The following is a 230,686-nucleotide window of genomic DNA, read 5'->3' as shown; positions in this document are numbered from 1 at the left end:
GACTCCCGCTTCGCCTATCAGGGCGCGACGCTCGCAGCGGCCGAGGGACACGACCTCGCCGATCCACTCGAGTACGTCGTCGACGTTCACGAGCCCTTTTCGATCACGCCCGACCTGACGATCTACTTCGATCTCGACCCGGAAACCGCCGCCGAGCGCGCCGGTGCGACGAACAAGTTCGAACACGCCGACTACCTCGCCGACGTGCGGGCGAACTACGAGCGGTTGCTCGAGCGCGAGCCAGATCGGTTCGCTCGCGTGAACGCAACGCAGGATCCCGACGCCGTCCTCGAGGCGGTTGCGGACGCGCTCGAGCGGACGCTAGCCGGGTCTGACGGGCGCGACGCGGCGGGTACCGGTCGATAGTACTCCTCGTTCGTCGCTTTCGCCTCGGATACTTGGTATCGACGGTCGGATCGGACGCGACGATTGCAGAATACCTTCGCTCCCGGGCCGAGGAACTACCGCTCTGTGGCCTCCAGCCTGCGTCTCGTGAAACGGAGCAGTGCAGACCGTTACGAGCCACCAATATGTCAAGAAATTGGTCATTGGATATAAATAGTATGTTTGTAAAGCAGGACACGTGACGACCGGACTTTTTCAGTGGCCGATCGACGTGCTGCTGCGGCCGGAAGCGTTGGTCGCCGCGCGTTCGGATGCGGAAACGACCGGGGTCCTCGTTGCGATCGCTACGAGCGCCAAAGTGTCGGTGGTCTATTTCTCAAATCTGCTCCTGTACGCGCTTCCCTTGACGTACGCCGGCATCGGAACCGGCGAAGCGAGCACCGCACCCGAGGGGATACGCTCGCTCGTCGGCCCGTTCGTTACCGATCCGGACGCGTTTTGGCAGTTTTCGGTAGCGCTGGTACAGAACAGTTCGTTCCTGTTCGTCGCGACGATCCTGACGTTCGGGACCTTCCATCTGGGCGTCGTCTTGACGCGGAGTTCCGACGGCATCGTTCGATCGCTTCGAACCGTCAGTTACAGCACGGGGATCTATCTCGCGACCATGTTCACCGTCGTCTGGTACGCTGCGACCGCGCCGAGCGTTCGCGCCGCCGACGACCTTCTCGTCTCGCTCCAGGCGTCGTTTTTCTACTTCTTTATCGACCAGTTGGGAGCGAACCTCGAACTCCCCGGCGGTCGCCCCGATTCCGTCGCTCCCGGACTGATGACGACGTTCGATCAACTCCTGTTGACCGCCCTGTTGCTCTCGGCGGTCTATTATCTCTACGTCCTCTACGTCGGTGCCCGAGTCTCGCACCGATGCACGCGATTCGAGGCGCTCGTCGCCGTTGCGTTCGTGACGATCTCCCCCGCACTGTACGTGATCGGCGTTATCGCCTCGAGTACCCTGTTCCTGTAACCATGACCCAAAACAGTGACGAGATTGACAACATCGAACGGGCGCATAGCGAACCGGCAGCCGAAGCTGCCGATGATGGCTCCGAAAGCGACGGGGCAGACCGAACGACGCTCACGTACGGGGAATCGTCGTCAACCGACGTCCAGTACGAAACGACGCCGACGATCCGTCCGGTACTTCTCACGCTCGCTGCCGTCGTCATCGGCGGTCTAGTGATTGTTGGTAGTATCGCGACCAACCCCGCTCTGTTGGGCGGGGCCCAGATCGCCGATATCATCGGGTCCGCAATCCTGGTTCTCACGTCGGTCGTGGCGATTCGGCTGCTGATCAAGGCGGCCGTTCTCGCGCGGACGACGTACACGATCACCGACGACACGTTCCGTCGAGAGTACGAACTGTTGTACCGAACCCGGTCTCGCGTCGTTCCCGTCGCGAAACTCCGCGGACACGAGTTTTCACAGGGTCGTGTCCAGTCGCTTCTCGGTTACGGCACGATTCGACTGCTGACCGCCGGGACGAACCGGAGCCTCGGATTTATCGAATTCGAACACCTCGACGATCCCGAACGCACTCGCGAGGAGATCCGCGCCGTGTCGACCGCCCGAACCGAGGACTGAGGTGCGTCTCGCGTTCGCGAACCGAGGACTGAGAGGCGTCTCGCGTTCGATTTTCGATCCCGACTGTCTCCAAGCCATTAGAGTTTAATCGGCGTAGTAAGACATTGGCCGTATGCGGCGACGAACGCTTCTCGGACTCGGCAGCGTCGCGATGATGGCCGGGTGTCTCCGCCTCGACGAGGACGGGGAGGACGGACCGGCCGCCGACGAGGGGGCCGGGTCGGAGACCGGTGCCAGCAGTAGAAACTCCGACTATCCGCTGGGAATTTCCGAGGACGGACTCTCGGAAACGCTCTCACAGACTCACCAAAACGAGTTGGCCGACCGCTCGTTCACGCTCGAGTATGAGTTCGAGGATTCGGAAGACGAGGCGAGGTACGACGCGATGCGAGTCCGGGCCGAAGATGACCGAGCGGCGATCGAACGAACCCACAGACCAAACGCCCGCTCCGTTGATTTCTACTTCGACGGCACGGACGAATGGTGGCGACGGATCGACGACGGGACGACACATTACGGACGGCAACAAACTACTGGCAGGGTCGTCCCGTACAAGTACGGCCCCAACCAGTTGACGTTCGGTGAAGCGCTTGCGGTGTACATTCGACTGGGCGAGTACGGGCCGCCGGTCGAGAACGACGACGAGGACCGATTCCGGTTCACGGCCAACGCCCCCGCCGACCGCGATGCCCTCGCGGACCCGGCCGGTCCCGGCGACTACCGCGTCAATGACATCTCGACGGAGCTCACCGTCGACGACGACGGTATCATCCATTCGTTCGGGGGTTCCTTCGATGCAATCATGCGCGACCGGCAGCGATTCCTCGAGACGACGCTTTCGGTCTCGAACATCGGTGCGACGACCCTCGAGGAACCCGGCTGGGTCGCCGACGCCCGTCAGGAAGCGCCGCAGTTGCGAATGGAGATCGCCGACGACGAACGGGCGGTTGTGATCACGCACGAGTCCGGACAACCGATCCCCGCCGGGGCGGAGCTGATACTCGACCAGAACGCCGACGGGCCCGAAAAGAGTCATTTCACCAGAACCGAGGCGGACCTCACACCCGGCGATACGCTATCGGCGTGGATTTCGGACGACATCCTTCAGGTGAGTCAGAGCCGCCGAGGGTCCGGCGTCAAACTGGAACAGCACTGGCACGTCACGTTCCACCTCGATTGGTCGAAATACTTCGCCGGGTTGATCGGGGACGTTTAGATTCGGTCCCCGTCGCTGCCGCTCTCAGTGTTGGGCGAACACACCGCCAGCGACGTGAGCCGAGAACACACCGCCAGCGACGTGAGCCGAGAACACACCACCAGCGACGTGAGCCGAGAATCGAACGCGTACGGACGGCGCAGGTATCCCATCGCGATGGAGGTCTTCGCCTCCGTGGCCCCATCGAGGCTCTGCATGTCCGCCGAAACGGTCTCGAGGACGTCGTAGATATCCGGCGAATCCACTTCTGCGATGATGGCGTAGTTGCCGGCGACCTCGTCCTCTCCGATCGCTACTCCGACTCCCGTTCGCCATCAGGGCGCGACCCTCGAGGCGGTTGATGGCCACGGGATCGCTGATCCGCTCGAGTATGTCGTCGACGTCCCCCGGCCGTTCTCGATCGAACCGGCGCTGACGATTTACCTCGATCTGGATCCCGAAACGGCCGCAACGCGTGCGGGGGACGACGAACAAGTTCGAGCGGGCCGAATACCTCGCATCTGTTCGCGACAACTACGAGCGGTTGATCGAGCGCGATCCCGACCGATTCGTCCGCGTCGACGCAACCCGGCCGCCGGACGCGGTTCTCGAAGCAGTGACCGATGCACTGGCGGCAGCCGTCTCAGAGATGAGAGAACCGTCATCGACACCGGCGAACGAATAATCGAAGTCACACGACCCGGGATCGGGCAAAGGCTTTAGTCATGATAGAGTGTACCACACCGCCGATGGTCCACGCGTTCATCATGGTGAAAACGGCCGCCGGAAAATCCGAGGGCCTTCTCGCGGAAATCGGCGACCTCGAGTTGGTCGCCGACGCCCACATCGTCGCTGGTAACTACGACATTATCGCGGAGGTCAACGCGCCGGAAGTCTACGATGTGCTCCAGACGGTTTCCTCGAGCATGCAAGGACTCAGCGGTGTCACCGACACGAAGACCTACATTGCGATGGGATAATCTACCCGGTCACAGCCGCTTCGGCCGGTAACCCGGCGGCCTCCCACTTCGTCGTCTCTCGAGCGGTGCCGTTCGAACTTTTACCATGGTACGCTGGGGCAAACTTATTCACCCGTGCGAGCGTATCCCTGTCCATGCGGTTCGTGATTATCGGGGCTGGACGAGTCGGACTGCGCACAGCACGCGTCGTCCGTGACGAGGGCCACGAGGTGTCGCTGATCGAACGTGACGATAGGAGGATCAGACGCGCCCGAAATCAGGAATTCACCGTCGTCGAAGGAGACGGCTCTCGCGAAGCCGTTCTCGAGGAAGCCGGCGTCACACAGGCAGACGCCGTCGGGGCGTTGACCGGCGATCTCAACGTTAACTTCACGGCCTGTATGATAGCCAGTCACTACGGCTGTCGGACGGTAATGCGAATCGACGAAGCCTATCGCGAAGGTATCTACCGCGAGTATGCCGATCAGGTCGACGAGGTAGTTTACCCCGAGCGCCTCGGCGCGATCGGCGCGAAAAACGCTATGCTCGGCGGAACGATCCGCGCTATCGCAGACATCGCACCGTCTCTGCAGGTCGTCGAGCTCACGATAACAGACTCAGCCCCCGTCAACGGGTACACGATCAGCGAACTGCAGTTGCCCGCCGACGCGACCGTCCTCGCGTTCGGCAAACGCGACCAGCCGCTTGGCATTCCAAACGCCGATCTCACGCTCGAGGACGGCGACCGACTCGTCGTCCTCACGGATTTCGACGTTCTCAGCGAGGTACGCCAGTTGCTGGTAGGCGAGACGGCCGGTCGAGCGGACGCAAACGCGGGCACCGATTCCGTAACGACGGAATTCGACACGGATACCGACACTGGAGGTGTCAACTGATGGTCACGGCATTCGTTATGATCAAAGCAAATACGGGCGAGGCGGATCGACTCAAAGACAGCATCGAATCTATCGCGGGCGTACAGTCTGTCCACATCGTCGCAGGGGATGTCGACCTGATCGCGAAAGCCCGGGTCGAAACGCCCGCGGAAGTCAAAGAGATCGCCGCCACCCGAATACAAGCTATCGACGGCATCGAGGACACGCAGACGTACATCGCGATGGACTGACGAACCCGTGACTGACCGCAGCCGCGGATTCCGTGCTTACTGTCGGCCCCGCGGAGATACCATTGCGCCCGCGGATTCCGTGCTTACTGTCGGCCCCGCGGAGATACCATTGCGCCCGGCTAACGAGGTAGCGATGGGCGGCGGGTATTCACCTCTCTTTCGGCGGTTTCTCGTTCCCGCCGTCTCCCGTCGAGTGTCCACCACTGCCACCGCCCTCCCGGCCTCGCCGCCATACGGTTTCTTCCCGTCGTATGGGCTCGCCAGACGAGTCCGAACTCGAGGACCGACCGGGCGGGAACCGGCCAGAACGGTCGTCGACCGTACCCGCACTCGCGCGGCGCTTACGGGTCCCGGTCCGCCGCGTCGACATCGTTCGGTTCGGCGTCCGGATCGGCCGCTGCGTTCGGCCCATCGCCCCGCAAGCGTTCGACGATCGTCGTCCCTTCCACGAGGATGATTTCGTTCAGCGCGAGTTCGACCGTTTCGACGATACCGGGTAGACAGAATATCGCCGTTCCCTCGGCGACACCCGAAAGCGTTCGGACGGTGACGACTCGCGTCCCGATCTGCTCGTAGGACAGTGTAGTAATCAGGTCCCCGAAGGCGGTCAGTTCTTTCTCCAGTAGCGGTTCGACCGCCTCGATGGTATCATCGGTCGGTTCGACGCCCGTCCCACCGGCTGTGATGACGACGTCGACGTCGTCTCGATCGATGAGTCGGGAGACGATCGACTGGATCTGGTCGTAGTCCGAGTTGACGTGTTCACGCACCGTAATTTCACTCCCAGCAGTCTCGAGCGCATCGGCGATTGCCGATCCGGCGGGATCGTCCTCGAGGCCACGGTCCGACGAGATAGTAACGACGCCGGTACAGAGCGTCCCCTCGGAAGGGTCGTCGCTCTCGTTCGCGTCCGATTCGGCCATATACCGTGTTCGATGACCAGCAAATAAAATACTGGCTGAAAAAAGCACCGTCAGTAGATTGCCCAACTGTTATAGACGGCGTTTCCGTTGCTCACCATATGCAAGCAGTCAAAGTCACGGAGCACGGCGACACCGACGTCCTGGAGTACGGCGAGTATCCCGATCCCGAAGTGGGACGAGACGAGGTTCTGGTCGACATCAAGGCGGCTGCGCTTAATCACCTGGATATCTGGACACGACGAGGAATGCCGGGGCTCGACCTCGAGATGCCACACATCCCGGGCAGCGACGGTGCGGGTATCGTGGAGGAAGTCGGCGAGGGCGTGACACGATTCGAAGCAGGTGATCGCGTCGCGCTCTCGGCTGGCGTCGGCGATCTGCGAAAGGACGACCCGACGCTCGACCCGCACTATCACATCATCGGCGAACACGTTCCGGGTATTCACGCCGAGTACGCTGCGATTCCGGCGGATAACTTGATTCCGGTTCCGGAGGACGTCGATTGGGAGGTCGCCGGCTCGAGTTGTCTCGTCTTCCAGACCGCCTGGCGGATGCTAATCGAACGCGCAGACCTCGAAGCTGGTGAGTCGGTCCTCGTCCTGGGTGCGAGTGGCGGGGTCGGCCACGCCGCCCTCCAGATCGCCGATTACGCAGGCGCGGAAGTGTACGCGACCGGCAGCACGGAGGAAAAGCTCGACTACGCCCGCGAACACGGTGCGGATCACGTCTGTAACTACGAGGAAGAGGACTTCGCGGACTGGGTTCGATCCGAAACCGACGGCCGCGGCGTCGACGTGGTCGTCGAACACGTCGGTGCGCCGACCTGGCAAAACTCGCTCGCGAGCCTCACCAAAGGTGGCCGTCTCGTTACGTGCGGCGGCACCGCCGGCGGCAATCCCGAGACGGACATTCCCCGTATCTTCTGGAATCAACTCGAGATCATCGGCTCGACGATGGCCACGCCCGATCAGGTCGATGATGTGATGGAGCTCGTCTGGGACGGCACCTTCGAGCCGGCGATTCGCGAGGACCTGCCGATGAGCGAGTCCCAGCGCGCCCACGAGATAATCGAGAATCGAGAAGGGTTCGGCAAAGTCGTCGTCCGCCCGGATAGCGAACTGTAGCGGGTCTTCGTCACTTCGTGCGATCCGGGGAATCGGTCTGTGGTACCCGATCGCCGCGTCGGATCGACGTCCCGATCGCCACGGGAAAGCGCCCCCTGTATTTCGTCGACGAGTGCCGGCTGTGGAACCGTGAGGGCTTTCACTGCGCGCCCGAAACGGTCGACTAGTGAGTCCGAGCGACGACGGCGGCTACGTCCATACTCCATCGGGATTCGACGCCGAAACGGATGGCACGGAAAAGTCCGGTGAGCCGGGTAACAGCGACCCCGGGAGTGAGTCCCCTCATCCCGAGACGGCCGACCGCGAGTTCGACTGGCGCGGGTGGCTGCTCGTCGCCGTGATCGTCTTTGCGTTTCTCGTCGTTCCAGCCGCCATCTTCTTCGTCCCACCTGGTGCAGAAGGGTATCGGTTCGCACTCCTCATCCTGCCGCTGGCCCCCGCCGCCGTACTCGCGATTACGGCTGTCTGGGCGACGACGCGGCCCTGAGAAACACGCGAGAAAGACGACGCAGAACCGTACCGATCGCCAACACCGCAATCGAAATGCTACGCCCGGCCGCAACCACTAGGCCCGTCCACTGCGGATCTCTTCGAGTCGAGCGAGAACGGCCGATCCGTCATTGACGTCACGGTCCGGCGTCTCCTCACGGTCGACGTACGCTGTCATCGCATCATAGAGGTGATCAGTCTGCGAGCCGGTGATCCTGTCCGTGTCGCCCCCCGTCTCGATCGCCTCGAGTACTTCGAGAACCCACTCCGGCGGGGCCTCGTCGGCGTCGAGAGCGTCATCGACGCGGTTCGACAGGACGTGGTGGACGACCCATTGTTCGTCTCTAGAGAGCGTGACTTCGTACGTTTCTGCTTTCGGTGGTGAGGAACTCATTTCGTCACACGGACCTGTTTCGTCGGTCCTCAAACAACGCTACGAACAGCGATGTAATAAGCCTTGTTACCGTGTGGCATACTTGCGAGTTACTCGCAACGGAATCCGGCGGACGGCACAGCGAAGCCGAAGAGTTCGAACGCGTCAGTATCCGTTGGTCGTGATAGGTAACTGTTGGATCAAAAGCTTCTAACAGAACCGCGTGTAGAACCCACACAGGAACAGACGCCGATGGACTTTGTGACGCTACCCGGGAAGATAGTGACTGGCCGTCTCGGGGCCGCCCTTTCGCGATTCCTTCCAGCGACGCCAATCTGGGAGCGCGAGTGGGACATCTGTTGTGTGCTCGACGGCTGCCGTCTCGATCTCATGCGGGAGGTTGCGACGGCAGGTCACGAGGCGCTTCCCGATCCCGAGACGGTTGGATCGCTCTGGTCTGTCGGATCGCAGTCCGCCGAGTGGATGGACCGAACGTTCGATCCACAGTATCGCGAGGTGATGTCGCGGACCGCCTACGTGACCGGCAATCCGTTTTCATCGCAGCCCTGTGATCACCTTCTCGTGACCTCCGACGACGTCCTCCCGTTGACGAGCGACGATTTCGCCGTCTTCCACGAAGCCTGGCGGGACGACTGGGTCGACGACGACATTTCGACGATCCCGCCCGAGCCGTTGACCGACGCTGCGATCGCCATCTGGAACGAGCGCGAGACACTGGGCGTCGACCGTGTCATCGTCCACTACATGCAACCCCACGCACCCTTCCGGTCGCGAGCGGAGTGGTTCTTCGGCTCGGCTGACATCGAACACTGGGGCCAGTTCGCCGATGGTAACGGCGACGACGACGACCTCGATATAGAGGATCTCCTGCCCGAAGAACGCGAAGCACTCGAGGCGCTCGCCGAAGCCGAAGCGGAGGATGACGGCGATTCCACGAACGATCCCTGGCTGCGCCTCCGCGACGGCGACCTCTCGTTCGAGGCGGTCTGGGGAGCGTACCGGGACAACCTCGAGTGGGTCCTCGACGATCTGGTGCGCCTGCTTACGAACTGCGATGGTACCGTCGCGATGACGAGCGATCACGGGAACGGCCTCGGTGAGTTCGGCGTCTGGTCGCATCCACCCGGGACGCCGGTCCCTGCAATCCGGCGGGTTCCCTGGGTGGTCCGCAAGGGTCAGGATCTGGGAACCGCCGACCCCGTTCTTCCCGACGGCATCCACGAGACCGATACGAGCGATAGTGACGACATCGACTCTCGCCTCGAGGCGCTTGGGTACCGATGACGGATACGAACGCCGTCCGAGACGCGATCTACGCGTTTCGGAAGGCCCGGCTGGGACTCGAACGCCGCCGACTCGACTACGGCCGCGAGACCCGCGACCGGGCCGACAGACTGGCCGAGATCCTGCCGGCGTCGGTCGCCGAACTGCGAGGGTACGAACGCGAGTACGAGTCCCTCGAGTGGTTTCACGATACCTACGCCGACCGCGTCGCCGACGTCCACGACGCGGGAGTCGCCACCGGCACCACCCACTGGCGCGACGGCGTCACCCTCTACGTCGTCTGTCGCGCGCTGGGGATCGAGACCGCCGTGGAAACCGGCGTCCTCTACGGCTCGTTCGACGCGCACATCCTCGCCGCGATGGTCGAAAACGGCGGCGGAACGCTTCACTCGGTGGACCTTCCTGGCGGTCCGCCCGGCCCGTTCGAGTACGGCCACCTGATCCCCGACCGGTGTCGCGACCGCTGGCATTTCCACCGGGGCGATGCGCGGGAGGTGTTACCCGACCTGCTCGAGCGCATCGGCCCCGTCGACCTGTTCCTCCACGATTCGGACCATCGGCTGCCCCACATGCGCTTCGAGTACGAGACCGCGCTGGCCCATCTCGAGGCGGGCGGCGTGCTCGCGAGCCACGACGTCCGGCTCTCTGCGCTGTTCGATCGCTTCTCGGACACGAACGGGCTTCAGTCGTGTGTGGTCTGTGATACGGGGATTGCGCGGTCGTGAGCCGGATGCCGTGGAACGGTTGCAGCCGGGTGCTGGGGGATGGATACGTCATCGGCCATCGAACTCATCAGCTCGTGAGATAGGCTATTTACCGTAGATCGAGATACAAACGCGTATGGATCCGAAAGCCGAACGACGCTGTCATATCCTGATCGGCGTTTCACTCGTTTTGTTGACGATCGGTATCGGGTACGACTTCATCGTCGGCACCCAACTGGCGGATTTCCTGGTGATAATCGGCGGCCTCTTCATCGGGTGGGTCGGTTTTTTCTACTGTCTGGGAAACGCCGCATTCTGGGAGTGAAAGTCGCCTCGAGTTCCGATCAGTCGGTTCGATCGTCCGCTCCTCGAGCGGCCGGTTCTCCCCCAGCGTCGCCGCAATCGGTCGGTTTCGCTCCACCGCCCACCACGACACCCCGGAGTTCGCAGAGGGCGGCGAGCCGTTCGGCGCGCTGGATGAGAAGCGCGTTCCCGGCACCCGTGAGTCGGTAGGCAGTCGCGGGGCGGTCCGGGCCGTCGTACTCGGGTGATTCCTCGCCTGCGGCGACGAGGCCGCGCCTGCAGAGCGCCCGCAAGGCCGGTTCGAGCCGAGCGCGGCTGACGCGGGGATACCGGCGCACGAGAGTCCACGCGATTCCCGACGGATAACACGGGCGGCCGTCGCGCTCGCGCCGAGCGAGGGCCTCGAGACAGTCGCGCTGAAAACCGGTGAGTTCGATCCAGGCGCGGCAGCCGTCTCTCGGTCGGTGGTTCGCGGGCGATGCGTCTGCTCGAGCGAGGATTTCAAGACCCCGCGTCTCGTCGTCTGGCATGGCTTTCAGTGGGTAACAGAAGCCACGCGGGCCGGTGTTCAGGCACCGGGTCCGCTTTTCAGGACTGATTTGGGTAGTCGTGGATTCATCTGGCCTCCGTTATAGGCTCTCAGGTCCGGATAGTACTTAAATCTGATTACGGAATCGTAATCAAGAATTACGGTATAGTATTTGGTTAATGACAATAATGATCCCAGCACGAGTATTCGCGCCTAATCGTGTCGATTCGAGAACGACCAAGTTGGATGTCGCGTGAAGATTTCCGTATCCTCGAAGCCGTAGGTGACCCCGAGATTCTTGCAGTACAATCCCCTGCGATAATCGCTTACAATCTAGATATGACTCGCCCGCACGTCTCAAATCGTCTTTCCGAGTTCACAGAGCATGGTCTTGTGGAAAAAATAGCGGATGGACGATACCAGATCACGGACCGAGGCCGTGACTATCTCGAGGGCGAACTCGACGCGGAGGAGCTGGAACTGAACGAGGAATGACAGCACGTCGGCCAGGACGTTGGATGCAGTTGCCGATCGGCGACCGGATTCCCGAATCTCTCGAGTCGTCGGGGATTTCGTCGCGCTCAGAAACCGCGGGTTCGACGCCGAGCACATCCTCGTTCCGACCGCAGGCGGTCCATCCTCGGATCTTTCGGCGGAGTTAGCGAGGGACTTCCAAAACGTCTTCGGGTCCGAAATTACACTGCTGAACGTCAGCGACGATGAAGCAGCGGGGACGGAATTCCTCGAGGAGTGGGCCACAGAGAACGGGCTCGACGATGCGACGCTGCGCGTCGAGACCGGTAGCGTGAACACCGCTATCGCCGAAGCGGCCGAGGATTGCTCGATGGTCATCCTCGGAGCGACTGGACGCGGTCTCCTTTCGCGAATGCTACGAGGCTCGTCCGTGGTCGATGTCGTCGACCAGGTCGACTGTTCTGTCATAATGGCCGAACGACCCTCTCGGCGGTCCCTCCGTGAGCGATTGTTCGGGGTGCAAAAGTGAGAGGCCACGCTCGACAAAACCCCGCGTCCGAAGCAGTGGCCGGACTGCGCCGGGAATCGAGCCCTGGTAATCCAATTCACGGCCGACGACCGTCGATCGTCTGGGTATAGTCGCACGCTTTTGCTGACATTTCCGTGGTCAATCCATCAGTCGATGAGCTAGTGCACGGGTCGGCTGGAAACCTACCTGAACGACGTCATCGAAAGCGGTCTCAAAGACGATCGTATCCCCGCTCCGATCTCCGATTCGACGGTCCTAGTCTGACGGTTGAATTGGAAGATCCAAAAACGCGAGTGAACGCGACTGGAGCGTCGCTCGAGGTGACCTTCTCTGTCATCATGTCCGTTCAGACCCTGATCGAGTATCGCGGGAAGACAACCGCTTATACGGACGGGATCACCTCCGGTCGGTACTCGATGAATCCGATGATACCGTTGTGATAGTCGCCCCGGCATTACGTGCAAACGCCTTCACCCTGCTTCCGTCTCCGGAACCCGTGCGGTTTCTTCCCATATGGATTTGTCCAGTTGGGAAACCCCCATTGGTGGGATGTCCCCTTCCCGGGTGACGTCCGTCGAATTTACAGCCATCTATTTCGGCCGAAAGGAGGTGGCTACCGTGATGAGCCTCCATCCGTACTGGTCATCGACTCTGTGACCGCTATCGAACAGCGTTCATATATGCATATTGATCATCTGATCTGGTTTGATTCCCATGCATTAGACGGGTGTTCGACTATTCGTGGCGGCAGCTAAATGTGAGCAATGGCACAAAACGAGCGTGTCTCCCGACGGCGGATGCTCAAGTTGACAGGTATAGCGACGTCGACAGCGGTCGTCGCCGGATGCGGTGGCGGCGGAAACGGTGGCAACGGCGGTAACGGCGGTACCGGCGGTAACGGCGGCGTGGAGATCGATCCCGGTACACAGATCGAGTTTGACGGCCAGACGTCCGGTTGGCTCGGCATCGCACCCGATTCGATCGCGGAGATGGAGAATCCGACGCTCATCCTTCAGGCGGGAGAAACGTACGAGATGGGCTGGACGACAGGCGACGGCGCCCAGCACAACATCGAAATCCGCGACGAAAATGACGAGGTCATCGACGACCTGCAGACGGAAGTCGTCACCGAACCCGAAGATCAGTGGCTCGAGTTCGAGCCCACCAGTGAGATGGTCACGTACATCTGCCAGATCCATCCGAGTACGATGATCGGCGACATTCAAGTCGAAGGTGGCGGAGGGGGCGGCGGGAACGAGACTGGCAACGAAACCGGAAATGAGACCGGCAACGAAACCGGCGGGAACATGACCGGCAACCAGACCGGCGGAAACACGACCGGCAACCAGACCGGCGGAAACACGACCGGCTAACGATTGCTACGTCGGCAGGTCTTGGAGGTCGTCGCGGCGAAGAATCAAAAGTCGAATCCGCCATTGCGCGTGTTTCGAGTATTGCCGTTCTTTGCTTTCGGCGGGATGTTTTCCTCCCGAATGCTCTCGAGTGCTACTCATCCTGTGTGGGTTGCTTACAACGGGGTCGAAACCGGCTGGAACGACGCGAGTCGATGATAGCAGCGATTGCCTATTGTGAACCGGCAACGGTGGATACCTTCCGGATCACTGACCCTGACACGTCCGAAGAGCCTCTCTGTGTATCCGCTGAGAGGCGGTCATTCGAAAAGTGATTCGAGGAATAGATCCCAGGCCGGCGAGAGTCCCGACAACGCGTCCGCGGCCAGCAGCGCCGCCCCACTCGTCCACGTCGGGCGCTCGCCCGGCCAGAACTCCTCGTCTTCGAACTGATACCCGGTCCAGAAGATGCCGCCGTCGTCGGTCCACCGAAAGAGCCACTCGTAGATCTCCCGAGCCCGCTCCGCCCGGCCGACTGCGGCCAGCGAAACGACGAGTTCGCAGGACTCGGCCACGGTAACCCAGGGCTCGTCGTCGACGCAGCGACACCCCAGTCCCGCTTCGAGAAACCGATCCATCCCGGCCTCGAGTCGCCGACGGGCCGGATCGTCGGTCAGTACGCCACAGAGAACGGGATAGAACCAGTCCATCGCGTACCGCGACTTGCTCTCCCACGTACGGTCGAATCGGTCCGGGCGCGAGCGAATCGCCTCGCCGAGGCGGGTACGGGCCTCGAGCCATCGGTCCCGGTCATCGGAATGGCCGAGTTCGTCGGCAACCGCCGCGCCGCAGGCAAGACTCTTGTAGATCGAAGCGCACCCGGAAACGAGCGCGTCTTCGTACACCTCGCCGTCGGCCCCGACCGTCCAGTAAATTTCGCCAGTTGGTGCCTGCTGGCGACACGCGAACCCGAGAGCGTCGCGAACTGTCGGCCACAGCACCTCGAGAAACGACCGGTCGCCGGTACAGCGGTAGTGGTGCCAGACGCCGACGGCGACGTAGGCGCTGCGATGGGTCTCCTTGCGCGGTTCGTCGCCGGCGTGAGACCCGTCGCCGTCCTCCGAGTCGCCGTACGTTGCCCACATCGCCCCGTCGTCGTGCTGTGCCTCCGCCACCCAGCGGTACGCACGACGGGCAGCCTCGTGCCGGCCGGCAACCGACAGCCCCATCGCGCTCTCGACGTGGTCCCAAGGGTCGGCGGGACCATCGGGATACCAGAGGACGAGCCCGTCCGATCGCTGAACGCGTTCGATGTAGTCTACCGCGGGCTCGAGTTCCCAGGCGGTGAGCGACTGTCGACCGGATGCGTCGCTCACGGTGGTCCCTCCAGTCGGAAGTAGTAGACGACGCTCTTGCCGACCAGGGGATCGAGCGCCCGCTCGAGCAATCGAACCGGACGCGGCGACTCCAGGACGTCCCACTCGAGAAAGCGATCGTAGGCCCGAAGCAGGAATGGCGGGTCGCCGCGGTCGTCGCGGTCCCACCAGAGGCACTTCAGCCACCAGTAGGGGGCATGCAACGCGTGAGCAAAGTGGCCGTCGACCCGTCGGAATCCGCGACCTTCGATCGCAGCCCGCAACTCTTCGCGGTCGAAGATGCGGACGTGGCCGCCCTCTACCTGATGATACTCGTCCGACAGCGCCCAGCAGATCCGCTCGGGGACGGCTCGTGGCACGCTCACCGCCAACGTGCCACCCGAGGTACAGACCCGTCGAAGTTCGTCGATCGCCCCCTCGTAGTCGGGGAGGTGCTCGAGAACCTCGGTACAGAGAACGACGTCGAATGTTCCGTCTTCGAACGGGAGCCGCAGCGCGTCTCCGGCACAGAACGTGACCGGAACGTCGGTCGCCCCGGCGACGTACTCGTCGTAATCGTCACGGGCAGCCGCGAGGTTGTCCAGTCCGAGATCCAGTCCGACGACTTCGGCGACGTTCTCGAGGGCGGCGGCGTGGACGTGTCGCCCCTCGCCGCATCCGACGTCGAGGACGCGCATCCCCGGGGTAAGCGTGAGGCGGTCGAAATCGATCGTCTCCATCTCAGACCCCCTGTTCCTGCGTTTCGATGGCCGTCTGATACGTCCGGACGGTCTCGCGGGCGGCCCGCTCCCAGTCGAACTCGTCGATGATGCGCTGTCGTCCGCGTTCGCCGAGCCGACGGCGGCGCTCGTCGTCCGCGAGCAGGTCTCGGATGGCGGTGGCAAGCGCCCCCGAATCTCCCGGCTCGACGAGGACGCCGGCGTCGCCGACCACTTCAGGGAGCCCGCCGCCGGTGGTAGCGACGACCGGAACACCACAGGCCAGCGCCTCGCCTGCGGGAAGGCCAAAGCCCTCGTACAGCGAGGGAACGACGGCGACGTCAGCGGTCCCGTAGAGGTCGACCATCCGATCGTAGCTGATTTCGCTGTGGGTTTCGATCGCGTCTTCGACTCCAAGCTCAGAAATCAATCGGTCACAGTCGCCACCGTCGTCGAATTCGCCAACGACGACGAGTTCGGCGTCGATATCCTCGCGAACGGTCGCGAACGCTTCGAGCAGGTAGCGACCTCCCTTCAAAGGGACGTCGGCACTGACGGTGGTCATGATGCGCGGACGGTCACGAGGGCGCTCACGGGGTTCGAACAGTTCCGTATCGATGCCGTTGTGAACGACGCTGATCGCGTCCGGGTCCGCATCGAAGTCCGAGATGGTGTGGCGCCTGGCCGATTGAGAGACGGTCAGGACGTGTGGCAGATCCCTGACGACGTCTCGTTGCATCTCGAGAAACCGGTACCACCGGCGGATTAGCAGGCGCTCTTTCCAGTTGTCGGCTGCGGCGAGTGCGGCCTTCCGGTCGACCGTGATCGGATGGTGGACGGTCGCCACGACCGGGTGACCGCGCTCGTGAAGCGTACGGAGCCCGTGACAGAGCGACTGATTGTCGTGAACGACGTCGTACTCCGGCTGGTGTTCCTCGAAGTAATCGACGACGCGGCGGCCGAACGTATACGGGTCCGGGAAGCCGCCGGTGAGGGCACTCAGCCACTCGTAGAGGGCAAGTGGGTCACGAAGGTACGACAGTTCGAACTGTCCGATTCGATCGAGTTCGTCGACGACGTTCTCGCCTGGCAGTTTTACCAGACTAACGTCGTCGTCGAGGTTCGGATAGGGCTTTCCCGATATCACGTCGACGGAGTGGCCGAGATCGGTCAACGCCCTGCTCAGATATTTTACGTAGACTCCCTGCCCCCCCGAGTACGGGTTCGACCGATAGCTCAACAGACAGACGTCGAGCGACTCGTCAGTAGCGTCTATCGTCTCGAGCGATGGCTCCGACCCCGCCACCGTTCCTGCGGCGGTCGACCCCACAGACGAGGTGATACTGCTCCCCCGAAGAAGACGCCTGAACGTACCAGTGACCATCGCAGTCTATTCTGCATGTGTGGACACTCCCTCATAAACCTCTCGTTCGTGTACTGTTTCTTGACAGTGTTCAGTCTCGAAACGCGGATCTCTCGTGGGACGAACGCCAGGTCGAAACTCTCTGTTCGTGCCCGCGAGGGACCTGAATGAACCATACTGGCGATATCCAGCTACAAAGGCGTTCCGTCCCGAGTGGTCTATCGAGCCGTTCGCTGGTCGACACCTCTGGTGTTGGTCGTTACTGGGTGTCTCGGCGCATGGCGATCTCGAACCACGGGCAGAGTCGAAGTTGGCGGTACCACTCCGGGTGCGCGTGAAGTCGCTCGTAGGGAACCCACATCCATCCGGCGACTTCCTCCTCGTTTGGCTCGAGACTTCGGTCGGACAGCGTCAGTTTGAGGACGGCACAGACCTCGTGTTCGACGCCTTCGTTTTCGAAGTAGCGCTTGTACTCGAATCGATCGGTCAACTGCAGGTCGTCGTACTGGGCGGGCGTAATTCCCAGTTCCTCCTCGAGGCGCTCTCGAGTCGCCTCCTCCTGAGTCTGGCCCTCGACCGGATGGGAGGCAACGGTGCCGTCCCAGTAAGTCCCCCAGAGGCGCTTGTCCGGCGCGCGCTGGGCGAGCAAAATGTTCCCCTCACCGTCGAAGACGAGCGAAGTAAACGCGCGGTGGCGGATGCCGTCGCCGGTGTGGGCCTCGAGTCGGTTGACCAACTCGAGTTCGGTGTCGTCAGCGTCGACGGCGATCACGTCCTGTCCCGCATTTTCGTGTTGTAGGTCCTCCTGGGGAGTGCTCATACCCGAACAATCACAACGACTCTTGAAACCAGTATCGTCTCGTCTCGACCGTTTCGAATCGATACCCGGAAATTTCCGGGTTCGATCGAACTGCCGCATCGAACGACCAGTCGAAATCGATCGCTAGCTCGGCACGTGCAAGCGCGAGAGACCCGCATCGGCGGCTGTCGATCGCCTTCAGTGAGCCGGATCGTACGGTCGTGGCAAATCGGATGCGAACGACGTATTGCGGTTACGGAAGCAATCCGTCGTCCGGATCGGGCTGGTAATCGTCGCCGACGGCGATCCTGAGCGATCGTGAGATCGTCTCGATGCGCAGTGTTTCGGTTTTGAGCATCTCGCCGTCGAGGCTGTACTCGACGGAATCCCGTCTGCTCTCGATCGCAAGCGACGGCGCTCGTCGGCGAACGATGTAATTGCTATCGCGTCCGAACAACGTCTGCATGGCCGCATCGCCGAGGAGGTCCGTGGCCGCGGCATCTTCGACGATGGTCACCTCGAGCAAGCCGTCTTCGACGTTGGCCTGCGCCGTTCGCGCGCCGGTAAACCGTCGACAGTTCCCGATCAGGACGAACATGGCTCTCCCTTCCCAGGCCCGGGTTCGTTCCCCGTTCGGTCCTCGAGCCGTTTCCACTCGGAGCGGGAGCGAATCGAACGACCCCATCGTCTCGAAGGTGTTCTTGACGTACGCGAGAACGCCGAGATTCGCCTTGCTCTCCGGCGTCGTCTTGCTGCTTGCTTCGGCGGTAATGCCGCCGATGCAGGAATTGAGGAAGATGCGATCGTTCGCGATCCCGACGTCGATCGACCGCCGCCTTCCCGCTTCGATGACGGTAAATGCGTGTCCGATTCCCTGGATACCGATGTTCGTCGCGAAGTTGTTTCCAGTTCCCGCCGGGATCACGGCGAGGGTCGTCGTCTCGAGTTCGCCAGCGGCGGCGAGTCCGTTGACGACTCCGTTGAGCGTCCCGTCCCCGCCGGCTGCGGCGATGAGGTCCGCGTCGGGAGCGGCCTCGCGGGCTAGCCGGCTCGCATCGCCGTCTTCCTCCGTTTTTCGAATCTCGAAACCGTGTTCGGTTCCCCGCTCGACTACCTCCTTGACGTGGTCCCCGCTGCCGCTGACGGGATTGAGGACGAGAACGCGGTCGCCGACCCGACCGTCGGTCGACCCCTCCGATTGCATGCTCTGGATAACGCCAGCCGAGGACAAAAGGGCCTGGCCGGCGTATGCGTTTCCGTGTACACCGTCGATTTACACGCACACACGCGTTTCTTCCACGGACACCGAGCACTCGGTGATCGGTTCGACCCGCTTGGCGTCCGCCTGCTCACGGCGATGGCCGCCAGGCGCGGTCTCGACGGAGTCGCGACGACCAATCACGATTACTACACGGCGTTCGATTCATCCTCGGGCGTCGAACCGCTACCTGGTATCGAAATTACGACTGACCGCGGTCACGTCCTCGTCGTCGGGCCCAACCCGCCCGAAGCGACGAAGCCCGGGGCGCTCTCTCCGAACGAGGCAGTCGCACTGGCACACGACCGTGACTGCGCCGCGATCGTCGCACACCCGTTTCGAAACAGTTCGGTCAGGGAACTCGACGACGTTCCCTTCGACGCGATCGAGGTGAACGGGAAACACCCCCGATCGCGGCCGCTCGTCGAGGAACTGGCCGCGGAGCGCGACCTTCCACTGGTCGGCGGCAGCGACGCTCACTACCCGTTCGAGGTTGGACGAGCGTACACGGTGATCGAGGCCGATCAGCTCACGCCCGGGGCGGTCGTCGACGCGATCCGCGACGGTCGGGTGAATGCACGCGTCTACCGGTCGTGGCACGACCGGTTACTGCGACGTGGGTACAGAGCGATCCACGACCGCAAGCACGTGATCGACGCGCTCGAAAAGCCGACACCCGGCGTCGGACGGCCGCCGGGGGAGGACTGACGGCCGGTGATCGATTGCGATCGCAGTCGCTTCTCAGGGAGCGGCGTTCTTCTCGTCTCGAGTGTGCAGACGGCGTCTCGAGTGTGCAGACGGCGTCTCGAGTGTGCAGACGGCGCGTTCGTCCGCACGCGACAGCGGGTGACTCGATTCGTGAACTCGACTTCCTCCACCACACTCGCACCGGTGCCCAGTCGTACGGAGCGACGATGACTTAGGAGGTATCGATGGAACGACAGCCCCGACCGCCAGATGAACGTTCCGTCATCGAGACGCGCGCTGTTTTTCTATCCCCGACGAATAGCTGTCCTCGATACCGACCACTGCTGGGTACGACGGTTGCGCCTCGTATTCGACACGGTTTCGAAAGTCGATCATCGATTGGGAGGGTCGACAGAGCCAGACGGTTCGATCGAAATTCGCCGCGCTGCCGGTGACGTATCAGAACGAGCTATTTTCGTCGAGAAAGTCACCGACAAGTCGATTGAACCTCTCCGGTCGTTCGAAGTTCGGCGAGTGGCCAGCGCCGCTCACGATGGCGTAATCAGGTCCTTCGAGGCGCTCGGCCACCGCCTCGATAGCCGCTCGAGGCATGAACCGATCGGCTTCGCCCGCGATGAGGTACGCGGGAACCGCCGCCGCGACGAGACTGCTCGGATCGATCGGCAGTCCCTCGAGCGTCGGCCGTCCGTCAGTGAACTCCGGCGGGCGATCCGTATTCAGATCCGCGATCGCGTCCGACAGGAACGACAACTCAGCGGTGAGCGGATCGATTTCGGGGAGAGAGCCCTCCGCTTCCTCGATCAGGCTGAGATGCTCATCGGGTGGAAGGAGGTCACCAGGGGTTCCGGACAGAACCAGTGCGGCGGTGCGGTCTGGGTGCTGAGAGGCGAACGAAACAGCGGGCCACCTCCATCGAGTGTCCGACCACCGCTACGATGGCTATCTCGAGGTGATCGAGGAGCGCGGTGAGGTCGGCTCCGTACGAGTCCACTCCGGGACCGTCGGACGTGTCGGTGGAGCGGCCAAACAGTCGTTGATCTGGTGCGAGACACCGGTAGCGGTCGGCGTAATACGGCATTTGCTGGAACCAGGACAGGTGATTGTCCCGAAGCCGTGAAGAAAAGCGACCGGCGTTCCGGTACCGACATCCTGATAGTACAGATCGATGTCGTTGACGTGGACGCAGTTGTAGCCCGACATTCTCGATTGGACGGTTCGCTTCCAAAGCACCATATAGGTTGGTCCATGTTGACACCTCTTTGCGGGCTGGTACTGTCGAGGCGTTTTCGATTGGGCGTTCGATCCCCGTTTTCGGCACGGTCACCACCGACGGAACGAGCGATCCGAGTTTGCAGTCCGCCGACAGGTGAGAACTCGCCGCATGTGGCTCGGATCGTGCTCGTCTTTCTCAAGGCCCGGTCGCCGTCGTAGGCGCCGATCGACCGTCGACGGTCAGTACGTCTGTGATTTTGCCGTCGCACTGATGGGACCACCAGAAGGGACACAGTTTCAGACGCAGATGATTCGTGCCAGCACACTGCAGTTCCGATGAAAAACCGAATCCAACCACCTAGGACGATCGTTCCGCTCTCCAGCGGTCGATGACGTCCTCGACCGGTTTCTCGGGTTTCGTGTCGCCAACCTTCGCCGCGAGTCCCGTCGTTTCGAACATCTGTACGACTTCGGCGTCCGCCCCCGCAAAACGGAGATCGACCCCCCGTGACTCGAGTTTCTGTTGCAATTCCGCCAGCATTTGTGCGGCTCCGAAGTCGACCGTCGGCGACGAGGCGAGGTCGAAGACGACCAGTTCGACGTCAGAATCGCGTTTCGCGAGTCGGTCGAGGATGTCAGCCCGAACCCGATCCGCGTTCGCGTAGAACAGTTCGGCGTCGACGCGGTAGACGAACACGTCCGTGATGGTCGTCGCTGCCGGATACGAATCCAGAGAGACGAAATGATCCGTCCCGGCGATCCGACCGAGTTCGTGTGTCGACGGGCGACTAACGCGAGAAATCGAGACCAGCAACGAGAGGACGACGCCGACGAAGACGCCCCAGAGCAATCCCACTGTGAGCACCCCGAGCAAGGCTGACATTGCGATGGAAAACTCGCCCGTACTCACGCGGTACAGTTGGCGGATCGCGCTCGTGTCGATAAGGCCTGTAACAGCAACGATAACGATCGCTGCGAGAATCGTTTCCGGGAGGAGCGTGAACACGTCGGTGAGAAAGAGCAAGACGACGACGAGAACGAGAGCGACGACGGCGTTCGTGAGTTGTGTCTTGGCGCCGACGGCGTCGTTGAGCGCCGACCGAGACATACTTCCACCGACGACGAATCCGCCACCGAAGCCGGCAGCGAGGTTGGCGACGCCATCGGCTAGCAACTCCTGATTGGCATCGGTCCGGTAGTCGTGACGTCTGGCAAACGTCTCGATTGCACTGATACCTTCGACGTACGAAAGAAGGAACAACGCGCCAGCAACGGGGACGAGGGAACTCACCGTCGAAATGCCGGGGATCGTCGGCACTGTCAGCGAGGGGAGACCGCTCGGAATCGACCCGACGATGTCGACACCGCGGGCCTGTAGATTCGTGACCGATACGAGCACGATAGAGAGGACGACGACGACGAGCGCGTTCGGTGCACGCGGCACGTACCGTTCTCCGAGGACGAGCAACACGATGCCGACACCGCCGACGGCCAGGGTCTCGGGGTTCGTCTGAGCGAGGTGGGTTCCGGTGTCCCAGATTCGCCCAAAGAACGTCTGTCCGAAGAAGGTACCCGACGTGTTGCTCTCGATACCGAACAGCTTGTTGAATTGGGTGGACATGATGTACAGCGCCGCTCCGGCGGAAAACCCCGTGAGCACTGATCCTGAGATGAAATGGACGAGAAACCCCAACCGAAATGCCCACGCGATAACTGCGAAGACGCCCACGAGGATCGTCGTCACAATAACGAGCGACGCGTAGGAGGCGGTTGTTCCGCCCGCGACAGCCCCGACGCTACTGGCGAGCAAGATTGCCAGTGCTGAGGTCGGTCCCATGATGACTTGCCGAGAAGTGCCCAGGAAAAAGTAGGCGATGACGGCCATCAAACCGGCGTACAAGCCGGTCTCAGGTGGCAGGTTCGCCAGCGACGCGTACGCTAACCCTTCGGGAATGACCGACGCCGCGACGGTGATTCCCGCGACGACGTCCAGTCGGAGCCACGACGTGTCGTATCGCGGAAGCCATTCTACCACCGGAAGAATCGACGAAAACCGTCTGCCGATTCGTTCTTTGAGGCGTTTTGTTGCCACCGAAACTCACCTCCTGGTCATGATCACTGCTGTGTATCGACTGGGTTCGGTCACCGGCGTCAGGTATATATCGTGATCGGCCCTGGCAGGCCGAAGGTCCCTGCGATACGAGCCCATGTGCATGAGACCGTGTCGTTTGTGCTACTCTGGATTGCCCACAGCAGCTATCGAGCCCGACTCGTGCAACCCACGGCGGCCTTCCATATAATATAGGGGTGATATGGGTGATATCCACGTTCACATTGTTGCACGGGAGATCGTACCGACTGGACGACAAACGCGAATTCTATCCCGTGCTATGTCCGTCCCCGTGGCGAGTGAACGCTCGTCCCGCTACCGACCATCGCCACCCGTACCAGCCACAGCAGTCGCTCAACAGCTGCTGCACAGTCTCTCGAAAATCCGTCACATACCTCGAGCGTGCAATCCCCATCCGATCGGGACACGAAACGGTGGCCAGTTCCGTATCGGCCCGCGTCGTCGGCACGGAGTTCGGCGATTACAGCAGACTGCTCCGGTATCGAGCCGTCTTCGGCAGGAGCTCCCTCGGTCTCAGAGACAGGAGCTGACAGCGAAAGCGGGCCCTGTCACCCGATCCCGGAGGCAGAAGCCGCCAGGGAGTACGGGAGGGGCAGCGTTTAAGCCGTTCGTCCGGCGATACCGGCTATGCCGTTTCGCCGAGTTCGTGACGCGGTCGCGTCCGTCCCGAGGCAGACGGCGCTGGTCGTCGGGCTGATCAGCGGCTCGCAGTTCGCCAATCACGCGTTTCTCGTCCTCCTCCCGCCCATCCTCCCGCTCCTCTCTTCGGACCTCGACGTTTCCATCGCGATACTGGGGGTGGCTCTTGGCGCGCAAGCGCTGGTAAACACCGCGTTCCAACTTCCGTTCGGATATCTGGGAGACCACTACGATCGGACGATCGCACTCGGACTCTCGTCGGTGTTGGGAGCCGTTGGCGCTATCGTCACGGCGCTCGCAACCAGTTTTCCCGTACTCCTCGTCGGTCAGATCGTCCTCGGTATCGGCGTCGCCGGCCATCACCCCGCCCACTATCCGTTGCTGTCCGACGCGACGACAGAAGACACGCGCGGTCGCGCGTTTGCCGTGTACAACTTCGGCGGCAGCCTCGGGTTCGCGACGCCGCCGGTCTTCATCACGGCGATCATCTCTATTCCGGGATTGACGTGGCGTCACGCCATCGCCACGTTGGGTCTGATCGGTCTCGCGTACGCGATACTCATTACGGCCGTCTTCGCCCGGTGTGTCGACGACGAGATCTCTGCGCCGAACGTCGAACCGTCGGCGACAGACGATCCACTGCCCGTCCGCATCCGTTCGGAGCTCCGGGCGCTCGTCTCCGAACCGGGAATCCTCGCGCTGGCGGTCCTCGCGCTGTTCGCGTCGACCGCCAACTGGGGGGTGACCTCCTACGCCGTCGTGTTTCTGACGGACGTCTACGGACTATCTCTCGGTCTCGCAAACCTGACGCTGACGGGGCTGTTCGTCGTCGGGGCGGGTGCCATCCTCCTCGGCGGCTACCTCACCGACCGGTTCGGCGGCGGCCGGGTCCTCGTCGTCAGCTTCCTCGGTTTCACGGCTCTGGTCGGACTCATCGCAGCACGCCTCGTCCCCGTAACGGTCGCAATCGGGTTGTTCCTCGTGTTAGGTGCCGTACGAAGCATGGCTGGGCCTGCTCGAGACGAACTGACCGAACGGCTCGCCGATCGGGGCACCGTCGCGAAGAGCTTTGCCATCGTCACTATCGGCATGATGCTCGGGAGTTCGATTGCGCCACCAGCCTTCGGCTACATCATCCAGTGGGTCGGCGTCAAAGCGGCGTTCTTCGCCGTCGCCGGTGTCGCCCTCGCGGCATCTGTCGTCACGCTGTTCGTCGTCGCCGAATTCGCCGACGCTCCGGGGGGAACGTCAGTGGCTGGAGACTGATCGGGTGTTCTGGCGAAGAGCAAGCTGTCCGTACGTTCTGTGCCGAGCACGGCGATCACGCGGCGAGTGACCGCAAACTGGGCGACGAATCGACGACGGTGCGTTTCTCGTGTCCGAGCTGTCGCGAACCGATTCCGTTCGTGTTCGTCACGGGTTCGAACACCGCCACCGTCGAACGCTTCGACTGTTCCGTGCCGTCGGGCCCGTTCGACCGCAGTTGCGAGCAGGAGTCGAGTTCGGCTGGAGTTCCAGCATCGACTGGGACAGCGACACCCGCGGGACGCCGCCTGAACGCGGACCGATTGGCTACGTCGCTGCCGTCGGGATGCGAAGCGTGACGATGCTGCCCCGTGGCTCGTTCTCGCTGATTCGCATTTCGCCCCCAGCGTTTTTCGCTACCCAGTACATGAGCCACAACTCGAGACCCGACCCATGGACGAGCGGTGTCTCGTGACCCAGCTCGAGCATCGGTTGTTCTTCCTCCGGGATTCCGGGGCCGTTATCGGCGATGGCGATATCGATCCAGTGATCGGTGTCGTTCGCTTCGGGCGGGGTGACCCTGACGGTCACTTCGGGGACGGGTTGGTCGTTGTGGCTGACGGCATTGTGTACCGCTTCTCGGATTGCCATCTCTACTCGGTTGTCGGCCTGTACGAGGACGGAGTCTGGAGCATCCACCGTGATCGCGGCATCCGGGTACTGCGCTTCGAAGTCAGACGCGAGTTTCGATACCATCGCTCCGACGTCACAGGAGGCGTCGCCGTCTCCCCCACGCTGGAACAGGTCCCGCACGGCGGCGGCGTTTTCGCTGATTTTGAGCAGATCCACCGCTTGTTCTTCGATCGCCGTCACGGCTTCGTGGGGGTTGTCGTCGGTGGACGCCGTCCGCAGGCGCGACGCATTCCCTTTGATGACGTTCATCCCGTTTCGGATGTTGTGTCGAAGGATCCGATTGTGGACGCTCAGTCGCTGTTCGCGCAGTCGCTGCTCCGTTATATCGGACTCGATTGCCACGAAGTGCGTAATCTCACCGGCAGCATCCGTGATCGGCGCGATCGTCTGGTCGACGTGGTACAGCTCTCCGGATTTGCGCCGGTTGATAAGTTCGCTTTCCCAGACGTCTCCTGAGAGGATCGTCCCCCACAGCTCTTCGTAGAACGCATCGCCGTGCTTTCCCGATTTGACGATGCTCGGGTTCCGTTCGACGGCCTCGGTCCGATCGTATCCAGTGTCTCGTTCGTACGCCGGATTGACGTATTCGATCGTTCCGCTGCGATCCGTGATGACGATCCCGTGGCCGGCCTGTTCAACTGCTTTTCGAAAGAGTTGCAGCTCTCGCTCGCGTTCCTTTTGATCCGTGATATCCTGGATCGCGCCACGTAACGCGACGATTGCTCCGTCTTTCGTAACCGATTCCCCGACCGTCCGGACCCATCGGTCAGTCCCGTCAGCCGTGGTGAGGCGCAACACTTCGTCGAACGGGTCTCCGTCCGTCTTGCACGAGTCGACGAACGATCGAATCGTGTTTTGATCGGCAGGATGAAAGAATTCGATCACCTCCAAAAGGGTCGGATCGTATCCATCATCGACGCCAAAAATCGCCCTCGTTCCCTCGGTCCACTGAAATTCGTCCGTTCGGAGGTCGAGTTCCCACACACCGACAGCGGCGAGATCCTCGGCTTTTGCGAGGAGGTCACGTTCCCGGCCCAGCTCTCGTTTCGCTGCTTCCTGTTCGGTGACGTCACGAGCGATGCCGACGATCCGTCTCACCGGCCCGTTCGACTCGGTCGGCGTGAGCTTCGTCTCGACCGTTCGGTTGCCAGCGGGAAACGGCAGCCTCGCGGTGAATTCGGTCGGTTCCCCTTCTTCGACGCACGCTCGATAGCTATCGAAACCGTTGTTCTCAATATCTCCCTCGAACACCTCCCGCAGCGTTTTTCCGCGAACCTCCGCCTCGGTCAGACCAATGATCGCTTCGTAGGCCGGGTTGATGCGTCCGTATCTAAACGCGAGGTCACCCCCTGTTCGTTCGACCTCGACTAGAAAGACGGCCTCTTGGACGGCATGAAATACCGTTTCGTACCCGTCGGCTGGCATCGAACTCGGGTCCGAATCTACCGGATTATCGGCGCCCGTCGGTGGCACGTTTCGATTATCGTAACTTTCCTCGAAGGTCATCGCCTGGAGATACGTCCCTTCGTTCAAAAAGCCTCGAAGCACTTCTAATCGCGTGGGAACACTGCGGCGACTCGAGTCACCGTAGTCACAACCCGTACCGACGTTGGGGCCACCTTTACCCGAGTTCCTCGTCTAGAATCAGCCGCGTCTTCGTACTCACGACCTCCTCCTGATCGCGGGCCTTCGTGATGAGGTCGTTGACCCCGCGCGTGTCCGCCGCGTCGACGACGAGGACGATGTCTTGTTCGCCCGAGACCATCCAGACGAAGTCGACTTCCGCCCACTCCGCCATCCGCTCGGAGACCGCCTTTGTGTCGACGTCGACTGCGACGCCGATCTCGAGCATCGCCTGAACGTTCCCCGTCCGGGTCGAGATGGTAAAGCGTTCGATGACGTCGTCATCCATCATGCGCTCGACGCGATTGCGAACGGTTCCCTCGCTCGTCCCGACCTCGCTTGCGATCTCGGTGTACGGCGTTCGGGCGTCTCGACGGAGGATATCGAGGATTTGTCGGTCCAGGTCGTCCATGGAGATGCGTACCTACGCACGACTCGCACTTACCGATTACGAAAATCGTAACTGAGCTTCGAAGACAACACTTATGATGGTACAAACGATACGTAGATCGTAATGACGGAAGCCTACGTCGCACTCGAAGGCGGCCACGTACTCGAGGGTCGTGGTCGTGCGTCGGGAACGGCTCGCGGTGAACTCGTTTTCACAACAGCGTATACGGGTTACGAGGAAAGTCTGACCGATCCGTCCTACGAGGAGCAGGTCCTGACCTTTTCGTACCCGCTGATCGGAAACTACGGCGTCCGAGAAGAGCGGTTCGAGGACGACCGCGTCCACCCGCGTGCCGTCCTCGCGAAGGAACTCACCGAAGACGTCGCGGAATGGCTCGAGAACGAGGGCGTTCCGGCCGTCGACCACCTCGACACCCGCGAAGTCGTCACGGACATCCGCGACGGCGGCGCGATGAAGTGTGGAATCGCCGTCGGCGAAGACGTCACCGAGGAGGATGCACTGGCAGAGCTCGGGCAGTGCAAGGCGATGAGCGACCACACCGACATCGGGGCGCAGGTCAGCGTCGACGAACCGACCGTCTACGGCGCGGACAACGACGGCGAGACGGTCGCCCTGATCGACTGCGGCGCGAAGGGATCGATCATCGACTCGCTGCTCGAGCGAGATGCGAAGGTTCACGTCTTTCCTCACGACGCGCCCGTTGCCAACGTCGAGGCCATCGACCCGGACGTGCTGTTCATTTCGAACGGTCCCGGCGACCCGGTCAACTTCGAGGATGCAATCGGACTCGTCGAGGCGTTCGTCGAGGACACGCCCGTCGCCGGCATCTGTCTCGGCCAGCAGATCGTCGCCGAGGCGCTTGGCGGTTCCACCGAGAAGATGACGTTCGGCCACCGCGGCGTCAACCAGCCCGTTCTCGATCTCGAATCCGGACAGGTCGTGATGACCACCCAGAATCACGGTTACACCGTCGCCGACCCCGGCGACCACCTCGAGGTCACCCAGATCAACGTCAACGACGACACGCCGGAAGGGATCGACGGCATCGAGTACGACGTCATCACTCGCCAGTATCACCCCGAAGCGAATCCCGGTCCCGAAGACACTCTCGACTTCTTTGACGACGTTCTCGCCATGGCTTCCAGGCGAGAGAACGAGCGGGCGGTTCCCGCCGACGACTGAGAGTCGCACTCGCGTGTGACGGTCGCGATCTGAGGGGCGGCTTCTACATCCGACACCTGCATCCGAGTCTACCATCTTCGTTTCCGTGTAGACCTGTACGCGTGGTGGAGACGGCGACGACACAGCCGCGGGACCACCGCCCACCACGACGAAGACAACGGTCGCGATCGAACAGCGGTCTGGCGACCTGACTCAGCCGACACGGGTCGCCAGGCCCGTCGCCGGGCCACGCACCGACCGATGGTTGTCCGATTATAGACGGGAGCGACCAAAATCTACAGTCGATCGATCGCTGGCAAGCCGAATACCTACCGGGCCACCATCACGACCACGAACGGCACTGTACTGGTCGCGAGTATCGAGTGGTCATGCGGCGAACGAGTACGTGACCGTCACGCTGGCGGTTACGCTGACGGGTTCTGCATCGATTTCCGTCGGCGGTGCCTCCTCACCTGCAGCGTCGGCGCCCGCCGTTGTTTCGCGACGAACCGGATTCACCGACACGTCGCCGGTCGTGACGGCTGTCGTCCCCTGAAGCTCGATCTCACGATTGTCGGCGATGTACGCCGCCTCTTCGTCGGCATTGGCCAGCGCCGCGTCGAGCGCCTCCTTTCGCAGTTCGGATTGCGTCTCCTCCCGAAGCGTGAAGTTCACGTACCCGACATCGTCGGCGCCAGATTCGATCGCCGCGTCGATGACGTCACCGACGCGGTCGACGTCGGTGAGGGTCACCTCGAACGTGTGCGTTCCCCTGAACCCCTCGGCACTGCGCTTGCGGATAGGGGAAATACTGAACTGACCTTCCTCGACGTTCTCTTCGGCGATGCCAAGCCGTTCAAACGTCGTACGGAGCTGTTTAGCTCCGGCCGCCAATTCGTCGGTGACGGCATCGGCGCTTTCACCGCTCGCCTCGACGCCGATAGTAACGATTGCCTGGTCCGGCTCCGTCTGGACCTCGCCGTTGGCGCTGACGGTAATCTCTCCGCGTCCAGCGCTCTCGTTCGTCGCCGAGCCTGAGCCAGGGTCGCCGTTGCTGAGCGAGCTTCCCACACAGCCCGCCACTGCCGCTGTGAGTCCGACGGTCGATGCTGCGAGGAACTGTCGTCGATCCATAGCGAATCGATCAGGGGCAACGGGAAAAAGGACGTCCCAAGCTCAAAGGCAATTTTCACCCCACGCGAGTTTGTTGCTCCCCGAACTGGTTCGGGATAAACTGTTTACCAGCCCCACTCGATGCGTGAAGTAATGGATCGAGGCCTCGAATCCCCAGCTGACATCGACGCCGCAGCGAGCGTCGACGAATTGATCGGGGAAACGCCCCTGTTACGACTTGACGCCTTCGCCGACAACTGTTTCGGAAAGATCGAGGCGGGGAATCCGTATTCGGTCAAAGATCGGATCGCACGAGCGATCGTCGACGCCGCCGAGCAGGCAGGCTCGCTCGAGCCCGGTGACACAGTCGTCGAATCGACGAGCGGAAACACTGGAATCGGGCTGGCGGCCGTTTGCGCGGCGCGGGGATACGACTGCGTGTTGACGATGCCAGCCTCGATGTCGACCGAGCGCCGCCAGCTGTTGCGCGCCCTGGGTGCGGAACTGGAACTCACCCTCGCCGAGAACGGGATGAGCGGCGCCAACGAGCGTGCAGCGGAGATCGTCGCCGATAGCGATGATGCGATTCTGGCACGCCAGTTCGAAAACGAGGCCAATCCGTCGGCCCATCGGGAGACGACGGGCCCGGAGATATGGGCAGCCACCGACGGCGCGGTCGATGCGATCGTCGCGGGCGTCGGCACTGGCGGGACTATCACCGGGGTGTCAGAGTACGTGAAAGAAGAACGGAAAAAGAGTGACTTCACGTCGGTCGCGGTCGAACCCGCAGAGTCGCCGACCCTTTCGGAACAAAGCGCCGAGGGCCACGACATTCAGGGAATCGGCCCCGGCTTCGTCCCCGACGTCCTCCGGACCGACCTCGTCGACGAGGTCCGCGCCGTCGAGGGGGCGGCGGCCAAGGCAGCGGCCCGAAAGCTCGGTCAAAGCGAAGGGCTGTTAGTCGGGATTTCCTCGGGCGCGGCGCTCGCGGCCGCCGCCGAGTACGCGACCGAAAACCCCGACGAGCTGACCGTCGCCGTTTTGCCGGACACCGGCGAGCGCTACCTCTCGACCGGCCTCTTCGAAGCCGAATAGACGGCTGCCGATCGAGTACTTCGGACGCACCGCCTCCACCGGAGTACTTCCGGCGCGCTGGCTCCACTGGAGTACTTCGCATGCACCGACGTCACTGAAGAACTTCGGACGTGAGGACGGTTCTCGGTAGCTGGGAACGTGGGATACCTGTTTTGTGACCGCTGTGGCTAGTAACAGAGTAGGTCTACCGCAGGACGACCACGAGCCACCGATGACTGAGACGCGCCAAGAGATCCGAGCACACGTCGGCTCGAACGCCGGCGTCCATTTCAACGAACTCGTCAGGGAATCTGACTTCGCACCCGGACAGGTTCAGTACCACATCCGACGACTGCTGGATGAGGACCACCTCATCCGCGAGGAGTTCTACGGCCGGACCCACTACTACCCGCCGGAGTACGACGAGTGGGAACGAGCCGCGCTGGCGCTGTTCCGCCGGGAAACCGCCCGCGAGATCGTCGTCTACCTGATCGAACACGAGCAGGCTGCACCCGCAGACGTCGCTGACGCACTCGGGATCGCTCGCAGTTCGCTCGAATACCACCTCGATCGACTGGTCGACCACGACATTGTCGAGAAGCAATACGACGAACGAAACCGCGTCCGCCTCGCACTCGCCACCCCTGAAGCGACGGGACGACTCTTGACGACGGTGACCCCGACGGTTCCCGACCGGCTCGTCGATCGGTTTTCCCGACTCGTCGATGAGTTACTCGCGGGTACGGCCGAGTCGTAACCGCGGTCCAGGCAATACCGTTGCCCCGGGCCGTCCTCGAGCCGGTCGACTCAAGCGTCCATTATTGCATCCCGGGTACGTCCTCGAGTCGGTTGTAGTGGTTGTTCATTACGTTTAGCGTGGCGATCAGCGCACCGAGGACGACGGGACCGTAGAACAGACCCATGATACCGAACGCGTACACGCCACCGAGGACGCCGAGGATGATCACGGCTGGATTGAGGTCGGCGTACCGATCGACGAGGATCGGTCGGAGGTAGTCGTCCGAGAGCCCGACGACGACCGTGCTATAGGCGAACAGCGCGACGGCCAGGAACGGCTCGCCGGTCAGGAAGAGGAAGATCACGGCGGGCCCCCACACCAGGAACGAACCGACCAGCGGGACCAGTGAGAGAATAATCATGACGACCGTCCAGAACGCGGCATTCGGCACGCCGGTCGCGAGCAGTCCCAGACCGGCGATCGACCCCTGAATGATCGCGATCAGGACGTGACCTGCAAGAACGGCCCACATGACCGCATCCAGTTCTCGATAGAAATCGTCCTGGGCCTCGTCGGGCAACGGCGTCAGGTCACGAATCCAGGCCAATAGCGCGCTCCCGTCCTTGAGGAGGTAGTAGAGCAAAAATATCGCAACCCCCAGCCCGATGACGGTGTGGGTGAGCGCGCTGAACCATGCAGTCGACTGCTCGAGAACCATCCCGCCGACGCCCTGTGCGGAATCGGCTAGCACGGCTGTCAGATCGACACTCACGCCCGTTCTTGCTTCGATGAAGCGTTCGATCTCGGCGGTCTGGAGCGCATCCGCGTCGGCGTTTTCGATGAGCCGGCGTGCGTCGCTTGCGACCGCCGCAATAATCACGATCAACGGGACGACGACGCCGGCGACTGCGAGGACGACTAGCCCGAGCGCGGCGACCGGCGGCGGAACTCGCCGCTCGAGTCGCGTCTGGACCGGATAGAGGACGTACGCCACGAGAACGGCACCGAGAACGTACTGTGCAAAGGGAAGGACGAGCAACAGCGAGAGATAGGCGAAGAGTCCGACGAGAACGAGGAGAAATCCCTTGCTGAGGTTCACACCTATTATTTTGAGAGTCGACGGAATAAAACCACTCCTTGAACCTATCTGTCAGTTGGATTGTCGTCAGAAGCCGTCACACGCCTTCAAGGGGCTGGTTAGTGAACTCATACCCGAATGTCGACTCAGCTCGATCCCCTTTCGCTCTCGGCCGATCTTCTCTATACAGTCAAGACCGAGGGCGATGCCGATCCGCTGCGAGAGCACCTCGCTGCCCTCGAGCGGTCACAGCTTGAACGAGCGCTTGCAAACCGCGAGGGAAAACTCGCGTTCTGGCTCAACTGTTACAACGCCTACGCCCAGCTTCTTCTGGAAGACGAGGTGGCCGAGCTTCACGAGGGCGGATTACTCGATCGCTGGAAGTTTTTCGGTCGCGATCAGGTTCCTATCAGTGGGGTCTGGCTCAGTCTCAACGACATCGAACATGGCCTGCTCCGAAGCTCGAAACACCCGTGGGGGCTCGGCTACCTTCCGCGACTGTTCCCCACCGCGTTCGAACGCCAGTTCCGCCTCGAGGAGTGCGATCCCAGGGTTCACTTTGCGCTGAGTCACGGGGCCGAACACTGCCCGCCGATCGCGGTCTACTCGCCGCGAGATGTCGACGAAGAACTCGATATCGCCATCGAGTGGTTCTTGGAGGAAAACGTCACCTACGATGCCGACGAAAATGTCGCAACGGTCCCGCGGCGCTTCCGGCAGTACCGCGGTGACTTTGGAGGGACCAGGGGTATCGTCTCGTTTCTTCGAGAGTACAACGCCATATCGACCGATGCCACGCCCTCCCTCGAGTACGAACCGGTCGACCGTTCAGCGGACCTCGACGTCGACATGGACGGCGACGAGACGCTGGACGGGGGCGATATTCGACCGTGAGTTTCGTTTCCACAGTGAACAACCGTCTGGGCTCTCAGTTGCGCCGCACTATCGTCGCCGTCGAGGCGCTTCGCATCACGCCGCGTACGGCCCGCTCGGCGTTCGACCGCGAAACGTACCCTTCCCCGCTGTCGGCGAGTATATTGCCGTTCCAGTGAACGAGTCGCCAGCGCCACTCGTCTGCGTTGTCTTCATACACCTCGAAGCGGCTGGTTCGATCGGATTCGCTCGTCCGGTCGGCAACTCCGGAATCCGTTTCTTGGACCGTCACTGTCGTTTCGGCCGTCTCGTCGTCGGCCGGCGATTCGCTCCGTTCCGTGACTCCCTCGAGCGGCATCACCGCCGCCGCGGGTGCCGCATCCGCGTCGTCCGTTTCGTCCGTAGTGTCTCGCGTTTCCGTTCGCTCGGCGCTTTCGCCGGCAGAATCGTCCGTGGTCCGGACGCTCGAGTCCCCGGCCTCGTCCCAGGCGAATTCCAGTTCCAGTTCGGCGACTGGCGGCTCCAGCGTCGGATCACGCTCCGCCTCGAACGCGGCGGTGAGACGCTGCGGGAGGTCGATTCTGACCGTTCGCCCGTCACCGCGCAGGCGAATGGGTCGCCCGGTCTCGAACGCGGTCGCGAACTCCCCGAGGACGGCGGCGAGTTCCTCGCGGTCGTAGGCGCGCTCGAGGTCGAACTCGTTCGCGCTCGACTCCGATCCTCTGTCAGCATCGTCAGGTGCGTCGACCATATCGTCGGTACGACGGCCGCGAATTAGTATTTCGTGCCAGCTCCTGGAGACCGACGGCCACCGTCGCTCGATCGATCGGCGGAAGCAGACCGTCTGAATAGCCGGTGCGTTTTTGTCGGCGCGCTGCCTTCGCTCGCTCGTGACTTCACCCGATCGGTATGGTGACCGGGAGTTCATCTTCGAGCGCGATGCGTTTTCCTGTCGACACTGCGGCGTCGTCGACGACGATCTGACGAGCCTCCGGACCTATCCTGTCGGCAATATCCCTCTCGAGGGCGATGTACACGAAAGCGGGGTCGTAACCGTCTGTACGGAGTGTTTAGCCCCGCTTGAGAACTCGCCTTCGACGGAGCCTGACGCCACTGACGACCTGTTTCATCTCGTCCGTGAGACCACGCAGGTCCAGGGTGCGACGATCTCCGACGTCGCGGACTTCGCGTCGGTCGCGACGTCACTTCCAGATACGCTCGAGGCCGCCGTCGACGACGAGACGCCCGCCGACCTCGAGACCCCAGTCGCCGAGTACCAACGCGCTCGACGCGACGTCCTGCTTGCGCTCGACATCGTCGACGCTCGTCTCGACCGTCTCGCCACCCTCGAGTCAGCCGTGGATCCCACCGTTCGGTCCGCGCTCGCTGCGTTTTCGGAAACGTCGACTCAGTTACAACGGACCCTTCGCGAGGTCGTCGCGGCGAGCGAAACGGTCGCTACCGGCCACGGTCGCTGTCACGGCTGTTTTGCCTCCCTCGAGGAGGCCGAAGACGAAACGTGCTCGACCTGCGGGCTCGTCGCCCATCAGACAGTCGATTGGGAGCAAGACGACGGGACCCTGGCGTTCGACCGACTATTCGAGACGATCAACGAGACCCTTCGGGGGGCCTCCCAGACGACCGAGACGCTGACCGACCGGACGATGGTACTCGCCGAGCAGTTGGTCGAAGAATGATTTCGTCCGGTCTGGTTTACCGACAGGGAGCCGAAGACGACGGGCGCACGGCCGAGCATACTGAAGCAGCCACCCCATCCAACGAACTGCATATGCGGCGGTCCCTCCTACCGCAGACGTGATGGCGACACCCACAGGCGCGAATGCGGTGACAGTATCACGTTCTCGAAGAGACAGCTGAGAAGGGTGTACCGATCGTCATTCGTAGTCGATTTCGTACTATTTTCGAGAGCAAACAGATGATGGCAGTGGGTGGTGCCAACTGCTCGTGAACGATCGCTGTCGCCTACAAGCCCGTCGCGGCCTCGAGAGCGATATCGATGGCTCGGCCGACGTTGTTTTTGGCTTTGTCCGGGAGTTCCTCGTCCTCGGTGTCGGTCCCTTTCTGGGTCCCTTCGACGAGGTTTCCGTCGACGGTACAGATCGCACCGGCACGCAATCCTCTGCGGCGAGCGAGCGTAAAGACCGCGGCGGCCTCCATCTCGACCGCCAGCAAACCGGCGGCTTCCCAGTCGTCGACGGCCGCGTCGGTCTCGGCGTAATAGGCGTCGTCGGAGGCGATCGGCCCCACGTGGACATCCTCGTCGTTTGCGTGTGCGGAGTCGACCAGCGCAGACAGCACGTCGTAGTTCGGCACGGCGGGATACTCGACGGCCTCGTACCGTTTGCTCGTCCCCTCGTTCTTTGCGGCCCCGGTCGCGACGATCATGTCACCGATTTCTATCTCCGACTGGAGCGCGCCGGTCGTCCCGACGCGGACGAACGTCTCGACGCCGACGTTTGCCATCTCTTCGATCGCGATGGCGGCCGATGGACAGCCGATTCCGGTCGAGCAAATCGTCAATTCTCGTCCCTCATACGTGGCGTTGACGACCTTGTACTCGCGGTTACGCGCTATCGTTTCCGACTCGTCACAGTGATCGGCGATGCGATCGACCCGCCCCGGATCGCCCGGAATGAGTGCGATATCCGTCAGATCGCCGTCGTCTACCAGTAGGTGTGGCTGCGTCGCCATACCGTCGCGTTCCGCGGGCGGTGAGAAAAAAGGTTCGAGGAAGGGTCGAGGCGCATCGCCGATATCGACGCCACCCCGTTCCCCGCGTTCAACCGTCGACTATCCGTTCGGACGCACTTCAACGCGGCCGGGTCGGACCGTGACCACCGCGTTCTCTATTTCGAATTCGACGGTTCCTTTCGCTCGGGACCCGCCGCGGTTCGTCTCCGCGAAGAGGCTGTCGAGCGCCTCCGGATCGATGTAGTCGTATAGCTGCGTGCTGGCCGCGGTAACGTCGTCACCGAAATACTGAGCCAGCGCCATCGCAGCGGCGATACTCGGCGGTTCGTCCGCACGTCGTTCGTACTGGATGCGACGTCTGAAGCCACATCCATTGGACTGGTTTACCCTTCCTTCCGTCATGTCTCTCAGCCACGATACTGTGACTGTCTATCTGAGTGAGCAACGGCCCATCCCATATAACTACCGTCAGACAGCAAGGGGTGAGAACCGCACGACTGCGATACGCTATCGGCGTTGACTAACCGATAAATAGGTTCTGGTCACGATCGCTACCTGAGCAGGTCCTCGACCGCGTCGAACGTCGGTGCGCTCCGCGCGCCGTTCCTGCTCGCTGTGAGCGCACCGCAGGCATTTCCGTACGCCAGTGAATGGGCGATATCGCCACTGTCGAGCCACGTCGAGAGAAATCCAGCGGCGAACGCGTCGCCCGCACCGGCCGTATCGACCGGGTTAATATCGAATCCCGGGTGAACGACGGCACCGTCAGGCGTGTACGCTTCCGCGCCGTCGGCCCCGCAGGTGACGACCACGATTTGACCCTCGGCCGTCTCGTCGGCTCGGCCGTCCCCGAGCAGCGCCGTGGCTTCCCGATCGGTGACGAAAATGACGTCGGCGAGTCCGAGAGCCCCGCCGAAATCCCGATCGGCGAGTCGACGACCCGGATCGAAGCTGATCGACAATCCGTCCTCCGTGGCGATTCGCGCAATCGCAGCCGCGGTGTCTGGGCGCTGTCCTGTGAGGTGGACGTGGTCGGCCCCGCGGATACGTTCGGGCTCGAGGTCATCCGGCGTGATGGCCTCGTTGACGCCGTCGTTACCGAGTATCGCGACTTCCCCCCTCTCGTCGACGAGCAGGTACTTGACGGCCGTGTCGGCCCCCTCGACGACGCGTACGCCATCCAGGGAGACGCCCGCCGCCTCGAGTTCGCGGCGTGCGAGCAGGCCGTTGTCGTCATCGCCGACGCTGCCGATCAGTTCGGTCTCGACGCCGAGGCCAGCGAGTGCAGAGGCAACGTTGGCTGCGCTGCCCCCACCGGACTGGCGCTGCGAGCGGATCGACGCCTCACCGTCGGCTTCGGGGAGCCTGTCGACGCGAAGGGTCACGTCCCAGTTTACGTGGCCGGCGGTGAGTACCGTTACCGAATCCATTCGACGATACCGGGAGGACGGTGTCGGCCGGCAAAAATCTAGTGACGAGCGACGGTGATCGACTCGTGACGGTTCCGGTACGTACGGGGGAGCCGACGAACGACTCCTGCAGGAGCTGCTCCCATCGGAGACGGCTGAGCGACCAGGGACGCCGAGATGCCGACTGATCGGTGCCGTCTACAAAACTACCCGCGAGTGTGGACGGCGGTGTACAGTATCCAGAGCAGAATCGGCCCGATTGCGGGAAACGCGATCGAGAGAACGAACATCACACTCGTCCACTCGTCCGGACGAGTACTGTGCTCGCTCGCTTCGCGGTACATTCCGACCGTCGGAATCCCGACCATTCCGATTGTGACCAGTATCAGCAGTATCAAATGTATAAAATCAGCCATTTAGTATATATTATAAACTGCCATATTATATATTTTTGTCAGCTCTGGTGGGGCAGTGTCTCTGTCGCCAATACGTAATCGAAAACTGCTACAGCGCCGATTGTTCGTCTTCGCCGACCTTCAGGCGACGGCGAACAACAAGGTATTGTGAACGGCCGGCCCGAGGCCGACCGCGGCGACCAGCGCGAGGATCGTCCGTGCCTGCTGTGGTCGTTCATCGACGTACTCCCGGAACAGTCCGAGGATGACCATCGCGAGAACGACCTTCACGAGGACGAACAGCCAGCCGGCGCCGATGTACTCGGCGGAGGGCAGCGATTCGCTGGTCTGGAGGATCAGCAGCGAGAGTGGAACGTCCTCGCCGACTCCGATGATGTCGTAGCCGATTGCGGTCGTGACCCCGTCCAATGCGTGTCCGAAGACGACGAGTGCGCCGGTTGCGCTCGTCGTCGTGGCGACGTCAGTAAACCAGAGACTCAGGGCGACCCAGGCGATGGCAGTGACGATACCGGCGACGACGACGCTGATGACTGGCCAGAACGGCTCGAAGGTCCCCATCTCGACACTGCGAAAGATGGCGAACATCGAGAAGACGCTGAAAAATGCCGTCCCCGTGATCCCGACGAATCGGTGAACCGTGGGCTGGAGTCCCCCGACGTGGAGAAAGACCGCGATGACCCAGACGATTCCCGCCACGATCGCCGTCACTGCGTATACCATCGGGGCGCTAAACAGAGGAGCGATACTCTCCGGAAACGCGTCCAATTTGTACAGAACATGGAGGCTCGAGCCGAACATCATCCACGGTGCAAACGCCAGAACCGTAAAATCCGTCACCGGCGGCTCGATCGCCCACAACAGTGCAATGACGCTCCCGAGAATCACCACGACCGGAACCAGCAGGTACCATGGCGGGACGACGAACCCCTCGGGTAATACCATAGGGGTACTACCACACACCAGTGACTAACACTTTCCGGTTGGTGAAATAATCAAATTTTCATCTATTTTCTCGTCGTGTGTTAGCGGAGACGGTACGGACCGCCAGTCAAATTTCTGGCAGGTTTTGGCCGTTCTCCACTTTCGGTTCTGTCAGGCCTCCCATGGTTCGTCGATCATCTCGCCAAACAATTCCCGCATGAGTGTCACGATGCTTTCGGGCGGAAACTGTCCGTGTTCGGTCACGATCGCGTCGACGTACCGCGGCGGCGTGACGTCGAAGGCGGGATTTTCGACGGCTAGCTCGGTGCCGGTCTCGAAGGCAGCGTCTGTCTCGGGGGATCGCACGTCGGTTTCGCCGTCCTCGGCTGTAATCGTCTCCGGTGGCCTCTCATCTTCACGTCTCTCTTCCGCTCGGTCGTGGTCGTTGCCGGTGATCGCGCCGCGCTCGACGTCCGTGAGTATCTCCGTTTCGTCGCGCATCTCGATCTCGACGCTGTGGCCCGTCAACGTATCCGGATGGAGTTTGATCGTTTGAGCCGCGACCATCACGGGAACGCCCCGCTCGCGGGCGTTGACTGCCAATCCACTCGTCCCGATTTTGTTGATCACGCTGCCGTCCGCCGCGATGCTGTCGGCCCCGACCAGGACGTGATCGGCGTCGTCCAGATATCGCCGCGCCGCGTTGTCCACGATTAGCGTCACCGGTACTCCCCACTGGCGCAACTGCCGCGCCGTGATATGGCCTTGCTTCCGGGGGCGGGTCTCCTTGACGATCGCCTCGAGATGCTTGCCGCTTTCGAGCGCCGCTTCGACGCACGCGAGGGCGTCCGTCGAATGGCAGTGAGTCATGACGGTGTCGCCGTCTCGCAGGCGGTTTGCGCCGACGTCGCCGAGTTTGTCCTGAGCCTGTGCGAGATTGCGCTGGAACGACTCCGCGCTGGCGATCGTCGTCGACCGGAGGTCGGCGACCGTATCGCCGTCCATTCCCCGCAGGACGTACCGAAGAGCGTTCGGGAGGCTGACCGCAGTTGGCCGGGTCTCGTAAAGCGTTCTGGCGGCGGCACGAAGTTGGCGCCGGAATGCTGGTGCGTTCTCAGCCTCGGACTGATCGGCCTGGGTCGCCAGTGCCGCCGCCGCAGCGTCGGCGATCGTCGCCGCCCCGCGAATCCGCATCGCCGCGATGTCGTCGGCGGTGGATTCGACGGCCGGGACGACGCTGGGTTCGGCATCGGCCATGGGATCGAGTTACATGGCGCGGCTGAAAAGGGTGCTGTCCGCTGAGACCGGGAGTGAAGTACCTCGGTGTCAAGGGGTTCGAGAGACCGACGGTCTCTCGTCATCACGAAACGGCGACGCCGTTTCGGACGGCCCCGAGGCACTCTCGCTGTATCTCTGTAGAATCCACCGTGGCTGCCTGACGCGTCCGGCGAATCGCCACGGCGGCCGGGTGCCAGTAGTCACCGTCACGACCCCAGTCGAACGATGGGGCGGTACTCTCGGCGGTCGGGCTCTCTCACTCCGGGCGATGCTCTCGATACGCGACAATCGTTTCCGTAAGCAGATACCCACCGACGATGAGAACGAAAAACGCTGCCGAGACTGCCTCGAGTGTGATAGTTCCGATCGTTCGGTCACCGGCGTAGAGAACGAGTACTCCGCCACTGAGTACTGCGCCGAGCATCGCAAGGTACCGCCACCGTGCGTCGGATGGAACCATCCCGTCATCTCCGCGGATCGCGAGATAGAGATGTCCACCACCGAAGAAAATTGCATAAAAGAGTACGAGGACCGCGGTCGCAGCAGGTCCCGTTCCATCCCCGATATCGAGAGCGCCGGCGACGAGCAAGACGACTACTGCGAGGTACACCGCACCGAAATGCACGACCGTCTCTTGAGAAACCACATCATATAACCCATCAGAATAATAATAAGTGTTACGAAAATTATAGTGAGTTTAACCTGTCAGCCGACTCGCGTCGACGGATAGAACCGACAGCGACGACTCTGTAGCGAGGGCTGGTTCGCCCCAACACGTGGTCCGCGGAGCAGAGTCCCACCGCAACTTCGGCAGCGTCGGAAAACGGATGTCCGGCGAACACCCTCAGTCCCCTACTCGGTCCGATCCCAGGCCCCTTCGCAACGATCCCAGGCCCCTTCGAAACGATCCCAGGTCCCTTCGAAACGATCCCAGGTCCCTTCGAAACGATCCCAGGTCCCTTCGAAACGATCCCTCGTGACCTGACAGCGACAGGGGCCGTGTTGGTGACGGAGGGTGCCATATCGTACGACCTGCGCAACCGGGTCAACAGATCTCTCTCGAAGGCAGCGACATCGCTGGGAACGGCTCTCTGATTCCGCCGGCCACGCGACCCCGCCGCGAGTACCGCCCCTCTAACGAGCTCGCCGACCGAAGAGTACGTTCGTTTCGTCCTGCATAACGGGAGTTTCACAACCACTATACCGGCTTCGGTTTGACCTCTCACGCGTCCTATGACCCAGGAAGTAGGTCCTCTTGCTCGAACGTTGTCGCTGCCGTATTACGAAGACGCTCTGCCCGCGCACGATCGGTTCCACGCCACTCGGGTTCGCGATTTATCGGTTCGGCTGGCAAACGAGTGCGAACGACCCGTTCAGAAGGACGTACTCGCTGCTGCAGCGTGGTTACACGACATCGGTCGTCCGCGAGAACGAACTGGAGAGATCGACAATCACGACGAATGGGCCACGGCGGAAGCGGCGGCGCTTCTCGAGGCCGAAGCGGTGTCGTCCGAGCGGATCAGCGCCATCACCCACTGTATCCGAACGCACAGTATTCGATCTAGTTCCCCGGAGCCGGAGTCGCTCGAGGCGAAATTACTGTTCGACGCCGACAAACTGGACGCTACTGGGGCACGCGGTATCGTCCGTCTTGCCTGTATCGTCGGCGAGAGATCGGGAAAAGCGGGCGAAAAGTTCGCAATAATCGACGACTCGTCGGCGTCTGAAACGTCGTCAATGGATCGTCCGGATATCACTCTCCTCCGAGAGTGGGCACGGGAACGTCTGGATCACTTGTATACGTCACCTGGACGTCGTCTCGGTAAGTCGCGATGGCGTTTCATGGACGAGTTTTTCACACGGTTCGAGAGCGAAATCGGTGTCGACGGGGACCGATAACGCAGTTCAGTTGTGTCGATGCCGTCACGAGGAGCCGGTGGAGACGAAACGGCCGCTCGAGAATCCGCCCTCGTAGGCAGGTAAACACGTACTGCTGTCGTGGTACCACGAGAACGCCACGCCGATCCCAGCCGACTCGAATGCACGAAATCGAACTGCGGTTCGCTCGGCTCACGGTTCCCGTTGGTTACCGTTCGCTTTCGAGGCCGAGCGAAGTGATGCCTCGTACCGCTCACCGCAGTGTAGCGTGGGCCAGCGCGGACTGGATTCCCAGTTCCACACGATGCCAGCCGACGCGACGATCGGGCGGCTTCTCCGGTCGACGCGACGAACGGGCGGCTTCTCCGGTCGATGCGACGAACGGGCGGCTTCTCCGGTCGACGCGACGAACGGGCGGCTTCTCCGGTCGACGCGATGATCGGGCGGCTTTTTCCCCGCTCGGCGAGTCGACTCGCGTATGAACCGCAGCGAACTCGCTCCCCTGATCGACCATACCGCCCTTGGCCCCGAGACGACTCCCGCCGACGTCAGGAACGTCCTCGAGGCGGCAACGGAACACGGAATGAACGCCTGCATTCCGCCGTACGCCGTCGAGGAGGCGGCAGAGTACGCGCCCGACGTTACTCTCGCGACTGTCGTCGGCTTTCCACACGGCCAACATAGCCACGAAATAAAGCGCCGCGAGGGAGTCACGGCCTGGCAGGCCGGCGCTGACGAACTCGACGTGGTAATCAATGTCGGCCGCCTGCACGCGGGCGAGGACGACACCGTCAGGGCCGAAATCGCGGAACTGGTTGCAGCGGTTCCGATCCCGGTGAAGGTGATCATCGAGACCGCACTGCTGACCGACGCAGAAAAGCGCCGGGCCTGTGAAGCCGCGGTGGCGGCTGACGCGGCGATGGTGAAGACGTCGACCGGATTCGCAGGGAGCGGTGCGCCGCAGAAACGCCGTGGGAACGGTGGCGCAACCGTCGACGACGTCGACCTTATGAGCGAGTATCTTCCCGTCAAGGCAAGCGGCGGGATCAGCAGCTACGACGACGCGATGGCCATGCTCGAGGCCGGTGCCGACCGGATCGGTGCCTCGAGCGGCGTGGCGATCCTCGAGGGAGCGCCAGAGTAAGCCGCTCGAAGCCGAATAGTTTAGGTCGATCGGAGCCACATTCAACGGAGAGAATGCTCGAGGGAGTGCGGGCGCAGTTATACGCGCTCGCGAGGCGACTTCGGCGGCTCGAACGGCGAGAACTGGACGCTCTCTTCCGGTGGATCGAGCAGACGGGGAACCTCCTGCATGTCTCAGTGCTGGTGTTCGTCCCGCTTTTGATTGCCGTAGTGACGTGGCTGTCGAACGTAACCGCGGCTGTCTCGTTTCTCCTGTTTCCACCGCTTGCCTCGGGAACGTACACCCTCTTTGCCGACCCGGAGGGGAAGTACGCGACACCGTGGAAGTTCGTCGGCGGCATGACCGTCGGCGCCTGCTGTGGGTGGTTCGCACTCGCACTCACGGCCACTCTCGGCCTGAACGCCGGCGGGATTAGCACGTCTGGTGCTGCTTTCAGCGTGCTCTTTACCGGCATCTGCACCTGGGTACTCGACCTCGAGGAGCCGACGGCCTTTTCGACGTCCCTGCTCGTCCTCGTCACCGGGAACGCACAGTTCGCGTACGTCCTCGGGATCGTCGTCTCGAGTTCGTTCGTCGCCGTCGCGTTCGTCGTCTGGCGATCCCGGTTCTACGAGCAGCGCGCCCGATATCTCTACGGGACGACCGGCGGAGACGATCACGTTCTCGTACCGATGGCCGATGGCGACGAGACGGTTGCCCGCTTCGCCGCGTCTATCGCCAGCGCACACGACGCCGGGAAAGTCGTCCTCTTCGACGTCATCGACGAAGCCACGGCGGAGCGAGATGACGATTCCCCGTCGGCGGATCGTGAAAGCGATCGATCCGTCGCCGGTCACGAATCCCAGACGAGCGTCGACCGCGACGGCGAAACCGAGACGACCGCAACGGAACGCGTCGCCAGCGACGTCGGGCACCGCCTCGAGTCGCTCGCGACGGATCTCGAGGCCGCGTACGGCGTCCCGTGCGAGGTCGTCGTTGCGGCCGATGGCGGGCTTTCCGCGCAGATCGTCCTCGAAACTGCACGGCGCCAGAACTGTGATCTCATCGTCACGCCCTACGCCGAGGACGACCGCGGTGCCCTCTCGTCGTTCATCAGGGGACTATTCGACAGCGAGATCGACGTCATCGCGTTCCGCTCGAGCGGAGAGCAACGGCGGTGGCGCCACAGTCTCGTGGCCGCCCGAGGCGCCGGCGACACCGCCCGGGCGATGCTCGACTTTGCGATCAGGGTAACCGAGACCGGCCGGACGGTCAGCGTCTGTACCTGTATCGATACCGAGTCGAGACGGCGCACGGCCGAAAACACGTTGGCGAACCTCGTCGACGCGTTTTCGGGCCCCTTCGAGACGCACGTCGCTAACGCATCGGTCCAGGCCTATCTGTCGCGTGTCGCACCCCGGTACGACGTGGTCTTCGTCGGATCGAGTACGGACCGATCGGCCGCCTCGCGATTCGTCTCGCCGCCGACGTTCAGAAAACTTCGTGACCTCGAGGCGGACATTGCGATCGTCCACCGAGGTCGTCATCGATAGGCCGCGGTCGCCTTCGACGGTGGCGGCTATCATTCGCTCTCGAGGATCCGATCGACTACCCCGGTCTCGTCGCGGCCCAGCGCCGATTGAACCAGCAGATGCCCGCCGAGCTGGGCGGGGCTGATGACCGTGTCCGCGCCAGCCCGCTCGAGTTTCTTGACGTTCTCGCGGTCGGTCGCGGCGGCGACGATCCGCGTATCAGCCGCCAGTTGACGTGCGGTCAGGACCGTCAGTGCGTCCTCGGCGTCGTGGTTCGTCGCGACGAGGATCGCGGCCGCACGATCGATCTTCGCGCGACGGAGCGGTTCCTCGTCGCTGGGATCGCCGATGACGACAGCGATGCCCCGTTCGGAGAGTGCGGTCGCGGCTTCGCGGTCGGTGGTGACGACGACGAACTTCCGGCCGCTATCCGCGAGTTCGTCGACGATCGGTTCCGTCAGTTCGCCGTAGCCGAGCACGAGGATGTGCTCGTCGAGTAATTGGAGCTGTGATTCGGTCATCTTTCCGAGTGTTTTCGAGATTCGATCCTGGATCAACGGGCCGACGAGCGCCCCGATGGCGATACCGAAGCTGGCGACGCCCAGGACGAGAACGGACATCGTAAACAGCAGTCCCTGAACCGACTCCGGGTTCGGCGTGACGTCGCCGTAGCCGACCGTACTCGAGGTGATCAGCGTAAAGTAGAACGCGTCGAGGATGTCGTTGATGCCGTCGAAGTGATCCCGGAGTGCGTAGCCGCCGATGGTGCCGTACAGCTGGACGCCGACGAGTGCGGCACCGGCCGCTATCTGCGTCGTGGTGAGCGAGAGCGATTTGTCGAACCGGTCGTAGGTCAGCAACAAGAACGGGATCGAGACGACCGAGAGGGCGACCAGCGGGAGCGAGTATTGACTCGACTGGAGGAGTCCCTGTGCCGCAGTCAACGGGAGCAAAAGCAGCGTCGCCCACCACCCAACCCTGAGGCCGCGCCGGAGTGCGAGCGCGCTGCCGACCATCGTAAATCCGGTGAGTGCCCCGGTGAAGGCCGCGGCGCTTTGAATCGCTTCGGGAACGTATCGGTGGAGGGGACCCGGGTTCGGGTTCCAGATGTTGAGAACCGCGGTGGCGACCGAGAGTAGCGCGACCAGTAGAACGAGGCCGACGGCCATTTGCGTCGTGAGGACTCGCCGCCAGTTTTCAGGCAATCGTTCCCGAAGCGACCGGTCGCCGACCATACACACCGCAGTGGTCGGTATTAGTTAAACGTCTTCGTCTTCATCCGCGGACAGCCGCCCGAGATCGAAATCGGACGAGTACGATCCGTAGACAAAGGCCTGACAGTTCAGCGACCGACGGTCACCAGCACAGGCGAGTGTTCGACCACCCTATCAGCGACGGTGCCGACGAACAGCCGATCGATCTTATCGCCCCGTTGCTCCCCAGCAGGACCGCGTCGTAGTGGTTCGCGCGACGGACGATGTCCTGCGCCGGGCGGCCGATCGCGACCACGGTGTCTATCTCGGCATCGCGGGCGGCGACCAGCCCGCGTGCGCGATCGAAGACCGACTTGGTGCGCTCTTTTGCTGCTGTTTCGACGTCTTCCTCGAAGGCGATACTCATCGCTTCGCCCATCATCACGGACGGCTCCCCGATCACGGTGATGACGGAAACCGACGCGTCGGGGTGGTTCTCGAGTGCGTATCGAGAGCGCGTTCAGACATCGCTGAGTCGTCCATCGGAACGAGAACGCGAGAGAGCATACTGACGCTTCGACGAATGCCCGGGCAAATCTCACTCTGCCGATCGATTCGGCCGCAGTGGACGAGCCGGCGGCCGCAGTCTGTGACTCCGCACGTAACCGACGGCAACGCCTCGAACGAGCGCACGTCCGCGACCTGTGATATTACTCGACGATCCGCGATAATTTACTCACCGGTCCGTGTCAAGCGCCCGGCGACTGCCGTTCGGACCGACAACGACCCGTGCGGTGCAACTTTAACGATTCCGCGCCACCGCCCTACCATGCAATCGCTTCCGGTCGAAGTGTTGCTCGGCATCTATCTCGGACTCCTGACCGGTATCGTCCCCGCGTTCGTCGCCGGCGCGCTGGGCTTTCTCGTGCGATACTTCTCCGGCGTCACGTTGCCGGGATTCGGTGTCGTCGTCCTCGCGCTGTCGATCGCCAGCGTCCAGGGCGGCCTACTCGGACTCGTCGAACCGACCATCGCCCAGTCGCCGCGGCTGCTGGTCGCCGTACTGGTCGTCCTTATGCTCGCGCTCTACGCTCACAACCAGGGTGACAAACTCGGAGCCGAACTCCCCCGGCGCCTTTCGCTTACCTCCCTTCGACAGCGAACCCTCTCGGCCGACGTAGTGGAACTCGTCGGCTCCGTCGGCCAGGTGACGGTTCGACCAGCCGGCGAGATCTTTGACATGGAGGGCTACCCGCCGCTCTCGCCCGACCTCCGCCAAACCCTCAAGGCTGGATCGTGGCGACTTCCCGCCGATCTTCCCCTCTCGGAACTCGAGTCCCGCCTCGAGGAACGACTGCGAACCGATCACGATCTTGCTGACGTCGACATCGCCATCAACGAGCGGGCGCGGGCGACGATCACCGCGGCTCCGCCCTCCGGAAACCTCTCGCGACGCGTACCGGCGGGCAAGCGCGCCGTCTCGCTTGCCACGTTACTTCCGACGGGGCTTGCCCGCGGTGACGAGGTAATCGTCCGAGCAGCCGAGCGCTCGATCACCGGGACGGTCCTCAGCGCTCGGACCGAGATCGACGACGAACAGGACGCGGCTTCCGTCTCGCAAGATCCTGCGACCGACGAACTGGCGACCGACGGCGGCGAAGACGTAGAATCAGCCGTTCCCGAAGCGACCCCATCTGCTTCGACAGCCGGCGGGCCTGGTCGCGTCACCCTCGCGGTCGCTCGCCGGGACGTAAAACCAGTCCTCGAAGTCGAATCGCCGCAGCTTATCGTCCGCTCTCGCGGGACCAGCCGCGAGTTCGAGGCGTTCGCATTGGTCAAACGCGAAGGGTACGCGATCCGACGGCTCACCGTTGGCGCGGCCGGAACGGATACCGCCGCCGACAAACCGGCCGCGAACGCGTCGACAACCGACGTGACGGTCCTCGCGGTGCGACGACACGGAAGCGAAACCGGCGGTCGGCGCCACGGGTGGGTTTTCGGTCCCGGCATCGAGCGCCCGCTCGAGACCGGCGACGAGGCATTCATTGCGGGACCGGCGGACGCAACCGAGGCGTTCGTGGAGGCGCTTACACCATGATCCGATCCGTGCACGACCGTCGGACAGTCCAACCTAGTGTCGCCTCTCTCTGGACGATCCGATCACCCACGAGCGCTCTGGCTCGTCCGGATAGCGGTGGTGACTGTCCGTGATAGCTCCCCTCGTCTCCCAGCCGGTCTCGACCGAGACGCTGCTCCAGGCGACCGTTCGAATCGCCGGATTCGCCCTGCTTGCGAGCGGAACGGCCGCCGCAGTGGCGTTTGCCTACCGCTGGTACAGCGCCAACGAAATCCCAGAGGGCGTCGCGGTCCTGACCGGGGCCACGGTCGTCGCGCTCTGGTTGAACACTCAAAGCGCGCTGCAGCGCGCGATTATCGGCGACACAGGATTGCTCGAACCCGGCACTGCAGTCTACACCGTCGCTGCGTTCGTCGTGAGCGCGATCGCCGCCGACACCGGGCGTCGGCTGGGCGATTTTCTGGCCCGTGACGTGTTTTCGGTCGCCTCACCGCGGACGATCACCGAGGTTACACAGCTCGTTCGTGCGGCCGGCCGCGTCGTCGCAGTCGATCTCCCCGCCGATATCGACGACATCGACGGCTACGATCCGGTCGACGAGTCCGTGAAAGCAGATCTCGCGGGCCAGACGTTCCTCTTTCCCCGCCGACTGACCGTCGACCAGTTGCGAGACCGGCTGACCACTCGTCTCGAGCGCGACTTCGGAATCGGCCACGTCGACGTCGATCTCGACGCCGACGGGACGGTCGACTATCTCGCGGTGGGGAGTCGCCCGGCGGGGATCGGGCCGACGCTCGCACCGGGGACCGTCGCCGTCGCGCTCGAGGGCGATCCAGCGGCCGACGCCAGTCCGGGTGACGCGGTCCGCATCTGGACGCGCGAGGAGGGGTCCGCACGGCGCGTCGCCAGCGGCGAACTGCGCGCGTTCGCTGGCGACGTCGCGACCATCGCGCTGGATGCCGAAGCCGCCCGCGATTTCGACCCCGACCGCGAGTACCGGCTCGTGACACTGCCGGGCAGTCCAGACGCCGAACGGGACCTCGTCTCGTTGCTCCGTGCGGCTGACGAAACGGTGACGACGATCGCCATCGAGCCGGACGACCCGCTCGCGGGGGTGGCGATCGACTCACTGCCGGTCCTGGTACTCGCACTCGAGCGCGACGGCGACGGCGACGGTGACGGCGACGAGCACCTCGTACTGCCGGACGACGACGTTCGGTTCGCGACCGGCGATGTCGCGTACGTCCTCGGTCGACCGGATGCACTGCGTCGTGTTTCCGAACGGACGCTCAATTTGCCTGCGGACGGTGAGCACGAACCAGACGTGAACCGAGCCGACGACCGGAACCGAAACTCGGATTTCGACCGCGAGGATCGAACGGGGGAGGGCGAGTCGGGCAGAACGCAGCCACCGGAGCGGTAGCTACTTGCCGTCGGCAGCGAAAGCGCCACGTATGTCCACGGAGTGGAAACTATTCGCCGATCTCGCCGAACGCGCCGGTGACAAACACGTGGCCGTCGACGCGGCGGCCGGAGACACGGTCGGAGACGCCCTCGAGGCCCTGCTCGACGAATCGCCCGATCTCGAGGATCGCGTTCTCGACGGCGATGGCGAACTACGGTCACAGATCAACGTGCTTCGCAACGGAACGAACGTTCTGGTCGAGGAGGAAGGGCTCGAGACGGAACTCGACGAAGACGACGAGCTAGCGCTGTTTCCGCCCGTCAGCGGCGGATAACTTCGACCGGTACCGGAAGCCAGCGGCGACGACACTGAGATGGCTGAGACGGACTGTGACGAACGAAACGGTATCCGTCGAATTGGGTAACTATAGTCGCTCGAAACGCCCGGCCGTGCGAGTCCGAACGACACTCGCCCTCGCTGGCCGGGCGATCGCCGCCTGCGCCATCGGCCTCGGAACGCTCGTTAGCCTCGGCTGGTCCTCGCAGTGCTCGGCGGCGCCGCGATCGGCGACATCGTCGTCGCCGCGGCCGGCCTCGCGATCGATCCGGGAACGGGCCCTCGTCGTCGCCTTGCTCCTTGGCGCCAGCCTCACGTTCGTAACGTGGGCCGCCGTCCGACGTATGGTCCGCCGCAGTCGGCGCCGACTGCTCCGCGAGACGGAGCCGATAGACCCCGACGGAACCGGACGCGTGGCATCATCGGCGTCGCGGCTCGCGGCCCAGTTCGATCTGCCGATGCCGGAACTCCGTTCCCACCCCGCGACGACGCCGATCGCGTGTACCACCGCTCGCGACGGAAAGACGGCCGTCGTCGTTTCCGTCGGCTTGCTCGAGGCAGTACCCGATGCGGAACTCGAAGCGGTATTCGCCCACGAGTTCGCACACGTGGCGAACGGTGACCAGCGGCTGATGACGTGGGTGCTCGTACCGCTGATCGCATCTGAGGAGTTCTACGAGATGATGCACGACGAGGACGAGTTCGATCCGCGCCTCCTTCCCTGGCTGGTGACCGGCCGTCTGCTGACTACCTGCTCGAGGCTCGGCGTCGGGTTGTTTTCTCGCGGACGGGAGTTCGCGGTCGATCGGGCGGCCGTCGCCGCGACTGGCGAACCGGACGGGAGTTCGCGGCCGATCGGACGGCCGTCGCCGCGACTGGCGAGTCGAGCGCGCTCGCGTCGGCTCTCGAACGACTCGACTCGCCGGCGGCGCGGCCGTCGGACGACCTGCGGAAACATGCCGGGCTCCGTAGACGCGCTTAATATTCTGCCGACGCTGGACCCGGCGCGCGATGGCGGCGGCGGGCTGCTCGCGACCCATCCTGCGACGGAGCGACGCATCGCGCGGCTCCGCCGACTGGTCGATTGACGGCGCGACGAACCGCGTTTGGGATCAGCGACCCGTGAGATCGATTCCGAGTACGAAATCCGGTTCCTCGGAGATCGTCGTCCCCGTCGCAGCGGCATCGGTGACGAACCGCGCCGTTTCGGGGATCAGGACGCGCGTCTCGTCTGCGCCGCAGTCGGCCGCGTCTCGAGCGATCGCGGCGAACAGCGAGCGGGCGGCGTCGATGTCCTCCCACGCGGCGAGACCGTATTCGGCCAGCGTCTCGGACCGGGATTCGGTCGCGTCGTCCGACCCGTTCGAGTCGTCGGACCCGACCTCGCGTTCGTCCGTTCGCGACCGGTAGCCGACACCCGCGAGCCCGTCGTCACCCTCGACCGCAAAGACGGCCGTCTCATCGCTCAGTCGGTCGAAATCCTGCCGGGTGAGTTCCCGGACGGCCCACGACTCGTCGGGATCGAGGCCGAGTCCCTGCAGGTGCTTGCGCGCGTCGCTGTGGGTCCAGTAGCGCCAGGCCGCCGTCGGATCGCTCGAGACCCTGCACGGCCCGTTCGCGTCCGAGTCGGGGTCTGGGTGGGCGAACCGGAACTCGGTGATCGGTTCGTAGCCATTCGCGCGTGCCGCCCCGAGAGAAACCGTGTTCCACGAAAAAATCATAACACGGCCGACGGTCGCGCCCTGCTCGCGACTCCATTCGAAGGTCGCGTCGTTCAGCCGACTGCTCACTCCCTGCCGACGGAAGTCCGGGGCGACGCGCATCCCCTGAAACCACGCCTCGTCCGACGAGAGCATCACACCCTGTACGATGCCAGCGACCTCGCCGTCGACTTCTGCGAGGACGGTTTTCTTGCCGGTCTCGTCGGACTCCTCGAGCCAGTCGTGGTAGATCCGCGGAATGTAGTCGCCGCCGCGCTCGGGCCAGAGGTCACTGGTGAAGGCAGCGACGGCCTCGTAATCGTCGTGTGTGGCGCGCCGAATTTCGATAGTGGGATCTAGGGACATCGCTCGTTGATCAGTAATATTGGACACGACCAGACGAGAAAAAGCTACGCGAACGATACAGCGGCAGCGACTGTTGTACCGTAGTTTCACTGCTTCTTATCGGAAAAGACCAAGATATTCACAGCCGAGGGCCCCTCTAAGAATGGGCAGTCCACATGTACTTACACTGACCACGGAGTGTACGAGACGGCTGAGGCCAGTGAATAGCCGATAAACCCACCTATTGCGCCTAATATCATCCCGATAAAAACTGTAGCCGGATAAATAATAATTGAACTACCGATTGTCCAAAGCAGTACACCGCCATCGACTTGGATCGTTGGTGTAAGCTCCACCATGAGGAAGAAATAGACGAGCGGGGCCAGAACGATAACAGGGATTGCACCCGCATATCCGCCGGCTTTCACGGCGTCCCGCCAGGAACTTGCATAGAGAAATCCGGCGACAATACCTCCAAGGAGTATTCCGTAGCGAACTGAGTACGGTTCTGTGCCCATGGCAGATACATTGTATTCAACGATAGAAGCGAAACAACCGACGAGCGTCCCCCAGAGAACGGCCGAAGAAAAGTGACCACTGCTGATGGAGTTGATAATGTCGGCCCAAAGTGAGGAATGCTGGTGGGTCATGGCCTTATTCTCTATTTTTCTTTGAGTGTATTTAAACCCTGGGGCAAGCGATTTCCAAGGATTTTTGCATCACAGACCCAAACATAACATATTAATAATAATTATTTTAGCATAGAAGTTGAAAGTAGAATATATTTTAAATGTATTTCTAATACTAATAATTTTATATAGAAACGAATAAATATAACTACTTCTATTGCTCCATATATGTCGGAAAAAAAGAGGGCCTCGAATCACTCCTCGGCAGATAGCGCTGAAACGATTCGTACAGAAGATGGTATAGGGCACAACCGCCGAGCGATGATGAAACTAGCCGCAGGAACTGGAGCCAGCGCTCTCGCTCTGCCCGGACTGGCAACAGCAGACAGAGATTCAAATTCCAAAAATATGGAGACAACATCACGAGGCCCCTCTCAGAAACCGCCACAGCGCCGGTACAAGTGGGTTGATGAAGAGTACCTTGTTGACCCCGAGGACAGGAATAAGGATGGGTGGGTCGAATTCGAAACGGGCACAACTGAGGGAATTTCTCTTCAGAGTCACAATCAAGACCCGGGTCAGCGGACCTTTGGTGGTGAGCTTGGAGTTAAAGGGCTTAGTATCACTCTTGAAGCTGTGATCGGCGATTGTGAAGGCGAGTTTACGGTCGGAGCCTTAGGCCAATCAACAACTCACACGTTAACGTGTTCTAATGCTTGCCAAAAGAATAGACTTGATGGAGGTGTTGCATACATCGAATATGATATTTGTTATGATTGGGATGTGAATGAACTCACATACGAGGTAAAAAGTTGTACTTGGCACTTTACAGGATGGTCGTGCGGACATAAAAAGATAGAATCGTTCATAACAAAATAACTCAGTGCAGGGCATACCCTATCCTCGGACTTACTCGAATGTCGCGTCGTTCAGCCGTCGACTCACGACACAGCGACGATCCCGCAGTAACACGTATCCCCTGAAACCACGCCTCGTCCGGCGAGAGCATCACACCCTGTACGATGCCAGCGACCTCGCCGTCGACTTCTGCGAGGACGGTTTTCTTGCCGGTCTCGTCGGACTCCTCAAGCCAGTCGTGGTAGATCCGCGGAATGTAGTCGCCGCCGCGCTCGGGCCAGAGGTCACTGGTGAAGGCGGCGACGGCCTCGTAATCGTCGTGCGTGGCACGGCGAATCGCGATAGCGGGGTCGGAATCGGGTTGCATCGTCCGTCGATCGGTCGACTCTCACGCAGTCCCGCCGGAAAGAGCTTCGCCGGATCAACTGGGAATCGATCGATGTGCGAGAGGGAAAGGGGAAACGAGACGGCCATCACTCGACTGCCGACACAGCCTACGTCCACGGAACCGACCGTTCCTGAATTTCGCCGGCCAGCGACGTTCCCATCGCCTCTTCGACGTCCGCAGAGTTCGCGAGCGCCCACATCAATTTGACCTTCGCCGTTCCCGGTAGCGTATCGCCGCCCTCGAGGACGCCCGCCTCGAGCAGATCTCGACCGGTGTCGTAGACCCGGTCACAGACCCGGCCGGAGAGACATTGACTGGTCATAACGACGGTCGTTCCGTCGTCGACGAGTTCCTCGATTCGGGGGATGAGATCGGTGTGGACGTGGCCGAGGCCGGTCCCCTCGATGATCAGGCCCTCGTTCCCCTCGACGACGTCGAGGAACGCGGGGTTCATGCCGGGCGTGAACTTGAGCAGTTCGACGTCCTCCTCGAGGCCGGTCTTTATGCTGAGGTCGACCGCTCCGCGCTCCTGATAGTCCCGGTGGAACGTGACCGCCTCGCTTTCGTAATCGACCTCGCCCAGCGGCTCCGCGCCGACGGTCTTGAAGGCATCCCGTCGGGACGTATGATTTTTCCGCACGCGAGTGCCGCGGTGGAGCGCACAGACGTCGTCGCTCTCGGTTGCGTGCATGCAGACCAGCACCTCCGCACAGTCACTTTTGGCCGCCTCGACGGCCGACACGGCGTTCATCACGTTGTCCGACGAGGGTCTGTCCGCCGAGCGCTGCGACCCGGTGAAGACGATCGGGACGGGTGTCTCGAGCATGAACGCGAGTGCCGCGGCCGAAAACTGCATCGTGTCGGTGCCGTGCATGACGACGATGCCGTCGGCGCCGGCTTCGATTTCCTCGGACACCGCCTCGGCGAGGTCCTGCCAGAGGGGCGGTTCCATGTTCTCCGACAGGATGTTGGCGACGACGCGGCCCCGGTAGTTCGCCCGACCCGCGAGATCGGGAACTGCTCGCAGGACGTCTTCGGCGTCGAACTGGGCCGTCACCGCCCCGGTACGGTAGTCGACCGTCGAGGCGATCGTCCCCCCAGTCGAAAGGAGCGATATCGTCGGCAGGTCGTCGTCGAACTCGATCTCGGAGCCCGCGTTTTCTCCTGCAGTCTCGGCTTCGGTCTCGTCCGGACCCGTCGCGTCCGTCCCGTCGATCTCGTAGACGTCCTCCGCGAGGACCGCCACGTCGGCCTCGTCACGGCCGACGCCGACGTTGTAACCGCCCTCGAGTTTCACCACGAGGTGTTCCTCCGTACTCGAGGGGAGCAACACACCCTCGTACGTGCGATCCGCACAGTCGACGCGAACGCGGTCGCCTGGATTCATGAGGGAGCGTTGCGCCCCGGCGGACTTGAAGGCACGCTTTCCGCGAAATGCAACTGTTGTCGTTTCGGGACGTCCGTCGGTTCGGTGCACGACAGTATTTTCATAGCCACTCGAGTCGGATCATACCTGGACGGACTGCGGTAGAGAAACGTCGTCAAACGCAACAAATAAACCGTCGACCGATTACATACGTGATATGCAAATCGAGCCGCAAGCGTTCGACCGGGTTCTTTCGTCGATGTGTACGGAGCCCCACCCGGTCGCACGCGACGCGGCCGAGCGGTTTCTCGCGACGAACCCCGGCGATCCCGGCACCTATCCGAACGTGACGGCACTCGAAGACGATGCCATCGCCCTCCTCGGCGACATCGCAGGCCTGGACGATCCGTCGGGCTACATTACCAGCGGCGGAACCGAGGCAAACATTCAGGCCGTTCGAATAGCCCGTGAGCGGGCCGACACCCGCTCGCCGAACGTCGTCATGCCCGAGTCGGGACACTTCAGTTTTCAGAAAGCCGCCGACTTGCTCGGCGTCGAACTGCGAGTCGTCCCGACCGACGACAGGTATCGGGCCGACCTCGAGGCCGTGCGCGCAAGCGTCGACGACGATACCGTACTGGTGATCGGCGTCGCCGGGACGACGGAGTACGGCCGCGTCGACCCGATTCCGGAACTCGGCGACATCGCCCACGCCGCAGGGTCCATGCTCCACGTCGACGCCGCCTGGGGCGGGTACGTCCTTCCGTTTACCGACTACGAATGGCATTTCGACCACGCCGCCGTCGATACGATGGCGATCGATCCGCACAAGATGGGGCAGGCAGCGGTTCCCGCCGGCGGATTGCTCGTTCGTTCCCCGGACTTGCTCGACGAACTCGCCGTCGAAACGCCCTACCTCGAGTCGACGTCCCAGGCGACGTTGACCGGAACCCGCTCGGGTGCGGGCGTCGCGAGCGCGGTCGCCGCGATGGAGGAACTGTGGCCCGACGGATACCGGCGACAGTACGTCCGTTCGCAGAACAACGCCGAGTGGCTCGCCGACGCCCTCGAAAAGCGGGGTTATCGGGTCGCCGATCCGACGCTGCCGCTGGTTGCAGCCGACGTCCCCCGATCGACGTTCGACGCGTTGCGGGCGAAAGGGTGGCGCATTTCGAGAACCGCGACCGGCGAACTGCGCGTCGTCTGCATGCCTCACGTCACCCGCGAGATGCTAGCCTCCTTCATCGGGAACCTGGATCGGCTCGAGGTTCGCGCGAGCGTGCCCGTCGCGAGCGACGATTGACCGGATGGCCCGGCCGAACTGAGCGAATCGAGAACGGCTAACGGTGCTCGGCGATCGATCGTCGGACGCTGCGAGTACGTCCGCAAGCGGATCTGGTGTTCGTTAGCCGTCGAACCTCGGAGTGAAAGCTGCGTCAGGTTGACACTCGAGAGCTATCCCTGCACCTATAATATAGTAGTGTTTGTACAGATTCGGCTAAGGAAAAATTTGTATGTTCCATCTATGGGCCATAATGAGAGGTATTTGAAGACACTGGGCTTATCAATATGGATCAGTAAGGACAATACCATCCATGAGTGCTCGCTCGCGATTCGCCGACGTGACCGGCTTGCGTGGGCACCTCTCGGCTCACGACCGACACCTGCTGGGTTATACGACGGTCGCCCACGCGCTCGACCACGCCGTGATGTTGTCGATTCCGCTGTTCGTTCCGATCTGGATCCGACAGTTCGACGTCGGACAGACCGAGATCGGCCTCGCCGTCACGGTGATGGCTGCACTATTCGGCGTGACCGCGATTCCGTCAGGCCTTCTCAGCGATCACCTGGGCGCAGACGTACTCATTCCGATATTTCTCGGAGCGACCGGTGTCGCGCTCTTGCTGATACGGCTAGTCGACGGATTTCTCGGACTCACCGCCGTGCTCGGACTCGTCGGTGCGGCGGCGGGTCTCTATCACCCGCCCGCGTTGAGTCTCATCAGTCGGGAAGGCGACGAACCAAGCAAGGGCTTTGCATACCACGGACTCGGCGCAAACCTCGGGATCGGCCTCGGACCCCTGGTGTTGACGATCGGACTCACCGTCGTCGGGTGGCAGACGCTCCTTCCGCTGCTTGCGATCCCGCTCATCGGCTTTGCGTTCATCTTCTGGTGGCGCGGCCCGGACGACTATCCCGAGGCCGCCGCGTACACGGTCGATGGGGGGATCTGGCAGCAGTTACGCTCGTTCCTGCGCGTGACCTTCGGACTGCTCGTGGTGATGTACGTCGCAGCCGGTCTGTACTACCGCGGGGTTTTGACGTTCCTGCCGCAGTTTCTCGACACCGTCGGCACCCTTCCGGCACTGGACATCGCCGGCGCCACCTTCGAACCCGGCCGCTGGGTCTACTCGGCGATCCTGCTGGTCGGTGCCGTCGGTCAGATCGCAGGGGGTAACCTCGGTGAGCGGTACGGACCCGAGCCGGTACTTCTCGGGGTGTTCGTCGGCACCAGCGCCGTGTTGCTCGCACTCTCCGCGCTCGGGGGAACGACCGTATTGATCGCCGGGTTTCTCTTCGGCACGTTGCTGTTTACGTTACCGCCGCTGCAGTCCGCACTCGTCTCGAAGTACGTTCCGGACGCGAGCCAGGGCCTCGGCTACGGCCTCGTGTTCGCGATCAACTTCGGCGTCGGCTCACTCGGGGCGTCGCTCGCCGGTACCATCCTCGAGGAAGGGTCGTTCGAATCGCTGTTCCAGCTGTTCGCGGTTCTCCCGTTGTTCGCCTTGATCGCCGTGTTCGCTCTCCATCGGTACAGCGCGATACTGCGGAGCTGAAGCGATCAGACGTGAGCCCACCGATCATCACCGTGACGGGTCGGGTAGCAAGATGCGTGTCGGACGCTGTCCCTCCGTCTCGAGAGCGTTGCAGCGATCGGTACGGCGACGTCTAACAGGAGCACCCTGCCTCACCTTTCGTCGCGGTCGATCCGGCGATCGAAACCGGCGGGTTTTACGCCCGCCGACCCTTCGTGGCGACCATGAGCCACGACGAGTTTCCGACGGAGCAGCCCGCCGTCGTGACCTGCGGGTTGCCCTACGCGAACGGCGACCTACACATCGGTCACCTGCGGGGCTACATCGGCGCAGACGCGTTCAACCGCGCGCTCGAGGCGCTGGGTCAGGAATCGATCTACGTCTGCGGATCGGACATGCACGGGACGCCGGTCGCGGTCAACGCCGAACAGGAGGGGGTCGACCCGGAAGACTTCGCGCTGGAATGGCACCACCAGTACGAGGAGACGTTCCCGCAGTTCAACGTCGATTTCGACAATTACGGGCACACTCACGACGAGACCAACACCGAACAGACCCAGGAAATCGTCCAGACACTGGACGAGAAGGGCTACATCTACGAAAAAGAGATTCAGGTCGCCTACGATCCCGAGGCGGACCAGTACCTTCCCGACCGGTACGTCGAAGGGACCTGTCCCTACTGCGGCGCGAAAGCCCGCGGCGACGAGTGCGACGAGGGGTGCCAGCGCCACCTCGAGCCGGGCGAAGTCGAGAATCCGACGAGTACGATCACGGGCAATCCCGCGGAGTACCGCGAGCGAACCCACAAGTTCTTCGAGGTCTCGGAGTTTGCCGACTTTCTCACCGACTTTTTGGACGGTCTCGAGGGGACCTCGAACGCGCGCAACCAGCCCCGGCAGTGGATCGAAGACGGGCTGCAGGACTGGTGTATCACCCGGGATATGGACTGGGGAATCGACTATCCGAACGGAGACGACGGCGGCGATAGCGACCTCGTCCTCTACGTCTGGGTCGATGCGCCGATCGAGTACATCTCCTCGACGAAGCAGTACTCCGAGCGGGTCGGCAAAGACGAATACGACTGGGAGCGAGTCTGGAAGGACGATGTCTCCGCGAGTGAAGCGAACGGAGGCTCGGGAGAGCCCCGATCTTCCGGCGGCGAAATCGTTCACGTCATCGGTCGGGACATCATTCAACACCACACGATCTTCTGGCCGGCGATGCTCGAGGGCGCGGGCTACAATACGCCCCGCGGGATCGCCGCGACCGGTTTCATCACGATCAACGGCAAGGGCCTCTCGACGAGCCGGAACCGGGCAATCTGGGCGAAAGAATATCTCGAGGAGGGGTTCCACCCCGACCTGCTGCGGTACTACCTGACGACGACCGGTGGCCTCCAGCAGGACGTCGACTTCTCGTGGGACGCCTTTCAAGAGAAGGTCAACGGCGAACTCGTCGGCACCGTCGGCAACTTCTGGTACCGGTCGCTGCTCTTCGCCTATCGAAACTACGAGGGAACGCCGGATGCGGACGTTTCCGCAGACGTTCGAGAACGCATCGAGGGCGCGATCGGCGACGTACGCGAAAGCGTCAACGACTACTCCATGCGTGGGGTTGGACAGGCCGCGACCCAGCTCGCGCAGTTCGGGAACGAGTACATCCAGCGAAACGAACCCTGGAAGCTCACCGACGACGAACCCGATGAGGCCGCACAGGTCATCCGCGACTGCGTCCAGATCGCCAAGGCCGTGGCCGTCCTCGTAGAGCCGATCACCCCCGACAAAGCCCAGCAGCTGTGGGGCCAACTCGGCGAAGACGGCGATATCGCAGACGCTCACTTCGAGGACGCACTCGAAGCCCCACCGCGGACCTTCGACGAACCCGGCGAACTCTTCGAAACGATCGAGGACGATCGCGTCGCCGAACTAACCGAAAAACTCGAAGACCGAGTCGAAGCGGCTTCGAGCGACGACGGCGGCGAGTCTACGGACGTCGATGCGGAAACCGAAAGCGACGAAACGGACGCGAGCGAAGCCGAGGACATGGAAGATACTGCTGATCTCGAGGCGCTAACCGAGGAGCGAATCAGTTTCGACGACTTCCAGGAGCTAGATATCCGTGTCGGCAAGATCGAAACGGCCGAGGGGATCGAAGGCGCGGACGACCTCGCGCGCCTCGAGGTCGACATCGGCGTCGAGACACGGCAGGTCGTCGCGGGTATCAAGCAGCTTCACGATCTCGACGAGCTACCCGGCGAGAAATGCGTTCTACTCGCCAACATGGAGAAAGCGGAACTGTTCGGCGTCGAATCGAACGGCATGATACTCGCTGCCGGCGAAGAGGCGGACTTGTTGACGACTCACGGCGACGCGGACGTCGGCGAGAAAATTCGATAGGTCACCCTCCGACTCCCGTTTCGGACCGGCCGGGATCGCTACGGGGTTGATTGTCTCGGCCCGTGTCGGCCGATGGAGGATCGGGACACGCTCGAGAATGTCGGTCGACGTACCGTCGCCATCAGATCTCGTCGACCAGGTTGGCGAACGAATCGGTGTCTACGATTGCCATCGTCTTTCCCTCGAGTCCGTGTCGATGGAGCGTCAGGGCCGACTTGAACGCGGCTTCCCGGTCGGCGGCGTCGAAGATGATGAGGAAGTCGTATTCGCCGAGGACGGCGTACGAGTGTCGGAGTTGCGAGTCGTGTTCTTCGAATTCCGTTTTGATCTCGCCCCAGATCGACGCCAGTTCCTGCGCGTTCTGAACGTCGCGGTCGTCGATGTCGACGAGCGTGGCGTAGGTGGGCATATCCGATCGGAGAACGGAACCGCGAAAAACGGCTCGCGTTGCAAGCGACGGGTCCGACGTCCCGTCTCAAACGGAAAAATGAGAACTCGGACTCGAGTAAGTCCCTATCTTTTAGGCGATGCTCGCCTATTTACCGATATGAGAAACGCGAAGATCGTCTGTACGCTGGGGCCGGCGTCGAACGATCGGGAGACGATACGGGACCTTGCCGCTGCCGGTATGTCCGTCGCGCGGCTCAACGCGAGCCACGGAACCCGCGACGCGCGTGCAGCCCTGATCGATCGCATCCGTGAGGTCGACGAGGAACGAGCGAAGCCAGTCGCAGTCATGCTCGACATGCAGGGTCCGGAGATTCGGACCGCACCGCTGCCCGAGGGCGAGACGGTCACGCTGAAAACGGGCACGGAGATTCGATTCGTCGAGGGAGACGAGGTCTCGCCGGACAGAGTCGGACTCTCGCTGCCGATCGACGCCGTCGAGCCGGGAGATCGCATTCTGCTCGACGACGGACTGATCGAGACGACTGTCCTCACAGACGAAAGACGAGAAGCGGCCGAAGACGGTGCGATTCGCGCACGGGTCGATACCGGTGGTGATCTGGGCGGCCGCAAGGGCGTCAACGTTCCCGGCGTCGACCTGGATCTCGACGTCGTCACCGAGTCGGACCGCAAGGACCTCGAGTTGGCCGCCGAGAAGGGCGTCGACTTCGTCGCGGCGAGTTTCGTCCGCGACGCCGACGACGTATACGCGGTCAACGAGGTACTCGAGGAGGACGGTGCGGATATACCGATCGTCGCAAAAATCGAACGCGCAGGTGCAGTCGAGAACCTGGACGAGATCATCGACGCCGCGTACGGCGTGATGGTCGCACGTGGCGATCTCGGCGTGGAGTGCCCGATGGAAGACGTACCGATGATCCAAAAGCGGATCATCCGCAACTGCCGTGACGCAGGCCGACCGGTCATCACAGCGACGGAAATGCTCGATTCGATGGTCCACGCGCGTCGGCCGACGCGTGCGGAGGCCTCGGACGTGGCGAACGCGGTCCTCGACGGAACCGATGCCGTGATGCTGTCGGCCGAAACCGCGGTCGGCGATCACCCCGTCGCCGTCGTCGATGCGATGGATAGCATCATCTCTCAGGTCGAAAACTCGGGTGAGTACGCCGAGTTGCTCGAGCAACGGGTCCCCGCCTCCGGCGAGGCACGAACGGACGCGCTGGCACGCTCCGCGCGTTTTCTGGCCAGGGATATCGGTGCGGATGCGGTCGTCGCCGCGACGGAATCCGGGTACACGGCGCTGAAGACGGCGAAGTACCGTCCCGGCGTGCCGGTCGTCGCCTCGACGCCGAGTCAGGCGGTGCGCCGTCAGCTCGCACTGACCTGGGGGGTAACGCCGTTGTACGCACCCGTTTCGGATCAGAGTGCCGATGCCGTCGTCGAAAAAGCCGTTCAGGCCGCGCTCGACGCCGGTGTCGCCGCGAGCGGCGATACCGTCGTCGTCCTCTGTGGCATGATGACCGACCTCGAGGGGGCAAACACGACGAATATGCTGAAGGTCCACGTCGCTGCCGACGCGCTGACGACCGGACGAGTCGTCGTCGAAGGTCGAGTGACCGGTCCCATCGTCCGAATTTCGGACGGTGATCTGACGGACGTTCCCGACGGATCGATCCTCGCCCTTACGGACGAATTCGACGAGGAGTTTACCGGTGATACGAGCCGAATCGTCGGTATCGTTGACGCCGAGCGGGGAATGACTGGGTATCCGGCACTTGTCGCCCGCGAACTGAGTCTCCCCATGATCAGCGACGCGGATCTCACAGGTTTCGAGGGGAATGCGGACGGCGATACCGTTACGCTCGACGCTGAACGAGGGGTCGTCTACGGCGGCGATATCGGGGACCGAACCGAGCGGGCCTAACTGACGTGAACCCGTCTCGATGCTGGACCACGGCTTTTTGACGACGGAGAAACTACGAACGGATATGGTAGACGATCCGTCCGGCCACGGTGACGATATCGACGACCAACGGTCCGAGTCGTCGGAGCCGGAACCGGACGACGGTCCGATGGCGAACGCCGATCTGACCGATTCGAGCGGGATCGGCGACGAGTGGGGCGCGAGCGACCGTGTCGAACGAACGGAGACACGCCCCCGCGAGGACGCAGAGACCGAGGACAGCGGGTGGGACGGGATTCCGCTCGATCTCTCCGACTCGAGCGACGCTGACGCGGGCGGAGGAACCCAACCCGAAGACGAGTACGCACCGGAATCCAACTCGACGCCGGTCGAACCCGGAGAGCCAGACCTCGAAAACGCGGTGTTCGTCCTCCTCGGAGCGATCGCGATGCTCCTCGTTCTCCTCCGATTAGTATCGATCCCGTTGGGCTGATCGACGGCCCAGCGTACAGCCGTCAGTGCTGGCTCCTCTCATACGGATCGGGCTCGCACCCGTCGTTCGAACCCGTTTTCGAGCCCGGATCCGATCGCTTCGACGTCCTGACCGTCGCTGTCTGCCGCCGATCGATAAAATCAGTCCTGGATCTCAGTAAACATTTAATCGGGGCGAGACCTAACCTCGACTATGGTCGAATCCCTCATGGGGAACGTGCCGCTGTTGCTTCTAATCGCGGGACTCGTATTGATGGTCCTCGAGGCCCTCTCCCCGGGAGCCCATTTGATCGTCATCGGGATCGCGCTGGTCGGTGCCGGGCTCATCGGCGTGCTTTTTCCGCCCGCAGCGAACGTACTGGTGCTGGCAGGGTTGACGCTCGTAATCGGGCTCGCCGCGGCCTACGTCTACCGGGAGTTCGACTTCTACGGCGGCAAGGGGACGGCACAGACGTCGGACTCGGATTCGCTCGCGGGAACGACGGGTTACGTCACCGAGACAGTTACGAACCGAAGTGGCGAGGTCAAACTCGACGAAGGCGGCTTCGCTCCCTACTACAGTGCGCGGACGACCGGCGGCACGATCGAGGAAGGAGCGGAGATAATCGTTCTCGACCCGGGCGGCGGCAACGTCCTCACCGTCGAATCGATCGACGCGATCGGCGAAGACGAGATCGACCGCGCACTCGCACGTGAACGAGCGACGTCCGGGACCGAGGAGCGAGAGGCTGCCGATGGCGGCGACGAACGGGACGAACCGGGGTCCGGAACCGAACCAGAATCCGGTACGGAGCCTGAAACGGAGAAATCGAGCTGACAGTGTGTTACAGTACCATATGTTGCTAAAATAAGGGAACGCTTTTCTCCCCACCGCCGTAACCTCGAAATATGGTCGTACAATTGTTCCCCATGCAAACCGCCGGCGCCGCTTTGCTGGCCGTCGGTGCGCTCGTCCTCGTCGTCGTGATCGCCGCACTGCTCAGCGCAATCGAAATCGTCGACGCCTACGAGAAACGTGCCCTGACCGTCTTCGGCGAGTACCGCAAGTTGCTCCAGCCCGGGATCAACTTCGTCCCCCCGTTCGTCTCGAACACGTACCGATTCGATATGCGAACCCAGACGCTCGACGTTCCCCGACAGGAGGCGATCACCCGCGATAATTCGCCCGTCACGGCCGACGCAGTCGTCTATATCAAGGTAATGGACGCCAAGAAGGCGTTCCTTCAGGTCGACGACTACAAGCGCGCCGTCTCGAATCTCGCACAGACCACGCTTCGTGCAGTGCTGGGTGACATGGAACTCGACGACACGCTGAACAAACGCCAGGAAATCAATGCCCGCATCCGTACCGAACTCGACGAACCCACCGACGAATGGGGGATCCGCGTCGAATCGGTCGAAGTCCGAGAGGTCAACCCCTCGAAAGACGTCCAGCGCGCGATGGAACAACAGACCTCCGCCGAACGGAAACGACGCGCGATGATCCTCGAGGCGCAAGGTGAACGCCGCAGCGCCGTCGAGAAAGCCGAAGGTGACAAGCAAAGCGAGATCATCCGGGCACAGGGTGAAAAGCAGAGCCAGATCCTCGAGGCGCAGGGTGATGCGATCTCGACCGTGCTGCGCGCGCGCTCTGCCGAATCCATGGGCGAACGCGCGGTCATCGACAAAGGAATGGAAACCCTCGCCGATATCGGGCAGGGCGAATCGACGACGTTCGTCCTCCCACAGGAACTCTCCTCGCTCGTCGGACGCTACGGCAAGCACCTTTCGGGCAGCGACGTCAAAGAGAACGGCGCGGAACTCGAGAGTCGCGAGTTCGACGAAGAAACCCGCGAACTGATCGGTCTCGACGATATCGCCGAGATCATCGGCGAGATAGACCAGGAAGCAGACATGGACGTCGAAGCGATGGAGCAGGAGGCACAGGCTATCAAGGAAGGAAAGGACCCCGCAGAGATATCCGACCCCGACGAGGTCATCGAGGAGATGGATCAAGACTTCCAGAGTCAGGCCGACGGAGGCACCGAGATGCCAACGGAAGACTCGGATGGCTCGTCTACGAGCGACTGAGTGAGCCACGCCACGATCGACCACGACAACCCGTTCGACCGCGTCCGGTTCCGATTTTTCCTCGGTTGAAGATCACCAAACGGTAGTGTTACTGGAGCAGCAGCACCGTTCTAGACGGCAAGTAAGCAGCCACTACCGTTCACCGATCATAACAGTCCGATACGGTACTGGTCGTTTTCCGTGAACAAAGCGGAGCGAAACCTGTTTTACGGGTCGCCTCCAAGGGACCGTAGGCAGCTATGACACCACCCGACGGGGTCGACGACGAGAAACGAGCGACCCTGCGCCGATTCGCCGCCCTCGGTGCCGCTTCTCCGCTAGTCGGACTCTCGGACACAGCCGCGGCTGACACGGGTGAAAGTGATGCCCGCGATGCGATCGCGGGGTATCTCTCCACGACGCCGGGCGCGCACTTCTCGAAGATTCGGGACGATCTCCAGCTCGGGACCGGCGAAACCCAGCATCACCTCCGCCGACTCGAGGAGGTCGACGCCATCGAGCGCTATCGCGACGGCGATTACAAACGGTTCGTCACAGCCGGCAGGTTCGACGAGTTCGAGAAACGGGCACTCGGCTATCTTCGGCGGGAAACGCCTCGCGGGATGTTGATCGAGCTCCTATTGAACCCTGACGCGACGGCGGGCGATCTTGCAACGTCCCTGGACGTCTCTCCACCGACGGTCAGTAAATACGCTGGCGAACTCGAGGAAGCCGGATTACTATCCAGAGACGACGGCTACGCGGTCGAACGGCCGGAGACGGTGCTGGTACTCGTCGTTCGCCACGCGGATTCGTTCGGCGCTCGTGCGCGAACGCTAGCTCGGAATGCCGATCGGTTTCTGACGTACGACGTCTAACGGAAGTAACGGACGTTTCCGGAAAGAACGATTATCCGTTACCGCCGGCCGATTCGAGTACGTCTACTACCTCCTGAAGGGATTCGAGGTCGTACGTCGCGTTCGCCGGGCGTTCGCGCGCGCGGTTGTGCGGTCGCCGGACGAACGCCGTCTCGAGGCCAGCTGCGCGGCCGGCCACGACGTCCTTTGGAGAATCACCGACGTAGACGCCCTCGGTGATGTCGAGTGCGTCCAGTGCCTCCTCGATGTAGTAGGGGTCGGGCTTGCGTCTGTCGTAGCCCTCGAATGTAGGGTCCCGTCCGCGAACGACGTCGAAATCGAACCCGAGGTAGTCGGCGACGAATTCGGCAGTTTCGTGGCGATTGTTGGTGACGAGGCCGACCGTCGTTCGATCGGCGAGATCGCGGATTGCGTCGATATCGTCGTACGTCCCTCGCTCGCCGTCTCGAAGTCGATCGTGGGTTCGACTCGAGGCGTACGTCTCTTTCAGACGCCAGAACTCCGCGGGATCGACGTCGAGATCGACGCAGTGATCTCGGATTCGGTCGTAATCGTGGCGTCTGAAATCGCGTCGCTGTGACGGAGACGGATCGGCTTCCAATTCGACGAGGGCGGCGTCGGCGGCGTTGGCGTACACGTCCGGTTCTGTCCGGGGCCCCTCGAGGATCACCCCATCCATGTCGAATAGTACTGCCGTCGTCATTTACGCGGATTTGTGCCTCGCGATAGAAGAGAGTTCGGCGTTGCCGGCGGCTATCGCTGCATCGAATTTCGGTGCCACACGATTACGGAAGAGAGACCAGTTTCGCTCGTTCTCGGATCAAATATCGACTTTCCAGGTCGTGCTCGAGGAGTAACCCCATTTTTCGATCTCGACGTCGTACTCGCTGCTCTGGAGGGCGGTGATGTTCGAGCCGACCTCTTTCGCCGTCATTCCAAGTTCCTTCCCGATAAGACGAGATTTGAAGTACGTCTTCGTCGCCGCGTTCTCCCGGAGGTACTCCAGAATCTGTTGTTGTTTACTCGTGAGGTCGGGGGCCATTGCAGTGCTCATACTCATTCGAATGTCAGGACTGCCCTTAGGGGGTTTGGTACGCACGGTTAACCCGCTTGCGTCCTGCGATTTCTCTGGTGAGTAATCGGAGAATAATCGACCGGAAAGCTTCCATTGGTACGACCGGTTAAAACATCTCTGAATGAGACTATCGGTAGTTCGTGATCGTGTCGGTCATCGATATGCTGGCTACAGCTACAACGACGGAGACTGCGTCGAGTGAGCAGATTCGAGTCCCAGTTAGCTGTCGGCGTCGTAATAGTCCGTCAGGAAGGGGCCAAACGAACACGAAACTGCCTCACCGAGCGCTTGCGTTCGGTCGGTTAATCCTGCCGTAAGGACGCCCGCCGCTCCTTCAGCCTGGGCGACGTTTTCGGTTCCGAGCATCTCGTCTAGTATCGGTCCCAGCTCCGCTCCCTCCGTAACCCGTTCTGCGACGCGGTCGGGAAGGCGAAGCACCGGGCCTCCGCCTCGCTCCGTCCGAGCCCCGTCCGTCACGGCACCCCACATGATCAGAGAAAGCCCAGGCACCGGCTCGAATCGGGCGATACCACCCTCGAGGCCGACGCCGTAATCAGCACGGGTCGCAGCGAGCGCTCGTCGAGCGCGGTTCTCCGCTCCCCTCACCGTCTCGTCGACCGACCGTGGTTGCTCGCCGACCCCCGAATCGACGTCGATGGCGGTGACGGTCGGATCGTACCGCTCGAGCGTTCGTTCGACGGCGTCGATCTTGACCGGGTTCGTACTTCCAACTGCGATTTCCATACCTTCCGTTCGAGAAGGGGATAATTGGCAGCATCGTTTCATATCTTCCTCTTAACGTTAATGTTACTATCTATCATGCTCTTTAGCCAGAATTATCCAGTTTCGATGGAGATCTGGACAAGATTCCGAAACCATTAAACCTCGAGTGTCTGAACGTGAGAGGTAACGAATCCGTCCGGGCTTTTGCGATTGGTTCGGCCGGGAGCATTCGCCATCGCATGACTAACGCACCATCGAACACGAGAGTACGACGTAGCGATCCCGAAACAAACGAACAGGAAGCCGAAAGCGAATCGACAGACCTGGTCTGTCCCGAGTGTACGGGTCAACTCATCGTCGACGACGAGCACGGAGAGACTGTCTGTGAAGACTGCGGACTCGTCGTCGAGGAGGATTCGGTCGACCGTGGCCCCGAGTGGCGTGCGTTCGACGCCGCAGAAAAGAACGAGAAATCCCGTGTCGGTGCGCCCACGACGAATACGATGCACGACAAAGGACTCTCGACAAACATCGACTGGCGCAATAAAGACGCCTACGGCAATTCGCTCGGCTCGCGCCAGCGCGAGAAGATGCAGCGCCTGCGAAAATGGAACGAGCGATTTCGCACCCGCGACTCGAAGGAGCGAAACCTCAAGCAAGCGCTGGGAGAAATCGATCGGATGGCCTCCGCGCTCGGCCTGCCGACGAACGTCCGTGAAACGGCCAGCGTCATTTATCGGCGAGCGCTCGACGAGGACCTCCTTCCCGGTCGGTCTATCGAGGGCGTCTCGACGGCCTGTGTCTACGCCGCCGCACGTCAGGCCGGCGTTCCCCGAAGTCTCGACGAAATTGCCGACGTCTCCCGCGTAGAGAAAAACGAGATCGCCCGCACCTATCGGTACGTCGTCCGCGAACTCGGTCTCGAGGTCCAACCCGCAGACCCAGAAAGCTACGTGCCTCGTTTCGCTTCGGGTCTCGAGCTCTCGGACGAAGCCGAACACCGCGCACGATCGCTGCTCCAGAACGCCAAGGAGAAAGGCGTCCACTCCGGCAAGTCGCCGGTCGGCCTCGCTGCGGCAGCAGTCTACGCAGCCGCCTTGTTGACCAACGAGAAGACCACCCAGGCCGCGGTCAGCGATGTCGCCGATATCTCCGAAGTCACGATTCGAAATCGGTACCACGAACTCCTCGAAGCCGAGGAGACGGTCGGTCTGGCCTAACGACGGACGCACGAACACTCGCCGGAACGACATCGTTTTTGCCGCGCTCGTTCGCACTGGGTAGTAATGGGAGTAGACTTCGACTCGTTCGTGCTCGCCGCGTCGACCGCGGATCTCACGGACGAACCCGCGGCCCGCAAACACGCCGATGCGATCGAGTTCCGGATGGATCTGGCCGACGACCCGCTGGCGGCGCTCCAGGCCTACGACGGCGAATTGCCGATCCTCGCGACTAACCGCGCCGAGTGGGAAGGCGGCAGAGCTGAAGATCAGGGCCGACTCGAAGCGTTGACCGAAGCGGCCACGTTCGGCCCCGTCGAGGCAATCGACGTCGAACTCGAGTCGATTCTGGACGGCGCGGCCGAGCAGGTACTCGAGGCGGTCCGGAAGCGAAACGTGTCACTCGTGGCATCCGCCCACGATTTCGAGACAACCCCGCCCCGGCCCGAGATGGTTCGAACCTTGACAGAAGCGGGCAAATACGCAGACGTCGCGAAACTGGCGGTCACGGCCGAATCCCGGACGGATACGCTCGCGTTGCTTTCGGCGACCGAGCAACTAACTGCCCACGGCGCTACCGTCGCGACGATGGCGATGGGTCAACTCGGAAGTCACACCCGTGCGGTGGCGCCCGTCTACGGATCAAAAATCGGTTATGCGCCCGTCGACCCCGGGGAAGCGACCGCACCGGGCCAGTACGACCTCGAAACGCTCGCTGACCTGGTGGCCCGACTCGTCTGAATTGAAAACAATCGAAATCGGAATGTTAAGGGCGGGGGTCCCCTACCTTCCCCACGAACAATGACATGGTTCCGCGCGCTTCTCGCTGCCGGCCTCTCGGTGATTATGCCTGGCGCAGGCCACGTCCTCGTCCGCGACTGGCTCCGTGCTGCCGTCTTCGCTGGTCTCTTTTTCATCGCGAGCGCTCTTTTTCTCCCGATCGATCAGATAGCGGCCGCCGGTCCGATAACCAGTTACGACGGGGTACTCGAGCAAGCGACGATCATGGCCGAGGAAACTGACGCGATGGCTCAGTTCCTCCTTTCGTTTATCGCTCTGTTCGCCGCGATCGACGCGACCGTTCGCGCGCTCGGCTATCCGCCCGGCAGTGACACTAAAACAGAGGGTCTGATGTGTCCCGAGTGCGGAAAGGAAATCGACGGGGACCTCGAGTTCTGTCACTGGTGTACGACGCGACTCGATCCCGAGTCGGCTGACGAAGAGACGAGGCAGGCGTAAACGCGCGGGAGCGGCCGCGGTTCAGATCTAGCTCGTCGTCGGCCCCATCCGTCTCCTACTGCGGGAACCACGCGTGATATAATCACCCTAGTAGGATATCGTCGGAGCTCTTTTGCCGCCGCGTCGGATACCGAGGCGCACCTCGTCGACTGCCGACGCAACCGGCGGGAGTGATCTGAATGCAAACGAACGGAAAACAACGCGACGAGCAGGTCGTCACGGCCGACTTCGATATCGATCAGTATGTGAGCTACGCGGACGGCGATGGAACGATCGTTACCGACCGACGGAACCCATCCGCGTGGATTCGGTCAACGGATGTGCGGCCGTGTATCCGATAAGTTGCGAGGACACCGACCCGGATCAAGTTCGAAGTCGAGTTCGATCCAATGACGAAACCGGGATACTGTCCCGACCTGTGTCGGGCCCGTCCTCACCCGTGATGACTGAAACGTACCTTCGAGAGGGGCCGTCAGCGACACCCGCGGCAGACGATTTCGGTGGCACGTCCGGTCTCGAGCCGTGGTTCCGGGAGATACCGGCCACACGCGGAACACCACGTCCAGTAGATCCAGTGCGGGTCGGCTTCGGTTGTGGCGTGAGTAGTACTCGCGCCTGTGGCCTCAGCGTCGGCCCGTTCGATCGTGATGGATTCGTCGTCAACAGCCGTTACCGTCCCGTCGATGGTGGCGTGTTGGGCCACGCTGATACCGTCAGCCGGTTGCGCAATCATCTCCCCGGCCTGTACCTCGTCTGCGGCCTGGACGATCGGTTCGCTCGGAGTAACCACGCCTTCGAAGTCGGGATTCGTTATCAACGGAACCTCGACCCGGTCTGGAGCGAGCGTCGCCGTTAGTTCCGTCTCGTGACTCGACTGCTTCCAGGCCGCCGGCGCGAGGACGTTGACCCGCCCGCCGCTCCCGAGGCGGTTCTCCGCGACGACCGATTCCTCGATTACGAGCAGACAGTTCGTTCGCTTGCGGACACCGAACGTCTCCGGGGGCTGTTCGATTTCGAAACACCATCCCGGGCCGCCGTCGAGGATAACCTCGTTCGCTTCGAGACTTGCCGATCGACCCGCGGCCTCGAGGAGCGCCGTTGCAGGCGTGCCGACCGGTACCTCGAGGAACCGGTGGGTCGGGACCCGGCCGTCGACGTGGACGAACTTCTCGGTCGTCGGCTCACCGTCGACTAGCGCACGGTACACGTTGAAAAGCGTCTCCGTATTCTGGACGATCCAACCGTGATCCATCGGCAACTCCTCGCCTTGCATGACGACGTCTGCGACGATCCGCATGAGGACGCTTTCCATTCCGAACTCGTACTTGTCCGCCGTGTAGGCGATTACGATGCCCGTTTCGTCGCTATCGATCGGAAGGTCAGCCGGTTCGTAGATCCTCGCGTCGGTCGCCGTTTCGAGTTCACCAAGCCACTCGTCTCGGTCGGCCCGCTTTGTACTGATGACGATTCGGTCGAAGGCGTGGCCGAGCAACCCGTCGAACAGAGACGCCAGTTCGTCGGCTCGTTCACGGCCCAGCCACTTGTCCATGTAGTAGTTCGGTTCGCTCTCCTGGTGGTTGACGAGCAACGAGTCGACTTCCTCGAGTCGTTCCCACTTGGCGTACGTCGGAAAGCCGGCACCGCCTGCCCCTGCCAGGCCGGCATTGCGCAGCGTCACCGCGTACTCGGGTGTGTCAACCGCTCTGACTTTGTCTTGCGTGACGCTCATGGTCCGGCTGGAAAAACGACAGCGACCACCATAGGTTGGGGACAATGTTTCCATAAATTAATAGAAAAATTGAACGTTAGCATCCGACCAGGTGTAACGGTCAGAGAGAATCCACTGAGGAGTTGAAAGACCGTGGTTTTCTACTCGGTCCCAGCGCCTGCCGTGGTATACGTTACCAACCAGCTCTGTAAACGGGGCGAGAGGTAGATGAAATCCGTTATTTCTCGATGATACTCTCTTCGACGGCCTCGCCGAAGTGTCGAGCCGTGTCCTCGTAGTAAAGCAGGATTTCGTCGCCGGTTTCGAGATCGGTCACCGCCTTTCGTCCCTCCGTGGCAGCCACTTTGATCGTCTCCGCGTTCTGCAGTAGCGTCTCGACCCGGTCACCGCTTTCGGTCTCGAGGGCGACCCGGAACATCGGCCGCTTTTCGATCTTGACCCGTCCGACGATTGCCTCGCGGGTGTTCCCTTCGAGGTCGACGACCTGGACCTCGTCGCCGCTCTGGAGTTCCGCGAGGTACTTCGTGCCACCGTCGGGAGTGCGGACGTAGGCGTGGACTGCCCCCGCGTTGACCCGGAACGGCCGAGAAGCAACGTACGGCGATTCGGCTGTTTCTGCGTGAACGAAGACCAGCCCGCGGCTCATCGAACCGACGAGCATACCCTCCTCGTGTTCGAGGAGGTTTCCGGTGTCGACGCAGACCCGGTCGGCGCTACCGGCACGTTCGACGTCGAGTACCTCGGCGTACTCGAGATCGAGGCGTTCGCGTTCGGCCTCGTCGCGGACTTCGACGGTTTTCCGGATTTCGTCCGGATCGTCCGAATCCAACAGGACGGCGTCAGCCCCGATTTCGAGCGTTTCGAAGGCTGTTTTCGCCTCTTCGGCGTTGGTCACGCCAGCGACGAGGTCGGTTTCCTCGCCGATGCGGGCGATCAGATTCTCGAGAGGAATAATCGTCCAGTCCTCACCGATGACGATCGTGTGGTCGGCTTCTTCGGCGGCGGTTTCGGCGAAGTGTTCGTACTCTTTGCCGAGGATGCGGACGTACGCACCCCGATCGAAATCGCGGTCACGACGCAGCGTCGAGAGGTCTGCCGATCCTGAGAAGTCCTCCGGGAGGTCGATGGTGGCGTCGCCTTCGCCGCCTTTCCCGACGACGACCGCGTCCGCCCGTGCGGCCGGCTCTGTGTCGTCGCTTTCGGCGTCGTCGACCAAGGTCACGTCCCCGCCGGTCCGAAACGCGGCGACGTTGATGTCGCCGAGTTCGCGGACGCGTCCCACGTCTTCTTCGTCGACCAGTACCCAGTCTACACCCGCCTCGAGTGCGGCGGTGATCCGCGCCCGGCGGACGTCCCAGTCGCCGACCGCGTCGTCGGCTTTCACCCAAACAGTTCGCGTCATAAATCGTTCGTAGAAGGGGATCGGCTTGAACGTGGCGGATCGGGCAGGGTCGGCTAGGGATGCGGGTCGATCTGGCCAACGATATCGTACTGATCGCCGCGTCTCTCATCGAAGTGCATCTGGACTCGAATCGTAATACGCCCAGAACAGTAGGTATAGTTACGTTAGTAAGGATACTTTCTTATAAGTTGATAATATATTAGCAGCCGGGACAGATAATATGGGCCAGCGACACCTTGAAACAACGACCGAACCGACGATCGATCGTGCCACACGCCGTCTAGAGGTGAGCTCCGTGGTCGACGTCGCTCGAGCGGCGTTCGATTGTGCCGGGGAGAAGGCAACTCGCAAGTGCGGTCGGACTGTGGCCGTGCTCGGTGCCGTTCGTCTCGCATGTCGACGCACCGGGGTTGGCGAACCCGACCGTGAGGAGTTCGCGGCCGCGTTCGACGTCGATCCGAAACGCGTCGTTCTGGCGGACGACGTGTTCGTACGCCACCTGAGCCCGCCCGCTGATGCCGACGAGATCCGCTCGCTTCGACGGCGGATAATTGTGGCTCAGGAGGTTCTCACCGAAGTCGAGCGCGGTCGCGGCGCTGGCCCGCAGCTCCCGGGATCGCGCCTCGCTGACGCCGCGCCCTTCCTCCTTGCTCGCGCGAGCAGCCACCTCGACTCCCGTACCGACCGCGAACACCCGGGGCTGTCACCGGCGGCACTTCGCGATCACGTCGAGCGACTCGAGAAAGACCACCAACTGGCTCGACTCGGGACGACGCTCTTTTCGCGAATTCACGACGACAACTGAACGGTTGAACGCTCACCGCCCCACCAGCCGACCGCCGGTTACCGCACTTCGCCGGCTTCGTCCATGAGTTTGTGACGAAACGCCCGATAGGCGTTTTCCCCACGTTCGGTCAACTCGACTACGCGCCGTCTGCCGACCGATTCGATCGTGACGTAGCCGTCTTCTGCGAGCGGCTCGAGAACGTGCGTATCCAGGACGCGAAACGCACCTTTGTCCTCGACGGTGCGCTCGTCGGGTGACCGTCGATCGGCCATAAAGGAGAGGTCGTGGTCTCGAGCGTACTCGATCAGGTCTTTCTTTTTTGGTGGCGCCGTCCTGTCGTCGTGGAACCCGGCCCACGCGTCGGGGTCGGATAGGAACTCCATGATCGCGACCTGATCTCGCGTCGGCGACTCGATAGGATAGGTCGGTACCTGCTCGATTTCGTCGACACCGAACGAAATCGGCTCGGTCGTGCCGTCGTGAGCGTACTCCGACGGCTCGACGTAATATGCATGTGTGTCGGTCGAAACGTCCATACACGCGATCGTCGCACCGATCGCAGGAATCGTACCGGCTCCCGAAACGTTGACGTACACCTGATCGTTGGCGTGCACGTCGGCGATCGTCGTCACGTCACCGAGAACCGCATACACGTCCGTGAGATCGCATTCCCAGGACCGAACCGCCGGGACGATCGCCTCGAGTTCCTCACGTAACTCGTCGTGATAGTTTGCGGGGGCGGTCGCGTTCCGTTCTCCCTGTCCGTCTCTGCTATCGCTCTCGCCTTGCTGCTTGCTCCCGTCTGGATGCCTGTGACCGGCGGCACTGCCGTCCTCGAGCAGGTAGACCAAATCTGCCCGCTGGTCCCGGATCGGTTCGATGACCCGATCGAACTCGTAGCCCAGCGGAACGACGTGGACTCGCTTGACGACGTCCATACATCAATGGTATTGTCTGTGAAAATAACTGCTGTGGATTTTGTGCTCGGGACGTGAGTCGAAATTCGTTACCGAGTTATTCCCTCGAGTAACAGGCTGTGTTTCAGCAGCCAAACCAGAGAAGCGCACCGAGACACCTTTCGGACCGGTCATGGTAGTGCGTGCGATCGTCGCTGAGAATACGCGATGAGATCGTCGAAACGTTGAGAACACCTGAGCCCTTAGGGTAGCACAGATGGCTGCATACGACGCGATATGTTTTGATCTCGATATGACACTCTGTGAATCGACGCAGAATTCTGCGCATCTCCTCGAGTCGACGTTCGACGGCACCGACTGCGAACAGTTCTGTACGCCAGCAGAGTTACGAGCAGCCGTATCCGACCTGTCGAGTACCGAGACGGCCCGCGAGTTCTACGACGCACTCTTTACCGAAGTCGCACAGCGCGCCGACGTCGACCCGAGCGTCGCGCCGACACTGGCCTCGGAATACCTCGAGCGACAGGACCCGACTGCCGTTCAGTTTCGGCCGGGGGCGAAAGCGGCGCTCGATCACGCCATCGATCGAGGGCAGGTCGGCCTCATTACGAACGGGGGGCGAACGATGCAAACACGGAAGCTTCGGTCGCTTGGTATCGAGGACGCCTTCGACGTGCGTGTGTTCACCGAACCGAGCGCCGGTATCTCCCCCAAACCCAGCGTTGCACCGTTCGAGCGCGCACTTGGCGAACTCGATGTCGCACCCGACGCGGCGATCCACGTCGGCGACTCCTTGCACGCCGATATCGCGGGTGCCAACGCGATGGGGCTCGATTCGGCCTGGCTCGATCCCGGCCGCGACACCAGCCCGAACGACCACGAACCGACCTACGAACTCGCGTCGCTCGAGTCGCTCGCGACGATCGTTTGAGAACCCCAACCGCGAATCTGCGTCGTCGTGCTGGCGATCTGTGCGCGTTACTCGTCCGGCAACAGGTCCGTGTGAACCAGAGCGCGGTACTGGCTGTCTGTCCCCTCCTCGAGACGCTTGAGCAGCGCCGCGGCCGCCGAGAAATTCTCGGGGAGTTCGAACGGATCGTCGTCGGTTTCGTCGCGGTGTTTGCAGCGCTTGACGAATGCGACGAGCCCCGCCGGGGTCTTCGAACGAACGTAGACCACGCCGACGTCCCGGTCGATACTCTCGAGCCAGGTATCGATCACTGGTTCGCTCTCCCGTCGAGGCCGTTGCATCCGGTCGGCCAGTTCGTCCGTATCTATGTCGGGCGTCTGTTCGTCCGTCATGCCGTCGAAGACCCCCTCCAGATCGGTGGTCTCCGCTTCGAGCGACGGGGCTTCGGCTTCCGCCTCGAGCAAGTCGGCGAACGCCTCGACCTCTTCGCGGCGGACCGCAATAGGGTAGACGAAGTCGTGGGTCTCCTTCGGCAGCGTGTACGATTTCCCTTCGACACCCTGTTCGCCGGGGCCCGATTTCCCCAGCATCAACTCGAGTAGTCCCATACTTGAAACAGGTAGGGTGAGGCGAATAAGTGTTCCGCGGTCGACTCGACCGGGCGTCGTTGGCGAGGATGGCACTCGTTGTTCTGTCCCAATACCGTCCTGAAAGATACCGTCTGTTCCCGGTGGGAAATAGCTCGACACGGGAGTAGAGCACGTTCCGATACGGCTCGACGAAACCGCTGTCCAGTCCACCGAGTCAGTTCACCATGTACTACCACTCGTCGGCGAGAGCGGCCTTCGCACCGCCGTAGCCACTCGCCGTCGTCCACGTCCGACCGCTTTCCGCGTGTTCGACCTCGTACGATCCGCCGCAGACCCCACAGCGATACTGATCTGGTGATTTCACCGGTTTCGAGGCTCGATGGCGCTTTGCGTGCCAGTCGCAGTCGGCCGTGAGACACCGAAGGACGTATCGCGGCTCCGTAAACGCTTCGCAGTATCGGGGAGCCTCGAGGGCGGCGGCCTGCTCGCGAAATCGCTCACCGTGCCCGGACTCGCCGAACTGCTGGAACTCCCAGGCATGGACGAGTTCGTGTCGAACGACCCCGGCGAAGGCGGGCCACTCGTACCGCTCGTACGCCCGGCGGGCGAGAACGATGGTCGCCACCCCGCGATTCGCGTGCCAGCGACACGCACCCGCTCGCCGCTGTGCTCGAGCCGACACCTCCCACTCGAGCGACGAGAGATCCACCGCGAGCCCGTTCTCGCTGACGACCTCGCGGGCGTGAATCCGCGCTCGAGCGACGATTTCATCGTCGAGCGTATACTCCTCGCTGTCGGTCACAGACGCGAGATGACGGACCGAACCTGAAATTCTTCCGATATGCTATCGGGAAGCCTCCGAGCATAGTATCAGGAGAGAAAGGTAGGTATCTTTTTGTCCTAGCGGATGGAAATATCCATCGGAATGAATCGCAGAGCAACACTGAAAGCGACTGGTTCATCGATACTCGCGGGAACGACTCTCCTCGCGTCGTCGGTTGCCGGCGATGGGAGCGGCGATGGAAACGGTCCAACCGTCGTGTCCGTCGAAACGGAAACCGTCGGCAGGAGCACGCAGGGAAGCGATCACTATACCGTCGAATATCTCGACGACGGTGTGGTCGAGATCACGGGACGGACTGTTGCACCGACCCCATGTCACGAAGTTGCCGTAGAACGGATACAGACGCAGGGCGAGGGGGACGTAGTCGTCCTTTCGCTCGTTTCCGATTCAAAACTGTGTGTAACATCTCTCGCTGGCGTTACGTACACCGTGCGTCTCGAGTACGAAGCCGAGACTCCTGACGTGTTCGTTAGCGTGCCAGACGGTGTGTGAAAGGGCCCGGTTCCGTTCACAGCCGTGGTAAGGCAGGCGGCGGTCAACCGGTTGCAACCGAGAGTCGATCCGAAGAACCTGTGAATGCGCAATCACAGTACCCGGCTTGTCAGACGGCGACGGCCACCGAGAGGACGCATCCACTGACAGAGCACCGTCCCAGTACCGTTCCGGTTGCTACTGGAACCGTACTATGTCCCCTACTTTCGTGAGATGATATTTGTCACAGAAGGATGTCGAGTACCACGACTAGCCGATCCGAATATCGACGACTGTTGCTTAAATAGTAAAATCAAAGGATAAATTGTTGAAAATTGTATGGGAGGATGTTTTTGATTCTAACACCGATTTGGACACTTGCATGGAACGAAGAGCGGTCCTGACAGCGATCGGCGCATCGACTCTTACAGGTGCATCACTCGTGGGCACTGCATCAGCAAACGAATATGATTCGACAGACGAGACGAGTGACGATGGTGATCCGAAACTGATTACAGTTGATGCGGGGCCTGAAGACGATATAAATCGGACCAAGCATCTCGGAGACGGACTCGTCGAAATTGTCGAGTCGGCTCAGCTTCCGACACCCTGACACACGCTCGAGGTCAGCGGGATCGACTCGTCTCCGTCCGGTGACGTCGTTCGAGTGACGACGAACAGGCGGAACGGAGTCTGTATACTGGTTCTCTCCCACGTTTCCTTCCGCGTCGTCCTCGAGTACGATGGCGAACCAACTGACGTCTCCGTAGAATTCCATCGGAGAATACGTACGGACTGCTGTGAGCCGCTCGAGCGGGTCTAGAACCGATTTTATCCGACCGTATTCTGACCGCCGTCGAATACCCTCGCGCGTGATTCCGATCAGCCGTCGCGTTCAACGGGCCGATCAAACGGTGTTGAGAGCGGTGAGACTGGGGGCAGCTACGAGCAGCGAGATACTCGAGAAACTGAAATGAAAACCAGTGAACGCTTACAGGACGTCGTCGAAATCGTGGTGGCCGTGAATGTCGACGCCTTCCTCGGTGATTTCACAGAGGAAGACGCCGTTTCCGGAGCCGGTGTCGCGCTCGACGGCAGACTTGATGCCCTGGACGGCGACTGTTTTCGCCTCCTCGTTGGACATATCCGGTTCGTATGACTGTTCCAGATGACCGTATGCCAGTTGCATCCCGGATCCGGTGACCGTGTAATCGTCTTCCATGACTCCGCCGGCGGGATCGATGCTGTAAACGTGGCTTCCTTCTTCGTCGACACCGCCCAGGATCGGGTGGATGGCGAAGAACGGTCCGCCGCGTGCGAAGTTCCCCGCAAGCGTCGCCAGTGCGTCGATGTTCATCCGTTCGCCGCGACGCGCCTCGTAGAGGTTGACTTCCGCGCGGAGCGTCGAAATAAACGACTGTGCGCCACCGACGCTACCGACGAGCGTGAGCGCGCCGGTCGGGTGGATCTGCTCGACCTTCTGGACGTTCTTGTTCGAAACGAAGCGACCGCCGAGGCTCGCGCGCATGTCCGTCGCGATGACGACACCGTCAGCGGTGGAGATTCCGATCGTCGTCGTTCCGGTCTTGTTCACGTTCTCGAGGTCGGCCCGCGTCAGATCGTTCTGAGGGAGCGAACCGATCTCCGGCTCGTAGGGATTCGGATCGTCGGCCAACTGGTCGACCGTCTGGGAGAAGTCGGAGTGATGTGTAGGCGTTCGCATTGCTGGAAACGTACGACCGGGACGGTATAAAACACCGGCGGTCACCACCGTCGTTTCCGCTTCCGTCATCCCCGAGATCCGTTCGGCTCGAGGAGCGGTGAAAACGCACGCAATCGCGACGGCTCGGCGAGCAACTAATCGGAGAATTTGTCGTCGGAACTTCGTCGGTCAGGGAACGGCGGTCCAGTCCGTTTAGCGTTGGGCAGCCTCGTAGGCCTCCTCGACGTTAGCGAGGAGCCGGTGGATTGGCAGAGTGAGCCCAGCCTGACGGGCGGCGATGGCAAGCGGCATTGCGACGATACCGGTCACAATGCACAACTGGTACAGTGCGAACAGCGTCGCGCGGTACACGCGGGATATCATCAGCGTTCAGCCGTGGCTCAGACGGAGGGGCTATATAAGCCTTCTTGAAATATGACGTTCATAACGATTGTTATGGTGTGAAGAGGTCGCCGCCGTCCTGCGATTCAAGTTCGCTTTCGACGAATGCAATTGAGGGCGGACTCGAATCGATGTACAGCTATGCAGGCAGGAATCGACCCGGTGATTTCTCATAAGTTATCGGAATCATTCGATTCGCATGCGCACTATGGGTCGGTGGAACTGACCGTGAGCAAACCCGCGCCGACGAACCGCAAAGCAGGAAACCCCCCCGGACCAACCAGTTCGTATGGGAAATTATCTCGTCGCGATGGAAGCTGCATGGCTGGTTCGTGACGTCGAGGCGATCGACGACGCAATCGGCGTCGCCGTCAGTGAGGCTGGGAAGCGACTCAACAGCGAAGACATGGACTACGTCGAAGTCGAAGTCGGCGCGACCGGCTGTCCCGCCTGCGGCGAGCCGTTCGACTCCGCCTTTATCGCGGCCGACACTGCGCTCGTCGGACTCGGACTCGAGATGGAGGTGTTCAACGCCGACAGCGAAGAACACGCCTCTCGCATCGCGAAAAGTGAGGTTGGCGCTGCGGGACGTCCCGTTGTCAGTCGTCGAAATCGCCGAGGTACCCGAAGACGAGTAAACGAGCCCGCTGATTCGAGCGGGAATCGTCCGTCACCCAAAGACTTTCTATAACCCGTAGTTATTGTAGAATATGGAACTCCCGACACCTGCTGATCTCAGACAGCGCCGGACCGAACTCGAGCTCACCCAGAGCGAACTTGCCGAGAAGGCGGACGTCTCCCAGCCGCTGATTGCCCGTATCGAGGGCGGTGACGTCGATCCTCGCCTATCGACGCTCCGACGGATCGTCAACGCCCTCGAGAAAGCCGAGAGCGACGTTATCCGCGCCAGCGATCTGATGAACGAAGCCGTCGTCAGCGTTGGCCCTGACGACTCCGTCAGCGAAGCCGCCCGAAAGATGGAAGAAGAAGCCTACTCGCAGTTGGCGGTCATTCAGGACGGCATTCCGGTCGGTTCGATCAGTCAGACAGATCTCGTCCACCTCGACTCCGAGGACCGAGACGAACCAGTCGAAGAACACATGAGCGAAAGTTTCCCGACCGTCTCGAAAGACGCCACGGTCGACGAGATCGGCAACCTGCTCGAACACTACAAGGCCGTGATGATCACCGAAGCCGGCGAAACCGTCGGGATTATCACCGAGGCAGACATCGCCGCACGGCTATCCTGACCGTCGCTCCGTACCTCGATCCGCGTTCTGCAGGGCCGCCGGGATTTCGCTCGAGCAGTATTCGCCGTCGGTTTGGGACCAGTAGCGATGGACGCTCACTCTGGGGAATTGGGACCCACTGAAGGGATTTTTCGTGCTGGACCACGTAGCTCCAATAGGACGATGGATCACTTTGACCGGGTTCTCGGCGGAATGTTCGCGTCGTTACTGGCAGGGTTCCTGCTCGGTTACTTTTCGGTGATTCCATTTCTGACCGGGCTCTTCGGCGGATCGCTCCTCGCAACGATTTTCCTCTGGGACGCGATAATCCGAAATCCACCAGTTCCGTCGGAAGAACTTCGATATTCCGCCGCTATCGTCGTCTGGCACTGCTGTTTATTCGTCACTCTCGTTGCGGTGTGAGAAATTATCGGTGCCTATCTGGACGGGGAGCATTCTCGTATCTGACCATCTTGTCGGATTTATCGGAAATCGTCTCGTAGATTCGCTGGAGCGTTTCCTCGGCCTCGAGCAGATTGTGGTCGTCGAGAAACGCCCGACCCTCGTCGGTCAGCCGATAAAACTTCCAGGGCAAGCCCTGTCGGCGCTCGTCCTCGGGGAGCGAAACCGCTTCGACGACGCCGGCGTCGATCAACTTCTGGACGTGTTTGTAGACCGTCGCCTCGCTCACGCTCGGATTCAGTTGCTCGAGTTCGTACATCGACGGGAGTTGCTCGGGATGCTGGAGAATGTTGGACAAGAGCGCGAATCGCGTTCGCTGGGTGACGAAATGGACGAGTTCGCGCGCGTTCGCCCCCTCGGGAGTCCCCACGTCAGTACTCATACGGTCGCCTACGGGCCGGACCACCAAGTAATTTACCCTGGAGTGAACTACTCTAGAGTGAATTACCCATACGCGAATCACCCGGTGGGTCAGGAACTCTCCGATGGATATCGGAAACGGAAACGACACGGTAACGACTATCCCTAATTCGCGATAACCAGACGCGTATGAGAGACGACGATCCGCCGGTCCCAGACGACATCCTCACGAGTGCGAGCGAGCGACTCGAGGCCGAGGAGCTGACGCTCGCAGAGAACGAGGAAATTCTCCACGCGCTCAGCGAACTCCGTCCAATCTACCAGACCGACCGCTCGTATTTCGTCCTGGGGAACTACGACCGCGAACCCATCCGTCGTGTAAACCTGGTCGTCGATCGACTGAACCGTCGCTCGGACGCCTACGCTTTTCGGATGGTCGACGTCCGCGGCGAGTGGGAAAACGGCATTCAGAAGTTCTGTCTGCTCGCGGATCTGGTCACCCACATCGTCGGCGTCGCCGAGAAAGAACCCAGCGGCTTCCTCGTCGAGCAGGGGTTGCTCGCGGGCACGACCGAATACTTCTCGAAGAGCTACGTCCTCAAACGAGAGTACGAGGGCGACGATCGGTCTTTCGACTGGATGCAAGACGGGGTCTTCGAGTTGCTCGAGAAGGAAGGGCGACTGTACCCGTGGGAGACCGAAGCAGAACTGATCGACGCGACCGAAACGCTTCCGTGAATCCGATCGTCGACCGAGCGCTTCCGTGAATCCGATCGTCGACCGAGACGGGGCCAGCGGTCACTCTCCGATCAAGGACTCGAACACTGTCGACTCGGCTTTCTGGAGGTGTTCCGCCGCGGTCGCCGTCGCACACCCCAGTTCCCGGGCGACATCTGCACTCGTTGCCGTCTTGGGCACGTCGTAATAGCCCAGTTCCAGAGCGGTCGCCACTGCCTCTCGTTGCCGATCGGACAGTCGCCCAACGACGCTGTCGGCGGCGACGCGTTTGCCGCCGACCTGTTCGACGGTGACACCGACACCGTCGGGGACGCCGTCGACTGCGGACTGAATGTCGGTCTCCGTTCCGACAATAGTGAACGTGTTGGTCCCGTCATCGTTGCACTCGATCGGTGGCACCGTCATCAGGCTTCCGCGGGTGAAGTTCTCGAACAGCGACCGCGCGGCCGCCGATACGTCTCCCTCGAGAAAGCAGTAGCACTCGCGGTCCGTGACCGGAATCACTTCGTAGTCTGAGACCATCGGGCTCTCGGCGAGTTCGCGTTCGAAGCGTCGATACGTCCCCTCGAGCCGAAACAGAAATCCTGTGGGCGGACTCGAGACGTTCCAGTTGACGATTCGTGCTCGTTCGAGGTAGCTCGCTCCGCCAGCGATCCGTTCGTAAATCGGCGGCGCATACGCGCCGCGTGGACGAAGCGTTATGCGGACCCGTTTCATGGCCGGAAATTCGGAGAGTGACCCAAAAAACGCTCGCTCCGAATAGACCATCGTCGCCGTCAGGAGCGGGCGAAACGAATGCGAGCAGCGATCAGGAATATCGATGTCCCTACCGCTTTCGCTGGTGCGACCAGCGAGCACTGGTTGGCCGCGAATTCGCGAGCAGGGTGTGCAATGACGTTCAACGACTGCTATAACTCGCGCCGAAGACGAGTGGTTCACGAGAGAAACTGACTCGCGTCGGTCCGAGACGGCCGAGCCGTTTCGAACGACCTCCGGGACCCGATGCCGTCGACCAGCGGACTCGGCCTCGTCGACGGTAAAAATGCACCCGAGAGATTCGGCTGTATTTATTCCCGCTCGTGGTCCGTGCGTTCGAACGTGAACCGAAACGTTGGCGGACTGGACCGAATCGTCAGGGGCGTCCTGGGAACCTGGTTGCTCGTCGTCGCCGCCACAGCGGTGATGTCCGGGCGACGCATCACTGCCGTGACGACGGCAGTCGCGGGAATCGGCTTACTGATAAACGCAGTAACGCAGTTTTGCGGCGGAAACTTCCTACTGGGGATCGATACGACCGAGGGCAATTCCTGTTCTCGAAAACGATGCGAGTAAGCCACACAGTGCAGTAAGGCGATTGTGTGTCAGAGCTGGCCGCGGTAGAGTCAGTCGTGGCCGGACACCGGAACCGGGTCGTACGGCTCCTCGAGATACTTGATATCTGAATCGGACAGCGTGATATCGAGAGCCTCGACTGCCTGTTCTAAGTGTTCGACGCTGGTGGTACCGACGATCGGAGCGTCGACCCAGTCCTTGTGTAGCAGCCACGAGAGCGCGATCTGTGCCATCGTGACGCCCCTGTCGTCGGCCAGTTCGGCGACGCGTTCGTTTATCGTCGCTCCGCCGCCCTCGCGATAGGGATGGTCGTACATGCGCTCTTCCGTCTCGCCGCGGGTCGTCGCGTCGATCTCCTCGTGCGGGCGTGTGAGATAACCTCGGGCCAGCGGCGACCACGGGAGGACGCCGACGTCTTCGTTCTGACAGAGGGGGAGCATTTCACGTTCCTCCTCCCGATACACCAGATTGTAGTGGTTCTGCATCGTGGCGAACCGCTCGAGACCCAGCGAGTCGCTCGTGTGTAACGCGTTCGCGAACTGATAGGCCCACATCGAGGAGGCACCGACGTATCGGACGTGACCCCGCCGGACCGCATCGTCGAGCGCCCGGAGCGTCGTCTCGATCGGCGTCTTGTGATCCAGCCGATGGATCTGGTAGAGGTCGATCGTCTCCATCCCGAGTCGCTCGCGACTAGCGGCCAGTTCCTGTTCGATCGCCTTCCGAGAGAGGCCTCCCGAGTTTGGGTCGCCCTCGCGCATTCGAAAGAACCCCTTCGTTGCGACGACCGACTCCTCTCGGTGACCCTCGAGTGCCTTACCCAGCACACGTTCCGACTCGCCCCTCGAGTACATGTTCGCCGTATCGAAGAAGTTGATCCCGAGATCGATCGCGCGGTCGATGATTTCCCGACTCTCTGCTTCGTCGAGTACCCACTCGCGCCAGTCGCTCGAGCCGAAGCTCATGCAACCCAGGCAGATGCGGCTGACGTTCATTCCGGTCGAACCGAGTGTCGTATACTCCATACTGGCCGTACACAGGCCCCCAAAAAAACGGTACCTGGTGTTCCGGCCGACAGTGCACATGTATTAACCGTCAAATTTTAGGGACAATAGGATGTATATCCGACTGGATATGCCAGACGAACACAACGACCGAGACGCGAAGCGAACCGAGGACAGTGGTATCGTCTCGCGTATCAAGAACGTGTTCAGTCGCGGTTAAGTGCGGCACTATCCGCCGTTTCGTTCGCTACCAATTTTTCGTACCCGTAGTACTGTCAGTTCACGTCCCGAAATTAGCGACCGGACGGGACGGCTCCCTACCAGCGACCGAACAGTCGGTCGAGGACTGAGCGGTCGGTCGGTCGCTCGGCAAGCAAGACTGAACTGTCGACTTCGTTGACAACATCCATGTGAAGCGAGTCTCTCAAGAGTCGTGATAGCACGCCCTCTTCGGTCGCACCGATGAGAACGAGCGGGTGATCCGCTGCCGCGCGGCAAATGGCGCCTTCGACGTCGCCGGAATCGTCGACGGTGATCGTCGCGCCCTCGAGGTCGTGTTCCCCAGCCCATTCGGCGAGGAACTGCTCGCCAGACTCGCGGTCGTCCCGGTTTTCGACGACGTGCAAGAGAGTGACGTCGGCACCGGATTTTACTTGCAGCGTCCGCGCAACTTCAGCACTCAGGTCTGAGTCCGGCCCGCCGGCCGTCGGAAGGAGCACCCGTGACGTGTCCAGATCTCGGTCCTTGAGGATGAGAAAGTCACAGGGGAGGTCGCGGGTCAACTCGTCGATACGACGCTCGGCACGACCGGTGCTCCACGGTCGGTCGCCCCCCCAACCCAGTAGCACGAGATCGGTCTGTTCGCGCTCCGCCGTGGCGAAGACATCCTCGAACGAGCGATGGGAGACGACTGTCGATGTCTCGCAATCGACGTCGTAGGCGTCGGCCCGTTGTCGGACTCCCGCCATCCGTTCGTCGGATTCGGTGACGATCCGTTCCGTCCGCCTGGCGTCGTATCGCATGGACGCTCGGCTGGGAATTTGGACGACGTGGACGGCGTGAACGATCGCGTTCTCGCGACCGCTGGCAAGCGTGCAGGCAAAATCGACGATCGCCGACTCGGTTCGCGGGTTCGAGAGCGGAACGAGGATGCGATATGCGTGATCGTCGCCCGCACGGGTTTCGGCGGTGTCGATCAGTGGAACGTACGAACGACCCACGTAGCCCCCGAGCAGCCACTCCCGAATCGTCAGTTGTCGATCGGCCCCCTCGAAACGGGCCGACTCGAGACGGCGCTCGCTCGTCTGGAAGTAGTTGACGACGGTGACCAACACGATTCCGCCGATCGTATTCCCGAGCAGAACCGGCAGTACGAACTCGGTGATGCCGACGAAAACGGCGAGTTCGCCGGCCAGTACCATATAGACCATCTCGGTAAAGGAGACGACGACGTGAAACAGGTCCCCCAGTGGGATGGCGAGGAAGGCCATGTAAACGGCGACGAATCGCGAAATAGTATCCCGGGACGCGTAGACGATCCAGACGACGCCCGCAACGATCAGACCTGCGAACGCCGCCTTGGAGAACAGCGACCACCACGGCGTCGCGACCCCTTTTTCGGCCAGTTTCAGGGCGGCGGCTGCCGCCTCGTCGTTGAAGACACCGCCCCAGGAGAGGGCAATCGCACCGAGGCCGCCGCCGGTGAAGTTGCCCGCCAGAACGATCGTCCAGTGTCGCAACAACGCGGGGACGCTGGCGAGTCGCTCGAGGGTCAGGGCAACGGGCGGAAGCGTGTTCTCCGTATAGAGCTGGTAGCCGCCGATGATGATGTAGATGAAACCGAGCGGATACAGAAGCGTGCTCAGGATCGGATCGGCGCCGGTCGACGCCGTCAGCGATGCGTAGAGAAGAAACGTGATGGTGATCGCGAAACCGCCGGCGAGGCCGCTAAAGAAGAGTTCGCGACTTCCGGCAGTGATCTCCTCGTCGGCCGCGGCGACGATCCGCTGGAAGATTTCGTCGGAGGAGAACCGATCGCGAACGACCGCACCGACCGCCGGTGCGCCGCTTCTGGAGCGCTCGACTGCCTCTCGGACCGGTTCCTGACCGGTCGAACGGTGATCTTCTCGGTGCTGGTCGGACGAATCGTGTTTCACTCGACGCTGGTCGGGTGGATCGCGATCACTCATCGACGGATAGAGATCATAACGCGTCGGCGCGCTAAGTAGCTGTTATAATATCGCATTACAGTCGCCATCAGCGACAATCCGATTCGAAATTACTTGTATGATCCGATACGATACGAGCAGCCCCGTTCGCGAGCCGCGAGAACGGCCCCAAATTCAACCGCACCACTCGCCCGCCCCCTCAAAGCGAATCAGGGTCGAGCCGACCGATACTCCATCTGACGGCGAGGAACGCGCCAACTGCAAGCAGACAGTACGTGGCAAGCAGACCCCAGGTCGTCCTCGTCGGATTGCCGATCGCGAATTTCGCGACCGTGTTGGCGGGATGTTCGGGAAGAACGGTCGAGACGACCAGCGCACCGACGGTGGCGACTGAATAGACTAACTGGGCCTGCCGCCGGTCCGGAGCGACCAGTGCGACTGCGACCCCGACGGTAACGACTAGCAGTGCCAGTGTGGCCACCAGTACGACCAGTGCAGCAGGCACCGCGATCGAGGTACCGTTGATCGTCAGCAGGAGGAACCAGGCGATCGCCTGTACGGGTGCGAGCGCGGCCATCGTCAACAACTTCGCGTCGACAACGTCGGCGAGCGAAAGCGGCGCGACCCGAAGGAGTTCGAGGGTGCCCCGCTGGCGCTCCTCGATCAGCGAGTCGACGACGATCGACCCGCTGATGAACACCGGAAGGAAACACAACAGCGGAAGCAAAACGGTGTACGTAAAGCCGACGTACGGACTCGCTCCGACTTCGGCAGGAACCGGCAACGGTGCCCGCTCGAGCCGACCGGCCTCGGCGTTTCGTTCGCGTTCGACGCGCTCGACGTGCTCCAGCGTATCGCGGAGTTGCACGACGAGGAGCGTCGTCCGGATTCCTTCTTCGGGTGCGGTGACCCTGACGCTGAGTCGGCCGTCGTCGTTTCTGTGCGCATCGAGGACGGCGGATACCCCGCCGGCTTCGAAGCTCTCGTAGGCGGCCCCGCGGTCCCCGTAGTGCTCGGCGGTGATTCCGTCCCGTTCGTTTGCGACCGCGAGCAGGGTGTCGGCGTCCTCACCGGTAACGGCAACTGCTGTTTGATAGTTATTGACCGCGCCGGGATCGTACAACGAGACGAGGCCGACGACCAGAAACGAGGAGAACGCCGCGATGAACAACTGGATCGCTAGCGCGAGAATGATCGTCTTCTCGGAACGCAGCGAGCCAAGTTCGCGCCGAGCGACGGCCCAGCGCGCCCGCCAGGAACCCGATTCGGTACCGCCGTCCGAGCGCGCCGGCGGGTTCGGACCTCGGTGACTCGAGTTATCGGAATCGGTGTCGCTACGGAGCCGGTTTGGCTCATCAGGCCGGTCGCGAACGTCTTCACGCGACAAAGAGGACCACCCCCAGATTGTAGGCCGCGTGAACCAGCGTCGCGACGAGCAAACCCGCGGCGTACCCCGTCCGCCCGCGAATCGCTCCGAGCGCCGAGATAACGGCCGTCACGACGTGCAAGGCGAGGGGCGCGAGTAATACCGCGAGGGCGACGAGGGGATCGCTCGAGACTGGAGGGCCGAATGCTGCTGTGCCGACCGGTAATTCGCGTAAGCCGACGAATTGGACGACGTGGGTGAGTTTCTCGCCGACGAAAAAGCCCCCGCCGGAAAGTGCGCCGACTACTGCGGCAGTCCGGAGCGTCGCGTCGAATCTCGATCGCGCGAAGCCAGCGTAGACGTGAATGCTCTTTGCGAATTCCTCGACGGTTGCAGCCACGACGATGATCAGAGGCACCGCGATAAACCGCGGGACGACGAACAGTAAGGCGACGGCGAGCAGTTGACTCGCGAAGACGAACGGGATAAAAAGAATCGATAGCAACGGAATACTCCGACGGCCGTGGATACGGCTCGCGATCGCGTCGACGACCTTCGTCGGAATCGGCTTCTGTGTGAACATGTCTTCCTCGCGGTACACGCCGACACCGATGAGGAAACAGACGGCTGCACTGAGGTAGAAAGGCGCGGTCGAAAACAGATATTCGCCGATCCGGACCGATTCGTCCTGAAGGTCCATTACGACCAGCGTCAACGGCGATATCAGCGCGATGGAGTGGACGTCGGTAAAGACCGCCGGAATGAACGTATACGTCGTCAACGAGACGCTGATCGTCACCGTCACGAACGTGAGTTCCTTGAACGAGCGTGCGAGCATCGCACCGACGAACATCGAGGCCAGAAAGAGCAACGCGATCGGAAGCACCGCTGCGACGGCGAGTGGTCCGCCGCCGATCGCGATCGCAATCGCCACCACGATGCCGACGAGCCCGCACAGATATGGCAGGGTCTTCCCAGCGACGATCTCGTGTCGTGACGCCGGAGAGACCAGCAACAGTTCACCCCGCCGATTGATCCGCTCGTCCATGATCGTGCTTCCGTATGCCTGTATGACGAAGTTCATTGGAACGACGAACAGGAACGCAAGCACGAGCGACTCGAACGGAAATGGCGGTGCGATCGTCCCGGGCGTCCCCGGTGCCGTCCCCGTCGTCGAGCTGCCACCGACGCCGGGAACCTGAAGCCGACCGTCCGAGTCGTCACCGTCGAGTGCGCCTTTGCCGTCACGTCCGGTCTCGCTTCCGTCACCGGCGGTTCCGTCCGAGCGACTCGTGGTTCCATCCCCGGCACTGTCCGCCCCGCCGTTGCTTTCGCTCCCCCCACTGGAAACCGTCGCCCCGTCCAGATCCCGATCCTGGTATTCGAGCGAGACGAGGACGGGATAGGCTGCGTCCCGATCGGATTCCTCGTTCATCAGCTTCGCGTTGTAGGCCTCGACTGCCCCGCGAAACTCGTCGGCAGCGGCCTTGCCGTTATCTCCCACGGGCTCGAGCCGGCCGTTTCGACTGACTACTACGTCGACGGTCGAACCCGCGTCGGCATCGGTATCGATCGTCTCGAGCGGGACCGGCCGGAACTGCTCGCTGTAAACGGCGGCATCGTAATACCGGCTGTCACCGTCGACGCCGACGACGTAAATCTCCTGTTCCAATCCGAGTCCCGCGTCGGCGGCCGAGAATCCCGCGGTCCCGACGACGAAGACGATCACGACGAGTGCGACCGCCGTCTTCCGATCGACGGTGCCGGCGCTTCTGGACACCTCCCAGCGGGCAATGCGAGCCGTACGTGAGCTGACGCCGCCGATGTAGGCACTGATCGAGCGCACCGGACTGTCTCGGACTGGGCCCATCCCGGCCGACTCGGGATCGATACTGTCACCGTCCTCGGTCACGCCTCGGCCTCCGTGTCCGGTTCGCGTGCCACCTCGAGGAAGATTTCCTCGAGGCTCGGCGTCTTCGTCTGGATGTCGGTCACGCGGCCGCCCGCTTCCTCGACGGCTTCCCGTATCTGGTCGACGGCGGTTATATCGCCGACCACGTGGCGAACCCTGCCGTTTTCACGAGTCACGTCGATCAGCCTCGCCGTCGCTTCGAGACCGTCACTCCCGTCGACCGTCGCAGAAACGTGGTACTCGGTTCCGCCGTGGGCGTCCCTGATCGCCTCGAGCGTCCCGCGGGCGACGATCCGGCCGTCGTTCATGATGACGATCCGATCGCAGATGCTCTCGACGTGAAAGAGGTTGTGCGCGCTGAAGACGATCGTCTTTCCCTCGTCGCTCAGTTCGCGGGTGAACTCGATGATGTAGTTGGTCGTCAACGGATCCAGTCCCGACGCCGGTTCGTCGAAGATCAGAACGTCTGGATCGTTTACCAGCGCTCGCGCGATGGCGACCTTCCGTTGCATCCCCTTCGACATGTTCCCGATCTGCCTGTCGCGGTGCTCGAGGTCGAGTCGATCCAGCAAGTCGTGGATTCGCTCGCGGGCGACGTCGCCGGGAACGTCGTACAGGTCGGCGAAGAACTCGAGGTAGTCGACCGCGGTCATTTCCTCGTACAGCGGCGACTCTTCGGGGAGAAAGCCGAGCCGACGCTGCATCGCAGGCTCCCCCGGGGTGTGGCCTGCGACGACGGCCGTGCCCGCGGAGGGTTCGATCAACCCTGCCAGCATCTTCAGCGTCGTCGTCTTCCCAGCGCCGTTCGGCCCGACGACGCCGAAAACCTCTCCGCGCTCGATCGTAAAGGAGTTCCCCTCGACGGCGACGAAGCCGTCGTACTCCTTCCGAAAGCCATCCACTTCGAGTATCGCCATTGGATAGCGCGACCGAGGGAGCCACTCCAGTAAAAGCTAGCGGCCACTGATAGTCACTGTATTGACATCGCCGTGTCGACCGTCTCGCCAGCACCCCAGTCCAAATCCCCATGGTGACGGGCCGCGTAGGATCTCCTGATGACTCGAGTCCGGACTACGCAAACGCCGGACGGTCGCCGCCTCGAGGTCTCAACCGTTCTGTCCGCCCCCGCAGCCGACGCCTGGGATGCAATCGTCGATACGAGGCGATGGCAGGAGTGGTCACCGATCGTTCTCGGCGTCGAGACGACCGACCGCCGAATTCGAACCGGGACCACCGGTCGGGTGAGACTCCCCGGCGTCTGGGTCCCGTTTCGGATCACCTCCTGTACGGACCGACGGTGGACCTGGCGCGTTTCGGGGATTCCGGCCGCCGCCCACCGCGTCGACGACCTCCGCGACGGCCGCTGCCGGATCGCGTTCGAACTCCCGATCCACCAGTCAGGATACGCACCCATCAGTTTGCGGTCCCTCGAGCGCCTCGAGGCATTGCTCGAGAGCGAAGAGACGGGCCGAGAGCGATGAGACGGACCGAGAGCGAAGAGACGGACCGAGAGCGAAGAGACGGATCGAGAGCGAAGAGACGGATCGAGAGCGAAGAGACGGATCGAGAGCGATGCGGCGAGCGTTCGTGACCAGTGAGAACTGCGCCGACGGTGGTCGGATCTAACGCATCCCTTCGTTACTCGTACCTCTCCTCAGACCGTCTGAAGGGGAACCGTTGTGGGGACGAAGAGTGCCGAAGCGAATCCGGGTATGCCCTGGACAGTTCCCTCACGTGTCGGCGGGCAGCGTAAACGAGAACGTCGCACCGTCGCCCGGTTCCGTGTCGACCCAGATCTCACCGCCGTGACGATCGACGATGCGTCGGCAGAGCGCGAGTCCGATGCCGGTACCGGGATGTTCCTCGTGCGTATGCAGCCGCTGAAACACCTCGAAAATACGATCCGTGTCGTCCGAATCGATTCCGACTCCCTCGTCGCGGACCGAGACGATCCAGTCGGTGCCGTCCCGCTCGGCGGTGACGTCGATCCGCGGTGGTTCATCGCCGCTGTATTCGATCGCATTTCGCAGGAGGTTCTGAAAGACCTGACGCAACTGGCTGACGTCGCCCGCCACTCGAGGAAGGGAACCTGACGAGATGTAAGCGTCGCTTTCGTCGATTCGCATCTGCAGATCCTCCCGGACGTCGTCGAGCACGGCGTCTAAATCGACCGGTTCGAACGGATCACCGCGCGTGTCGACACGCGAGTACGTAAGCAGTGCATCGATCATCTCGCGCATCCGTTCGGCTCCGTCGACGGCATAGTCGAGAAATTCCTGGCCGTCCTCGTCGAACGTGTCACCGTATCGCGTCTCGAGCAACTGCAGATAGCTCGTAATCATACGAAGCGGCTCTTGTAAGTCGTGGGAAGCGGCGTAAGCAAATTGCTCGAGTCGGCGGTTCGACTCTTTGAGTTCGGTCTCCAGACGTTTTCGCTCGCTGATGTCGGAGAGTATTCCCTCGAGGGCGACGACGGTCTCATCGTCGTCGAAGAGACGGCGGCCGTACGATCGAACCCACTTGCGTTCGCCGTCGTCGGTTTCGATCCGATAACTGAGCGAATAGGTATCGCGGTCGCCCGTTGGTTGCTGGACGTCCTCCCACACCTCGTCGCGATCCGCTTCCAGCATGATGTCGTCACCGTAGGATACCTCCCCCGTTTCCAGAGCCTCCGATGTGTACCCGGTGATCTCACGGCAAGCATCGCTGACGAATTCCATTGGCCAGCCTCGTTCGTTGCGACAGCGATAGACCATTCCCGGAACGTTTTCCATCAGCGTCGACAGCTGGCGTTCGCGTTCCTCGAGGGCCTGTTCGTAATCCCGACGTTCGGTGATGTCTGTGAGCGTAACGACCGCACGGCTCACATCGCCGCGTCCGTCTCGGACCGGCATTCCGTGCTCCATGATGATTCGCCGTTCGTCGTCGAACGTCTCGATTTGGTAGACGTTCGGGTCCGTCACTTCCTCGCCTTCGAGCACCTGCGCCATCGTCCAGTCTCTCGGTCCGACCAGGTCACCGGAGTCCGCCCACACCGCGGAATACTTTTCGTACTCCTCTACCGATTCCGCATCGAAGACGTCGCCGCCCCAGATTTCCCTGGCGGTGTCGTTCGCTCTGCGCAGTGAGCCGTCCGCGTTCGCGACGACGACGCCAACGGGGAGCACTCGAAACAGCGTCTCGAGTTCCCGCGACTGTTTCTCGAGTTCGAGTTCGGCTCGCTTTCGCTCCGTGATGTCGGTAAGCGCCCCGGGGAATCGCTCGGCGTTGCCATCGTCGTCACACTCGACGTGTCCGCGTGCGATGACCCACCGGGGCTCGTCGTTTGCGTTCCAGACTCGATACTCGGATTCGTATTCCCCACAGGTTTCGAGGGCCGCTTCGATCTGGTCTTCGACACGGGTGCGGTCGTCCTCGTGGATCGACGTCAGCAATCGTTCGATTGGGACCCCGTTGCGTGCCGCGTCCGGATCGATGTCGAACGTTCGAGCAAAGGAGGCCCCGGTGACGAACGAATTCTCCGGTATGTGCCACTCCCAGGTACTGACCGCGCCGGCTTCGGTCGCGGCTTCGAGTTGCGCCTTCGCCTCCTCCAGATAGCGTTCACGTTCCGTCCGTTCGGTGACATCTCGGACCACACCCACTGTACGAACCGGGTCCTCCTCGCCGTCGAAATGAAATTCTCCCCTGGCCGCGATCGTCCGTTGCTCGCCGTCTGCTCGGATGATTCGACACTCGACATCCCACGTCCCCGTCTCGAATGCATCCTCGAAGCTCCGTTCTACGTTCTCGCGGTCGTCCGGATGGACGTGATCGAGAAAGGCCTCGAAGCTCCAGTCCTCCCGCGGTTCCTCGTAGCCGAAAATGCGGTCGTGTTCGGGCGACCGGACCGGCGATTCCTCGGTTTCCAGGTCGAGTTCCCACGTCCCCATCTCCCCGGCCTCGAGTGCGAGACGTAACCGCTCTTCGCTTTCTTGCAAGTCTCGAAACATCCCCTCACGTTCGAATTCGCGTTCCTTGCGCTCAGTAACGTCTCGAAAATACGCCGACACGCCGGTCCGGGAGGGATAGATGGTCGCCTTGACCCAGAAGTCGAGTGGAGCGTAGTAGAGTTCGTAACTCTGGGACTCTTGCGTTTCCATCGCCGAATCGAAGGCGTGCCTCACAACGTCGATTTCGGCAGCCTCAGGGAACTGCTCCCACAGATTCTCTCCGAGGAGTTCGTCCTCGGTCGACTCGAGCAGTTCCTCGGCCCGTTCGTTGACGTGCGTGAACCGAAACTCCTCGTCGAGGGCGTAGAAGCCGTCGGTTATCCGTCCGAGAATTTCTTCGAGTTCTATATCGACGTCTCGTTTCCCGGTCACGTCTTCGAAAACGAAAACGGCGCCGTCGAATTCGTCGTTCCCGGTCCACCGCGGTGCCCCGTTGACCGACAGCCAGACGCGCTCCCCGGATGGACGGCGAAGACCAATCGTCTGGTCGTATATCGGCTTCTTCCGCTCGAAAATTCGATCGAACGGGGTATCGTTCGCCTCGAGTCGCTCGCCGTTTCGGTCAAGGAGGTGCCAGCGCGAATCGTCGGATGAGGAACCGACAAGCGCTTCTCGAGGTCTCCCGAGGATATCCTCGGCTCGCTCGTTTACGTCCGTCAGATCACCGTCTGTGTCGGCGATCGCGATTCCGTCATCGATAGCGGATAGCAGTGCGCGACATCGCCGGTGGGCATCGGAATCGCCTGCACCCGCCAATAGTTCCAAGTCGGTGTCCCCGACTCGATCGCTCATACAAGTCAAACGTCATCGACTTGTATAAGGACCGGGTCGGACGTCTCATGTGGCCCGGTGACGTGATAGTTTGCCATGGTGAACTGCGAGCGGGTTCGGAGCCATCGGTCCCGAAGGATCACTCGAGAGACCTGCAGTCGATCACCAGCGCCTCGTGGGGCCGTGAGTCGCCGGTGAGTCGATCGCCGACGATCGTTCCGGTTGCGAGAATGCCGTCGAATCGCCCTGACTGTAACTCGGAGTCCGGGGCGACCGGCCGGAGATAACATCCTGTTATCTGGTTCTGATACGAACTACTAAACCCGTCCGCAACGTAGCCGTCGACAGCACGTCCCGATGTCATCTCCACAAACAAAATCCCGCGACGGAAGCGCGGATGCCTGTCCTGTCATCGCCTCCCTCGAGCAGATCGGGTCCCGGTGGCGACTCGCAGTCCTTCACGAACTGCTAGACGGTGAGCAACGATTCAACGAACTCAAACGATCGACCGGCGCGAACGCGCGCACCCTCTCGCGCGTCCTCGACGATCTCGGCGAGATGGGATTCGTCGAACGTCGCATCGAAGAGGACGCCCCTATCGCCACCTTCTACAGCCTCACCGACAAGGGCGAATCGCTCGCACCGGTCTTCGACGAAATCGAGTGTTGGGCCACCACCTGGCTCGAAGAAGAAGCACTCGAGTCCTGAGACGACTCCTTGAGAAGACGACTATTGGCATCGGACAATCGATCATGGCGCCAGCGTCGGCGGTGCCGGCGACGAAAACGAAGACGAAGACGGTTCAGTTCCGGTTCCCAACGAACGCCTCGATCCGGTTTAACGCGTTTCGAAGGTCCTCGAGGCCGGTCGCGTACGAGATCCGCAGGTGACCTGCGCCGCCCTCGCCGAAGACGTCGCCCGGAACGACGGCGACGCCCTGTTCCCGAAGGACTTCCTCGGCGAATTCTTCCGCTGTAAAGCCCTCAGGCACCTCGGGGAAGCAGTAGAACGCCCCTTTCGCCTCGAAGACGTCCATTCCGATCTCTCGGAACCGCGAGAGGACGAACCGTCGACGACGGTCGTACTGGTCTACCATCTCCTGAACATCGCTCGCACAGGAGTCAAGCGCTTCGATCGCGGCGTACTGTGCCGTCGTCGGAGCCGAGAGCATCGTGTACTGGTGAATCTTGTTCATCGCACCGATGGCGTCGGCAGGTCCGAGTGCGTACCCGAGTCGAAGGCCGGTCATCGCGTGGGCCTTCGAGAAGCCGTTGAAAACGATGGTCCGTTCGCGCATCCCATCGAAACTCGCGATCGAGGTATGGTCGCCGTCGTACGTTAGCTCCGCGTAAATTTCGTCCGAGAGCACCATCAGATCGTGCTCGCAGGCGAACTCGGCTATTGGCTCGAGGTCGTCGGCGGGCATGATCGCACCCGTCGGATTGTTCGGATAGCAGAGGACCAGCACGTCCGCTTCGGCCGCACCGGCCTGCTCTAAGCCCTCGACGGTAAGCCGAAAGTCGTCTTCCTCTCTCGTCGGGACCGGCAATACGTCTCCGCCGGCGAAGATCACGCCGGGTTCGTACGAAATGTACGACGGCTGAGCGATCGCAACCGTGTCACCGGGGTCGACGAACGCTCGGAAGGCGAGATCGACGGCTTCGCTCGCACCGGCGGTGACGAGGATTTCCTCGTCGGGAGCGTATCCCAGGTCGAATCGGTCGGCGACGTAATCGGCGATCGCCTCGCGGAGTTCGCGCTTGCCCCTGTTCGCCGTGTAGGAGGTTTTTCCTTGCTCGAGCGACGTTATCGCGGCGTCGCGGGCCGCCCACGGCGTCGCGAAGTCCGGTTCCCCGACGCCCAGTGAGATGACTTCGTCGCGTTCTTCGGCGATCTCGAAGAACCGTCGGATTCCCGACGGCGGAACCGCTTGCACGCGGTCTGACAGTTCGAACGTCATGGTCAGGGTGAGAACGAGAGCCGATCGTCGTCTTCCCCGTCGCCCAGTTCGATCCCGTTTTCCTTGTACGAGGTCATGACGTAATGGGTGACCGTCTGAGTGATCTCGGGGACGGGAGCGACCTTTTCGCTAATAAACTGGGACACCTCGCGGATAGAGTCCCCCTCGACTTCCATGTCGAAGTCGTAGTCGCCGCTGACCAGGCGCAGGGCTTTCACCTGCGGGAACCGCGCAAGGCGCTCTGCGATGTCGTCGTAGCCCGTTTCGCGGTCGAGACGGACGTTCAACTCGACTTCGGCCCGGACGCGCTCGTCTTCGAGTCGGTCCCAGTCGACGACTGCCTGATAGCCACGGACGAGGCCTGCTGCCTCGAGTTCCTCGATGGCTGCCTCGACCTCTCGTTCCTCGAGGTCGGTCATTCGCGCGATATCTGCAGCGGAGTATCGCGCGTTCTCACGAAGCAACTCGAGCACCTCGCGTTCGCTCATACCGCTTGGAAGCGCGAGCGCGAGTAAAGTTCTAACGTTCTTGTATCGGTCTCGCGTAAGCGACAGAGTCCCGCCAGAGCGAGCAACGATTGCCCGCGTAACAAAGACCCGGCGACGCATCGATACGGGAACCGAAGAGTCCGAACCGAGTTCGACGGTCCTGCGTCGGCAACTTATCGATAGTTCTTGAACAGCAGCGCCCGCACGTCGTCTTTCGTCTGGACCTGGTCGGTCGATCCGTCGGGGAGTTCGACGGCGTACCGGTAGTCCGCGGAATCCGACTCCTCCCACTTGTCGTCGTAGGTCTCGAGCAGGCTCATCATCTCGTCTAACATATCGTCGTCGTCGGCTGAGCCGTCGTCGTTGGAAGTGCCGGTATCGTCGTCGGCCGAGCCGTCGTCGTCGGAAGTGCCGGTATCGTCGCCGTCAGCATCGCTCGTTGCCTCCTCGTCGTCTGCACTGCCGCCATCTTCGGCTGAACCGTCCGCCTCTGAATCATCCGAGCCGTCCGATTCTGACTCGCGGTCGTCAGGGTTCTCGTCCGGTGTTCTGTCAGTGTTGACCGACTCGTCTTCGATGTAGGACACCTCCTCGAATTCGTCTGGATCGGCGTCGTCGTCGATGGCAGCGACGACGGACGCGGACACGTCATCCGTCGCCGAGGAATCGAAGTCTCCGTCGGCGGCAACCTCGACGTCTTCGTCGAGATTGTCTATCAGAAACTGGACGGCGTCCTGTTCGCGAACGAATCCGTACTTGCCGACGACCGATTCCGAAATCTCCTCTCGGAGGTGCTGGATGAACGCGTACTGTTCGTCGGTGACCTCGAGTGTTTGCATACCCCGTCGATTATGCCGAGGGTACAAATATGTGAGTCGTGCCTGCTCGTCCCTACTTGGGTCAGTTAGTGAGCCGATGATGCAATCGTTCGGGGCTGAAACTGCGGTTTCGGAATAGTTTCGCTCACATTGTTCGCGAAATGATTTTCGTTCATCTCGATCGATTGCGGACGGAAAGTCCCACGGGCCGCTGGCGGCCGAACACCGCCGATACTACAGGGCTTCGGACGGTAACCCTTCCCGAATATGGACGACGTTCTCGAACTCGTCGACGCAGTCGCCGACTCGGAACTCGAGGGTGCGTTCGTGTAGCTCATCCGGTTAGTGGGCGTACTCGCGATCCTTGCTGGCTCGGCCTGTGGCTGGCGACCGACATGGGATTGCTCGTCGTTCCACTACTCCTGAACGCCGGGGGGTTCGCCCTCATAGTCGTCCCCGGTATACTGCTTGCGATCGCAGAATTAGGCGGTTGAGATCGGGTCGAGCAATCGCCAGACTGGAGGGCGATTCTCGGTCACGAGCGAGACGGCACTTCCTTTCGTCCCGACAACATTTCGGGATCGAGGCTGAAGAACCGAAACGTCACCTCCTCTCGAGGCCGCTCGAAGATGTCGACTCTCGGAATCTGAATGGCCCACATTCCCTGAATCGTCGCGGATTCGTACGGTTTGTCCTCGAGGTCCTCCAGCGTGCCAGTTGCGATGACGCTTTGCCACCCACGGTCCGTCTCGTCGTAGGTGACGAAGGAAACGGGTTTTTCGACTAGCTCCCCCTTTCTACTATCCCGGGGAAACGACAGCTGGTAATAAAACAGCTGTTCATCCTGATTGAATCCATACGACACCGGTATCGAGACCGGTGGATCACTTGGATCCTGTGCAAACGAGATCACTCCCGTTCCACCCCGTCCGAGGAACTCGGCCATCTCTTCGTCTGTCATCTGGAGCCAGCGAAGCCCTTGCATAGTCCAATTGACGAGGCGAAAAGGGATAATACGTTGTTACAACCATCCGAACAGTCGGATCGAATCGTACTCGAACCGGGGCAGAGCGGCGAATTCCACGGGATCTGATCCCCGATTCTGGCGTTCGACTCGAGCGGGCAGTCGTGGCGAACGTGACGATTAAGGACGAACGAATGGTATCTTCGGTATGGTCACGATGGAATCAGACTCGGAACTCGAAGCCGGCGATACCCCACCCGACTTCGAACTCGAGGGTGTTGACGGAGATACCTATTCGCTCGAATCGTTCGCGGACGCCGAAGCGCTGTTACTCGTCTTTACGTGCAACCATTGTCCGTACGCGCAGGCGAAGTTCGATCTGTTGAACGAACTTGCCACAGAGTACGACGACGTAGCGGTCGTCGGTATCAACCCAAACGACGCCGAAGCATATCCCGAGGATTCGTTCGAAATGATGCAGGAATTCGTCTCTGAGGGGAAAGTAGACTACGACGCCTACCTGCGCGACGACAGCCAGGACGTGGCCCGCGCGTACGGTGCGGTCTGTACGCCGGACCCGTTCCTCTTCGAACGGCGGACGTCGCAACGCGACCCAGAGGGTCGAGCAACGGAGTCGGGTGACGCAGACGGGGAGTTCCGGCTGGTTTATCAGGGTCGACTCGACGACGCCCTCAATCCGGACGACGAGCCGACCCGGTATCACATCCGCGAAGCGATCGAAGCCGTCCTCGCGGGAGAGGACGTCGGCCTCGAGTGGCAGCCGTCTCGCGGGTGTTCGATCAAATGGAAAGACACGTAAGACGCCCTCGAGTCGAAGAACGTCACCGGTAGCGACGGACGGACACGCGGTTTTAGTGGTAGCCGTGGTACGCAGGGCATGGGTCACAGTCCACGAGGGAACGCGATCCGCGAGTCGCTCGAGGCCGGCGAGGTTTCACTCGGCATCCTCGATACCACGTACAGTCCGACCGTCGTCGAACTCTACGCCACGATGGGCGTCGATTTCGTCTGGATCGACCTCGAACACGGCGGGCCGAGCCCGTGGGATGCCGGTCGACTGGAGGAACTTCTCCGTGCAGTGGACAGCACTACCACCGAATTGCTGGTGCGCGTCCCGGACAGCGATCCGACGGTGGTCCGGAAGGCACTCGACGTCGGCGTTCGGAACGTGTTCCTTCCGCGGGTCGGCAGCGCCGAGGAACTCCGGGCCGCGGTACGAGCCGGTCGGTTCGAGTACGAGGGGGAACCGGGACGGCGCGGTATGGCGTCCCCACGAGCGGGCCGCTGGGGTCTGAGCGACGACTACGTGACGAGCGAAGACGAGTCAGTCGTCGTCGGCGTCACCGTCGAGACCAGAGACGCACTCGACGACCTCGACGCGATTCTCGAGGTGTCAGAACTCGGATTCGTCTTCATCGGGCCGCTCGACCTTTCGGTTTCGCTGGGCCATCCAGGCGAGTTCGACCATCCTGAGGTCGAGGAAGCTGTCGAAACGATTCGATCGGCCGCCGTCGACGCGGACGTCCCCGTCGGCGGGCTCGGATTCGGTATGGACGACGTCAACGAGAAGGCCGAAAACGGCTACCAACTACTGAACATCGGCACGACGACGGGCGCACTTCAGTCGTCCGTCGACGAGTGGCTGGCCGAATACGACGAAGCGTAACTGATCCGAGAACCAGTGGATTACCTGGGGACGGCTCGTCGATACTGAACCGGCCATCGTTCGGTGACGGTATCGGAATCGCCCTCGAGGTCACCCGCTGCGCGCAGGCCGAAATACGGGTCCCGGAGGAACTCCCGACCGACCAGGACGAGGTCGGCTCGCCCGTTTCGAACCAGCGCATCTGCCTGTTCGGGTTCAGTGACGCCGCCGACCGCGCCGACCGCGACGTCGGCTCCATCGCGAACACGTTCGGCCAGCGGAACCTGAAAGTTCGGACCTCCCGAGATCGCTTGTTCCGGGTGAATACCGCCGGAACTGACGTCGACCAGATCGACCCCCAGTCCGGCAAGGTCGTCGGCCAGCCGCACCGACTGGTCGATGTCCCACGACTCGCGATCGTTTAGCCCGTCGGTCCCCGAGATGCGGACGAAGACCGGTTGGTCGTTCGGCCATACCTCGCGAACGGCCGTGACGACGTCACGGAGCAATCGCGTTCGGTTCTCGAAGCTGCCGCCGTAGTCGTCGGCGCGGCGATTCGTGACCGGCGAAAGAAACTCGTGGAACAAGTACCCGTGGGCCGCGTGAACCTCGGCGATTTCGAACCCGGCGGCAAGCGAGCGCTCGGCCGCGTCCCGGTAGGCGTCTATCACGTTCTGGATGTCGTCTCCATCGGCCTTCCGCATCGCCGGGCGGTCCCCGTCGAACGGCGGGTACGCCTCGGGCGACGGCGAGAGGACCTCCCAGCCGCCGTTATCGGGCTGAATCGGAACATTTCCTTCCCACGGCCGCTTCTTGCTGGCCTTGTGGCCGGCGTGGGCAAGTTGGATCCCCGGGACCGCGCCCTGGTTGCGAACGAAATCGGTAATCGGCTCGAGCGCGGCCGCGTGGTCGTCACTCCAGATCCCCAGATCCGAGGGCGTGATTCGACCGATCGGATCGACGGCGGTCGCTTCGGTCATCACGATACCGGCACCGCCGACGGCGCGACTCCCGAGGTGGACACGATGCCACTCGGTCGGAAGCCCGTCCGGTGCGCACGAGTACTGACACATCGGCGAAACGGCGATTCGATTCGGACTCGTCACGCCTCGCAGCGATAACGGAGAAAGCGCATCAGGCATCGATCGGACGTAGCGACGGCGGGGAGAAAACGACTCAGGATGGAGCAGCGATTGCCGACTCGAGGTTTCAGTCGAAACCGTTCTCGACCCCGAGTGCCATCCAACTTATTCCGATCGCGCACTCAGAAGCGGCATGGTCAGGGATACGACCATCCTCGAGCGCTTCGATGCGGACCATCCCGTCGTCGGTATGGTTCACCTCCCGGCACTGCCCGGCGCGCCGGCTTTCGACGGCGACCGCGACGCCGTCCGAACCCGTGCGCTCGAGGATGCTCGTCGCCTCGAAGCCGGCGGCATCGACGGACTCATCGTCGAGAACTTCGGCGATGCGCCGTTCTATCCGGAGGACGTGCCGAAACACGTCGTCGCAGAAATGACGGCTCTCGCGTCGACGCTGACCGACGCTGTCGACGTGCCCGTCGGGATCAACGTGTTGCGCAACGACGCCGCGGCAGCGATTTCGATAGCCGCAGCCGCCGATGCCGCGTTCGTCCGCATCAACGTCCACGTCGGTACCGCCGCGACCGATCAAGGGCTCCTCGAGGGGCGGGCCCACGAGACGCTTCGACTTCGAGACCGGCTCGAGGCAGACGTCGGACTCCTCGCGGACGTTCACGTCAAACACGCGAGTCCGATCGGCGAGCGTGACATCGACCGTGCAGCCCTCGAAACGATCGAGCGCGGGCGGGCGGACGGCGTGATCGTCTCAGGACCGGAGACGGGCGTCGAGACCCCGCTCGCGGAAATCGAACGCGTCTCGGAAGCGCTCGCCGACCGAGGACACAAACGCGCTCCTGTATTCGTCGGCAGTGGCGTAACCAGCGACACTGCAAATAACTGCCTCGAGGCCGGTGCGGACGGCATCATCGTCGGAACAGCGCTCAAAATGGATGACGAGGCGGCGAATCCGATCTCCGCAGAGCGCGTCGCAGATCTCGTGGCGACGGTTCAAGATTCGATCAACGGAGATTCGAGTCCCGAACTCGAGTGACTGGTGTGCTAATGAGGGTACGTAAGATGAGTTGTGTGGGACCGGGCGTGATCGGTCGATACGAGTGTCGAACGAAGGCTACCTGTAACAGCGAGAGAGTCCTGCCCTTCCCGTGAGGGACGAGTGTTCCGACGTTCTGTCGGAACCGAGGACCGAACAGGGCGGGCGTGAATCGCGGTAACTCCTGTGTGAAACCACCGCGTTACTGCTGATCTGGAGTCTCCAACGTGTCAAGTCCTGTTTCTAGCACCTCGATATACGCTTCATCGAGCGACTGGTCGGTTGCTTCGGCGTAGTCTTTCACCCGTCCGTGGAGTCCATACGAAATATCTATTGCTGGTCGCATTGTCTCACAAGACTTATTTGACGCGAAGACGTGATAACGATTGTGGTATGAAGCGTACCAACACGTTCACCGTGCGACCACTCTCCGACAGTGGAGAGCAACTGCTACGGGATCTGTTGGACGCTTCCGCCGCTCTCTGGAACCAGGTCAACTATCAGCGCCTCATGCGGTACTGAGCGGAGCAACGCTCCGCGATGTCCGCAAATCTACGATTTGCTTGATAACGACGAGGACGGCTTTGAGGGCGATGTGTGGGACGCCGACACCGGCAGCCTCGAAGGCAAGTACAAAGGTGTTCTTGGTGCGTCCACTGCCCAACAGGTGATACGAAAGAACAGCGAAGCGTGGCGCGGGTTCTTCCGGCTGAAAGACCAGTATCACGACGAGTCGAACACGTCCATCACGGACCACCCGGAACCGCCGGGATTCCGTGGTAACGAGGACGATGGGCGACAACTCAAAACCGTCATTCGCAACACGTCGTACACCGTCGAATGGGGCGACCGCTCCCGACTTGAGATACTGGTTGGGAGTGAGTTGAAAGACCGATACGACCACACCGGGCGTCTCCGCTTGGAGATCGCTGGCGACCCGACTTGGCCCGACTACGAGAAACAGGGCCGGTTGGACCTGTGGGACGACGAGACTGATTGCACGTTCAGGGCTTCGCAACCCGTGACTGTTTCTGACGATGCACGGGCAACTCCACTGGCCGCAGAGACGGCCGCTCTGGACATTGGTGCGAACAATCTCGTCGCCTGTACCACGACGACCGGCGAGCAATACCTGTACGAGGGCCGTGAGTTGTTCCAGCGGTTCCGCGAGACGACGCGAGAAATCGCCCGGTTGCAGTCGAAACTCGAAGAAGGCCAATACAGCAGCGGGCGTATCCGGCGACTGTATCGGAAGCGAACCCGTCGCCGCGACCACGCTCAAGAAGCGTTGTGTCGTGACCTGCTGGAACGACTGTACGAGGAGGGCGTGGACACAGTGTATATCGGTGGCCTGACCGACGTGCTGGACACGCACTGGTCGGTCGAGACCAACGCCAAGACCCACAACTTCTGGTCGTTCAAGAAATTCACCGAGCGACTGGTCTGTACCGCCGAGGAATACGGTATCTCGGTCGAAGTCCGGTCGGAAGCGTGGACCAGCCAAGAGTGCCCGCAGTGTGGCGGCACAGACCGACCGACACGGCATCAGGACACGCTCACCTGTCCGTGTGGGTTTGAGGGGCACGCCGATCTCACAGCGTCAGAAACGTTCCTGAAGCGGCACACAGAACAGGCAGTCAGGCCGATGGCACGGCCCGTGTCCTCGGAAATCAAAGAGTTCCGGGATGTCGTCAGAAATCAGTCGATTTCTGACTGCAAGCGGGATCTTCGATCCCGCAATGCCGAAAACGCGCAGCGTTTTCGAGCACGATTCGAGTGGGACGACCACGACTGGTCGGGGACACCACACCCCCACGAACGTCCCAAAGAACAGCGCACAGACCCGAGTACCGTCCACCATGACGGGAATGTTGCCTCCGGCGAGTCGTAGACCGGCTGGGACTTCCACGGAGGAAACCCCGGCGTTCACGCCGGGGAGGATGTCATAAACCGAATAGCAGCGGTCCGATGAGAACGCCCATCAGGTGAATGCGACGGGCGTGCAATCGAACCGGTACGAGTCCGACGGCGGTCGCTGCAACGAAGATTGCGATGCCGATCGGACCGGAAAAGAGGAACGAAAGGCCGAGCAATACAGCGAGAACAGCGGCCGAAATCTTCCAGTACGCCAGTCGGCCGACGAGGTCGAGATACGCGTCCCCGATGACGATCACGAGGACAAAACCGACTACTCCCGATATAACGACGCCCGCGACCAATATCGGCAGCTCGAGTGGCGCGTTCACCCGTTGGAAGGCGACCATGACGCCTGTTCGAGGCTGGTCGATTGCAACCAGTGCGAAGAGCGCGAAGATCGTATTTGCAGTGTCAACGCCGCTCGTCGCGACGATGTAGCCTCGGTCGCTGGCCCGTTCTGGAACGACGGTCAGGACCGCGACAGCAGCGGTTGCTGCTGTGATACCGGGCAAATAACCGACTGCAGCACCGGCGAGCGTGCCGGCTACCGCTGTAAGTCCGACGAGGCCTCGCGACATCGCGACGTCGTGGCCGGTCTGGCGAGGGATGCCGTTCCCACGGATCGCCTCGATCAACACTGGTGCACCGAACAGGCCAGCGAACAACGGGGCGAGCGTACCACCCGCCTCGAGGGGCGCATCCGTCGAGAGATCGAGCGCGAATGCACCGAGGGTGGCCGCGAGCGTAAAGGACAGAACCCCACCGAATCGCCGACGCCTCGTACGCTCCGATGCGATCAACGCGACGACGACCGTCGCGAGGAGAAGCGAGAGGTGGGATCGAATTGTCGGATACACGGACGTTATAGCCCACGTTACGGGTACAGCAAGCGGAACCGCTGCGAGAACGGCGAGAAGGCTACCGAGTGCGGAGAGACGGATCGCCTCGTAGCCTCGCCCGGCGAGAACCAATCGATGACCCGGCAGCGCTGTGACGGCCATCTCTGCGTCGGGGACGCCAAGGGCCATCGCAGGAACAGCGTTGAGAAAGGTATGAACGACGCCTGCCGAGAGCATCGCGCAACCGACGAACAGCGGTGGGCCGGGAACCGACGGTGCGATCCCCGCCAGCAAAAGTGCGAAATTGTTCGCGTGAAGCCCAGGCACGAGGCCACTACAGCTACCGAGTAGCGATCCGGCGAGGATCCACGCGAGCAACTGCATAGTCACCGACGGCTGGGAGACGAACTCGACTGAAGCGGCCATCGGCCCTTCTGGCCGCCCACTGGTTTATAGGCCCTCGGACTCAGAGGGGCGAGACTCGTCGTGTCATGCGCCAACCGATCGAACTATCGGCTCGATGGAGGCATCGGTCACCGTCCGACGCAATAAAAATCGACAGTGTTTGTTCGTCGAAACCGAATCGACGGAACGGAGTTATCCGAAGAGTTCGCCGAGACCCTCGCCGCTGGCCTCTTCGTCTTCCTCGTCGTCTTCGTCCGTCGTGTCCGGCACGTCGCTGGTCTCTTCGACTTCTTCCTCTTCCGCTTCGTCGCTTGCAGCCTCGCCACCTGCGCTAGCGCCTGCGGCGGCGCCACCAGCGGGGACTGCTGCGGCTTCCGAGACTGCCTCGTCGATGTCGACGTCCTCGAGTGCGGCGACGAGCGCCTTTACGCGAGACTCTTCGACGTCGACGCCGGCAGCGTCGAGTACGTTCGTCAGGTTTTCTTCGTTGATCTCTTCGTCCGATTCGTTCAGGATGAGTGCAGCGTATACGTATTCCATTGTAAGTTCCTCCGATAGTTATTAGCCGAACATTTCGCCGAGACCGGCCGCGCCATCGCCGTCGTCATCGTCGTCGTCCTCCTCTTCGTCTTCGTCGGTCGCAGCCTCGGTGTCTTCTTGTTCGTCCGTCGATTCCGCTTCGTCCGTCTCCGCCGGTTCGGCGGGCACCTCGATTTCCTGGAGCTCGTCAGGCAGCGCTTCGTCGTCGTCGATCTGGCCTGCGAGCGCACGCAACTGTGCGTCGGCCTTGCTGACGAGGTCGGGCATGAGGGCTTCGTCCTCGATTGCGGCCTGCAGACCGAGGCTCTTGGCCTCGCCCGTAGCCTTGGCGATGAGCGTCGAGGCCGTCGCCGCGGTCGGGAAACTCGCGTTGACCGCGAGGTTCCGTGCGCGGGCGGCCGCCGTCGAGACGTCGCTCTGGTACGCCTCGATGTCGATGTCGAGGTCTTCGGGATCGAACGCGACGCCGTCCGCGATGACGGCACGCAGGTCGAGACCGACCTCTTTCGGCTCGATACCCAGTTCACTGAGGACGTTCGATAGATCAGCCGACACTTCCTCGCCGGCCTCGAGGACCGTCGAGTCTTCCATGACCTGAATCGAGCCCTCTTCGATCCGGGCGTTCGCACCGATCTGCTGAAGTTCGCCGACGAACGGCCCCGGATCGACACCGGTATCCCCTTCGGGGATGACGATGTCGTTCGGCGCTACTTCGCCCTCGTTGATCGGGGCGGGCGTCTTCGAGGCCTCGAGTTCCTTGTAGAGTGAGAAGGGATTCTCGTTCGTTGCGACGAGACCCACCTGCCCTTCGACCTGATCGACGAGGCCGTCGAGTCCGGCGTCCTCCAGCGCCCGCGTCTGCAACGTGTTGCGGCTAACGCGCAACACGGCGGTACCGTGCAGTTCGCGGCGCATGTCCTGGAGTTGTTTGCTCGGAATGCCGGCAATGCCGACGACGCCGATGCTCTCGTAGTCCTCGATGAGGGACTCGAGTTCGTCGACCTCCTCACGTTTCCACTGCGGAAGATTCTCGGTTTTGCGTTCGGCCTGTGCGCTCATGTTAGGCCACCTCCACGGACGGCCCCATCGTCGTCTTTACGTAGACGGCATCGATGTTCTGGGGCCCCTTCTCGAGGTCGGCGTGCAGGCGTCGCAGAATAACGTCGATGTTATCGGCTATCTGCTCGGCATCCATGTCTTCGGCACCGACGAGGGTATGAAAGGTTCGTCGGTCGCCGGAGCGAAGCTGCACGGTGTTTTTCAGCCGGTTGACGGTTTCGACGACGTCGTCGTCGGGCGAGAGCGGGTCCGGCATCTTCCCACGGGGACCGAGAATGGTACCCAGGTACCGGGCGATGTCTTGCATCATCGCCTCTTCGGCGATGAAGAAGTCCGTCTCGTCGGCCATGTCTTTGGCGTCGTCGTCGTCCAGATCGGCCACGTCGTCTTCCGAGAGAACCTCGTCTGCCACCTCTTCGGCGCGGACTGCGGTCTCTCCCTCGGCGATGACGACGATGCGAGTCTCCTGGCCGGTTCCGGACGGCAGGACGATCGACTCGTCAACGCGGTTCGACGGTTCGTTAAGGTCTAAGTCGCGCAGATTAATCGCGAGGTCCACTGTCTCGGTAAAGTTCCGATTAGGGGAATCCTCGAGTGCGCGGGCTACTGCTGTTTCAATATCCGAATCTGCCATCGTTCACCTCCGTAGTACGCAGGACTGCTCCTACGGGTCAGTGAAACAGGCGATGCCTGTCTCCCTTGAACCAAGTGCCATGCCGAACTTAAACCCGTCGAACCGGCGCAGACCCATCTCACGACGACGGTCGGCACTTCGCTCCCGGAACGGAGTGGTCTCTGGTCGAAACGATCGGTACCGACCGACGTCGTATTCTCCGAGAGTCGTCCGATCCGCATTCCTGTTCGATGACCGGAAGTTCTATAATTCGTTATTGTGTATCACACACGTATGTGGCCAGTAGAAATATATACAATGATCGCTGTGCCGGCGTTCGATACGGCCGCCTCCATGGGGGGACACGGTGGCAGTCTCGAGGCGTATCGATCGCTCGAACCGCACCTCCGGGCAGGCGTTCAGTTTGCCGGGACGTTGTTCGTCGCGGTCGTCGTGCTCGGACTGCTCCAGAGTGATGCGACGCGCGCGGTAGCGAAATCCCGCCGCAGTCCCGTTATTTCTTTCAGCATTGGCCTTCCGAGTCTGCTCGTTGTCGCAGGTCTTGCGAGTACGGGGATTCTGATCGTAGACACGAGCGTCGGGAGCTTCTTTGCGATTCCACTGGTCATATTCGGTGTAACGGTTCTCCCTCCGGTGACGGCGATCGGATTCACAGCGATCGGCCAAACCCTCACCTCACGATTCCGCGTCGATCGCCTGTGGGCAGGTGTCTTCGTCGGCGCGTTTTTGAGCGGACTCGCCGGACTTGCGTTTCCGACGGCCGTCGTTTTCACTGGTCTTGCCGGCGCACTCGGAATCGGTGCAAGCGTTCGCGTCCTGTTTGATGGCGTCGGCGCGGCGCGGCCGGACGATCGAACGATCCCGCCTGCAAACAAGATTTGACGCGTCCGAGCCGCCCGTCGATTCAACCGGCAGGTGTACCTCGCTGAATCTCGTCGCTTCGCTTCTCGTGCGGCCGTAACCGATACTCGAGATCCGTTCCTCGGGTTCGGTACCGGCCGTCAGGCAACGTTATCTGAACCCGCCGGACGCGTCTTTCAGATCCTCCCCTCAGTTCGGCCGACGAGGAACGACTCGTCCCGTCCGACAAAATACGAAAGCAAGTAATGCTCCCGCTCGCGTGACGAGCGCGTGTGAATTACGCTTCTGCTTCGCCCGCGAGCACGTCGTCGTACTCGCCGCCGTCGACCAATTCTTTGAATTCTCGGGCGTCGTTGCCCTCGATCGTAACGCCCATCGAGGCGCAGGTGCCGACGACTTCCTTCGCAGCGTTTATCGTATCGTAGGCGAGCAAGTCGGGGTGTTTCTGTTCGGCGATTGTCTTGACCTGTTCGACGGAAAGATCGGCGACGAAGTCCGCCTGCGGTTCGCCGCTTCCGGTTTCGAAACCGGCCTCATCCTTGATGAGCGCCGCCGTCGGCGGGACACCGACGTCTATCTCGAAAGACCCGTCGTCCTCGTAATCGACGGTGACGGGAACTTCCGTTCCGTCGAAAGCTGCGGTTTGATCGTTGATCTCTTCTACGACAGCCTGCACGTCGACGGGCGTCGGTCCGAGCTCGGGACCGAGCGGCGGGCCAGGGTTGGCCTGGCCGCCCGGAACGAGCACTTCGATGGTTCCAGCCATACCCGTCACAACCCGTGCGCGAGTTTTAAGGGTTGCTTTTTCGCGCAGTCCTCGGCTGTGAACAGCTGACGTACCTCCGCCGATCCCGCGCTGTACTGCTCGACGTTCCCCGCCCGCTACTCATCGTCGGCGGCTCGTCATTCGACGCTTTCGGCTCGCCACTCGGCGAACGACTCGAGGACGTCCCGTTCGTCGAACCGCTCGAGACAGGGGACGTCGTACGGGTGGATTTCCGTCACACGTGCGACGACGTCGTCGTACGCATCGTCCGTGGTTTTGGCCAGCAAGATCACCTCCTCGTCGCGGTGAACGTCGCCCTCCCAGCGATACGTCGAGGTCGTGGATAGCCGGTTGACGCACGCGGCCAGTCGCTCCGCAACGAGCGTCTCGGCGATTTCGTCGGCGGCGTCGGGAGGGGCGGTGATGTATACGGTCGGCATAGCATCGACTACGGTAGAGGTGGGGAAAAGAACACCGTCACGTCCGGGGACCGACGCCGGGTTGTGAAGACGGCGTCGCTAGCTATCGGGGTTATCGACCGGATTGAACGTCCCGTTAATGTCCCACTCGTGAATGCAGTGGGGGTTGCCTACCTGTTTCACGCCGTCTTCGCGGGCGAGTTGCCACGCTTCGAGGTCTTCGTCCCATACTTCGGCTCGACCGCATTGCTCGCACAGTCTGGCGGTCGGTTTTCGTACCTGTGCGCTCATTACCCAATCATGGGAACTCGACACATATAACAGTATTCGTGTGCGGTGATCAGCGTCCAGTTCCGCTAGCTGTGGGATTCGACCCTCAATTCCGGCGATGGCGTTCCGTTTCCAATCTGCGTCGACGTCGTGGTTCGACGGTGGTGACGACCATCGTAACAGATCGAGTCGAACTACTGATGCAGGTTGGATCAGTAGACAGCAGCTTTGATCTGGTCGCGAAGGTCGTCGAACTGCGATAGGTACTCGCGTCGCTCAGTGCGCAGATCCGCGAGCGCCTCGTCGTAATCGTCGACGTAATCCGGAACGTAGTAGTCCTCGATATCGAGTCCGGGAACAGTCTCAGGGATCGTTAGGCCCATCCGATCGTCGTGGGTCCACTCGATGGTCCCGCGGGCCGCCTCAGTGAGGATAGTGACGGATTCGGTCACGCCGATATCCACGGCTTCCTCGCCGAGATAGCCCGTATTGATGACGTAGCAGTCGACGTCGAGGATGTCGATGAGCTCGTGGAAAATGTTTCCTTCTTCGCCTTCCGGGCCCACGATGAACGGGTTCGTGCCGACGACGCGGATCGACTCGCCGGCTCGAGTCGGGTCGCCCGCACTCGTCTCGATCGACTCGCCGAGCATGAAGGCGACCGCCGCCTGCTCCTCGTCGAGTTTGGCGACCGGCGGCATCAGCGGATTTCGAGTGATGAAGAAGACCTGATCCATCCGCCCGAGGTCGATCTCCTCGTCGGCGCTCTCGAGTTCGTCGCGCTGGACGATCGCCCGGGAGTTCGACGTGTATCGGTCTTCGTCGAAGTGGACGGTTCCATCGTCGTCGACGGCGACGTTCTCGAGGATCGCGGACTCGTCGGTCGCAGCTTCGTAGAGTTCCGGCTGCTCGTCTTCGCCGAGGCCGATTGTCTTGATGAACAGTCCCTTACCTTCGCTGCCAGCGACGGAGCCGTCCGGAAGGAGCCCACAGACGTCGTCCTGAAGCATGGCTGCGTCCTCCGGGTTCTCGAGCCAGCATCCGTGTGAGGTCAGGGTCGATTTGCCGGTCGCAGAGAGGCCCATGAACACCTGACCGACGGTCCGAACGTCGCCATCGTCAGTTCGGGCGTTGACGCGCTTGCTGCCCGCGTGGAGACCGAGTCCACCCTGTTGTTTGAGTCGATACATGAACAGTCGAAGAAACGACTTCTTCGCCTCGCCGGTGTAATCGGTGCCCAGTACGGCGGTGAAGCCGGTGTCCGGAAGGACTCGAATCGCGGTCTCGTCGTAGTCGGGCAACTGGACGGTGTAGAGATCGGGATCCTGTCCGTCAGCTAGCTCGAAGAGCGACGCCCACGCGTACGCGATCCGAGCGTGTTCGATCGGGACGAATAGCCGGCAACAGAACGTTGCATCCGGATGACGGCCCATGAGCCGATCGATACAAAGCAATTCGGTGCTGGCTGTGCGATCGGTGGCGTCCTCGACCAGATCGTAATCACGGTCGGTGAATTCGTCGTCGACGGTGTTTTTCGTCCGATCGGCGCTCCGAGAGCGGAACTCGCTGACGTACGACGCCGACCCGAACTCGGTCGTCGTCTCGTCGGGGGCGGCGAGTTCGCGCAATTCCTCGAGAGACGGATTGTAGCGGACGTGAGGTGCTGTCCGTGGATCGGGAAGCTGTCGGACCAGCGGATGGGTCTCCGTCCCGGTTTCAGACATATACCTAATCCACCATCATCCTGATAAATAAACGTGAGGATTCCTCTCTGCGTGTGCTATATACTACCCATTTGCTTGCCATCATATGGCGCCCATATCCTTTGAAGTGCGATTATCTCCGGGTTTCGATTTTCGTCGGATAGCTCGTGTGTTGCACCAGCACAAGTATTCAGATATGAGATAATTCTCATCGCGGGCGCGGATCTCGATCCGTGTGAACGGAGCTGATTTTCACATCTGGTACTTCGGGGGGAACTTCCAATAGGGTGCTTCGACTTGCCGTGTGCATGAACTACGGTCTCGACATCGGACCGGGGTCGATCCGGGCCGCCACCGATACGGGCGACGGTCGAGCGATTCAGTCGGCCCCGCCGATCGTTCAGCCGGCCGACGACGATGCGCTCGAGGAAACGGGGCTCTCCAGGGATGGCGCCATCGTTCGGGCGACCGGAACGACGTATGCTGTCGGGAATGCCGCTCAAGCAGTCGCCGATGCGGCCGGCGAGGACCCTCAGTTGCTGTTTGCGAACGGCCGTCTCGAGACGGCGGCGGACGCGCCCACGACGGCCGCGCTGGAAACGCTCGTCGACGAGCTACTGGGCGAGGCGACCGGCGGACGGCTCTGTTATACGACGCCCGGTTCGCTGGTCGACGTGACGGAGTCGGCCGACGCATACCGCGAGGCGATCGAGTCCGTCGTCGCACATCGCGGACTCGACGCGACGCCGATCAGCAAGGGCTTTGCTGTCGTCTACGATCAGTTCGGCGCCGACAACTACACGGGCCTCGGCGTCTGTCTCGAAGCGCAGACCACGAGCGTCACGCTCGCATACTACGGCGTCCCGGCGATGGCCGTCACGATCGGGAAGGGCCGCGAGTGGATCGTCGAACGAACGGCGGGTGAAACCGGCCACGCGGCGACACAGGTCGCCGGTGTACTCGAAGACTTCACGCTCGATCCCGATGCGCCGGCGGACGGGATCGAGAGCGGGATCGCAGAAGCGTACGATGACCTGATAGCCGACCTGATCGAAACGGTCCGGGACGAAGCCGACGAAAGCGACATCCAACAGGGACTGTCAGTTCCGCTCGCGATCGCCGGTGAAGGCGCGATTCAGGGGATCGAATTTCTCTTCGGCGGCCGGTTCGACTCGGCCAACCTCCCGTTTTCTATTCGGGGTGTCCGACTTGCAGACGCTCCCGAAGAAAGCGCCGCCAGAGGCGCTCTCGCTGCAGCCAGGGCCAACGTCGAGGCTGACAAGACGATCACCCGGCCCGACGGCGCGGACCAACGCGACGACGCAGACGGCGGTTCCAGCGGTCCCGAGAGTTCCACCGAGGACGTGGGTACTGAACTCACGTTCGACGATTCTGCAATCGACGATACAATAGCTGCTCAATCCGACACGGCGATCGAGCAACTGTTCGATCGACTCGCGACCCGTGACAGCGAGATACAGTCCGTCCGCGAGGACCTCGAGGATCTTTTTGCGGATCTCGAGTACGTCGAAGAGCGGATGGCCGCGGCCGACGACGTCGAGGGTCTCGACGACAGACTCGAAACCTTCGCCGACGAACTGGCCGACCTCGAGGCTGAGAGCGAAACTCATGCGAGCAACGAGGACGTCGAGATTCTCGACGACGACCTCGCAAACCTCTCGGACGCACTGGCGGAGTTAGAAGACGACGTCGACGAGGTCGACACTGCACTCGAGGCCGTCGAAACAGACGCCGCAGACGAACGAGCCATCCTCGAGGACCGTCTGGGCGACCTGGCTGGTGATCTCGAGGAGATCGATGCCCGAACTGAAACGCTCGACGACGACCTCGCAGCACTGTCGGCGGCGCTCGAGCAACTCGAAGCGGATGCCGCGGCCGAATCTGCACTCGAGGAGGTCGAGGAGACCGTCTCACGGCTAACGAACGATCTCGAGGAACTCGAAGCGACCGTCGATCGGACCGAGACCCGAGTCGAGGGGTTCGCGGGCCGACTCGAAGAACTAGCCACCCGTATCGACGACGTTTCAGGGCATCTCGAGGAGGAGTTCGAACGGTCCGACGAGCGAGCGGACGCCATCGAGGCGACGCTCGACGCCGTCGACGAAGAGCTAACTGCCGTCAACAAGACGCTGAGCGCTCGCGCCGAGTCGCTCGAGCAGCGTCTCGAAACGGCTCGAGACACGATCGAGGCGCTCGAAACTGCGGCCGTAAGTCGCGACCGAGTCGATGCAGTCGAAGACAATCTGTCCGACCTCGAAACGGCGGTCGAAGACATCGAACAGGCAATTGCTGGTGCGACAGAGCGACTCGACGACGTCGCCGCGCGGACGGCCAGCACGGAGACGGTCGACGAACTCGCCGACACCATCGGGACCGTCGAGTCGAACCTGGAAGCAATCGAATCGGATCTTCGCGTCCTCGAAGAGAGATTCGAGCAACGGATCGACGATGCAATTACCGATCTTGAGACGGAACGCTCCGAAGTAGTCGCCGGACTGGAAGCTGACCTCGACGAACTCGACGATGAGATCGTCATGGACGACGACCTGGAGGCGCTGCGTGAATCGGTCGCCGAAACCGACGAGATGATCGACGTGGTGACCGACGACATCGACGGGATCACGGCGGAACTCGAGGCGATCGAGCGGAAAGTCGACGAACTGGACGACGCCCCCAGCAGCGACGCCGTTGTGGCGCTCGAAAACGACGTTGCGAGACTCGAGGACGACGTCTCAGAAATCGCCAACCGCTTCGAATCGCTTCGCACGGAGTACGACGAACTCGACCGGGCCGCCGACAGCGGTCCCGACGAGTCGGCGGTTCAGGCGCTCGAAGAGGTACGGACGCTCGATGCTACCGTCGATGAACTCGACGAACGAGTAACGGCGGTCGTGGAGGGGCACACGAACCTCGAACAGCAGGTCGAAACGATCGACGGACGCCTCGGTGAACTCGAACAGCAGAATCCACCAGGCGAAGTGATCGAAGGAGTCCGAACCGAACTCGAGGTAATTAGAGCCGATGCGATGGCGTCACCATCGCTATCGTCGGCGATTATCGGCGGGGGCGGCGGTGCAGGCGTCGTCGCCGGCTGCATCGCTGCCCTTACGGGCGATGTGGCAGTCGGCGGCGGGGCGGCCGTCGTTGGATTCGTGTTGATCGGCGTCTCCCTTTTCCTCGATCGGTGACGCGAGCCTGGGGCCGGCTTCCCATCGAGACTACCGGGTCGAACCGTCCGAAAACAAATTACCAGTTCGTCACCACGTGAAACGTCGTGCCGACAGCACGTTCTCGATTAATCTTTGACCAATTCGACGTTGCGCATCTCACCCCCACACCGCCGGCAGGTGCTTATGAGCGCGTCGCCGGTCATCTCCCGCCGGCCACACTGCAGGCACTCGTACTCGCGTTGGGCCTCGAGTGTCATGTGTTCTCATTCCACTCGAACGGTAGTAACTCTTTCCGTTGTAAAAACGCTGCCGCCCCGAGCATGCTCGGCACGCACCGACTCTCCACCCGGAATAATATTGCCATTATATGGCAAATCAATTGTAATAGATCTTAACGGACGAGACTTATATGATAGTTCCTGATAGACTTCGATGACAATGGCCGCTAACACGACAACAGACTGGGTCGATCCGGTTACCTGCCCGTTTTGCGGAGACGAACTCGCATCGCCGGGTGCGGGCTTCATCGATCACATTCACGACAACGCCGACTGCGAGGATGGGTTCGATCAATGGCGGGAGAACATCGCCGGTGACCTCGCGGGCGAGTGGACCGGATAACGAGCAGTTGCACAGGACTCGTGGTAGCGATGATCAGTCGAAATCGGGCAGATCTTCCGGCGGTTCGTACGCTGCCTCCCAGTCGACGTACTCCTCTTTGAGAGTCACGGAGACGATCTGGCCGAACTCCGTGAGTTCCGCGTTGATGGCGGAAACCGTCCCCCAGGTGTCGAGTTCGGGGTGGTACTCCCTGGCTTGCCAGTCTTCCGGAATTCCGGGCGCGTGGTACCCGACGCGGTCAGCGAAATCGTCCCAGAAAAAATCGAACCCGGCAAAGAGATCCAGATCGCGGGCGATCCCGTACTCGCGTTCCTCGAGATCGGTGTCGACGCGCCACTCGTCGAACGCTTCCTCCCATGCTCCTTCCTCGAGAAACGCCTGTAGTTCTTCCCGACGGTAGTCGATTTCCTCGGTGGCGTCAGCGCTGATAGTGGCGTCCTCGTACTCGTTCGGATCGACGAACTCCAGTTCCGGCGGCTCGGGCGGTTCGACCTCGAGTGACATGGACGGTCGTACGGAAGGTCGGCGGATAAGAATTCCCACCTCGCGGCCAGCACCTGCTAGCGACGGTCGGTCGTTGCGCGGTGACCATGCAGCGACCACCGGCGGACGTCTCTCCAGCTGGTGCGATTTGACTGCTGCTTCCGGACGCCGTTGCTTCCAGGAGTATCCGGATTTCTCTCCCTCGGGCGTCGCAGCCCGCGCACCGGGATCGACCACGGCATCGCAGTCGGCGAGGTCCTGTGGTCCGCGGAGCATCGACAGATCGGGAATTCCAACGCCGAGCAGCATAATCGACCACACGACCGACACGAGGGTGGAGTTACCCGCGAGGAGAACGATGGCTCGCGGCGGGACAGTCGGCGATCCCAACACTCAATCGCCGGCCGACCGTACCGGTTTCCGATGACCGACTACGAGGCGGCGATCCTCGACGTCGACGGGACGATCGTCCGTGGCGAAACGGTGCTCCCCGGCGCGACCGACGGCCTGCGCGCGCTCGAGGCGGCGGGCTGTTCGCGCTTGTTATTCTCAAACAATCCGACGCGCGGAAGCGATCACTACGGCGAGAAACTCTCACCTCACGGGATCGACGTCGATCCGGCCGCTGTCCTCACGTCCGCAACCATTTCCGCCGAGTACCTCGCCGCGACTCACGACGGCGAGCAGGTTTTCCTTGTCGGCGGGGAGCGACTCGAGGTGATCCTCGAGGACGCGGCCGTCGAGATAACGGCCGACCCCGACGCGGCCGAGGTCGTCCTCGGATCGTTCGATTCGAACTTCTCGTTCGGAACGCTCTGGGAGGCCTTGCGAGCCCTCGAGGGAGACGTTCCCTTCTACGGCACCGATCCTGATGCGACGATCCCGGTCGACGACGGAGAGATCCCGGGCTCCGGCGCGATCCTCGCCGCGATGGCTGCCGTCGCCGACCGCGAGCCGGATGCAATACTCGGCAAGCCGTCCGCGATCGCAGCCACGGCCGCGATGGACAGGTTGGATACCGATTCCGAGAAAACCCTCGTCGTCGGCGACCGACTCGACACTGACATCGCGCTCGGTAACCGGGCCGGCATGGAAACGGCCCTCGTTCTCACCGGCGTCACCGATCGTGCGGCCCTCGCGTCGGCGGATACCGAGCCGGATCACGTTCTCGAATCGCTTGCCGCGGTCGACACGCTCCTCTGACCGAGCGGTGATCGTTCGTCCCGCCGTGTCGGCTACTCCATTGCATTCACCTCTCATCGCCTGCACTCGAGAGACATATTTATCCGCCACTGTCACGATGGACGACACATGAAAGAGCGAATCAAACCGGTGTTGCTCCGCGCCCGATACGCAGCGATCGGTGCCGCGGTCGGCGCGGCAATCGGGGGACTGTTCAGCCGAAACGCCGCGAGTACCGGGGGTGCGATCGGCGGACTGGTAGGTGCGACCGTCGCCGAAACTCGCGGAACGCTGGAAGGCGTCGTCGATGAAGTCAAAGACCGTGATCCACGGTCGCGGGATATCGACACCAAGTGACGAGCCGATAGATCGTACAGACCGGGCCGGAAATTCCCAACTCGCAGATACGGTCTCCTCCTTTCGCGGTCCGATACTGGTAAAAGTCACCGCCGATTTGGGAGCAGTAATGAGCGATGCAGGCGAGGCCGACGTGCCGGAGCCACCAGCACCACCTGACCGCGAGCGCGGTTCCGTTCAGGTTCTCGGGACGGCACACGTCTCGCAAGCGAGCGTCGACGAGGTTCGCAACACGATCGAACGAGAACAACCCGACGTCGTCGCCGTCGAACTCGACGAGGGACGCTACCGCCAGATGCAGGGCGGGACACCCGACGACATCGAAGCGGAAGACCTCCTTTCGGGCAACACCGTCTTCCAGTTTCTCGCCTACTGGATGCTGTCGTACGTTCAGTCGCGGCTTGGCGATCAGTTCGACATCGAACCCGGCGCCGACATGCGAGCAGGCATCGAAGCCGCCGAAGAAACCGGAAGCGGCGTCGCCCTGGTCGACCGAGACATCCAGGTGACGATACAACGGTTCTGGAGTCGACTTTCAGTCACCGAGAAACTAAAAATGATCGGGGGACTCGCACTGGGCATCACCGATCCCCGAACGATCGGGCTCACCTTCGGAGCAATCGGCGGGATGGTTTTCGGCCTCCTCGCTGCCGTGTTTCTCGCCCCGCTGCTCGGATTCGGCGATATCCTGTTGATCGGCGCCGTCGGTCCCACGGCGCTACAGTACGTCGGCGGCGGGGCGGTCGGTGCACTCGTCGGTGCGTTCGCCGGCCTCATCTTTCTACCCTCCCTCGAGTCTGCCGGACAGTACGCAGGCGGGGCCCTCTCTGGGTTCTCGATGCGCATTATCGCAGGCGTCCTCCTCGGCACCATCGGCGGCCTCACGCTGGTCGCAACCGAGACGTTCGTCGGACCGTTCTCGGCGATGACCGCTGAGAGTGCCGGCACCTACGCAGTTCGCGGAACGGCTGGGGTACTCGCTGGTCTCGGCGTCGGCGTCACCGTCGGTACCGTCCTCGGACTCGTCCTCGATACGCTCCATGGCGACGTCGAAGAAATCGACGAAATCGACATCGAGGAACTCACCGACGGCGACGTCGTTAGCGCCATGATGGAGGAATTCCGTCAATTCAGTCCGCATGGCGCGAACGCGCTGATCGACGAGCGCGACGCCTATATCGCCCACAACCTCCACGAACTCCGGGAACAGGGCTACGACGTCCTCGCCGTCGTCGGCGCCGGTCACAGAGCGGGCATCGAACGCCACCTCCAGAACCCGGCGGACATTCCGTCGCTCGAGTCGCTGACCGGAACTGCCTCGAGCAGCCGGTTTTCCCCGATGAAAATCGTCGGCTATCTGATCATGGTCGGCTTTCTGGCCTTCTTCTTCCTGTTGATCATGGCGGGGGTCAGGAACGCGTTCTTGCTGAAGCTATTCGTCGCCTGGTTCCTGTTCAACGGGATTTTCGCGTTCACGCTGGCACGGCTAGCCGGTGCGCGCTGGACCAGTGCGGGCGTCGGCGGTGCGGTGGCCTGGTTGACGAGTATCAATCCCCTGCTCGCACCCGGCTGGTTCGCCGGGTACGTCGAACTCAAGCACCGGCCGGTCAACGTCCGCGACATCCAGACGCTAAACGAAATCGTCGACGACACCGAACGGCCGATCGGGGAGGCCATTCAGGCGATGTTTGCAGTCCCCCTGTTCCGACTCATCATGATCGTCGCGCTTACGAACATCGGGAGCATGATCGCGACAGGGCTGTTCCCGTTCGTCGTCCTCCCGTGGCTTGCACCCGAGATCGGCGGCGTCGACGCCTTGATGGGAGAGCTCCTCCAGGGAGCACAGAATAGCCTCGAACTGTTTCGGGGGCTGCTCTGATGAGTCATCGTACCGATCGAACCACCAGTCCTGAACTGACGTTCAGCGACAGAGAACTGCGCGACCTTGCGGTTGCCTGGGTCATCCTCAGCGTCGCGTTCGCGCTGTTGTTCGTACCGATCCAATCCGGCGGCAGCATCGCTGATTTCATCAGATGGGTCGTGTTGAGTCTCTTTACCGTTGGAGTCGCGTTTCTCCTCCACGAAATAGCACACAAGGTGGTCGCGATCGAACACGGCCAGATCGCAGAGTTCCGGGCCGACTATCAGATGCTCTTTCTGGCGATCATGGGGGCGCTGGTGGGTTTCCTCTTCGCTGCGCCCGGTGCGGTCTACCATCGCGGCCGAGTGACCCAGCGGGAAAACGCCTTGATCGCACTCGCCGGGCCAGTAACGAATCTCCTCCTCGCGGTACTCTTTTTGCCGCTGGTCATCTTTCCAGAGCCGCTTCGAACGATCGGAAACATGGGCGTCTGGATCAACCTCTTTCTGGCCGCGTTCAACATGATCCCCTTCGGTCCGCTCGACGGGAAATCCGTCTTCGACTGGCACAAGGGTATCTTTGCGCTTATTTTCGTCCCCAGCGTGGTGCTGGCCGCGTTCGTTATGTTCGGCCCGTTCTGAAACGCTTGGGTACTCTGGACCCGTCGTTTTCATCGCCCCTTCGATCAGTAGTTGAGCCGTCGTATCTCGGACTGGCCTCGAGAATGAGGCCTAGTACTAAAACCTTTTGCTGCTTTGTTAGATAAAGTGATCTAAGCCACAAACAATTTGAATGAGTAGAGAGACGACTGGCATACGCAAGCTATGGTGGTCGGTGAAAGTCATCGCACGCCCCGCTCGCGAATTTGCGATCGGGGGGAAATCATTTCGACGACTACTATGCCTCAGCATCGTCGCAATCGACGGTACTCAAGGATGTGATACTCATGATCGAAACACCACCTCGAGCGGTCCCCTGGACAGGACAGGCGCGAACGTTCACACGACGTCAGTTGCAGCAACTCCGTCGGAACAAACTGATCATTTTCCTCGCGGTTGGCTGGCCGGTGTTGTGGTACTTCCTGACGATGACGGTGTTCATACAGGACCCGGATCCCGATCGGCTCGGATACGTCAAGGCAGCGAACGGGATCACGTACGGACTGTTCGGCGCGTTTACCGTCACCGTCGCGGTTTTCGCCGGGGAATTCGCCAGAGACCTCGAGAGCGACCGCTACCGGAAACTTCGGGCGATGCCGGTCTCGCCGACAGCGGATCTCGCTGGCCGGTTCACTGCCGGTACGGTCCTCGGCGCAGGTTCGTACGTCGTGACGATCCTCGCCGCAGCGGTACACGGCGGAACGTTCGAAATTGGAAACATCAGCCCGGCTTCGATCGCAATACTCGGGCTATCGTTTGTCCTGTTCTGTATTATTGCGATGGCGCTCGCGATGCTGCTGGCGCTGGTGATCCCCAAGCCCGAGCACATGACGACGATCGCGGTCGTCGTCGTTCTGATGGCATTTTACCTGACCGGGTTCAACGGAGTCTCGCCGGGAATGATCGCCGACGATCCGACGTTCGTCAACTACTTGCCGAATTCGCTGGCAACGCGCATGCAGATCGCCGCCTGGGCGGGTACCGAGAACGTCGCGTTTATGACGCCGCCGGAGGCCCCGACTTCGATCACGTACGTGGGGCTCCTGATCGGCTACGCCATCGGCCTCTGTGCCGTCGCGGTCGGCATCATGAAACGATTCGCGTACGGAGGTGCACCGTAACCATGGCTTCTGAACGATCGGTCGCGGAGACGGAGGAGCCGACGAGGACTGCGACGGAAAACCCGACAACGAACTCGGTGCTCGAGGTACGGGGTGTCGAAAAGGGATTCGGCGACGGACAGGTCCTCACGGGACTCGACCTGTCCGTCGAGAGGGGAGAACTCCTCACCCTGATGGGGCCGAACGGAGTCGGAAAATCGGTGCTACTGTCGTGTCTGGCCGGCAGCACTGAACCCGACGCCGGCGAGATCGGGTTGTTCGACGGTCGATCGCCGGCCGCGGCGCGACCCGACGTCAGCGTGGTACTTCAGGGGGACACGATCGATCCGGACCTTTCCGGGCGCGAGAACCTCCAGTTCTACGGCGACCTCCATCCTCGTGCGACCGACGATTGGCAGGCCCTCGTCGAGCGTCTCGAACTCGCGGCCGACATCGACCGGCCGGCCCGGGAGTACTCCGGAGGGATGAAACGCAAACTCGAGCTGGCGATCGCACTCAGCGTCGACGCCGACCTCTACCTGTTAGACGAACCGACCGCCGAACTGGATCTGGCGATGATTCAGGTCGTCCACGATCTCCTGCTCGAATATCGCGACGCCGGCGCGACGATCCTCGTTACGAGCCACGCGCCGCTCGACGCCCGAATCGCCGACCGAATCGCGTTCGTCCGGGACGGTCGGACCGTCGCAACGGACCGGCCGACGACGTTGCTCGATCGACTTCCGCCCGTCGCTCGAGTTCGCGGCGATGTCCCGCCCGAATCGCAGTTCCTGGGCGACAGAGTGTTCCAGCGAGGCGATGAAGTTCGCGGGTTCCTGTCGTCGGACGACGACCTCGAGTCGATCGAATCGGTCGTAGAGTCGAGCGACGATCGCGTGACCGTCGACCGAGACCCACCGTCGTACACTGACCTGTTCAACTACTACACGTACGTACAGCCGGCTCGAGGCGATTCGTCGAACGCTGCTTCGAGCGAGAGCAACCGGACGATCAGCGAGCGGGCCGAAGGAACGGAACGATGACGAGCAACGTCGACCGCGCGGACGATCTGTCCGAGAACGTCGACCGCGCGGACGATCCGTCCGAGAACGTCGACCGCGTGGACGATCCGTCCGAAATCGACGAGCCGGACGTCGAGGCATTACGCGAGGATCTCGAGCGGATCAAGTCTGCGATGGCGATCGAGGAACGGTATCCCGGCCAGCGACGGCTGTGGCTCGTCCACGGCGCGCTCGTCGGTATTGCCGGCATCACAACCAACATCGCGTTCGTCCGCCCGTGGCCGGAGTACGCCTACGTCCTCATCTGGCTGCTCGTGTTCGCACTGATCGGACTCACGCAGTGGCACACGGTCACCAGTGCCGATTCTGGTACCAGAAATCCCGATCCCGGGCCGAACTGGACGATCGTCTTCGGGACGCTCGCCGTCGGACTGTTCGTACTGACCGCGATCGTCAATCCCGTATTCGCCGACGTCGAGAACGTACTTCAGGGCGCGTACTTCTTCAGTCTCGCCTTTACCGTCCTCGGAATGGGCTATCTCCTCGCCGGGTCGATCCTGCGAGCCGCTCGGATTCGCGCACTCGACAGGTATCCGTTCTACGTCAACGGTGCATGGATCCTGACGTTCGCGCTCCTGATGCCGTACGTCGACTGGCTCCAGTATTACGGGTACGGGCTGTTCGGAACGCTTTTTTTCGTCCACGGCGCAGGGACGTACTACCTGTTGACGGTCCGCTCGACGACGAACTGATCCTCGCATGGAATTCGACAAACTCGTTCACCAGCCGATTCGGTTGCAGCTCTTTGCGTATCTCTATCGGCACGGCCAAACCACCTTCTCGGAACTTCGGGACGAGCTCGACGTCACTGACGGAAACCTCTCTGCGCACCTGCAGCGAATGGAGGACGCCGATGCTGTCGTCGTCGAGAAACGATTCGTCGACCGTCGGCCCCGGACGACCTACGAACTGTCCCCGAACGGACGCGAAACGTTCGAAGCCCACGTCGACACGCTCGAAACCCTGCTCGACCAACTCGAGAGAGACGGCTCCGAGTGACTCGCCACGGCGGGACCGGTGGCCTTTTGCTCGCGCCGAGAGGCCGTTCGAGTATGACCGAGACGGACGACGCAGACGAGGAGCGGCTCACGTACGCCGAGACCGGCGTCGACATCGAGGCCAGCGAGGACGCGACCGCGGCGCTCCTCGAGGCTTTCGGCAGCAACCTGCGAACCGAGTACGCCGGGCTACTAGACATCGGTGACCGGTATCTCGCGCTGGCGACCGACGGCGTCGGGACGAAACTCCTCGTCGCGGAGGCGATAGCCGACTTTTCGACGATCGGCATCGATTGCATCGCGATGAATGCCAACGACCTCGTCGCTGCGGGCGTCGAACCCGTCGCGTTCGTCGACTATCTCGCGGTCGACGACCCCGACGAGGAACTGACCAACGAGATCGGGGAAGGCCTCGCAGTCGGCCTGGAGCAGGCCGACCTCACCATGCTCGGCGGCGAGACGGCCGTCATGCCGGAGGTCGTAACGGGGTTCGATCTGGCGGGAACGTGCGTCGGACTCGCGGAAAAAGGCGACATCTTCGAGGGGGAGGCCCAGGTCGGTGACGTGCTCGTAGGTTTCCCCTCGAACGGGATCCACTCGAACGGACTGACTCTGGCCCGCGAGGCGGTGACCCGCGACCACGAGTACACCGACGAATTTCCGCTGGGTCCGGAACGGACGATCGGCGAAGAGCTGCTTCGGCCGACCCGGATCTATACGGATCTCCTCGAGCCGATGCGCGTTCACGGCGTCCACGCGGCAGCTCACGTGACGGGTGGCGGCTGGACGAACCTGCTCCGGATGGGTGACTACGAGTACGTGATCGACGAGCCGCTTCCGGCGCAGCCGATCTTCGAATTCGTACAGGATGCGGGGAACGTGACGGCCGACGAGATGCACCGGACGTTCAACATGGGGACCGGGTTCGTCGTCGCGCTTCCCGAAGACGGTGCGAAGGACCTAGCCGCCGACACCGACGGACGGATCATCGGCCACGTCACAGAGGGTAATTCGGTCGAGATACGCGGACTGTCGCTGTCGTGACCGCGAACCCTTCGTCGCTGCTGGGTTCGCTCGACTACTCGAGAAACCGGGCACCGACGTCGACGTTCTGCGGCGGCATGGCACACTGCTCTTTCTTTCCGAACCAGCGGTACCGTCGAGCGGCGACGAAGTCGTACGCTCTATCGCGGATCGCTCTCGGGACGTACCGGAACGGGCCCATCAGCGTGTACACTCCACCGAGGAGCCGAGCGATTCTGATGACGGCGTCCGACTTCACGTAATGGTCGTCGCCTTCGATCAGAACGATGGACTCGAGTTCGTCCGTCGGTAGTCCGTGTTCGGCCAGCAGTTCCGTGCCGACGTCTGACTGGAGTGATGCGAAGCGAAAGATGCCGTCCGTATCTCGCGGGAGGATGAACTGGACGAACCCGTTACAGAGGTTGCAGACGCCGTCGAAGAGGATAACCGGATTGTCGTCCACAGTGGCTTCGCTCATTGGTTAGCCGACAGTTGGGACCACCCGTAATTCAGCGTTCCGGTCGTTCGAACACGATCGCTCGACCACCTCGACCGTCTTCGGTGGCGGCGCTTCGCCCTCGAGCACGATCCGCTGTTCGGTGTAGGTGACGGTGACTGTTTCGACGGGTACATCGGTCTGAGAGCGCGCGCGTTCACACATATACGCTGCGAACCGCGTGGCACGTTCACCGGCGGGTTCCGAGTCGTCGAACGTCGAACTCGTGTATTTGCGCCACCGGAACGACGGAACCGATTCGGATGGGTCCGGCAGTCGATCGGCTGCGGAGTCCCCCTCTCGGAGGACGGCGAAGTCCTCCCCCTCGTCGACGTGAGCAGTGACCAGGTACCAGCCGTCGCTCGTACTCGGATCCGGAGCGAACATTCGCCACCGGTGATCACCCGGCTCCAACGCGTCGACCGGCTCCAACGCGTCGACCGGCTCCAACGAAGCCGCGGTTCCGAGCAATGCGACGCTCCACAGAATGACGACGGTCAGAACGGCGGTGAGGACGAGCGACCAGCATCGCCGCAGTCGCCCGCGGGTTGGATCCGAAAGCAAGGAACCGACTGGCTGCGGACGGGGCAGACGATCGACCCCGCCCCGACACGCCGCCTCGAACCGCTCGAGAAGGACCACTCGGTCGATCGTTCGGGTGGTAGCGCGTTCGACTGCGTCCCAGACCCGCGGCGGAAGAAACAGGATGAACGCGGCTGCTAGAACGGGCGGGAAGAGGCCGACGGCCATCGAGAGTGCCATCCCGGTAACCGCGATGAGGAACGCGGAGACGTACGCAGTCCGAAGCCGGCCGGTGAGCAAGAGCATGAACGGTGCGCCGGACACCAGCCCCGTCCAGACGTAGGTTCCGATCTCGAGGGCAATCGGGTAGTTCGCGATGACATCCCCGAGCAGGATGGTCAGGTGATCCTGTCTGAGCGCGTAGCGGAGCGCCTCGCCGTTGTGCCACGTCTCACCGACGGCCTTGAGAAGCGCATTATCGGCGAATACGACGACGATGGAGACGAGAATCGCCGCAGTCGCCGGCGTCGTGATCCTGGTTTCGCTTTCCGATTGAGTGCTGGGCCCGCTACGAGCCTCGGCTTCGGTTCGAGCGCTGGTCTTGGTTCGAGCGCTGGGACCCTCCTTTCGCTCGAGGTCCGCATTACCGTCAGCGTCGCACAACGCATCGATCCCCCAGCGCTCGCCCAGCGGTACGAATACGCCAAGAAGGACCAGTACACGGAGTAATCTGTCTGCGGCGTTCAGCGCGAACGGATTGCGAAACTGAACCGAGAGAAGCAGAAAAAGCGAGAGGATCGTTGCGGTTTTCGTTCGGTATCCGGCGAGCACCGCGACCGCGAGAATTGCCGCACAACCGAACAGGATGCCCTGTACCCACAACTCACCCGAGAGCGCGTGAATCGAGTATCTACCAACCGCAGACTGATCGAAAAGTAGTGTGCGTGGTAACACGCCGTCGTCGGTGTAGAACGCGACGACAGCCCGTGACCGGTGTGCGACATCGAACAGCAGAATAGACCCGAGAGCGATTCGGAAGGCCGCTAGCCCACGCCTGTCGATACCGAACCGTCGTTCGAGTGCGTCGCGAGCGCGGTCACGAACGGCCTCGACGCTTGTGAAAATCGAATCGGTAGTGGTCATGGGCGACGGTAGCAAGCCAGCGGTTCGTTCGGTTACGTCCGAAACCGACGGCGGTTTTCCTCAACTTATCAGGTATCAATTATACGTATTGTGTCTCGTACCGTGAACGCGTTCGACCGTGTGGTAACTGCGGGGAACACGACGGTGATGGGGCAACGGCACGGAATACGACAGAGACAGGCTCCCCCGTTCGGGCCGAGAGAGTAGTGGTTCGATCATCGGCCGGAGTACTACTCGGGTACTTCCGAATTCGAGTACCGTCCTCGTTGGACGGGCGCTCCGACGACCGTGGTGCCTCCTCGAGACGACCACGGCTCAGGTCAGTTCCCACTCGTCGTCGAAACCGTTTACAATCCGAACATCCCGCCATCTCACCGCGGCCGTCACTGGTGGAGCGGCTGCTTCGACATCTTTTTGCGAAGGTCGTCGAGACGCGATCGGGGGACGCCGTCTTCGAACTGTTGCAAGAGCGCGTACACTTCCGCGCGAGACACCTTGACGTCTCCCTCGCGAACGACGTCCTCCGGCCGTTCACGAAGCTCTCGGAGGGTTCCCACCGCGAGCAGGTAGGGAATCGCCCACGCAGAGAGCCGATTGCCGTGGTGTTCCGGGACGACCTCGAGGTAGCGCTGGGCGTCGTCGAGGTAGCGTTCGGCGCGTCCGGTAACCCGCTTGATGACGTTGGTAACGCCCCCGTGGTGGGCCTCGTCGGTGACAGATTCGACGTCGACGTCCTCTGCTGCGAGCCATTCGGCAGGGAGGTAGACGTTGTTTTCGTCGTGATAGTCCGACTCGACGTCTTTTGCGATATTGACTAACTGGAGCAAGAGCGCGAACGAACGCGCGTTCTGGCGCATCTCGTCGGCTCGCTCCTGGGACGTTCCGCGGGCGACCAAACCGGTGATCAGGGTGCCGACGGTGCCGGCGGCGTACCAGCAGTATTCCTCGAGTTCTTCGACGGTTTGAAGGCGAAGTCCGCCCTCAGTGGCGTACCGATCGGTAAACATCGCCATTCCGTCGACGAGTTCACGAACCGGTTCGCGCATGATCTCGCGTGGGTCTTCGTCGAGCGATTCGAAGGTTTGTACGACACGCGGTGTTTCGGCGACGACGTCCCAGTCGTCGGACCGTTCGTCGGGGATCCAGGGCTCGACGTCGTTCATGAACGCCGAGACGGAACCGTCCGCGGTCGGATCGAGCAGGCGGTCGTACTCCTCGAGCAGTTCGGTCTGGGTTTCCGGTGGGATGTGTCCCGCATCCTCGATCGTATCGGCTATTCTACACAGGAGATAGCCGAGACAGATGTGTCTCGCCATCGGCTCTTCAAGCCGATCGACCGTGATCGAAAAAGTCCGCGAAACGCCGTGAACCGCGTCGTAACACCACTCTAGATCGGCGTCAGTGGGGGGTTCGGGCTGGCCCGTGGTCATCTACTCGAGTTAGTTTGGTTACCATCCGGGAAAAACGCCGCGGTCGCGGCGTACTCTTCCGATCGGTGGCGGTCGTACACAGTCGATCTCGGACTCGTTCTGTTAATTGTACGTTCGAATATATAGATAATTGTGAGACGACGGCGAGGTAACGAGTTTGTGTGGCAGCGACTGCCAATCGCGGGTGGTACTATAGGAGTCGTTGAAACGATGTCCCCACCGCTTGCGCTACTGCGACCAGCGATAACTCACTGGCCGCGAATTCGCGAGCGGGGTATATAATGACGTTCAACGGCTACTATAGATCGATCCGAGCGCGAAACGACAGTGTCCAGGTTCGTCCACGATCCATACCGCAGCGCCTGACTTCGATCACGATCCGCGCTGCGGGTATCAGGTCGAAGGTCGCGAGGGCGATCATCACGGTACCGACCCGATCGCATCCTCGCCGCTGATGCGTGGGCCTCCTCGAGGTCCGGCAGCCTGCATCGATCGTCCACGTCGGTCTGGAACCCATCGTCACCGATTCGCAGGAGGACCGCAGTCATCTCCGCTACGTTGCGGATCGACGGCCCGAGTGACCGCAGCCCGAGTAACGGTCGCTCGCGATTAATGTCAGTAACGTGCCACCAACTACTCGCGTACAGGCACTACGAGCGCGTAACAGGAACGGACGACTCGGTACTCGGATCGACGTGCGATTCAGGAATGTCGTACCGTCTCCGCACCGCAATCCTCGCAAATGGCGACGAGCGCGTCACGGTCGGGGGTCGGTTCGATCCGAACGGACCGGCGTTCACCGCAGTCGGGACACGTCCGAAGGACGTCTATTTCGTCAGTTTCGGCTGGTGCACCGAGTGCGAGCGCGACGACTTGCTCGTCAGTTTCGTTGCGGCCGAGTTGCCATTCGCCGGGTGCAAATCGGATCGCTTCCCCTGCGCTGACGGCTACGTCACCGTCCTCCGTCTCGAACGTGGCCGTTCCCTCGAGCACGTAGAAGATTTCTTCCTGGTCGGCGTGTCGGTGATAGCCGAAGCCGAAGCTCTCGTCGGGATCGAGAACGTAATGATTCATCGCGAGGTGTTCGGCACCGAGTGCGTTAGATAGTGATCGTTTGCTCCGCGCCGGACTCATCCACTGATCGACATCGTCGACGCTGACTCGTTTCATAGAAGGAGGTCAAACCGAACGGGTTAATATACTGTTGGCCGCGGTCCGGTAACGGATCGATTCCGACACCGAACAGAGATGCGATTCCGCTTTCGTGTGCGAAGCCGGGGTAGACACCGCGAAAAGCCACGTTACGTGGCTTTTTGATGGGAATCGAACAGTGCGCAGTTCGGACACCACACGGATCCGTCGGTCCGTTCGATCTGTTTCCCCGTGCAGTTGGCACAGCGCTCTTCGGCATAGCGGACCATACAATATCCAACTGGGAGGTCGACCATCATGGGTATTTCGGAGACCACGAATTCTGTGCCGGCACCGTTTCGTGTCTGTTACAGAAACGGGAGAGACAGGGAGTAAAACACCCGGATATCGACCGGAGTGACGATATACACGCGATATCGCTCGGCTAACTTGCTTGGCTAACTCACATGTGAGCTCTCTGGGGAGGCTTATTGCAGTGCCGATTGGGAGACGATTGCTCTCTTCGAACGGACGCGCAGTCCGGTTACTCGAATGTATTAGCGATCGGATCGGCAAAGAAGAACTATAAAGAAGAGAAGACTCCAACCATCGACCATGGACTTTGCACTTTCGGCTGAGCAACAACAGATCCGAGACATGGTGTCGGAGTTCGTCGACGAGGAGGTCGTTCCCGTCGCCGACGAAATCGACCACGAAGACGAGTTCCCCCGGGACCTCGTGGACGATATGGCTGAACTGGGGCTGATGGGAATGCCGTTTCCCGAAGAATACGGCGGAGCCGGGCTGGACTATCATTCCTATGCGATCGGACTCGAGGAGATCGCCCGCGGGTCCGGCGGCCTCGGAACGGTCGTCGCCGCCCACACGTCGTTGGCAGGAAACATGCTCTACGAGTTCGGTGACGAGGACCAGAAGGAGGAGTACCTGACGCCGCTGGCCGCGGGCGAAGACGTGGGCGCGTTCGCGCTCTCGGAGGCGGGAGCAGGAAGCGACGTGCCCGCGATGGAAACCACTGCGGAACGAACCGGCGACGAGTACGTCATCAACGGTGGCAAACTCTGGATTTCGAACGGCTCGGTCGCCGACACGGTGACCCTCTTCGCGAAGACCGATCCCGATGCGGGGAACAAGGGGATCTCGTCGTTCGTCGTCAGACCAGAGGAGGACGACGGCTTCATCGTCGAAGGCACGGAGGAAAAACTCGGAGATAAGGGCTGTCCCACGGCGGAACTTCGGTTCGACGATCTTCGCATTCCCGAGAGCCGCCGACTCGGCGACGAGGGCGACGGCTTCGTCCACGCGCTGAAGACGCTCAACGGCGGCCGGATCACGATCGCGGCCCGCGGCGTCGGTATCGCCCGCGCGGCCTTCGAAGAGGCGCGCGACTACGCCACCGAGCGCGAGCAGTTCGGGCAGCCGATCGGCGAGTTCCAGTCGATCAAGCACAAACTGGCGGACATGGACACGAAAATCCAGGCGGCTCGAATGCTCATGCACAAAGCCGCCGATAAGAAGATCCGCGGCGAGGACTACATCAAAGACGCCTCCCAGGCGAAGCTCTACGCCTCGGAAGTAAGCCGCGAGGTCGCAAACGAGGGCATTCAGATCCACGGCGGCTACGGCTACACCAAGGATTTCGCCGCACAGCGGTTCTACCGCGACGCCAAGCTCAACGAGATCTACGAGGGCACGAGCGAAGTCCTGCGCAACACGATCGGCGACCAGTTGCTCGAGGGATAACGCACGAACCGCGATCGTGGAATCGAACGTCGATCACCGCCGCCCGAGGCGGCTGCTATTGTAGTCGTTGAACGTCACTGCACACCCAGCTCTCGAATTCGCGGTCAGCGAGTACTCGCTGACCGCAGCAGTGCGGGCGGTGGGGACATCGTTTCAACGACTACTATTGGCCTCGAGACAGGTCCGAACCCACGCGAAGTGCTCGCGCGTTCGTTGTTTGCCGGATTCAGTAAGCGCGTACACGTCGTGGAGCCCCGCGGTTCGTTTCTCGACGAAACCGGCGTCGACCAGCGCCGAGACCGAGCCGTAGAACGACTTCGGCTCGATCCGGTCCTCGTAGTGTGACTCGAGTTCGGATTTTAGCTGCTGGCCGCGTAGTTCTCCGTCCTCCGCGCCCGCGAGCAGGAAACAGATGTCTCGGCGGCGACCGCTTCGGAGCCACTTGGTCATGGGACGGTGTCGGCGGGGCACCCGTTCGAGCGTTACGGTTTCCGAGCGAGCCCTGCTTACTTTCGCATCCCGTCGTGTTCGCCCTCGAATCGACGGCGGACAATCGTGACCGACGTCCACGCCAGCCCGCCGAGGGCGGCCGCGGCGAGCAGCGGTCCGTCCCCGATCTCGAGGAGGGCACTGCCGTCGGCCCGACGGTCGTGGCGGAAAAAGAGCCAGCCGGCATCGGGATCGCCGAGAACGACGTCGCCAGAGCCGAACGCGAGCGAGAGCAATATGGCGACGAGCGCGTACGTCGCGATCAAAGCGAGGGTTCCGACGCTACCTGTAACGAACCGGGACAGGAGAACCGTGCCGGGAATGCGGGTCGTGGGACGATCCCTCGAGCCGTAAATGCCGAACCCGCGGTCACCATCGTCGAGAAGTCCTCCCACGCGGACGTCGGCAGGATACTGACAGAGGATAGCGGCCATCCAGAGGTCGCCGATCGAACCGGCCGCGTTCGCCGCCAGCGGAACGACGAGCAGCGGTGAAGGGACGATGACCATGATGGCAAAGCCGAGTGCCGTCAGACCGACGAACGGCGCTAGCAGAGCCACAAGTAGCTGATTTCGAGTGTACCTCCTGCCGTCGGTTTCGGCGTAGGCGTATGGCACCACGAAATGCGAAACTCCGACGCCGTACGACGGAGAGCCGCCATAGTACGCCATAACTGCACCGTGAAGCAGTTCGTGCGGAACGATAACACAGACGAGCAGCCCCAGCAAGACGGCCAGCCAGCCGAAGGTCGTGGGCGGCGACGACGCGGCGATCACGATCGGCTCGAGTGAAACGCCGCGAATCCAGGCGTAGACGTGCCCGAAGCAGTAGGCAAAGGCGAAAAATCCCACGGCCGAACCGACGACCCACTGGATGGCGACCACCCGGGTGAATCGAAATGACGCGAGCGGCGGGCTGGCCGGATCGAGATCCGAACGGCTCACGAGTGTACCTCGAAGGCGACCGAAAAGTCGGTGTCGATGTTCGACGTCGTCCTCGCCTGGGACCGTACGTCACGGGAGAACGGACGCGTTTCTGCCGCGAACGAGCCGATCGAGTCGCTGTTCGAAACCGACAGCTTCGCGGTGATCGATCCGCGAATACCGAGTATGACCGACGATCGGACGGCGGAAGCGGGCGGCATCAGGGCGACGTACGACGAAACCGAAACGGAGCGTATCCTCACGTTCAGTCGAGACGGGTCAGGCCCGCAGGGGTCGAGCGGAACGGCCGCGATCGTCCAGAATATCGAGGGATACGCGATGTTGAAAGTGCGGCAAACGGCGGACGGGGACGAACTCGAGCGATATTACGGATTCGACATGGCGCTCGACCACGCCGGAGAGCTGCTCGGCGTCTCGCCCCACGACCTCCCGATTCCGGCGGCGGCCGAGGACATGGGAATGTGACGATCAGACGACGAAGGCGGCGAGGATCAGTAGACCGAAGTACAACAGGACGAGGACGAAAAGCGCGTACAGTCGAACGCGACGAATCGCCGGGTATTCCTCGCTGCGGACGCGCTCGAACGTGGCGCGTTCGCGGTCGGTGAGGCGCTCGGAGTGTGCGAGGCCCCGATGAAGCGATTCGTACCGGTCTTGCCGAAACGGTCGGTCGCAATACGGACAGCGAGCGGGCGGCTCCTCGCTGCAACCGTCGAACGCAGCTTCAGAGACCCCACTCGAGGTGGCTGAGTCATCGACCGACGGCGATCGACCGCGGAATTCGCCGGGCACGATGACAGCTACGCTAACCAGCGTAATTGCTTTTCGGTCGCCTCTCGAGCGGTGCGGTGAGAGCGAACGACGAGCCGCCGTACCGGCGGTTACGGCAGCCCATACTCCGTCGTTACGGTCGGATACGAATCCCCGAAAGCGGGAAGAAGCGGGAGCCATAAATACGCGGAGTCGAAGGGTGTAGACGAGAATAGCCGTGGCAACTGAGTCCTTTCCCCGCCCGATCGGCACACGCCGTCGGTTCTCCGCACTGCTTGCAACGACAGCGCTCGGCGTCTATCTACTCCTGATCGTCGGCGCGACGACCTCGCTGACGAACGCAGCCGCGTCGTGTTCGACGTGGCCGACCTGTCACGCGCCGGTGGATCCGCTGAACCAGACCGAACTCGCGATCGCCTGGGGCCACCGGCTTGCGGCCGTCGCAGTCGGCCTGCTCGTCGCCGTGACGGCACTCGCCGCGATCCTCGGCGAGGTCTCGAGTCGGGTCCGAGCGACCCTCGTCGTCGCAGCCATCCTCTACGTCGTCCAGATCGGCGTCGGGGCCATTACCGCCACGGTCGGTCCCGCCGCGATCCTCCCGGGACTGCACCTTGCACTCGGTCTCGTGATCTTTACGGCGATCGTCTTCGCCCTCGCCTGGGACCTCGAACTCGCAACCGGTCGTGAAGACGACGCCATCGATTCGCCGGAGCCGTTCGAGGCGGACGTTCCATCCGCGACCGAACGGCAGCTCCCGACGAGTCGCCTGGCACGCGCCAGGCTGACCGTCTTCGCCTACTTCCAGATGATGAAACCGCGGTTGATGTGGTTGCTCTGTCTCGTCGCCGCCGCGGGGATGGCACTCGCTGCGGGACCCGGACTCGATATCGCCACGATCATCGCGACCCTCGGCGGCGGCGTCCTTGCCATCGGCGCGAGCGGGACGTTCAACCACGTTCTCGAGCGCGACGTCGACCAAAAGATGTCCCGTACCGCCGACCGACCGCTGGCGGTCGACCTGATTCCGGTCCGGAACGCACTGGCGTTCGGATTCGCATTGACCGCAGCGTCGTTGGCTGCCTTCTTGACGATCAACAGGCTCGCCGCGGCGCTTGGATTGGCCGCGATCCTCTTCTACAGCGTCGTCTATACCCTCCTCCTCAAGCCGAATACGGTCCAGAACACGGTCATCGGTGGTGCGGCAGGCGCCCTCCCCGCGCTCATCGGCTGGGCCGCCGTGACGAACGAAATCGGTTGGCCGGGACTCGCACTCGCGGGCGTCATCTTCCTCTGGACGCCGGCGCACTTCTACAACCTCGCACTGGCCTACGGCGAGGATTACGCCCGCGGCGGCTTTCCGATGATGCCGGTCGTTCGCGGCGAAACCGTCACCCGAAAGCACATTATCTACTACATCGCCGCCACGCTCGTGAGCACTATCGCGCTCGCCTGGATCACCGAACTCGGAACGCTGTACGCCGGAACAGTCGTGATCTTCGGCGGAATTTTCCTCTGGGCCGCGGTGCGACTTCACTTCGAACAGACCGAAACGGCCGCGTTCCGGTCGTTCCACGCCTCGAACGCCTTCCTCGGCGCCGTGCTCGTCGCGATACTTGTCGACGCACTCGCGTTCTGAAACGGCATCGGCTGTCCGAAGCATCGGTCGGTCTTGTAGCTGTAGGCTGGACTACTGAACCGCCGGGCCGAGTCGACGAGTTCGTCGGTCTCTAAATGCTTCCGACGATACGCGAGGCGAAAATCCGTCAGTCGTCTCGAGAGCCGTTCGGATTGCCGCTTACAGGGTGTAGTCGTACGTCCCGTCTTCGGTCGTGAGAAACGCCGCGAGCAGGTCGATCGTCCCGGCGACGTCGTTGACGTGTGCAGTCTCGGTCACGGTGTGGAGATACCGCGTCGGGACCGAAATCGCGCCGACGGGCTTTGCCCCGGACGACCGCTGCAAGCCCGCGGTATCGGTACCGCCCGAGGGGAGGATCTCGAGCTGGTAGGCGATTCCCTCGTCTTCGGCGATCGACTGGAGGCGACCGTGGAGCTTTGGATTCGTGATGACACTCGAGTCCTTGAGCTTGATTGCTGTCCCCTCGCCGAGTTCAGTAACGTGCTCACCATCCTCGAAGCCAGGGATGTCGTTTGCGACGGTGACGTCCAGTGCCAGACCGAGGTCGGGATCGATGTCGACGCCGAGGGCGCGAGCCCCGCGGAGTCCGACTTCCTCCTGGACGGTCGCACAGAAGTGGATCGTTACGGCAGGATCGGTCACGCGGCGGGCTGCCTCGAGCATGGCGAACAGACAGACGCGATCGTCCAGGGCTTTTCCGGTTATCGTCTCGCCAACACGTTCGGTAGTCTGAACCATCGTAACGAGGTCCCCCGGGGAGACGCGCTTCTCAACCTCCTCGAAAGGGAGGCCGGGATCGACGACGACGTCCTCGATTTCCGGGGTCTTCTCGCGGTCCGTTTCGTCGAGCGTGTGCGGTGGCGGTGAGCCGATGACGGCCGGAATGTCTTCGTCTTCGGCGTGGATCGTCACCCGTTGGGCCTTGAGGATCCGTGCGTCCCAGCCGCCCAACGCATCGAGTTCGACGAATCCGAAGCCGTCCTCGTCGCCGCGGACATGTCTGACCATAAAGCCGATCTCGTCCATGTGGGCCGCAACGGCGACCGAATAGTCGCTTTCCCCGTCGAGCGTTCCAACTACGTTTCCCATCGCGTCTGTCCGAATGCTGTCGACAGTTTTCTCGAGTTCTCTGACGACGATATCGCGAACTCGATCTTCGTATCCGGGGACGCCACTCACCTCCGTTAGTTCCGCCAGTAGATCCAGATCGAACGAAACGGCAGTCATACCATTATTTGGGTCATGGTACCATATAAGCCCGGGGAAATACCGACCGTAGTAGTTTGGATACCGATACGATATCGGGTCCGTTCGTCAGCGTCGATCGCGCCGAAATGTCTGTGGGAGTTATTTGTCATTGAAAGTGAATACAGGGTCACAACCGCGGAGTATTAACGGATCCGTCCACTACGGGCATGTACATGAGTGACGTACGTGTCGCAGGGACAGGATTAACACCGTTCGGAAACAGCCCCGAACGGACTGGTCGAGACCTGTTCGCTGAAGCCAGCATTGCGGCCTTCGAGGACAGCACCGTTCCCCGGGACGACGTCGAGGCCGTTCTCTACGGGAATTTCATGGGCGAACTCTCCGAACACCAGGGTCACCAGGGCCCGCTGATGGCCGAAGCGGCAGGGGTCCAGGCCCCTGCGACCCGCTACGAATCCGCGTGCGCTTCGAGCGGGACCGCAGTCCGCGAGGCCGTCAAACGCATTCGCAACGGCGAGAACGACGTCCTCCTCGTCGGCGGCGCAGAACGGATGACCAACCTCGGAACCGCGGGCGCGACCGAGGCGCTCGCTATCGCCGCGGACGACCTTTGGGAGGTTCGGGCCGGAGTGACGTTCCCCGGCGCGTATGCCTTGATGGCCCAGGCCTACTTCGACGAGTTTGGCGGCGAGCGCGAAGATCTGGCCCACATCGCCGTCAAGAACCACGAGAACGCCCTCACGAACGACAAAGCGCAATATCAGCGCGCGATCGACGTTTCGGACGTTCTCGAGGCGCCGCCCGTCTCGGAACCGCTCGGCCTCTACGACGCCTGTCCGATCTCTGACGGCGCATCCGCGCTCGTTCTCACGAGCGAAGACTACGCTGACGACCACGACCTCGACGCGCCGGTCGCGATTACCGGCACCGGTCAGGGTGGCGATCGGATGGCGCTGCACGACCGCGACCACCTCGCACGATCGCCCGCCGCGCGCGAAGCGGGCGTGGAAGCCTACGACGACGCCAGCGTCGATGCCAGCGATGTCGACTTCGCGGAGGTCCACGACTGCTTTACGATCGCCGAAGTCCTCGCACTCGAGGCGCTGGACATAGAACCGATCGGTGAGGGCATCTCCGCGGCACGAACCGGCCGGACGACCGCGAACGGTGACACGCCGATCAACCTCTCTGGTGGCCTGAAAGCCAAGGGACACCCGGTCGGTGCGACCGGCGCCTCCCAGATCGCGGAAGTCACAAAGCTACTGGCCGGCACCCATCCCAATAGCGAATACGTTTCGGACGCGACGACCGGCGTCGCACACAACGCGGGTGGCACGGTCGCGAGTGCAACGGTTCACGTACTGGAGGTGACCGACCAATGAGCGACGCTGACGGCGTTCAAGACGCCGGCTACGACGAATGGCTCGAAGCGGCCGAAGAAGGCGATACGTACTACCTCGAGTGTGCTAACGGACACGGCTCCCTGACGCCACGTCGGGTCTGTCCCGACTGCGGTTCGCTCGAATTGGAGCGGGTCGACATGCCCGAAACGGGGGAGATTCAGACGTTCAACGTCACGCACGTTCCAACGCCGTCGTTCGAGGAAGACGCACCGTACGCGACGGCCATCGCGGACTTCGGTCCCGTTCGCGTAACCGGACAGGTCGTAGGCGTCGACCCCGCGGCCGTCGAAACGGGGCTCGCCGTCGAACTCGAGATCACGGTTTCGGAGACGACTGGCAAGCGCATCCTCGGGTTCCGTCCAGTATAAGTACCCGGCTCTGCGCTTGCCTCTCAGCCCCTAAATCACGACCGTGAGTGGCGTCGCCGATGGGTATTTCAGCCGCGGGACTCCAACGCCGCTATGAAACTCACGGAATCTATCAAGAGTAGCTTCGTCGCGGGATTGATCCTGGTCGCACCGCTTGCCGTTACGCTGTACGTACTCCGACTCCTCGTCAGTTGGTTGCGACAGTTCGTCACCCCGATCGTTCGCGCCGCGGGACTGGCACAGTACACGGGCAACGTCGAAGCCGTCGCCCAGATACTCGCCGTCATCTTGATCGTCACGTCGATCATCTTCCTCGGTTTTCTCGCCAAGCAGAGCGTCGGCCGGCAACTGTTCGGCAACATCGGTCGCCTCGTCAACGTCGTGCCCCTGGTCAGTACGATCTACTCGAGCGTCCGGCAGGTCGCGGACTCGCTCGTCGAACGAAAAACGGGCTACGAAAGCGTCGTTCTGGTCGAGTATCCCCGGGAAGGCGTCTACATGATCGGCCTCGTTACGGGCGAGAGCCCGACCCCAGTCGAGGAAGTGGCCGGGCAGGACGTCTACAACGTCTTTTTGCCCAACAGTCCGAATCCAACCGCCGGCAGGCTGGTACTGCTACCCGAAGAGCAGGTCCACGAAATCGACATGAGCGTCCGACGCGGGATGCGCCTCGTGGTTACGACTGGAATGGGCGACGAACGGGAGCCGTCGTCTACGACGCCGAAAGTAGTCCAGAACGTTCCGAAGCGATGATGACGAACGCGGCACGCTCCCCGCTCGGCTACTCGTCGATGTCGACCCGCGGGAGCTCCGCGCTCAGGTATTCGACGAATTTGTCCGGATGTTCGGCGTGGGGTAGTTGCGTCGCGTAGTCGATGACGACCAGTTCGAGGTCGGCCGCCTCGGCGAGATCCCGACCCTCTCTGAGCGGGATGAGTTCTGCATCCCGACCCCAGACCAGCGTGGTCGGCGTCTCGAGGCCCGCAAGTTCGGTCGCCAGATCGAACTCGGGATCGAGAGTAGCTGCTGCGAAGGAAGCGGTGGCGTAACGTGCGCCGGGTTGGTGAGCGCTGTCCCAGGCGTACTGAACTTCATCCGAATCGATTCGATCGGAGTCGTAGTACCCATCGCGGTGGAAAAAGTACCGGATCGACGGCTTGCTCGCGAGCAGGTTGTACAGCGTCGTTCCGATGATTGGAGTTCGCAATAGGGTTCGTACCCACGGCCGCTCGTCGCCCGTCTCGTCGGTGGGACAGATCAACACCAGCCGCTCGAAGTCGGTCTCGTCTGCAGCGTCGACGGCGAACGCACTCGCAAGCGAGGAGGTGACGACAATCGGTTCGTCGGTGACCTCGTCAGCGAAGTCGCGGATGAATTCGGCGTAGAGAGACGCTGAGTAGACGAGCGGAGGTCGTTCCGAACGGCCAAAGCCGGGAAGGTCGACCACGTACACGCGGTAATCCTCGGCCAGTTGCTCGACAATCGGCGCGAATTCGTTGCTGCTGGATCCGGCGTAGATCCCGTGGAGGAGAAGCATATCCGGATCATTCGGATCGCCCGCGACGGTGTAGGTCGTCTCGATTCCGCGCCATCGATACGTTCGCTCGACGCCGGGTAGTGGGTTCTCGAGGTCGCCCGCGCGCTGTTTCAGGAGTCTGTCGCCGATAATCGCGCCGCCGACGGTTCCAAGCGCCACACCGAGGACTGTTCGGGCTTTCATGCGCGAGTATAGGACGGCACCGTCCTTAGACCTCGGGTTCGGACTCGGATATCTCCTGTAACGGCACATCTACCACACAGCGCCGAGAATCGCGCCGTGTACGGCGTCTTCAGTACGTTTGCGTTCTGATAGGTTTCGGAATCAGTCCGTTTCCGTAGAGAAATGGAGGAACTCGTCGAATCCCTATACGCATCATTTTACCATCAACACGTTGGGTACGAACGGCGGATCAACACCCGCTCTCGGATTCGGTTTCGATGGTGCGCTCCGTCTCGGAGCGCCCTCGTTCGACGACCGGTCGCGGAGCGACGCTACTCCGTGTCCGTGTCCTCACTCGCGTCGGTCTCTACGTTCTCGAGACAGGCTTCGACGGGTGCGAGGACGTCGGTCGCGATGGAGTAGGGGTCGGTCTCGCCCTGACGGACGGCTTCGGCGAGGTCGTCGATCCCGCCGCTCTCGGCGAGTTCGTCCTCGAGCATGGTGTGAACGTCCTCGCGAAGCAGCGTACGAATCTCCTCGGCGTAGCGCGTTCGTACCTTCTCGGCCCGGGCGCCGGAGTCGACGAGGTACGCGCGATGGGTCGTGAGTTCATCGATGAAGGCTTCGACGCCAGTCCCTTTCGTGGCGACTGTCTCGACGATCGGCGGGGTCCAGCCTTCGTCCGACCCCGCAGCGTCGTCCTCAACCGCGTCGCTACCGTCGAGGCCAGTATCGACGCCGTGGTGACCGCCGCCGATTCCACTTTCCTCGCCGATGTGGACCATTTCCCGCAGTTCCTGGACGGTTCGGTCCGCGCCGTCCCGGTCGGCCTTGTTGACGACGAAAATATCTGCGATCTCCAGAATACCCGCTTTGAGGGTCTGAATGTCGTCTCCCGATCCCGGTGGGACGAGGACGGCGACGCTGTCGGCGGTCCGGACGATGTCGATCTCGTTCTGTCCGGCGCCGACGGTCTCGACGATGATTTTGTCCTTCCCGAACGCGTCCATCGCTTTGACCGCATCTGCCGTGGCCGTCGAGAGACCTCCGAGAGTTCCCCGGGCGCTCATCGAGCGGACGAACACGTCCATGTCACCGACCGTGGAAGCCATCCGGATTCGATCCCCGAGGACGGCTCCCCCGGTGAACGGCGATGACGGGTCTATCGCAATGATCCCGACCGTTTCGCCCCGGTCTCGGTACGCTTCGGCGAGTTTGTCGACCAGCGTCGACTTGCCCGCGCCGGGGCTTCCCGTGATGCCGATTACGTCTGCGTTTCCAGTGTGTGCGTACAACTGTGAAACGAGATCCCGATAGCCCGGCGATCGGTTCTCTATCTTCGAGATGACCCTGGCGAGCGCGCGGTGTTCACCCGACAGTAACGACTCGAGCAGCGATTCGTCGTCCGAATCCATATTCATCGCTGCGGTGCGTTCTCGCGGACGAAATCGATAGTCTCCTCGATCGAGGTACCGGGCCCGAAGATCGCCGCGACGCCGTCGTCTAAGAGTCCCTCGCGGTCCTCGTCGGGAATAACACCACCGGCGAGGACGAGGGTATCATCTTTGGCGCCGTACTCCTCGAGACCGTTCATGATCTTCGGGACCAACGTGTCGTGAGCACCAGAGAGGATAGAGATGCCGAGGACGTCGACGTCTTCCTGCACTGCAGCCTGAACGATTTCGTCTGGTGATTTGTGCAATCCAGAGTAAATGACCTCGAAGCCGGCATCGCGGAACGCGCGTGCAATCACGTGCGCTCCACGGTCGTGGCCGTCGAGGCCGACTTTGGCGACGAGACACCGGATCGACTCCGCATCCTGTTCACTGCTCATACTGGACACTTCCCGAGCCGACTGTTTGACTTTAACGGAAGATGATTGGTGACACAAAACGTAACCCATCGATTCGATGCGGGCGGGCGAGTGCCGAGCAGTGGGGGTGACAGCGGACCACGAGTCAGGTCTGAACGGGTGATAACTCGGTGAGTAGCGACCTGTCGTCACGAAGCAACTGTGGACTGCTAGCTGACCACAACTGTTTTGAACGATCACCGTAACCACGTGTCATGGATCGGGATGCTAAACAAACAATCAGGGAACAGTTTACCCCTCGAGAACGGACGAGACGCGGCGTTCTCGCTGCCCTTCTCGGGGGCGGTGTGGTGGGTGCGACCGCCACGCCCATAAGGGGATATCTCGATCGGTTTGCGCCGTTTAGCGGTTCGGTCTGGGATACCGTCGCTCGGGACCTGCCGGAGCAAGTGTCTACCCCATACGGATCGGCGAGCCTCAGCTACGACGATACCGGCGTCCCACACGTCGATGCCGACTCGGAGGAGGCACTCTATTTCGCCGCCGGTTACGCACAGGGCGCCGACCGCCTGTTCCAGATGGACCTCCAGCGCCGACAAATGCGCGGCCAACTCTCGGCCGTCGTCGGTGATCGGGCGCTCCCCTCCGATCGATTCCACGTGAAGATGGATTTCGTCGGGGCGGCGGCCGCTAGCTGGGATCTCGTCCGTGACACTGAATCCGGACGGCTCGCAGAAGCGTTCGCCGCGGGCGTCAACCGGCACCTCGATCGGCCCCTTCCCCAAGAGTTCGACCTCCTGGACTACGAGCCCGATCCCTGGAACCCGGTCGATATGTTGCTCGCCTCGATTCAGATCTCGTGGGGACTGACCGGCAGTTTCCGAACGCTTCGCAAAGAAACGGTCGCAGCCGAGATGGGGCAGGAAGCCGCCGAAACGCTGTTTCCCGATCGACTCGACCACGATGCGACTATTCTCGGCCACGGCGATGACGCTACAGAAAACGATCAGACGACTTCGACAGTCGGTCAGCGACGGATCGATCCAGAGCTGACGGCCTGGATTTCGGCGTTCGAGTCCTCGCCCGGCGTCGGATCGAATTCGTGGGTCGTTTCGGGCGATCACACGGATTCTGGATCGCCAATCCTTGCAAACGACCCGCACCTGGCACTTATGGCACCGCCGGTCTGGTACGAGATGCACCTCGAGGGGCCCGAAACACACACGAGAGGGGTCACGTTCCCTGGGATCCCATTCGTCGTCATCGGCGAAAACGAGTCCGGCGCGTGGGGCCTAACGAACGCCGGTGCCGATACGATCGACTTTTACGAGTACGAGACCCGAAACGGCCAGTACCGGTACGGGGAGGAGTTCCGGGAGTTCGACGACGAGCGTCGGACTATCGAAGTCGCCGACGGGCGCGACCGCGAAGTGACCGTCAGAAAGACCGTTCACGGGCCCGTACTCGAAACCGAAAGCGACGGCGACGAACTCCGGAACCAGGTCGCCATCTCATGGGTCGGTTTGACGGCCACCCGAACGAGCGACGCGATCCTCGAACTGGGACGTAGCGACGGAATCGCCGACGTGCAGGATGCACTCCGACGGTTCGACCTGCCAACTCAGAATTTCGTCTATGCCGACCGCGACGGGAACACGCTGTATCGTGTCACCGGGAAGGTCCCGATCCGATACACGGACGACGAGCCCGTCCCCGGAAATAGGGTGTTCGACGGCTCCGGACAGGACGGTGAGTGGCCGGGGTTCGTTCCGTACGGCGAGTCCGATTGGGACGAGTTCATCCCCTACGAGGAGATGCCCCACGTCATCGATCCCGGGTACATCGGGACGGCGAATCAACGCATCGTCGACGACGCCGACTACCCGCATTACTTCGCGGAGAGCTATTCCGCACCGTTCCGTGGAATTCAGCTCTGGAAGAGACTGGACGGTCGCGTCGAGAGCGATCGCCCGATCACTCCCGCGTTTATGCGCGATCTCCAGCGCGACACCCACGACGAACGGGCGGCGATGTTCGTTCCGACGATGATCGACGAGGCTGGCGATGCCGTCGACGGGCCGTCCGAAGAGCTGCTCGCGGACCTCGAAGGATGGGAGTACCGAATGGATCGAGATTCGCGGGCCGCCCTCGTTTTCGCCCGATTTCTCTCTCACTATCGCGACGTGGTCTTCCGGCCGCGACTGGCGGATGCCCTGGATAGTCGCCGTGACCCCGAAGAGTACTACGGAAACGACTGGGTCCTCATCACGCTTTCACCTGACTCGGCGTGGTTCCCGGACGGCCGGGACGTTGCAATCGCCGACGCGCTCGACCGAACCGCGACGGAACTCGAGGAGAACGGGTGGGAAACGTTCGGTGACTACAACACGACGGCCATCGACCACCCCTTCGATCGGGAGTGGCTGAACTACCCCCGATATCCGACGGACGGGTCGGCGGCATCGCTCAACAATTTCCGCGCCGAGAACGACGTCGGAAGTAGCTGGCGACAGATTTGCCCGATGGACGACTCGAGCGGTCCGTCGCAGGGAGCGTTCCCGGGGGGGAACGACGGGTCGCCGTTTTCTGCACACTATGCGGACCAACTGCAGCAATGGGCCGACGGTGAGTACAAGCCGATCCCGCTTACGTCACCGGATACCACTACTGTCGAGTTCTCGGAGGGTGACGGATGAGTTCGATCGGCACGTGGCTCGACGAGACTCGGGCTGACGACCGCCGCCGTCGGCTGTCGATAGCCGGTGGGATCGTCGCTGGTCTCGCGTTCGCGTGGGTCCACTGGGTGGGATTCGTCGCCGGTGGAGCCATCGTGTCCCTCGTCCAACCGTCGATTCGACGCGGCCTCCTCGCCGGTCTCGCGTTCGGCTTGCTATCCGTCGTCACCTTTGCGGTGTGGCTCGCGTCGGCCGGCGTCCTCGGTACGTATCTCGAGATGGGTCAGGTGGTCGTCGTCAGTGTCGTGATTCCACCGGGTGGGGCACTGCTCGGTTCGCTCGTCCGTGGACTTCGGTAACGCCGAAAGTGTACGTCCGGGCTGGCACACAGCAGAATATGGCTGTCTCTGTGGGATCCCTCTCAGCAAAGTCGTATCGAACCAAAGGCTAAAGAATGAAACGACCGAACATTCCAGTAATGACTATCGTTCGTCTGCTGCGGAGGGATCTATCGTGGGCGTTGAAATAAAAGAAACCGGTTTGACCGATGCCGAATTCGAGGCGATGAAAGGCTTCGTCTTCGAGTACCTCGCGGCCAGCGTCGAGAAAGAAGACGAGGGAGGGCGCATGCGCTGGTACCCCTGGCACTCCGCCGAGTACCGGCACAACCACATTCTCAACGTGGTCAGTCTCGCGACGGAGATCGCCGAGAAAGAAGGTGCAGATACCGACGTGACACGCGTCGCCGCACTCTTTCACGACGTTGCCAAACTCGAGACCGATCAGGAACTTCACGCCGAGGCCGGCGCTCGCGTGGCTCGCGAATACCTCGAATCCCACGGAGAGTACCCCGAATCGTTCATCAAGCAGGTGAGTCGCGCCGTCGAACACCATTCCTACCAGAGCGACCTGACCGACCTCGCTCTCGAGACACAGTGTCTCATCGAAGCGGACTTGCTCGACAAAATCGGAGCCAACGGAACCGCCCTGATGTTGCTTCGGATGGGGTACGAAGCCCGCACCCACATGGACGCCGACGATATGGTCAGTCGAGTCCTCGAACGGGGCTACGATGCCGCTTCACGCGTACAGAGCGATACCGCCGAGAGCATCGCCCACCAGCGGCTGAAGCGAGTCAAGTGGTTCAGCGAATGGCTCGAAGACGAGATTGCCGCACTTGGCGAATGACATCCTCCGCGGCGTGAACGCCGCGGTTTCCCAAGCGGTGGGATATTATGGTTTGCGGGTTCCCTGTTCTTGTGGGACTACGTGTCCCGTGGATTTCTCGAACAGATGCACCGCTGGCTGTGCCATCCAGCCGTTATCCCTATCTCCCCCGTCACAGGCGAGACTCGGGAGTACCTTTTGTCGGATGTTCTGGGCACCGTTCACGTCGGCGTTGGCGACCAGTCCACACTCGTCACACACGTACAACCCACGCTCAACGCGCTGGCTGTCGTCGCCGCGCTTGCGGTAGCCGGGAGGGTTCGCGTCCTCGTTGCCGTTCTCGCGGTGAGCGTACCACGAGTCGAACGTTTCAGCCAATTCCTCGGCGAACCACCCTTCCGTGGGTGGATCGGCCAGTGCGTTCATACCGGTGTAGCATCGAGACGATAGTAATGGGAGGGCCCCGTTTACCGGGTGGTACCGTCGTCGTGCTCTGTTGTATCGTACTTCTCTTTACCATACCGATTTCGGCAACGACCGTTCGAGCGACGACACAGGAACGGAACGCAGCCGACTCGCCCGAACAACCGGCAACAGCGTGCTTCGACGGTGCCGGGGCCACGTATATCGTCGGCTCGGAGAGCGGCACGCACATCTGGATTCGGTTACACGCGGCGATGCTGACCGACTCAGACGGGGCGATCGGTGCCGAGCTCATCGGTTCGATGGACGGAACATCGATCGTCGAGATCGTCGTCGGATTGCAGTACGTCGGTGACAGAATCCTGGACTTGCTGAGCCCGGCCGACTCGTTCGAGTTGATCCACGGGTTCGACTTTCAGCTACCGATGCTCGAGGCTGCGATGGACTTCGGGCCCGACGACGAGCAGTCATCTCGATCTACCGGAGGGGAATCGGGCGGTAACGAATCTAGTGCCGATGCCGGTACTAATCGCCAGGCACACGCCGAGGACAGCCGCTTCGAGTTGCTCCGGTGTTAATCGATAGAGGAGCAGATCCATAACCGCCGTTCGACTCGGGCGCCGCGTTCGTCCACCGGGCGACCGATCGAGACGTAGCGAATGACGTAACAGCGGCTCTGAAACGGATATTGGGACGGTCTGCCCTGGTTAACTGAGCCGGAGCATTCCAAGCATCAGAAAGAGGAGCCCGAAACCGACGAGAACGACGGCGCTCAGCGCGGCTACTGCCGGTGCGAACGTGTCGACGCGACGTCCCGCGGCAGCCAATGCAGCCGGAAAAACGACGATCCAGCAGGCGATACCGCCGAAGAACCCGATCAACAGCGCCGGCGAGCCAGTTTGAACGACGAGCGTCCCCGCGAGCGCCTGTCCCGCGACTGGAACGGCTGCGAGAACGTCGAGGGTCCCCGGCTCGAGCAGGCCGACGCCGACGGTGAGCCAGAACCCGATCTGATACGGATTGGTCAACGAGAGTGCGAAGGTTTTTCGGAACCCCGAGGTCGCGACTCGTCCGCCGTCGGTAAACGACGTTGCAGACCTGGCTTCATCGATCGCGCCGACCGCGAAGAACAGCATCAAACAGCCGCCAGTGAGGTAGAGTGCAGGCCGAACGATCGGTGCGCGATCGATGACTGCGACGATGCCGACCAGCGTCAGCACGAAAAATATCGCGTCCGCGAGCATGGCACCCAACCCGGAGCGAAACCCCGCACGCCAGCCACGAACGACACTTTCTTCGGCGATAATCGCGTTCATCGGTCCCGGCGGTGCTGCGAGGGCGAGACCGAAGATAACGCCAGCCAGTGCGGTACCGATGGGTGACGACACGTTCTCTCGCTATCGACTGAGAGACCGATCATGAAAAGGGTGCTGACTGGGACGGAATCACTGGACGTGATCCAGTCGACCAGTGGTTTCTTACGGCGACGATTCGAGACAACGGGTACCATGAGGGAGGGAGCGCAGCCTGACCGGCCGTACACACACTCGTCGCTCTTTGCCCGCTACTATCTCGACGAACGGATCCAGGGCCGATCGGCGTGGGACTGCGATGAGGCAGCGACCGAGGCTATGGAACGGCTGCAAGTGCTGTTCGACAGCGAATCAAAATCGGCCCCCGACGATGAGTGTGCGGTCGAAAACGTGGTCCCTGAGATTCTAGACGTGCTCGGGTTCGAGACGACAGTCGAGACAACGGTTTCAAATGGGGACGACGCCGTCGATTTCCTTCTAGACGACGATACCGATACCGGCCTATGGGATAGCGACTCATCATCGGACACGGGAAAGCGAATCGACTCCGAGGGACCGCCACCGCTCGAGAATGCTATCGCCATCGTGCAAACGTGCCAGCGAGACGCGATCGACACGGCACAGAACGACGGCCGGCCGGTCGATCGAGTCGCCGCCAACGGAATTGCGTCCACCCTCGAACGCACGCCGGAGTCGGTCCGATGGGGTATTCTTACGAACGGGCGAACCTGGCGACTCTACGGGTCGACCGAAGTCATAATGCAGACCGGCGGTATAAACAAGTACGAGACCCAGGCCCGCTACGAGGTCGATCTACCGGACCTGCTCGAGCGCGACGACGGCGAGGCGTTCAAGTACTTCTACGTCTTCTTCCGGGCAGCTGCGTTCCGAGAGTCGTCGGGAACGACGGTTCTCGAGTCGATTCGTGCGGAGAGCTGGGCGGTCGCCAGGGAACTCGGAACGGACCTCGAAGAGAGCTGTTTCACGGCACTGGAGCTTCTCGGTCGCGGCATCAACGAGAGGTGCGACCCCGGAATCGATCCCGACGACGACGAGCGGCTCGAAGAGCTCAAATCGCAGTCGCTCGTCTTGCTCTACCGATTGTTGGTCGTCATGTATGCCGAGTCCCGAGGACTCGTCGGTGCCGCATATTCCGACGGAGACGAGACAAACGAACCGCCCGTCAGTCTCGATGTACTTCGATTCGAAATTTACGACGAGATCGGCGCGGGTGGTGACGGGTTTGCCGAGCACTACGACGAGCGGTCGACGACGTTGTGGCAGCGACTCGACGGACTCTTCCAGGCGATCTACGAGGGTGGGGAAGCGCTGTCCGTGCCGTCGACCGACAGTGGGTTATTCGACCGATCGGAGCACGAATGTTTACCCACCAGCGCGATCTGCGATCGGTACCTCGCGGAAGCGATCTATCGACTCTCGACGACTGAGACTGGAAAAGGGCGTCACGTTCCGATCGATTACGCCGACCTCGACACACGCCACCTCGGAAACGGTTACGAAGCGTTGCTCGAACGGCAGTTTCGGATCGCGCCAACCAAATACGCAGCAGTTCCAGGGGACGACGGGCCGGTCTGGAAGCCGGCAATCGATGTACCGGAGTCGGATGCGATCGAGACCGTCGACAAAGGTGAGCTGTACGTCGTCACCGATGACGGCGAGCGAAAGACATCGGGGACCTACTACACGCCGGACGAGGTGGTAAACTACGTCGTCGAAAAGACCGTCGGACCGCTGGTCAACGAGATCGAAGACGAGCTTACGTCACAGGGACTTCGACCGACAACCGAGGAGTACCTCGACGCGTTCTATCACCGGGTGACCGACCTGACGATTCTCGATCCGGCGATGGGGACCGGCCACTTCCTCACGCGTGCGACGGCGTACCTCGCATCCCGGGTCGTGTCCGAGCACCGCACACTCGAGGGAACGACTGCCGTCGACGAACGGCGGATTCGGAGAGCAATCGTCTCCGAATGCATCTACGGGGTGGACCGAAACGAGATGGCCGTCGAACTGGCGAAACTATCGGTGTGGCTCGAGGCGACCGCGGCCGACCAGCCGACCCCATTTCGGGATCACAATCTCAGGACGGGTAACTCGCTGGTCGGGTCGGACGTGACGGAGGTGCTCTCGGCCGAGACGCTCGCATCCATCGCGTCGACGGCTGCGTGCGACGAGATATGCCGTTCGGAGTCCCCTTTCCGGCGTCTGTTCGAACTGGCGGACGTTCACACCGCGGCACAGTTCGACCACGAAATACCCGACGGTGTCCACACACGACTCGAGCAAGCGATCGACGACGGGACGTGGGCGGAGCTCCGGACCGCGGAGTGGTTCCGGCGGGCGCAAACCGTGAGCGACGAGAAGACGTTTTTCCACTGGGAACTCGAGTTTCCCGACGTATTCCTGACCGAGAACGGTCGGGCACAAGAGAGAGCGGGATTCGATGCAGTAATCGGGAACCCGCCGTGGGTCGCGACTGCGGGCCGAGGCGCTATCAGCGCGACGATGGACCGATCGCTTCGAGCGTATCTCGAAGACGAGTACGCGACCACGCGCCAGCAGTTCGATCTGTACGTCGCGTTCTACGAACAGTTCGTCCGCCTCGCTGCGGACGGCCGAACCGGTATCGTCGTTCCCGACGCAATACTCACACGGGAGCAAAACGTTCACATTCGTCGATATCTGCTAGACAACACGGCCATCGCGTACATTCTCCACCTCGGAACGGCGTTCGACACCGTCGAGAACGGAGCCGCGGTTCTCGTAACCGGATCGAGCGACGATTCGATCAACTGTGCATTCGCCGACGGAGCAACGGCAGTGTCGTCGGCCGAATACGACGAGATTCCGCAGTCGGTCTTTCGGGAACAAGACGAGCACCGGTTCTTGCTTCACCTGGATCGAACCACTCGATCGATTCTGGAGACGATGGACGCCCACCGACGGCTCGGGGATCGGGTTTCCATCTCGAGGGGCGAAGAGATCGGGAAGCGTGCAGCAGTTCTGTCCGAAACGAAATCGCAGGCCGAGTCGAAGGCGATTATTCCGGGCTCAGCGATCAAGCCATACGGGTTCGACGACGCGGAAACGCGGTACATTCCGCCCGACGAGATAGAAAAGGACCGCGATCAGTATACGAGTCCAAAGCTCGTTTTTCGCCAGACTGCGGCGACGCCGACGGGCGCCCTCGACACCGAGTCTCGTGCAACTATCAAGTCGGTGTACAACGTTACGGCGAGCGAATCCGAGACTGATATCGTTCGCGTTCTCGGTGTCCTCAATTCGTCCCTGTTCGAGTACTACCACGAAATGAAATATGCCGCCTATCGATCGGTTTTTCCCCAGATCAATCAGTCCACGTTCGAATCCTATCCGGTTGCCGTTCCGACGGATCCCGAATTCGAGGACCTCGTCAACCGGCGGATCGAGGCGACCCGAAGGCTGGAGTCGCTCCCGCTCGACCTGCGATCGCAACTGGGCGAGTATCGGCCGGGCAAGCCCCTCTCAAGCGTTGGGTCGAGACAACCGGTGGCGTCACCAGACTCGCCCCTCCAGAAGACCACACGTGAACTGCCGCAACTCCGCCTCGGTCGCGCGTCCGTGAGTCGTCGCTCTGCTGGGACGGTCCTACTAGAAGCGACCGCTCGATACAAGCCTCCAGTTGGAACCGGAGATGCGGTTGCGGACGAACCTGCGACCGAGACCGACCAGTGGGGCTACACCGAGACCGATTTGCTACCCGCGGTCCGCATCACCCGTCTCGGGCCGCGCGAGGCGGACCTGATCGAAGCATTCGTCCCCGTCGCGGTCGACGAAGCGGGTGGCTTCGCGAACGTTCGAAAGACGGCTACCAAAACGAATTCGCTCATCGATCGCCTTCGGAAACTCACGTTGCCCGCTGTCGACGACGTTCGTAATGGTCTGGACCGCTACTTCGAAGCGAAAGAGCGGGCCGAAGAACTCGAGGCCGAAATCGAAAAAACGGACCGCCGAATCGACGAACTCGTCTACGACCGCTACGGGTTGATCGAAGCCGAAATCGAGGCCGTGGAGTCGACCCTCGATCGCATGCAGGACGGTTGATGAACTGTTACTCGTGCTCGAGCGTTCCCGGTGCGATCGAACAGCCACAGGGGGTAGCAATTTGCTCCGTGGGTCCACGCATCGTCACTTGGGATACTGGAGCGTCACAGCGGGGACAGGTGGGAAGCGACGGTTCCTCCGTGGCATCGGGTGACTCTACCATCGGTGTAGCCTCCTGCCATCGGTATGGATACCGGGAACGGGGGAGATCGTATCGTCGTTCGAATTCATCGTTCGATTGTGTCGTCGTGGTGATGGATCGCGCTCGGAAGACCAAACGACCAGTTTCGGGTCGGGGTCGGCCATCAGCGATCACCTCCGACAGATATTGTTTTCCCCTTCGATACGCCGTTACTTATATCTAATGAGGGGATATATGAACCCATAGAGACGGACAGGATAACGGACTACTCGCTCACGCTACTCTCGCCATATGGTCGCCAGCACGCTCTCACATTCTGTGCCACGGATACTGTATCCGGTGTGTGGATTCGACTCCCGTACCAGTGAATCCTTTTTATCTAGCACACCACTAGTCTCGTGTATGATGGGCCGTCAGACGGGACATCGAACGCGTGAGTTCGGTCGGACCAGACTCGCCTGGAAGGTGGGATGCCGATGAGGCGGCGTGAACTGCTAGCCGGCGTGGGCAGCCTCGGCGTCCTCGCCGGCGCATCCGGTATCGTTCTCGGCGGCATACCCTCGTTTAGAAACGAACGGTCCACGTCCACGAGCAGCGACGGCTCGGAGTGGCCGGTCGAAATCGAGACGATCGATGCTCGAGGGAGCGAAGCCGGGACGATTACCGTCCCGAACGGTGACGTTACGGTCGTCATGTTCTTCGTCACCGGCTGTGGCCAGTGCCAGACGCACATGCCGCGCTTCGCCGAAGCGCGATCTCAACTCGTCGAAGCCCACGAAGACGAACTGACGTTCCTGTCGGTCACCTACCAATCTCCCGATACGATGCCGGCTGACGAACTCCGATCCTGGTGGACCGATCACGGCGGCAACTGGAACGTTGGTTACGATCCCGATTCGGATCTCGCGGCGAACTACCGTGTCGTGGGCTATCCGGTTACGCTCGTCATCGATGGAGAAGGCGAAAAACGGTGGGAAGAGCTCGGCGTCGGGTATTCAGCGGATATCGTCGAGGCAGTCGAATCGGTCGTCGAGTCGAGAAACGAAGGCGCATCCGATTCCTCGTCGGAGACGAACGAAACCGCGTTTAACTCCACTACCGAAACCGAGAAGCCGACGACGACCGCGTGAGTGATCGTCGCACCGTGGCCCGATGTCACCGCCTCTCCTCGATTCGGCCCTCGATCGACCCCCAGTTAGTCTTCGGCCGATCTCCATCTGGTCCTCGTTCGATCTCCATCTGGTCCTCGTTCGATCTCCATCTGGTCCTCACCTGAGAGTGACGGTACCAGTAGCGGATTCTCCCCACTGGCCACACGCCTACTTCCGGCGTTGCGAGCGCGAAGATTCGGCCGAACAGCGTGTGTCGACGTTGCTACGGTGGTTCCGGGCCAAACCGGGTGAAGAAGCCGGATATTGACTCCGTCCAGGACGAGTGCCCGTCTCCGAGGGCGGCGACTCCGTTCGAATCGACGAGACAGAGCCGGCCGTTCCCACCAGCGATCGACTGCGGCTCCCTGCTGTCGGTCGGCTCGAGGTTCCACTGCCGGGTTCCGTCGGCGGTCGATAGCGCGTGGACGTATCCGTCAGCGGTTCCCAGAGCGACGGTCCCGTCGACGACGACTGGCTGGGTAACCGCGTTACCGACATCGACGCGCCAGCGCTCGGACCCCACGCTCATATCGATCGCGTATAGACTCCCGTCAGAGCTACCGACGTAAACCTGCCCGTCCGCGACGGCCGGTGCCGTCGCGATTTCGCCGCCGGTTTCGAATCGGAACCGATGCGAGCCATCGACGGTCGACAACGCGTGCAGCGAGCCGCCACGGCCGACGTACACGCACCCATCGGCCACCGACGGCGATGTGGGCGCACCCCCTTCGGTGTCGAACGCTTGCTCCCAGCAGCGGCGACCATCGGCAGCGGTAAGTGCGGTTACACGGTCCTCACAGGCCGCGTAGACGACGCCATCGTCGACGGCAGTACCGACGAGCGATCCCGCAAGCGTTCCCGTCCAGATCGGTCGGCCGGTTTCAGCGCCGATCGTGTGGAGGATTCGCCCACCGATGTGGACCCGTTCGCCTGCGACGACGGGCGACGACCGAGCGGCGGTGTCCATGTCGTACTGCCAGAATTGCTCGCCGGATTCAGCCTCGAGCCCGTACACCGCAGCGTCTCCACAGACGTAGACGGTATCGTCGACGACGGCTGGCGTCGTGCCGGTCGGCGCATCGGATTCGAACCGCCAGCGCTCGCGGCCGTCCTCGAGGGCGAGCGCGCTGACGCAGCCGTCGTCAGTCGTTATCAAAACGGTGTCGCCGATCAGCGCCGGTTGGGCAGCGATCGTCCTGTCCATCTCGACGCGCCACTGCGTCGCTGGGTTCGCGCCGAGCGTCTCGCCGGTGCCGGCTGAACCGGTTCTCGCAGGCCCCCCGCCGACCATCGGCCAGCCGACTTTCTCGTCTTCCTCGCGCTCGCGGATGAGTTCGAGTCGCTCAGTTGCGGTCGTCGCGGCGCCCGACACTGCGGGAACGGGGTCGTCGGCCAATGGACGAACCGCGGACAGCGAGTCGGCGGCATCGACGGCCGAAAGCGTGCGAGCCGCGACTGCACGAACGCGCGCATCGGGATCGACCAATCGCGGGCGAAGATCGGCCGCGATCGAGCCGGTATTCACCTCGAGTTCTCCGGTAACTTCGGCGATTTCGGCCAGCGCTTCTCCTGCGGTGGCCCGGACGTCAGCCACCGGATCCGATAACGCCGAACGCAACTCGTCGGTCGCCGCTGCGAGTCCGTGGGGATTATTCGTCGCCATCGTCACGAGCGTTCGACCAGCGGTAACCCGTACGATCGGGCTGTCGGCGGAGAGCGCGGACGCGATGTTCGAGACGCCGGTCGGACGGAGTCGCTCGGATTCGTCGGCGAGCACGGAGAGCGCGAGGACGGCGAGTCCGGCGGTCAGTGGATCGCCTTCGATCCGTCGACCGAACGCGGAGAGACGGGTGTTGATCTCGTCGACGTGGCTCGAGCTCACACCGCCGCCGACGATCGACGCGGCGTCGGACAGTCGTTCGTCGACTCCGTCGAGCGCATCCCGCAGCGCGGAGCCGCTACTCCGCCCCGAAATCGCGAGCGTTCCGATCGCTATCGCTGCATACCCCCTGACCGACTCGTCGTCGTCAGCGAGCAAGTCGACCAATCGGTCTCGGGCAGCGGCCGCGTCGTCGGGGAATGCAGGCGCCAGCCGAGCGATTTCGACCGCGACCGCCCGCCGACCGTCTGGGTCCGACGGAACGGACTCGAGGTCCTCACACAGGCGTTCAGTGACGGACTGCAGCGTCGTCTCCGAGGCGGCCGACGCCAGTGCGCGCTCGAGTGCCCGTCGTTGACGTCCGTCCGCCGCTCGCAGTCGCTCTGCCAGCACCGTCTCCGCGCTTGCGATCAGTTCCGGATCCGTTCGTGCGACGTCGGCGAGAGCCATCGCAACCGCCGCCGAGCGCTCGTCGTCGGCCGACAGGAGTCGCTCGAGCGCCTCAATCGGCGTCGGCTCGGTTCCGGCATCGGACGCGAGCAGCGCCTCCAGCGTTTCGAGGGCCGCGGTACGGACAGACGGCGTCGGTTCGACGAGCAGTTCGCCCAGCGCGTCGACGACGGCCTCGGTCTCGGCGTCGGTCTCGAGTCCGAAGACACCGAGCGCCTCGCAGGCGCCAGCGCGTACGGCAGCCTCGTCCGCAGCGGTTTTTCGGACGGCCAGCGCGACCAGCGGTCGGTGGCCCTCCCGCGAGTCGGGTGCGACGGTGGCGAGCGCTTCGCGCGCGGTAGAACGCACGCTCCGATCCGGATCGGTAATTGCGCCGAACAGCCCCGCCAACGCCGGTTCGACGTCGTCGGGATACGTATCGGCGATTCGAGCGAGCGCCAGCGCGGCGTTGTTTCTGACGCTCGCGTCGTCGTCCGTGAGACGATCGCCGAGCGGGGCGACGGCTTCGCGGGCCGTCCGCGGCGTTTCGGCCGCGATCGGTACGAGATCGCGGGCCGCACCCCTCCGAACCGCCGCGCTATCGGCCTCGAGCCGACGACACAGCGACCGAACTGATGGATGGGCATCCGCCGTTCTCGACTCGGCGATGCCGGCCAGACGGCGGGCGGCGTGTCCGGCGATCCACTCGTCGTCCGCATCGAGGCGATCGACGAGCGCCTGAACGTCGACCCCGTCGACCGGTTCGGCGAGTGCGATCGCGCTCAGTGCGTCCGCCGCTCGATAGCGGATCGGTTCGTGCGGGTCGTCGAGGCGGTCGGCGAGTTCCGAGACGACGGAGCTGACCGTTTCGGGTTCGATCTCCGCAACGGCCGCGATCGCACGGGCTGACCGAAGCCGTACGTCGTCGTCATCGTCTTCGAGGACGCTGGCGAGATCGGCCACGACGGGTTCGACGGCTTCGGGAGTCGCGTCAGCGACGGCCGCGATAGCCGCAACGCCGTGACTCCGGATCGTCGACTGGTCTCGAGTCAGCCGACGGGCGAGCGGTTCGACTGCTGGTTCGATCGCGTCGGGCCGATCCGCTGCCAGCGTTGCCAGCGTCGCGGCCGCATCGGTTCGAACTGGATCGCTTGCATCCTCGAGACGTTTGATAAGTTCGTCAACGGCTGGAACAACCGAACCGGGCGCATCATCGGCCACCGCGCGAAGTGCCCTGACGGTTTCCCGGCGAACGTCGGTTTCGTCCTCGAGGGCCGCGGCGAGGCGGCCGACGACTGCGCTGACGGCGTCGGGATACTCGGTTGCGACGTCCGCGAGCGCCGTTGCGACATCGACGCGGACCTGCTCTCGCTCGTCTGCAAGCCCTGCGGCGATGGGTTCGACCGAGGTTGCGATCGCTGCCGGCCGTTCGACCGCGAGTAGCCGAAGCGCTCGCGCAGCGTGGTCTCTGATGGCGGGCTCGTCTTCGAGGCTGCCGACGAGGCGATCGGTCGCCTCCCGGATAGCATCGGGATCGTGCGCCGCCACGGTTGCGAGGGTCACCGCGGCGTTCTCGCGGACCGACGCGACGTCGTCGTCGAGCGCCGCCGCAACGTCATCGGCCACCGAGGCGATTCTCTCGGGATCGGCCGCCGCGATGGCCGCGAGCGCATCCGTCGTTCGGACGCGGACGCGAGCCTCCTCGTCGGTGACGTAGGCCGCGAGTTCCGGTGCGGACTCGGCGACTGCAGTCGGTTCCTCGGCAGCGATCGATGCGAGCGTGTCCGCTGCATCCGTCCGAACCGCCGTCGGTCCGTGGAGTCGGTCGGTCAACGTCGGCACGCCCTCCCGGGTTGTCTCCGGATAGACCGCTGCGACCGCGGACAGCGCCGCCACAGCGTGCGATCTGATTGGCGGGTCGTCCTCGAGGCGATCGGTCAGCGCATCCACCGCCGACCGAACGTCAGCCGGTCTGTTCGCGGCTTCAGTCGCAAGCGTCTCGGCCGCGTACTTCCTGACCGCCGGATCGTCGGCCGTCAAAAACGACTCGAGTCGGTCGATACCGACGGTGACCTCGAGTCCGCGTTCGCGTCTGTCTTCCGGTCCGTTCGTGATCTCATTCGATCCTGACATGGTGGTCGCACGATGCGTGAACGCAGTACACGCGATCGCGTTGATAGGTACACGTACAGAGACACTCAGTTAATGCTACGCCCGGCAAGGTCAGATCGCGCCGGACAGGCCTGGTTCCGTCTCTTCTCGGCAGTCGCGCCGGCACTCGCGAATTGCCGAGATCGATCGTCGAACCGCGGCGGTGGGGAGACGTCCGAGCGGAGCGGTTCCCGGTCTACAGCGGGCCCCTCTCTACCCATCAGACGCAGGCCAGACGAACAACATCGTTCGCGACGGACGTATCCACGATCGGATTCAAAACGCGAACCGGACGTCGACTGTGAGATGCCGACAGTTGCTTACGACGAACCAAAACGTATGGACGAATGGCCGAACGATCGATTGGACGAACTGACACGGCGCGATCTACTCCTCACCACCGCTACCGCAAGTTTTGGAGCGATCGCGGGCTGTTCAACGGCGTTCGAGACGGGATCGAAATCGTCGCTCCGTCTCGGCACGCTTCGCCCGCCGATTACGCTCGATCCGATCTCCGCACACTCCATCGGCTCCGAACAGGCCATAGAACGACTCTTCGACGGACTCTACGGCTATGGCGAGGGGACTGATATCGTTCCGAAAATCGCCAGCGGCGAGCCGACATTCGAGGCCGACGGCCGGACAGTGATTGTCGAACTCGACACCGATGCGCGATTTCAGAACGACCGCCCGGTGACCGCCGACGACGTGGTCTACTCGTTCACCGCCCCGCTCGAGGAGGACGCGCCCACGGCATGGCGAGTGAGCCCGTTCGAATCCATCGAAGCGGTCGACGAACGGACCGTCCGATTTTCGCTCGCGGCGCCGTACCCGGCCCTCGATCACGCGCTGACGCACCCGATCGTGCCCCGACAGGAGCGAGAAGACGACAGGGAGGCGTTCGCCACGGAGCCGATCGGAGCCGGCCCCTTCGAAGTAGTCTCGTTCAGCGAGGAAACGAAGGCGACGCTGCGCCGCTGGGACGAGTACTGGGGCGAGCCGACACCCGCAATCGACCGACTCACGCTGGCATATATCGAGTTTCCGATGACCCAGCTGACGAGTCTCCGAACGAACCGCAACGATGCGATCGAGCCGGTTTCACCGCTGATCGTCGATCACGTCACCGACGTGTCGAACGCATCGGTGAAGCGACGGCAGGGCTATACCTCGTTTTACTTCGGCTTCAATCTGAACCAGGGGCCGACCACCGATCCGCTGGTGCGGGAGGCGATCAGTTACTGCCTCGACCTCGAGACGGCGGTCGCGGACTTCGTCGAGCCGATGGGGGAGCGCCAGTACAGCCCGCTCCCGCCACAGGTCGCCCGCGACTGGAGCATGCCGACCGACGAGTGGGCAGCGCTCTCGAACGAACAGAACCCCGAGAAGGCCCGACAGCTGTTCCGCCGGGCCGACGAGGCGAGCGGTCAGCTTCGCATCCTCACCTCGATGGATCCGAAGCACAAGGAGTTCGGAGAGGCCCTCGCCGGCGGCATAAGGGACGCCAGTCACGGCGCACTGGTCATCTCGAAACCCGAAACGAAGTTCCTCGAGAAGTTCGTCACCGGCTCCGAACGCGACTACTCGGTGTTCATCGGCGAGATCACGGGATCGCCAGATCCGGATTCGCACCTCTATCCGACGTTCCACGAAAACATGGCCGGCGTGACGAACGGGACGTTCTACCGGGAGGATGCGGTCATGGAGCGGCTCACGTCGGCCCGCGAGATGGACAACCGAGAGCGGCGACGTCAACTGTACGAGGAAGCGATCACGCGACTGCTCGAGGACCGAGTCTGTCTGCCGATCTGTTCGTTCGAGAATAGTTTCGCCGTGGACGAGAGCGTGAAGAACGTCCGCGTTCACCCGATCGCGCGGGTCAATCCGCAACTCGCAGCGGGAGACGAAGTCGTGAGGGTCGAGCCGTGAGCGATGACGACGAAAGCGGATTCGGCGTCGGCACCGCCGTCGCGCTGGGCGTGGGTGGCATCGTCGGCGGCGGCATCTATGCAGCCATCGGCATCGTCGTGGCTGCGGCGGGTATCTTGACGTGGTTCGCCTACAGTATCGCGACCCTCGTCGTCCTGTGCTGTGCCTACTCGTACATCAAGCTGAACGACGCGACCGACAGCAGCGGCGGGTCGGTCTCGTACATCGAGGAGTTGACCGGCAGATCGACGACAGCGGGCGTGGTCGGCTGGACGCTCGTCGTCGGTTACATCGGGACAATGGCGATGTACGCCTACGCGTTCGGCATGTACGCGCAGATGCTGATCGGCCTCGAGTATGTCTGGGGGTTGCCCGTTCGGCAGTTCATCTCGGTCAGCGTCGTCGCCGCCTTCGTCGGATTGAACCTCCTCGGTGCGGGGTCGTCGGCGGCGGTCGAACGGTACCTCGTGTTCGTCCAGGCGGGGATCATCGCCCTCTTCGGCCTGATCGGGCTGTGGTTCGGCGCGGCGAACTACCAGCTACAGCTCGGCTTCTCCGAACTCGGATTCAACCCGATCATCGCCGCTTCGGTCGGATTCGTCTCGTTCGAGGGCTGGCAGCTGCTGTTTTACGATCAGGAGCAGTTCGACGATCCGGAGGAAACGCTCGCGAAGGGCGTGTTCATCTCGATTCCGGTCGCGGCGGCCATCTACATCCTCGTCGGATTCGTGATCACGACGCTGTTGCCCGAAGAGGTAGTCGCCGCCCAGCCCGAACCGTCGCTGCTCTACGCCTCGTTAGCCGTCTCGAAGTGGCTCGCGCTCGCGGTCGGGATCGCCGGCCTCATCTCGACGGCCAGTGCGATCAACTCGACCCTGTTCAGCGAGGCCATCTTCGCGAAGAACCTCATCAGCGACGACATTCTCCCCGACGAGATGGGCCAGGAGGGCGCCGACGCCGCCCCCAGACGAACCGTGATCGTCATCGGTGTCTTGACCGCCGCCTTTACCGCCCTCGGGAGCCTCGAGGCCGTTGTCGAGTTCGCCTCCCTCGCCTTCATCGTCGTTTTCGGCGCGATGAGCGCGCTTGCGCTGACGGTGCGCGACGCGGAGGGGGTCGATGTCAACCCCATCCCACCACTCCTCGGCGTAGTCGGCTCGGCCGCCTTTTTCGTCATGTTGACGTGGTATCTCTACTCACAGCTTCCGGCCGTCTTCTGGCTTGTGGTCGTCATCTCTGCAGCGGTGTTCACGGTCGAAACGATGTATTTCAAGCGGCGAACGCTCTCGGAGGGCGTTCAGGAGGTAGAAAAACGAGTGTGATTCTAGGCTTTGGCCTGCCAGTTTCGGACGCGGTCGGCGCTGACGCCGTCGACGTCCGCCGCGACGGCGTCGGGATCCGCGTCGGTCAGATCGTCGAGATCCTCGATCCCCGCGTCGGCGAGCTTCTCGACGGTCTTAGCCCCGATCCCCTCGAGCGCCTCGAGATCCGAGCCCGACTCGCTCTCGCGGGCCTGAAACTCCTGATAGTTACAGATGGGGCAGCCGAGTTCCCACGGTTCGTCGCCGCTGTGGACGACCAGTTCCGGCAGTTCGTGTTCGTCGCAGTACTCGTCTGTGACCTCGATTTCCCCACGTCGAGGGAGTGGAAGCGAGTACTCGCAGTCGGGGTAGCGGGTACAGCCGACCAGCCGAGAACCGCTCTGGAGGGTTTTGATCGCCAGTTCGCCACCGTGTTCGTCTCCGCATTCCGGACAGTCGCCGATGACGGGACCCTCTCCGGCGTCTTCGGCCTTACATAGCGGGCAGCCGTGGACGAACGTCTGGCGGCCCGCGAGCATCTTGATCTCGTTCAGCCCGTGTTCCTCGCACTCGGACTCCATGATCAACGGCTTGCCCGTCGAGGGAAGCGGTAGCGTGTACTCGCAGTCGGGGTAGCCGTCGCAGCCGATGAAGTGAGAGCCGTGGCGGCTCCGACGGACGAGCAGGTCCTCGCCACACTCCGGACACGGCCCCAGCCGCTTGTCGTCTTTCAGGGACTTGCGGAGCTGGTCGCCGATCTCGTCGCGGGAGTCCCCGAGGTTGGCGAAAATCTCGTCCAACATCTCGCGGGATTCGTCTGTGACGTCGTCGAGCGTCGCCTCGCCGTTCGCGATCGCGTCCATGTCGGCTTCGAGCTGCGCCGTCATCTCCTCGCTGACGACGCGGTCCGCATAGTCCTCTGCGGCTTCGACGACGGCCATCGCGAGCCGCGTCGGACGCGGCGGATCGCTCTCGACGTAGCCCCGGTCGTACAGCTTCTCTATGATGTCGTGACGGGTCGATTTCGTGCCGATCCCCAGATCCTCCATGGTCTCGATGAGCCGTGACTGGCCGTACCTGCGCGGCGGCTGGGTCTGTTTCGCCTCGAGTTCGACGTCTGAGAGGACCAGTTCTTCCCCTTCGTCGACGTCGGGAACGTAGTTCTCGCTGGTGTTGAAGTACGGATAGACGTCGTGGTAGCCGGCCTCGACGAGGCGCTTGCCGTTGGCCTTGAGCCGGTAATCGTCTACTTCCGCGACAACCTTGAGGTGTTCCCAGACCGCAGCGTCGGCGACAGTCGCAAAGAACCGGCGCACGACGAGTTCGAAGATCTCCCACTCGTCGTCGCTTACGTCGCCGCGGCTCGGGATCTCTCCCGTCGGGTGGATCGGCGGGTGGTCGGTCGTCTCCTCGTCTCCTTCCGTCGGCACGATTTCGTCGGCCTCGAGCAGCGACTCGGCGGATTCGCCGAGCGTGGTGTGGCCGACGAAGTCGTCGAGTAGCTCCTCGGGATCAAGGTCGTCGGGATAGACGGTGTTGTCGGTCCGCGGATACGTGACGTACCCGGCGGTGTAGAGGTCCTCGGCGATCGACATCCCTCGCTTGGCCGAGTAGCCGATGGCGCTGGCCGCACGGATGAACTGGGTCGTGTTGAACGGCGTCGGGGGCGTGTCCGTTCGCGTCCGGCGGTTAACGTCGACGACCGTCGCGGCGTCGCGTTCGGCGAGCGTGTCGTATACGTCCTCGGCGACCGCTTCCTCCCAGATGCGCTCGGCCTCGTTGTCGTCGTCGTCGCGGTAGAAGTACTGAGCCTCGAACGAGGTGTCGTCCTTCGTCAGGTCGGCAAACAGCTCCCAGTAGTCTTCCGGATCGAAGGCCTCGATCTCGCGCTCGCGGTCGACGATCAGCTTCAGCGTCGGCGACTGGACGCGACCGACGGAGATGAAGTCGTTTCCGAGCTGACCCGCGGACAGCGAGAGAAATCGGGTGAGCGCCGCTCCCCAGACGAGATCGATGATCTGTCGTGCCTCTCCCGCCGCAGCCAGATCGAAATCCAGTTCGTCGGGCTCGTCGAACGCGTTGTGGACCTCGTTTTCCGTGATCGATGAAAACCTGACGCGACGGATCGGAACGTCTTCGTCGACGTTGCGAACGATGTCGTAGGCCTCTTTACCGATCAACTCGCCCTCGCGGTCGTAGTCGGTCGCGATCGTCACGCGTTCCGCACGACGAGCGAGGAGTCGGAGCGTCGCGACGATGTTCTCCTTAGTCGGGGTTTTCTCGACGCTCGCGTCGATCAATTCGACCGGCTCGACGTCCCGCCAGTCCGAGTATTCCGACGGGAAGTCGACGCCGACGACGTGGCCCGACAGTCCTACGCAGCGTTTGCCCCCCCACTCGTACACGTTGACGCCGTTCTCCCGACTCGAGTCGAAGGTCCCGCCGCTCAGGATGTCGGCGATCCGGCGGGCTGCGTTGTCCTTCTCCGTGATTATCAGCTCCACCGTGGATCACCCCCTCGAGCGAGCGGTCTCGGTGACGGACGAATGTACTGCATTGTCGCTCGTTACGATTGAACGTTTGATAACGCTTTCGCCAAAACCAACCGACAGCGCGGGTGTGCGTGCGTTGTGCGTCGCGCGGGCGTGTGTGAGACGAACGTCAGGAGATAGGCGGAATGAGGGTGACGCGATCACAACTACGTCAGGAGATAGGCGGAATGAGGGTGACGCGATCACAACTCACTGACGATGATCCGCGCGATACGTCGTGGCGTCTTGCTTAACTCCGCTCGAATCCTCTATCCCATTGCGTGTAGACACGCGAAGAGAGATACTATGGAGAAAAATGTAGGCGGTTTCGATCGGGTCTGGCGCCTCGTCGGTGGAACATTGCTGGTAGTAATCGGTGCAGCTGCGCTCGTCGGCGCCGTCGCCGTCGGTCCGGTCGTCGCAGCGGTGATGGTCGTCGTCGGCGCAGTGTTCTTCGCCACCGGCGTCCTCCAGCGGTGTATCATCAACCGACTGTTGGATCTCGATACCTACCGGAGCGACCGGACCGAGACCACTCACTCGAACGAGGAATCGACGGAACGGCCGAGCTAATCGGGGCCGTTTCGGACTATTTGAACCCCAGGGGCGGTGTCGAAAACCAGTAACTGCTCCCGAGAGCGATCCCTTTTATTGTCCCTGAGAGAGACTCCCATTCGAGCATCTCGTGGCAGCATCGGATCCGGGGCGCAAGCGCGTCGACATGACGACAGGGGCGATCTCCCCCAAGCTTCTCCAGCTCGCGTGGCCGCTGGTCCTCGGAAACCTCCTTCAGACAGTTTACAATTTGGCGGACATGTTCTGGGTGGGCCGCGTGAGCAGCGACGCCGTCGCCGCCGTCTCGCTCATGTTTCCGCTCTCGTGGATGTTCGTCTCGACCGCGATGGGAATCACCGCCGCCACCATCGCTCTCGTCTCCCAGTACGTCGGCGCGGGCGACGACCGAATGGCCGACCGCGTCGTCGCCCAGACGATCCTGCTCACGCTCGCCGTCTCGAGCATCCTTGCGGCCCTCGGTTTTGTGTTCCGGCAACCGCTGCTCGCGCTCATCGGGGCCCGGAATCAAGTGTTCGTCGAGGCGCTCGCGTACATCGAGGTGATCTTTCTGGCGTTGCCCTTTACCTTCCTGTTTTTCGCCTTCCGGGCCTCGTTACAGGGCGCGGGCGATACGAAGACGGCAATGTGGCTCATCGTCGTCTCAGCGGGACTCAACGTCGTCCTCGATCCGTTCTTCGTCCTCGGTTGGGGGCCAGTCCCCCCGATGGGAACGCGGGGAGCAGCCATCGCCACGTTCCTTTCACGCGGGCTTGCTACCGCCGTAGGCATCGGTATCCTCCTGGACGGACGGTTCGGCGTGCGACTCCGAGCGAGCGACCTGGTGCCCGACGCCGATATCCAGAAACGGTTACTCGAGATCGGTACGCCCGGAACCCTCGACGGCTGGGCTCGCAGTTTTGCGGCGGTGGCCATGGCCGGCTTCGTCGCACGTTTCGGCGCCGCACCCACAGCAGCATTCGGGATCGGGGTTCGACTGATGTCGGTGACCTGGGCCATCGCCGGTGCCGTCGGCCAGGCGACCGCAACCGGTGTGGGCCAGAACCTCGGTGCGAAGACGCCCGATCGTGCTGCCGCTGTCGCGCGGACCGCCACCGTGGCGACGATGGCGAGTATCTTCGCCGTTGCGATCGTCCTGTTTGCGTTTCCGGCAACCGCGATTCGAATCTTCGTCGCCGATCCCACCGTGATCGCAGAAGGCATCATCTTCTTGCGGATCACCACTCTCTTCTGGGCACCGTTCGCCGGCGTCATGGTGATCCAGGGTGCGTTCCGCGGTGCCGGCAATACGCGCGAGGCGATGGTTCTGTCGATCCTTTCGCGGTGGATCTTCCGGTTTCCGCTCGTGCTCACACTCGCATTTACCTGGACCGTAACGATTCCTGTGGTCGGAATGCGGGTCACCGGGCTCGGCTGGGGTGTCGAAGGGATCTGGTGGGCGCTCGCCTTCGGAATGGTCGCGTCGTTCGTCGTGGCAGTCGTCTGGTTTCGACTCGGCACCTGGACTGAGGGTGTCGTTGACGACCAGACCGACATCGGACGCGATGACGAATTCCCGGGGGACAACCAGGCCACCAGTGGAGAACACGAGTCGGAATTCGTCGACGATTGATCACCTGCTCGTCCGTTCGCCATCCTATTCGGGACCTCGGCTGTGAACTTCGCCACCGACAGTCGAAAACCGAGTGGGCTGCCACCTCGTTTCTCTGACGGATAGTCGTGGCTCCCGACACCGTTTCCAGGTGATGGTTGCGTGGACAGACCCGATACGAACGACGAGTACCGTCGAAAACGGACCACAACTGACTTAACACTACCCGGTGTTACTACCTAGTTGTATGAGCGACTTCGAACAGTTTAGTCAGGTTGGTGAAGCAGACGTTACCCGCGCGATCGGACAGGAGTGGACCGAGGAGTTTATGGACTTTTCGGACTCGGACGTCATCATCGTCGGCGGCGGCCCCTCAGGGCTGACCGCGGCCAAGGAACTCTCCGAGCGCGGCGTGAAGACGATGGTCGTCGAGAAGAATAATTATCTCGGCGGCGGTTTCTGGCTCGGCGGCTTCCTGATGAACAAGGTCACGGTACGCGATCCCGCACAGCAGGTCCTCGAGGACCTCGACGTCTCCTACAAACAGTCCCAGGATAGCGAGGGGCTCTACATCGCGAATGGGCCTGAGGCCTGTTCGGGCCTCATCAAGGCTGCCTGCGATGCGGGCGCGAAAATGCAAAACATGACCGAATTTACGGACATCGTCATCCGAGAAGACCACAAGGTCTCTGGCATCGTGATGAACTGGACCCCGGTCCACGCGCTGCCTCGAGAGATTACCTGCGTCGACCCGATCGCCGTCGAAGCCGACCTGGTCATCGACGCGACCGGCCACGACGCGATGGCAGTCAAGAAACTCGACGAACGCGGCGTCCTCGACGCACCGGGGATCGCAGACGCCGAGGCCAACGCCACGGGTATGGATCAGACCGGCGACGATAGCTACGGCGCGCCAGGTCACGACTCACCCGGCCACGACTCCATGTGGGTCGGCAAGAGCGAGGATGCCGTCGTCGAACACACCGGCCTCGTCCATGACGGCTTGATCGCGACCGGAATGGCGACCGCGACGACCTACGGCCTCCCCCGAATGGGCCCGACGTTCGGTGCGATGCTCGTCTCCGGCAAACGCGCCGCTCAGGTCGCACTCGACGAACTCGAGGTCGACGCCGAACCCGTCGAATTGACTTCTCGAGCCGCGCCGGCTGACGACTGAAACCGGTCGACTGATTTCGTCGCCGGTTGCCCCGCCGACCGATAGTCACCTGTTTCTCGCACCCTGGAATCCCGACGAATGCGTTCGGTTCGCCAACCGTTCTCGGAATCCGTTACGGTCGAGCCGACACTTCGATGAGACTCGCAGCGTCCCTCGTTCAACCGCAACCGTTTCAAACCACTCGGTAGTACAACCAACATATATGACCGCGTTTGGCACCGATCGGCCGACGTCCCCAGCGATTCGTATGAGCAATCGAACGTTCAGCCCGTCACCGTCAGCTACCGATGATCGATAATGTCTATCTGTATCGAGCACCCACTACGGTCTGCGACGTCGGTGCCGTCGCCGAGTGGCTCGAGGAACGAATCGACGCCGGCGTGGTCGTTCGGGATCGGTTTCTCGAGGTCCATCGGACAGCGGACCTCGCAGAGCAGTTCGCCGAGGCACGAGTTTCGTCACCGTACGACCGCGACACGGGAAACACGATGCTCGGGACGATTCGCTACGAGGAGCGGGCCCTCGAGAATCCCGAACGCGAAGGCGGTGTCCTCTACGACGGCGTACAGATTCAGCGAGCACTCAACGCCGCACTGCCCGAGGACGAACGCGGGCGCGAATCGCTGCACGTCGCGATCCTCGATCGGGCTCTCGGGACGTGGGGCGACCACGACGGGCGCTGGCACAAACGCGTAAACGTCCTCGGACGGCCGGCACTCGTCTCGGTCCCGGGACTATACGAGGCCCCGGCAAAGCCCGAGGAATATTACAACGAAAAGCAGCGCCACGCCCTGCTGTCGGGTGACGCACCGCCGCGGGAGGTCCTCGAGAATCAGGTCGACGGCGAGTTCCTCGTCGAAGATGACCCCCGAACGACCGACGCATTATGCGGGTACGTGCTACAGGCCGTTCACTATCTCGAGACTGGGGAGCCGTTTTGCTCTCGAGAGGGCTGTCGGCTGTTCAATGCACACTACCACGAGGCTCTCATCGATGCGCAACTTCGCGATCCTGATTTCTGCGACGAGCACGCGCGTCGTTACGGCCGATAAGAGTGCGTCGAGAACCAGTCTCGGCGTGAACCGGTGCATACTTTTGCTCGAGGCGACGTACACAACGTACCATGGGTTCTGAGTTTACCGTCGACGTTTCCGCCCGCTATCGCGATCTTGATCCGATGAACCACGTCAACCATGCTGTGTACGCGAGTTACCTCGAGACGGGCCGAACTACTTATCTGCGAGAAATCGGCGGGATCGACTCCGGTACTATCTCGTTCGTCATCGTCAACCTCGAGATTTCATACGAGCGTCCGATTACCATCGATGACGATCCCACGATCGCTCTCGCTGTTACTGGTCTTGGCGAATCGAGTTGCACTATGGATTACGAAATCCGCGTCGACGGCGACATCGCCGCGACGGCCGAAACGACGATCGTTCACGTCGACCCGGAATCGGGACGACCGAGCCCGATCCCCGACGGGGTCGCCCAGCGTATTCGGGAGTACGAAGCGATCGAGACACCGGGGTAATCGGTTCGGTGACGGAGGCTGCCGTTCGAACCACGCGGTGGTCGCTCTCGATCACTCGAGTTGACCGCCGGTCAGGCGGATGACGCCGAAGACGTGCGTTTCGTCGGCGATAGCGACGGCGCGCTCCCGGAGGCGAGCGTGTGCAGCGTCGATTTTTTCGTCGAGGCGAATGTGGGGATCGTTTTCGTAGCGGAGACGTGTCGTCGGCGGCGTCGAAAGGACGACGATCGACCGAAAGATGGCGTTGACCGGTGGGGCGTACCACTCCTCGCTTCGCGCGGCGTTGGCGAGAACGATCGTTCCGTCCGAACTGACGAGATCACACCAGTCGGCGACTGCACCAGCCGGGTCCTCGAGCATTCCGACGACGAACGTGGCGAGGACAGCATCGATGCCGTTACTGTCCGTCAAACCAGCCCTGACTGGTTCGCTAATCGGCGGCTGCGTCGCATCACCCTGCAGGATAAAGACGTTGTCGTACTCTGCAGTGGCTGCGCGCGCTCGCTCGAGAACGGGGCGGGTAAAGTCGATTCCGATCACTGACCCGGTCGGACCGACCTGTTCGAGGAGATAGGGCAGGTTCGCACCGGTCCCACAACCCATCTCGACGACGGTATCACCGGGCTCGAGTCGGCACGCGGCGGCTGCTCGCTTTCGGAGGTGTGCGATACCGGGCGTCCGGCGCGCGATCAAATCGTAAAGGCGGGCCCAGCGCCCGTAGAACTCCTGTGCGGATTCGGTCGCCATTCGGTTTCTCACCCACTCGTTATCAGGTTAGCGACCGAATCGTGTCCGCGACCGACTGCGCGTCCGATCCGAGCACGTAAATCAATGGCTCGATACCCATGCCGCCCGTCTGGTACAACACTGTTGCTTCGGACTCGTTTTCGATCGCCGCACCGACACTCGAGGAGACGTCGTCCGATTCGTCGAATTCAGCGGCGACGTGACCCTCTTCGATCAGTTCGTCGACCAGTTCCGGCTCGTACCTGATGTTAATCGCCGCCGAGACGTCTGCCCCGTGTCGGCGCGCGGCGAGTAACACTCGCGCGACGTGTTCGGAGACGCCGAATTCGGGGGCCGTGGGGACGGTAGCCTGTCCCTTTATGTCGAAGATGCGGCCTGGCACGCCTGCGACGTCGTCGACGTCTTCGGCGTCGGGTGTGCAGGCGACCAGATTCGAACCGACTGCCGGGATCAGTCCCGCAAAGCCACTCGCCGTCTCGAGGATGCTCAGTCCCTGTCGAACCGATGAGAGAACGCGCTCGCTGGCCCGGAGTTCGCTCTCGGGATCGTGAACCCGGAACCCAGACGGGTGTTCTCCCAGTTCTGGAACTGCCTCTTCGTGGAGTTGTGCGAGGAGATCGCCGCCGGACTCGAGGTCGCGAATGAGCACCTCGAGTTCTATCAGGGCCTGAACTGGCGAAATATCCCCGGCAGCCAGTCCCGTTCCGAGTTCGTCGACGACGGTACGGACGCGGTCGTCATTTGCGATTCTGTCGTTGACGGTAACGTCGCCGTGAGCGTACTTCGAGACGGCGCTCTGGCTAATTCCGAGAACGTCGGCTACCTCGCTCTGCGTGAGCCCCCGGTCGCGCAGGTTGCTTGCGAGCAGGGATCGGATGGTTGGGAGGAATTCGCCCACGACGATTTCTTCGACGAAATGCATTCGTTAGATGGGAGTATGCGTGGGTGCCGGATAACTTGTCGGTCCGCATCACCTCGTCGCCTGTCACAGAGGTGGGACGAGCATCGACGCGAACTCGAACTCGTAGACGTGGTTGAGCAACACGTACGTGACGACCCCGAGAGTGAGACTCAAAATCCATGCGCCGGCGGCGATCCGGCCGATTCTGGCGTGGGACGTCGATCGGAGCTCCGAAGGGGAGTGGGTTAAGCCGAGTATGAGTGCATAGAGAACCACCGGCACGGAGACGACCGAGAGAACGATATGGATCGCAAGCATGATCAGGTACGCATAGTAGACTGGATCCGGACCGACGAAGTGCTTCTCGCCGCCGCCGCCGACCTTGAGCAGATACACGACAAGAAACAGCAGGATGAGCGCGAACGCACCCATCATCGAGAGCTGGTGTTTCCTGATCTCTCCCGCGCGTATCCAGTACCAGCCGCTGACGAGTAGTACCGTTGCCGTCGTGTTTATCGCGGCGATCGCGTGAGTGAGCAAATTGATCTGTTCCCGCGTGAGATCGGGATAGATCGCTACATCGAGCAGGAACGTCCCGAGGACCAGCGCATATCCGACGATCGTCAAAACGATCGTTACACCCACCGGCCGCTCCCGAAGCCGCCGTCTCGCGTCAGCGGTTGCCATTATCGACCGTTAGAAGCACCGCCGTATCATGCTTGCTGTTCCGCGACGAATCGAACACGAACCGCCGTCATCTCGCGGTTCGCAAGCGGCTGGCAACGTCGAGGACGGCCCACAGCATCACGATCGGCGGATTTACCGGCAAACGTAGACCGGGTACGCTCAGCTCCGTTCGAAGGGGAATCGGTCGAGCCGTTCGCGAATCAACGGTTTCAGTTCGAAGAGATACCGCTCTGTGGCTGCAGGATTCGGTGCGTCGACATCGGGAGCGTGTTGGGTATATATAACTTGCTCGACTGTGACGTCATCCGGAATCTCCTGAGCGATGACGACGCCGTCCAGCGCCCGCTCGGGCTCGAGTTCGGCGTCAGAACCAATCCACCGTTCGGGGAGGTCGGTAGCGTGCGGTGCAACGATACTCGAGCCCTCATAGAGGAATCCGTCGTCGCCGATGAAGTTCGTGTTCGTCTTTCCCTGCCAGGAAAGGATCTGCTCGCTCGTATTTCGGACGCGGAAGAACGCAACCGTCCGCCTCGTCGCGGCGGTGACCGGGCCGTCGACCAGCGCGTCGAGGTCGACGTCGTGAACCAATCCGGAAAGCGTAACAGAGAGGTACTCGCCGTCGACCGTCAGTTCGTGGTCCCCGTTACGGTTGCTGCGGTCAGCCGGATCGTACGTCGGCCGTCGTGGGCCGTGTGAGTTGGAACCGTCGTCTGCGATCGCACCGCCGTCGGTCTCGCAGTTGTCCGGAACCCGTTCATCGAGAATTTGTTCGTACGCCTCCTTGATCCGGAGAAACTGCTCGCGAGAGCCACCGTGGTCCGGATGATGGTCCTTCAATAGAGCTCTATAGGCTTGCCGAACCGTCCGCTCGTCGGCATCCGGGGTGAGCCCAAGGGCCTCGTAGTGGCTCTCCATCGTGGCTGCAATCGACGCTTCGTCGAAAAGAGTCTTTCCGTGTGTCAGTCCCGGACGTAGTTACGACGAGTCGGCGATCGATCCTGATCGGACGGCCGTCAGTCCGTGGATTCGGTCAGTTCCTCGAGCACCACTGTTCCCTCCCCATCGACGGTGACGTCGTACCCACAAAATTCGAACGAGACGGATCCGCGCGACCCGTTTGCGCCGGACGATCGACCGCCGAACAGCGCGTCGAGCGCATCGGGGTCGACGACGGCGTACAGCGATTCGTACGCCGGCGGATTGACATCCGTTGTCTGGACGTCCTCCGCTTCGGCTATTGCTTCAATTACTGCGCGACTCGGCGTCCTTCCGGACGATATTTCGACATTATCGCCACCCTCCATCATCCTCTCTTACCATAAGGAATTCGGTGGAATAAAACTGTCCTTCTGCGAGCTTCGAGAGGGACACCGAAAACATGGCCGAATGGTGCCGAATGTAACCTTCGGGAGACGGCCGCACTCGGAAACTAAAAACCGTCAGCTGATGTGGATCGCTGGTTTTCCAGGGCGGGCTTTGTCCGCAAGTTCGTCGTCTGCGGTCGCCCGTCGAACGGTGACGTCCGCGCCGAACTCGTCGGTCACGAGCCAACTCGCACGCTCGAGAATCGAATACTCACCAGCCGCCGTAAGTTCCTGTTCGCTCTCCATGCTACGGTCACGGCCGACGAGTTCGCCGACGAACGCCGCAACCGTCTCGCGGTCCGCGTCGACGTCGTCTCCCTCGAGCACGCGGTCGGCGATCGATCCGACGTCGACGCCCCTCTCTGCTGTGTCCTCGGCACCGGCCTCGCCGACCAGTTCAGCGGCCCGGTATTTCCACACCTGCGCGACGACCAGTTCGACCCGCTCGGGCCCGTCGATTGCGGCGACGTCGACGATGTCCCGGACGTCCGCGAGCGTTCGGTCGATCAGGCGACGTTCGCGCTGGTACGACGATGTATCCCGATCCGGCTGCGGCCAATCGGCAACGACGACGAGTCCCTCGCCTCGGAGTTTGTTCCACAGTTCTTCGCCCAGATGCGGTGCCATGGGTGCGATCACCGCAGCCAGGGTCAGTAAGCCGCGCCGATAGATCTCTCCGTGGGGACGATCGTACTCGCAGTACCGCCTGAGGAGCCGCGCGAGCTCCTGAATCTCGGTTGCGGCGCGATGAAACCGGAATCGCTCGTACTCGTCGGTAATCGCCGCGATCGTTCGGTCGATCTCGCGGGCAACGTACTCGTCGTGCTCTCGTCGTTCGAGGCGAGCATCGCCCCTCTCGACGAAATCAGTCGCCATCCGGTAGAGGGACTGCTGGAGGTCGTAGGCCCCGCGGACGTTGTTGGCAGTCCATTCGAAGTCCTGTTCGGGATGGGCCGCCGAGAGGACGAACAGCCGAGTTGTCTCTGCGCCGTACTCTTCGGGAGCGACGACGTTCCCCTTGGAACTGGACATCTTCTCACCGTCGTATAGCACCGTCCCCTGACTCATGAGGTCTCGAATGGGCTCTCTCCGCTCGAGGAGCCCGAGATCGGCGAGCGCCCGCGTAAAGAATCGGGTGTACAGCAGGTGGAGAATAGCGTGTTCGTCGCCACCGACGTAGACGTCGATCGGCATCCAGTCGTCAGCGAGGTCGGTATCGAACGGCGCGTCCTCGAGGTGCGGCGAGAGAAAGCGCAGGAAGTACCACGACGAATCGACGAACGTGTCCATCGTATCCGTCTCGCGACGCGCGGGACCACCGCAGTCAGGGCAGGTTGTTTCCGTCCATTCACCGGCTGCATCCAGCGGGTTGCCAGTCGTCTGGACGAACTCGGGGAGTTCGACCGGGAGTTCTTCGTCCGGGACGAGAACGTGACCGCAGTCGTCACAGTGGACGACCGGAATCGGCGTCCCCCAGTAGCGCTGTCGAGAGATCAGCCAATCCCGAAGACGGTAGGTAACGTCTTCCGCGAACGCGTCGTGTGCGGCGACGAGGCGTTCCCGAGCCGTCGTCGTTTCCAGACCGCCGTACTCGTCGCTCCCCTCGAGCACACCTTCCCCGGTGTACGGTGCCGTTTCGTCGACGTCTCCGTGGTGATCGGCGCCAGTGCCGTCATCTTCGCCAATGAGGTCCTCGCCCTCACGTTCGGTCTCGTCGGGCGGTGAGATCACGCGCTCGATCGGAAGGTCGTGTTCGAGCGCGAACGAATGGTCTCGCTCATTGTGGCCCGGAACGCCCATCACGGCGCCCGTACCGACGTCCTCGAGTACGTATCCAGCGACATAAACGGGGAGTTCATCGCCTGTCAAGGGGTGAACGGCAGTTGCGTCGGTTTCGACGCCGGCAAAGCCGACCTCGTCGGGGTCCTGTTCGCGGACGGTTGCGACGTACTCCGCAACCTCGTCATCTTCGGCGGCCAGTTCCTGTGCGAGATCATGTCCAGGCGACACCGCAAGGAACGTCGCGCCGAAAATCGTCTCGGGTCGCGTGCTGAACACCTCGATGGTCCCATCACCGTCTCCGCTCTCACCGCCATCGTTGTCGGTGGACACGTCGAAGGAGATCCGCGCGCCTTCCTGCCGGCCGATCCAGTTCCGTTGTATCTCGCGGACTCCTTCAGGCCATCCTTCCAGTTCGTCGAGTCCGTCGTACAATTCCTCGGCGTAGTCGGTGATCGTAAAGAACCACTGGTCGAGTTCCCGTCGACCGACAGGCGTCTCGCAGCGCCAGCAGACTCTCTCATCGTCTTGCTCGGCTACCTGTGCATCGGCGAGAACCGTTTCGCAGTCGGGACACCAGTTGACCGTCGCCGCTTCGTACTCGACAAGCCCCGCTTCGTAGAGCCGGTTGAACAGCCACTGATTCCACCGGTAGTACTCCGGTTCGCAGGTGGTGATCTCCCGGAACCAGTCGTAGCCAAAGCCCATCGTCTCGAGTTCTTCGCGCATACGGCGAATACAGGCCTGGGTCCAGGATTCGGGGTCAGTCTTTCGCTCGACTGCCGCGTTTTCGGCCGGCAAGCCGAATGCGTCCCAACCCATGGGATGAAGGACGTCGTCTCCCTGCATGCGACGATACCGCGAATAGGCGTCCGTAATCGCGTAGTTTCGAATATGTCCCATGTGGAGCGTGCCGGACGTGTAGGGGAACATTCCGAGGACGTACGTCGGATCGGTGGCATCCTCGTCGAGCGCGTAGACGTCGTCACGTTCCCAGACGTACTGCCAGAACTCCTGTACCTGCGCGTGATCGTAATGGCTCGTCATTGTCGGCGAGATCCGTTGTTCCCACTCGGAGGCCCGGCTATATCATTGTTCGGCCGCGAACAACGGGCACGTAGCCCCGTCGCGGAGGGACGATACTACTACGCGAGCAGATCACCCCGGCTATTACGGGATGGAGAACGGAGACCCTGTCGCGCTGTGGGCGGAAATTAACAAAGCAGGGTGGCAGGCTATGATCGTGTTGTCGAATGTCCCGCTTCCGTGACGACCTTCCGTCGGCGGTCGCGTTGCTCATCACTATCGTCGCCGTCCTCCTCGCATTCGGCGTGATCATTTCGGCGTTCGCACCCGACCTGACTGCGAGCGACCCGTCACGCAACGAGGCGTCGGTCGACAATGCATCAGATACCCGAACGAACAGCACCGCTGACGACCGTGAAGGGGCAGAATCAACAGAGACCGAAGCAGATACCGGCGGTGAAGCTGACGGCGGCGACGCCGATACTTCGACTGTCGAATCCGACGACGAGTCAGTAGGTGATTCCGAACCAGCGGCCGACGATGAGCCGGAGCGATCCGAGTCCGAATCGGAGCCCGACGACCGAGCGCGGTCGACCGAGCCATCCGAACGCGATGAGGATGAGGGCGAGGACGAATCAGCCGATCGCGACGCCGAGCCATCCGAAGACGAGGGGCCATTCGAAGACGAAGGGCCGTTCGGAATCGATTGGCCGTTTGGAGACGAACGCGAAGAACCTGACGACGCTGACCCGGCGGAGGACCGCGGACCGCCGGATGATGCTGGTCCATTCGATGACTAGCCAAAAAGTGACTTCGGGACGTCGGTTATCGGGTTCCAGCTGCCGCCCCCGTGCGGACGCCGCGACCGCCTGCGTAGGCGATGTACGCCGAGAGTGCAGCGGCGACGAGACCCGAAATGACGTTACTCCAGACTAACCCCATCGCGGCGACCTCGAGGCCGCTCATTCCGATCTGCCCGCCGATGGCCCACTGCGACACGACCACCCACAGCGCGAGCAGTGCGACGAGCGACATCACACCCGTGCTGGTCGAATGGCCGGTGGTGATCCGATAATAATTGTATCCTGCAAGCAGGAAGATGGCACCCCCGATCAGGAGGTTGTTCCACAGCATGGACGCTGCCTGGTCGTAGAAAATCGGCGAAACGGCCATCCAGAGGCCAATCAGTGAGACGAAACCGCTTAGCCACTTCTGCCCCTCCGGTTCGCCCTGTCTGCGGGTGTTCGATTCACCGGCTGCTGGTTCGTTCGTCGTGGACTCACTCATGATTCCCTCCTGTGGGGATACCCGTGATGACACTGAAAAAGCGCACGACTGTTCCACCAGATCCCCAGAAATCCGTTCAAACAGCCCGTATCCGGTGATTTGTCAACGAACGGTGAGCGCAGCCCAAATCGCTGTTACGGTTCCTCAATCATCGACTGGCACTCGCCCCTCAGACCGGTTAATACGCTATTACTGCACGTCGACTCCTGTCAAAATTCATCCGCAGCAAGTCGCGTACCGGGGCTGGCTCGGCCCGTTCGATGTAGTTTTGCGGTGTGAAGGCGCGGTCGTTCTCGGCTGTTTCCCACGACCTGCCGTCAGTCACGATACAAAGTCCTGGGTCTATTGACGCCGACGCACAGACGAGCGAGGGAGGCACCCGGACGAAACGACCTAGAGTCTGACGACGCGATCGATGCACGTTGGCCCGCCGGTTGTCGATGTTCAGTCGGACGATCCAGCCACGATAGATGAATCAGTCTCCGCTGCTATCCCCCTACGTTGCGGCAGCTGAAACGGATTTATTTCCTGTATAGTGATCCCCCAACAGAGGAAATTGCCCTCAAATGGACTCACTTGGAACTGTATCCTGCTGGCATCACGGCTGGCAGAATGCAACACACTGGTTACCACATCGGGGCCCACCGAGCGGTTCGAGTAGTACTGTGCTATTCGAAGCCGATACGACGGGTTCCGCGAGTCGATTGCCCTTCACAAACAAAACGGTCGTCGGTTCCCCGAAATCGAGCGTCTCGAATACGGATGGGGCGGCGAGTGCGTAATCAACAATTTCCGGAACTAGACTACAATGCGTAGCAACACCCAACAGCGTGCAAACACCCGATCGTTGTCGAGCAGCGTCCAAGTATTGCTCATCATCTTTGGCGTCGTATTCCTGGTCGCCGGAGTAACACTCGCGGTTGGCGGTGTCTCCGTAAGCGGCACGATTGGCTCGTTGACCGACGCACTGAGCGACTCAGACTCGCCCGACGATACCGGTGGCACTGGCGGCGCCGGCTCCGGTGACAGTGATGACGGTGACCCAACATCGAACGAGAGCGACGACAACAACGACGATCCGGCAACGAATGAATCCGATGGTGACACCGATCCGCCGTCAAACGAATCCGACGACAACAACGACGACGACAACAACGACGACGATAACAACGACGACGACAACAACGACGACGACAACAACGACGACGACAACAACGACGACGAAACGCATACACTGACGGTCGAAGTGGTCGATCAGGACGGTGACCCGGTCCCCGGTGCAGACGTGACCGTCACTTCAGGATCCGGCGACAGCGAAACAGGTGAGACCGGTATGGACGGTGAAGCCGAATTCATAGGTCCAAACGGCGACTACACGATTTCAGCGACCGCTGAGGGGTACACGCCAGGCACGGGGAACGCCAAAATTGACGACGGTGACGAGTCCACCGAGGTTACACTCGAGGAAGAAGAAGCAGAGACGTACTCGATCGGCGGAACCGTGACGAACGAAAGTGACGAACCGATCGACAGTGCGACGGTTACAATTACCGGAAATGGGGTCGATGAAGAAGTGACCGTCGACGATGACGGGTCCTTCGAAAAAGAAAACCTCGAGAAGGGCGAGTACACGGTAACCGCGAACGCAGACGGCTATCAAGAGAACTCGGAGCCTGTCACGATCGAGGACTCGGATAAGGATAATATCGAGCTTCCGCTCGAAAAAGAGGGCGATGACGACGACGGTGGTGGAATCTTCTCACCGTACCAGATCAGCAACTGACAGATATCCGTCTCCAACTTCACGGATAGAACTCGTCAGTGGCAACCGGTTCTGGCCGACACTACCTGACAAGCGACGAATGTACACTAGAGGCGTCGGAACACCTGCACGAGATGTATTCGCACCGAAGCTCCACTCGCAGATAGCCGCCGAAATCTTGAGCGAGATCGTGTCGTATCCGTTCATGACGAGTGCCTACATCACCGCTTTCGAGAGACGAAAGCATCCGCGTCTGACCGCTTTCGCGGTCATCTGTTCGACGTTCAGTGGGTGGATTCCGGATCGTCCGTGCAAGCCACCACCCCATTTATCCGGTTGGTGATGGCAATCTGTTCGATACCGAGAATTGTGCTATGCTCGAGTCGTCTTCGATCGGCATCTCGGGCCCGGCCTTCGAGCCAATATGAAGAGAAATAGATCCTCGAGTTGAGAGACGGGAACGGCGCACCTGCGACGACGTGATCGCGGTTGTGAATACGACGCCTGCGGGTTCTGGCCTTCCGGAGTAAGATGCACTCGGCTTCGATCACTCGGTCGACGGACGAAAGCGAAAGGTAGTCGTGGAACGTGGCAGATCGCCCGTCGTAACGGAACGAGGGGATCACGAAGTACGGGTTCGATGCGTTCTTGCACTTCTTTGCTGACCGATGACGCCCTGATGACGTAGTGGTTTTTTCGCGTGTAGACGTAAACGAAGTCGGATACAGCCTCGGTTCGTCGCGCAGGTTTGCGTGCGGCAGTTCGTGAAACGTCGTTTTCGAGGCAAGTTCGTAGGCGTCTTACTACGCATCGCGGACGACGTAGTCGCCTGCCCACAGGTCCTCTTCGATTGTATCATGGAGAGAACCGTTCGGCTAGCGACGGTAGTTGAATCAAGTGACACGATTACCCCGTAACCGGCGCGGTTTCTTCGCTGCTCGTCGAACACAGAAATCCAAAGGAACGTGTCAGCGCCACGGTGGCGCTATGCAGTAACGAACCGACGATACGGAATCAGCGAGATCCACGGTACGGAGTCGTGGTGGCCGGCCGAGACTAAAATCAGTCAATGAAGGCCGAGTCACTCATTCGACCGTGACGCTCTTTGCGAGATTACGCGGCTTATCGATCGGTCGCTCGAGCAACTTCGCAGCGTAGTAGGAAAGCAGTTGCAATTGGACGTTCGCGAGCAGTCCCGCCCAGACCGGATGCGTATTCGGTACCGACAGGTGTGCATCGGCAACGTCTACGAGAGAATGCTCGTCCGGACCAACTGCGACGATTGGCGCCCCGCGAGACTGTGCCTCGATGGCATTCGTTTTCGTCTTCTCGTCTTCGCCGCCGGTGTATACTGCAAACACCGGCGTCTCTTCGGTCACGAGGGCGAGTGGACCGTGTTTGAGCTCGCCTGAGGCAAATCCTTCCGCGTGCTCGTACGTGATTTCCTTGAACTTCAACGCACCCTCGAGCGCCACCGAGTGCCCGAGACCGCTGCCAATGAAGAAATACGACTCGCTGTCGAAATATTTGCGGGCGAGCGTCTCCGCTCGGTTCGAGTCGAGGACGGTTTCGACGTGCTCCGGGAGGTCCTTGAGGGACTCGAGCATCGATGCTCGGTCAGCGACAGGGGTTGCATCCGGTGCGTCAGCAGCGATCTGCTGGGAGAGCAATGCGAGCGTGACTGCCTGCGAAGAGAACGTTTTTGTCGCCGCCACCCCGACTTCCGGGCCGGCGCGGATGTAGACTGCGTCGTCGGACTCGCGTGCGGCGGTCGAGCCGACGACGTTCGTCACGGCGAGCGTTCGTGCGCCCCGATCGGACGCGCTTCGAACCGCATCCAGCGTGTCAGCGGTTTCGCCGCTCTGGGTGACTGCGACGACGAGCGTCGATTCGTCGACCGGGCCGGTCATCGATTCGTACTCGCTCGCGCGAAGGACTTCCGTCCGAACGCCGGCGGACCGCAACAGCTGCCCGCCGTACATGGCTGCGTGATACGACGTTCCGCAGGCGATAAACTGGACGGAGCCAATGCCCTCGAACGTGCCTGACGGGAGGTCCTCGAACGAAACGGCCCCGTCGTCGATCCGGCCTTCGATCGTATTCGCGAGAGAAGTCGGCTGCGTATCGATCTCCTTCAGCATATAGTGGTCGTACCCGCCTTTCCCCGCATCTTCCGGATCCCAGTCGACGGTGTCAGTCGGCCGCTCGAGTGGGTTTCCATCGAGATCGGTAATACGGTAGGAATCTGGTTCGAGGACGACCATATCACCATCTTCGAGATAGATTACTTCGTCAGTGTAATCCAAGAACGCCGGAACGTCGCTGGCGAGGAACCACTCCGTATCGTCGAGGCCGAGGACGAGCGGCGATCCCTTTCGCGCAGCGTACACGGCTTCCTCGCCGTCGACGATCGCGGCGATCGCGTAGCTTCCTTCGAGGGTGTCGACCGCCTGTCGAACTGCCAGTTCGGTATCGCCGGTCGATTCTCGGTATTCGTCGATGAGGTGCGGAATGACTTCCGTATCAGTGTCCGCTTTCGAAAACATGACCCATCGCCTGGAGTTCGACCCGGAGCTCGTCGTAATTATCGATGACACCATTGTGGACGACAGCAACGTCTCCTGCTGTGTCCGTATGCGGATGGGCGTTCTCGTCGGTCGGCGGCCCGTGGGTACTCCAGCGAGTGTGACCAATCCCCCATGTTTCCGTGCGGATGAGTGTTCAGGGTCGACTTGAGGTCAGATACCTCACCCGAACACTTGTGGACCTTGACGCCGGAACCGTTCTGGACGGCGATACCCGCTGAGTCGTAGCCCCTGTATTCAAGATTCTCGAGGCCTGAAAGCAGCGTTTCCGTCGCATTGCCGTGGCCGATTCGCGCGATAATACCGCACATTAACCGATCACCTCCGTTCGATCGACGGTTGTTGACCACGGTATCCCGCCGGTCGAGCGGTCAGCGATGGACCAATCGACGAGTCCGTCGCGCGTATCGAGGCGGTTCGAGACGGCTGGCTGGTGCGTAGGGTTGTTTCGTGTCATTGGTATCTCGTTTCCTACCCGTACCCGCCGTCCGCTGCGGAACGGAACGGGTCTCTACTCCCACCACGAGTGACTGCGGCCATTACTATACCACGAATAAGTCGGTAACTATCGGCTGTATAATACACTATACCTTTTCATGGGCTGCAATCTACATGGCGTTCGGTTTTTCCGTTCGGTGACGGACAGCGTCTGAAATTCTGACTCAGAACGCCAGACCGAATCGGGCTGAAACTGCGAGTACCGCCACAGAAAAACCTCTCCGGTCGTAACTTCAAGCAGTCGTGTTCATTTCTTACCAGTGCGATAAACACGATTCGTGACGTGGGATAGTATTGATATTCACTGTCGATCTATTGATCAAAGGGCCGTAGTGGGCTTTGAAAACGGGCCGAAACGGAGGCCACCGTTTCCGGTGGTCGGTTGGATTCGATACGACTTCCACCTAGCGCCAATGGATGCTACAACCGTGCGTGCTTACGGAAGCGGGTTTTCGACGTCGTCTGAGTGTGCCTGGCCGTCTGACGTTCGTTCGGACAGGGTAATGACGTTCTCTCGACCAACTGATGCCTTCTCAATTGTGCCATCAGCGTGCATTCGCGAACAGATCCGGCTCACCTTCGACTTCGACCAACCAGTTTCTTCAGTAATCCGATGCTGCCGAATGCGGCCGTGATTTGCGACCAGCAAACGAACCACCTTTCCCTCGTCGCTCAAGAGTTCGGGTGGTGTTTCCGGCGACAAATAGTATTCGTACGCGAGGTGATCGGCTGTTTGCGAGTGGGTCACATCGTCGGCGCGGTTTGTCGCCTCTGTGATCAACGGCAGCGACGAAATCTCAAGATTGCGGTTTGACAACGTTTCGGCTACACGAATACCAACGAGACCGATGATCAACAGGAACAGAACCGCGATAAGGGCGTTCTCCCACAATGACGTCGCGCGAAGCGGTTGCAACAAGAGCAAGGGTGCGTCGGACTGATCTCCGATCGGCTGACCGATCGCTCTCGAAGCAAACACGTGAACGTCCTGGTGGGAAATCGTCGGGGCCGAACCCGTGTGAATCGAGACATTGCTATGAATCGATGCGAGCGGGGCTCTGACTCCGACCTGGGAAGTGGACACCATGATTCGCGGTTCTGCTGCGGCCGATGCGTGAGCGAGCTACGAGCGTTGTGAACTCTTCGACCGCACTGGGAATCGGCTCCACGGGGCCTTCATTATAGACCAGTACAGGTGTATTTAACAACGTTCTAAGAGAGAGCGCCGACGAGCGGCCGTTCAGCCGAGACCGCTGTCAGCAGCCCACCAACGTGGAGTTTTGCACGTTGTATCTAGCGCATCTGTTTATTCGCGGTATAGTAAACCCCCGCCACCGACTTGGCGATTTTGACGCACGTCCCCGCGATTGCGGGTGCAACGATACCGAACGGTCACCGTCACACGACCGAGTGCGGCGGGGCAGCGACAATGCATCACTCATGACCACAATAATCAGCGACACGGAGAAGCGAGCAGACGATCGAGAGAACGACCTTCATGCGATCGAAACAAATCACGACGGAACAACCCTCGAGCATCCGTCGGATCAGTCGACGCGTGAAGCGACGATCTGTGTCGTCGGGCTTGGCTACGTCGGACTGCCACTCGCGGTCGGGTTCGCGCAGTCAAACTACCGCGTCATCGGGTACGATATCGACGAAACGACGGTAAAGAGACTGCAATCGGGTACCGACACAACCGGTGACCTCTCGGACGAAGCAATTCAAGACGACGACATAGCGTACACCGCGGACGCATCCGAAATCAGTGAAGCCGATTACGTCATCATCACCGTTCCGACACCGATCGACGACGACGACCGGCCTGATCTCAGTTATATCGAAAGCGCGGCGACCACTGTCGGCTCCAAGATGGACCCAGGAACGACAGTTATCCTCGAATCGACCGTCTATCCGGGCTCGACACACGAAGTTCTCATTCCCGCACTCGAAACTGCATCCGATCTGACGGCAGGCGAGGATTTCTTCGTCGGGTACTCACCGGAGCGTGCAACACCAGCTGATGGCGAACACGGACTCGAGAACGTGGTTAAAGTCGTCAGCGCACAGTCCGACAAAGTTCTCGACGACGTAGCGGCGTTGTACGAATCCATCGTCGACGCCGGAGTTCACCGCGCTCCCTCGATCGAGGTTGCTGAGGCCTGCAAAGTCATCGAGAACATCCAGCGTGACGTCAACATCGCACTCATGAACGAATTCTCGATGATCTTCGAGCAGTTGGGACTTGATACGCGCGAGGTACTCGAGGCGGCGGGGACGAAGTGGAACTTCCACGACTACCGACCTGGACTCGTTGGCGGCCACTGTATTCCAGTCGACCCGTACTTCTTCGCTCATCGGGCAAAACGCGCCGGGGCAAATCCGGATCTGACGCTTACGAGCCGGGAGGTAAATGAATCGATGTCGAACCACGTCGCCGAGTTGACGATCAAAGCATTAAACCAGTGCAACAAGACGCTACGAGAGAGTCGCGTTTTGGTTCTCGGGCTGACGTACAAGTCGAACGTCAGCGACATCCGGAGTTCGAAAGTGGCCGACGTCGTCGACGACCTTCGTGAGTTCGATATCGAGGTTACGGGGTACGATCCGTACGCCGACCCTGCGGCAGTCCGAGAATCGTTCGGCATCGACGTTCAGGAAGCGTTATCGCTCGATGGGTTCGACGCCGTTGTTCTTACCACCTCACACACGGCGTTCGAGCACATCGAAATAGACGACATCGCGGCTGCTCACGACGACGACGTCGCCCTGATAGACGTCGCAGGTTCGTTCGAACCGGAAGACGCAGCGGATGTCGAGGTCGTCTACCGCAGTCTATAATGTACCGTAGACACACGATTGGCGTGATCGTCCCGGCGTACAACGAGGAGGGCCACATCGGCGATGTCCTCGCGACGATACCCGACTTCGTTGATCGCATATACGCCGTCGACGACCACTCGGTCGACGGAACCTGGCGGATCATACAGGAGTACGCGGCGGCCTCGAGGCAGGCGGATGAAGGGACTGACGAGACCGACGCGTACGAAACGAGCGAACGCATACGGACCTCGCTCCCTGACGGCGGCGCCGTCGTCGGATCGAAGATAGTCCCTATTCGCCATACAGAGAACAAAGGTGCTGGTGGCGCACTCCGGACCGGTTACATCCACGCACGGGACGATGGCGTCGACATTGCAGTCACGATGGACGCGGACGGCCAGATGGATCCTGATCAGCTCCCGACGCTGCTGGATCCCATCGTGGAAGGCGACGCCGACTACGCGAAGGGAAACCGGCTCGCTGATCAACTCTCTCGGCGGGAGATGCCCCCGTTCCGGTTGTTCGGCAACTGGTTACTGACCCAGCTCACGAAGATAGCAAGCGGGTACTGGCGGCTGCAAGATCCCCAGAACGGATACACTGCGATTTCACACGAAGCGCTGTCAGCAGTCGACATCGAGTCGCTTCCGGACGACCATGATTACCCGAACGATTTGCTCGTTCGGTTGAACATCGCGGGAATGCGCGTCGCTGATGTGTCGATGCCGGCCGTATACGATGACGAGGAGAGTACGATCGAGTATCGAACGTTCGTTCCGTTGACGTCGGTAACACTGCTCCGGGGCTTCTGTCGACGGATGTGGGCCCAGTTTGCGACCGACCGGCGCCACCCCGCCGTCATCTGTTATACGTCGGGGATCACCGCACTGGCTAGCGCCGTCGCGATCACGTCCATCAGCGTTATGAACGTGATAAACGGAGAGCCATCCGTCCGCGAGCCGATGGCGGCTGTATTTACGTTTCTGGCAAGTGCCGGACTCCTTCTGGTCGCGATGCAAGTCGACGCTCGTGACAACGCAAAAATGGGGGTGCGTCGGTAATGCGTGTCATTGTAACGATCCAGCACCCTGGCCACGTTCACTTCTTTAAACACGCGATTCGGGAACTCGAATCGCTGGGTCACGAGATATGCGTCTTCGCGCGCGAAAACGAAGTGACAGTCGAACTACTCGAGCGAGCCGAGGTCGATCACGAGGTGCTGGCCGGAGAATCGAACTCGCTGTTCTCGCTTGCGGCGGTGCAGGCGACATACGAGGCTCGGCTTTTGCGCCGAGCGCGGCGATTACAGCCGGACGTGATCACGGCGATAGGTGGTGTTGCCGCCTCTCACGTAGCATCAGTGGTCGGTGCGACGAGCGTCGTCTTCTACGACACGGAGCATGCGAAGATCATCAAGAATCTCGCGTATCCGTTCGCCGATATCGTTTGTACGCCGGACTGCTATCAAGGCGACATTGGTGCGAAGCAGTATCGGTACCCCGGATATCACGAACTCGCATACTTACATCCGAACCGGTTCAAACCCGACCCCTCCGTCCTCGACGATATCGGATTGACGCCGAACGACACAATCGTCGTGATGCGTCTGAGCAGTTGGGACTCCTCTCACGACATTGGGCAAGGCGGATTCGACAATCCTATCGACGTCGTCGACCGCCTCGAGGCCGCTGGCGCAACCGTCTTGCTCACCTCAGAGGTCGATCTGCCGGCCAAACTCGAGCCTTACCGGTACAATCTGGCGCCCGATCGGATGCACGATTTGCTGGCCTACGCGGACTGCTTCGTCGGCGAAGGGGCAACGATGGCAGCCGAGGCAGCGATTCTCGGCACCCCGGCAGTGTATGTGAATACACTTTCGCTGGGATACATGACCGAACTCGATCAGGAGTACGGACTGGTGTTCAGCTACAACGGTGCGGATCGTCATGCTCGCTCGCTCGAGCGGGCGGTCTCGATTATCGAGGACGATGACCAGTCGACGTGGCAGCGCCGTCGCGATCGGCTTCTCGCCGATCAAGTCGATGTGACCGACGTCATCGTCCGCAAGGTCGAGATGGCCGGCGCCGAAGCGAGCTCGAATCGATCGGCACCCACACCGAACCCAGGATAAGAATGCACATTCTTCATCTCATCACATCGACGCGTTCGTTTTTCGAACAGCAGATCGCGGTCCTCGAGGACCGGGGCATCGAGTGTACCGTCATCGGCGTTCCCGGGGATTACAGCGCTGAGTCGCCGCGGACGCCGCTCGATTACCTGCGATTTTACCCCCAGGTGCTTTCCCACGTTTTGTCAGACGAATATGACCTCGTGCACGGCCATTACGGGCTAGTTGCACCGTTCCTGATCGCACAGCCGGTCCGTCCTGTCGTCTTGACACTGTGGGGAACCGACGTGATGAGTGATATGGGATGGCTCCGGCGGATTAGCCGATATGGTGCCCGGTTCGCCGACGCAACGATCGTCCCAAGTCCGGTGATGTCTCGAGAACTCGATGTCGATCACGTGGAGATTCCCTTTGGAGTCGATACGAATCAGTTCCGGCCGATCCCCCGCGACCAGGCCCGCGAGCGAGTTGGGTGGGATACCGACGACCGAATCGCACTGTTTCCGTACGACCCGAGTCGGGACGTCAAGGACTTTCAGCGGGCCGAACGCGTCGTCGATCGGGCCAACGCCGATCTCGAAGTGCGAACGATCGATGAGGTTCCCTACGAAGAGATGCCCTACTACATGAACGCAAGCGACGTTCTTCTCGTGACCTCGCGGCGTGAGAGCGGCCCGATGGTCGTCAAGGAAGCCGCCGCCTGTAACGTCCCGATCGTCTCGACCGCCGTCGGCTTCGTCCGCCGGACAATCGACGACGTCGATAACTGCATCGTGGGTACGACCGACGATGAATTGATCACCGGCCTCGAGTGCGTACTCGACGGCACTCGACGGACGAACGGCCGAGACGTAATCGATGGGCTCGGTCTCGAGTCTATGGGTGATCGCGTCCTCGACGTGTACCGTCGCGTTCTCGATAGAGCCGACGGAGCGACCCCTCAAATGGAGGTTAGTCATGAAATATAGCTCGTTGTCGGAACTGCGCCCGTTGCGACTCGATACTCTCGCGGCGATCGGGGGGTTGCTGATCGCCCTCGTACTGTTACCGTTGCGGATGTTTGCTTCGCAGATATATCTGAATACAGTCCCGATCATCCTCGGTACTGCCTGCACGCTTTACCTCCTGTCCCTGTACCAGCAAAACGAGGAGGGAACGTACCTGACGTTTCCGTCCACGGTGACGATGGCGTTGCCGAGCATCGTCTTCGTTGGCCTCGCGGGGCTCGTCACGCTATCCGTCGTCCAGGGCGAGCGAACGCTGCTGTTTTTCGTTGGGTCGGGTATCGTGGGGACGCTCGTAGTCGCTCAGATCGTCTTCGCAAGCGACCAGGATCTCAATCCCGGCCTGCTGCTTCTCCAAATCGTCCTCTTTGCGGCCGTCTTCCGGTTCACCGCACTATACGTAACACAGGGGTATATCGGGATCGACATCTGGACGCACACTAGACTCATTCAGTCACTCGTTTCTGAGGGATCACTGAATGCTATCTCCGAGAATAAGCATTACGCCTCGCCGTTTTATCACTTGATGGTTGCGACCTCGTCGATTCTGTATGATGTCCCTATCCGAAGCGCACTGTACCTCTCGTTGGGCATCGTACTGACCGTCTCGGTTTTGCTCGTCTACGCGACGACGAATCTGCTCGTCTCTACCCGGTGGGCGATTCTGGCGACGGCGTTGTACGCCATGGGGAGCCACGTCGCGCGGTGGGGAATGCACATCATCCCCACGAGTCTAGGGTTGGTCTTCTTCCTGGCAGTACTGTACGCGCTTATTCGCGTGATGCGGATCGAGTATACGACTCGGGACTTTTCCTTCCTCGTCCTCCTCAGCGTCGCCGTCATATTCACTCATCAGGTATCGACGTTCATCATGCTCGTGCTGTTACTCGCGGCATTTCTCGCACAACTCGTCTTCGCGATTGGTCCGCTAGGACTTGCACGACTCGACACGAGCGTCTTCCGGACGAAAAAACCGGTCAACCTCATCGGACTCGTCGTCTTCGACGCCGGTCTGACAATTTTCGTCTGGTCGGTAACGCCGTACGGGGACAAAGATTCATTTCTGAAGACTGTTTTGTCATATTTTGAACAGACGGTCAAAGATAGTGCCGGCTTTCTGGCGATCGAAAGCCCAGGTTCATCGGGTTCGGCCGAGGCGGGAGCAGAGACTGCATCGACGCTACTAGATCAGGTCGTCCCCTACGTGGACAATCTCGGTTTCCTGCTCCTGCTTGGCATCACCTTCGTCGGTTGTCTATACGTTCTTCATAGACGACGCGCCGAACAATCCGTATTCACGCTCTTGCTGGCCGCGGCGTTCATGCTCGTGTTCGTTCTCGCTCTACCGATGTTCGGCATCGATAACTTTATTCCGACGCGATGGTTCGCGTTCCTCTTCGCGCCGATGGCGATCCTCGGTGCGGTCGGACTTCGAACGCTCAGGCGAAACCTCTCGCCGAGGGTGGTCGTCGCCGTCCTCCTCGTGGTCGTTCTCATATATCCGGGTGCAATGGCGTTCTCAGCCGAGAGCAACGTCGACAATCCCGTGTTTCCACACCATCACGAGCGCCTCGCGTACGAAGAATCGGAACTCGCTGCGGTCGACTCGATCGGCGAACTCACCGGCCGACCGAAGGCAAGTGAACTCGATCCGAGCCAGGAACTGTACACCGATCACCCCTATCAGACGCTAATCGGACGAACCGGTGCGTACGATCGATATGAGACCAAGCCCGCGACGTTACCAGCGGAGGGCACTCATGAGTACAAATTCACTGTTTATCGATCTCGACAATCGAATCCCGGCACCTACTTCAACGCAACTGACGGGGTCCCAGAAATAACGCAAATCTCCCGATCGGAAATTTGCCGACCTGATCAGGCGACTGTCTATACGAACGGGGATGTCACGCTGTGCACGCCGTCGCCAGCAACCAGGTGAACTACCCCTACCCTACTTACTCGCTTGCAGTTGCTCCTTGAGGGCAGCGTGGGACCGAAGATCTCACGGACCATGCGAACGGGCAGTTCGCGCCCGTAAGCAGATGGGATTTCCTGCTTGTACGACGGTGGCAGTCTCCGTCAGACAGCCTATCAAATTCCGTCGGAATCTGATGAACGCACTTTTCAGGAACCGAAGTGGTTCCCGTCGGGAGCGCAGTCTCCACAGGTCGTTCGAAATGCGCTCCGCGCCTTTCGTGATGATGAGAGAGCAAAGTTCTTTAGAACGACGTTGATTCGGTGCGTCCCGCTCCTACGTGTTTGCTACCTCGAGAAAGAATATTCCACACCGTCGCAAAATCGCGTAGCGGTTTTGTGTCCTGTCAGACCCAGTCTGAGGACCGCGTTCCAATCCCTGTCCGCGATGGACCTACACGACAAACGGGACGTTTCGACCCCGTGAATTCGGGCAGAATAAACACGAAGGGAGGGCGGCCGATCATATAGTTATCCTCGTCAGGCGGTGCAGTCAAGCGAGAGGTCGATTAGTCACCGAATCCTGGTTGGCGGCGTCTGTGTCGCTACCAAAAGCAACGAGACGCGACAACGGTCGTGAGCAGGTGAAAACTTTGCACGACGTAAGCAAGTTCTAGAACTCTATTTAATTCACTTCGATCGGTAGCCGAATAACTCGATACGCATCGTCAGCGGTTGGTTGTGACGACGGACTACCCTCATAGAGCAATAGCAACAACCTGAGGTTCGTTCCCTGCATGTTCGGGGTCACGGTGAGAGTCTGGTTGTGAGTTGCACCATCGGCGACCGTCGACGTTTTTCTTTGCAATTCAGTAGAATTCTGTACGGCCACCTCACCATCATTGTACTGGACTCGCTGGAGCAACACCACCGTTGTGTACGTTTGTTCCTCGTGTTCCTGATTCGTGATCGATATCTGCAAATCACGTCGTTCTCCCGCAGTGAATGACGAATCGTAAATTACGTCGTTACCATTGGTGACGTTTTCCGTCGCAACGGAAAACTCAGTGAAACCATCACCCTGGGGCGGGTTCGCTACAGCATATCCACCGCTTGCTGCTAATAGTATCAAACTGACGATGATTGCGACGTTGTAGGGCGTAGTGTCAATTCGGTTGAAGCCGTTCGGCCGTGATTGAGTAAAGAACGGAAGCAGTGTCGAAACCGAGGGAGCGAAGCGTCGGTCGGGAGGACACTGATAGCGAGCTCCAATCGCAAGGAGCGCGAGAAAAACGGTGAGCACTGAAAGACCGGAGAGTACCGTTTCGGCGTTCAAACCCCTAGGGGTTATGGCTGCGAGAAGGGCAATCGCTGGAACGAGCGCTACACTAAATACAACAGACATAATAACGCGTTCAACCGACTCGAGTCCGCCAGTAACTAACAGTGGATTCCCAAGCCCAGTTTTCTCCTCATCGAAGGATTGGTATTCGTCGTCTGGTTTGTCCGGGAAGAGGGCTGAAACGAGAGTATAGCCGGGAAAGAAAAGAAGGAGTGGCATCGCCAGGAGCACTCGTATCACGCCATCTATGTCCGAAATAAGCCCGAAAGTGGTAGCGCCTGTTGCCGCGATAATGACTGCCTGATCGAAAAACCACCACTGATTATCGCTCATTTTGTCGTTTCTATGGGCGAAGGCCGGTTTATTATCGCTAAGATAAGCCAAACTCTGATGGGTCGGTCTGACGCCAGTCTGACGATGAGGTATAACTAACTCGACACAGATTCCTTCCAACGTACTGTTTCCACATTCTTGATTGTACACTCACGTGCAATATATAGAAATTCAGGTTCAAAATGAGAAATTACTGCAAACCATAATTTCGAAATTAATACCCCTACCCATATTCCGAAAATCCAGACAATGGGAGATTTGGGCAGTATAACGGAGATATAAAATAACGAAAAAAGAAATCAAGCTTTATGAAATTGGCTAAAGTGTGTATTACACAGATACACTGTTTCGATACTTTATTACCCACTTCTGAGAACAGAAGACTGGTGCAATGAAAGCGAAACATATCAGCTCAAAGGAAAAGGAGGGGAAAGGTGCGGACGACGAGGCTCAGGGTGCGGACGACGAGGCTCAGGGTGCAAACGACGAGGCTGATAGTCCCGCTGAAGAGCCTGCATTTTCGAAAGACGAAATCTTTCATCTCCTGCAAAACGAACGACGGCGGATGGTCCTCCGATATCTTCGGGGGACAGAGGGACCTGTTCGCATGCGTGATGTAGCAGAACAGGTCGCAGCGTGGGAACACGATACGACCGTCGAAGAGCTCACCTCAACGCAACGCCAGCGCGTCTACATTCCACTCTATCAGTCTCACCTTTCCAAACTCGATGAGGTTGGGGTCATCGACTATCAACAAAACCGGGGGATTGTCGAACGAAAACCCCTCGCTGACCAGTTCGAGAAATACCTCGACCTGGATTCGACTGACGAATCAACACACGACAAAAACTCTGATGAGGGGGAATGGGATGACTACTACATCGGTGCAACGGTCCTGTGCTATGCAGTCTTGCTGGGCGCAGTGATGGAACTTCCGTTTGCTTCGTTCCTTTCCGGCATTGGTCTGAGCGCGTTGATCTTATTCCTCTTTACAATCCTTACTGCAAGTCGAATGCTAAACTGAAGATAGGAGCGGGTGCTAAACGTATCCTGGAACGAACCAGATGGCTGAAGCAGTCGTAAGGAGTGACACCGTCACCGCAAATAACGCAGGGCCCGAGACGAATACCATTACAGTGAGCAAAACGCTGATCGAGGCTATCGCGAGCAAAGCCGGAAAGAGTAATCGCGTGGTGTTCGAACGAGCAGAATCACGATCGACGATCCCTTGCGTTTCATCGAAATCGATCGCTTGTGAAGCGTCGAGCGCAGGCAGGCGATCCTCGTGTAGCCGTTTGTGAACCGCAGCCCACGTTTCGATAGAAGCACGTCGTGGTTCGATCAACGTATCGGTCACCTCATCGACGGTCACAGGCATGTTCATCTCGTCGAGAGTGGAGAGAAGAACAGTATCGGATTCTGGAAGGTACTCATTGACTCGTCTGGCGTCAGCTTCGTTGCTTTCTACGTGGTCCGTCTGCGGGGGATAATAAATTGTGACTCCTGATGCGGAAGTAGAATCCCCCGAACGCTCCTCGCCAGGAGCGTCCGCCGATGACTGAAACCAGGACGGCGTCAGACGCATATTCCGCGGTAACTGTTCGCGGTACATAAGTATTTTCACGGTTCAGTAATCGAGAACGAAATAAATGGTCGTTAGAGCGGTTTCTGGCCGTAATTTAGTATTCGGGAAGCTGTTTGGAAAAGTATGTATGGGAAAATATATTCTCTGTAGTCGTTTGCACGTTAGACTGTCGACGATTCCGGGTGGCGCAACCATGGAAGCGGCTCAGTCCGAGATTTCGGCCACCATTCGAGCCACTCTCGGAGGTCGTTGACTCTCAGTTTGTGTCTAGCTGGGAGGGGATGAACGTGATCGAAACCGGCCAATAGGTGTTGGTCAAGATCGTATTGTTCGAAAAGAGATTCCCGGTTTGGCCATGGAGGGTCGAATGACGGAAGAAATGGCGTTTTCCGGCGGACGAATCCTTCTACCTCGTTGAGCACCGTCGCTTCGTATGGTCGGTCCGGCGGTCTATGCCGTAGAATATCGCCGTCGATTCGCTTACACGCCTCGAGGAACGTTTCCGTGGTCCGGTGTTCCGGTGGCGTTCGGAGATGCCAGTCAAGCAGGTCGCGATCTGTCGCCAGAAACGGCGTCAGGAAGTGATCGGACAGGTGTGAATGAAACGTCAACGACGGTTGATTCGCGATGCCACAACAGGCGAGTTTGTTCTGTACCGTGTTCGTCCGCCACTCGACCGAATCGAGTTCGTCGGCGATGGCCTGCCTGACAAATGCTTCCGGGTCGACGTCGAAGATCGTTTGTTCGGAAAGTTGAAGACTGGCCTCGCGGGTATAACCGAATTTATCGAGCAACACTTCGACGGGGTCGGGATCTGGATCGAGCCGACCGGTCGGAACGGGTTTGCCGAGAACGTCAACGGTATTATCGGCGGTAAAATGTCCGCGTATAAATGTATCAAAGAGTAGGCCGTGATACATCGTGTCGACACCCATTTCGTCGGTATAACCGCCGTGATGGATGTGTAGCGATTCCTTGATCCCGTGTGTGTATCGCGTCTTCGTTTCGTCCGGGCGAATATATCGCTCATCGGGCGGGAAAGTAGTGTGGATCGAATCGTACTGCGAAGCGAGACGTTTTGCGGTGCGTACCTCTGCTGCATTCGGTGTTCCAACGGTATACGTATGATCGATGTCTGGGATCTGGGAGAGAATAATCCGTGAGTCGTAGCCCGCAGAGAGCAACAGCCCCTTCTGACCGGGCAGCGACGACCGTCGTTGGAGGGCCCGATCGAGTCGATCAGCGAGTTCCGCCACGTAATCGAACTCGCCAGGTCGGTAGACGAACCGGTCGAATGAATCGACAGAGTTCGGCGTGAGCCGGCTGTCGAGTGGCAATCGATGTAAGTCGGTGATTGCGGTCTTCTTACCGAGAGTTACTCCCAAATGAAGGTACTCTAAGAGACTATCCCGGTGAAGCATCGGATCCGAAATAGTTCGTCCAACCGTTGCAGAGTCAGTTCCGAAGACGCGAACCCCCGGCTCGTCAGTATAGAAGCACTCCCGGGACCGTACTGGATCCGTTGCGACAAACGAATCACCGTTGTCAGAGTCGATGACGACGAGATACGATCCGTTGAGCATCTCGAGTGCATCTAACCCGACGGTCTCGAATCGCTCGAAGAGCCAGCGGGCGGCGTTACGTTCACCACCAGGAACGTATGCTTCACCCCAGACGAAGCAGTAGCCGTCGTCACAGTCATACGTAGCGCTCCAACCCGGAGTGCCGAGATCCCGATCTCTAACCCCGACAGTGATGGTCGATCCCCTGAGTACCTCATCGAACTCGGCACTGGATCTAAACCGCTCGAACGTCTCTATTCCGCCAAATACGCCGAAAAGTTCCCTGTTCATCATCGGAGAGTTCCTCATCGACGGCGCACGATAGCGGTTGGAACGACCGACTGCCGAACGTGTCGGCTGAAACACTGACCACCAGACGAAGTTCGCTCACGTACGCCTCTTCGGAAGAACCGTCAATCGAGTTTTCAATAACTATGCTATTGTTAAGCACCGAACTGACCGTTTCCATTCGATCTGCGCAACCGGGTACGCGAACTATTGAATCTATAATAATAGGATCGCTGTCGGTAATTTCGGCTCGCCAATGGTACAGAAACGTGCGTCGCGTAGACGGTTTCTCGCAATCGCTAGTGCGACGGGAATTGCGGGGATGGCGGGCTGTGCAGACCGAATAAATAATCCCGGTGGTAATGGAAATGACAATAACGAATCGAATGATTCGTCGGACAAACAGTCCGTACCCGGACTCACAGACGGGGTTCCAGCGCTCGAAACCAAATTTAACAGCCGAGAACAGTATGGACAACCGGGAGAGTCATTAGATGACTTTAGTAACCTCGATGATTGGACCGTCGGTCAGGGGACGGGCGAAGCAGATACAGAAATCGCATTCGTCGGCGAACAGAGCTTCAAACTTCAGTCAAACGGTACCGAAGACATTGCCGTAGAACGGAGCCTTCAGGGCGAGGATTTGACTGAGAAGGACCTCTCGCTTGCGTTGCGGACGACGACTCCGATGAGAATTACGGTCAATCTACGGATCGTCGACCAATTCGGCAACCAGAAAGTGTATTCTCTTCGGAATATCACGTATCGCTCACCAGACGTTGGCTGGTTCCGTTCGAGTCCCGGCGTCTTCCAGCAATCCTCTGTTGAACCCTCGTTGGATTACCTCGATCGACTCGAGATTCGCGTACTCCACTCCAAACCGGAGGCAGAGGTCTGGTTCGACGATTTGCGTACACACCAGACGGCCGACAACGGGTACGTCATGCTAAGCTGGGACGACGGAATGACCGACTATTACGACACGGCCGCCCCGCTCCACGACGAGTACGGGTTCTCGTCGGTCCAGGCAGTGATTCCAAGACGGGTCGAGCAAGCCAGCGAACAGTATCTGTCGGTCTCGCAGCTTCAGGAGCGTCAGGATGCGGGTGATCAGATCGTTGTCCACGGTACGCACAATCCCATGGCCGAACTGGATGATGAAGAAGCAATTTCAGAGCGGCTTCGGAAGGACAAGCAGTGGTTCCTTGACAACGATTTCGAAGGGGCGAACTACATCGTTCACCCCCACAATAGCTTCGACAAGACGAGCCTCGAACAAACGACGAACTACCACTACTGTGGCGGTTTCAATCAGGCCGGTCACGTAAACATGACGAGCGTCTATGGATTCGATCCGCTGGTGTTGCCACGGACGATCGGGAACAACCTCGATATAGCCAAACAGTGCGTCGATCTTGCCGCACAGCACAACCAGTGTACGATCCTTAACTTCCACAGGTTCGACGCCGACAATACCATGTCCAAGGCTGACTACGAGTCGTTGCTCGAATACATCGATGGAAGCGACATCGAGGTAATCGATTTTGACGACCTATGGAAGCTACGGACGAGCAACAGCTGAGTTATCGCAGTAATCGCCTGATCTAGTCGTAACCTGTTACCGAGCACTACGGGTCATGTTCTCGACGCCCATCGACGGAGCTGAAACGAATTTTGGTGTAAAAGCGAACGCCTGCACAGAAATCAACGATACACTCGATCGTAGTTGCGGAGGTAGTAGTATTCTACGCTCTAACCGCGACTGGATAAGCAGGGACCTGAAGGCGAGCATGTCAACAGCCGAGTGAGAGGGTCACTCTGTCGGTGTCAGTCGATCCGTTCTCAGCAACAACGCGCAACGCGACCGGATAGTTATTCTGGTCGACCGTTACATCGATTTTCTCGCCGGCTTCCTTGAAACTCCCGCCGGAACCGACCTTCCACTCGTAGCAATCGAGGTTGTTGCTGGGTACTTTCGATTGGGAGGCGTCGAGCGTGATCGTTTGCCCTCGATCGAGCGACGATACGGAAGTCCACGTCGGCAAAGGCGTGATTTTCGCGGCCGGTTTGCTACTTGTTGACCCGGTGCTTTCGGTCGTCGTGTCCGTCGATTGGGACTGGGGCTGGGACTGGGACTGCGTCTGGGCGCTGGGTTCTGATTCGTTTACCGTCCCGTTGGGAGACAACTCTTCGGTGAGGAGTCGCTCCACGACCGCCGTGTGCCACTGGACACGTTTTTCGAGAGAGACACCAGAGTAGGTTTCCGCGAGGAACGCTTGGGCACCTAGATCGCGGGATGCCTTGTGGACGAGTAGATCTTGTGGTCTGGCATTTGGTGACGAGAAACCGCCGACTTGAAACGCGAGATCAGGGTCATCTACGTAATTCCGGTTGACGTAGTCAGTAACCCGAGCGGCTTCATTGGAACCCTCGCCCGTAAAAATTGCCTGTCCAACGCCGTTCGATGCATTTCCACCGTAGATACCGGTCGACTCGTGGAGGTCGATAACTACGTCGGGTTCGTACTTCGTGACGACGTCCCAGATAGCTCGTGCGAGTTTTGTACCGGGTGTCCCCCACTCTGGGAACTCACGGTTGAGATTGTGTCCGTGTTCGTCGTTTCTGGTCCCACGTTCGATAGCGACGGCATTTGCCTCGGGAATCGTGACGAGTGTTCCCGTTCCGATCGCCCAGTCGGCGATCTTTCCGGCAGCTTTGTAGCCGGCGACTTCGTTCCCGTGCATTCCGCCGATAACGAAGCCCGTCGGCCCGCTAGGGTCTGACGTCGTCACGTACACCGTCGTCTCCTCGGCCGTTCCCTCACGAATGGCGAATGATTCTCGCGAAACGGAATCCTCATCGCTTTGGGCCGTAGCGCTGGCAACGCCGGCGACACTGGCGCTCGCAACTGCACATCCGCCTGTCATAGCTAATACTGATCGTCGTGGGAGTGTATCTGGAAGTGATTCGGGTCTCATCCGTCCATTTGATGGATAGGGACCCGTTTAAATACAGATGAGATAATCTGAAGAAACAGTACTGTTTCACATATGGATTGGTGCCTGTGAATAAAAAACAGGCACCACAGATAGTTCCAGATCAGAAACGATCAGCAAGAAGGGCAGAGAAGCCTGAAGAAAGCATACGCCGACCGAAGATAGTAGCGATCACCAGAACAGCAAGCGTCACCACAGCCGGAAGTGGTCGCCGTCGAATTCCTACTCCGGCAACCCAGCAAACGCCAGGGTACGTTCGTGGAGAGACCGTTGCCTTACGGAGATGCAATGCACCACGCAGAAATCGTCCTTCCGAGAAGTACCGCTTTGCGAGTATTAGAGCATGGGTCGAGCGGATCTCGTACCCTTTGTCCTCGAAGCGCTCCACTTCGTCCTCATACGACGACAGGTATTCCTTACTGGCGTTCTCGATTACGTCAGCGGGTGGATGGCCGGTCTCTTCACATCGAACAAGCGCGTCGTCGACGTACGCGATTTTTCCTTGCTTGAGGATACGCAGGCAGAACTCTGGATCCTGAAACCGGTCGAGCGTCTCGTCGAACCCGTTGACTTCGTTGGCAACCTCCGTTCGAACGAGCAGCGTCGATCCTGCACTTGGGTGGACATTGCCCGCAAGGATCTCGCCGATGAGTTCTTGGCCACCCTCTCGCGTCGGCACTTCGTCAGCGCGTGCGAGGACGGATGCAGCAACACCTCGAATCCAGCCGTTCGTCCCCGCGAGTTCGTACGCTGTGTCACAGTAGACGCCGACCCAGTCACTCGAGCGTTCTTCGAGCGTTGCGAGTTGGCGCTCGAGTTTCTGGGGATGCCATCGATCATCTGAATCGAGGAAAGCGACGTACTCACCGCGTGCATGGTCGATACCGGTGTTCCTTGCGACGTTTGCACCAAGGTTGGTCGCGTGAACCACCGGCCGTACGCGCGGGTCATCGTACTCGGCGAACACGGACTCGGTGTCGTCGGTCGACCCGTCGTCGACGACGATTACCTCGAGGTCGTCGATCGTCTGATTGAGCGCGCTGTCGATTGCATCGGGAAGCGTTGCTGCTCTGTTATACGTAGGGATAACAACACTGACGCGAGTCATTTAATGTATGATTCCGCTCGAACTCGGATTATTATCACGTAGATAAAGCACGTTACCCGAGTTCGCTGTCGACGTGCTGAGTGACGCGACTTCGGCGACGGCCATCAGTCCACTTTTCGCGAATCAAACAGCCGACTTCCTGTAGGCAAAGCAACTGGCGGTGTACAGCCGACAGGACAAACTAATGACCATATAAGAAAGGGTAAACGGTTCATCAACGCGTTCGATGACGAACCGAAACCGACGATCGTTCGTAAGTACTGTTGCAGCGACTGGAACGCTCGGTCTTGCCGGTTGCCTTTCCCAGTTAGAAGAGTGGCGTGGCGGAAATGGGTCCCAAAATCCATCGAACAAAGATCCAAAGGAACCGAGCGACAATGGGTCGAAACTACCCGGAGAATCGATCGATGGGTTCGAGTCACTCGACGAGTGGTCGGCTATGATCGACGCCGGAACGCTAGAGGCTCGAACCGATGATCCGTATGCTGGGTCGCAGTCGGCCCACCTCACGGCAAGCGAAGGGACCGAAGCAGCGTCCATCTACAAGAGCATTCCCGATGGGATGGACCTGAGCGGAAAGAACGTTTCTGTGGCCGTGAAATTTACCGGCCGCAGACAACTTCGCCTCACGCTCGAACTGTTCGCTCCGAACTCGCGCAACGCCCACGTGCTGCAACGAACGCTCATCGGGCCGTCTGACCGATGGGTTCGGGTGGACTTCGGTATCGGCCGGATCGAAACGCAACCCGATCTGGCGGACGTTCGTCAGATTAGGCTGGCCGCTCGCAGACGTAACGATCAATCCGGTCCAATAGATTGTCAGGTCGACGATCTTCGCGTCGTCGATCGGCCACAGACCGGGAAAGTAATGCTCCTGTTCGACGGGATTCTCGAAAGCCACTACACGAACGCATACGAGAAGATGAAAGGCTACGAATTCCCGGGCGTCGAGTCAGTCATTCCCGCAGCCATCGGCGAAGATGGCAGACTCACGATCGACAAACTCGAGGAACTGAATGACGCAGGCTGGGACATGGCGGCCCGTCCGCGGACCGGATCGAAGTTCCTCCACGAGTTTTCTCCCGATATGCAGAAGGGGAAGATCGAACGGACGAAGAAGCATCTCGAGAAACTCGGGTTCGAGGACGGTGCAAAGCACTTTATTACGCCACGAAACATACTCAGTCCAACCGCTCGCGACCTCGTCGAAGAGTATCACGAGCAGGCGTTTCGATTCGGAGGCGCTCCGAACGCATTACCGCTTACCGACCCGTACAACGTCGGGTTCTTCTCCGGCGCTGCCGGCGAAGAGACGAAACGGTACGTCGACTACGCTGCCAACTACGGCCAGCTCGCGGTATTACAGTTCACGTACATCGATACCGAAGACGGCATCAGTGGAGATGCGTTCAAAAACGTCCTCGAGTACATCGACGGAAAGGACGTCGAGGTCGTAAGCGCAACCGAGTTGTTAGAATCGTAACGTGGGCAGACAGTGATTCGATACGCATCACCGCCGACCGCGGAGTCGCTTCGAAGTACTGTCCGCTGTCGACAGTTTTCGTCGGTAGATTTCTTGCTTCCGCAATACCACTGGTTCTGTGCCGAGTAGATACTCGGGTCGACTCACCGTGCAGTATCCGAACCTGAACGAAGCGTTCAATCGCAAAGCCGTGTGGAACGGGCATTGAAACGCGAACCTCGTCCCTCGCTCCGTTACGGTGCCACGGTCTGTATCCCTGGTTCGAGAATTCCGAACGCGAGACCGGAGAGTAACAGCGAGAGTCCGGCGACGAATAGCAGGCTCTGCAACCAGTTAGGGGACGCCTCGGTACTCTCGCCGCCTACGAGCCACCTGTAGACCTCATCGGCCTTCGCGCCGATCGGATCGGGAAAGGCCGAAAGCACCTCGAACGGCTCGGCCGGGTCCAGTGCACCGACCAGTAACGCAAACGTGACGAATATCAGCAACCCGACGGGCGGAACGACTGCGAGTGCGATCCACGGATTCGTGATCACCGTCGAGAGGGCGAGGATCGGACCAGCCGCGAGAACGGCAGTCAGCGTTGCCCGAACGAGGCGTGCATCTGCGAGCGGATCGAAGCCGACATGGCGGGCGCTCCAGCAGTGAAACAGGAACATCGAACCGTACCCAATACTGGTCGCGATAGCCGCACCTTCCATCCCGAAAGGAGGAATAAGGACGGCGTTGAGTACGAAATTAATCATCGCTGCACCACCGGTGGCCGCGACCGGATACCGAAGCGTCCCCTCCCCTTGCGAAATCGCAAGGATCGGACGAGCAAGCGCGAATCCGAGTGCGCCCGGGAGCAACAACAATAGGGGCGTGATCGCAGGCATGGCTTCGACACCGAAGTAAAGCGGCACTGCGACATCCGCCAATGCCGCTAGTCCGACGGCCATGACGGCCGTCACCAGAAACGTATAGCGCGTCGTCCGAGATGCCAGTTCGGAGATCTCTCGAAGGCGGTTCTGCGACCATAGTTCCGACGTCGAGTGGACGAATACCGTCTGAATCGCCATCGGAACGAACCAGAGAAATTCCGCTATTGTGAGCGCCGCCTTGTAGTTCCCAACCGCTGCACTTTCGCGGAATCTGTGGAGCATCATGATGTCGATGTGATAGAGCGACATCAGTAGGAATATCAACGCGATGCTCATCGAATTGAACGTCAGCATTTTCTTTCGGGGGAATCGTTCCGGAGGACTGCTGAACACGCACGACAACGGGACCTGGCGGTGAACGAGTGTCAGTCCTACTGCGGCGACCAGGAGGCTCGCGATCAGATGTCCCGCGAGTGCCCCCATCACCCCGACACCGGCGTACGTCAATGGAATCGCGATCACGACGAAACCGACTTTATCAAGGATTTTCAGCGGCTCAGAATACCGCTCGAGACCGAATCCCATGAGCGTCTTTCGAGCGTAGTCGCGAAACTGTGCGGAAACGACGAGCGCGGCCAGGACATAAAAATACACTGATAATTCAGATCCAAATGCGGCGGAGACGAGGCCGAATCTGGTCGCAATAACCAGCAACAGGGCGCCGAGGACGGAAAGGAGAACCGCTAATCGAAAGTAAAATCCGACGACATGTTCGCTCCAATTAGCTACGCCGCGGTCTTCGGCAAGGAATTTTCTGACACCATCAGTGATTCCTGAGCTAATGAAGATCATGTAAATCGCGAAAACTGAGAGCAAAATTGCATATTCCCCGAATGCCGATGCGCCAAGGAATCTGTATAGGAGCGGCGTTGAGAGTGCAGTAACAAAGAGAACGATGATTTTTGCACTAACGACTGAGAAGACACCGCTTGCCAGGCTTCTGTTCATAGTTTCACTCTGAGAGACTCAGGCTGCCAGTTGACAGCCACCCTTGCCGACATACACTCATCATCCGACGGGCTCACTATACTAATCGGATGGCAACGACAGGGGTTATTATACGGCGGTTAAACGACCGTGGGAAGCTACTGGGCCCAGTCTCCTCAGAGGGGCGCTCCAGAATAGGCGAGTATCCAACTAGTTGTAGCTGTTCGACCAGGTCGTGACATAATTCGCACCGTAATCACGAATTCCGTCGATTAACTGGTTTTTCTTGAAAGATGGGTTTTGCGACGAGGAGTACAGACACACTGCTTCGTGGCTTCCCGACGACTCGAGGTACGAATCGCGAACGAGCGCGTCGGAACCGATGTCTATGTAGGGATATCGATCGGCACGCAGTTCGCTCTTGTAGACCGTGAAATTGCTTCCCGTATTGACCACGGCGTTTCGGTTCGCACCGTTCCTGCCAGTTTGTTTGACGTCTATGTTGTTGAACCGACAATTATCCCGTTCGCAGCGAATACTATCACGAAAACCGCTTGCATCTCCAGCTTCACCCCTAATCGTCAGGTGCTCCGCGAGTATCGGATCAGTCCGATCGGTGTCCTGAATCCAGAGTGGGTGTCCACCTGCGGTTTCGTGAGTAATCGTCGTGTCAACCAGGGTCGTCTCCCCACAATTCGGAGAAAGGACGACTCCGTGGTTGATTTCTGACCCCCGCACTTCGATTTGAGTGTTTTCGATCCTCGCGCTTTGGCACGTGTTCATCACCGAAATCGCGTGACTCGTTGGCTCCGGAGCCGTGTTCGTGATCGCAGCACCGTAAATCTCGAAGCCGCTTCCGTTTTCGATTCGGATACCCCGCTGGGACCGGTCCTCCGGCCGCATCGAATCGACTTCGACGGTCGGCCACCGAATCTCACTGTTCTGGCCACCGATGCGAACGTTGGCTCCGTTGCAATTCCGGTAGAGCCCCCCATGAACGATGATTTTGCCACTGTTACTCGTCGCATAGAGTCCGTTGTCCGGAAACGCGCCGAGCCAGCAGTGCTTGAATTTGAGCGTTCCCCGATTCTGATTGGCGACGATGCCAGTTGGGCCGCGCCAGCGGTCTCCCGCAGACGGCGTATCGTTGATCCATGCACCGCCGTCGGGCGCCCAAAACTGATCGACGATTCCTGTGCTACTAGAATCGGTAAGGTTGAATCGTCCAGGACCCCACGTACCACTGTCGTGCTGTCCGAGGATCGTTATATTTCGGACCTCTAACCGGTCGGATGCGAACGCTTCGATCGTCCTGATGCCGGTGTTAGATGCTGACTGGTCGATATCAAATCCCTCAAATCGGATGCGCTTTCCTGGGCGATCAGAGAGTCCGAGACGGAATAATCGATATTGCGGGCCAGCGAAATTGTAGTAGTTCGCCGGAACAAGTGTCGCGTTTTGTCCGACGAGTCCGAAGTTATCAAAACCGGTAAACCGAAATTGCTCGTCCATGCGGTACCGTCCCTCAGGAAACACGAGCAGCCTGTCGTCCCCCCGAAGTTCCTCGAGAACAGGCGTAATCGATTCGTTCCCGGTGTCGTCGGCTCCGACATCTGTAACGTCAACGACGGTCCGATAGTCGTCGTAGTACTGTCCGAACGGATCCGATGATGCGCTTGCTGTCGATGCTAATCCGACCGTGGCAGCGCACGCGGCCGCGGTCCCCCTCAAAACCGCCCGCCTCGATTGCTGCTGTGAAGTCGATTCCGCGACTGACTGCCGACGATCACCCCTGCCAGTCGACATATCACGGCCAGAACCGTCACCATTTGAACGCCGCATTCCACTTCGTTCCGACATTGAAAGTCAGTTTATTGTGAGTAATGAATGGGACCAGTAGCTAGGGGTTCGGATAGCAAGTCTTTAAGTTAGCCCACAGACGGTTACAATCATGACATAATTTATTCGCGAGAAATGAATATTATCTGATTTAAAGGGAGCGAGTAGCCGTAATCCACTCGAATCGAGGTATTCGTTGACGACGGTCACTTCCGTCCATGGGTTTGGTCCAAACCCGTTGGCACGACGGGCAGGAGTACTGGCAAGAAGTGTACGTAATTCGCCAACTAGACTCAGCTGTAATCAGCAGGTGTACAATTATTCTCGAGTGTTGCGGTAATCAGTTCAGAAATGGCGCGCCGAAGCCGCTGAGAAACCGCTGAATCCGAAATGCCGAGCCGTTCGGCGAGGGCATCTTGTGTGACGCCTCGTGGAACCTCAAAGTAACCAGCATAGTACGCGATCGTGAGTATCTCGTGTTGGCGTTCGGTTAAAAAGTACGATCGATCGTCCGATACTGAGGAGTCGTACAACTGATTCACATGGAAGGAAATCTCGCGGTCGCGACACCACTTCCGGAACGCGGTCAGTGCATCGCGGTCCGGAAGATGTGCCCGGATGACCCACCCATTATCGCCGCTTGTGATCGTAAATACGTACAATCCGTACTCGGCACACCGATCCGGAACGATCACGAAGTCAGTATCGACGACGATGCGATAGATCGATCGATTCTCGAACGTTGCGATGCACTCCGGGTTCGAAACGGTCGGGTCGGTAGCCATCGACTCTACGAGAGCCGTGGACTCGTCTTCGAAGGCGGAAACGAACTGGATACGTCGAGTATCGCTCGTCGTCTCGTACTCGTATCTGAGCGTTACGCTACCGCACCGTTCTATCGTGGGTGCCAACGGCAGTTCGTCGTGAGCGAGGTGGATCTCAGCGATAAATCCCATACGGTGTCGGTGTCGTAATGCGACGGTTGGTTTCTATACTTATAGCGAGGATAAACGACGATTGTCCTGACTCGAACGATCCAATTGGTTGACAACCTCAGTTCATATACCCCAAATCGGCCAACCGATCGGTTACCGAATCGTCGGTTTCCCGGCGTCGTTCCGTACTCTGATCGTCGTATGCTGGATAGGTAGTCGGTTCAACCGGGTCGACAACGGGAACGACGCTTCCGTCCATCCGGTCGCTATAGGGAAGTCCCATCGCTGCCATGATCGTCGGTGCAACGTCGAAGAGATGTGCTCGCTCGAGTGGGGCGTCTTCGTCGATTCCTTCGCCCGCTGCCACGAAGACGCCGTCGAGTTTGTGATTCCAGGGCTCGGCCGGAGCGAAGTAATCGCCGTCGCCTAGCTGCTCAGAGAGACCGTGTTCGAAATCGGCGGGAATCGTGACGATGTCGACGGTCTCATCAATTTCGTTGCCGTGGAAGTACTGCTCCCGCGGCGCGACGGTCTCGAAGAGTGGTTCGCCGTCGGGCGTTTCGACGGCCTGTAGCCGGCGAATGAGATCCTCGCGAAGCTGTTCATATGCATCTTGACGAACGATGCCCTGTGGATCTCGCCCCTCGAGGTTTATCCGAACTCCGAGCTCCGTTCTGGCGCGGACGTAGGCCTCCGATTTGGCGAAATCTACCTGTTCGTTTGCTGTCCGGGTAACGCCACCCGGCGCGTACTTCGTTGCGAGCTCGGCCATCCCAACCCGCTCGAGAACGGCCCTGATTCGACGAGCGGTAAGGCCAAACCGTGCGGCCACTGACGCTGCGCGTGCGACCGTCCCCGGCTCCCACGTTTCTGCCTCTTCGCCCTCGCGAAGCCGCCTCCGCATCGGTGTCCAGGACGGCATTCCCTTGCCGCCGGTCGTCGACTCCAGATATCCCTCATCACGAAGAAACTCGTTGATTCTGAATTCGTAGCCGTCGTAGGGACCCATTCCGTGGTCGCTTACGATGAAGACGCGGTCCGGATCGCACGCCTCGAGAATCGCTTCGATTTGCGCATCTGTTCCCTCGTAGACCCGTTCGACGTATTCTTCGTTTCCCTCGAATTCGTGGAAAACCGTGTCCGTTTTCTGAAACTGGACGAACCCGAAATCCGGCTCGAAGTGGGCGGTGAGATAACGAAATGCCTCGCCACGCATCCGAATCAGGTTCAGGTACTCGTCTATTTTCGCATCGTCAGCGAGCGAATCGTCGTCGCGCGTATACCGGGGATAGACGCGATATTCTCCGATCGCGTCGCGAACGTCGTCCAGTAATCCCTCCGGGTGGCATGTCGGATCCTCCGGACCGAGGAATCCGGGAAGCACCGCCCCGTCGAACTCGTCTGGAGGATGTGTAACCGGCGCGTTGACGACGACGCTCGAGCGGTCGTGTCGATCCAAAAGCGACCACAATGGGTGTTCGTGAACGTCGTCATTGCTCGTCACGTGCCAGTCGTACCCATCGTAACCGACGAAGCCGACTACACCGTGTTTTCCTGGGTTTACCCCGGTGTAGACCGACGGCCAGGCACTCGGTGTCCACGGTGGGATCTGTGACTCGAGTGGTGCCGAGACACCTTCAGAACAGAGCCGTTCGATGGTCGGAATCCGATCGGCCTCGATCAACCGCTCGAAGACCGGCAAACAGCCCGCATCGATACCGATAAGCAGCGTCTCTAGATCGATTGATTCGCTCGCGTCACTCCCAGTCAATGCAGCCTCCTCACGGCGAAACGTCCGAGTCATCGTTTCATTGAATTTCGTTTACAGCCAGTATTCCCGTTCGACCGCTACTGAAAGATCGAAGCAGCGGCATCGTTCGTTGCACCACGTATCTACCTTCGGAGAGGATGAAAGAACACTTCATTATCTATGCATTAAATACGTCACTCAGTCCAGAATACAGGCCCAGGACAGAGACGAGAGCGATTTTTTAGACACCTAAAGATATCCTCTCAGCGGAAATGAAGGAGCACTCAGCTTGTGAAAGCAGTTGGCAGAAGTGGTGTACCTGTTGGTATCGGTGATTTCAATGCCGATCAAAAGCAATCGATATTTCCCCCTGTATCCCAGTTTCGTTGCCAGCCTGAGCTACTCCAGCGCTTCTGGTAGTCTCCGCAGTAATCGAGACTCTCCGCTCCACGAATGCAGCCGTAAAAACGGTTTCAGAAATCGGGAAAGCGCTTCGCTGTCCGACATGGTCGAATTCTGCCATCGTTTATGTAGTGTATGCAAGATCGTAATTTGCAATCACAGAGCTAGAAACTGCAGTTGATGACACGATGAATGAAGTTTGCAGCAATCCTCGGACAGATGGATTTTGAGCAGCGTTCAATGGAAACCGGACAACGCTGTTCATGTATACGGAGTGCAAGGTTCCGGGTGATCGGCATCCCGGACAAGATAGTGATAGAACTCGAGAGAAAGGCACTAGCTATTTTTCTGTCGGCTGTGCTGTTAAAGGAACATCTTCCATCTTTTCACAGGCGATGATTTTTGCGAAATGGTGCCGACTCGATCCGGTCAGTTGTTAACAGGATCTTCATCCAGGTTGTTCTGATTGACCATCTTCTGGAAAAGCCGGAAGATTGCGACCCGGTTACCCCTGTAACCGAACGGGGGTGCAGGATTCAATGGTGTCGCCACGTCATGCATCGCTGTTTTGTGTAGCCTCACAGAAGGGCGCTCTTTGATTCTTAGTTCGAGAATTATGCTACATCGAAAAATGGCCTTTATGTTTTAACACTGGAATGTAGTACGGTGAAAAAGCGCGAGATACTTAAGACGAATTCCACTCTCGAATCTCGCCGTCAACTTCTACCCGGCTTTCAACGTTGTCAAATGTAACGCCGCCATAGGCGACGCTGCTGCCGGGTCCTGAGTAGATGCCGACGGTACCGCAGTCCGCTGCTCGAGCAGTCGTGAGTGTCACGTCGACGTTCTCTCGGAATCGGAACGCCTGATCGTCCGCTCCTTTTGCGGTTATATTGCACATTTTCAGATCGTCCATGTGGTCGAAGATGATCGCGTTCGTAAACGCACCGTCGACGCTCACGTTCGAGATGGCAGCACCGTCGAATCCGGCAGCATACAACCCTGATCCGGCGGCCTGATCGCTATCGTCGGTCCTGATCGTTGTATTACTGACTGTGAGTTCTCGCCGTCCGCTTTTGATCTGGCCTAACGTGATCCCTCTCGCGTTGTTGATACATGAGACGTCGTTGATCGTCAGATCTGTGACCACCTCGTTGGGGTCGGCTCTGATCGCCGTATACTCGCAACCGGTGATATAGCCGTTCGTGACCGTGATCGACTCGTTACCGCCGTGGTGGAGGTGGACCCCGTGCTCGGGGCCGTTCGACGGATCAATCACGAAGTTTGTGAGGGTACAACTCCTGGTCGGTGTGTCGTCGTCCGTGACGAGGCTGTACTCACTGCCGTCCCACACGCCGTTCCAAGATGCTCCCGAATACTGAGCGTCGAACTGCACCGGCGCGTCCGACCCGCTTTCTCCGCCTCGAGTCGCCCAGTAGCCGTCGACTACGACGTTTTTGGACGAGACGATGTCGATATGGTGATTGTAGGTGTAGTCGCCGTAGATATTCTCCAGTCGGACGTTTTTCGCGTGCGCGGGCATGATCCCGGTCGTCTCCGGCGTATCGATTCGGATGTTACAAATTCCCCAGTTCGATGCGCCATCGTATCCCGTCACGTCGTAGCCCCTGTTGGAGATGAGCGCCTTCCCTTCCTCACCGGCCGGGCGGATTCCCTCGAGGATGGTCGAGTGACCGGCACCCATGACGATCGTGTCGTCACCCACTAGCGGCGTCCGCTCGAGCAAATACCGCCCGGGCGGGAAGTACACGATCCCACCACCCGCCTGCTCGACCGTTTCGAGTAGGTCGTGGATGGCGTGCCCGACCTCGGTCGTCCCGTCGCCCTCGACCCCGTGGGCCTCGACGTTCCATACGGGTGTTTCCTCGGTACGCGCCTGGACGAATTCTGCAGTTTCGAAGTGACTCGTACCAGGGACCGGTTGGCCGGAACACCCATTGCCGCTGAAATAGGTCCAGTCTTCGCTCGCGGCATCCCAGCGCCAGGTGATCCCCTGGTCGGTCGCGTGGTACAACTCATCGTCGTATTCGCCCGTCGCCGGTCGCTCGGCGATCGGCCCGCGAACGATCGCGTGTTCGTCGACCGCCTCGACCGTGTCGGTGTGGTCCCATTCGTCGCCCTGATCGTACGTTCCCAGTCCGAGTCGCGGTGTTTGGTCAGCCATGCCTACTCAGTTCCGTATCGCTGACCGTACGCGGTTCCGTAACTGGATTGCGAGGACGTACCGTCCGAACATCCCGCGAGTATACTGCTACTCCCCGAGACCGCAACGAGGACATCCCGTCGCCGTAGCCCTGAACTATCCATACCGACAGTGGTTGTTGTTGCCACTAAAAAGAGTACGAATCGAATCCGTCGAGAACTATTTCCCTCCGTCCGCGTCTCTGCCAGGGCCCGGAGAAATGTCGCCTCACTCGAGTCGGAGATCGACTCGAACACCGTCCATTCGACCGGAAGTGGTCGGTAGCTTGCAACTGAACCGATTTGCCGTACGTGGCGGCGAGTGAAAAATGTGAAAAATATTACTTATAGTCCCGGGCAGATTCGAACTGCCGTCCTGAGCTCCAAAGGCTCAGATGATTGGCCACTACACCACGGGACTTGGTCGCAGTACCACGTTATCCGCAGAATGGCTTATGGCTTATTATTTTCACCGAGACGACGAAGGTGAGAGTTCGTCGACCAATTTGATCTCGGCATATCGATGACAACTTCGGCAGAGACAAACGACGTTGTCAAGAGTATGAGCAAGTTGCGGATCATTGAACTTTCGTACTGGTACGATGTGGTGGACATCCGGTTCGTGTCCAATTTCGTCACGAGTGATGCCACAGTGTTGGCATGTGTGATTATCTCGCTTCAATGCGTTTCTTCTCACTGTTCTCCAACGACCATTGTAGGCGTTTTCGGATTCTTCCCACTGAGCAGATAACCAGTGATTGAGGCAATTACGACTACAAAATCGAACCGGGTCTCGTTCCGCTTTAGACTTGAGAACAGTCGAAATTCGTCCACACCATTCACACACTTTCTTCACACGTTCAATATCGTGATATTCGTAATAGGGTGTGCCAAGAAACACGTCGGCGTTCTCAACACAATTTGAGCAGTAGACACCCGGTTTGTCGGACGGATAGTATTTGAATGGTGATCCGCAGCGATCACACGATGTGGTTTTCTTCCCACCTTTCCAGTTACCGTTGTGTTCGCTCCCATTCGGATTACACTCATCGCAGTATTCGCGCCGAGCCTTTGGATCGTAAAAGTCGTCCTCACAGCCGCTACACGTCCGATTCGGAAGGGGGTCGTCGTGTACTTTCGTATGATGCTGTCGCATGCCTCGCCGGCAAGTCAGTGCTTTGCCACACGTTGGGCAATCCATGACCGGGTTGGCCCCGCGTTCCTATATAAACTCGAGGCCGACCAGAACCATGTCAGCGATTCACGAACGGCCACCCAGAGAAACTCCCGATTGGGAGCTGGCTAACCGCTAGCGACTGTCTCGAAGTCGGAAACCGTGAAAAACAGATTACAGATACCCTTCCTCAGCGAGCCGCTCGATCCCTTCTTCGAGTCGCTCCTCACTGGCAGCGTACGAGATCCGCGCGTATCCGGGCGTTCCGAACGCGCTGCCGGGAACCGTCGCGACGTGGGCGTCTTCGATCGCGCCCTCACACCAGGCCTGATCGTCGTCGTCGACGGGTAGCATCATGTAGAACGCGCCCTCGGGCACGGCGACGTCGACGCCGTGGTCGTCAAGCAAGTCGACGACCAGGTCGCGGCGCTCTTCGAACGCGTCGACCATCTCCGTGACTGCCGTTTCGGTTTCGAGCGCCTCGAGGCCGGCGTGCTGGACGAAATTGACGGCCGACGAGACGGAGTGACTGTGAAGTTTGCCGGCCTGGTCGACAAGCGCTTCGGGGCCGGCGAAGTAACCGAGTCGCCAGCCGGTCATCGAGTAGGCTTTCGAGAAGCCGTTGACGGTCACGGTGCGGTCGGCCATCCCCTCGAGGGTGCCGAGACTCGTCGGTTCGACGCCGTAGGTGATCTCCTTGTAGATCTCGTCTGAAATTACGGTGATGTCGTGTTCGACGGCGAGGTCGCGGACGCCTTCGAGGGCCGCATCGGAGTAAACCGCGCCGGTGGGGTTCGACGGCGAGTTGACGATCAGCAGTTCGGTGTCGTCCGAGACCGCCGCTTCGAGGTCGTCGAGCGCGGGCTCGAGCTGGAAGTCGTGGGGTGAGAGGTCGACCCGTGAGAGGTCGCCGCCGGCCATCTTGACCATCGCCTCGTAGGAGACCCACGCGGGATCGAGCAGGACGACCTCGTCGCCGTCTTCGACGAGCGCCTGAACGATCTCGTAAAGCGCCTGCTTCGCGCCGGGCGTGACGATGACGTTTTCGGGGCCGTGATCGAGGCCGTCGTCGGCCAGTTTGTCGGCGATCGCCTCGCGCAATTCGAGGATGCCGGCCGACGTCGTGTAGCCGGTGTGGCCGGCATCCATCGCGTCCTTGCCCGCCTGAACGATGTTGTCGGGCGTGGGGAAGTCGGGTTCGCCGACGCTCAGGTCGACGACATCTGCGCCCTCGGCCTCGAGTTCGGTTGCGAGTGCGGAGATGGCAAGCGTGGCGGACGGTTCGACTCGGCTAACGCGGTCGGTGAATTCCATCGTCATTGTGGATCGGAATCGGTAGCGAGACTGGGTGCTGGGAGTTCGGAGACGAGTTTGAGTGCGCCGTCGACGGCGTTCGCCGCGTTCTCGACGCGTTCGCGTGCTTCGGCTGCGGACATTCCGGGGCCAGTTACGCCGAGGGTCACGGGAGTGTCGCGCTCGAGACTCACGTCGGAGAGCCGCTGTGCGGTGGCGTCGGTGATCACCTGGTCGTGATCCGTATCACCCGTGATGACGGTTCCGACGACGGCCACCGCGTCGACGTCATCGAGGCGAGCAAGTCGGTCGGCTGCCAGCGGCGCGTCGTACACCCCGGGGACGTGGACCGTCTCGTACACCTCTGCGCCCGCGGCGGTGACCGCCTCGAGTGCGTCCTGCTCCATTTGCTCGGTGATCGGCCGGTTGAAGTCCGCGACCACCAGTCCGAGCGTGGTCATAGGCGAGCGGTGGAGAGGGCGGGTAAAAGAGGTACCGTTCTCCGGCGACCGCGCGTCGGCGGATCGCGACGTATCGAATGCTCGTTCGATCCACCGGTCTCTCTCAGTAACGCCGACGAAGCAGCGTTACGCCACAGTTTCGCTTCGCACGGAGATATCGCCGTTCGTCGTATCGAGCCGAACGCGCCGAGTGCCCTCGTCCAGCGTCACCGAGACCGAGCCGCGTCCTGACACGTCAGACTCGTCGAATCCCTCGATCGAAATCTCACCGTTCGTCGCCGCGGCATTGATAGCGGCATCGAGCGACGCCGGTGCGGTGACCGTAATTTCGCCGTTGGTACTTTCGGCAGTCAGGTCACCGCCGTCGGCCGCGAGGGTGACGTCGATACTCCCGTTGGTCGTATTCACGCTTACATCACTCCGAACGTCCGCGGCGCGAATCGAGCCGTTGGTACTCTCGCTGACGAGGGTCCCGTCGACGCCCTCGACGTCGATCTGTCCGTTCGTCGTCTCGGCCATCAATTCACCGACCACGTTCCGTACCTCGACGTCGCCGTTTACGGTCTTCGCGCGGGCGAGTCGGACCCCCTCCGGAACAGTTACCTCGAGATCCAGTATTGGATCGGGGCCGAACAGGAACGGAGTGTCGTCCCGCTGCGTTTCGACCGTGAGATGGCCATCGTTCCGGCTGGTTTCGATCGTCAGCGACTCGAGGGAGCTTTCGGTCGGCGCGGCCTTGTGGCCACGGATCTCTATCGCATCCCCCTGATTTCCCTCGACGGTAACCGAACCGTTTTGCGCAGCGAGCGAGAGCGTCTCGAGGTCGTCGATCCGGTACGTTTTCGTCACAGTCTCCGTTTCCCCTCTGCCGGTCGCGAGACAGCCCGCAAGCGACGCGAGCGCCCCGATCCCTCCACCGGCGAGGATTTGGCGTCTCGAAATACCTCTTTTCATACCTGTCTCTATGTGGGCCAGTCCGGAAATGTAATACTACTCAGTTTCCGGGCGAGGTGCTTTCCCCGACGTTTTTTATACTAGAATATCGCCGATCGAAGGCGGCCGGAAGGGAGGCGGAGCGCACTGGTGGAGGCTGACGGCGAGTATCGTTCGAACGAGTGGTTCGACGATGCCTCCGTACGGACAGTTCGACACCGTTCGGGCGGCCAGTTTGAGAATTCTTAAGCGCGGTCGCCGTCAACCAGGGCGCAATGACGACGCTACGGACGCCGGGACCGACGATCGGCGTAGTCGGGGGAGGACAACTCGGACGGATGCTCGCCGAGGCGGCCGCGCCGCTCGGCGTCGAGGTGATCGTCCTCGACCCGACGCCGGACTGTCCCGCCGCGCTGGTGGCTCGCGACCAGATCGTCGCCGAGTTCGACGACGAGGCGGGGATCCGTGACCTCGCTGAACGCGCCGATGGCCTCACGTTCGAAATCGAACTCGCAGATCAGAACGTGTTAGAGCGGATTAGTGAGGAGACCGGCACTCCCGTTCACCCGAAGCCTGAGACGTTGGAGACGATCCACGACAAACTCGTACAGAAGCGGCAGTTGCGCGACGCCGGCGTTCCGGTCCCGCCGTTTCGAGAGGTCGAGGACGCTGCGGACGTTCGCGACGCGATCGACGACTACGGCGCGCCGGTGATGCTCAAGGCGCGGACCGGGGGGTACGACGGACGCGGTAACGTTCCGGTCGAATCGAAAGCCGACGCCGAGGACGCTCTCGAGTCCGTCGCTGGCCCTGCGATGGTCGAGTCGTTCGTCGACTTCGAGCGTGAAGTGTCCGTTATCGCGGTCAAGGGCGACGACGAGATCGCGACGTTTCCCCTCGGCGAGAACGTACACGAAGCGGAGATCCTTCGGGAAACGATCGTCCCCGCCCGCTCGTCCGACGTCGTCACCGAGCGCGCTCACGGGGTTGCGCGAGACGTACTCGAGGTCATGGACGGCCGGGGCGTCTACGGGATCGAGCTGTTCGAAACGCGCGAGGCGCCACGCGCCTCGGACGACGCGAGCGGACAGCGCCCGCGAGGGGACGGCGAGATTCTGCTCAACGAGATCGCGCCGCGACCGCACAACTCCGGACATTGGACGATCGAAGGCGCACAGAGTTCACAGTTCGAACAGCACGTCCGCGCCGTCCTCGGCTGGCCGCTGGGGTCGACCGACCTCCGGTCGGCGACCGTCACGAAGAATCTGCTCGGGGACGTACGAGAAGAACAACCCGCGCGGTTGAACGGAGTCGATCGAATTCTCGAGACGGTCGGCGCGAGCCTCCACTGGTACGGCAAGCGCCAGGCCCGTCCGTTACGGAAGATGGGGCACGTGACACTCTCGGGTCGCGACGAGGACGCATCCGTCGACGACCTGCTGGAGGTTGCACGCGACCTCGAAGAGGGCGTCACGTTCAGGACGAACTAAAGGGACGGACCGACGAGATACAGCCATGTCCGACAGCGTTGCGGATCTGATCGACCGCCTGCACGAGGAAGCGGCTCTGGACCACCCGGACGAAGAAACCCCTGACGTCGGAATCGTGATGGGGAGCGACTCCGACCTCGAGACGATGATGACCGGCGGAGAGCGCCGGGGCGCCTACGACGCCTTCGTGCATGAACTCGACTTCGCCGAGCAAACGAACTACCGGGATTCGCCCGACGAACGGTTCACGTTCGAGACGTACGTGACCTCCGCTCACCGAACGCCCGACTTAATGACGGCTTATGCCGACACGGCAGAGGAACGCGGTCTCGAAGTCATCATCGCCGGTGCCGGAGGAAAGTCGGCGGACCTCCCGAATATGACCGCATCGATCGCGTATCCGCTTCCGGTCATCGGCGTCCCCGTCCAGGAAAAATCCGTCGACAGCGTCATCGGAATGCCGACGGGCGCGCCCCTCGTCGCCGTCGATGCCGGCAAGTCGTTTAACGCGGCACTATCGGCTGCCCAAATTCTCGCCCGTCAGCACGACGCGATTCGCGACAGACTGGTCGAGTATCACGAAGAACTTCGGGAATCCGTCGGAACCGTTTCTCAGGAACTCCACGACGGCGGTACGCCGCTGTTTCAGGACCGGGGCTGATACTTCGACGTTCTCATACCGGCCTCGACGACGGACAGTGGTGAGATAGCCGTTTGTATAGCTACGGCCTGTTTACTCTGACTGATGTGGGATATTTGTCGATAGCAATCACCTGTGCTCTACGGCGTTCCGTCGGCCGCAAACGCTAGTAATACCGGATTACCGGTTCGTTCACCCGCCGCACAACTACAGATAGTCTTAGGTGATTATTCATCGGAGTTGGTGACGGCTGAAGTCGCCGCACGGCCCGTGATTTGCCGAAAAATAAAGAATCAACCCTTATGTGTGTGCGGTTTGAAGCCTCGAACGTTACCGAGATGAATGATTGGATCGCCATCGGGGCGCTGGCGCTCGTCGGGATGCTGATACCGCTCAGTATGATGGCGGTATCGTATCTCCTGCGACCCACCGTGCCCGAAACGAGCAAACGCGCCACCTACGAAAGTGGCGAGATTCCGACCGGCGGCACGCGCATCCGGTTTAACATCCAGTATTACATGGTTGCGCTTCTGTTCGTCGTTTTCGATATCGAGACCGTCCTGTTGTTCCCGTGGGCGGTCGTTTATCGCGATGCGCTCGCTGCGGATATCCCGCTCGTCCGCGCGCTCGGGCCGATGCTGTTGTTCGTCGGCATCCTGCTCGTCGGGCTTGCGTGGGCGTGGCGAAACGGCGCGGTACAGTGGGCACGGACGTCCCGCCAACTGGAGGCTGACTGATCATGAGTAGCGACCAACCACGCGAATCGATTCACGGCAGTACCGTACCATCGACGGACACTCGAGACTCGCGAATCGGTGAGGGTGCCGACGACCGCTTCAACTCCAAGCTTCGAGAGGCCTTCGGCTCCACCCCGTTCATCCTCACGAAGTTCGACAAGTTCATGAACTGGGTCCGCGGCAACTCGATGTTCATGCTGCAGTTCGGGATCGCATGCTGCAGCATCGAGATGATGCACACGTACGCGATCAAACACGACCTCGACCGCTTCGGGGCCGGCGTTCCCCGTGCCTCGCCCCGCCAGGCCGACGTCATGATCGTTCCGGGGACGATCGTTTCGAAGTTCGGCCCCCGCATGAAGCGGGTCTACGATCAGATGCCCGAACCCAAGTTCGTCGTCGGCATGGGTTCGTGCACCATTTCGGGCGGTCCCTTCCAGGAGGGATACAACGTCGTCAAGGGTGCCGAAGAGATCATTCCGATCGACATCCACGTCCCCGGATGCCCGCCGCGACCGGAAGCGCTCGTCTACGGGATCGCCAAACTGCAAGAGCGGATCCGAAACGGCGAGTCGACGCCCGTCGTCGTCAAACCGTACGAACTCGAGAAGTTCGGCGATCTGCCGAAAGACGAACTCGTCCAGAAACTCGCAGACGACATCGACGAAGACGACCTCGTCATGCGGTACAACTGGGCTGATTCGCCATGAGCACGGGGCTCGAGCAAAATCAGCGGCCGCCCGTCGACGTCACGGAGGACGAACTCGAAGCGATCGTCGGTGACCGCGCGCTCACGCGCGACGATCATCTGAACGCGCCCGGGTTCGTCATCCGACCGGACGACGTCCAGGACGTTCTCTCGGATCTTCGAGACGAAGCGGGGTTCGATCACCTCGCCTGTCTCACCGCCCAGGAGTACCCGGACCGGTACGAGTCGATCTACCATCTCCGAAAGTACGCCGATCCGACCCAGGAGGTTTCGATCGTCGTCCCGACGACGACCGACGATCCGGTCAGCGAGACGGCCGAACCGGTCTTCCGAACCGCGGACTGGCACGAGCGCGAAGCGTTCGACCTCGTCGGTATCGACTACGAGGGCCACCCGGACCCGCGCCGGATCTTGCTCCCCGAAACCTGGCAGGGGCATCCGCTTTCACGGGGCTACGATCAAGAAAAGCCCCAGCTCGTCACCCTCACGGAACATGCGAACCCGATCCAGCCGGATCACCACGACGACGAGTCGGACACGATGTTCCTGAACATCGGCCCACACCATCCGGCGACTCACGGTGTGCTCCACATCGAGACGGTTCTCGACGGCGAGACGGTAGTCGACGTCGACCCCGACATCGGCTATCTCCACCGCTGTGAGGAGCAGATGTGCCAGCAGGGGACCTATCGACACCAGATCATGCCCTATCCGGACCGCTGGGACTACGTCTCCGCCGGCCTGCTAAACGAGTGGGCCTACGCACGCGCGGCCGAGGACCTGGCCGACATCGACGTGCCCGACTACGCCCAGATCATCCGAACGATGGGTGCAGAACTCTGCCGGATCGCATCCCATATGCTCGCGCTGGCCACGTTCGCGCTCGACGTCTACGGTGACTTCACCGCTATTTTCCAGTATGGCATGCGCGACCGCGAAGTGGTACAGGACATTCTGGAGGATCTGACCGGCCAGCGGCTCATGTTCAACTACTTCCGGCTCGGCGGGGTCGCCTGGGACCTGCCAGAACCCCGTGAGGAATTCATCGAAAAGACCCGTGACTTCCTCGACGGCCTTCCAGCGAAGGTCGACGAGTACCACGACCTGTTGACCAGCAACGAAATCTTCCAAATCCGAACACACGGAACCGGCATCTTAGAACCCGAGACCGCCAAACAGTACGGCTGCACCGGTCCCGTCGCTCGCGGCTCCGGAATCGACTACGACCTCCGCCGCGACGACCCGTACGGCTACTACGAGAACCTCGAGTGGGACGTCGTCACCGGAGACGGCTGTGACAACTACAGTCGCGTCCTCGTTCGCATGCAGGAAGTCGAGGAATCCGCGAAGATCATCGAGCAGTGTCTCGACTTGCTCGAGGACTGGCCCGAAGACGAGCGGACGGTCCAGAGCAACGTGCCGCGGACGCTGAAACCGGACGCAGACACGGAGATCTACCGAAGCGTCGAAGCCGCGAAAGGTGAACTCGGGATCTATATCCGATCCGACGGAACGGACAAGCCGGGTCGCTTCAAGATCCGAAGCCCGTGTTTCCACAACCTCTCGGCACTACCCGAGATGTCCACGGGAGAGTACGTCCCGGATCTGATCGCGTCGCTCGGCAGTCTGGATATCGTGCTCGGGGAGGTGGACCGCTAGGATGACCGGACTGACACCCGTTCCGCTGCAAGACACCGTCTTGCTTCCGGAGCGACTCGGAGAGTTGACCGGGCTCGACCAGTTCGGATTTGCCGGTGAACTGGTTGCAGCATTTCTCGCGGCAGCGTTCGTCGGGACCCTGATGCTCGCGATGACTGGCGTTGCGGGGCCGTGGGCCAAGCGAAAGATCACGGCCGCGTTCACCGATCGGATCGCAGTCAACCGGCTCGGTCCGGCCGGAATCGGTATCATCGTCGCCGACGCTGTCAGGCTCTTGTCGAAGGAATTAATCGTTCCCGAGAACGCGGACCGACCGGCCTACGACCTCGCGCCGATCGTCGTCGCAGGGTCGGCACTGCTCGGATTCGCGGTTATACCGATGGGGAGCGGGATCCACCTCGCAGATCCCGAGGTCGGACTCGCGTACGTTTTCGCGGTTTCGGGTATCGCAAGTATCGGCCTGGTGATGGCCGGCTACGCGTCGTCTAACAAGTATTCGCTGATCGGGGGGCTTCGTGCTGTGGCACAGAACATCGCCTACGAGATTCCGCTGGTCGTTACCGGGATGTCGGTCGTAATCTTCGCCGGCACGCTGCAGATGGGTGAAATCGTCGCGGCACAACACGAGACGCTGATCGAGATCGCCGGCGTTTCGATACCGACGTGGTACGCGCTGGTCAACCCCTTCGCGTTCGTCCTGTTTCTCGTCGCGAACTTCGCGGAGGTCGGCCGCAATCCCTTCGATACACCGGAGGCACCGACAGAGATCGTCGCGGGCTACCAGACCGAGTACTCCTCGGTCTACTTCGTATTGATTTACCTCGGGGAGTTCCTCCACATCTTCCTCGGCGGTGCGATCATCGCGACGATATTCCTCGGCGGACCCGCCGGGCCGATCCTCCCGGGCATCGTCTGGTTCCTCATCAAAATCTGGGCGGTGTTCTTCGCGACGCAGTGGCTGCGCTCGGCGGTTCCCCGTGTGCGGATCGACCAACTGATCGAGATCGGCTGGAAGGGACTGCTCGTCCTCGCGTTCGCCAATCTCGTCTTGACCGCGGCGGTTGTGGGGCTGATAGCATGATCGGCATACTCAAATCGATGGCAACGACGATGAAGCACGCGCTAGACGGCTCTACCTTCACGGTGGAGTATCCGGAGACCGCACCCGACGTCTCGCCGCGATTCCGCGGCGTCCATAAGTTCAGCCAGGAGCGGTGTATCTGGTGTCGCCAGTGCGAGAACGTCTGTCCGAACGACACGATCCAGATCGTTATGGACGAGCAGCGAAACGGCGAACAGTACAACCTTCACATCGGACAGTGCATCTACTGCCGACTGTGCGAGGAAGTCTGTCCCGTCGACGCCATCTTGTTAACGGAGAACTTCGAGTTCACGGCTGACACGAAACACGATTTCGTGTACAACAAGGAGCAACTGAAGGCGGTACCGTGGTACAAGGACATCGATCCGCTCGCCTCCCGCGAACCGGACCGAGGTGCGTGGGTCGGCGAGGGTGACGGGGAGGTCGATTATCAGTAACGGGTCCGCCCGTCCCGCAAACGGGCACTACCAACAACTATGAACTACGAGCTGATCGCGTTCGCGCTGTTCGCGTTCGTCACGCTTTCCAGCGCGGTGGGTGTCGTACTCGTGCAGGATCCGTGGCATTCGGCGCTCCTGCTGGGTGTGGCGCTGCTGAGCGTGGCGGCCCACTACGTGATGCTGGCGGCCGAATTCGTCGCCATGATGCAGGTCCTCGTCTACGTTGGCGGGGTTCTCGTGCTCATCACGTTCGCCGTTATGCTGACCCAGCGCGACGAATCCGACGCCGACGCAGACGAGGTGGTACAGGCATGACGACCGGCCCGAAACTCCGACTCGGCCGGACGCTCGTTCCGGGATTGCTCGCCGTCGGTCTGTTCGGTGTGATGGCACTCATCACGCTGAACACGACGTTCGAGCCGATGACCGCGGCCGCGGGAGCGGGCTTCCCGGACGGCGTCTCGATCACGGCCGAACTCGGCTACGCGCTGTTCGGCTTCCACGAACTGCAGCAGATCGGCGGCACAGAACCGTTCCTCGCCGCCGTCTTGCTCGTCGCCGTCGCACTCGACGCCGCACTCGACGCGTCGCTCGTTCTCGCCAAACGCGAGGAAGGTGGCGAACCCGTCGCTGCACTCTCGAGCACCGGTGAGGCCTCGAGCAGCGAGGGATCGACGCCGACCGTCGCGGACGGCGGAACGAAATCCAACGACGGCAGCGACACCGGGTCCGCGGACGCCGGAGGTGAGTTCCGATGACCGTCGACGTGCAGTATTACGTGCTGCTGTCGATGGCGGTGTTCTGTATCGGACTGTTCGGTTTGCTAACGCGTCGCAACGCACTGTTGTTCCTGATGTCCGTCGAACTGATGTTGAACGCGGCAAACATCAACCTGATCGCGTTCGCGTTCTATCACGGTAACCTGACGGGGCAGTTGTTCGCGCTGTTTACGATGGCGCTGGCTGCCGCGGAGGTGGCCGTCGGACTCGGGATCATTCTAGTGCTGTACCGTAACTTCCGTGACGTCGACGTCACGGTTCCAACGACGATGAGGTGGTAAGATGGCTGCAACAGCAACAGGACCGTTTGGATTCGCACCGGCGATCGCAGTGCTCCCGCTCGTGGCCTTCGCGGTCACGCTTCTCTTCGGCACGTACCTGCCGAAGAAGGGCGCGATTCCGGGGATCGTCGCGACGGCAGGGTCGCTCCTGATTTCGCTTGTGATGTTCGCGGCCGTCGCGGGCGGCAACGCACACCACACGACGTTATACGAGTGGACCGCCGGCACTGCCGCCAGCGAAACGGGTGTCGACAGTGTCGCGTTCTCGTTTGGGGTCCTGATCGATCCCCTATCGGCGCTCATGCTGGTGATCGTCTCGCTCGTCGCCTTGCTCGTCCACGTTTTCAGCCTCGGATACATGAACGCCGAGGGTGAAACGGGGCTGCCGCGGTACTACGCCGAACTCGGCCTCTTTACGTTCAGCATGCTCGCGTTCGTCTTCGCGGACAACCTGTTGATGGCGTTCATGTTCTTCGAACTCGTCGGGCTTTGTTCGTACCTGCTGATCGGGTTCTGGTTCCGCACCGAATCGGCCCCGTCGGCCGCCAAGAAGGCGTTTCTTGTAACCCGGTTCGGCGATTACTTCTTCCTGATCGGGGTCGTCGCCATCGCGGCGACGTTCGGCACAGTCGGCTTCGCCGGCGAGGAATCGTTCGTGACCGCCGCCGGAACGGCCATCGACGACGGCATGACGCTGTTCGGATTCGACGCCCAGACGTGGGTGACGATCACCGGGCTTCTCGTCCTCGGCGGGGTCTTGGGCAAGTCCGCGCAGTTCCCCTTCCACACGTGGCTGCCCGACGCTATGGAAGGCCCGACGACCGTTTCGGCGCTCATCCACGCAGCGACGATGGTGGCGGCCGGCGTCTACCTGGTCGCACGAATGTTCGGCTACTACGCGCTGTCGCCGACCGCACTGGCGATCATCGCCTTCGTGGGGGGCTTTACCGCGCTCTTTGCCGCTTCGATGGCCGTCGTCAAAGACGACATCAAGCAGGTGCTGGCGTACTCGACGATCAGCCAGTACGGCTACATGATGCTCGGTCTCGGCGTCGGCGGCTACGTCGCCGGGGTCTTCCACCTCATGAACCACGCCTTCTTCAAGGCGCTATTGTTCCTCGGCGCTGGTGCCGTCATCATCCTCATGCACCACGAACAGGACATGTGGGAGATGGGCGGCCTGAAGGACAAAGCGCCGGTCACGTACTACACGTTTCTCGCAGGGGCACTCGCGCTCGCGGGGATCGTCCCCTTCGCCGGCTTCTGGTCGAAAGACGAGGTCCTGTTTGACGCCCTCGCGGTCGGGTTGGAGCAACCCGTCATCCTCGCGGCCTACGCGATGGGACTGATCGCGGTGTTTTTCACCGGCTTCTACACCTTCCGGATGGTCTTCCTGACCTTCCACGGCGACCCCCGGACGGAAACGGCCGAAGATCCGCACCCGGTCGGTCTCTCGATCAAGGTGCCGCTAGTCGTCCTCGGACTCCTCGCGACGGTCGCCGGGTTCGTCAACCTCGCCCCCGTCGCCGAATTGCTCCACGCAGACATCACGTTCCTCGAGTTCTGGCTCGACGGCGAGTACGGCTACGTCGAGGGACTGACCTACCACGAGTACCACGAGACGGTGGCCTTCGAGGAGGGCGCGATCGGGTCCGCAACCACGACCATGCTGCTCAGTGCGGGCCTGTCGCTCGGGTTGGCGCTGGCCGGCGCGTTCGCGGCTCACACGCTGTACAACGTGCCCGAACCGTCCCGCCACACCGAAAAGCTCGGCGGTGCGTACCACGTCCTGCGGAGTAACTACTATCAGGACGAGTATCAGGTGTGGCTCGCAGAGGGACTGACGCTCCCGCTTTCTCGAGCCGCGGATCGGTTCGACCAGACCGTCGTCGACGGGGTCGTCAACGGGACGTCGACGATCAGCCTCTTCGGTAGTAACTGGATGAAACGACTGCAAACCGGTATCGTGACTAACTACGCGGCGTTGCTAGTGGCGGGATTCATCGGCTTGCTGTTGATTCTCGGCGCTCTCGGAGGGTGGTTCGTATGATGATCGAAATACTGATCGCGGTGACACTGGTGGGCGCGCTGGTAACGTTCGTCGCGCCAAATCGAATCGCTGGCAAACTGGCCTTTGCGATTAGCCTCGTTCCGGCGGCGCTGAGCCTCTGGCTGTTCGCCGCCTTCGACGGCAGCGGCAACGCCTTGCTCGACGGCGAGTTGGCGTTCGAATCGCGGGTACCGTGGATCGAACTCGGTGACTACACGATCTCGTGGTTCGTCGGTCTGGACGGGATTAGCCTCCCGCTGGTGGTCCTGACGACGATCCTCTGTACGCTAGCGATCGTCAGCTCGTGGACGCCGATCGACGAGCGCGAGTCGCAGTTCTACGGTCTCATCCTGTTCATCGAAGCCAACCTGATCGGCGTCTTTACCGCGCTCGATTTCTTCCTCTGGTTCGTCTTCTGGGAGGCTGTCCTGATCCCGATGTACCTGTTGATCGGCATCTGGGGCGGCCCGCGCAGAAAGTACGCCGCGATCAAGTTCTTCGTCTACACGAACGTGGCATCGCTCGTGATGTTCGGCGCGTTCATCGCGCTGGTCTTCGGCCTCGGCGACGTCACGTCCTTTGCGCTGCCGGAAATCACGACGGCGATGCTCGAGGGCGGTCCCGACGGCCTCTTTGGCCTCAGCGGGACGGCGTTCGCGTCCGCGGTCTTCGTCGCGATGTTCCTCGGCTTCGCGGTGAAGGTACCCGTCGTTCCGTTCCACACGTGGTTGCCGGACGCCCACGTCGAAGCGCCGACGCCGGCCTCGGTGTTGCTCGCGGGCGTCTTGCTGAAGATGGGAACCTACGCCCTATTGCGGTTTAACTTCACGATGTTCCCCGAGCAGGTCGAGGCATACGCGATTCCGATCGCAGCGATCGCCGTCATCAGCGTCATCTACGGCGCGATGCTGGCGCTCGCCCAGACTGACCTGAAGCGGATCGTCGCTTACTCGTCAGTTTCGTCGATGGGCTACGTCATCCTCGGACTCGTCGCCTACACCCAGTTCGGCGTCGGTGGCGCGACGTTCCAGATGGTCTCCCACGGCCTCATTTCGGGGCTGATGTTCATGGCCGTCGGCGTCATCTACAACGCTACCCACACACGGATGGTCACTGACATGTCCGGGCTGGCCGACCGGATGCCGATCGCGGTGGGGGTGCTGGTCGCCGGCGCGTTCGGTTACATGGGACTCCCGCTTATGAGCGGATTCGCCGCGGAATACTTCATCTTCTTCGGCGCGTTCGGCTCCGACCTGCTCGAGTACTCGCCGTTGTTTACCGGGCTGGCCATGTTTGGCATCGTCATCGTCGCGGGCTACCTGCTGTTTGCGATGCAGCGGACGGTGTTCGGACCGTATCGACTCGAGACCGACTACGACGTGGGCCGTGCACCCGTCCACGACGTCGCGTCGATGGTCGTGTTACTGGGACTGATCATCGTCCTCGGAGTGGCCCCGGACCTGATATTCGACATGATAACCGACGCAGTCGATCCGATTCTCCAGGGAGGTGACCTCTGATGGCGTTCGTACAACTCCCCGAGTGGGCAGCACTTGCACCGGCACTGATCCTGGCGGGAACGGCGCTCGTCTTGTTCCTGCTAGACAGCATCAACCCGTACTCGACGAATCGAACGCTGCTCGCCGGCACCGCCGTCGTCGGCTCGCTTTCGTCGCTGGCCGTCGCCGTCTGGTTTACCGCCGCCGGCGTCGGCGCGACGGGAATTGAAAACTACGGCGTCATCGAGATCATGGGCGACCAGTTCGTCGTCGACCAACTGGCCCTGTACTTCATGAGCATTATCGCGGTCGTCACCGCCCTCGTTACGGTCGCGAGTCACGACTACTTGCGCGATCACACCTACCAGGCCGAGTACTACTCGCTGGTGATCCTCGCGGCGACGGGCATGTCGATGATGGCCGCGGCCAACAGCCTCGTGACCATCTTCATCGCCCTCGAGCTGACGAGCCTGCCATCGTACGCGCTGGTCGCGATCCTGAAGGACAACCGGGGCAGCGTCGAAGCCGGGCTAAAGTACTTCCTGATCGGGGCGCTGTCCTCGGCGATTTTCGTCTACGGGGTCAGCCTCGTCTACGGCGCGACCGGTTCACTGCAGCTCGATGCCGTCGCGTCCGGTCTCGGCAACGCAGGCGAGATGGGCGGTCTGCTCGGGTTGGGAATCCTGATGCTGATCGGCGGGATCGCGTTCAAGACTGCGAGCGTCCCCTTCCACTTCTGGGCTCCGGAGGCCTACGAAGGCGCACCGGCACCGATCTCAGCATTCCTCTCGTCGGCCTCGAAAGCCGCCGGTTTCGTGCTCGCGTTCCGTGTGTTCACGACGGCGTTCCCGCTCGAGGCGACGACGGACGTCATCGGCGTCGAGTGGACGTGGGCGTTCGTGATTCTCGCGATCGTCACGATGACGGTCGGGAACTTCGCGGCGGCGACCCAGGAGAACGTAAAGCGGATGCTCGCGTACTCCTCGATCGGCCACGCCGGGTACGTACTGATCGGGCTGGCGGGCCTCTCGACCGGAGCAGCCGATTTCGTCATGGGCGCGGCTATGATGCACCTGCTGGTCTACGGCTTCATGAACACGGGTGCGTTCCTGTTCGTGGCGCTGGCAGAGTACTGGGGCGTCGGTCGAACGTTCGAAGATTACAACGGTCTCGCCAAACAGGCGCCGGTCGCCTGCGCCGCGATGGCCGTCTTCATGTTCAGCCTCGCGGGCATTCCCCTCTTCGGCGGCTTCTGGAGCAAGTACCTGCTGTACACCGCGACGATCGAGGCAGCCGCCGATAATGCGGTACTGCTCGTCGTCGCCGCTTCGCTCGTCGTCAATAGCGCGCTCTCGCTGTTCTACTACTCGCGGCTGGTCAAGGCGCTCTGGATCGAGGACCCGGTCATCGACCGAGATCGACTCGCCCAGCCGACTGGTCTCTACGCAGCGGTAATCGTAGCCGCCGTCATGACGGTCCTCATCCTACCGGCGTTCGATCCGATCGCCAACGCCGCACTCGAGGCGGCAGCCGCCGTCATCGCCTGAGGAGACCCGGTACCTTTTACCCGTCGCGGTCGCAACCCGCGATACATGGTTTTTCGGCTCGTGCTCGGTTGCGGGACTATCTGTTGGCAGATCACGGAGGAGTTATCCGAGCGCGACGGCGGGCGGTTACTCGTAATTACCGACGATGAGAGCGTCGTCGAAACGTTGCGCGACGAGAGCGTCCCGGCCCGACGCGCCGACCCGACCGACCACGCTACCATCGCGACCATCGACCCGCCGGACGTGATTTTCGTCGCCGGTGATCGCACCGACGTCAACCGAGCCACGCTCGAGACTGCGCGTGATCGCTTTCCCGACGCGTCGATCGTGGCCTACATGGGCGGGAACGCGACGCAAGCTGATCGCGATGCGTTCGAGGAACTCGCCGACCACACTGTCGATCCGACGGACGCCATGGCGGGTCGGGTGCTTGAGCAAACGACGCGACCAGCGGCCGAAACCGCGATCGAACTCCGGGAACGGCTGTCGGCGATCGACGGCCGGCTTGCAGTCGTGACACACGATAACCCGGACCCGGATGCAATCGCCAGCGCGGTCGCACTGGTCGACATCGCCGAGTCGGTCGGCCTCAGCGCCGACGCCTGCTATTTCGGCGACATCTCTCACCAGGAAAACCGGGCGATGGTCAATCTACTCGATCTCGATCTTCGGAATATGGGGCGTGACGATCCGCTCGACGAGTACGCAGCCGTCGCACTGGTAGACCACTCCCGACCCGGAGTCAACGACCAGCTCCCGGAGGACCGCCACGTCGACATCGTCATTGACCACCACCCTCCTCGCGGTCCGGTTCCGGGAGAATTCGTCGATCTGCGCCAGCAGGCGGGTGCGACCAGCACCGTCCTTACCGAGTACGTCGACCGATTCGGCCTCGCGTTCCATCCGGCGACCGCAACGGCGTTGCTGTACGGCATCCGGGTCGATACGAACGACTTTACACGGGAAGTTTCGCCCGCGGATTTCGAGGCTGCGTCGCTGCTGTGGCCCCACGTCGACACCTCGATCTTGCGCCAGATCGAACACCCTTCACTCGAGGGAGAGACCCTCGAGACGATCGCGCAGGCGATCAAAAACCGGATGCAGCGCGGTTCGGTAGCAGTTGCCAGCGTCGGCCGGGTCGGCGACCGCGACGCGTTGCCACAGGCCGCCGATCAGTTGCTCGCGATGGAGGGCGTCGAGACCACGCTCGTGTTCGGGTTTAACGACGAGATGGTATACCTGTCGGCCCGGTCGCGGGCCGCTGACGTGGACCTCGGGGAGACCCTCCGGGATGCGTTCGACCGGATCGGCAGCGCCGGCGGTCACGCCGACATGGCCGGTGCACAACTCGAAATCGGTATCCTTGGCAGCGCGGACGACGAAGAAGAGGTCGAGTCGATCGTCAGCGTCGTCGAGGAGGTCATAACGAATCGGTTCTTCGAGGCGATCGAGACGCGGCCGGGGGCGCAGATCGGGTCATATACACAGACGAGCGAGTGGCTCTTCACTCAACGTGGTGGGGAAGACGACAGCGAATCAGTCTAAGTTCCGTGACGCTGGGGGCTAGCGTGGTGTCTTACGGAGGCTGTGGTCATAACAGTACTTTTGCGCGCGGCAGTCATACGGTGACGCATGGAGGTCGTATCGGACCGGACGAAGCCCCGGGTCAAAGACTACATGACGCGCGACGTAGCGACGGTCTCACCGGACGAAACCGTCGGTGATGTGGCGATGCGCATCGCCGAAAGCGAAGAGCACAGTGGCTTTCCTGTCACCGATCGACGCCGCGTCGAGGGCTTCGTCAGCGCCCGTGACCTGCTACTCGCCGACGATGGTGATCCGATCTTCAAGGTCATGGCGACTGATCTATTGGTCGCCCACCCCGACATGAAAGTAAACGACGCTGCGCGGGTCATCCTGCGATCGGGGATTCAGAAGCTTCCCGTCGTCGACGACGCGGGAAATCTCGTCGGAATAATTTCCAACGCCGACGTCATCCGCAGTCAGATCGAACGCGCAACCCCGGAGAAGGTCGGCAAGCTAATGCGAACCCTAGAGCAGATTCACGAGATCGATCTTCGCGAGGGACGCCGGACCGTCCCGCTCGAGGAACTTACCCCGACACAGGGGCGGGTGTACGCGGACGAACTCGAGGGACGGCGATACGAACTCGAGCGCGGGCTAGCCGAGCCGCTGGTGGTTATCGACAATGACGGGACGCTTCTCCTTGCGGACGGCCACCACCGCGTTCTCGCGGCAGATAGATTGGGGATCGACGAGATGGACGCCTACGTCATCGTCGTCGATCACGAAGTCGATCTCGGCATGGCTCGTACTGCAGCGAAAGAAGACCTCGAGCAGATCGACGATATCGAAGTCGTCGATTACGCGCGCCACCCGCTGGTTCAGACGACGAAGCGGCTTCAGTCCGACGGCGGCGACGAGGATGAGGACGCTGCGTAGACACGGCGACTCGGCCGATCCAGTCACGTGCACCCGCGGTCTTCGATAGTGGACCGGCAGGGACGACGACCGCCGGCGTTCAGGTCAGTTTCGTCTCTGTGGCTGCTCTCGCTTGAGAGGGTGCCGGTTTCGGTTACACCGCATCATCGTCGAACCGCGACAGAATCTGGACGACGTACCCGAGCGCCACCAGGAAAGACCCCATCGCGACGGCTCCGTAGACGGCGAGTGTGAGCGGCGAGATGGGAGCCGTGATCACCAACAGGGAAATTTCGTCGACGCTACGGAAATTCGGCAACGTCGCCCCCAGAAGCGCCCCGAAGGCGGCCGTCGCGACGATGAGTGCGAGGCCGAGACTGGCGACGGTGGTTCGGCCGCCGATCGTCCGATCACCGACCACGGTTCCCCCAGCCACGTTTCGGACGTGGATTTTTCCGCGCAGGCGGTGACGGGGCAGGTATGCAGGAGAAGGAATTGTTCTTGCTCCTCCTCGTCGGAATAGCGGCCCTCATGGCGGTGACCGGGTTCGTCCTCATCGTCAACTGATCCGACGAGATTCCCCAGCGAACGGTCATCGGAACTCGGATACGTCGTAACGCGTGCGGTCGTCGGTTTCGATCGCTCGAGCCGCGATGTAGGTCGCGATCGCGAGCAAGAGCATCGTCGACAGTAAAATGGTAAACTGGAGTGTCGACTGCAGCGGATCGAAGCCCCAGGGGTTGAACGCGGCGAAGACCGCGACGAAGAACGCGATGATCGCGAACGGTATCAGGTTGACCGCAAGGTCGAGTGCGATTTCGGTGTCGAATGCACGTCGGCTCATTGATAGGGATACTTGATTGATGGCTGTTTTCGGGCGCTCGGGACGGCACGCGATCCAATTCGTCGTTCGTGCCCGCACCTGGGTCGGATGGGACCATTGAAACTCATCGTATCCGAACGATCCCCGCGCCCAGGATCGTAAGGAAGCCGGCGACGACGAGCGCGATGCCGCGACTGGCCAGACCTGAGAGGGGCTCCAGCGGGGCGATCGAAAGCGTCCCGGTTCCCTGGGCAGCGAGCACGGCGCCGACGAACACGAACACCCCGCCGAACGTTGCCGCGAACTCTGCGGGGCGCTCGACGTACGCTGCGTCAGAGAGGATGCCGGCGACGCTCGCGGCGAAGACGACGAGTCCGCCGACGGCGATGGGACCGAAGTCGACGACGATACCGACCTCCGAGGCCGCGAGTCCGAGAGCCACGAGCATTGGCCACGGTCTCGCGGCGTCGGTCCGCTCGCCCGGTGTCGAGTGATCGGCCATAGCGGTCCTTCTACGTCGAGGGCGTAGTATCTGGCCCCACAGATCGGGTCCCGTGACAGTCACGAGCTATGACCGGTGACTCGAATTGGGAACGACGGTCCGCCAGCGACGGAAGGGTCTTCGTCGTTCCACGACTACGAGGAGTATGATTTCGATAGATCACCCGCTCGGCGTTCCGGGTCCGCTCTCCGACGTTCCCTCACCAACTTGTGGTACCGCATGTCGCTCGACAGCTCGAGGAACGGCGCTCGAAGGGTATCGTCCCCGCCCGACCCACCGTCGGGTGCTGTCGCGACTTCCGGAAGCCGGAGGCAGCCGATAATGGCGGAACCGATCCCCGAAAACTTCGATTCGACGAACCCCGACGAGCGCAACGTCGCGACCGCGGCGGCGACCGATCAGGAAGAGTTCCTCTCGCTGTTGCCCCACTACTACCGCGGCGAGATGTCACAGTCGGGAAACCTCCTCTCCCGACTCGACCTCACCACAGACTGGGCCATCGTCACGGTCACGGCCGTTCTGGCGCTCGCCTTCCAGGGTGGCGACGCCTCCGCATACCTGCTGTTGATCGGAATCGTCGGCGTCTCGCTGTTTCTCCTGTTCGACGTCCGGCGGTACCGAGCCTACGACGCGAGTCGTGCCAGGATTCGACTCCTTGAGGAAAACTTGTTCGCGAACGCGCTCGAACCGACCGGCACGCGGCTCGAGAACTGGCGCGCGGAGCTCGGCAATGACCTCCGAGCGCCGACAATTAAAGTATCCTACTGGGAGGCCCTTTCGCGTCGATTGCAACGCATTTACTACCCGCTCTACTTGCTGTTGGGGGTCGCGTGGCTGTTTCGAATCACGCTCTACGAGCCCGGAGAGACGTGGACGAAGACCGCTTCCGTCCCCGGTATTTCGGGGGCGATCGTCGCGGTCGTCGTCGTCGCGTTCTTCCTCGTCGTGACCGTAATCACCCTCTGGCCACTCCAGCGAGAGGCGAAAGGCGAGTTCCACGGGGACGAATCCGGGAGGTGGAAGCAGTGAGATCAGCTCGCGACGGATCGATCGTTACACGTCGCGCTCGATGACGAACTCCGTGAACTCCTCTAGCTTGCGAGTCGTCTCGTCGTCGAAATCCAGCCCGTCGATGGCCGCACGCGCCTCCGCGGCCAGTTCCAGCGCCCGCTCGCGGGCGTAATCGATGCTGCCCGCATCTTCGAGAATCTCGAGGGCCTCGAGGATCTCGTCGTCGGTGTTGTTGTCGGATTCGAGAATCTCCTGAAGTCGCCGCGCACGGTCGGGTTCGCTTTTCTGTAGCGCGTGAATGACAAGCAGAGTCTTCTTGCCTTCGAGGATGTCATTGCCGAACTCCTTGCCGAATTCGCCGGCCTGTCCCAACGAATGCTCGACGTCAAGGATGTCGTCGCCGATCTGGAAGGCGACCGCGGTCAGTTCCGCGTATTCGGCGACGGCTCGCTCGACCTCGGAAGGCTGGTCGGTGATAATCGCGGCCAGTCGAGCAACGATCCGGCCGAGACAGCCGGTTTTGCACGCACACATTTCGAGGTACTCGTCGATGCCGATCCGGACCTGGCGCTCGTTGTGCCAGCAGATGTCCATCCCCTGGCCGAGGTGGGTCCGGTTGAGTTCGTGC

218 protein-coding genes, 1 tRNA gene and 6 pseudogenes (2 of these 225 only partly in view) are annotated in these 230,686 nt (G+C 61.1%); 115 read left to right on the top strand and 110 right to left on the bottom strand.

The features are described 5' to 3' along the window. From tmk to HYG82_RS40815, 4 genes are all read left to right on the top strand, one after another. On the top strand, positions 1–366 hold the 3' portion of the coding sequence (gene tmk, locus HYG82_RS40830; RefSeq protein WP_179263931.1) for a dTMP kinase. The gene continues 264 nt to the left of window position 1, outside the view; 366 of the gene's 630 nt are visible here — the last part of the coding sequence; its start codon lies off the left edge, out of view; its stop codon occupies positions 364–366. Positions 367–583: 217 nt separating this feature from the next. After that, a complete protein-coding gene (locus HYG82_RS40825; RefSeq protein WP_179263929.1) occupies positions 584–1,366 on the top strand; it encodes a hypothetical protein in 783 nt (260 codons plus the stop codon). A 2-nt stretch (positions 1,367–1,368) separates the two neighbouring features. Beyond that, the gene (locus tag HYG82_RS40820; RefSeq protein WP_179263927.1) at positions 1,369–1,983 is read left to right on the top strand and encodes a PH domain-containing protein; all 615 of its coding nucleotides are present in this window, start codon (positions 1,369–1,371) and stop codon (positions 1,981–1,983) included. Between the two features lie 112 nt (positions 1,984–2,095). Further along, a complete protein-coding gene (locus HYG82_RS40815; RefSeq protein ID WP_179263925.1) occupies positions 2,096–3,199 on the top strand; it encodes a DUF7537 family lipoprotein in 1,104 nt (367 codons plus the stop codon). A gap of 146 nt (positions 3,200–3,345) precedes the next feature. Here HYG82_RS40815 and HYG82_RS40810 read toward each other — a convergent pair. Further along, a pseudogene (locus tag HYG82_RS40810) lies at positions 3,346–3,474 on the bottom strand (Lrp/AsnC family transcriptional regulator); the annotation flags it as partial. On the opposite strand from HYG82_RS40810, the pseudogene HYG82_RS40805 reads away from it, so the two are divergent. The 4 genes and pseudogenes from HYG82_RS40805 to HYG82_RS40790 form a co-directional block, all read left to right on the top strand. After that, positions 3,469–3,863 (top strand): annotated as a pseudogene (locus tag HYG82_RS40805) (dTMP kinase); the annotation flags it as partial. The pseudogenes HYG82_RS40810 and HYG82_RS40805 sit on opposite strands and share 6 nt — an antisense overlap. A 64-nt stretch (positions 3,864–3,927) precedes the next feature. Next, the gene (locus tag HYG82_RS40800) at positions 3,928–4,158 is read left to right on the top strand and encodes an Lrp/AsnC ligand binding domain-containing protein (RefSeq protein WP_179264672.1); all 231 of its coding nucleotides are present in this window, start codon (positions 3,928–3,930) and stop codon (positions 4,156–4,158) included. 134 nt (positions 4,159–4,292) lie between these two features. Continuing rightward, complete coding sequence (locus HYG82_RS40795) at positions 4,293–5,033, top strand: potassium channel family protein (RefSeq protein WP_179263924.1); 741 nt, start codon at positions 4,293–4,295, stop codon at positions 5,031–5,033. Then, on the top strand, positions 5,033–5,263 hold the full coding sequence (locus tag HYG82_RS40790) for an Lrp/AsnC family transcriptional regulator (protein WP_179263921.1): 231 nt from the start codon (positions 5,033–5,035) through the stop codon (positions 5,261–5,263). Before HYG82_RS40795 ends, HYG82_RS40790 begins: the two co-directional genes overlap by 1 nt. A 341-nt stretch (positions 5,264–5,604) precedes the next feature. On the opposite strand, the gene HYG82_RS40785 is transcribed toward HYG82_RS40790, so the two are convergent. Continuing rightward, positions 5,605–6,186, bottom strand: a complete 582-nt coding sequence (locus HYG82_RS40785) for a MogA/MoaB family molybdenum cofactor biosynthesis protein (protein ID WP_179263919.1) — start codon at positions 6,184–6,186, stop codon at positions 5,605–5,607. Between the two features lie 98 nt (positions 6,187–6,284). On the opposite strand from HYG82_RS40785, the gene HYG82_RS40780 reads away from it, so the two are divergent. Both HYG82_RS40780 and HYG82_RS40775 read left to right on the top strand, forming a co-directional pair. Beyond that, positions 6,285–7,310 carry a zinc-binding dehydrogenase gene (locus tag HYG82_RS40780; RefSeq protein ID WP_179263917.1) on the top strand — a complete coding sequence of 342 codons (1,026 nt, stop codon included), beginning with the start codon at positions 6,285–6,287 and terminating at the stop codon, positions 7,308–7,310. Positions 7,311–7,476: 166 nt separating this feature from the next. Then, positions 7,477–7,797, top strand: coding sequence for a DUF7977 family protein (locus tag HYG82_RS40775; RefSeq protein WP_179263914.1), 321 nt, complete (start codon positions 7,477–7,479; stop codon positions 7,795–7,797). A 78-nt stretch (positions 7,798–7,875) separates the two neighbouring features. Here HYG82_RS40775 and HYG82_RS40770 read toward each other — a convergent pair whose 3' ends face one another. Beyond that, positions 7,876–8,193: a DUF7853 family protein gene (locus tag HYG82_RS40770; protein WP_179263912.1), complete on the bottom strand. Its 318-nt coding sequence runs from the start codon at positions 8,191–8,193 to the stop codon at positions 7,876–7,878. 231 nt (positions 8,194–8,424) lie between these two features. On the opposite strand from HYG82_RS40770, the gene HYG82_RS40765 reads away from it, so the two are divergent. From HYG82_RS40765 to HYG82_RS40755, 3 genes are all read left to right on the top strand, one after another. Continuing rightward, positions 8,425–9,477, top strand: coding sequence for a hypothetical protein (locus HYG82_RS40765; RefSeq protein WP_179263910.1), 1,053 nt, complete (start codon positions 8,425–8,427; stop codon positions 9,475–9,477). After that, on the top strand, positions 9,474–10,202 hold the full coding sequence (locus tag HYG82_RS40760; protein WP_179263908.1) for a class I SAM-dependent methyltransferase: 729 nt from the start codon (positions 9,474–9,476) through the stop codon (positions 10,200–10,202). The genes HYG82_RS40765 and HYG82_RS40760 overlap by 4 nt, the downstream gene beginning before the upstream one ends. Positions 10,203–10,317: 115 nt before the next feature. Continuing rightward, positions 10,318–10,506 carry a hypothetical protein gene (locus HYG82_RS40755; protein WP_179263906.1) on the top strand — a complete coding sequence of 63 codons (189 nt, stop codon included), beginning with the start codon at positions 10,318–10,320 and terminating at the stop codon, positions 10,504–10,506. 19 nt (positions 10,507–10,525) lie between these two features. Here the strand turns inward: HYG82_RS40755 and HYG82_RS40750 are convergent, their stop codons facing one another. Further along, complete coding sequence (locus HYG82_RS40750) at positions 10,526–11,014, bottom strand: PadR family transcriptional regulator (RefSeq protein ID WP_179263904.1); 489 nt, start codon at positions 11,012–11,014, stop codon at positions 10,526–10,528. Between the two features lie 513 nt (positions 11,015–11,527). Between HYG82_RS40750 and HYG82_RS40740 the strand changes: the two genes are divergently transcribed. Both HYG82_RS40740 and HYG82_RS40735 read left to right on the top strand, forming a co-directional pair. Next, positions 11,528–12,016, top strand: a complete 489-nt coding sequence (locus HYG82_RS40740) for a universal stress protein (protein WP_179263902.1) — start codon at positions 11,528–11,530, stop codon at positions 12,014–12,016. Between the two features lie 797 nt (positions 12,017–12,813). Beyond that, positions 12,814–13,389 carry a cupredoxin domain-containing protein gene (locus HYG82_RS40735; RefSeq protein ID WP_179264668.1) on the top strand — a complete coding sequence of 192 codons (576 nt, stop codon included), beginning with the start codon at positions 12,814–12,816 and terminating at the stop codon, positions 13,387–13,389. A gap of 299 nt (positions 13,390–13,688) precedes the next feature. On the opposite strand, the gene HYG82_RS40730 is transcribed toward HYG82_RS40735, so the two are convergent. The 5 genes from HYG82_RS40730 to HYG82_RS40710 form a co-directional block, all read right to left on the bottom strand. Beyond that, the gene (locus tag HYG82_RS40730) at positions 13,689–14,744 is read right to left on the bottom strand and encodes a glucosidase family protein (protein ID WP_179263900.1); all 1,056 of its coding nucleotides are present in this window, start codon (positions 14,742–14,744) and stop codon (positions 13,689–13,691) included. After that, on the bottom strand, positions 14,741–15,463 hold the full coding sequence (locus HYG82_RS40725; RefSeq protein ID WP_179263898.1) for a class I SAM-dependent methyltransferase: 723 nt from the start codon (positions 15,461–15,463) through the stop codon (positions 14,741–14,743). The genes HYG82_RS40730 and HYG82_RS40725 overlap by 4 nt, the downstream gene beginning before the upstream one ends. Before the next feature lies 1 nt (position 15,464). Further along, positions 15,465–16,826, bottom strand: a complete 1,362-nt coding sequence (locus HYG82_RS40720; protein WP_179263896.1) for a glycosyltransferase family 4 protein — start codon at positions 16,824–16,826, stop codon at positions 15,465–15,467. Positions 16,827–17,064: 238 nt separating this feature from the next. Then, positions 17,065–17,625 (bottom strand): NUDIX hydrolase, encoded by a 561-nt coding sequence (locus HYG82_RS40715; protein ID WP_179263894.1) that lies wholly within the window; start codon positions 17,623–17,625, stop codon positions 17,065–17,067. 232 nt (positions 17,626–17,857) lie between these two features. Then, a complete protein-coding gene (locus HYG82_RS40710) occupies positions 17,858–18,808 on the bottom strand; it encodes a diacylglycerol/lipid kinase family protein (protein WP_179263892.1) in 951 nt (316 codons plus the stop codon). Positions 18,809–18,862: 54 nt separating this feature from the next. Between HYG82_RS40710 and HYG82_RS40705 the strand changes: the two genes are divergently transcribed. Next, positions 18,863–19,570: a PHP domain-containing protein gene (locus HYG82_RS40705; RefSeq protein ID WP_179263890.1), complete on the top strand. Its 708-nt coding sequence runs from the start codon at positions 18,863–18,865 to the stop codon at positions 19,568–19,570. A gap of 438 nt (positions 19,571–20,008) precedes the next feature. Here HYG82_RS40705 and HYG82_RS40700 read toward each other — a convergent pair whose 3' ends face one another. From HYG82_RS40700 to HYG82_RS40695, 3 genes are all read right to left on the bottom strand, one after another. Beyond that, entirely contained in the window at positions 20,009–20,422 is a 414-nt protein-coding gene (locus tag HYG82_RS40700) for an alpha/beta fold hydrolase (protein WP_284145042.1), read from the bottom strand. Continuing rightward, positions 20,403–20,825: an alpha/beta fold hydrolase gene (locus HYG82_RS44740; protein ID WP_425495427.1), complete on the bottom strand. Its 423-nt coding sequence runs from the start codon at positions 20,823–20,825 to the stop codon at positions 20,403–20,405. Before HYG82_RS44740 ends, HYG82_RS40700 begins: the two co-directional genes overlap by 20 nt. Before the next feature lie 315 nt (positions 20,826–21,140). After that, on the bottom strand, positions 21,141–22,874 hold the full coding sequence (locus HYG82_RS40695; protein WP_235217764.1) for a SulP family inorganic anion transporter: 1,734 nt from the start codon (positions 22,872–22,874) through the stop codon (positions 21,141–21,143). Positions 22,875–23,540: 666 nt separating this feature from the next. Between HYG82_RS40695 and HYG82_RS40690 the strand changes: the two genes are divergently transcribed. After that, a complete protein-coding gene (locus HYG82_RS40690; RefSeq protein WP_179263886.1) occupies positions 23,541–24,818 on the top strand; it encodes an MFS transporter in 1,278 nt (425 codons plus the stop codon). Positions 24,819–25,124: 306 nt separating this feature from the next. Here the strand turns inward: HYG82_RS40690 and HYG82_RS40685 are convergent, their stop codons facing one another. Together HYG82_RS40685 and HYG82_RS40680 are read right to left on the bottom strand one after the other, a co-directional pair. After that, a complete protein-coding gene (locus HYG82_RS40685) occupies positions 25,125–26,996 on the bottom strand; it encodes a sensor histidine kinase (protein WP_179264662.1) in 1,872 nt (623 codons plus the stop codon). A gap of 115 nt (positions 26,997–27,111) precedes the next feature. Then, positions 27,112–27,525, bottom strand: a complete 414-nt coding sequence (locus tag HYG82_RS40680) for an Lrp/AsnC family transcriptional regulator (protein WP_179263884.1) — start codon at positions 27,523–27,525, stop codon at positions 27,112–27,114. Between the two features lie 102 nt (positions 27,526–27,627). Here HYG82_RS40680 and carA point away from each other — a divergent pair, with 102 nt between their 5' ends. After that, on the top strand, positions 27,628–28,707 hold the full coding sequence (gene carA, locus HYG82_RS40675; protein WP_179263882.1) for a glutamine-hydrolyzing carbamoyl-phosphate synthase small subunit: 1,080 nt from the start codon (positions 27,628–27,630) through the stop codon (positions 28,705–28,707). 366 nt (positions 28,708–29,073) lie between these two features. On the opposite strand, the gene HYG82_RS40670 is transcribed toward carA, so the two are convergent. After that, positions 29,074–29,820 (bottom strand): SIMPL domain-containing protein, encoded by a 747-nt coding sequence (locus HYG82_RS40670; protein WP_179263873.1) that lies wholly within the window; start codon positions 29,818–29,820, stop codon positions 29,074–29,076. 132 nt (positions 29,821–29,952) lie between these two features. On the opposite strand from HYG82_RS40670, the gene cysK reads away from it, so the two are divergent. Further along, complete coding sequence (gene cysK, locus HYG82_RS40665) at positions 29,953–30,894, top strand: cysteine synthase A (RefSeq protein WP_179263871.1); 942 nt, start codon at positions 29,953–29,955, stop codon at positions 30,892–30,894. A gap of 211 nt (positions 30,895–31,105) precedes the next feature. Continuing rightward, entirely contained in the window at positions 31,106–31,630 is a 525-nt protein-coding gene (locus HYG82_RS40660; RefSeq protein WP_179263869.1) for a winged helix-turn-helix transcriptional regulator, read from the top strand. 61 nt (positions 31,631–31,691) lie between these two features. Here HYG82_RS40660 and HYG82_RS40655 read toward each other — a convergent pair whose 3' ends face one another. Continuing rightward, a complete protein-coding gene (locus HYG82_RS40655; protein ID WP_179263867.1) occupies positions 31,692–32,711 on the bottom strand; it encodes an AI-2E family transporter in 1,020 nt (339 codons plus the stop codon). A gap of 117 nt (positions 32,712–32,828) precedes the next feature. Between HYG82_RS40655 and HYG82_RS40650 the strand changes: the two genes are divergently transcribed. Then, a complete protein-coding gene (locus HYG82_RS40650) occupies positions 32,829–33,584 on the top strand; it encodes a DUF547 domain-containing protein (protein WP_179263865.1) in 756 nt (251 codons plus the stop codon). A 34-nt stretch (positions 33,585–33,618) separates the two neighbouring features. Here the strand turns inward: HYG82_RS40650 and HYG82_RS40645 are convergent, their stop codons facing one another. Further along, positions 33,619–34,314, bottom strand: coding sequence for an amphi-Trp domain-containing protein (locus HYG82_RS40645; RefSeq protein WP_179263862.1), 696 nt, complete (start codon positions 34,312–34,314; stop codon positions 33,619–33,621). Positions 34,315–34,453: 139 nt separating this feature from the next. Between HYG82_RS40645 and HYG82_RS40640 the strand changes: the two genes are divergently transcribed. Then, positions 34,454–35,260 carry an HNH endonuclease gene (locus tag HYG82_RS40640; protein WP_179263860.1) on the top strand — a complete coding sequence of 269 codons (807 nt, stop codon included), beginning with the start codon at positions 34,454–34,456 and terminating at the stop codon, positions 35,258–35,260. A 286-nt stretch (positions 35,261–35,546) separates the two neighbouring features. Here HYG82_RS40640 and HYG82_RS40635 read toward each other — a convergent pair whose 3' ends face one another. The 7 genes from HYG82_RS40635 to HYG82_RS40605 all read right to left on the bottom strand — a co-directional run bounded on the left by HYG82_RS40635 (position 35,547) and on the right by HYG82_RS40605 (position 40,945). After that, positions 35,547–36,275, bottom strand: coding sequence for a guanosine phosphorylase (locus HYG82_RS40635; RefSeq protein ID WP_179263858.1), 729 nt, complete (start codon positions 36,273–36,275; stop codon positions 35,547–35,549). 99 nt (positions 36,276–36,374) lie between these two features. Further along, complete coding sequence (locus tag HYG82_RS40630; protein WP_179263856.1) at positions 36,375–36,677, bottom strand: HalOD1 output domain-containing protein; 303 nt, start codon at positions 36,675–36,677, stop codon at positions 36,375–36,377. Between the two features lie 149 nt (positions 36,678–36,826). After that, positions 36,827–37,705 carry an ATP-dependent ribose-1-phosphate kinase gene (locus HYG82_RS40625; RefSeq protein WP_179263854.1) on the bottom strand — a complete coding sequence of 293 codons (879 nt, stop codon included), beginning with the start codon at positions 37,703–37,705 and terminating at the stop codon, positions 36,827–36,829. Between the two features lie 185 nt (positions 37,706–37,890). Further along, positions 37,891–38,100, bottom strand: a complete 210-nt coding sequence (locus HYG82_RS40620; protein ID WP_179263852.1) for a hypothetical protein — start codon at positions 38,098–38,100, stop codon at positions 37,891–37,893. Positions 38,101–38,220: 120 nt separating this feature from the next. After that, positions 38,221–39,042 (bottom strand): DUF63 family protein, encoded by an 822-nt coding sequence (locus HYG82_RS40615; protein ID WP_179263850.1) that lies wholly within the window; start codon positions 39,040–39,042, stop codon positions 38,221–38,223. A 150-nt stretch (positions 39,043–39,192) separates the two neighbouring features. After that, entirely contained in the window at positions 39,193–40,278 is a 1,086-nt protein-coding gene (locus HYG82_RS40610) for a ribose 1,5-bisphosphate isomerase (protein ID WP_179263848.1), read from the bottom strand. A gap of 277 nt (positions 40,279–40,555) precedes the next feature. Continuing rightward, complete coding sequence (locus HYG82_RS40605) at positions 40,556–40,945, bottom strand: hypothetical protein (RefSeq protein WP_179263846.1); 390 nt, start codon at positions 40,943–40,945, stop codon at positions 40,556–40,558. A gap of 587 nt (positions 40,946–41,532) precedes the next feature. Here HYG82_RS40605 and HYG82_RS40600 point away from each other — a divergent pair. The 3 genes from HYG82_RS40600 (at position 41,533) to HYG82_RS40590 (ending at position 44,853) form a co-directional block, all read left to right on the top strand. Next, positions 41,533–42,198: an HD domain-containing protein gene (locus HYG82_RS40600; RefSeq protein ID WP_179263844.1), complete on the top strand. Its 666-nt coding sequence runs from the start codon at positions 41,533–41,535 to the stop codon at positions 42,196–42,198. Between the two features lie 457 nt (positions 42,199–42,655). Next, complete coding sequence (deoC, locus tag HYG82_RS40595) at positions 42,656–43,321, top strand: deoxyribose-phosphate aldolase (RefSeq protein ID WP_179263842.1); 666 nt, start codon at positions 42,656–42,658, stop codon at positions 43,319–43,321. Positions 43,322–43,374: 53 nt separating this feature from the next. Continuing rightward, positions 43,375–44,853, top strand: coding sequence for an HPP family protein (locus HYG82_RS40590; protein WP_179263828.1), 1,479 nt, complete (start codon positions 43,375–43,377; stop codon positions 44,851–44,853). A gap of 29 nt (positions 44,854–44,882) precedes the next feature. On the opposite strand, the gene HYG82_RS40585 is transcribed toward HYG82_RS40590, so the two are convergent. After that, complete coding sequence (locus tag HYG82_RS40585; protein WP_179263826.1) at positions 44,883–46,067, bottom strand: NAD-binding protein; 1,185 nt, start codon at positions 46,065–46,067, stop codon at positions 44,883–44,885. A 121-nt stretch (positions 46,068–46,188) separates the two neighbouring features. Beyond that, positions 46,189–46,488 carry a hypothetical protein gene (locus tag HYG82_RS40580; RefSeq protein WP_343233076.1) on the bottom strand — a complete coding sequence of 100 codons (300 nt, stop codon included), beginning with the start codon at positions 46,486–46,488 and terminating at the stop codon, positions 46,189–46,191. A 366-nt stretch (positions 46,489–46,854) separates the two neighbouring features. On the opposite strand from HYG82_RS40580, the gene HYG82_RS40575 reads away from it, so the two are divergent. The 4 genes from HYG82_RS40575 to HYG82_RS40560 all read left to right on the top strand — a co-directional run bounded on the left by HYG82_RS40575 (position 46,855) and on the right by HYG82_RS40560 (position 50,931). Further along, positions 46,855–48,123, top strand: a complete 1,269-nt coding sequence (locus HYG82_RS40575) for a DUF8167 domain-containing protein (RefSeq protein WP_179263824.1) — start codon at positions 46,855–46,857, stop codon at positions 48,121–48,123. Between the two features lie 112 nt (positions 48,124–48,235). Continuing rightward, a complete protein-coding gene (locus tag HYG82_RS40570; RefSeq protein WP_425495426.1) occupies positions 48,236–49,525 on the top strand; it encodes a TrkA C-terminal domain-containing protein in 1,290 nt (429 codons plus the stop codon). Positions 49,526–49,556: 31 nt separating this feature from the next. Continuing rightward, complete coding sequence (locus tag HYG82_RS40565) at positions 49,557–49,841, top strand: ubiquitin-like small modifier protein 1 (RefSeq protein ID WP_179263820.1); 285 nt, start codon at positions 49,557–49,559, stop codon at positions 49,839–49,841. Positions 49,842–49,956: 115 nt separating this feature from the next. Then, on the top strand, positions 49,957–50,931 hold the full coding sequence (locus HYG82_RS40560; RefSeq protein ID WP_179263818.1) for a M48 family metallopeptidase: 975 nt from the start codon (positions 49,957–49,959) through the stop codon (positions 50,929–50,931). Between the two features lie 24 nt (positions 50,932–50,955). On the opposite strand, the gene HYG82_RS40555 is transcribed toward HYG82_RS40560, so the two are convergent. After that, positions 50,956–51,909: a GNAT family N-acetyltransferase gene (locus HYG82_RS40555; RefSeq protein ID WP_179263816.1), complete on the bottom strand. Its 954-nt coding sequence runs from the start codon at positions 51,907–51,909 to the stop codon at positions 50,956–50,958. Between the two features lie 161 nt (positions 51,910–52,070). Further along, positions 52,071–52,538 carry a DUF5518 domain-containing protein gene (locus HYG82_RS40550; protein WP_179263814.1) on the bottom strand — a complete coding sequence of 156 codons (468 nt, stop codon included), beginning with the start codon at positions 52,536–52,538 and terminating at the stop codon, positions 52,071–52,073. 207 nt (positions 52,539–52,745) lie between these two features. On the opposite strand from HYG82_RS40550, the gene HYG82_RS40545 reads away from it, so the two are divergent. Then, entirely contained in the window at positions 52,746–53,396 is a 651-nt protein-coding gene (locus HYG82_RS40545) for a hypothetical protein (RefSeq protein ID WP_179263812.1), read from the top strand. A 33-nt stretch (positions 53,397–53,429) separates the two neighbouring features. On the opposite strand, the pseudogene HYG82_RS40540 reads toward HYG82_RS40545, so the two are convergent. Together HYG82_RS40540 and gatD are read right to left on the bottom strand one after the other, a co-directional pair. Beyond that, positions 53,430–53,742 (bottom strand): annotated as a pseudogene (locus HYG82_RS40540) (GNAT family N-acetyltransferase); the annotation flags it as partial. Positions 53,743–53,869: 127 nt separating this feature from the next. After that, positions 53,870–55,150, bottom strand: a complete 1,281-nt coding sequence (gene gatD / locus HYG82_RS40535; RefSeq protein WP_179263811.1) for a Glu-tRNA(Gln) amidotransferase subunit GatD — start codon at positions 55,148–55,150, stop codon at positions 53,870–53,872. A 196-nt stretch (positions 55,151–55,346) separates the two neighbouring features. Between gatD and mfnA the strand changes: the two genes are divergently transcribed. From mfnA to metG, 3 genes are all read left to right on the top strand, one after another. After that, positions 55,347–56,432: a tyrosine decarboxylase MfnA gene (gene mfnA, locus HYG82_RS40530; RefSeq protein ID WP_179263809.1), complete on the top strand. Its 1,086-nt coding sequence runs from the start codon at positions 55,347–55,349 to the stop codon at positions 56,430–56,432. 292 nt (positions 56,433–56,724) lie between these two features. Beyond that, complete coding sequence (locus tag HYG82_RS40525; RefSeq protein WP_179263807.1) at positions 56,725–57,966, top strand: MFS transporter; 1,242 nt, start codon at positions 56,725–56,727, stop codon at positions 57,964–57,966. Positions 57,967–58,169: 203 nt separating this feature from the next. Continuing rightward, the gene (gene metG, locus HYG82_RS40520; protein ID WP_179263805.1) at positions 58,170–60,341 is read left to right on the top strand and encodes a methionine--tRNA ligase; all 2,172 of its coding nucleotides are present in this window, start codon (positions 58,170–58,172) and stop codon (positions 60,339–60,341) included. Between the two features lie 121 nt (positions 60,342–60,462). On the opposite strand, the gene HYG82_RS40515 is transcribed toward metG, so the two are convergent. Beyond that, positions 60,463–60,750 (bottom strand): GYD domain-containing protein, encoded by a 288-nt coding sequence (locus HYG82_RS40515; RefSeq protein ID WP_179263797.1) that lies wholly within the window; start codon positions 60,748–60,750, stop codon positions 60,463–60,465. Between the two features lie 138 nt (positions 60,751–60,888). Between HYG82_RS40515 and pyk the strand changes: the two genes are divergently transcribed. The 5 genes from pyk (at position 60,889) to HYG82_RS40490 (ending at position 66,071) form a co-directional block, all read left to right on the top strand. Then, positions 60,889–62,673 (top strand): pyruvate kinase, encoded by a 1,785-nt coding sequence (pyk, locus tag HYG82_RS40510; protein ID WP_179263795.1) that lies wholly within the window; start codon positions 60,889–60,891, stop codon positions 62,671–62,673. A 64-nt stretch (positions 62,674–62,737) separates the two neighbouring features. Further along, positions 62,738–63,145, top strand: a complete 408-nt coding sequence (locus HYG82_RS40505; RefSeq protein ID WP_179263793.1) for a DUF7312 domain-containing protein — start codon at positions 62,738–62,740, stop codon at positions 63,143–63,145. 192 nt (positions 63,146–63,337) lie between these two features. Next, entirely contained in the window at positions 63,338–63,961 is a 624-nt protein-coding gene (locus HYG82_RS40500; RefSeq protein WP_179263791.1) for an NfeD family protein, read from the top strand. A 71-nt stretch (positions 63,962–64,032) separates the two neighbouring features. Continuing rightward, entirely contained in the window at positions 64,033–65,214 is a 1,182-nt protein-coding gene (locus tag HYG82_RS40495; protein WP_179263789.1) for an SPFH domain-containing protein, read from the top strand. A 239-nt stretch (positions 65,215–65,453) separates the two neighbouring features. Continuing rightward, entirely contained in the window at positions 65,454–66,071 is a 618-nt protein-coding gene (locus tag HYG82_RS40490) for a winged helix-turn-helix transcriptional regulator (protein ID WP_179263787.1), read from the top strand. 31 nt (positions 66,072–66,102) lie between these two features. On the opposite strand, the gene HYG82_RS40485 is transcribed toward HYG82_RS40490, so the two are convergent. The 3 genes from HYG82_RS40485 to yjjX all read right to left on the bottom strand — a co-directional run bounded on the left by HYG82_RS40485 (position 66,103) and on the right by yjjX (position 67,890). Beyond that, a complete protein-coding gene (locus HYG82_RS40485) occupies positions 66,103–66,774 on the bottom strand; it encodes an HAD family hydrolase (RefSeq protein ID WP_179263785.1) in 672 nt (223 codons plus the stop codon). Positions 66,775–66,891: 117 nt separating this feature from the next. Further along, entirely contained in the window at positions 66,892–67,113 is a 222-nt protein-coding gene (locus tag HYG82_RS40480; protein WP_179264661.1) for a DUF7123 family protein, read from the bottom strand. A gap of 252 nt (positions 67,114–67,365) precedes the next feature. Then, positions 67,366–67,890: an inosine/xanthosine triphosphatase gene (gene yjjX, locus HYG82_RS40475; RefSeq protein WP_179263783.1), complete on the bottom strand. Its 525-nt coding sequence runs from the start codon at positions 67,888–67,890 to the stop codon at positions 67,366–67,368. A 218-nt stretch (positions 67,891–68,108) separates the two neighbouring features. Between yjjX and HYG82_RS40470 the strand changes: the two genes are divergently transcribed. The 4 genes from HYG82_RS40470 (at position 68,109) to HYG82_RS40455 (ending at position 70,669) form a co-directional block, all read left to right on the top strand. Then, positions 68,109–69,089, top strand: a complete 981-nt coding sequence (locus HYG82_RS40470) for a transcription initiation factor IIB (RefSeq protein WP_179263781.1) — start codon at positions 68,109–68,111, stop codon at positions 69,087–69,089. Positions 69,090–69,155: 66 nt separating this feature from the next. Beyond that, positions 69,156–69,830, top strand: a complete 675-nt coding sequence (locus HYG82_RS40465) for a type I 3-dehydroquinate dehydratase (RefSeq protein WP_179263779.1) — start codon at positions 69,156–69,158, stop codon at positions 69,828–69,830. 60 nt (positions 69,831–69,890) lie between these two features. Then, positions 69,891–70,328 carry a zinc ribbon domain-containing protein gene (locus HYG82_RS40460; RefSeq protein ID WP_179263778.1) on the top strand — a complete coding sequence of 146 codons (438 nt, stop codon included), beginning with the start codon at positions 69,891–69,893 and terminating at the stop codon, positions 70,326–70,328. A 179-nt stretch (positions 70,329–70,507) separates the two neighbouring features. Then, positions 70,508–70,669 (top strand): DUF7331 family protein, encoded by a 162-nt coding sequence (locus HYG82_RS40455; protein WP_179263776.1) that lies wholly within the window; start codon positions 70,508–70,510, stop codon positions 70,667–70,669. 131 nt (positions 70,670–70,800) lie between these two features. On the opposite strand, the gene HYG82_RS40450 is transcribed toward HYG82_RS40455, so the two are convergent. Further along, entirely contained in the window at positions 70,801–72,057 is a 1,257-nt protein-coding gene (locus HYG82_RS40450; protein ID WP_179263774.1) for an NADH dehydrogenase subunit, read from the bottom strand. 217 nt (positions 72,058–72,274) lie between these two features. Then, the gene (locus HYG82_RS40445) at positions 72,275–73,459 is read right to left on the bottom strand and encodes a 3-dehydroquinate synthase II (RefSeq protein ID WP_179263772.1); all 1,185 of its coding nucleotides are present in this window, start codon (positions 73,457–73,459) and stop codon (positions 72,275–72,277) included. A 220-nt stretch (positions 73,460–73,679) separates the two neighbouring features. On the opposite strand from HYG82_RS40445, the gene HYG82_RS40440 reads away from it, so the two are divergent. Beyond that, a complete protein-coding gene (locus tag HYG82_RS40440) occupies positions 73,680–74,264 on the top strand; it encodes a hypothetical protein (protein ID WP_179263770.1) in 585 nt (194 codons plus the stop codon). A gap of 38 nt (positions 74,265–74,302) precedes the next feature. Here HYG82_RS40440 and HYG82_RS40435 read toward each other — a convergent pair whose 3' ends face one another. Continuing rightward, positions 74,303–75,184 (bottom strand): HFX_2341 family transcriptional regulator domain-containing protein, encoded by an 882-nt coding sequence (locus HYG82_RS40435; protein WP_179263768.1) that lies wholly within the window; start codon positions 75,182–75,184, stop codon positions 74,303–74,305. A 235-nt stretch (positions 75,185–75,419) separates the two neighbouring features. Here HYG82_RS40435 and HYG82_RS40430 point away from each other — a divergent pair, with 235 nt between their 5' ends. After that, positions 75,420–76,094, top strand: a complete 675-nt coding sequence (locus tag HYG82_RS40430) for an HAD family hydrolase (protein WP_179263766.1) — start codon at positions 75,420–75,422, stop codon at positions 76,092–76,094. A gap of 47 nt (positions 76,095–76,141) precedes the next feature. On the opposite strand, the gene HYG82_RS40425 is transcribed toward HYG82_RS40430, so the two are convergent. Continuing rightward, positions 76,142–76,681 (bottom strand): hypothetical protein, encoded by a 540-nt coding sequence (locus HYG82_RS40425; RefSeq protein WP_179263764.1) that lies wholly within the window; start codon positions 76,679–76,681, stop codon positions 76,142–76,144. Positions 76,682–76,892: 211 nt separating this feature from the next. Then, the gene (locus tag HYG82_RS40420) at positions 76,893–77,465 is read right to left on the bottom strand and encodes a SprT family zinc-dependent metalloprotease (protein ID WP_179263762.1); all 573 of its coding nucleotides are present in this window, start codon (positions 77,463–77,465) and stop codon (positions 76,893–76,895) included. 123 nt (positions 77,466–77,588) lie between these two features. On the opposite strand from HYG82_RS40420, the gene HYG82_RS40415 reads away from it, so the two are divergent. Further along, positions 77,589–77,999, top strand: coding sequence for a hypothetical protein (locus tag HYG82_RS40415; protein ID WP_179263750.1), 411 nt, complete (start codon positions 77,589–77,591; stop codon positions 77,997–77,999). Positions 78,000–78,360: 361 nt separating this feature from the next. Beyond that, complete coding sequence (locus tag HYG82_RS40410) at positions 78,361–78,591, top strand: hypothetical protein (protein WP_179263748.1); 231 nt, start codon at positions 78,361–78,363, stop codon at positions 78,589–78,591. A gap of 378 nt (positions 78,592–78,969) precedes the next feature. Here the strand turns inward: HYG82_RS40410 and psmB are convergent, their stop codons facing one another. Next, entirely contained in the window at positions 78,970–79,701 is a 732-nt protein-coding gene (gene psmB / locus HYG82_RS40405) for an archaeal proteasome endopeptidase complex subunit beta (protein ID WP_179263747.1), read from the bottom strand. Between the two features lie 192 nt (positions 79,702–79,893). Further along, positions 79,894–80,064 (bottom strand): hypothetical protein, encoded by a 171-nt coding sequence (locus HYG82_RS40400; protein WP_179263745.1) that lies wholly within the window; start codon positions 80,062–80,064, stop codon positions 79,894–79,896. 307 nt (positions 80,065–80,371) lie between these two features. Here HYG82_RS40400 and HYG82_RS40395 point away from each other — a divergent pair. The 3 genes and pseudogenes from HYG82_RS40395 to HYG82_RS40385 all read left to right on the top strand — a co-directional run bounded on the left by HYG82_RS40395 (position 80,372) and on the right by HYG82_RS40385 (position 81,734). Beyond that, positions 80,372–80,720, top strand: a pseudogene (locus HYG82_RS40395) (DUF555 domain-containing protein). 72 nt (positions 80,721–80,792) lie between these two features. Further along, positions 80,793–81,332: a CBS domain-containing protein gene (locus tag HYG82_RS40390; protein ID WP_179263743.1), complete on the top strand. Its 540-nt coding sequence runs from the start codon at positions 80,793–80,795 to the stop codon at positions 81,330–81,332. A gap of 162 nt (positions 81,333–81,494) precedes the next feature. Further along, positions 81,495–81,734: a DUF8015 family protein gene (locus HYG82_RS40385; RefSeq protein ID WP_179263741.1), complete on the top strand. Its 240-nt coding sequence runs from the start codon at positions 81,495–81,497 to the stop codon at positions 81,732–81,734. A 4-nt stretch (positions 81,735–81,738) separates the two neighbouring features. Here the strand turns inward: HYG82_RS40385 and HYG82_RS40380 are convergent, their stop codons facing one another. Next, complete coding sequence (locus tag HYG82_RS40380) at positions 81,739–82,155, bottom strand: PadR family transcriptional regulator (protein WP_179263739.1); 417 nt, start codon at positions 82,153–82,155, stop codon at positions 81,739–81,741. 167 nt (positions 82,156–82,322) lie between these two features. Here HYG82_RS40380 and HYG82_RS40375 point away from each other — a divergent pair, with 167 nt between their 5' ends. After that, positions 82,323–82,871: a DUF8170 family protein gene (locus tag HYG82_RS40375; protein WP_179263737.1), complete on the top strand. Its 549-nt coding sequence runs from the start codon at positions 82,323–82,325 to the stop codon at positions 82,869–82,871. A gap of 60 nt (positions 82,872–82,931) precedes the next feature. Here HYG82_RS40375 and HYG82_RS40370 read toward each other — a convergent pair whose 3' ends face one another. Then, the gene (locus tag HYG82_RS40370) at positions 82,932–83,588 is read right to left on the bottom strand and encodes a helix-turn-helix domain-containing protein (protein WP_179263735.1); all 657 of its coding nucleotides are present in this window, start codon (positions 83,586–83,588) and stop codon (positions 82,932–82,934) included. Positions 83,589–83,969: 381 nt separating this feature from the next. Here HYG82_RS40370 and HYG82_RS40365 point away from each other — a divergent pair, with 381 nt between their 5' ends. Further along, positions 83,970–84,203 carry a YgaP family membrane protein gene (locus tag HYG82_RS40365; RefSeq protein WP_179263734.1) on the top strand — a complete coding sequence of 78 codons (234 nt, stop codon included), beginning with the start codon at positions 83,970–83,972 and terminating at the stop codon, positions 84,201–84,203. 50 nt (positions 84,204–84,253) lie between these two features. Here HYG82_RS40365 and HYG82_RS40360 read toward each other — a convergent pair whose 3' ends face one another. The 5 genes from HYG82_RS40360 to HYG82_RS40340 form a co-directional block, all read right to left on the bottom strand. After that, positions 84,254–85,228: an aldo/keto reductase gene (locus HYG82_RS40360; RefSeq protein ID WP_179263732.1), complete on the bottom strand. Its 975-nt coding sequence runs from the start codon at positions 85,226–85,228 to the stop codon at positions 84,254–84,256. A 296-nt stretch (positions 85,229–85,524) separates the two neighbouring features. Further along, positions 85,525–87,396 (bottom strand): formate/nitrite transporter family protein, encoded by a 1,872-nt coding sequence (locus HYG82_RS40355; RefSeq protein WP_179263730.1) that lies wholly within the window; start codon positions 87,394–87,396, stop codon positions 85,525–85,527. Positions 87,397–87,574: 178 nt separating this feature from the next. After that, a complete protein-coding gene (locus tag HYG82_RS40350) occupies positions 87,575–88,762 on the bottom strand; it encodes an ABC transporter permease (protein ID WP_179263728.1) in 1,188 nt (395 codons plus the stop codon). Next, complete coding sequence (locus tag HYG82_RS40345) at positions 88,752–90,611, bottom strand: ABC transporter permease (RefSeq protein WP_179264659.1); 1,860 nt, start codon at positions 90,609–90,611, stop codon at positions 88,752–88,754. The genes HYG82_RS40350 and HYG82_RS40345 overlap by 11 nt, the downstream gene beginning before the upstream one ends. A gap of 38 nt (positions 90,612–90,649) precedes the next feature. After that, positions 90,650–91,570 (bottom strand): ABC transporter ATP-binding protein, encoded by a 921-nt coding sequence (locus tag HYG82_RS40340; protein WP_179263726.1) that lies wholly within the window; start codon positions 91,568–91,570, stop codon positions 90,650–90,652. A gap of 138 nt (positions 91,571–91,708) precedes the next feature. Between HYG82_RS40340 and HYG82_RS40335 the strand changes: the two genes are divergently transcribed. Then, positions 91,709–92,134, top strand: coding sequence for an SRPBCC family protein (locus tag HYG82_RS40335; protein WP_179263724.1), 426 nt, complete (start codon positions 91,709–91,711; stop codon positions 92,132–92,134). A 249-nt stretch (positions 92,135–92,383) separates the two neighbouring features. Here HYG82_RS40335 and HYG82_RS40330 read toward each other — a convergent pair whose 3' ends face one another. Next, positions 92,384–95,437: a PAS domain-containing sensor histidine kinase gene (locus HYG82_RS40330; RefSeq protein WP_179263722.1), complete on the bottom strand. Its 3,054-nt coding sequence runs from the start codon at positions 95,435–95,437 to the stop codon at positions 92,384–92,386. Between the two features lie 118 nt (positions 95,438–95,555). Continuing rightward, on the bottom strand, positions 95,556–95,780 hold the full coding sequence (locus HYG82_RS40325) for a hypothetical protein (protein ID WP_179263720.1): 225 nt from the start codon (positions 95,778–95,780) through the stop codon (positions 95,556–95,558). On the opposite strand from HYG82_RS40325, the gene HYG82_RS40320 reads away from it, so the two are divergent. Next, positions 95,774–96,124, top strand: a complete 351-nt coding sequence (locus tag HYG82_RS40320; RefSeq protein ID WP_179263718.1) for a winged helix-turn-helix transcriptional regulator — start codon at positions 95,774–95,776, stop codon at positions 96,122–96,124. The genes HYG82_RS40325 and HYG82_RS40320 overlap by 7 nt on opposite strands. 94 nt (positions 96,125–96,218) lie before the next feature. Here HYG82_RS40320 and HYG82_RS40315 read toward each other — a convergent pair whose 3' ends face one another. From HYG82_RS40315 to HYG82_RS40300, 4 genes are all read right to left on the bottom strand, one after another. Further along, complete coding sequence (locus tag HYG82_RS40315; RefSeq protein WP_179263716.1) at positions 96,219–97,376, bottom strand: pyridoxal phosphate-dependent aminotransferase; 1,158 nt, start codon at positions 97,374–97,376, stop codon at positions 96,219–96,221. A gap of 2 nt (positions 97,377–97,378) precedes the next feature. Beyond that, on the bottom strand, positions 97,379–97,864 hold the full coding sequence (locus HYG82_RS40310) for an Lrp/AsnC family transcriptional regulator (protein ID WP_179263714.1): 486 nt from the start codon (positions 97,862–97,864) through the stop codon (positions 97,379–97,381). 173 nt (positions 97,865–98,037) lie between these two features. Next, positions 98,038–98,703, bottom strand: coding sequence for a hypothetical protein (locus HYG82_RS40305; RefSeq protein WP_179263712.1), 666 nt, complete (start codon positions 98,701–98,703; stop codon positions 98,038–98,040). A gap of 514 nt (positions 98,704–99,217) precedes the next feature. Further along, entirely contained in the window at positions 99,218–99,667 is a 450-nt protein-coding gene (locus HYG82_RS40300; protein WP_179263711.1) for a pyridoxamine 5'-phosphate oxidase family protein, read from the bottom strand. A 187-nt stretch (positions 99,668–99,854) separates the two neighbouring features. Between HYG82_RS40300 and HYG82_RS40295 the strand changes: the two genes are divergently transcribed. Beyond that, positions 99,855–100,466 (top strand): thioredoxin family protein, encoded by a 612-nt coding sequence (locus tag HYG82_RS40295; RefSeq protein ID WP_179263709.1) that lies wholly within the window; start codon positions 99,855–99,857, stop codon positions 100,464–100,466. Positions 100,467–100,544: 78 nt separating this feature from the next. Next, a complete protein-coding gene (locus HYG82_RS40290) occupies positions 100,545–101,333 on the top strand; it encodes an HpcH/HpaI aldolase family protein (RefSeq protein ID WP_179263707.1) in 789 nt (262 codons plus the stop codon). 20 nt (positions 101,334–101,353) lie between these two features. Here the strand turns inward: HYG82_RS40290 and HYG82_RS40285 are convergent, their stop codons facing one another. Continuing rightward, positions 101,354–102,454 (bottom strand): NADH:flavin oxidoreductase/NADH oxidase, encoded by a 1,101-nt coding sequence (locus HYG82_RS40285; protein ID WP_179263705.1) that lies wholly within the window; start codon positions 102,452–102,454, stop codon positions 101,354–101,356. Positions 102,455–102,587: 133 nt separating this feature from the next. Here HYG82_RS40285 and HYG82_RS40280 point away from each other — a divergent pair, with 133 nt between their 5' ends. The 3 genes from HYG82_RS40280 (at position 102,588) to HYG82_RS40275 (ending at position 105,336) form a co-directional block, all read left to right on the top strand. Continuing rightward, on the top strand, positions 102,588–103,445 hold the full coding sequence (locus tag HYG82_RS40280) for a BtpA/SgcQ family protein (RefSeq protein ID WP_179263703.1): 858 nt from the start codon (positions 102,588–102,590) through the stop codon (positions 103,443–103,445). Positions 103,446–103,838: 393 nt separating this feature from the next. Beyond that, the gene (locus tag HYG82_RS44390; RefSeq protein ID WP_284145012.1) at positions 103,839–103,967 is read left to right on the top strand and encodes a hypothetical protein; all 129 of its coding nucleotides are present in this window, start codon (positions 103,839–103,841) and stop codon (positions 103,965–103,967) included. Positions 103,968–104,004: 37 nt separating this feature from the next. Beyond that, positions 104,005–105,336 (top strand): RNA-guided endonuclease InsQ/TnpB family protein, encoded by a 1,332-nt coding sequence (locus HYG82_RS40275; protein ID WP_235217763.1) that lies wholly within the window; start codon positions 104,005–104,007, stop codon positions 105,334–105,336. A 52-nt stretch (positions 105,337–105,388) separates the two neighbouring features. Here HYG82_RS40275 and HYG82_RS40270 read toward each other — a convergent pair whose 3' ends face one another. The 4 genes from HYG82_RS40270 to HYG82_RS40255 all read right to left on the bottom strand — a co-directional run bounded on the left by HYG82_RS40270 (position 105,389) and on the right by HYG82_RS40255 (position 108,839). Continuing rightward, a complete protein-coding gene (locus HYG82_RS40270) occupies positions 105,389–106,627 on the bottom strand; it encodes a tripartite tricarboxylate transporter permease (protein ID WP_179263700.1) in 1,239 nt (412 codons plus the stop codon). 171 nt (positions 106,628–106,798) lie between these two features. Next, on the bottom strand, positions 106,799–107,146 hold the full coding sequence (gene rpl12p / locus HYG82_RS40265) for a 50S ribosomal protein P1 (RefSeq protein ID WP_179263698.1): 348 nt from the start codon (positions 107,144–107,146) through the stop codon (positions 106,799–106,801). Positions 107,147–107,167: 21 nt separating this feature from the next. After that, positions 107,168–108,205, bottom strand: a complete 1,038-nt coding sequence (locus HYG82_RS40260) for a 50S ribosomal protein L10 (protein ID WP_179263696.1) — start codon at positions 108,203–108,205, stop codon at positions 107,168–107,170. A 1-nt stretch (position 108,206) separates the two neighbouring features. Beyond that, on the bottom strand, positions 108,207–108,839 hold the full coding sequence (locus HYG82_RS40255; RefSeq protein WP_179263694.1) for a 50S ribosomal protein L1: 633 nt from the start codon (positions 108,837–108,839) through the stop codon (positions 108,207–108,209). Positions 108,840–109,136: 297 nt separating this feature from the next. Between HYG82_RS40255 and HYG82_RS40250 the strand changes: the two genes are divergently transcribed. Continuing rightward, positions 109,137–109,721 (top strand): DUF8173 domain-containing protein, encoded by a 585-nt coding sequence (locus HYG82_RS40250; protein ID WP_235217762.1) that lies wholly within the window; start codon positions 109,137–109,139, stop codon positions 109,719–109,721. A 256-nt stretch (positions 109,722–109,977) separates the two neighbouring features. Here the strand turns inward: HYG82_RS40250 and HYG82_RS40245 are convergent, their stop codons facing one another. The 4 genes from HYG82_RS40245 to HYG82_RS40230 form a co-directional block, all read right to left on the bottom strand. Next, complete coding sequence (locus HYG82_RS40245; RefSeq protein WP_179263692.1) at positions 109,978–110,466, bottom strand: 50S ribosomal protein L11; 489 nt, start codon at positions 110,464–110,466, stop codon at positions 109,978–109,980. A 137-nt stretch (positions 110,467–110,603) separates the two neighbouring features. Next, positions 110,604–110,906 (bottom strand): divalent-cation tolerance protein CutA, encoded by a 303-nt coding sequence (gene cutA / locus HYG82_RS40240; protein ID WP_179263690.1) that lies wholly within the window; start codon positions 110,904–110,906, stop codon positions 110,604–110,606. Positions 110,907–110,984: 78 nt separating this feature from the next. Beyond that, positions 110,985–111,176 (bottom strand): HEWD family protein, encoded by a 192-nt coding sequence (locus HYG82_RS40235; RefSeq protein ID WP_179263688.1) that lies wholly within the window; start codon positions 111,174–111,176, stop codon positions 110,985–110,987. 191 nt (positions 111,177–111,367) lie between these two features. Then, positions 111,368–112,879, bottom strand: coding sequence for a phosphoenolpyruvate carboxykinase (ATP) (locus HYG82_RS40230; protein WP_179263686.1), 1,512 nt, complete (start codon positions 112,877–112,879; stop codon positions 111,368–111,370). Positions 112,880–113,166: 287 nt separating this feature from the next. Between HYG82_RS40230 and HYG82_RS40225 the strand changes: the two genes are divergently transcribed. Further along, positions 113,167–116,067, top strand: a complete 2,901-nt coding sequence (locus HYG82_RS40225; RefSeq protein WP_179263685.1) for a disk-shape morphogenesis protein volactin — start codon at positions 113,167–113,169, stop codon at positions 116,065–116,067. A gap of 107 nt (positions 116,068–116,174) precedes the next feature. On the opposite strand, the gene HYG82_RS40220 is transcribed toward HYG82_RS40225, so the two are convergent. Then, on the bottom strand, positions 116,175–116,306 hold the full coding sequence (locus tag HYG82_RS40220; protein WP_179263683.1) for a rubrerythrin-like domain-containing protein: 132 nt from the start codon (positions 116,304–116,306) through the stop codon (positions 116,175–116,177). Positions 116,307–116,487: 181 nt separating this feature from the next. Here HYG82_RS40220 and HYG82_RS40215 point away from each other — a divergent pair, with 181 nt between their 5' ends. Continuing rightward, positions 116,488–116,670, top strand: coding sequence for a DUF7501 family protein (locus tag HYG82_RS40215; RefSeq protein WP_179263681.1), 183 nt, complete (start codon positions 116,488–116,490; stop codon positions 116,668–116,670). Between the two features lie 33 nt (positions 116,671–116,703). On the opposite strand, the gene HYG82_RS40210 is transcribed toward HYG82_RS40215, so the two are convergent. Then, positions 116,704–117,174 (bottom strand): DUF7992 family protein, encoded by a 471-nt coding sequence (locus HYG82_RS40210; RefSeq protein ID WP_179263679.1) that lies wholly within the window; start codon positions 117,172–117,174, stop codon positions 116,704–116,706. 402 nt (positions 117,175–117,576) lie between these two features. On the opposite strand from HYG82_RS40210, the gene HYG82_RS40205 reads away from it, so the two are divergent. The 9 genes from HYG82_RS40205 to purM all read left to right on the top strand — a co-directional run bounded on the left by HYG82_RS40205 (position 117,577) and on the right by purM (position 125,436). Next, positions 117,577–118,356, top strand: a complete 780-nt coding sequence (locus tag HYG82_RS40205) for an HAD-IIA family hydrolase (protein ID WP_179263677.1) — start codon at positions 117,577–117,579, stop codon at positions 118,354–118,356. A 108-nt stretch (positions 118,357–118,464) separates the two neighbouring features. Beyond that, positions 118,465–118,692, top strand: coding sequence for a glycine zipper 2TM domain-containing protein (locus HYG82_RS40200; RefSeq protein WP_179263675.1), 228 nt, complete (start codon positions 118,465–118,467; stop codon positions 118,690–118,692). A gap of 109 nt (positions 118,693–118,801) precedes the next feature. After that, entirely contained in the window at positions 118,802–120,571 is a 1,770-nt protein-coding gene (locus tag HYG82_RS40195) for a TraB/GumN family protein (RefSeq protein ID WP_179263673.1), read from the top strand. After that, positions 120,571–121,194: a zinc metalloprotease gene (locus tag HYG82_RS40190; protein WP_179263671.1), complete on the top strand. Its 624-nt coding sequence runs from the start codon at positions 120,571–120,573 to the stop codon at positions 121,192–121,194. Before HYG82_RS40195 ends, HYG82_RS40190 begins: the two co-directional genes overlap by 1 nt. 305 nt (positions 121,195–121,499) lie before the next feature. After that, positions 121,500–122,333 carry an ABC transporter permease gene (locus HYG82_RS40185; protein ID WP_179263669.1) on the top strand — a complete coding sequence of 278 codons (834 nt, stop codon included), beginning with the start codon at positions 121,500–121,502 and terminating at the stop codon, positions 122,331–122,333. Positions 122,334–122,335: 2 nt separating this feature from the next. Beyond that, positions 122,336–123,355 (top strand): ABC transporter ATP-binding protein, encoded by a 1,020-nt coding sequence (locus HYG82_RS40180; RefSeq protein WP_179263668.1) that lies wholly within the window; start codon positions 122,336–122,338, stop codon positions 123,353–123,355. Beyond that, the gene (locus HYG82_RS40175) at positions 123,352–124,086 is read left to right on the top strand and encodes a hypothetical protein (RefSeq protein WP_235217761.1); all 735 of its coding nucleotides are present in this window, start codon (positions 123,352–123,354) and stop codon (positions 124,084–124,086) included. The genes HYG82_RS40180 and HYG82_RS40175 overlap by 4 nt, the downstream gene beginning before the upstream one ends. Positions 124,087–124,093: 7 nt before the next feature. Continuing rightward, positions 124,094–124,393 (top strand): winged helix-turn-helix domain-containing protein, encoded by a 300-nt coding sequence (locus HYG82_RS40170; RefSeq protein WP_179263666.1) that lies wholly within the window; start codon positions 124,094–124,096, stop codon positions 124,391–124,393. 53 nt (positions 124,394–124,446) lie between these two features. After that, positions 124,447–125,436 (top strand): phosphoribosylformylglycinamidine cyclo-ligase, encoded by a 990-nt coding sequence (gene purM, locus HYG82_RS40165; protein ID WP_179263664.1) that lies wholly within the window; start codon positions 124,447–124,449, stop codon positions 125,434–125,436. 34 nt (positions 125,437–125,470) lie between these two features. Here the strand turns inward: purM and HYG82_RS40160 are convergent, their stop codons facing one another. From HYG82_RS40160 to HYG82_RS40145, 4 genes are all read right to left on the bottom strand, one after another. After that, a complete protein-coding gene (locus tag HYG82_RS40160; RefSeq protein WP_179263662.1) occupies positions 125,471–125,893 on the bottom strand; it encodes a thiol-disulfide oxidoreductase DCC family protein in 423 nt (140 codons plus the stop codon). Positions 125,894–125,896: 3 nt separating this feature from the next. Beyond that, on the bottom strand, positions 125,897–127,576 hold the full coding sequence (locus HYG82_RS40155) for a hypothetical protein (RefSeq protein ID WP_179263660.1): 1,680 nt from the start codon (positions 127,574–127,576) through the stop codon (positions 125,897–125,899). Positions 127,577–127,959: 383 nt separating this feature from the next. After that, positions 127,960–129,006, bottom strand: a complete 1,047-nt coding sequence (locus HYG82_RS40150) for a phytoene/squalene synthase family protein (RefSeq protein ID WP_179263658.1) — start codon at positions 129,004–129,006, stop codon at positions 127,960–127,962. A 702-nt stretch (positions 129,007–129,708) separates the two neighbouring features. Continuing rightward, entirely contained in the window at positions 129,709–130,176 is a 468-nt protein-coding gene (locus HYG82_RS40145) for a cupin domain-containing protein (protein ID WP_179263656.1), read from the bottom strand. A gap of 576 nt (positions 130,177–130,752) precedes the next feature. On the opposite strand from HYG82_RS40145, the gene HYG82_RS40140 reads away from it, so the two are divergent. Continuing rightward, on the top strand, positions 130,753–131,898 hold the full coding sequence (locus tag HYG82_RS40140) for an acyl-CoA dehydrogenase (protein WP_179263654.1): 1,146 nt from the start codon (positions 130,753–130,755) through the stop codon (positions 131,896–131,898). A gap of 153 nt (positions 131,899–132,051) precedes the next feature. Here the strand turns inward: HYG82_RS40140 and HYG82_RS40135 are convergent, their stop codons facing one another. Next, a complete protein-coding gene (locus tag HYG82_RS40135; RefSeq protein ID WP_179263652.1) occupies positions 132,052–132,348 on the bottom strand; it encodes a PadR family transcriptional regulator in 297 nt (98 codons plus the stop codon). Positions 132,349–132,404: 56 nt separating this feature from the next. Further along, positions 132,405–133,331 (bottom strand): DUF3267 domain-containing protein, encoded by a 927-nt coding sequence (locus tag HYG82_RS40130; protein ID WP_179263650.1) that lies wholly within the window; start codon positions 133,329–133,331, stop codon positions 132,405–132,407. A gap of 165 nt (positions 133,332–133,496) precedes the next feature. On the opposite strand from HYG82_RS40130, the gene HYG82_RS40125 reads away from it, so the two are divergent. Then, positions 133,497–133,796, top strand: coding sequence for a DUF7111 family protein (locus tag HYG82_RS40125; RefSeq protein WP_179264654.1), 300 nt, complete (start codon positions 133,497–133,499; stop codon positions 133,794–133,796). 3 nt (positions 133,797–133,799) lie between these two features. Here HYG82_RS40125 and HYG82_RS40120 read toward each other — a convergent pair whose 3' ends face one another. Continuing rightward, positions 133,800–134,123: a DUF7410 domain-containing protein gene (locus HYG82_RS40120; RefSeq protein ID WP_235217760.1), complete on the bottom strand. Its 324-nt coding sequence runs from the start codon at positions 134,121–134,123 to the stop codon at positions 133,800–133,802. A gap of 196 nt (positions 134,124–134,319) precedes the next feature. Between HYG82_RS40120 and HYG82_RS40115 the strand changes: the two genes are divergently transcribed. Then, positions 134,320–135,738, top strand: a complete 1,419-nt coding sequence (locus HYG82_RS40115) for a heme o synthase (protein ID WP_179263649.1) — start codon at positions 134,320–134,322, stop codon at positions 135,736–135,738. Between the two features lie 159 nt (positions 135,739–135,897). On the opposite strand, the gene HYG82_RS40110 is transcribed toward HYG82_RS40115, so the two are convergent. After that, on the bottom strand, positions 135,898–136,965 hold the full coding sequence (locus HYG82_RS40110) for a M42 family metallopeptidase (RefSeq protein ID WP_179263647.1): 1,068 nt from the start codon (positions 136,963–136,965) through the stop codon (positions 135,898–135,900). Between the two features lie 194 nt (positions 136,966–137,159). On the opposite strand from HYG82_RS40110, the gene HYG82_RS40105 reads away from it, so the two are divergent. The 3 genes from HYG82_RS40105 to HYG82_RS40095 all read left to right on the top strand — a co-directional run bounded on the left by HYG82_RS40105 (position 137,160) and on the right by HYG82_RS40095 (position 139,471). Beyond that, on the top strand, positions 137,160–138,329 hold the full coding sequence (locus HYG82_RS40105; protein WP_179263645.1) for a thiolase C-terminal domain-containing protein: 1,170 nt from the start codon (positions 137,160–137,162) through the stop codon (positions 138,327–138,329). Further along, complete coding sequence (locus HYG82_RS40100) at positions 138,326–138,718, top strand: Zn-ribbon domain-containing OB-fold protein (RefSeq protein ID WP_179263643.1); 393 nt, start codon at positions 138,326–138,328, stop codon at positions 138,716–138,718. The genes HYG82_RS40105 and HYG82_RS40100 overlap by 4 nt, the downstream gene beginning before the upstream one ends. Before the next feature lie 93 nt (positions 138,719–138,811). Continuing rightward, positions 138,812–139,471 (top strand): DUF502 domain-containing protein, encoded by a 660-nt coding sequence (locus HYG82_RS40095; protein ID WP_179263641.1) that lies wholly within the window; start codon positions 138,812–138,814, stop codon positions 139,469–139,471. Between the two features lie 28 nt (positions 139,472–139,499). Here the strand turns inward: HYG82_RS40095 and HYG82_RS40090 are convergent, their stop codons facing one another. From HYG82_RS40090 to HYG82_RS40080, 3 genes are all read right to left on the bottom strand, one after another. Continuing rightward, a complete protein-coding gene (locus HYG82_RS40090) occupies positions 139,500–140,438 on the bottom strand; it encodes an alpha/beta fold hydrolase (RefSeq protein WP_179263639.1) in 939 nt (312 codons plus the stop codon). Positions 140,439–140,749: 311 nt separating this feature from the next. After that, positions 140,750–141,832, bottom strand: a complete 1,083-nt coding sequence (gene meaB, locus HYG82_RS40085) for a methylmalonyl Co-A mutase-associated GTPase MeaB (protein ID WP_179264650.1) — start codon at positions 141,830–141,832, stop codon at positions 140,750–140,752. Positions 141,833–141,834: 2 nt separating this feature from the next. Next, a complete protein-coding gene (locus tag HYG82_RS40080) occupies positions 141,835–142,251 on the bottom strand; it encodes a cobalamin B12-binding domain-containing protein (RefSeq protein WP_179263637.1) in 417 nt (138 codons plus the stop codon). A gap of 233 nt (positions 142,252–142,484) precedes the next feature. Between HYG82_RS40080 and HYG82_RS40075 the strand changes: the two genes are divergently transcribed. The 3 genes from HYG82_RS40075 to HYG82_RS40065 all read left to right on the top strand — a co-directional run bounded on the left by HYG82_RS40075 (position 142,485) and on the right by HYG82_RS40065 (position 146,093). Next, a complete protein-coding gene (locus tag HYG82_RS40075) occupies positions 142,485–144,926 on the top strand; it encodes a penicillin acylase family protein (protein ID WP_179263635.1) in 2,442 nt (813 codons plus the stop codon). Continuing rightward, positions 144,923–145,264 carry a hypothetical protein gene (locus HYG82_RS40070; RefSeq protein WP_179263633.1) on the top strand — a complete coding sequence of 114 codons (342 nt, stop codon included), beginning with the start codon at positions 144,923–144,925 and terminating at the stop codon, positions 145,262–145,264. Before HYG82_RS40075 ends, HYG82_RS40070 begins: the two co-directional genes overlap by 4 nt. A gap of 154 nt (positions 145,265–145,418) precedes the next feature. Then, positions 145,419–146,093, top strand: coding sequence for an HD domain-containing protein (locus HYG82_RS40065; protein ID WP_179263631.1), 675 nt, complete (start codon positions 145,419–145,421; stop codon positions 146,091–146,093). 45 nt (positions 146,094–146,138) lie between these two features. On the opposite strand, the pseudogene HYG82_RS40060 reads toward HYG82_RS40065, so the two are convergent. Further along, positions 146,139–146,378, bottom strand: a pseudogene (locus HYG82_RS40060) (zinc ribbon domain-containing protein); the annotation flags it as partial. Positions 146,379–146,524: 146 nt separating this feature from the next. Here HYG82_RS40060 and HYG82_RS40055 point away from each other — a divergent pair. Beyond that, complete coding sequence (locus HYG82_RS40055; protein WP_179263629.1) at positions 146,525–147,073, top strand: DUF7332 family protein; 549 nt, start codon at positions 146,525–146,527, stop codon at positions 147,071–147,073. Positions 147,074–147,202: 129 nt separating this feature from the next. Here the strand turns inward: HYG82_RS40055 and HYG82_RS40050 are convergent, their stop codons facing one another. Beyond that, positions 147,203–147,883: a LysE family translocator gene (locus tag HYG82_RS40050; RefSeq protein ID WP_179263627.1), complete on the bottom strand. Its 681-nt coding sequence runs from the start codon at positions 147,881–147,883 to the stop codon at positions 147,203–147,205. Between the two features lie 120 nt (positions 147,884–148,003). On the opposite strand from HYG82_RS40050, the gene HYG82_RS40045 reads away from it, so the two are divergent. Continuing rightward, positions 148,004–151,915, top strand: a complete 3,912-nt coding sequence (locus tag HYG82_RS40045) for an Eco57I restriction-modification methylase domain-containing protein (RefSeq protein WP_179263625.1) — start codon at positions 148,004–148,006, stop codon at positions 151,913–151,915. 7 nt (positions 151,916–151,922) lie between these two features. Here HYG82_RS40045 and HYG82_RS40040 read toward each other — a convergent pair whose 3' ends face one another. Beyond that, positions 151,923–152,078, bottom strand: coding sequence for a hypothetical protein (locus HYG82_RS40040; RefSeq protein WP_179263623.1), 156 nt, complete (start codon positions 152,076–152,078; stop codon positions 151,923–151,925). Positions 152,079–152,533: 455 nt separating this feature from the next. Between HYG82_RS40040 and HYG82_RS40035 the strand changes: the two genes are divergently transcribed. After that, positions 152,534–153,187 (top strand): TlpA disulfide reductase family protein, encoded by a 654-nt coding sequence (locus tag HYG82_RS40035; protein ID WP_179263621.1) that lies wholly within the window; start codon positions 152,534–152,536, stop codon positions 153,185–153,187. A gap of 244 nt (positions 153,188–153,431) precedes the next feature. Here HYG82_RS40035 and HYG82_RS40030 read toward each other — a convergent pair whose 3' ends face one another. Next, on the bottom strand, positions 153,432–157,649 hold the full coding sequence (locus tag HYG82_RS40030; protein ID WP_179263619.1) for an outer membrane protein assembly factor BamB family protein: 4,218 nt from the start codon (positions 157,647–157,649) through the stop codon (positions 153,432–153,434). A 357-nt stretch (positions 157,650–158,006) separates the two neighbouring features. On the opposite strand from HYG82_RS40030, the gene HYG82_RS40025 reads away from it, so the two are divergent. Then, on the top strand, positions 158,007–159,596 hold the full coding sequence (locus HYG82_RS40025) for an ABC transporter substrate-binding protein (RefSeq protein WP_179263616.1): 1,590 nt from the start codon (positions 158,007–158,009) through the stop codon (positions 159,594–159,596). Beyond that, complete coding sequence (locus HYG82_RS40020) at positions 159,593–160,918, top strand: APC family permease (protein WP_179263614.1); 1,326 nt, start codon at positions 159,593–159,595, stop codon at positions 160,916–160,918. The genes HYG82_RS40025 and HYG82_RS40020 overlap by 4 nt, the downstream gene beginning before the upstream one ends. Positions 160,919–160,920: 2 nt before the next feature. Here HYG82_RS40020 and HYG82_RS40015 read toward each other — a convergent pair whose 3' ends face one another. Beyond that, a complete protein-coding gene (locus HYG82_RS40015; RefSeq protein ID WP_179263612.1) occupies positions 160,921–163,401 on the bottom strand; it encodes a DNA topoisomerase I in 2,481 nt (826 codons plus the stop codon). A 333-nt stretch (positions 163,402–163,734) separates the two neighbouring features. Here HYG82_RS40015 and HYG82_RS40010 point away from each other — a divergent pair, with 333 nt between their 5' ends. From HYG82_RS40010 to HYG82_RS39990, 5 genes are all read left to right on the top strand, one after another. Then, a complete protein-coding gene (locus HYG82_RS40010) occupies positions 163,735–164,001 on the top strand; it encodes a YgaP-like transmembrane domain (RefSeq protein WP_179263610.1) in 267 nt (88 codons plus the stop codon). 148 nt (positions 164,002–164,149) lie between these two features. Then, the gene (locus HYG82_RS40005; protein ID WP_179264648.1) at positions 164,150–165,613 is read left to right on the top strand and encodes an MATE family efflux transporter; all 1,464 of its coding nucleotides are present in this window, start codon (positions 164,150–164,152) and stop codon (positions 165,611–165,613) included. Between the two features lie 226 nt (positions 165,614–165,839). Beyond that, complete coding sequence (locus HYG82_RS40000) at positions 165,840–166,769, top strand: sulfide-dependent adenosine diphosphate thiazole synthase (protein WP_179263608.1); 930 nt, start codon at positions 165,840–165,842, stop codon at positions 166,767–166,769. 287 nt (positions 166,770–167,056) lie between these two features. Further along, a complete protein-coding gene (locus tag HYG82_RS39995) occupies positions 167,057–167,821 on the top strand; it encodes a DUF7001 family protein (protein ID WP_179263606.1) in 765 nt (254 codons plus the stop codon). A 71-nt stretch (positions 167,822–167,892) separates the two neighbouring features. Continuing rightward, entirely contained in the window at positions 167,893–168,303 is a 411-nt protein-coding gene (locus HYG82_RS39990) for an acyl-CoA thioesterase (protein WP_179263605.1), read from the top strand. Positions 168,304–168,354: 51 nt separating this feature from the next. On the opposite strand, the gene HYG82_RS39985 is transcribed toward HYG82_RS39990, so the two are convergent. From HYG82_RS39985 to leuS, 6 genes are all read right to left on the bottom strand, one after another. Beyond that, positions 168,355–169,050: a class I SAM-dependent methyltransferase gene (locus HYG82_RS39985; RefSeq protein WP_179263603.1), complete on the bottom strand. Its 696-nt coding sequence runs from the start codon at positions 169,048–169,050 to the stop codon at positions 168,355–168,357. A 22-nt stretch (positions 169,051–169,072) separates the two neighbouring features. After that, positions 169,073–169,972, bottom strand: a complete 900-nt coding sequence (locus HYG82_RS39980) for a thiamine-phosphate synthase family protein (RefSeq protein WP_179263601.1) — start codon at positions 169,970–169,972, stop codon at positions 169,073–169,075. Positions 169,973–170,035: 63 nt separating this feature from the next. Then, complete coding sequence (locus tag HYG82_RS39975) at positions 170,036–170,638, bottom strand: DUF420 domain-containing protein (protein ID WP_179263599.1); 603 nt, start codon at positions 170,636–170,638, stop codon at positions 170,036–170,038. 159 nt (positions 170,639–170,797) lie between these two features. Next, positions 170,798–171,553, bottom strand: a complete 756-nt coding sequence (locus tag HYG82_RS39970) for a J domain-containing protein (protein ID WP_179263597.1) — start codon at positions 171,551–171,553, stop codon at positions 170,798–170,800. Between the two features lie 98 nt (positions 171,554–171,651). Next, positions 171,652–171,945 carry a DdfA family disk-determining factor gene (gene ddfA, locus HYG82_RS39965; protein ID WP_179263595.1) on the bottom strand — a complete coding sequence of 98 codons (294 nt, stop codon included), beginning with the start codon at positions 171,943–171,945 and terminating at the stop codon, positions 171,652–171,654. A 132-nt stretch (positions 171,946–172,077) separates the two neighbouring features. Beyond that, entirely contained in the window at positions 172,078–174,828 is a 2,751-nt protein-coding gene (gene leuS / locus HYG82_RS39960; RefSeq protein ID WP_179263593.1) for a leucine--tRNA ligase, read from the bottom strand. Positions 174,829–175,034: 206 nt separating this feature from the next. On the opposite strand from leuS, the gene HYG82_RS39955 reads away from it, so the two are divergent. Further along, the gene (locus HYG82_RS39955; RefSeq protein ID WP_179263591.1) at positions 175,035–175,607 is read left to right on the top strand and encodes an ICP22 family protein; all 573 of its coding nucleotides are present in this window, start codon (positions 175,035–175,037) and stop codon (positions 175,605–175,607) included. 25 nt (positions 175,608–175,632) lie between these two features. Here HYG82_RS39955 and HYG82_RS39950 read toward each other — a convergent pair whose 3' ends face one another. Next, positions 175,633–176,094: an SPW repeat domain-containing protein gene (locus tag HYG82_RS39950; RefSeq protein WP_179263589.1), complete on the bottom strand. Its 462-nt coding sequence runs from the start codon at positions 176,092–176,094 to the stop codon at positions 175,633–175,635. An 808-nt stretch (positions 176,095–176,902) separates the two neighbouring features. On the opposite strand from HYG82_RS39950, the gene HYG82_RS39945 reads away from it, so the two are divergent. Continuing rightward, positions 176,903–177,877 (top strand): carboxypeptidase regulatory-like domain-containing protein, encoded by a 975-nt coding sequence (locus HYG82_RS39945; RefSeq protein WP_179263587.1) that lies wholly within the window; start codon positions 176,903–176,905, stop codon positions 177,875–177,877. 1,064 nt (positions 177,878–178,941) lie between these two features. Here HYG82_RS39945 and glmS read toward each other — a convergent pair. The 3 genes and pseudogenes from glmS to HYG82_RS39930 all read right to left on the bottom strand — a co-directional run bounded on the left by glmS (position 178,942) and on the right by HYG82_RS39930 (position 182,026). Further along, positions 178,942–180,752, bottom strand: a pseudogene (glmS, locus tag HYG82_RS39940) (glutamine--fructose-6-phosphate transaminase (isomerizing)). Then, entirely contained in the window at positions 180,752–180,898 is a 147-nt protein-coding gene (locus HYG82_RS39935; RefSeq protein ID WP_179263585.1) for a hypothetical protein, read from the bottom strand. The pseudogene glmS and the gene HYG82_RS39935 overlap by 1 nt, the downstream one beginning before the upstream one ends. Before the next feature lie 477 nt (positions 180,899–181,375). Further along, complete coding sequence (locus HYG82_RS39930) at positions 181,376–182,026, bottom strand: helix-turn-helix transcriptional regulator (RefSeq protein ID WP_179263583.1); 651 nt, start codon at positions 182,024–182,026, stop codon at positions 181,376–181,378. 353 nt (positions 182,027–182,379) lie between these two features. Here HYG82_RS39930 and HYG82_RS39925 point away from each other — a divergent pair, with 353 nt between their 5' ends. The 5 genes from HYG82_RS39925 to HYG82_RS39905 are packed head-to-tail and all read left to right on the top strand — an operon-like array spanning position 182,380 to position 188,836. Further along, positions 182,380–183,780 carry a nucleotide sugar dehydrogenase gene (locus tag HYG82_RS39925; RefSeq protein WP_179263581.1) on the top strand — a complete coding sequence of 467 codons (1,401 nt, stop codon included), beginning with the start codon at positions 182,380–182,382 and terminating at the stop codon, positions 183,778–183,780. Continuing rightward, entirely contained in the window at positions 183,780–184,823 is a 1,044-nt protein-coding gene (locus tag HYG82_RS39920; RefSeq protein WP_179263579.1) for a glycosyltransferase family 2 protein, read from the top strand. Before HYG82_RS39925 ends, HYG82_RS39920 begins: the two co-directional genes overlap by 1 nt. Further along, the gene (locus HYG82_RS39915) at positions 184,823–185,893 is read left to right on the top strand and encodes a DUF354 domain-containing protein (RefSeq protein ID WP_179263577.1); all 1,071 of its coding nucleotides are present in this window, start codon (positions 184,823–184,825) and stop codon (positions 185,891–185,893) included. The genes HYG82_RS39920 and HYG82_RS39915 overlap by 1 nt, the downstream gene beginning before the upstream one ends. 2 nt (positions 185,894–185,895) lie before the next feature. Next, a complete protein-coding gene (locus tag HYG82_RS39910) occupies positions 185,896–186,858 on the top strand; it encodes a glycosyltransferase (RefSeq protein WP_179263575.1) in 963 nt (320 codons plus the stop codon). Next, positions 186,848–188,836 (top strand): glycosyltransferase family protein, encoded by a 1,989-nt coding sequence (locus tag HYG82_RS39905; RefSeq protein ID WP_179263573.1) that lies wholly within the window; start codon positions 186,848–186,850, stop codon positions 188,834–188,836. The genes HYG82_RS39910 and HYG82_RS39905 overlap by 11 nt, the downstream gene beginning before the upstream one ends. 660 nt (positions 188,837–189,496) lie before the next feature. On the opposite strand, the gene HYG82_RS39900 is transcribed toward HYG82_RS39905, so the two are convergent. Continuing rightward, positions 189,497–190,486: a DUF1616 domain-containing protein gene (locus HYG82_RS39900; RefSeq protein ID WP_179263571.1), complete on the bottom strand. Its 990-nt coding sequence runs from the start codon at positions 190,484–190,486 to the stop codon at positions 189,497–189,499. A gap of 391 nt (positions 190,487–190,877) precedes the next feature. On the opposite strand from HYG82_RS39900, the gene HYG82_RS39895 reads away from it, so the two are divergent. Next, positions 190,878–191,510, top strand: coding sequence for a DUF7344 domain-containing protein (locus HYG82_RS39895; RefSeq protein ID WP_179263569.1), 633 nt, complete (start codon positions 190,878–190,880; stop codon positions 191,508–191,510). A 15-nt stretch (positions 191,511–191,525) separates the two neighbouring features. Here HYG82_RS39895 and HYG82_RS39890 read toward each other — a convergent pair whose 3' ends face one another. Together HYG82_RS39890 and HYG82_RS39885 are read right to left on the bottom strand one after the other, a co-directional pair. After that, positions 191,526–192,071, bottom strand: coding sequence for a hypothetical protein (locus tag HYG82_RS39890; protein WP_235217759.1), 546 nt, complete (start codon positions 192,069–192,071; stop codon positions 191,526–191,528). A 161-nt stretch (positions 192,072–192,232) separates the two neighbouring features. Further along, entirely contained in the window at positions 192,233–193,924 is a 1,692-nt protein-coding gene (locus HYG82_RS39885; protein ID WP_179263567.1) for an asparagine synthetase B family protein, read from the bottom strand. A gap of 253 nt (positions 193,925–194,177) precedes the next feature. Here HYG82_RS39885 and HYG82_RS39880 point away from each other — a divergent pair, with 253 nt between their 5' ends. Beyond that, entirely contained in the window at positions 194,178–195,503 is a 1,326-nt protein-coding gene (locus HYG82_RS39880) for a polysaccharide deacetylase family protein (protein ID WP_179263564.1), read from the top strand. Positions 195,504–195,714: 211 nt separating this feature from the next. Here HYG82_RS39880 and HYG82_RS39875 read toward each other — a convergent pair whose 3' ends face one another. Next, positions 195,715–196,848, bottom strand: a complete 1,134-nt coding sequence (locus HYG82_RS39875) for a M14 family metallopeptidase (protein ID WP_235217758.1) — start codon at positions 196,846–196,848, stop codon at positions 195,715–195,717. Between the two features lie 172 nt (positions 196,849–197,020). Beyond that, positions 197,021–198,025 (bottom strand): glycosyltransferase family 2 protein, encoded by a 1,005-nt coding sequence (locus tag HYG82_RS39870; protein ID WP_179263560.1) that lies wholly within the window; start codon positions 198,023–198,025, stop codon positions 197,021–197,023. Positions 198,026–198,251: 226 nt separating this feature from the next. Here HYG82_RS39870 and HYG82_RS39865 point away from each other — a divergent pair, with 226 nt between their 5' ends. Beyond that, positions 198,252–199,508 (top strand): polysaccharide deacetylase family protein, encoded by a 1,257-nt coding sequence (locus HYG82_RS39865; RefSeq protein ID WP_179263558.1) that lies wholly within the window; start codon positions 198,252–198,254, stop codon positions 199,506–199,508. A gap of 233 nt (positions 199,509–199,741) precedes the next feature. Here the strand turns inward: HYG82_RS39865 and HYG82_RS39860 are convergent, their stop codons facing one another. From HYG82_RS39860 to HYG82_RS39815, 10 genes are all read right to left on the bottom strand, one after another. Further along, positions 199,742–201,379, bottom strand: coding sequence for an oligosaccharide flippase family protein (locus tag HYG82_RS39860; RefSeq protein WP_179263556.1), 1,638 nt, complete (start codon positions 201,377–201,379; stop codon positions 199,742–199,744). A 189-nt stretch (positions 201,380–201,568) separates the two neighbouring features. Next, positions 201,569–203,164: a right-handed parallel beta-helix repeat-containing protein gene (locus HYG82_RS39855; protein WP_235217757.1), complete on the bottom strand. Its 1,596-nt coding sequence runs from the start codon at positions 203,162–203,164 to the stop codon at positions 201,569–201,571. Between the two features lie 326 nt (positions 203,165–203,490). Further along, positions 203,491–204,153, bottom strand: a complete 663-nt coding sequence (locus tag HYG82_RS39850) for a helix-turn-helix domain-containing protein (protein WP_179263552.1) — start codon at positions 204,151–204,153, stop codon at positions 203,491–203,493. A 97-nt stretch (positions 204,154–204,250) separates the two neighbouring features. Then, entirely contained in the window at positions 204,251–205,936 is a 1,686-nt protein-coding gene (locus HYG82_RS39845) for an alkaline phosphatase family protein (protein ID WP_179263550.1), read from the bottom strand. A 1,033-nt stretch (positions 205,937–206,969) separates the two neighbouring features. After that, the gene (locus HYG82_RS39840; protein ID WP_179263548.1) at positions 206,970–208,469 is read right to left on the bottom strand and encodes a glycosyl hydrolase family 28-related protein; all 1,500 of its coding nucleotides are present in this window, start codon (positions 208,467–208,469) and stop codon (positions 206,970–206,972) included. A gap of 365 nt (positions 208,470–208,834) precedes the next feature. Then, positions 208,835–208,907: transfer RNA gene (locus tag HYG82_RS39835), tRNA-Gln, on the bottom strand. Between the two features lie 48 nt (positions 208,908–208,955). Then, positions 208,956–209,687, bottom strand: coding sequence for an HNH endonuclease (locus tag HYG82_RS39830; RefSeq protein ID WP_179263546.1), 732 nt, complete (start codon positions 209,685–209,687; stop codon positions 208,956–208,958). 147 nt (positions 209,688–209,834) lie between these two features. Continuing rightward, complete coding sequence (locus HYG82_RS39825; protein ID WP_179263544.1) at positions 209,835–210,980, bottom strand: pyridoxal phosphate-dependent aminotransferase; 1,146 nt, start codon at positions 210,978–210,980, stop codon at positions 209,835–209,837. After that, the gene (gene ribH / locus HYG82_RS39820) at positions 210,977–211,414 is read right to left on the bottom strand and encodes a 6,7-dimethyl-8-ribityllumazine synthase (RefSeq protein ID WP_179263542.1); all 438 of its coding nucleotides are present in this window, start codon (positions 211,412–211,414) and stop codon (positions 210,977–210,979) included. Before ribH ends, HYG82_RS39825 begins: the two co-directional genes overlap by 4 nt. A 126-nt stretch (positions 211,415–211,540) precedes the next feature. Beyond that, positions 211,541–212,368, bottom strand: coding sequence for a DUF4097 family beta strand repeat-containing protein (locus HYG82_RS39815; RefSeq protein WP_179263540.1), 828 nt, complete (start codon positions 212,366–212,368; stop codon positions 211,541–211,543). 254 nt (positions 212,369–212,622) lie between these two features. Here HYG82_RS39815 and HYG82_RS39810 point away from each other — a divergent pair, with 254 nt between their 5' ends. The 15 genes from HYG82_RS39810 (at position 212,623) to HYG82_RS39740 (ending at position 227,743) form a co-directional block, all read left to right on the top strand. After that, the gene (locus HYG82_RS39810) at positions 212,623–213,837 is read left to right on the top strand and encodes a 5-(carboxyamino)imidazole ribonucleotide synthase (protein ID WP_179263538.1); all 1,215 of its coding nucleotides are present in this window, start codon (positions 212,623–212,625) and stop codon (positions 213,835–213,837) included. A 25-nt stretch (positions 213,838–213,862) separates the two neighbouring features. Continuing rightward, the gene (locus tag HYG82_RS39805; protein WP_179263536.1) at positions 213,863–214,498 is read left to right on the top strand and encodes an AIR carboxylase family protein; all 636 of its coding nucleotides are present in this window, start codon (positions 213,863–213,865) and stop codon (positions 214,496–214,498) included. A gap of 317 nt (positions 214,499–214,815) precedes the next feature. Beyond that, the gene (locus HYG82_RS39800) at positions 214,816–215,214 is read left to right on the top strand and encodes an NADH-quinone oxidoreductase subunit A (protein ID WP_179263534.1); all 399 of its coding nucleotides are present in this window, start codon (positions 214,816–214,818) and stop codon (positions 215,212–215,214) included. Positions 215,215–215,216: 2 nt separating this feature from the next. Then, the gene (locus tag HYG82_RS39795) at positions 215,217–215,924 is read left to right on the top strand and encodes an NADH-quinone oxidoreductase subunit B (RefSeq protein ID WP_179263532.1); all 708 of its coding nucleotides are present in this window, start codon (positions 215,217–215,219) and stop codon (positions 215,922–215,924) included. Continuing rightward, the gene (locus tag HYG82_RS39790) at positions 215,921–217,582 is read left to right on the top strand and encodes an NADH-quinone oxidoreductase subunit D (protein WP_179263530.1); all 1,662 of its coding nucleotides are present in this window, start codon (positions 215,921–215,923) and stop codon (positions 217,580–217,582) included. The genes HYG82_RS39795 and HYG82_RS39790 overlap by 4 nt, the downstream gene beginning before the upstream one ends. A 1-nt stretch (position 217,583) precedes the next feature. Next, positions 217,584–218,663 (top strand): complex I subunit 1/NuoH family protein, encoded by a 1,080-nt coding sequence (locus HYG82_RS39785; protein WP_179263528.1) that lies wholly within the window; start codon positions 217,584–217,586, stop codon positions 218,661–218,663. Beyond that, entirely contained in the window at positions 218,660–219,121 is a 462-nt protein-coding gene (locus HYG82_RS39780; RefSeq protein WP_179263527.1) for a NuoI/complex I 23 kDa subunit family protein, read from the top strand. The genes HYG82_RS39785 and HYG82_RS39780 overlap by 4 nt, the downstream gene beginning before the upstream one ends. A 39-nt stretch (positions 219,122–219,160) precedes the next feature. After that, positions 219,161–219,439: an NADH-quinone oxidoreductase subunit J gene (locus HYG82_RS39775; protein ID WP_179263525.1), complete on the top strand. Its 279-nt coding sequence runs from the start codon at positions 219,161–219,163 to the stop codon at positions 219,437–219,439. Then, a complete protein-coding gene (locus HYG82_RS39770; protein ID WP_179263523.1) occupies positions 219,436–219,882 on the top strand; it encodes a hypothetical protein in 447 nt (148 codons plus the stop codon). The genes HYG82_RS39775 and HYG82_RS39770 overlap by 4 nt, the downstream gene beginning before the upstream one ends. Then, positions 219,879–220,184 (top strand): NADH-quinone oxidoreductase subunit NuoK, encoded by a 306-nt coding sequence (gene nuoK / locus HYG82_RS39765; protein ID WP_179263521.1) that lies wholly within the window; start codon positions 219,879–219,881, stop codon positions 220,182–220,184. Before HYG82_RS39770 ends, nuoK begins: the two co-directional genes overlap by 4 nt. A gap of 1 nt (position 220,185) precedes the next feature. After that, entirely contained in the window at positions 220,186–222,234 is a 2,049-nt protein-coding gene (gene nuoL, locus HYG82_RS39760) for an NADH-quinone oxidoreductase subunit L (RefSeq protein WP_179263519.1), read from the top strand. Next, positions 222,231–223,754 carry a complex I subunit 4 family protein gene (locus HYG82_RS39755; RefSeq protein WP_179263517.1) on the top strand — a complete coding sequence of 508 codons (1,524 nt, stop codon included), beginning with the start codon at positions 222,231–222,233 and terminating at the stop codon, positions 223,752–223,754. The genes nuoL and HYG82_RS39755 overlap by 4 nt, the downstream gene beginning before the upstream one ends. Further along, a complete protein-coding gene (locus HYG82_RS39750) occupies positions 223,754–225,280 on the top strand; it encodes an NADH-quinone oxidoreductase subunit N (RefSeq protein WP_179263515.1) in 1,527 nt (508 codons plus the stop codon). Before HYG82_RS39755 ends, HYG82_RS39750 begins: the two co-directional genes overlap by 1 nt. Positions 225,281–225,325: 45 nt before the next feature. Continuing rightward, entirely contained in the window at positions 225,326–226,825 is a 1,500-nt protein-coding gene (locus HYG82_RS39745) for a DHH family phosphoesterase (RefSeq protein ID WP_179263513.1), read from the top strand. 87 nt (positions 226,826–226,912) lie between these two features. Next, entirely contained in the window at positions 226,913–227,743 is an 831-nt protein-coding gene (locus HYG82_RS39740; protein ID WP_179263511.1) for a CBS domain-containing protein, read from the top strand. Between the two features lie 133 nt (positions 227,744–227,876). Here HYG82_RS39740 and HYG82_RS39735 read toward each other — a convergent pair whose 3' ends face one another. The 3 genes from HYG82_RS39735 to HYG82_RS39725 form a co-directional block, all read right to left on the bottom strand. Continuing rightward, positions 227,877–228,158, bottom strand: coding sequence for a DUF7520 family protein (locus tag HYG82_RS39735; protein ID WP_235217756.1), 282 nt, complete (start codon positions 228,156–228,158; stop codon positions 227,877–227,879). 156 nt (positions 228,159–228,314) lie between these two features. Further along, the gene (locus tag HYG82_RS39730; protein WP_179263509.1) at positions 228,315–228,566 is read right to left on the bottom strand and encodes a DUF6684 family protein; all 252 of its coding nucleotides are present in this window, start codon (positions 228,564–228,566) and stop codon (positions 228,315–228,317) included. 103 nt (positions 228,567–228,669) lie between these two features. Next, positions 228,670–229,047, bottom strand: a complete 378-nt coding sequence (locus HYG82_RS39725) for a DUF7541 family protein (RefSeq protein ID WP_179263507.1) — start codon at positions 229,045–229,047, stop codon at positions 228,670–228,672. A gap of 321 nt (positions 229,048–229,368) precedes the next feature. On the opposite strand from HYG82_RS39725, the gene HYG82_RS39720 reads away from it, so the two are divergent. Continuing rightward, a complete protein-coding gene (locus HYG82_RS39720; RefSeq protein ID WP_179263505.1) occupies positions 229,369–230,076 on the top strand; it encodes a DUF2270 domain-containing protein in 708 nt (235 codons plus the stop codon). A gap of 24 nt (positions 230,077–230,100) precedes the next feature. Here the strand turns inward: HYG82_RS39720 and HYG82_RS39715 are convergent, their stop codons facing one another. Then, positions 230,101–230,686: the 3' portion of a polyprenyl synthetase family protein gene (locus HYG82_RS39715; protein ID WP_179263503.1), read on the bottom strand. Its footprint extends 479 nt past the window's final position; the window shows 586 of its 1,065 coding nt (coding positions 480–1,065); the start codon falls outside the window, past its right edge — the gene reads right to left on this strand; the stop codon is at positions 230,101–230,103.

The organism is Natrinema halophilum, assembly GCF_013402815.2.
Lineage (GTDB): Archaea > Halobacteriota > Halobacteria > Halobacteriales > Natrialbaceae > Natrinema > Natrinema halophilum.
This window is presented reverse-complemented; position numbering and strand designations above follow the sequence as displayed.

Coding starts and splice junctions, on each gene's coding strand:
- HYG82_RS40380 (WP_179263739.1), bottom strand. CDS start 82,155: ATGAGTACTGACGTGGGGACTCCCGAGGGGGCGAACGCGCGCGAACTC.
- HYG82_RS40045 (WP_179263625.1), top strand. CDS start 148,004: ATGAGGGAGGGAGCGCAGCCTGACCGGCCGTACACACACTCGTCGCTC.
- HYG82_RS39745 (WP_179263513.1), top strand. CDS start 225,326: ATGGTTTTTCGGCTCGTGCTCGGTTGCGGGACTATCTGTTGGCAGATC.
- HYG82_RS40415 (WP_179263750.1), top strand. CDS start 77,589: ATGAATCGCAGAGCAACACTGAAAGCGACTGGTTCATCGATACTCGCG.
- HYG82_RS40430 (WP_179263766.1), top strand. CDS start 75,420: ATGGCTGCATACGACGCGATATGTTTTGATCTCGATATGACACTCTGT.
- HYG82_RS40000 (WP_179263608.1), top strand. CDS start 165,840: ATGAGCGACTTCGAACAGTTTAGTCAGGTTGGTGAAGCAGACGTTACC.
- HYG82_RS39840 (WP_179263548.1), bottom strand. CDS start 208,469: ATGGCTGACCAAACACCGCGACTCGGACTGGGAACGTACGATCAGGGC.
- HYG82_RS40345 (WP_179264659.1), bottom strand. CDS start 90,611: ATGGGCCCAGTCCGAGACAGTCCGGTGCGCTCGATCAGTGCCTACATC.
- HYG82_RS39755 (WP_179263517.1), top strand. CDS start 222,231: ATGATGATCGAAATACTGATCGCGGTGACACTGGTGGGCGCGCTGGTA.
- HYG82_RS40030 (WP_179263619.1), bottom strand. CDS start 157,649: ATGTCAGGATCGAATGAGATCACGAACGGACCGGAAGACAGACGCGAA.
- metG (WP_179263805.1), top strand. CDS start 58,170: ATGAGCCACGACGAGTTTCCGACGGAGCAGCCCGCCGTCGTGACCTGC.
- HYG82_RS40280 (WP_179263703.1), top strand. CDS start 102,588: ATGGTCAGGGATACGACCATCCTCGAGCGCTTCGATGCGGACCATCCC.
- HYG82_RS39795 (WP_179263532.1), top strand. CDS start 215,217: ATGAGTAGCGACCAACCACGCGAATCGATTCACGGCAGTACCGTACCA.
- HYG82_RS40795 (WP_179263924.1), top strand. CDS start 4,293: ATGCGGTTCGTGATTATCGGGGCTGGACGAGTCGGACTGCGCACAGCA.
- HYG82_RS40550 (WP_179263814.1), bottom strand. CDS start 52,538: ATGACCCACCAGCATTCCTCACTTTGGGCCGACATTATCAACTCCATC.
- HYG82_RS40190 (WP_179263671.1), top strand. CDS start 120,571: ATGAGTCATCGTACCGATCGAACCACCAGTCCTGAACTGACGTTCAGC.
- HYG82_RS39750 (WP_179263515.1), top strand. CDS start 223,754: ATGGCGTTCGTACAACTCCCCGAGTGGGCAGCACTTGCACCGGCACTG.
- HYG82_RS40090 (WP_179263639.1), bottom strand. CDS start 140,438: ATGAAAGCCCGAACAGTCCTCGGTGTGGCGCTTGGAACCGTCGGCGGC.
- HYG82_RS40755 (WP_179263906.1), top strand. CDS start 10,318: ATGGATCCGAAAGCCGAACGACGCTGTCATATCCTGATCGGCGTTTCA.
- HYG82_RS39885 (WP_179263567.1), bottom strand. CDS start 193,924: ATGAACAGGGAACTTTTCGGCGTATTTGGCGGAATAGAGACGTTCGAG.
- HYG82_RS39955 (WP_179263591.1), top strand. CDS start 175,035: ATGTCCCGCTTCCGTGACGACCTTCCGTCGGCGGTCGCGTTGCTCATC.
- HYG82_RS40600 (WP_179263844.1), top strand. CDS start 41,533: ATGACCCAGGAAGTAGGTCCTCTTGCTCGAACGTTGTCGCTGCCGTAT.
- HYG82_RS40025 (WP_179263616.1), top strand. CDS start 158,007: ATGGACGAATGGCCGAACGATCGATTGGACGAACTGACACGGCGCGAT.
- HYG82_RS40250 (WP_235217762.1), top strand. CDS start 109,137: ATGATCGCTGTGCCGGCGTTCGATACGGCCGCCTCCATGGGGGGACAC.
- carA (WP_179263882.1), top strand. CDS start 27,628: ATGACGGAAGCCTACGTCGCACTCGAAGGCGGCCACGTACTCGAGGGT.
- HYG82_RS40565 (WP_179263820.1), top strand. CDS start 49,557: ATGTCCACGGAGTGGAAACTATTCGCCGATCTCGCCGAACGCGCCGGT.
- deoC (WP_179263842.1), top strand. CDS start 42,656: ATGAACCGCAGCGAACTCGCTCCCCTGATCGACCATACCGCCCTTGGC.
- nuoK (WP_179263521.1), top strand. CDS start 219,879: ATGACCGTCGACGTGCAGTATTACGTGCTGCTGTCGATGGCGGTGTTC.
- HYG82_RS39900 (WP_179263571.1), bottom strand. CDS start 190,486: ATGAGCGATAATCAGTGGTGGTTTTTCGATCAGGCAGTCATTATCGCG.
- HYG82_RS39945 (WP_179263587.1), top strand. CDS start 176,903: ATGCGTAGCAACACCCAACAGCGTGCAAACACCCGATCGTTGTCGAGC.
- HYG82_RS39860 (WP_179263556.1), bottom strand. CDS start 201,379: ATGAACAGAAGCCTGGCAAGCGGTGTCTTCTCAGTCGTTAGTGCAAAA.
- HYG82_RS39890 (WP_235217759.1), bottom strand. CDS start 192,071: ATGCGTCTGACGCCGTCCTGGTTTCAGTCATCGGCGGACGCTCCTGGC.
- HYG82_RS40100 (WP_179263643.1), top strand. CDS start 138,326: ATGAGCGACGCTGACGGCGTTCAAGACGCCGGCTACGACGAATGGCTC.
- nuoL (WP_179263519.1), top strand. CDS start 220,186: ATGGCTGCAACAGCAACAGGACCGTTTGGATTCGCACCGGCGATCGCA.
- HYG82_RS40340 (WP_179263726.1), bottom strand. CDS start 91,570: ATGGCGATACTCGAAGTGGATGGCTTTCGGAAGGAGTACGACGGCTTC.
- HYG82_RS40245 (WP_179263692.1), bottom strand. CDS start 110,466: ATGGCTGGAACCATCGAAGTGCTCGTTCCGGGCGGCCAGGCCAACCCT.
- HYG82_RS40495 (WP_179263789.1), top strand. CDS start 64,033: ATGGTCGTACAATTGTTCCCCATGCAAACCGCCGGCGCCGCTTTGCTG.
- HYG82_RS40390 (WP_179263743.1), top strand. CDS start 80,793: ATGGAACTCCCGACACCTGCTGATCTCAGACAGCGCCGGACCGAACTC.
- HYG82_RS40660 (WP_179263869.1), top strand. CDS start 31,106: ATGACTGAGACGCGCCAAGAGATCCGAGCACACGTCGGCTCGAACGCC.
- HYG82_RS40635 (WP_179263858.1), bottom strand. CDS start 36,275: ATGGCGACGCAGCCACACCTACTGGTAGACGACGGCGATCTGACGGAT.
- HYG82_RS40075 (WP_179263635.1), top strand. CDS start 142,485: ATGGATCGGGATGCTAAACAAACAATCAGGGAACAGTTTACCCCTCGA.
- HYG82_RS39980 (WP_179263601.1), bottom strand. CDS start 169,972: ATGCATTTCGTCGAAGAAATCGTCGTGGGCGAATTCCTCCCAACCATC.
- HYG82_RS39865 (WP_179263558.1), top strand. CDS start 198,252: ATGACGAACCGAAACCGACGATCGTTCGTAAGTACTGTTGCAGCGACT.
- HYG82_RS39880 (WP_179263564.1), top strand. CDS start 194,178: ATGGTACAGAAACGTGCGTCGCGTAGACGGTTTCTCGCAATCGCTAGT.
- HYG82_RS39725 (WP_179263507.1), bottom strand. CDS start 229,047: ATGGCCGATCACTCGACACCGGGCGAGCGGACCGACGCCGCGAGACCG.
- HYG82_RS40035 (WP_179263621.1), top strand. CDS start 152,534: ATGAGGCGGCGTGAACTGCTAGCCGGCGTGGGCAGCCTCGGCGTCCTC.
- HYG82_RS40205 (WP_179263677.1), top strand. CDS start 117,577: ATGACCGACTACGAGGCGGCGATCCTCGACGTCGACGGGACGATCGTC.
- HYG82_RS39805 (WP_179263536.1), top strand. CDS start 213,863: ATGTCCGACAGCGTTGCGGATCTGATCGACCGCCTGCACGAGGAAGCG.
- HYG82_RS40200 (WP_179263675.1), top strand. CDS start 118,465: ATGAAAGAGCGAATCAAACCGGTGTTGCTCCGCGCCCGATACGCAGCG.
- HYG82_RS40800 (WP_179264672.1), top strand. CDS start 3,928: ATGGTCCACGCGTTCATCATGGTGAAAACGGCCGCCGGAAAATCCGAG.
- HYG82_RS40400 (WP_179263745.1), bottom strand. CDS start 80,064: ATGATATCCCGCGTGTACCGCGCGACGCTGTTCGCACTGTACCAGTTG.
- HYG82_RS40460 (WP_179263778.1), top strand. CDS start 69,891: ATGACATGGTTCCGCGCGCTTCTCGCTGCCGGCCTCTCGGTGATTATG.
- HYG82_RS39785 (WP_179263528.1), top strand. CDS start 217,584: ATGACCGGACTGACACCCGTTCCGCTGCAAGACACCGTCTTGCTTCCG.
- HYG82_RS40735 (WP_179264668.1), top strand. CDS start 12,814: ATGCTCAAGTTGACAGGTATAGCGACGTCGACAGCGGTCGTCGCCGGA.
- rpl12p (WP_179263698.1), bottom strand. CDS start 107,146: ATGGAATACGTATACGCTGCACTCATCCTGAACGAATCGGACGAAGAG.
- HYG82_RS40480 (WP_179264661.1), bottom strand. CDS start 67,113: ATGGCCCCCGACCTCACGAGTAAACAACAACAGATTCTGGAGTACCTC.
- HYG82_RS40110 (WP_179263647.1), bottom strand. CDS start 136,965: ATGACTGCCGTTTCGTTCGATCTGGATCTACTGGCGGAACTAACGGAG.
- HYG82_RS40760 (WP_179263908.1), top strand. CDS start 9,474: ATGACGGATACGAACGCCGTCCGAGACGCGATCTACGCGTTTCGGAAG.
- HYG82_RS40575 (WP_179263824.1), top strand. CDS start 46,855: ATGCAATCGCTTCCGGTCGAAGTGTTGCTCGGCATCTATCTCGGACTC.
- HYG82_RS39850 (WP_179263552.1), bottom strand. CDS start 204,153: ATGGGATTTATCGCTGAGATCCACCTCGCTCACGACGAACTGCCGTTG.
- HYG82_RS40260 (WP_179263696.1), bottom strand. CDS start 108,205: ATGAGCGCACAGGCCGAACGCAAAACCGAGAATCTTCCGCAGTGGAAA.
- HYG82_RS40545 (WP_179263812.1), top strand. CDS start 52,746: ATGTCGGAAAAAAAGAGGGCCTCGAATCACTCCTCGGCAGATAGCGCT.
- HYG82_RS39930 (WP_179263583.1), bottom strand. CDS start 182,026: ATGGTGTCCACTTCCCAGGTCGGAGTCAGAGCCCCGCTCGCATCGATT.
- HYG82_RS40515 (WP_179263797.1), bottom strand. CDS start 60,750: ATGCCCACCTACGCCACGCTCGTCGACATCGACGACCGCGACGTTCAG.
- HYG82_RS40690 (WP_179263886.1), top strand. CDS start 23,541: ATGCCGTTTCGCCGAGTTCGTGACGCGGTCGCGTCCGTCCCGAGGCAG.
- HYG82_RS40290 (WP_179263707.1), top strand. CDS start 100,545: ATGGGTCACAGTCCACGAGGGAACGCGATCCGCGAGTCGCTCGAGGCC.
- HYG82_RS39780 (WP_179263527.1), top strand. CDS start 218,660: ATGATCGGCATACTCAAATCGATGGCAACGACGATGAAGCACGCGCTA.
- HYG82_RS40040 (WP_179263623.1), bottom strand. CDS start 152,078: ATGGTAGAGTCACCCGATGCCACGGAGGAACCGTCGCTTCCCACCTGT.
- HYG82_RS40445 (WP_179263772.1), bottom strand. CDS start 73,459: ATGACGCGAACTGTTTGGGTGAAAGCCGACGACGCGGTCGGCGACTGG.
- HYG82_RS40610 (WP_179263848.1), bottom strand. CDS start 40,278: ATGGCCGATGCCGAACCCAGCGTCGTCCCGGCCGTCGAATCCACCGCC.
- HYG82_RS40505 (WP_179263793.1), top strand. CDS start 62,738: ATGGTAGACGATCCGTCCGGCCACGGTGACGATATCGACGACCAACGG.
- HYG82_RS40160 (WP_179263662.1), bottom strand. CDS start 125,893: ATGAGCGAAGCCACTGTGGACGACAATCCGGTTATCCTCTTCGACGGC.
- HYG82_RS40105 (WP_179263645.1), top strand. CDS start 137,160: ATGAGTGACGTACGTGTCGCAGGGACAGGATTAACACCGTTCGGAAAC.
- HYG82_RS40170 (WP_179263666.1), top strand. CDS start 124,094: ATGGAATTCGACAAACTCGTTCACCAGCCGATTCGGTTGCAGCTCTTT.
- HYG82_RS40320 (WP_179263718.1), top strand. CDS start 95,774: ATGTCATCTCCACAAACAAAATCCCGCGACGGAAGCGCGGATGCCTGT.
- HYG82_RS39815 (WP_179263540.1), bottom strand. CDS start 212,368: ATGAAAAGAGGTATTTCGAGACGCCAAATCCTCGCCGGTGGAGGGATC.
- HYG82_RS40315 (WP_179263716.1), bottom strand. CDS start 97,376: ATGACGTTCGAACTGTCAGACCGCGTGCAAGCGGTTCCGCCGTCGGGA.
- HYG82_RS40095 (WP_179263641.1), top strand. CDS start 138,812: ATGAAACTCACGGAATCTATCAAGAGTAGCTTCGTCGCGGGATTGATC.
- HYG82_RS40195 (WP_179263673.1), top strand. CDS start 118,802: ATGAGCGATGCAGGCGAGGCCGACGTGCCGGAGCCACCAGCACCACCT.
- purM (WP_179263664.1), top strand. CDS start 124,447: ATGACCGAGACGGACGACGCAGACGAGGAGCGGCTCACGTACGCCGAG.
- HYG82_RS40630 (WP_179263856.1), bottom strand. CDS start 36,677: ATGACGGAAGGAAGGGTAAACCAGTCCAATGGATGTGGCTTCAGACGT.
- HYG82_RS40770 (WP_179263912.1), bottom strand. CDS start 8,193: ATGAGTTCCTCACCACCGAAAGCAGAAACGTACGAAGTCACGCTCTCT.
- HYG82_RS40625 (WP_179263854.1), bottom strand. CDS start 37,705: ATGGATTCGGTAACGGTACTCACCGCCGGCCACGTAAACTGGGACGTG.
- HYG82_RS40375 (WP_179263737.1), top strand. CDS start 82,323: ATGAGAGACGACGATCCGCCGGTCCCAGACGACATCCTCACGAGTGCG.
- HYG82_RS44390 (WP_284145012.1), top strand. CDS start 103,839: ATGAAGCGTACCAACACGTTCACCGTGCGACCACTCTCCGACAGTGGA.
- HYG82_RS39935 (WP_179263585.1), bottom strand. CDS start 180,898: ATGACACGAAACAACCCTACGCACCAGCCAGCCGTCTCGAACCGCCTC.
- HYG82_RS40385 (WP_179263741.1), top strand. CDS start 81,495: ATGGATCACTTTGACCGGGTTCTCGGCGGAATGTTCGCGTCGTTACTG.
- HYG82_RS39975 (WP_179263599.1), bottom strand. CDS start 170,638: ATGGCAACCGCTGACGCGAGACGGCGGCTTCGGGAGCGGCCGGTGGGT.
- HYG82_RS39730 (WP_179263509.1), bottom strand. CDS start 228,566: ATGAGCCGACGTGCATTCGACACCGAAATCGCACTCGACCTTGCGGTC.
- HYG82_RS40555 (WP_179263816.1), bottom strand. CDS start 51,909: ATGTCCCTAGATCCCACTATCGAAATTCGGCGCGCCACACACGACGAT.
- HYG82_RS40305 (WP_179263712.1), bottom strand. CDS start 98,703: ATGCAAACACTCGAGGTCACCGACGAACAGTACGCGTTCATCCAGCAC.
- HYG82_RS39905 (WP_179263573.1), top strand. CDS start 186,848: ATGAAATATAGCTCGTTGTCGGAACTGCGCCCGTTGCGACTCGATACT.
- gatD (WP_179263811.1), bottom strand. CDS start 55,150: ATGAATCCAGGCGACCGCGTTCGCGTCGACTGTGCGGATCGCACGTAC.
- HYG82_RS39995 (WP_179263606.1), top strand. CDS start 167,057: ATGATCGATAATGTCTATCTGTATCGAGCACCCACTACGGTCTGCGAC.
- HYG82_RS40285 (WP_179263705.1), bottom strand. CDS start 102,454: ATGCCTGATGCGCTTTCTCCGTTATCGCTGCGAGGCGTGACGAGTCCG.
- cutA (WP_179263690.1), bottom strand. CDS start 110,906: ATGCCGACCGTATACATCACCGCCCCTCCCGACGCCGCCGACGAAATC.
- HYG82_RS40750 (WP_179263904.1), bottom strand. CDS start 11,014: ATGCCAGACGACGAGACGCGGGGTCTTGAAATCCTCGCTCGAGCAGAC.
- HYG82_RS39990 (WP_179263605.1), top strand. CDS start 167,893: ATGGGTTCTGAGTTTACCGTCGACGTTTCCGCCCGCTATCGCGATCTT.
- HYG82_RS40055 (WP_179263629.1), top strand. CDS start 146,525: ATGGGAGGGCCCCGTTTACCGGGTGGTACCGTCGTCGTGCTCTGTTGT.
- HYG82_RS40230 (WP_179263686.1), bottom strand. CDS start 112,879: ATGTCTGAAACCGGGACGGAGACCCATCCGCTGGTCCGACAGCTTCCC.
- HYG82_RS40180 (WP_179263668.1), top strand. CDS start 122,336: ATGGCTTCTGAACGATCGGTCGCGGAGACGGAGGAGCCGACGAGGACT.
- HYG82_RS40645 (WP_179263862.1), bottom strand. CDS start 34,314: ATGGTCGACGCACCTGACGATGCTGACAGAGGATCGGAGTCGAGCGCG.
- HYG82_RS39925 (WP_179263581.1), top strand. CDS start 182,380: ATGACCACAATAATCAGCGACACGGAGAAGCGAGCAGACGATCGAGAG.
- HYG82_RS39810 (WP_179263538.1), top strand. CDS start 212,623: ATGACGACGCTACGGACGCCGGGACCGACGATCGGCGTAGTCGGGGGA.
- HYG82_RS39790 (WP_179263530.1), top strand. CDS start 215,921: ATGAGCACGGGGCTCGAGCAAAATCAGCGGCCGCCCGTCGACGTCACG.
- leuS (WP_179263593.1), bottom strand. CDS start 174,828: ATGACGAGCCATTACGATCACGCGCAGGTACAGGAGTTCTGGCAGTAC.
- HYG82_RS40425 (WP_179263764.1), bottom strand. CDS start 76,681: ATGGGACTACTCGAGTTGATGCTGGGGAAATCGGGCCCCGGCGAACAG.
- ddfA (WP_179263595.1), bottom strand. CDS start 171,945: ATGATGGAGGGTGGCGATAATGTCGAAATATCGTCCGGAAGGACGCCG.
- HYG82_RS40210 (WP_179263679.1), bottom strand. CDS start 117,174: ATGTCACTCGAGGTCGAACCGCCCGAGCCGCCGGAACTGGAGTTCGTC.
- HYG82_RS39845 (WP_179263550.1), bottom strand. CDS start 205,936: ATGACTCGGACGTTTCGCCGTGAGGAGGCTGCATTGACTGGGAGTGAC.
- HYG82_RS40235 (WP_179263688.1), bottom strand. CDS start 111,176: ATGAGCGCACAGGTACGAAAACCGACCGCCAGACTGTGCGAGCAATGC.
- HYG82_RS40720 (WP_179263896.1), bottom strand. CDS start 16,826: ATGGTCACTGGTACGTTCAGGCGTCTTCTTCGGGGGAGCAGTATCACC.
- HYG82_RS40485 (WP_179263785.1), bottom strand. CDS start 66,774: ATGACGACGGCAGTACTATTCGACATGGATGGGGTGATCCTCGAGGGG.
- mfnA (WP_179263809.1), top strand. CDS start 55,347: ATGCAAATCGAGCCGCAAGCGTTCGACCGGGTTCTTTCGTCGATGTGT.
- HYG82_RS40590 (WP_179263828.1), top strand. CDS start 43,375: ATGCTCGAGGGAGTGCGGGCGCAGTTATACGCGCTCGCGAGGCGACTT.
- HYG82_RS39830 (WP_179263546.1), bottom strand. CDS start 209,687: ATGGATTGCCCAACGTGTGGCAAAGCACTGACTTGCCGGCGAGGCATG.
- HYG82_RS40325 (WP_179263720.1), bottom strand. CDS start 95,780: ATGACATCGGGACGTGCTGTCGACGGCTACGTTGCGGACGGGTTTAGT.
- HYG82_RS40765 (WP_179263910.1), top strand. CDS start 8,425: ATGGACTTTGTGACGCTACCCGGGAAGATAGTGACTGGCCGTCTCGGG.
- HYG82_RS39895 (WP_179263569.1), top strand. CDS start 190,878: ATGAAAGCGAAACATATCAGCTCAAAGGAAAAGGAGGGGAAAGGTGCG.
- HYG82_RS39950 (WP_179263589.1), bottom strand. CDS start 176,094: ATGAGTGAGTCCACGACGAACGAACCAGCAGCCGGTGAATCGAACACC.
- meaB (WP_179264650.1), bottom strand. CDS start 141,832: ATGGATTCGGACGACGAATCGCTGCTCGAGTCGTTACTGTCGGGTGAA.
- HYG82_RS40710 (WP_179263892.1), bottom strand. CDS start 18,808: ATGCAATCGGAGGGGTCGACCGACGGTCGGGTCGGCGACCGCGTTCTC.
- HYG82_RS40335 (WP_179263724.1), top strand. CDS start 91,709: ATGACTCGAGTCCGGACTACGCAAACGCCGGACGGTCGCCGCCTCGAG.
- HYG82_RS40270 (WP_179263700.1), bottom strand. CDS start 106,627: ATGGCCGCTTCAGTCGAGTTCGTCTCCCAGCCGTCGGTGACTATGCAG.
- HYG82_RS40470 (WP_179263781.1), top strand. CDS start 68,109: ATGACTAACGCACCATCGAACACGAGAGTACGACGTAGCGATCCCGAA.
- HYG82_RS39740 (WP_179263511.1), top strand. CDS start 226,913: ATGGAGGTCGTATCGGACCGGACGAAGCCCCGGGTCAAAGACTACATG.
- HYG82_RS40310 (WP_179263714.1), bottom strand. CDS start 97,864: ATGAGCGAACGCGAGGTGCTCGAGTTGCTTCGTGAGAACGCGCGATAC.
- yjjX (WP_179263783.1), bottom strand. CDS start 67,890: ATGGAAATCGCAGTTGGAAGTACGAACCCGGTCAAGATCGACGCCGTC.
- HYG82_RS40820 (WP_179263927.1), top strand. CDS start 1,369: ATGACCCAAAACAGTGACGAGATTGACAACATCGAACGGGCGCATAGC.
- HYG82_RS39720 (WP_179263505.1), top strand. CDS start 229,369: ATGGCGGAACCGATCCCCGAAAACTTCGATTCGACGAACCCCGACGAG.
- HYG82_RS40295 (WP_179263709.1), top strand. CDS start 99,855: ATGGTCACGATGGAATCAGACTCGGAACTCGAAGCCGGCGATACCCCA.
- HYG82_RS39800 (WP_179263534.1), top strand. CDS start 214,816: ATGAATGATTGGATCGCCATCGGGGCGCTGGCGCTCGTCGGGATGCTG.
- HYG82_RS40220 (WP_179263683.1), bottom strand. CDS start 116,306: ATGACACTCGAGGCCCAACGCGAGTACGAGTGCCTGCAGTGTGGCCGG.
- HYG82_RS40685 (WP_179264662.1), bottom strand. CDS start 26,996: ATGACCTTCGAGGAAAGTTACGATAATCGAAACGTGCCACCGACGGGC.
- ribH (WP_179263542.1), bottom strand. CDS start 211,414: ATGACCACGCTCGGACTGGTGGTCGCGGACTTCAACCGGCCGATCACC.
- HYG82_RS39915 (WP_179263577.1), top strand. CDS start 184,823: ATGCGTGTCATTGTAACGATCCAGCACCCTGGCCACGTTCACTTCTTT.
- HYG82_RS40435 (WP_179263768.1), bottom strand. CDS start 75,184: ATGGACGTCGTCAAGCGAGTCCACGTCGTTCCGCTGGGCTACGAGTTC.
- HYG82_RS40010 (WP_179263610.1), top strand. CDS start 163,735: ATGGAGAAAAATGTAGGCGGTTTCGATCGGGTCTGGCGCCTCGTCGGT.
- HYG82_RS40360 (WP_179263732.1), bottom strand. CDS start 85,228: ATGGAGTATACGACACTCGGTTCGACCGGAATGAACGTCAGCCGCATC.
- HYG82_RS40815 (WP_179263925.1), top strand. CDS start 2,096: ATGCGGCGACGAACGCTTCTCGGACTCGGCAGCGTCGCGATGATGGCC.
- HYG82_RS39775 (WP_179263525.1), top strand. CDS start 219,161: ATGAACTACGAGCTGATCGCGTTCGCGCTGTTCGCGTTCGTCACGCTT.
- HYG82_RS40255 (WP_179263694.1), bottom strand. CDS start 108,839: ATGGCAGATTCGGATATTGAAACAGCAGTAGCCCGCGCACTCGAGGAT.
- HYG82_RS40620 (WP_179263852.1), bottom strand. CDS start 38,100: ATGGCTGATTTTATACATTTGATACTGCTGATACTGGTCACAATCGGA.
- HYG82_RS40370 (WP_179263735.1), bottom strand. CDS start 83,588: ATGAAACGGGTCCGCATAACGCTTCGTCCACGCGGCGCGTATGCGCCG.
- psmB (WP_179263747.1), bottom strand. CDS start 79,701: ATGCGAACGCCTACACATCACTCCGACTTCTCCCAGACGGTCGACCAG.
- HYG82_RS40330 (WP_179263722.1), bottom strand. CDS start 95,437: ATGAGCGATCGAGTCGGGGACACCGACTTGGAACTATTGGCGGGTGCA.
- HYG82_RS40225 (WP_179263685.1), top strand. CDS start 113,167: ATGAACTACGGTCTCGACATCGGACCGGGGTCGATCCGGGCCGCCACC.
- HYG82_RS39825 (WP_179263544.1), bottom strand. CDS start 210,980: ATGACGATGGAATTCACCGACCGCGTTAGCCGAGTCGAACCGTCCGCC.
- HYG82_RS40150 (WP_179263658.1), bottom strand. CDS start 129,006: ATGACCACGGGCCAGCCCGAACCCCCCACTGACGCCGATCTAGAGTGG.
- HYG82_RS40725 (WP_179263898.1), bottom strand. CDS start 15,463: ATGGAGACGATCGATTTCGACCGCCTCACGCTTACCCCGGGGATGCGC.
- HYG82_RS39855 (WP_235217757.1), bottom strand. CDS start 203,164: ATGTCGACTGGCAGGGGTGATCGTCGGCAGTCAGTCGCGGAATCGACT.
- HYG82_RS39920 (WP_179263579.1), top strand. CDS start 183,780: ATGTACCGTAGACACACGATTGGCGTGATCGTCCCGGCGTACAACGAG.
- HYG82_RS40215 (WP_179263681.1), top strand. CDS start 116,488: ATGGCCGCTAACACGACAACAGACTGGGTCGATCCGGTTACCTGCCCG.
- HYG82_RS39910 (WP_179263575.1), top strand. CDS start 185,896: ATGCACATTCTTCATCTCATCACATCGACGCGTTCGTTTTTCGAACAG.
- HYG82_RS40005 (WP_179264648.1), top strand. CDS start 164,150: ATGACGACAGGGGCGATCTCCCCCAAGCTTCTCCAGCTCGCGTGGCCG.
- HYG82_RS40440 (WP_179263770.1), top strand. CDS start 73,680: ATGGGCCAGCGACACCTTGAAACAACGACCGAACCGACGATCGATCGT.
- HYG82_RS40080 (WP_179263637.1), bottom strand. CDS start 142,251: ATGAGCAGTGAACAGGATGCGGAGTCGATCCGGTGTCTCGTCGCCAAA.
- HYG82_RS40790 (WP_179263921.1), top strand. CDS start 5,033: ATGGTCACGGCATTCGTTATGATCAAAGCAAATACGGGCGAGGCGGAT.
- HYG82_RS40140 (WP_179263654.1), top strand. CDS start 130,753: ATGGACTTTGCACTTTCGGCTGAGCAACAACAGATCCGAGACATGGTG.
- HYG82_RS40125 (WP_179264654.1), top strand. CDS start 133,497: ATGACCGACGATCGGACGGCGGAAGCGGGCGGCATCAGGGCGACGTAC.
- HYG82_RS40615 (WP_179263850.1), bottom strand. CDS start 39,042: ATGGTATTACCCGAGGGGTTCGTCGTCCCGCCATGGTACCTGCTGGTT.
- HYG82_RS40525 (WP_179263807.1), top strand. CDS start 56,725: ATGAGTGCTCGCTCGCGATTCGCCGACGTGACCGGCTTGCGTGGGCAC.
- HYG82_RS40410 (WP_179263748.1), top strand. CDS start 78,361: ATGGAACGAAGAGCGGTCCTGACAGCGATCGGCGCATCGACTCTTACA.
- HYG82_RS40145 (WP_179263656.1), bottom strand. CDS start 130,176: ATGAAACGAGTCAGCGTCGACGATGTCGATCAGTGGATGAGTCCGGCG.
- HYG82_RS40500 (WP_179263791.1), top strand. CDS start 63,338: ATGGTCGAATCCCTCATGGGGAACGTGCCGCTGTTGCTTCTAATCGCG.
- HYG82_RS40585 (WP_179263826.1), bottom strand. CDS start 46,067: ATGGTCGGCGACCGGTCGCTTCGGGAACGATTGCCTGAAAACTGGCGG.
- HYG82_RS39970 (WP_179263597.1), bottom strand. CDS start 171,553: ATGGAGAGCCACTACGAGGCCCTTGGGCTCACCCCGGATGCCGACGAG.
- HYG82_RS40300 (WP_179263711.1), bottom strand. CDS start 99,667: ATGCAAGGGCTTCGCTGGCTCCAGATGACAGACGAAGAGATGGCCGAG.
- HYG82_RS40650 (WP_179263865.1), top strand. CDS start 32,829: ATGTCGACTCAGCTCGATCCCCTTTCGCTCTCGGCCGATCTTCTCTAT.
- HYG82_RS40670 (WP_179263873.1), bottom strand. CDS start 29,820: ATGGATCGACGACAGTTCCTCGCAGCATCGACCGTCGGACTCACAGCG.
- HYG82_RS39875 (WP_235217758.1), bottom strand. CDS start 196,848: ATGACAGGCGGATGTGCAGTTGCGAGCGCCAGTGTCGCCGGCGTTGCC.
- HYG82_RS40135 (WP_179263652.1), bottom strand. CDS start 132,348: ATGACCAAGTGGCTCCGAAGCGGTCGCCGCCGAGACATCTGTTTCCTG.
- HYG82_RS39770 (WP_179263523.1), top strand. CDS start 219,436: ATGACGACCGGCCCGAAACTCCGACTCGGCCGGACGCTCGTTCCGGGA.
- pyk (WP_179263795.1), top strand. CDS start 60,889: ATGAGAAACGCGAAGATCGTCTGTACGCTGGGGCCGGCGTCGAACGAT.
- HYG82_RS40355 (WP_179263730.1), bottom strand. CDS start 87,396: ATGAGTGATCGCGATCCACCCGACCAGCGTCGAGTGAAACACGATTCG.
- HYG82_RS40455 (WP_179263776.1), top strand. CDS start 70,508: ATGCAAACGAACGGAAAACAACGCGACGAGCAGGTCGTCACGGCCGAC.
- HYG82_RS40680 (WP_179263884.1), bottom strand. CDS start 27,525: ATGGACGACCTGGACCGACAAATCCTCGATATCCTCCGTCGAGACGCC.
- HYG82_RS40490 (WP_179263787.1), top strand. CDS start 65,454: ATGACACCACCCGACGGGGTCGACGACGAGAAACGAGCGACCCTGCGC.
- cysK (WP_179263871.1), top strand. CDS start 29,953: ATGGATCGAGGCCTCGAATCCCCAGCTGACATCGACGCCGCAGCGAGC.
- HYG82_RS40780 (WP_179263917.1), top strand. CDS start 6,285: ATGCAAGCAGTCAAAGTCACGGAGCACGGCGACACCGACGTCCTGGAG.
- HYG82_RS40070 (WP_179263633.1), top strand. CDS start 144,923: ATGAGTTCGATCGGCACGTGGCTCGACGAGACTCGGGCTGACGACCGC.
- HYG82_RS39870 (WP_179263560.1), bottom strand. CDS start 198,025: ATGACTCGCGTCAGTGTTGTTATCCCTACGTATAACAGAGCAGCAACG.
- HYG82_RS39985 (WP_179263603.1), bottom strand. CDS start 169,050: ATGGCGACCGAATCCGCACAGGAGTTCTACGGGCGCTGGGCCCGCCTT.
- HYG82_RS40185 (WP_179263669.1), top strand. CDS start 121,500: ATGATCGAAACACCACCTCGAGCGGTCCCCTGGACAGGACAGGCGCGA.
- HYG82_RS40785 (WP_179263919.1), bottom strand. CDS start 6,186: ATGGCCGAATCGGACGCGAACGAGAGCGACGACCCTTCCGAGGGGACG.
- HYG82_RS40465 (WP_179263779.1), top strand. CDS start 69,156: ATGGGAGTAGACTTCGACTCGTTCGTGCTCGCCGCGTCGACCGCGGAT.
- HYG82_RS40715 (WP_179263894.1), bottom strand. CDS start 17,625: ATGAGCACTCCCCAGGAGGACCTACAACACGAAAATGCGGGACAGGAC.
- HYG82_RS40175 (WP_235217761.1), top strand. CDS start 123,352: ATGACGAGCAACGTCGACCGCGCGGACGATCTGTCCGAGAACGTCGAC.
- HYG82_RS40450 (WP_179263774.1), bottom strand. CDS start 72,057: ATGAGCGTCACGCAAGACAAAGTCAGAGCGGTTGACACACCCGAGTAC.
- HYG82_RS40155 (WP_179263660.1), bottom strand. CDS start 127,576: ATGACCACTACCGATTCGATTTTCACAAGCGTCGAGGCCGTTCGTGAC.